The sequence below is a fragment of the Stenotrophomonas sp. GW821-FHT01H02A genome (assembly GCF_059422145.1).
Window position 1 is genome coordinate 55,056 of the sequence record NZ_JBWKWI010000006.1, and the last position, 225,944, is coordinate 280,999.

The 225,944-nt window shown below is 67.2% G+C and carries 200 protein-coding genes, 3 tRNA genes, 1 pseudogene and 2 riboswitches (1 of these 206 only partly in view); of the genes and pseudogenes, 112 read left to right on the forward strand and 92 right to left on the reverse strand.

The genetic code is table 11. From position 1 onward, the window contains the following. Positions 1–259, forward strand: the end of a protein-coding gene (locus AC07WC_RS10750) for a haloacid dehalogenase-like hydrolase (protein WP_495209991.1). 458 nt of this gene lie to the left of the window's left edge; only the last 259 of its 717 coding nucleotides appear in the window; its start codon lies beyond the left edge, outside the window; the stop codon is at positions 257–259. Positions 260–308: 49 nt separating this feature from the next. Here the strand turns inward: AC07WC_RS10750 and AC07WC_RS10755 are convergent, their stop codons facing one another. Further along, entirely contained in the window at positions 309–1,070 is a 762-nt protein-coding gene (locus AC07WC_RS10755) for a sulfite exporter TauE/SafE family protein (protein ID WP_495209992.1), read from the reverse strand. Between the two features lie 64 nt (positions 1,071–1,134). Further along, a complete protein-coding gene (crp, locus tag AC07WC_RS10760) occupies positions 1,135–1,800 on the reverse strand; it encodes a cAMP-activated global transcriptional regulator CRP (RefSeq protein WP_088433580.1) in 666 nt (221 codons plus the stop codon). Between the two features lie 170 nt (positions 1,801–1,970). Here crp and speD point away from each other — a divergent pair, with 170 nt between their 5' ends. Then, positions 1,971–2,765 carry an adenosylmethionine decarboxylase gene (speD, locus tag AC07WC_RS10765; RefSeq protein WP_019185315.1) on the forward strand — a complete coding sequence of 265 codons (795 nt, stop codon included), beginning with the start codon at positions 1,971–1,973 and terminating at the stop codon, positions 2,763–2,765. 172 nt (positions 2,766–2,937) lie between these two features. Beyond that, on the forward strand, positions 2,938–3,255 hold the full coding sequence (gene sugE / locus AC07WC_RS10770; RefSeq protein WP_046273055.1) for a quaternary ammonium compound efflux SMR transporter SugE: 318 nt from the start codon (positions 2,938–2,940) through the stop codon (positions 3,253–3,255). Between the two features lie 102 nt (positions 3,256–3,357). On the opposite strand, the gene coq7 is transcribed toward sugE, so the two are convergent. Then, positions 3,358–4,002 (reverse strand): 2-polyprenyl-3-methyl-6-methoxy-1,4-benzoquinone monooxygenase, encoded by a 645-nt coding sequence (gene coq7, locus AC07WC_RS10775; protein ID WP_495209993.1) that lies wholly within the window; start codon positions 4,000–4,002, stop codon positions 3,358–3,360. Between the two features lie 181 nt (positions 4,003–4,183). Between coq7 and rplM the strand changes: the two genes are divergently transcribed. Both rplM and rpsI read left to right on the forward strand, forming a co-directional pair. After that, positions 4,184–4,612, forward strand: a complete 429-nt coding sequence (gene rplM / locus AC07WC_RS10780; RefSeq protein WP_017354548.1) for a 50S ribosomal protein L13 — start codon at positions 4,184–4,186, stop codon at positions 4,610–4,612. Positions 4,613–4,614: 2 nt separating this feature from the next. Continuing rightward, positions 4,615–5,007: a 30S ribosomal protein S9 gene (gene rpsI / locus AC07WC_RS10785; RefSeq protein ID WP_017354549.1), complete on the forward strand. Its 393-nt coding sequence runs from the start codon at positions 4,615–4,617 to the stop codon at positions 5,005–5,007. A gap of 349 nt (positions 5,008–5,356) precedes the next feature. On the opposite strand, the gene AC07WC_RS10790 is transcribed toward rpsI, so the two are convergent. Both AC07WC_RS10790 and AC07WC_RS10795 read right to left on the reverse strand, forming a co-directional pair. Beyond that, a tRNA-Gln gene (locus AC07WC_RS10790) sits at positions 5,357–5,431 on the reverse strand. Between the two features lie 49 nt (positions 5,432–5,480). Then, positions 5,481–5,557 (reverse strand) — tRNA-Met (locus AC07WC_RS10795). 121 nt (positions 5,558–5,678) lie between these two features. Here AC07WC_RS10795 and AC07WC_RS10800 point away from each other — a divergent pair. From AC07WC_RS10800 to bfr, 3 genes are all read left to right on the forward strand, one after another. Continuing rightward, positions 5,679–6,308, forward strand: coding sequence for an RNA pyrophosphohydrolase (locus AC07WC_RS10800; RefSeq protein WP_088433581.1), 630 nt, complete (start codon positions 5,679–5,681; stop codon positions 6,306–6,308). Between the two features lie 117 nt (positions 6,309–6,425). Then, positions 6,426–6,632, forward strand: coding sequence for a (2Fe-2S)-binding protein (locus AC07WC_RS10805; RefSeq protein WP_019185320.1), 207 nt, complete (start codon positions 6,426–6,428; stop codon positions 6,630–6,632). 107 nt (positions 6,633–6,739) lie between these two features. Then, complete coding sequence (gene bfr / locus AC07WC_RS10810) at positions 6,740–7,210, forward strand: bacterioferritin (protein ID WP_019185321.1); 471 nt, start codon at positions 6,740–6,742, stop codon at positions 7,208–7,210. A 1-nt stretch (position 7,211) separates the two neighbouring features. Here bfr and AC07WC_RS10815 read toward each other — a convergent pair whose 3' ends face one another. Genes AC07WC_RS10815 through AC07WC_RS10825 form a run of 3 tightly spaced genes read right to left on the reverse strand, consistent with a single transcriptional unit; the run spans position 7,212 to position 12,073 of the window. Further along, complete coding sequence (locus AC07WC_RS10815; RefSeq protein ID WP_495210147.1) at positions 7,212–9,476, reverse strand: hybrid sensor histidine kinase/response regulator; 2,265 nt, start codon at positions 9,474–9,476, stop codon at positions 7,212–7,214. A 53-nt stretch (positions 9,477–9,529) separates the two neighbouring features. Further along, entirely contained in the window at positions 9,530–11,389 is a 1,860-nt protein-coding gene (locus AC07WC_RS10820) for an EAL domain-containing protein (RefSeq protein WP_495209994.1), read from the reverse strand. A gap of 57 nt (positions 11,390–11,446) precedes the next feature. Continuing rightward, positions 11,447–12,073, reverse strand: a complete 627-nt coding sequence (locus AC07WC_RS10825) for a DUF4126 domain-containing protein (RefSeq protein ID WP_495209995.1) — start codon at positions 12,071–12,073, stop codon at positions 11,447–11,449. 145 nt (positions 12,074–12,218) lie between these two features. Between AC07WC_RS10825 and AC07WC_RS10830 the strand changes: the two genes are divergently transcribed. The 5 genes from AC07WC_RS10830 (at position 12,219) to ampE (ending at position 15,867) form a co-directional block, all read left to right on the forward strand. Continuing rightward, positions 12,219–12,968 (forward strand): DUF6776 family protein, encoded by a 750-nt coding sequence (locus AC07WC_RS10830; RefSeq protein ID WP_495209996.1) that lies wholly within the window; start codon positions 12,219–12,221, stop codon positions 12,966–12,968. A gap of 4 nt (positions 12,969–12,972) precedes the next feature. Continuing rightward, positions 12,973–13,434, forward strand: coding sequence for a bactofilin family protein (locus AC07WC_RS10835; RefSeq protein WP_495209997.1), 462 nt, complete (start codon positions 12,973–12,975; stop codon positions 13,432–13,434). 54 nt (positions 13,435–13,488) lie between these two features. Further along, complete coding sequence (gene erpA / locus AC07WC_RS10840; RefSeq protein WP_019185327.1) at positions 13,489–13,878, forward strand: iron-sulfur cluster insertion protein ErpA; 390 nt, start codon at positions 13,489–13,491, stop codon at positions 13,876–13,878. Between the two features lie 69 nt (positions 13,879–13,947). Beyond that, complete coding sequence (nudC, locus tag AC07WC_RS10845) at positions 13,948–14,853, forward strand: NAD(+) diphosphatase (protein WP_495209998.1); 906 nt, start codon at positions 13,948–13,950, stop codon at positions 14,851–14,853. Positions 14,854–14,973: 120 nt separating this feature from the next. Beyond that, entirely contained in the window at positions 14,974–15,867 is an 894-nt protein-coding gene (ampE, locus tag AC07WC_RS10850; RefSeq protein ID WP_495209999.1) for a regulatory signaling modulator protein AmpE, read from the forward strand. 10 nt (positions 15,868–15,877) lie between these two features. Here the strand turns inward: ampE and AC07WC_RS10855 are convergent, their stop codons facing one another. The 4 genes from AC07WC_RS10855 to yccS form a co-directional block, all read right to left on the reverse strand. Beyond that, on the reverse strand, positions 15,878–16,297 hold the full coding sequence (locus AC07WC_RS10855; protein ID WP_495210000.1) for a DUF2752 domain-containing protein: 420 nt from the start codon (positions 16,295–16,297) through the stop codon (positions 15,878–15,880). After that, complete coding sequence (locus tag AC07WC_RS10860; RefSeq protein WP_495210001.1) at positions 16,297–16,656, reverse strand: CD225/dispanin family protein; 360 nt, start codon at positions 16,654–16,656, stop codon at positions 16,297–16,299. The genes AC07WC_RS10855 and AC07WC_RS10860 overlap by 1 nt, the downstream gene beginning before the upstream one ends. A gap of 214 nt (positions 16,657–16,870) precedes the next feature. Then, on the reverse strand, positions 16,871–18,760 hold the full coding sequence (locus AC07WC_RS10865) for an MFS transporter (RefSeq protein WP_495210002.1): 1,890 nt from the start codon (positions 18,758–18,760) through the stop codon (positions 16,871–16,873). Positions 18,761–18,841: 81 nt separating this feature from the next. Beyond that, entirely contained in the window at positions 18,842–21,019 is a 2,178-nt protein-coding gene (yccS, locus tag AC07WC_RS10870) for a YccS family putative transporter (RefSeq protein ID WP_495210003.1), read from the reverse strand. 258 nt (positions 21,020–21,277) lie between these two features. On the opposite strand from yccS, the gene AC07WC_RS10875 reads away from it, so the two are divergent. Beyond that, a complete protein-coding gene (locus tag AC07WC_RS10875; protein ID WP_495210004.1) occupies positions 21,278–22,078 on the forward strand; it encodes a S1 family peptidase in 801 nt (266 codons plus the stop codon). A 3-nt stretch (positions 22,079–22,081) separates the two neighbouring features. On the opposite strand, the gene AC07WC_RS10880 is transcribed toward AC07WC_RS10875, so the two are convergent. From AC07WC_RS10880 to AC07WC_RS10890, 3 genes are all read right to left on the reverse strand, one after another. Beyond that, positions 22,082–25,204: an efflux RND transporter permease subunit gene (locus tag AC07WC_RS10880; protein WP_495210005.1), complete on the reverse strand. Its 3,123-nt coding sequence runs from the start codon at positions 25,202–25,204 to the stop codon at positions 22,082–22,084. Positions 25,205–25,238: 34 nt separating this feature from the next. Then, positions 25,239–28,478, reverse strand: a complete 3,240-nt coding sequence (locus AC07WC_RS10885) for an efflux RND transporter permease subunit (RefSeq protein ID WP_495210006.1) — start codon at positions 28,476–28,478, stop codon at positions 25,239–25,241. An 88-nt stretch (positions 28,479–28,566) separates the two neighbouring features. Next, the gene (locus tag AC07WC_RS10890) at positions 28,567–29,805 is read right to left on the reverse strand and encodes an efflux RND transporter periplasmic adaptor subunit (RefSeq protein WP_495210007.1); all 1,239 of its coding nucleotides are present in this window, start codon (positions 29,803–29,805) and stop codon (positions 28,567–28,569) included. A 231-nt stretch (positions 29,806–30,036) separates the two neighbouring features. Here AC07WC_RS10890 and AC07WC_RS10895 point away from each other — a divergent pair, with 231 nt between their 5' ends. The 7 genes from AC07WC_RS10895 to AC07WC_RS10925 all read left to right on the forward strand — a co-directional run bounded on the left by AC07WC_RS10895 (position 30,037) and on the right by AC07WC_RS10925 (position 38,539). Then, positions 30,037–31,362 carry a M20 family metallopeptidase gene (locus tag AC07WC_RS10895; RefSeq protein ID WP_495210008.1) on the forward strand — a complete coding sequence of 442 codons (1,326 nt, stop codon included), beginning with the start codon at positions 30,037–30,039 and terminating at the stop codon, positions 31,360–31,362. Positions 31,363–31,430: 68 nt separating this feature from the next. Beyond that, a complete protein-coding gene (queF, locus tag AC07WC_RS10900; protein ID WP_495210009.1) occupies positions 31,431–32,249 on the forward strand; it encodes an NADPH-dependent 7-cyano-7-deazaguanine reductase QueF in 819 nt (272 codons plus the stop codon). A gap of 94 nt (positions 32,250–32,343) precedes the next feature. Beyond that, positions 32,344–32,637, forward strand: coding sequence for a LysM peptidoglycan-binding domain-containing protein (locus AC07WC_RS10905; protein WP_070426094.1), 294 nt, complete (start codon positions 32,344–32,346; stop codon positions 32,635–32,637). A 39-nt stretch (positions 32,638–32,676) separates the two neighbouring features. Next, complete coding sequence (locus AC07WC_RS10910) at positions 32,677–33,180, forward strand: hypothetical protein (RefSeq protein WP_495210010.1); 504 nt, start codon at positions 32,677–32,679, stop codon at positions 33,178–33,180. A 305-nt stretch (positions 33,181–33,485) separates the two neighbouring features. Further along, complete coding sequence (locus AC07WC_RS10915) at positions 33,486–35,711, forward strand: NADP-dependent isocitrate dehydrogenase (RefSeq protein ID WP_495210011.1); 2,226 nt, start codon at positions 33,486–33,488, stop codon at positions 35,709–35,711. 183 nt (positions 35,712–35,894) lie between these two features. After that, the gene (gene aceK / locus AC07WC_RS10920; protein ID WP_495210012.1) at positions 35,895–37,607 is read left to right on the forward strand and encodes a bifunctional isocitrate dehydrogenase kinase/phosphatase; all 1,713 of its coding nucleotides are present in this window, start codon (positions 35,895–35,897) and stop codon (positions 37,605–37,607) included. A 56-nt stretch (positions 37,608–37,663) separates the two neighbouring features. Further along, positions 37,664–38,539: an energy transducer TonB gene (locus tag AC07WC_RS10925; RefSeq protein WP_495210013.1), complete on the forward strand. Its 876-nt coding sequence runs from the start codon at positions 37,664–37,666 to the stop codon at positions 38,537–38,539. Positions 38,540–38,581: 42 nt separating this feature from the next. Here the strand turns inward: AC07WC_RS10925 and AC07WC_RS10930 are convergent, their stop codons facing one another. The 3 genes from AC07WC_RS10930 to AC07WC_RS10940 all read right to left on the reverse strand — a co-directional run bounded on the left by AC07WC_RS10930 (position 38,582) and on the right by AC07WC_RS10940 (position 44,509). Next, a complete protein-coding gene (locus AC07WC_RS10930) occupies positions 38,582–40,168 on the reverse strand; it encodes a sensor domain-containing diguanylate cyclase (protein WP_495210014.1) in 1,587 nt (528 codons plus the stop codon). Between the two features lie 204 nt (positions 40,169–40,372). Then, a complete protein-coding gene (locus AC07WC_RS10935) occupies positions 40,373–41,389 on the reverse strand; it encodes a cupin-like domain-containing protein (protein ID WP_495210015.1) in 1,017 nt (338 codons plus the stop codon). A 111-nt stretch (positions 41,390–41,500) separates the two neighbouring features. Continuing rightward, positions 41,501–44,509, reverse strand: coding sequence for a TonB-dependent receptor (locus tag AC07WC_RS10940; RefSeq protein WP_495210016.1), 3,009 nt, complete (start codon positions 44,507–44,509; stop codon positions 41,501–41,503). 421 nt (positions 44,510–44,930) lie between these two features. Here AC07WC_RS10940 and AC07WC_RS10945 point away from each other — a divergent pair, with 421 nt between their 5' ends. Then, a complete protein-coding gene (locus AC07WC_RS10945; protein ID WP_495210017.1) occupies positions 44,931–46,208 on the forward strand; it encodes a sugar MFS transporter in 1,278 nt (425 codons plus the stop codon). A 9-nt stretch (positions 46,209–46,217) separates the two neighbouring features. On the opposite strand, the gene AC07WC_RS10950 is transcribed toward AC07WC_RS10945, so the two are convergent. Then, positions 46,218–47,225: a LacI family DNA-binding transcriptional regulator gene (locus AC07WC_RS10950; protein WP_495210018.1), complete on the reverse strand. Its 1,008-nt coding sequence runs from the start codon at positions 47,223–47,225 to the stop codon at positions 46,218–46,220. A 387-nt stretch (positions 47,226–47,612) separates the two neighbouring features. Between AC07WC_RS10950 and AC07WC_RS10955 the strand changes: the two genes are divergently transcribed. Further along, complete coding sequence (locus AC07WC_RS10955) at positions 47,613–50,144, forward strand: glycoside hydrolase family 3 protein (protein WP_495210019.1); 2,532 nt, start codon at positions 47,613–47,615, stop codon at positions 50,142–50,144. A 60-nt stretch (positions 50,145–50,204) separates the two neighbouring features. Here AC07WC_RS10955 and rho read toward each other — a convergent pair whose 3' ends face one another. Next, positions 50,205–51,983 carry a transcription termination factor Rho gene (rho, locus tag AC07WC_RS10960; RefSeq protein ID WP_495210020.1) on the reverse strand — a complete coding sequence of 593 codons (1,779 nt, stop codon included), beginning with the start codon at positions 51,981–51,983 and terminating at the stop codon, positions 50,205–50,207. A 222-nt stretch (positions 51,984–52,205) separates the two neighbouring features. Then, positions 52,206–52,535 (reverse strand): thioredoxin TrxA, encoded by a 330-nt coding sequence (gene trxA / locus AC07WC_RS10965; protein WP_019183509.1) that lies wholly within the window; start codon positions 52,533–52,535, stop codon positions 52,206–52,208. Positions 52,536–53,096: 561 nt separating this feature from the next. On the opposite strand from trxA, the gene rhlB reads away from it, so the two are divergent. From rhlB to ung, 5 genes are all read left to right on the forward strand, one after another. Then, positions 53,097–54,806 (forward strand): ATP-dependent RNA helicase RhlB, encoded by a 1,710-nt coding sequence (gene rhlB / locus AC07WC_RS10970; protein ID WP_495210021.1) that lies wholly within the window; start codon positions 53,097–53,099, stop codon positions 54,804–54,806. A gap of 148 nt (positions 54,807–54,954) precedes the next feature. Then, the gene (gene ftsE / locus AC07WC_RS10975; RefSeq protein WP_019183511.1) at positions 54,955–55,641 is read left to right on the forward strand and encodes a cell division ATP-binding protein FtsE; all 687 of its coding nucleotides are present in this window, start codon (positions 54,955–54,957) and stop codon (positions 55,639–55,641) included. Next, positions 55,638–56,588, forward strand: coding sequence for a permease-like cell division protein FtsX (gene ftsX, locus AC07WC_RS10980; RefSeq protein ID WP_495210022.1), 951 nt, complete (start codon positions 55,638–55,640; stop codon positions 56,586–56,588). Before ftsE ends, ftsX begins: the two co-directional genes overlap by 4 nt. Positions 56,589–56,595: 7 nt before the next feature. Continuing rightward, positions 56,596–57,438 (forward strand): response regulator, encoded by an 843-nt coding sequence (locus AC07WC_RS10985; RefSeq protein WP_102788609.1) that lies wholly within the window; start codon positions 56,596–56,598, stop codon positions 57,436–57,438. Then, the gene (gene ung, locus AC07WC_RS10990) at positions 57,435–58,154 is read left to right on the forward strand and encodes a uracil-DNA glycosylase (protein ID WP_495210023.1); all 720 of its coding nucleotides are present in this window, start codon (positions 57,435–57,437) and stop codon (positions 58,152–58,154) included. The genes AC07WC_RS10985 and ung overlap by 4 nt, the downstream gene beginning before the upstream one ends. Before the next feature lie 15 nt (positions 58,155–58,169). Here the strand turns inward: ung and AC07WC_RS10995 are convergent, their stop codons facing one another. Then, entirely contained in the window at positions 58,170–58,394 is a 225-nt protein-coding gene (locus tag AC07WC_RS10995; RefSeq protein ID WP_495210024.1) for a hypothetical protein, read from the reverse strand. Here AC07WC_RS10995 and AC07WC_RS11000 point away from each other — a divergent pair. Further along, positions 58,379–60,676 carry a TonB-dependent receptor gene (locus AC07WC_RS11000; protein WP_495210025.1) on the forward strand — a complete coding sequence of 766 codons (2,298 nt, stop codon included), beginning with the start codon at positions 58,379–58,381 and terminating at the stop codon, positions 60,674–60,676. The two genes, AC07WC_RS10995 and AC07WC_RS11000, sit on opposite strands and share 16 nt — an antisense overlap. Positions 60,677–60,965: 289 nt before the next feature. After that, positions 60,966–61,841 (forward strand): RNA polymerase sigma factor RpoH, encoded by an 876-nt coding sequence (gene rpoH / locus AC07WC_RS11005; protein WP_019183519.1) that lies wholly within the window; start codon positions 60,966–60,968, stop codon positions 61,839–61,841. Positions 61,842–61,943: 102 nt separating this feature from the next. Here the strand turns inward: rpoH and purD are convergent, their stop codons facing one another. The 5 genes from purD to prmA form a co-directional block, all read right to left on the reverse strand. Continuing rightward, a complete protein-coding gene (gene purD, locus AC07WC_RS11010) occupies positions 61,944–63,230 on the reverse strand; it encodes a phosphoribosylamine--glycine ligase (RefSeq protein WP_495210026.1) in 1,287 nt (428 codons plus the stop codon). Between the two features lie 285 nt (positions 63,231–63,515). Further along, positions 63,516–65,099, reverse strand: coding sequence for a bifunctional phosphoribosylaminoimidazolecarboxamide formyltransferase/IMP cyclohydrolase (gene purH, locus AC07WC_RS11015; RefSeq protein ID WP_495210027.1), 1,584 nt, complete (start codon positions 65,097–65,099; stop codon positions 63,516–63,518). 174 nt (positions 65,100–65,273) lie between these two features. Continuing rightward, positions 65,274–65,549, reverse strand: coding sequence for a DNA-binding transcriptional regulator Fis (gene fis / locus AC07WC_RS11020; protein ID WP_026069829.1), 276 nt, complete (start codon positions 65,547–65,549; stop codon positions 65,274–65,276). Between the two features lie 114 nt (positions 65,550–65,663). Then, positions 65,664–66,560: a DUF3426 domain-containing protein gene (locus tag AC07WC_RS11025; RefSeq protein ID WP_495210028.1), complete on the reverse strand. Its 897-nt coding sequence runs from the start codon at positions 66,558–66,560 to the stop codon at positions 65,664–65,666. Positions 66,561–66,590: 30 nt separating this feature from the next. After that, entirely contained in the window at positions 66,591–67,511 is a 921-nt protein-coding gene (gene prmA / locus AC07WC_RS11030; RefSeq protein WP_495210029.1) for a 50S ribosomal protein L11 methyltransferase, read from the reverse strand. Positions 67,512–67,699: 188 nt separating this feature from the next. Between prmA and AC07WC_RS11035 the strand changes: the two genes are divergently transcribed. Together AC07WC_RS11035 and AC07WC_RS11040 are read left to right on the forward strand one after the other, a co-directional pair. Beyond that, positions 67,700–68,662: a hypothetical protein gene (locus tag AC07WC_RS11035; protein WP_495210030.1), complete on the forward strand. Its 963-nt coding sequence runs from the start codon at positions 67,700–67,702 to the stop codon at positions 68,660–68,662. Further along, positions 68,659–69,033, forward strand: coding sequence for a hypothetical protein (locus AC07WC_RS11040; protein WP_495210031.1), 375 nt, complete (start codon positions 68,659–68,661; stop codon positions 69,031–69,033). Before AC07WC_RS11035 ends, AC07WC_RS11040 begins: the two co-directional genes overlap by 4 nt. A 172-nt stretch (positions 69,034–69,205) precedes the next feature. Here AC07WC_RS11040 and accC read toward each other — a convergent pair whose 3' ends face one another. The 8 genes from accC to AC07WC_RS11080 form a co-directional block, all read right to left on the reverse strand. Continuing rightward, the gene (accC, locus tag AC07WC_RS11045) at positions 69,206–70,573 is read right to left on the reverse strand and encodes an acetyl-CoA carboxylase biotin carboxylase subunit (protein ID WP_019183530.1); all 1,368 of its coding nucleotides are present in this window, start codon (positions 70,571–70,573) and stop codon (positions 69,206–69,208) included. 10 nt (positions 70,574–70,583) lie between these two features. After that, positions 70,584–71,072, reverse strand: a complete 489-nt coding sequence (accB, locus tag AC07WC_RS11050; protein ID WP_019183531.1) for an acetyl-CoA carboxylase biotin carboxyl carrier protein — start codon at positions 71,070–71,072, stop codon at positions 70,584–70,586. A 55-nt stretch (positions 71,073–71,127) separates the two neighbouring features. Then, positions 71,128–71,550 carry a lysozyme inhibitor LprI family protein gene (locus tag AC07WC_RS11055; protein WP_495210032.1) on the reverse strand — a complete coding sequence of 141 codons (423 nt, stop codon included), beginning with the start codon at positions 71,548–71,550 and terminating at the stop codon, positions 71,128–71,130. After that, positions 71,550–71,999, reverse strand: a complete 450-nt coding sequence (gene aroQ, locus AC07WC_RS11060; protein ID WP_495210033.1) for a type II 3-dehydroquinate dehydratase — start codon at positions 71,997–71,999, stop codon at positions 71,550–71,552. The genes AC07WC_RS11055 and aroQ overlap by 1 nt, the downstream gene beginning before the upstream one ends. Before the next feature lie 137 nt (positions 72,000–72,136). Next, positions 72,137–73,828, reverse strand: a complete 1,692-nt coding sequence (locus tag AC07WC_RS11065) for a serine hydrolase domain-containing protein (RefSeq protein ID WP_495210034.1) — start codon at positions 73,826–73,828, stop codon at positions 72,137–72,139. 188 nt (positions 73,829–74,016) lie between these two features. Further along, positions 74,017–75,033 carry a helix-turn-helix transcriptional regulator gene (locus AC07WC_RS11070; RefSeq protein WP_495210035.1) on the reverse strand — a complete coding sequence of 339 codons (1,017 nt, stop codon included), beginning with the start codon at positions 75,031–75,033 and terminating at the stop codon, positions 74,017–74,019. 157 nt (positions 75,034–75,190) lie between these two features. Beyond that, the gene (locus AC07WC_RS11075) at positions 75,191–75,394 is read right to left on the reverse strand and encodes a hypothetical protein (protein ID WP_495210152.1); all 204 of its coding nucleotides are present in this window, start codon (positions 75,392–75,394) and stop codon (positions 75,191–75,193) included. Next, positions 75,391–75,534 (reverse strand): hypothetical protein, encoded by a 144-nt coding sequence (locus tag AC07WC_RS11080; protein WP_495210036.1) that lies wholly within the window; start codon positions 75,532–75,534, stop codon positions 75,391–75,393. The genes AC07WC_RS11075 and AC07WC_RS11080 overlap by 4 nt, the downstream gene beginning before the upstream one ends. A 345-nt stretch (positions 75,535–75,879) precedes the next feature. On the opposite strand from AC07WC_RS11080, the gene AC07WC_RS11085 reads away from it, so the two are divergent. After that, positions 75,880–78,447, forward strand: a complete 2,568-nt coding sequence (locus AC07WC_RS11085) for a methyl-accepting chemotaxis protein (RefSeq protein ID WP_495210037.1) — start codon at positions 75,880–75,882, stop codon at positions 78,445–78,447. Positions 78,448–78,520: 73 nt separating this feature from the next. Next, positions 78,521–81,154: an excinuclease ABC subunit UvrA gene (locus AC07WC_RS11090; RefSeq protein WP_495210038.1), complete on the forward strand. Its 2,634-nt coding sequence runs from the start codon at positions 78,521–78,523 to the stop codon at positions 81,152–81,154. Between the two features lie 15 nt (positions 81,155–81,169). On the opposite strand, the gene AC07WC_RS11095 is transcribed toward AC07WC_RS11090, so the two are convergent. From AC07WC_RS11095 to AC07WC_RS11115, 5 genes are all read right to left on the reverse strand, one after another. After that, positions 81,170–83,692, reverse strand: coding sequence for a PepSY-associated TM helix domain-containing protein (locus tag AC07WC_RS11095; RefSeq protein WP_495210039.1), 2,523 nt, complete (start codon positions 83,690–83,692; stop codon positions 81,170–81,172). Between the two features lie 146 nt (positions 83,693–83,838). Further along, the gene (locus AC07WC_RS11100; protein ID WP_495210040.1) at positions 83,839–84,399 is read right to left on the reverse strand and encodes a TlpA family protein disulfide reductase; all 561 of its coding nucleotides are present in this window, start codon (positions 84,397–84,399) and stop codon (positions 83,839–83,841) included. Further along, on the reverse strand, positions 84,396–86,753 hold the full coding sequence (locus AC07WC_RS11105) for a protein-disulfide reductase DsbD family protein (protein ID WP_495210041.1): 2,358 nt from the start codon (positions 86,751–86,753) through the stop codon (positions 84,396–84,398). Before AC07WC_RS11105 ends, AC07WC_RS11100 begins: the two co-directional genes overlap by 4 nt. Beyond that, positions 86,753–87,091: a divalent-cation tolerance protein CutA gene (cutA, locus tag AC07WC_RS11110; protein ID WP_495210042.1), complete on the reverse strand. Its 339-nt coding sequence runs from the start codon at positions 87,089–87,091 to the stop codon at positions 86,753–86,755. Before cutA ends, AC07WC_RS11105 begins: the two co-directional genes overlap by 1 nt. A 72-nt stretch (positions 87,092–87,163) precedes the next feature. Continuing rightward, entirely contained in the window at positions 87,164–88,948 is a 1,785-nt protein-coding gene (locus AC07WC_RS11115) for an endonuclease (RefSeq protein WP_495210043.1), read from the reverse strand. A 292-nt stretch (positions 88,949–89,240) separates the two neighbouring features. Here AC07WC_RS11115 and AC07WC_RS11120 point away from each other — a divergent pair, with 292 nt between their 5' ends. Both AC07WC_RS11120 and groL read left to right on the forward strand, forming a co-directional pair. Continuing rightward, a complete protein-coding gene (locus AC07WC_RS11120; RefSeq protein WP_019183551.1) occupies positions 89,241–89,528 on the forward strand; it encodes a co-chaperone GroES in 288 nt (95 codons plus the stop codon). Positions 89,529–89,627: 99 nt separating this feature from the next. Then, positions 89,628–91,277 carry a chaperonin GroEL gene (gene groL / locus AC07WC_RS11125; protein WP_019183552.1) on the forward strand — a complete coding sequence of 550 codons (1,650 nt, stop codon included), beginning with the start codon at positions 89,628–89,630 and terminating at the stop codon, positions 91,275–91,277. A 239-nt stretch (positions 91,278–91,516) separates the two neighbouring features. Here groL and AC07WC_RS11130 read toward each other — a convergent pair whose 3' ends face one another. Further along, a complete protein-coding gene (locus AC07WC_RS11130) occupies positions 91,517–92,677 on the reverse strand; it encodes a serine hydrolase domain-containing protein (RefSeq protein ID WP_495210044.1) in 1,161 nt (386 codons plus the stop codon). Between the two features lie 116 nt (positions 92,678–92,793). Then, on the reverse strand, positions 92,794–93,078 hold the full coding sequence (locus AC07WC_RS11135) for a hypothetical protein (RefSeq protein WP_495210045.1): 285 nt from the start codon (positions 93,076–93,078) through the stop codon (positions 92,794–92,796). A 131-nt stretch (positions 93,079–93,209) separates the two neighbouring features. On the opposite strand from AC07WC_RS11135, the gene AC07WC_RS11140 reads away from it, so the two are divergent. The 4 genes from AC07WC_RS11140 to aroG all read left to right on the forward strand — a co-directional run bounded on the left by AC07WC_RS11140 (position 93,210) and on the right by aroG (position 96,149). Continuing rightward, positions 93,210–93,704 (forward strand): MarR family winged helix-turn-helix transcriptional regulator, encoded by a 495-nt coding sequence (locus tag AC07WC_RS11140; protein WP_495210046.1) that lies wholly within the window; start codon positions 93,210–93,212, stop codon positions 93,702–93,704. Further along, positions 93,701–94,441, forward strand: a complete 741-nt coding sequence (locus tag AC07WC_RS11145; protein ID WP_495210047.1) for a DNA alkylation repair protein — start codon at positions 93,701–93,703, stop codon at positions 94,439–94,441. Before AC07WC_RS11140 ends, AC07WC_RS11145 begins: the two co-directional genes overlap by 4 nt. A 14-nt stretch (positions 94,442–94,455) precedes the next feature. Further along, positions 94,456–94,803: a DUF6616 family protein gene (locus AC07WC_RS11150; protein WP_495210048.1), complete on the forward strand. Its 348-nt coding sequence runs from the start codon at positions 94,456–94,458 to the stop codon at positions 94,801–94,803. 272 nt (positions 94,804–95,075) lie between these two features. Further along, positions 95,076–96,149, forward strand: a complete 1,074-nt coding sequence (gene aroG, locus AC07WC_RS11155) for a 3-deoxy-7-phosphoheptulonate synthase AroG (protein ID WP_448130897.1) — start codon at positions 95,076–95,078, stop codon at positions 96,147–96,149. A gap of 68 nt (positions 96,150–96,217) precedes the next feature. On the opposite strand, the gene AC07WC_RS11160 is transcribed toward aroG, so the two are convergent. The 4 genes from AC07WC_RS11160 to AC07WC_RS11175 form a co-directional block, all read right to left on the reverse strand. Then, positions 96,218–99,283 carry an efflux RND transporter permease subunit gene (locus AC07WC_RS11160; RefSeq protein WP_495210049.1) on the reverse strand — a complete coding sequence of 1,022 codons (3,066 nt, stop codon included), beginning with the start codon at positions 99,281–99,283 and terminating at the stop codon, positions 96,218–96,220. After that, a complete protein-coding gene (locus tag AC07WC_RS11165; protein WP_495210050.1) occupies positions 99,280–102,387 on the reverse strand; it encodes an MdtB/MuxB family multidrug efflux RND transporter permease subunit in 3,108 nt (1,035 codons plus the stop codon). The genes AC07WC_RS11160 and AC07WC_RS11165 overlap by 4 nt, the downstream gene beginning before the upstream one ends. Then, a complete protein-coding gene (locus AC07WC_RS11170; protein ID WP_495210051.1) occupies positions 102,384–103,550 on the reverse strand; it encodes an MdtA/MuxA family multidrug efflux RND transporter periplasmic adaptor subunit in 1,167 nt (388 codons plus the stop codon). The genes AC07WC_RS11165 and AC07WC_RS11170 overlap by 4 nt, the downstream gene beginning before the upstream one ends. A 203-nt stretch (positions 103,551–103,753) precedes the next feature. Next, positions 103,754–104,371: a trimeric intracellular cation channel family protein gene (locus tag AC07WC_RS11175; protein WP_019183564.1), complete on the reverse strand. Its 618-nt coding sequence runs from the start codon at positions 104,369–104,371 to the stop codon at positions 103,754–103,756. A 92-nt stretch (positions 104,372–104,463) separates the two neighbouring features. Continuing rightward, positions 104,464–104,555, reverse strand: a riboswitch (glycine riboswitch). Between the two features lie 20 nt (positions 104,556–104,575). Then, positions 104,576–104,658: riboswitch (glycine riboswitch) on the reverse strand. Positions 104,659–104,702: 44 nt separating this feature from the next. On the opposite strand from AC07WC_RS11175, the gene AC07WC_RS11180 reads away from it, so the two are divergent. Together AC07WC_RS11180 and AC07WC_RS11185 are read left to right on the forward strand one after the other, a co-directional pair. Continuing rightward, positions 104,703–104,972, forward strand: a complete 270-nt coding sequence (locus AC07WC_RS11180; protein WP_495210052.1) for a GIY-YIG nuclease family protein — start codon at positions 104,703–104,705, stop codon at positions 104,970–104,972. A gap of 86 nt (positions 104,973–105,058) precedes the next feature. Then, the gene (locus AC07WC_RS11185) at positions 105,059–105,403 is read left to right on the forward strand and encodes a ribonuclease E inhibitor RraB (RefSeq protein ID WP_495210053.1); all 345 of its coding nucleotides are present in this window, start codon (positions 105,059–105,061) and stop codon (positions 105,401–105,403) included. Between the two features lie 217 nt (positions 105,404–105,620). Here the strand turns inward: AC07WC_RS11185 and AC07WC_RS11190 are convergent, their stop codons facing one another. Continuing rightward, the gene (locus AC07WC_RS11190) at positions 105,621–106,913 is read right to left on the reverse strand and encodes an NAD(P)/FAD-dependent oxidoreductase (protein WP_495210054.1); all 1,293 of its coding nucleotides are present in this window, start codon (positions 106,911–106,913) and stop codon (positions 105,621–105,623) included. Between the two features lie 162 nt (positions 106,914–107,075). Between AC07WC_RS11190 and AC07WC_RS11195 the strand changes: the two genes are divergently transcribed. After that, positions 107,076–107,837: an NYN domain-containing protein gene (locus tag AC07WC_RS11195; RefSeq protein WP_019183568.1), complete on the forward strand. Its 762-nt coding sequence runs from the start codon at positions 107,076–107,078 to the stop codon at positions 107,835–107,837. 9 nt (positions 107,838–107,846) lie between these two features. Here the strand turns inward: AC07WC_RS11195 and AC07WC_RS11200 are convergent, their stop codons facing one another. Beyond that, positions 107,847–108,050 carry a hypothetical protein gene (locus AC07WC_RS11200; RefSeq protein ID WP_495210055.1) on the reverse strand — a complete coding sequence of 68 codons (204 nt, stop codon included), beginning with the start codon at positions 108,048–108,050 and terminating at the stop codon, positions 107,847–107,849. Positions 108,051–108,151: 101 nt separating this feature from the next. Here AC07WC_RS11200 and AC07WC_RS11205 point away from each other — a divergent pair, with 101 nt between their 5' ends. After that, positions 108,152–108,772 carry a glutathione S-transferase family protein gene (locus tag AC07WC_RS11205; protein ID WP_495210056.1) on the forward strand — a complete coding sequence of 207 codons (621 nt, stop codon included), beginning with the start codon at positions 108,152–108,154 and terminating at the stop codon, positions 108,770–108,772. Between the two features lie 37 nt (positions 108,773–108,809). Here the strand turns inward: AC07WC_RS11205 and AC07WC_RS11210 are convergent, their stop codons facing one another. Beyond that, positions 108,810–110,990, reverse strand: coding sequence for a primosomal protein N' (locus tag AC07WC_RS11210; RefSeq protein WP_495210148.1), 2,181 nt, complete (start codon positions 110,988–110,990; stop codon positions 108,810–108,812). A 437-nt stretch (positions 110,991–111,427) separates the two neighbouring features. Here AC07WC_RS11210 and AC07WC_RS11215 point away from each other — a divergent pair, with 437 nt between their 5' ends. The 4 genes from AC07WC_RS11215 to sppA all read left to right on the forward strand — a co-directional run bounded on the left by AC07WC_RS11215 (position 111,428) and on the right by sppA (position 116,454). After that, positions 111,428–112,429: a hypothetical protein gene (locus AC07WC_RS11215; protein ID WP_495210057.1), complete on the forward strand. Its 1,002-nt coding sequence runs from the start codon at positions 111,428–111,430 to the stop codon at positions 112,427–112,429. Next, the gene (locus tag AC07WC_RS11220) at positions 112,422–112,985 is read left to right on the forward strand and encodes a DUF3106 domain-containing protein (RefSeq protein WP_495210058.1); all 564 of its coding nucleotides are present in this window, start codon (positions 112,422–112,424) and stop codon (positions 112,983–112,985) included. The genes AC07WC_RS11215 and AC07WC_RS11220 overlap by 8 nt, the downstream gene beginning before the upstream one ends. A gap of 121 nt (positions 112,986–113,106) precedes the next feature. Continuing rightward, complete coding sequence (locus AC07WC_RS11225; protein ID WP_495210059.1) at positions 113,107–114,471, forward strand: MATE family efflux transporter; 1,365 nt, start codon at positions 113,107–113,109, stop codon at positions 114,469–114,471. 75 nt (positions 114,472–114,546) lie between these two features. Continuing rightward, the gene (gene sppA / locus AC07WC_RS11230; RefSeq protein WP_495210060.1) at positions 114,547–116,454 is read left to right on the forward strand and encodes a signal peptide peptidase SppA; all 1,908 of its coding nucleotides are present in this window, start codon (positions 114,547–114,549) and stop codon (positions 116,452–116,454) included. A 73-nt stretch (positions 116,455–116,527) separates the two neighbouring features. Here the strand turns inward: sppA and AC07WC_RS11235 are convergent, their stop codons facing one another. Further along, positions 116,528–116,764, reverse strand: a complete 237-nt coding sequence (locus AC07WC_RS11235) for a hypothetical protein (protein ID WP_495210061.1) — start codon at positions 116,762–116,764, stop codon at positions 116,528–116,530. A gap of 154 nt (positions 116,765–116,918) precedes the next feature. On the opposite strand from AC07WC_RS11235, the gene AC07WC_RS11240 reads away from it, so the two are divergent. Beyond that, positions 116,919–117,695 (forward strand): SDR family oxidoreductase, encoded by a 777-nt coding sequence (locus AC07WC_RS11240; protein ID WP_495210062.1) that lies wholly within the window; start codon positions 116,919–116,921, stop codon positions 117,693–117,695. Between the two features lie 25 nt (positions 117,696–117,720). Here the strand turns inward: AC07WC_RS11240 and AC07WC_RS11245 are convergent, their stop codons facing one another. From AC07WC_RS11245 to AC07WC_RS11285, 9 genes are all read right to left on the reverse strand, one after another. Further along, positions 117,721–118,341, reverse strand: a complete 621-nt coding sequence (locus AC07WC_RS11245; RefSeq protein WP_495210063.1) for a DUF4124 domain-containing protein — start codon at positions 118,339–118,341, stop codon at positions 117,721–117,723. Between the two features lie 64 nt (positions 118,342–118,405). Further along, a complete protein-coding gene (locus tag AC07WC_RS11250) occupies positions 118,406–119,212 on the reverse strand; it encodes a DUF4124 domain-containing protein (protein WP_495210064.1) in 807 nt (268 codons plus the stop codon). 43 nt (positions 119,213–119,255) lie between these two features. After that, on the reverse strand, positions 119,256–119,816 hold the full coding sequence (tsaC, locus tag AC07WC_RS11255; protein ID WP_495210065.1) for an L-threonylcarbamoyladenylate synthase type 1 TsaC: 561 nt from the start codon (positions 119,814–119,816) through the stop codon (positions 119,256–119,258). 64 nt (positions 119,817–119,880) lie between these two features. Further along, a complete protein-coding gene (locus AC07WC_RS11260) occupies positions 119,881–122,388 on the reverse strand; it encodes a DNA topoisomerase I (protein ID WP_495210066.1) in 2,508 nt (835 codons plus the stop codon). 194 nt (positions 122,389–122,582) lie between these two features. Further along, the gene (locus tag AC07WC_RS11265) at positions 122,583–123,500 is read right to left on the reverse strand and encodes an RDD family protein (protein ID WP_495210067.1); all 918 of its coding nucleotides are present in this window, start codon (positions 123,498–123,500) and stop codon (positions 122,583–122,585) included. A gap of 45 nt (positions 123,501–123,545) precedes the next feature. Next, positions 123,546–124,289: a GYF domain-containing protein gene (locus tag AC07WC_RS11270; protein ID WP_495210068.1), complete on the reverse strand. Its 744-nt coding sequence runs from the start codon at positions 124,287–124,289 to the stop codon at positions 123,546–123,548. Between the two features lie 38 nt (positions 124,290–124,327). After that, positions 124,328–124,801 carry a DUF494 family protein gene (locus AC07WC_RS11275; RefSeq protein WP_019183583.1) on the reverse strand — a complete coding sequence of 158 codons (474 nt, stop codon included), beginning with the start codon at positions 124,799–124,801 and terminating at the stop codon, positions 124,328–124,330. Positions 124,802–124,843: 42 nt separating this feature from the next. Continuing rightward, a complete protein-coding gene (gene dprA / locus AC07WC_RS11280; RefSeq protein WP_495210069.1) occupies positions 124,844–125,983 on the reverse strand; it encodes a DNA-processing protein DprA in 1,140 nt (379 codons plus the stop codon). A 74-nt stretch (positions 125,984–126,057) separates the two neighbouring features. Beyond that, a complete protein-coding gene (locus tag AC07WC_RS11285; protein WP_495210070.1) occupies positions 126,058–127,188 on the reverse strand; it encodes a LysM peptidoglycan-binding domain-containing protein in 1,131 nt (376 codons plus the stop codon). A gap of 126 nt (positions 127,189–127,314) precedes the next feature. Between AC07WC_RS11285 and def the strand changes: the two genes are divergently transcribed. From def to AC07WC_RS11310, 5 genes are all read left to right on the forward strand, one after another. Next, entirely contained in the window at positions 127,315–127,827 is a 513-nt protein-coding gene (def, locus tag AC07WC_RS11290) for a peptide deformylase (protein WP_121040274.1), read from the forward strand. A 99-nt stretch (positions 127,828–127,926) separates the two neighbouring features. Further along, positions 127,927–128,850 carry a methionyl-tRNA formyltransferase gene (fmt, locus tag AC07WC_RS11295; protein ID WP_495210071.1) on the forward strand — a complete coding sequence of 308 codons (924 nt, stop codon included), beginning with the start codon at positions 127,927–127,929 and terminating at the stop codon, positions 128,848–128,850. Between the two features lies 1 nt (position 128,851). Next, positions 128,852–130,195, forward strand: coding sequence for a 16S rRNA (cytosine(967)-C(5))-methyltransferase RsmB (rsmB, locus tag AC07WC_RS11300; protein ID WP_495210072.1), 1,344 nt, complete (start codon positions 128,852–128,854; stop codon positions 130,193–130,195). A gap of 26 nt (positions 130,196–130,221) precedes the next feature. After that, positions 130,222–131,943, forward strand: coding sequence for an ArnT family glycosyltransferase (locus AC07WC_RS11305; protein WP_495210073.1), 1,722 nt, complete (start codon positions 130,222–130,224; stop codon positions 131,941–131,943). Between the two features lie 111 nt (positions 131,944–132,054). Beyond that, a complete protein-coding gene (locus AC07WC_RS11310) occupies positions 132,055–133,356 on the forward strand; it encodes an O-antigen ligase family protein (protein WP_495210074.1) in 1,302 nt (433 codons plus the stop codon). Here AC07WC_RS11310 and AC07WC_RS11315 read toward each other — a convergent pair. Further along, positions 133,341–134,159, reverse strand: a complete 819-nt coding sequence (locus AC07WC_RS11315; RefSeq protein ID WP_495210075.1) for a glycosyltransferase family 2 protein — start codon at positions 134,157–134,159, stop codon at positions 133,341–133,343. The genes AC07WC_RS11310 and AC07WC_RS11315 overlap by 16 nt on opposite strands. Between AC07WC_RS11315 and AC07WC_RS11320 the strand changes: the two genes are divergently transcribed. Beyond that, positions 134,158–135,216, forward strand: coding sequence for a CDP-glycerol glycerophosphotransferase family protein (locus AC07WC_RS11320; RefSeq protein ID WP_495210149.1), 1,059 nt, complete (start codon positions 134,158–134,160; stop codon positions 135,214–135,216). The two genes, AC07WC_RS11315 and AC07WC_RS11320, sit on opposite strands and share 2 nt — an antisense overlap. A 120-nt stretch (positions 135,217–135,336) precedes the next feature. Here the strand turns inward: AC07WC_RS11320 and AC07WC_RS11325 are convergent, their stop codons facing one another. The 4 genes from AC07WC_RS11325 to AC07WC_RS11340 form a co-directional block, all read right to left on the reverse strand. After that, positions 135,337–136,854, reverse strand: a complete 1,518-nt coding sequence (locus AC07WC_RS11325; RefSeq protein WP_495210076.1) for a PH domain-containing protein — start codon at positions 136,852–136,854, stop codon at positions 135,337–135,339. Beyond that, positions 136,851–137,366 (reverse strand): PH domain-containing protein, encoded by a 516-nt coding sequence (locus AC07WC_RS11330; RefSeq protein ID WP_495210077.1) that lies wholly within the window; start codon positions 137,364–137,366, stop codon positions 136,851–136,853. Before AC07WC_RS11330 ends, AC07WC_RS11325 begins: the two co-directional genes overlap by 4 nt. Positions 137,367–137,451: 85 nt before the next feature. Beyond that, positions 137,452–138,585 carry a GTP cyclohydrolase II RibA gene (gene ribA / locus AC07WC_RS11335; protein WP_495210078.1) on the reverse strand — a complete coding sequence of 378 codons (1,134 nt, stop codon included), beginning with the start codon at positions 138,583–138,585 and terminating at the stop codon, positions 137,452–137,454. 68 nt (positions 138,586–138,653) lie between these two features. Next, positions 138,654–139,571: a lauroyl acyltransferase gene (locus AC07WC_RS11340; protein ID WP_495210079.1), complete on the reverse strand. Its 918-nt coding sequence runs from the start codon at positions 139,569–139,571 to the stop codon at positions 138,654–138,656. Between the two features lie 85 nt (positions 139,572–139,656). Between AC07WC_RS11340 and dtd the strand changes: the two genes are divergently transcribed. The 12 genes from dtd (at position 139,657) to arcD (ending at position 152,311) form a co-directional block, all read left to right on the forward strand. Next, positions 139,657–140,097 carry a D-aminoacyl-tRNA deacylase gene (gene dtd, locus AC07WC_RS11345; protein ID WP_495210080.1) on the forward strand — a complete coding sequence of 147 codons (441 nt, stop codon included), beginning with the start codon at positions 139,657–139,659 and terminating at the stop codon, positions 140,095–140,097. 90 nt (positions 140,098–140,187) lie between these two features. After that, positions 140,188–142,035, forward strand: coding sequence for an RNA polymerase sigma factor RpoD (rpoD, locus tag AC07WC_RS11350; RefSeq protein ID WP_495210081.1), 1,848 nt, complete (start codon positions 140,188–140,190; stop codon positions 142,033–142,035). A 177-nt stretch (positions 142,036–142,212) separates the two neighbouring features. Continuing rightward, entirely contained in the window at positions 142,213–142,866 is a 654-nt protein-coding gene (locus AC07WC_RS11355; RefSeq protein ID WP_495210082.1) for a hypothetical protein, read from the forward strand. 168 nt (positions 142,867–143,034) lie between these two features. Continuing rightward, the gene (gene yjjJ, locus AC07WC_RS11360; RefSeq protein ID WP_495210083.1) at positions 143,035–144,435 is read left to right on the forward strand and encodes a type II toxin-antitoxin system HipA family toxin YjjJ; all 1,401 of its coding nucleotides are present in this window, start codon (positions 143,035–143,037) and stop codon (positions 144,433–144,435) included. A 56-nt stretch (positions 144,436–144,491) separates the two neighbouring features. Then, a tRNA-Ile gene (locus tag AC07WC_RS11365) sits at positions 144,492–144,567 on the forward strand. 678 nt (positions 144,568–145,245) lie between these two features. Continuing rightward, positions 145,246–145,428, forward strand: a complete 183-nt coding sequence (locus tag AC07WC_RS11370) for a hypothetical protein (protein WP_495210084.1) — start codon at positions 145,246–145,248, stop codon at positions 145,426–145,428. 65 nt (positions 145,429–145,493) lie between these two features. Continuing rightward, a complete protein-coding gene (locus tag AC07WC_RS11375) occupies positions 145,494–145,790 on the forward strand; it encodes a hypothetical protein (protein WP_495210085.1) in 297 nt (98 codons plus the stop codon). A gap of 243 nt (positions 145,791–146,033) precedes the next feature. Further along, a complete protein-coding gene (locus AC07WC_RS11380; protein WP_495210086.1) occupies positions 146,034–147,089 on the forward strand; it encodes a DUF5694 domain-containing protein in 1,056 nt (351 codons plus the stop codon). Between the two features lie 119 nt (positions 147,090–147,208). Further along, positions 147,209–148,255, forward strand: coding sequence for a DUF5694 domain-containing protein (locus AC07WC_RS11385; protein ID WP_495210087.1), 1,047 nt, complete (start codon positions 147,209–147,211; stop codon positions 148,253–148,255). Between the two features lie 243 nt (positions 148,256–148,498). Beyond that, complete coding sequence (locus tag AC07WC_RS11390) at positions 148,499–149,038, forward strand: hypothetical protein (RefSeq protein ID WP_495210088.1); 540 nt, start codon at positions 148,499–148,501, stop codon at positions 149,036–149,038. A 269-nt stretch (positions 149,039–149,307) separates the two neighbouring features. Beyond that, a complete protein-coding gene (locus AC07WC_RS11395; RefSeq protein ID WP_495210089.1) occupies positions 149,308–150,774 on the forward strand; it encodes a SulP family inorganic anion transporter in 1,467 nt (488 codons plus the stop codon). Between the two features lie 112 nt (positions 150,775–150,886). Continuing rightward, complete coding sequence (gene arcD, locus AC07WC_RS11400; RefSeq protein WP_495210090.1) at positions 150,887–152,311, forward strand: arginine-ornithine antiporter; 1,425 nt, start codon at positions 150,887–150,889, stop codon at positions 152,309–152,311. Between the two features lie 15 nt (positions 152,312–152,326). On the opposite strand, the gene AC07WC_RS11405 is transcribed toward arcD, so the two are convergent. Genes AC07WC_RS11405 through AC07WC_RS11415 form a run of 3 tightly spaced genes read right to left on the reverse strand, consistent with a single transcriptional unit; the run spans position 152,327 to position 154,838 of the window. Continuing rightward, positions 152,327–153,430, reverse strand: a complete 1,104-nt coding sequence (locus tag AC07WC_RS11405; RefSeq protein WP_495210091.1) for an ArsO family NAD(P)H-dependent flavin-containing monooxygenase — start codon at positions 153,428–153,430, stop codon at positions 152,327–152,329. Next, positions 153,430–154,497 carry an ACR3 family arsenite efflux transporter gene (arsB, locus tag AC07WC_RS11410; protein WP_495210092.1) on the reverse strand — a complete coding sequence of 356 codons (1,068 nt, stop codon included), beginning with the start codon at positions 154,495–154,497 and terminating at the stop codon, positions 153,430–153,432. The genes AC07WC_RS11405 and arsB overlap by 1 nt, the downstream gene beginning before the upstream one ends. 14 nt (positions 154,498–154,511) lie before the next feature. Then, positions 154,512–154,838: an ArsR/SmtB family transcription factor gene (locus AC07WC_RS11415; RefSeq protein WP_495210093.1), complete on the reverse strand. Its 327-nt coding sequence runs from the start codon at positions 154,836–154,838 to the stop codon at positions 154,512–154,514. 39 nt (positions 154,839–154,877) lie between these two features. Here AC07WC_RS11415 and arsH point away from each other — a divergent pair, with 39 nt between their 5' ends. Then, a complete protein-coding gene (arsH, locus tag AC07WC_RS11420) occupies positions 154,878–155,627 on the forward strand; it encodes an arsenical resistance protein ArsH (RefSeq protein ID WP_495210094.1) in 750 nt (249 codons plus the stop codon). Continuing rightward, positions 155,624–156,058 carry an arsenate reductase (glutaredoxin) gene (gene arsC / locus AC07WC_RS11425; RefSeq protein ID WP_495210095.1) on the forward strand — a complete coding sequence of 145 codons (435 nt, stop codon included), beginning with the start codon at positions 155,624–155,626 and terminating at the stop codon, positions 156,056–156,058. The genes arsH and arsC overlap by 4 nt, the downstream gene beginning before the upstream one ends. A 30-nt stretch (positions 156,059–156,088) precedes the next feature. Here arsC and AC07WC_RS11430 read toward each other — a convergent pair whose 3' ends face one another. Beyond that, positions 156,089–156,478: a DUF2628 domain-containing protein gene (locus AC07WC_RS11430; RefSeq protein WP_495210096.1), complete on the reverse strand. Its 390-nt coding sequence runs from the start codon at positions 156,476–156,478 to the stop codon at positions 156,089–156,091. Between the two features lie 194 nt (positions 156,479–156,672). On the opposite strand from AC07WC_RS11430, the gene AC07WC_RS11435 reads away from it, so the two are divergent. From AC07WC_RS11435 to hemC, 6 genes are all read left to right on the forward strand, one after another. After that, positions 156,673–156,852: a hypothetical protein gene (locus AC07WC_RS11435; RefSeq protein ID WP_495210097.1), complete on the forward strand. Its 180-nt coding sequence runs from the start codon at positions 156,673–156,675 to the stop codon at positions 156,850–156,852. A gap of 475 nt (positions 156,853–157,327) precedes the next feature. Continuing rightward, positions 157,328–159,235 carry a glucans biosynthesis glucosyltransferase MdoH gene (gene mdoH / locus AC07WC_RS11440; protein ID WP_495210098.1) on the forward strand — a complete coding sequence of 636 codons (1,908 nt, stop codon included), beginning with the start codon at positions 157,328–157,330 and terminating at the stop codon, positions 159,233–159,235. 75 nt (positions 159,236–159,310) lie between these two features. Then, positions 159,311–159,976 carry an alpha/beta hydrolase gene (locus AC07WC_RS11445; protein ID WP_495210150.1) on the forward strand — a complete coding sequence of 222 codons (666 nt, stop codon included), beginning with the start codon at positions 159,311–159,313 and terminating at the stop codon, positions 159,974–159,976. A gap of 4 nt (positions 159,977–159,980) precedes the next feature. After that, entirely contained in the window at positions 159,981–161,027 is a 1,047-nt protein-coding gene (locus AC07WC_RS11450) for a sensor histidine kinase (RefSeq protein WP_495210099.1), read from the forward strand. A 10-nt stretch (positions 161,028–161,037) separates the two neighbouring features. Then, positions 161,038–161,766 (forward strand): LytR/AlgR family response regulator transcription factor, encoded by a 729-nt coding sequence (locus tag AC07WC_RS11455; protein WP_495210100.1) that lies wholly within the window; start codon positions 161,038–161,040, stop codon positions 161,764–161,766. An 85-nt stretch (positions 161,767–161,851) separates the two neighbouring features. Continuing rightward, complete coding sequence (hemC, locus tag AC07WC_RS11460; protein WP_495210101.1) at positions 161,852–162,763, forward strand: hydroxymethylbilane synthase; 912 nt, start codon at positions 161,852–161,854, stop codon at positions 162,761–162,763. A 98-nt stretch (positions 162,764–162,861) separates the two neighbouring features. On the opposite strand, the gene AC07WC_RS11465 is transcribed toward hemC, so the two are convergent. Both AC07WC_RS11465 and AC07WC_RS11470 read right to left on the reverse strand, forming a co-directional pair. Next, positions 162,862–163,638, reverse strand: coding sequence for a DUF481 domain-containing protein (locus AC07WC_RS11465; protein WP_019183617.1), 777 nt, complete (start codon positions 163,636–163,638; stop codon positions 162,862–162,864). 123 nt (positions 163,639–163,761) lie between these two features. After that, a complete protein-coding gene (locus AC07WC_RS11470; RefSeq protein ID WP_495210102.1) occupies positions 163,762–164,373 on the reverse strand; it encodes a hypothetical protein in 612 nt (203 codons plus the stop codon). 90 nt (positions 164,374–164,463) lie between these two features. On the opposite strand from AC07WC_RS11470, the gene AC07WC_RS11475 reads away from it, so the two are divergent. Then, complete coding sequence (locus AC07WC_RS11475) at positions 164,464–165,429, forward strand: helix-turn-helix transcriptional regulator (RefSeq protein ID WP_495210103.1); 966 nt, start codon at positions 164,464–164,466, stop codon at positions 165,427–165,429. Between the two features lie 113 nt (positions 165,430–165,542). Then, entirely contained in the window at positions 165,543–166,337 is a 795-nt protein-coding gene (locus AC07WC_RS11480) for a MetQ/NlpA family ABC transporter substrate-binding protein (RefSeq protein ID WP_495210104.1), read from the forward strand. Positions 166,338–166,410: 73 nt separating this feature from the next. Here the strand turns inward: AC07WC_RS11480 and glpK are convergent, their stop codons facing one another. The 3 genes from glpK to AC07WC_RS11495 all read right to left on the reverse strand — a co-directional run bounded on the left by glpK (position 166,411) and on the right by AC07WC_RS11495 (position 170,231). Continuing rightward, positions 166,411–167,910 (reverse strand): glycerol kinase GlpK, encoded by a 1,500-nt coding sequence (gene glpK, locus AC07WC_RS11485; protein ID WP_495210105.1) that lies wholly within the window; start codon positions 167,908–167,910, stop codon positions 166,411–166,413. 48 nt (positions 167,911–167,958) lie between these two features. Continuing rightward, the gene (glpD, locus tag AC07WC_RS11490) at positions 167,959–169,452 is read right to left on the reverse strand and encodes a glycerol-3-phosphate dehydrogenase (protein WP_495210106.1); all 1,494 of its coding nucleotides are present in this window, start codon (positions 169,450–169,452) and stop codon (positions 167,959–167,961) included. A gap of 146 nt (positions 169,453–169,598) precedes the next feature. Beyond that, a complete protein-coding gene (locus AC07WC_RS11495; RefSeq protein ID WP_019183623.1) occupies positions 169,599–170,231 on the reverse strand; it encodes an OmpW/AlkL family protein in 633 nt (210 codons plus the stop codon). 192 nt (positions 170,232–170,423) lie between these two features. On the opposite strand from AC07WC_RS11495, the gene AC07WC_RS11500 reads away from it, so the two are divergent. From AC07WC_RS11500 to lpdA, 4 genes are all read left to right on the forward strand, one after another. Next, a complete protein-coding gene (locus tag AC07WC_RS11500; protein WP_495210107.1) occupies positions 170,424–170,945 on the forward strand; it encodes a DNA-deoxyinosine glycosylase in 522 nt (173 codons plus the stop codon). 200 nt (positions 170,946–171,145) lie between these two features. Further along, positions 171,146–172,552: a dihydrolipoyllysine-residue acetyltransferase gene (gene aceF / locus AC07WC_RS11505; protein ID WP_495210108.1), complete on the forward strand. Its 1,407-nt coding sequence runs from the start codon at positions 171,146–171,148 to the stop codon at positions 172,550–172,552. Further along, a complete protein-coding gene (locus AC07WC_RS11510) occupies positions 172,549–173,196 on the forward strand; it encodes a hypothetical protein (protein ID WP_495210109.1) in 648 nt (215 codons plus the stop codon). The genes aceF and AC07WC_RS11510 overlap by 4 nt, the downstream gene beginning before the upstream one ends. A gap of 17 nt (positions 173,197–173,213) precedes the next feature. Further along, entirely contained in the window at positions 173,214–175,025 is a 1,812-nt protein-coding gene (gene lpdA / locus AC07WC_RS11515) for a dihydrolipoyl dehydrogenase (protein ID WP_495210110.1), read from the forward strand. Between the two features lie 129 nt (positions 175,026–175,154). Here the strand turns inward: lpdA and AC07WC_RS11520 are convergent, their stop codons facing one another. Further along, on the reverse strand, positions 175,155–175,973 hold the full coding sequence (locus AC07WC_RS11520; RefSeq protein WP_495210111.1) for a hypothetical protein: 819 nt from the start codon (positions 175,971–175,973) through the stop codon (positions 175,155–175,157). Between the two features lie 503 nt (positions 175,974–176,476). Between AC07WC_RS11520 and AC07WC_RS11525 the strand changes: the two genes are divergently transcribed. The 10 genes from AC07WC_RS11525 (at position 176,477) to glmU (ending at position 185,202) form a co-directional block, all read left to right on the forward strand. Further along, entirely contained in the window at positions 176,477–176,845 is a 369-nt protein-coding gene (locus AC07WC_RS11525; RefSeq protein WP_026069845.1) for a hypothetical protein, read from the forward strand. A 31-nt stretch (positions 176,846–176,876) separates the two neighbouring features. Then, positions 176,877–177,671 (forward strand): F0F1 ATP synthase subunit A, encoded by a 795-nt coding sequence (atpB, locus tag AC07WC_RS11530; RefSeq protein WP_046273137.1) that lies wholly within the window; start codon positions 176,877–176,879, stop codon positions 177,669–177,671. Positions 177,672–177,737: 66 nt separating this feature from the next. Further along, positions 177,738–178,040, forward strand: coding sequence for a F0F1 ATP synthase subunit C (atpE, locus tag AC07WC_RS11535; RefSeq protein WP_017354883.1), 303 nt, complete (start codon positions 177,738–177,740; stop codon positions 178,038–178,040). A gap of 111 nt (positions 178,041–178,151) precedes the next feature. Beyond that, positions 178,152–178,622, forward strand: a complete 471-nt coding sequence (locus tag AC07WC_RS11540) for a F0F1 ATP synthase subunit B (RefSeq protein ID WP_019183632.1) — start codon at positions 178,152–178,154, stop codon at positions 178,620–178,622. 3 nt (positions 178,623–178,625) lie between these two features. Further along, complete coding sequence (locus tag AC07WC_RS11545) at positions 178,626–179,153, forward strand: F0F1 ATP synthase subunit delta (RefSeq protein WP_019183633.1); 528 nt, start codon at positions 178,626–178,628, stop codon at positions 179,151–179,153. Between the two features lie 44 nt (positions 179,154–179,197). Next, a complete protein-coding gene (gene atpA, locus AC07WC_RS11550) occupies positions 179,198–180,745 on the forward strand; it encodes a F0F1 ATP synthase subunit alpha (RefSeq protein WP_019183634.1) in 1,548 nt (515 codons plus the stop codon). Between the two features lie 82 nt (positions 180,746–180,827). Next, entirely contained in the window at positions 180,828–181,691 is an 864-nt protein-coding gene (atpG, locus tag AC07WC_RS11555) for a F0F1 ATP synthase subunit gamma (protein ID WP_019183635.1), read from the forward strand. A gap of 37 nt (positions 181,692–181,728) precedes the next feature. Beyond that, on the forward strand, positions 181,729–183,135 hold the full coding sequence (gene atpD, locus AC07WC_RS11560; protein WP_495210112.1) for a F0F1 ATP synthase subunit beta: 1,407 nt from the start codon (positions 181,729–181,731) through the stop codon (positions 183,133–183,135). A 115-nt stretch (positions 183,136–183,250) separates the two neighbouring features. Continuing rightward, positions 183,251–183,673: a F0F1 ATP synthase subunit epsilon gene (locus tag AC07WC_RS11565; protein WP_019183637.1), complete on the forward strand. Its 423-nt coding sequence runs from the start codon at positions 183,251–183,253 to the stop codon at positions 183,671–183,673. Between the two features lie 164 nt (positions 183,674–183,837). After that, complete coding sequence (gene glmU, locus AC07WC_RS11570) at positions 183,838–185,202, forward strand: bifunctional UDP-N-acetylglucosamine diphosphorylase/glucosamine-1-phosphate N-acetyltransferase GlmU (protein ID WP_495210113.1); 1,365 nt, start codon at positions 183,838–183,840, stop codon at positions 185,200–185,202. 64 nt (positions 185,203–185,266) lie between these two features. On the opposite strand, the gene AC07WC_RS11575 is transcribed toward glmU, so the two are convergent. The 7 genes from AC07WC_RS11575 to AC07WC_RS11605 form a co-directional block, all read right to left on the reverse strand. Next, on the reverse strand, positions 185,267–186,619 hold the full coding sequence (locus AC07WC_RS11575; RefSeq protein ID WP_495210114.1) for a sensor histidine kinase: 1,353 nt from the start codon (positions 186,617–186,619) through the stop codon (positions 185,267–185,269). Further along, positions 186,616–187,959, reverse strand: a complete 1,344-nt coding sequence (locus AC07WC_RS11580; protein WP_495210115.1) for a sigma-54-dependent transcriptional regulator — start codon at positions 187,957–187,959, stop codon at positions 186,616–186,618. The genes AC07WC_RS11575 and AC07WC_RS11580 overlap by 4 nt, the downstream gene beginning before the upstream one ends. A 79-nt stretch (positions 187,960–188,038) precedes the next feature. After that, on the reverse strand, positions 188,039–188,428 hold the full coding sequence (locus AC07WC_RS11585) for a PDZ domain-containing protein (RefSeq protein ID WP_495210116.1): 390 nt from the start codon (positions 188,426–188,428) through the stop codon (positions 188,039–188,041). A 1-nt stretch (position 188,429) separates the two neighbouring features. Beyond that, complete coding sequence (locus AC07WC_RS11590; RefSeq protein ID WP_495210117.1) at positions 188,430–189,650, reverse strand: ABC transporter permease; 1,221 nt, start codon at positions 189,648–189,650, stop codon at positions 188,430–188,432. A 16-nt stretch (positions 189,651–189,666) separates the two neighbouring features. Next, a complete protein-coding gene (locus tag AC07WC_RS11595) occupies positions 189,667–190,968 on the reverse strand; it encodes an ABC transporter permease (RefSeq protein WP_481500139.1) in 1,302 nt (433 codons plus the stop codon). An 8-nt stretch (positions 190,969–190,976) separates the two neighbouring features. Further along, on the reverse strand, positions 190,977–191,696 hold the full coding sequence (locus AC07WC_RS11600; RefSeq protein ID WP_495210118.1) for an ABC transporter ATP-binding protein: 720 nt from the start codon (positions 191,694–191,696) through the stop codon (positions 190,977–190,979). A 43-nt stretch (positions 191,697–191,739) separates the two neighbouring features. Beyond that, positions 191,740–193,005: an efflux RND transporter periplasmic adaptor subunit gene (locus tag AC07WC_RS11605; protein WP_495210119.1), complete on the reverse strand. Its 1,266-nt coding sequence runs from the start codon at positions 193,003–193,005 to the stop codon at positions 191,740–191,742. Positions 193,006–193,208: 203 nt separating this feature from the next. On the opposite strand from AC07WC_RS11605, the gene glmS reads away from it, so the two are divergent. Continuing rightward, positions 193,209–195,050 carry a glutamine--fructose-6-phosphate transaminase (isomerizing) gene (gene glmS / locus AC07WC_RS11610; protein ID WP_495210120.1) on the forward strand — a complete coding sequence of 614 codons (1,842 nt, stop codon included), beginning with the start codon at positions 193,209–193,211 and terminating at the stop codon, positions 195,048–195,050. Positions 195,051–195,431: 381 nt separating this feature from the next. Continuing rightward, positions 195,432–195,863: a CBS domain-containing protein gene (locus AC07WC_RS11615; RefSeq protein WP_495210121.1), complete on the forward strand. Its 432-nt coding sequence runs from the start codon at positions 195,432–195,434 to the stop codon at positions 195,861–195,863. Between the two features lie 59 nt (positions 195,864–195,922). Here the strand turns inward: AC07WC_RS11615 and AC07WC_RS11620 are convergent, their stop codons facing one another. The 3 genes from AC07WC_RS11620 to AC07WC_RS11630 form a co-directional block, all read right to left on the reverse strand. Further along, positions 195,923–197,374 carry a UdgX family uracil-DNA binding protein gene (locus tag AC07WC_RS11620; protein ID WP_495210122.1) on the reverse strand — a complete coding sequence of 484 codons (1,452 nt, stop codon included), beginning with the start codon at positions 197,372–197,374 and terminating at the stop codon, positions 195,923–195,925. A gap of 1 nt (position 197,375) precedes the next feature. Continuing rightward, positions 197,376–198,677, reverse strand: a complete 1,302-nt coding sequence (locus AC07WC_RS11625) for a putative DNA modification/repair radical SAM protein (protein ID WP_495210123.1) — start codon at positions 198,675–198,677, stop codon at positions 197,376–197,378. A 74-nt stretch (positions 198,678–198,751) separates the two neighbouring features. Then, on the reverse strand, positions 198,752–199,186 hold the full coding sequence (locus AC07WC_RS11630) for a VOC family protein (protein WP_495210124.1): 435 nt from the start codon (positions 199,184–199,186) through the stop codon (positions 198,752–198,754). Between the two features lie 181 nt (positions 199,187–199,367). Between AC07WC_RS11630 and AC07WC_RS11635 the strand changes: the two genes are divergently transcribed. Continuing rightward, positions 199,368–199,730, forward strand: a complete 363-nt coding sequence (locus tag AC07WC_RS11635; RefSeq protein WP_495210125.1) for a hypothetical protein — start codon at positions 199,368–199,370, stop codon at positions 199,728–199,730. A 50-nt stretch (positions 199,731–199,780) separates the two neighbouring features. Here the strand turns inward: AC07WC_RS11635 and gloA are convergent, their stop codons facing one another. Continuing rightward, entirely contained in the window at positions 199,781–200,308 is a 528-nt protein-coding gene (gene gloA / locus AC07WC_RS11640) for a lactoylglutathione lyase (protein ID WP_495210126.1), read from the reverse strand. A 107-nt stretch (positions 200,309–200,415) separates the two neighbouring features. On the opposite strand from gloA, the gene AC07WC_RS11645 reads away from it, so the two are divergent. Then, entirely contained in the window at positions 200,416–201,528 is a 1,113-nt protein-coding gene (locus AC07WC_RS11645; RefSeq protein WP_495210127.1) for a PLP-dependent cysteine synthase family protein, read from the forward strand. Between the two features lie 118 nt (positions 201,529–201,646). After that, positions 201,647–203,680 carry a M3 family metallopeptidase gene (locus AC07WC_RS11650; protein WP_495210128.1) on the forward strand — a complete coding sequence of 678 codons (2,034 nt, stop codon included), beginning with the start codon at positions 201,647–201,649 and terminating at the stop codon, positions 203,678–203,680. A gap of 49 nt (positions 203,681–203,729) precedes the next feature. Here the strand turns inward: AC07WC_RS11650 and AC07WC_RS11655 are convergent, their stop codons facing one another. Together AC07WC_RS11655 and AC07WC_RS11660 are read right to left on the reverse strand one after the other, a co-directional pair. Next, positions 203,730–204,530: an SDR family oxidoreductase gene (locus tag AC07WC_RS11655; RefSeq protein ID WP_495210129.1), complete on the reverse strand. Its 801-nt coding sequence runs from the start codon at positions 204,528–204,530 to the stop codon at positions 203,730–203,732. After that, on the reverse strand, positions 204,521–205,099 hold the full coding sequence (locus AC07WC_RS11660) for a DUF1415 domain-containing protein (protein WP_495210130.1): 579 nt from the start codon (positions 205,097–205,099) through the stop codon (positions 204,521–204,523). The genes AC07WC_RS11655 and AC07WC_RS11660 overlap by 10 nt, the downstream gene beginning before the upstream one ends. 210 nt (positions 205,100–205,309) lie before the next feature. On the opposite strand from AC07WC_RS11660, the gene AC07WC_RS11665 reads away from it, so the two are divergent. From AC07WC_RS11665 to AC07WC_RS11675, 3 genes are all read left to right on the forward strand, one after another. After that, complete coding sequence (locus tag AC07WC_RS11665) at positions 205,310–206,773, forward strand: benzaldehyde dehydrogenase (RefSeq protein WP_495210131.1); 1,464 nt, start codon at positions 205,310–205,312, stop codon at positions 206,771–206,773. Positions 206,774–206,786: 13 nt separating this feature from the next. After that, a complete protein-coding gene (locus AC07WC_RS11670) occupies positions 206,787–207,914 on the forward strand; it encodes an NAD(P)-dependent alcohol dehydrogenase (protein WP_495210132.1) in 1,128 nt (375 codons plus the stop codon). 88 nt (positions 207,915–208,002) lie between these two features. After that, complete coding sequence (locus AC07WC_RS11675; protein ID WP_495210133.1) at positions 208,003–209,103, forward strand: helix-turn-helix domain-containing protein; 1,101 nt, start codon at positions 208,003–208,005, stop codon at positions 209,101–209,103. Between the two features lie 306 nt (positions 209,104–209,409). Here the strand turns inward: AC07WC_RS11675 and AC07WC_RS11680 are convergent, their stop codons facing one another. Then, on the reverse strand, positions 209,410–209,892 hold the full coding sequence (locus AC07WC_RS11680) for a YajQ family cyclic di-GMP-binding protein (protein ID WP_046273152.1): 483 nt from the start codon (positions 209,890–209,892) through the stop codon (positions 209,410–209,412). Next, positions 209,879–210,052, reverse strand: a complete 174-nt coding sequence (locus tag AC07WC_RS11685) for a hypothetical protein (RefSeq protein WP_495210153.1) — start codon at positions 210,050–210,052, stop codon at positions 209,879–209,881. The genes AC07WC_RS11680 and AC07WC_RS11685 overlap by 14 nt, the downstream gene beginning before the upstream one ends. On the opposite strand from AC07WC_RS11685, the gene AC07WC_RS11690 reads away from it, so the two are divergent. The 3 genes from AC07WC_RS11690 to AC07WC_RS11700 all read left to right on the forward strand — a co-directional run bounded on the left by AC07WC_RS11690 (position 209,970) and on the right by AC07WC_RS11700 (position 212,703). After that, positions 209,970–210,866, forward strand: a complete 897-nt coding sequence (locus AC07WC_RS11690) for a DMT family transporter (RefSeq protein WP_495210134.1) — start codon at positions 209,970–209,972, stop codon at positions 210,864–210,866. The genes AC07WC_RS11685 and AC07WC_RS11690 overlap by 83 nt on opposite strands. A 143-nt stretch (positions 210,867–211,009) precedes the next feature. Next, positions 211,010–212,017, forward strand: a complete 1,008-nt coding sequence (locus AC07WC_RS11695) for a methionine ABC transporter ATP-binding protein (RefSeq protein ID WP_495210135.1) — start codon at positions 211,010–211,012, stop codon at positions 212,015–212,017. Continuing rightward, the gene (locus AC07WC_RS11700; protein WP_019183664.1) at positions 212,014–212,703 is read left to right on the forward strand and encodes a methionine ABC transporter permease; all 690 of its coding nucleotides are present in this window, start codon (positions 212,014–212,016) and stop codon (positions 212,701–212,703) included. Before AC07WC_RS11695 ends, AC07WC_RS11700 begins: the two co-directional genes overlap by 4 nt. Before the next feature lie 117 nt (positions 212,704–212,820). Here the strand turns inward: AC07WC_RS11700 and AC07WC_RS11705 are convergent, their stop codons facing one another. Then, positions 212,821–213,432, reverse strand: a complete 612-nt coding sequence (locus AC07WC_RS11705) for a lipocalin family protein (protein WP_495210136.1) — start codon at positions 213,430–213,432, stop codon at positions 212,821–212,823. A 205-nt stretch (positions 213,433–213,637) separates the two neighbouring features. On the opposite strand from AC07WC_RS11705, the gene AC07WC_RS11710 reads away from it, so the two are divergent. Beyond that, complete coding sequence (locus AC07WC_RS11710) at positions 213,638–213,964, forward strand: hypothetical protein (RefSeq protein WP_495210151.1); 327 nt, start codon at positions 213,638–213,640, stop codon at positions 213,962–213,964. Between the two features lie 34 nt (positions 213,965–213,998). After that, a complete protein-coding gene (locus AC07WC_RS11715) occupies positions 213,999–216,095 on the forward strand; it encodes a prolyl oligopeptidase family serine peptidase (protein ID WP_495210137.1) in 2,097 nt (698 codons plus the stop codon). A 164-nt stretch (positions 216,096–216,259) separates the two neighbouring features. On the opposite strand, the gene AC07WC_RS11720 is transcribed toward AC07WC_RS11715, so the two are convergent. Next, positions 216,260–217,456, reverse strand: coding sequence for a pyridoxal phosphate-dependent aminotransferase (locus tag AC07WC_RS11720; protein WP_495210138.1), 1,197 nt, complete (start codon positions 217,454–217,456; stop codon positions 216,260–216,262). A 111-nt stretch (positions 217,457–217,567) separates the two neighbouring features. On the opposite strand from AC07WC_RS11720, the gene AC07WC_RS11725 reads away from it, so the two are divergent. From AC07WC_RS11725 to hslU, 7 genes are all read left to right on the forward strand, one after another. Beyond that, a complete protein-coding gene (locus AC07WC_RS11725) occupies positions 217,568–219,688 on the forward strand; it encodes a S9 family peptidase (RefSeq protein ID WP_495210139.1) in 2,121 nt (706 codons plus the stop codon). A gap of 120 nt (positions 219,689–219,808) precedes the next feature. Then, positions 219,809–220,051, forward strand: a complete 243-nt coding sequence (gene lptM / locus AC07WC_RS11730; RefSeq protein ID WP_495210140.1) for an LPS translocon maturation chaperone LptM — start codon at positions 219,809–219,811, stop codon at positions 220,049–220,051. After that, positions 220,044–220,898 carry a diaminopimelate epimerase gene (gene dapF / locus AC07WC_RS11735; protein ID WP_495210141.1) on the forward strand — a complete coding sequence of 285 codons (855 nt, stop codon included), beginning with the start codon at positions 220,044–220,046 and terminating at the stop codon, positions 220,896–220,898. The genes lptM and dapF overlap by 8 nt, the downstream gene beginning before the upstream one ends. Then, the gene (locus AC07WC_RS11740) at positions 220,895–221,572 is read left to right on the forward strand and encodes a DUF484 family protein (RefSeq protein WP_495210142.1); all 678 of its coding nucleotides are present in this window, start codon (positions 220,895–220,897) and stop codon (positions 221,570–221,572) included. Before dapF ends, AC07WC_RS11740 begins: the two co-directional genes overlap by 4 nt. Before the next feature lie 22 nt (positions 221,573–221,594). Further along, positions 221,595–222,485 (forward strand): tyrosine recombinase XerC, encoded by an 891-nt coding sequence (xerC, locus tag AC07WC_RS11745; protein ID WP_495210143.1) that lies wholly within the window; start codon positions 221,595–221,597, stop codon positions 222,483–222,485. A gap of 91 nt (positions 222,486–222,576) precedes the next feature. Further along, positions 222,577–223,128: an ATP-dependent protease subunit HslV gene (gene hslV / locus AC07WC_RS11750; RefSeq protein WP_019183676.1), complete on the forward strand. Its 552-nt coding sequence runs from the start codon at positions 222,577–222,579 to the stop codon at positions 223,126–223,128. 124 nt (positions 223,129–223,252) lie between these two features. After that, positions 223,253–224,626, forward strand: a complete 1,374-nt coding sequence (gene hslU / locus AC07WC_RS11755; protein ID WP_495210144.1) for an ATP-dependent protease ATPase subunit HslU — start codon at positions 223,253–223,255, stop codon at positions 224,624–224,626. Between the two features lie 64 nt (positions 224,627–224,690). Here hslU and AC07WC_RS11760 read toward each other — a convergent pair whose 3' ends face one another. Further along, positions 224,691–225,359: a TetR family transcriptional regulator gene (locus AC07WC_RS11760; RefSeq protein ID WP_495210145.1), complete on the reverse strand. Its 669-nt coding sequence runs from the start codon at positions 225,357–225,359 to the stop codon at positions 224,691–224,693. Between the two features lie 231 nt (positions 225,360–225,590). On the opposite strand from AC07WC_RS11760, the pseudogene AC07WC_RS11765 reads away from it, so the two are divergent. Beyond that, positions 225,591–225,944 (forward strand): annotated as a pseudogene (locus tag AC07WC_RS11765) (efflux transporter periplasmic adaptor subunit); the annotation flags it as partial.

Consider the following 225,944-nt stretch of genomic DNA (forward strand, 5'->3'; position numbering starts at 1 on the left):
CCCGTTCCTGGGCGCGGTGATCGCTACCCGGCACTGCCACAACGAAGAAAAGATGCGGATGCTGCGCGAGCGCGGCTATGGCGAGATCGACGTCGCCTACTCCGACAGCAGTGCCGACCTGCCGCTGCTGCTGGCGGCCGCCGCACCGGTGGTGGTCAATCCCAAGGCGTCGCGGGTGGAGTACTTCCGGCGTGTGCTGCCGGCGGGCACGCCGGTGCTCAACTGGGGCTGTGTCGACCGGGCCGGCGATCCGGTCTGATGCGGGACTGAAGGCACCCGGGGCGGGGTGAACGCGTGTCGCGTCCGGCTCAGCCGGCGCGCCACTGCACGATCGCGTGGCTGATCTGGTACAGGCTGATGCCCAGCACCAGCACGCCGACGGCGATCAGCACCCAGCGTTCCTTGACGTTCTTGACCAGAATCGCGGCGATCGGCGCGGCCATCATCCCGCCGATCAGCAGCCCGGCGACGATGTTCAGGTACTGCACGCCCATGGTCAGCAGGAACGTGATCGACACGGCGAGGGTCACCACGAACTCGGCGGCGTTGACCGTACCGATGGTGGTGCGGGCCTTGCCGCCGCGGGCGAGCAGGGTGGACGTGGCCACCGGTCCCCAACCGCCGCCGCCGCTGGCATCCAGCAGGCCGGCCACGAAGCCCAGCAGCGGCACCCGCTTCACTTCCTGCGCGGGCAGCATCCGGCCGGCCGCGCGCAGCAGGATGAAGATCGCCAGCACCAGCAGATACATATAGATGAAGGGGCGGATCACGTCACCGGGCAGCTGGGTCAGCACGTAGGCCCCGACCACGCCACCGACCGCACCGGGCAGCGCCAGGCGCAGGAACAGGCGGCGATCCACGTTGCCGGCAGCCAGGTGCGAGACCCCGGAGGCTCCGGTCGTGAAGACTTCGGCGGTGTGGACGCTGGCGCTGACCGCCGCCGGCGGCAGCCCCATGCTCAGCATCACCGAGGACGACACCAGCCCGAACGCCATGCCCAGCGCGCCATCGACCAGCTGGGCGCCCAGGCCGATCAGGATGAACCAATAGAATTCACTGCCAAGCTCCATGGCGACAGCCTAGCGGCAAATGGGGCGGGAGTGCCGGCCAGCGGCCGGCACTACCAGGGCAAGCTCAACGGGTGCCGTACAGAACGACGGTCTTGCCGCGCGCATGCAGTTGCCCGTCGGTCTGCAGCTTCTTCAGTACGCGACCGGCCATTTCACGCGAGCAGCCGACCAGGCGGGCCAGCTCCTGGCGCGAGACGCGCAGCTGGGTGCCCTGCGGGTGGCTCATCGCCTCCGGTTCGCGCGACAGGTCGTGCAGGGTCCGCACGATACGGTCGGTCACGTCCAGGAAGGCCAGCCGGCTGGCTTTCCTGCTGGTGTCGAGCAGGCGCTTGGAGAGCTGCTGGCCGATCGAATAGAGCAGGCGCGGGGCATCGGCCGAGAGCGGGCCCAGGAACAGCTGATGCAGGCGCTCGTAACTGATTTCAGCCAGCTCGCAGGGGGTGCGGGTGCGCAGGATCACCTCGCGGCGGTCCGATTCGACGAACAGCCCCATCTCGCCGACGAACTCTCCCGAGCCGAAGTAGCCCAGCACCAGCTCACGATCGTCATCTTCCTCAGCCATTATTGAGACTGAGCCACTGATCACGTAGTAGAGGGTGCCGGCCGGATCCCCCGGACGGAACACGTCGGTACGGGCGGGATAACGGCGGCGGTGGCTGTGGGCCAGGAAGCGATCGATTGTTGCGATATCCAGGGCCAATGGACTTGTGGCAAGGCGCACAGTTGACACGTTGAGGCGCTCCGATTGCTCATGAAGAATTCACGGCTATGTGCCGGGAGCTTAACGATCCGAATTGTTAAGGGCAAACCGAGCACAGGTACTCGTTTCAATGCAAGTTTCGCCCCCGATCACTTTGCCCCATAATTACTTCTTTCCCACCACACACAGGATCGACCGCCGTGGTCAAGCCGTTGCCTCGCCTGAGGTTGCAGGGTTTCAACAACCTCACCAAGGCGCTGAGCTTCAACATCTATGACGTCTGTTACGCCCGCACCGAAGAGGAGCGTCAGCGTTACATCGAATATATTGATGAAGAGTACAACGCCGATAGGCTGACTCAGATCCTGACCGACGTTGCCGAGATCATCGGCGCGAACATCCTGAACGTGGCCCGCCAGGACTACGACCCCCAGGGTGCCTCGGTGACGATCCTGATCTCGGAAGAGCCGGTGATCGACAAGAAGCAGGCCGGCAAGGAGCTGATCTCCGATGCCGTGGTCGCGCACATGGACAAGAGCCACATCACCGTCCATACCTACCCGGAAACCCATCCGCAGGAGGGCATCGCCACGTTCCGCGCGGACATCGATGTGGCCACCTGTGGCGTGATTTCCCCGCTGAAAGCGCTGAACTACCTGATCGAGAGTCTGGAATCGGACATCGTGATCATGGATTACCGCGTGCGTGGCTTCACCCGTGATGTGAAGGGCAAGAAGCATTACATCGATCACAAGATCAACTCGATCCAGAACTTCCTGGCCAAGAACATCAAGTCGCGGTACGAGATGTTCGATGTCAACGTCTACCAGGAAAACATCTTCCACACGAAGATGCACCTGAAGGACTTCGACCTGGATCAGTACCTGTTCGAAGAGAAGGCCAAGAACCTGTCGTTCAAGGAACGCATGAAGATCGAGGCGCTGCTGCGTCGTGAGATCGAAGAGCTGTTCCACGGGCGCAACCTGGCCGAGTAAGGCACTTCCTGCGATGTCGCCCGGGCCTGGCCCGGGCGGCGTCGTCCAGGCGGGACGGCCCGCCCTGTGGAACCGGTGTTTGCGCAAAACCCGGTTCCACGGCAGCTACCGACGACGGTCCGGTGTGAAAACACCGGGCCGTTTTGTTTTTGTTAACCCAAGGAGTTCCCCCATGCCCTGGATCTATCTTCTGGTCGCCGGTCTGTTCGAGATCGGCTTCGCCATCGGAATGAAGTACTCCGAAGGCTTCAGCAAGCCCCTTCCCACCCTGGCCACCGTCGCGGCCGCGCTGGTCAGCCTGTATCTGATGAGCCAGGCCATGAAATCCATCCCGGTCGGCACCGCGTATGCGATCTGGACCGGTATCGGCGCGCTGGGCGTGGCGATGCTGGGCATCTTCCTGTTCGGCGACAGTGCCTCGCCGTCGCGGCTGGCCTGCATCGCGTTGATCGTGGCCGGCGTGATCGGGCTGAAGCTGGTCTCTGCCTGATCGTCGCCCGACCAACGGTCGGGCGCTACCGGTGGCCCGCCGGCCCGCAACTCATGCCGCGCGTGCCGTTCCGGTCGATATCGACCGTTGGTCGATACGCCGTTACAACCGGTACGCGATGGTCTTCATGACCTTGGAGGCCAGCGCCATCACGCCCGGAATCGGCGGCGGCAGCTTCCGCGCGCCGGCGTGCTCGGCGTGGTCGGCGTGGCGCGCCTCGTCGATCTTCATCACCTTGATCACCTCGCGGCTGCGCAGGTCGGCCGGGGGCAGGGTGTCCAGGTGCTCGTCCAGGTGGGCTTCGACCTGACGCTCGGTTTCCACCACGAAGCCCAGGTTCCAGCCATCGCCGCGCAGGCCGGCGAGGGTGCCGATGGTGTAGCTGCCGGCATACCAGATCGGGTTGAACAGGCTGGGGCGGCTGTCCAGTTCGCGCAGGCGCCGGGCGCACCAGGCCAGGTGATCGGTCTCTTCCTGGGCGGCATCCAGCAGGTGGGCGCGGGTTTCCGGCTCGCGGGCGACCGCAGCCTGGCCGAAGTACAGGCCCTGGGCGCAGACTTCGCCGACATGGTTGATGCGCATCAGCCCGGCCGCGTGGCGGCGCTCGGGAGCGGCCATCTGTACGTCCGGGGTGGCCTCGGCCGGGTAGGGGCGGCTGGCCGGCGGATTGCCGAACACCGTATCCAGGGCCCGCTGGGCTTCGGTCAGCAGGTGGTCGAGCGGGGTGGTCTGGCGGAGCGCGGTCATGGCAGGCGGTGTCGCGGCGGGGGACCGTCGATTCTCGCCCCATGGGGCCGGTGTGCCAAGCCTGGATCGGGGTCAACTTGCATGTGGTGGGGATGGCCAGTACAATCCCGCCTCTTCACAACGCGTGGCAGAGTTCCGGCCGTACTGCGCCGTAATGAGCCCGACCTACTTGAGTTCTTTCATGAGCACTTTCACTGCAAAGTCCGAGACCGTCCAGCGCGACTGGTATCTCGTCGACGCTTCCGGCAAGACGCTGGGCCGTCTGTCCACCGAGTTGGCCCGCCGTCTGCGCGGCAAGCACAAGCCGGTCTACACCCCTCACGTTGATACCGGTGATTACCTGGTTGTCATCAATGCAGAAAAGATTGCCGTCACCGGCAACAAGCTGCAGGACAAGCTGTACCACCGCTTCACTGGCTACATCGGCAACCTGAAGACCGAAACTCTGGCCCAGGCGCTTGAGCGCCACCCGGAGCGCGTCATCGAGACCGCCGTCAAGGGCATGCTGCCGAAGGGCCCGCTGGGCCGCGCCATGTACCGCAAGCTCAAGGTGTACTCGGGTTCCGAGCACCCGCACGCCGCTCAGCAGCCTCAGGTTCTGGATATCTAATCATGGCTATCACGCAAAACTACGGCACCGGCCGCCGCAAGTCCTCCACCGCCCGCGTGTTCCTGCGCAAGGGCGCCGGCAACATCACCGTCAATGGCCGTCCGCTGGACGAGTTCTTTGGCCGTGAGACTGCACGCATGATCGTGCGTCAGCCGCTGGAACTGACCAAGAACACCGAAAGCTTCGACATCATGGTCACCGCCGCTGGCGGTGGTACCACCGGTCAGGCCGGTGCGATCCGCCTGGGCATCGCCCGCGCGCTGGTCGAGTACGACGAAACCCTGAAGTCCGAGCTGCGCAAGGCTGGCTTCATGACCCGTGACGCCCGTGAAGTCGAGCGTAAGAAGGTCGGCCTGCACAAGGCACGTCGCGCCACCCAGTTCTCCAAGCGCTGATCCATCGCGCCTGGCGTGGGATCCTTCGGGATCCCCCTGGGAGGTACGTAAAAGCCCGGCTTCGGCCGGGCTTTTGTCGTTTCCGGGGGGGCATGGTTCACGCCTCGAGCATCCAGGCCCGTCGCTGGGGTGTCCTTCAATGCTCCACCTGGCAGCGCCCATCTTCTTTCTGGTGAAACAGCCCCCGTGGAGTGCAAGGGGCGCGCGCCGTCAGGCGCGGGGGTGTGGGAGGAGAGGGCTGGCGCCGACACCTTGCTGCGCAAGGTGTGGGGTCCGGGCGCTTCGCGCCCGGACAAACGCCCAAACAAACAGAAAAGGCCGATCTTTCGATCGGCCTTTTCTGTTTGTTTGGCTGCCCCGGATGGATTCGAACCACCGAATGCCTGAGTCAGAGTCAGGTGCCTTACCGCTTGGCGACGGGGCAAAATGTGCGTGCAATTATTGCACTTTCTCCCTGAAAAACCAAGCGAACTTGGTGGCTATGGGTGGACTCGAACCACCGACCCCAGCATTATGAGTGCTGTGCTCTAACCGGCTGAGCTACATAGCCTCAGGGAGCCGGTAATTCTGGAGATGTATCTGGAATCTGTCAACACTTTTTCACCGCGCTTGTGAGTGGGCAGCGGGCGTGGCACAGTCCCGATCAGTAGATTTTTCTAGGAGTCCGCATCGTGATCGATCCGGACGGCTATCGACCGAACGTCGGTATTGTGCTGATGCGGCAGGATGGGCAGGTTTTCTGGGCACGACGCGTGCGCCGGGATGGCTGGCAGTTCCCGCAGGGTGGCATGAACACCGACGAGACGCCTGTCGAAGCCATGTATCGCGAGTTGCAGGAAGAAACCGGGCTGTTGCCGGAGCACGTTGAAGTGCTCGGGGCGACGCCGGGTTGGCTGCGCTATCGGCTGCCGGCACGGGCCATCCGCCGCAATGAACGGCAGGTCTGTATCGGCCAGAAGCAGGTGTGGTTCCTGCTCCGCCTGGCCGGGGACGAATCCCACGTCACCCTGGACCACACCGACAGCCCCGAATTCGACCAGTGGCGCTGGGTCGATTTCTGGTACCCGGTGGAGCACGTGGTGATGTTCAAACGGGGCGTCTACGCGCGCGCCCTGCGCCATCTGGCGCCACTGGCGCGGGGAGTGGCCGGGACCGGGGTGGAATCGATGCCCAAGTCCGCCCAGGAGGCCTGGATGCCCGGCAATGCCGCCGGCCACGACCGCCCGCGCAAGCGCACCACGCCCAAGCGCGGCGGTGGGTACTGGCCGCGCAAGGCCAAGGGTGAGCCGGGCGCGGTCTGAGCCATGCCCGGCGGCTCTGAACCGTATCGAGAATGATTCAGGTTCGAAATTGACAACCATTCTCGTTTCGATTGGAATAGCAACAGGCCGATCCGGGCCTGCCTGCCGAGTCCGCACGTGTACGTCTGCATCTGCAACGGGGTTACCGACCATCAGATCCGCGAAGCCGCCCAGAGCGGTGTCGCGAGCGTGTCCGAGTTGACGATGCGCACCGGCTGCGGCGCCACCTGCGGCTCCTGCCTGGACATGGCGGCCGACCTGCTGGCCAAGTTCAGCGCCACCCACGATCTGCCGCTGCCGGTATTGGGCCTGCAGGCCGCCTGAGCCCCGCCCGCGCCGCCGCGGGCCGCAACTGAGCACGATTCGCGTTCCCTCATGCGCCCACGCGACGCGCTACAGTGCCCGCGATTCCACGCAGCAGGAGCACGCTCATGAAGGGCGACGCCAAAGTCATCGAATTCCTCAACAAGGTCCTCTACAACGAGCTGACCGCCATCAACCAGTACTTCCTGCACGCCAAGATGCTGAAGAACTGGGGCCTGAAGGAGCTCGCCGATCACGAGTACAAGGAATCGATCGAAGAGATGAAGCATGCGGACATCCTGTCCGACCGCATCCTCTTCCTCGAAGGCCTGCCGAACTTCCAGGCCCTGGGCAAGCTGCGCATCGGCGAAAACCCGGCCGAGATCCTGCAGTGCGACCTCAGCCTGGAACGCGACGGGGTGGTGACGCTGCGTGAAGCGGTGGCCTATGCCGATTCGATCGGCGACTACGTCAGCCGCCAGCTGTTCGTGAAGATCCTCGAGTCCGAGGAAGAGCACATCGACTGGCTGGAAACGCAGCTGGACCTGATCGAGCGCATCGGCGAACCGAACTACCTGCTGACCAAGATCGAAGACTGAATCAGCCCTGCAACGGGGCGCGCAGCCGGGCGTGATAGCCGGCCAACGCGATCCGTGCACGCGCGAATTCGGCGATCAACAGCGCCACCGCCACCGCGGGGCGCTCCAGCGTGCCGGCGCGGGCATCATGTTCGATCCGCCAGGCCGCCGCCGACAGGGCCATCGCGCCCACATTCGCACTGGCGGACTTGAGGCTGTGCGCCAACGCGCGCAGCTGGTCCAGGTCCGCCGCGACCGAGGCGTCCTGCAGCTGCCGGATCAACGGTGGCGTGTCATCCAGGAACACGCCGATGATGCGCGCGGTATCCGCGCCGATCACGTCCAGCAGTTCATCCAGCACGTCCTGATCGAGCACCGGGACTGGCGTTTCGTCGCGTAGCGGCGCCGCCGCAGGCGGTGCAGGCGACTGCGCCCAGGGCGGCGGCGATGCGACCGCTGCCTCATCGGTCATTGCACTGCCCCAGCGTGCCAGCACGGCCTGCAGGGTTTCGCGGTTGATCGGTTTGGACAGATAGTCGTCCATGCCGGCCTGCAGGCAGCGCTCGCGGTCGCCGGCCATCGCGTTGGCGGTCATCGCTACGATCGGCAGCCGCGTGGTGCCGCGCGCGGCTTCGTCTGCGCGCCAGCGGCGGGTGGCGTCGTAGCCATCCAGCACCGGCATCTGGCAATCCATCAGGACCACATCGAAGCGCCGGTCGTGCAGCGCTTCCAGGGCCTGCTCCCCCTGCGTGGCAGTCTCCACGTCGCAGCCCAGTACCTGCAGCAGGCGCTGGGCGACCAGCAGGTTGACGCTGTTGTCCTCCACCAGCAGCACGCGCAACGGGAACTGCGGCAATGCCGCGGGCGAGCCCGCGTACTCCACCTCGGCCAGCAGCGCGGCCGGACGTGCGCTGGCGACCACCGGCCGCAGCAGTGCGTGCAGCTCGCTGTCCGCGACCTGTCGCGACAACGCCGGTCCCGGGCCAAGCGCCTCGGGCGCGGGTGCCTCGTCGCCATACAGCCACAGCAGCCGCGCGCCCGCATGCCGCTCGTTGCCGGCCAGTGCCTTCTGCAGCGCCTGGGTGCCATGACGCAGGCCGTCGGTGTCGGCGATGACCCACGCCAGCGCCGGATCGATGCCGGGGCGCTGGGGCGCGCGCAGCACGTCGATCGCCTCGGCGCTGGTCTCCACCGTGTGCAGGCGCAGGTCGTGGTGCTGGGTCACGCGCTCGATGCGCTGGGCCAGCAACGCATCGCGCGTGATCAGCAGCGCGCGGCGCATGTTGCCGATGGCGGGCAGGTCGCCGATCACCTTCAGCAGCGGGATCTCGAACCAGAACGTGGCCCCGTGCCCCGGCGTGGAATGCACGCCGATGCGACCGTGCATCAGATCGATGATGCGCTTGCAGATCGCCAGGCCCAGCCCGGTGCCGCCGTACAGGCGCGTGGTGGAGGCGTCGGCCTGGCTGAACGACTGGAACAGGCGCGCCTGCAATGCCTCGTCGATGCCGATGCCGCTGTCGGCGATCTCGAACCGCAGCTGGTGTTGTGCGTTGGTCTCGCCCTGGCGCAGCACGCGCAGCCGGATCTGGCCGCGCTCGGTGAACTTGATCGCGTTGACCAGCAGGTTGCTGAGCACCTGGCGCAGCCGTACCGGGTCGCCGCGGACCGACAGCCGCACCGCCGGGTCCAGGTCCAGCGAGAGCTGCAGGCCCTTGGGATCGGCGGCGCGCTGCATCAACTGCACCAGACCTTCGAGCAGTTCGCGCAGGTTGAACGTGGTGATCTCCAGGTTCAGGCCCTTGGCCTCCAGCCGGGAGTAATCGAGGATGTCATCGACGATGCGCAGCAGCTGCTGCGAGCTGGTCGCGGCGGTCTGCAGCATCTGCCGCTGGTCGCTGCCGAGTTGACCGCGCGCGATCAGATCGAGCATCGGCAGGATGCCGTTGAGCGGGGTGCGGATCTCATGGCTCATCGTGGCCAGGAACTCACCCTTGGCCAGCGCCGCGGCTTCGGCCGCCTGCTTGGCGCTGAGCAGTTCCTGTTCCAGCTGGTTCTGCTGCTGTCGGCGCTGCTGCAGTTGATCGCGTTCGAGCAGCAGTGATTCGCTGCGCTGCTGCAGCGTATGCAGCTGGTCCTGTGCCTCGCGCCAGCGGCGTACGGCCTGCACCGCCGCGAGCACGGCCAGCACGCCGGTGCCGGCGGCGATGTCGATCCACGGGCCATTGGCGCCGATCCGTGCCATGACGCCCGCGGTCGCGCATACCGCAGCGGCCCCGGCGGCGATCCACAGCGAGGCCGGGGCGGGGGAGGGAGTTGGCCGTCCGTGGCGTCCCATGCTCAGAGCACCGAGTTCTGGAAGTCGAAGTTCAGTTCGCTGCCGGCGGACTGGACCATGTTGCCCTGGATGAAATCGACCCCGCTGATCCACATCGCCGCCGCGGCCTGCGGGTCTTCGATCTGCTGGCCGATGATGCGCAGCCCGGCGCGGTGCGCCAGGTCGATCGCCGCGCGCAGCTCGTCGCGGGTCTGCTGGTTGGCGTGGCTGTTGGAGAAGCGCGCGGCCATGCGCACATAGGCCAGCGGCAGCTGTGCCATCAACGCATTGGCTTCATCGCCCGGCTCGAACTGGCTCAGGCAGAAGCGCACGCCGGCCGCGTGCACGCGCGTGCAGAACTGCTGGAGGGTGACGGTGTGGATCAGGGCGTCGGGCAGGCGCACGTCGATGACCAGTGCGCTGCCATCGATCTGCCGGCTGGCCAGCGACTCCAGCAGCCAGTCGCCGAAGGCATCGCGGGCCAGCGTGCGCAGCGACTGCGAGACGAACAGGTGCAGCGGCTGCGCGGCGTGGCGATACAGATCCAGCAGGCCCAGCGCGTGGTCGAGCACCTGCTGGTCCAGATCGGCGATGCGCCCGGCTGCCTCGGCGGCCGGGATCACCTGGCCGGCGGCCAGCACGCTGCCATCGGCCTGGCGCAACCGCAGCAGCACCTGGTACTGCGCGGTGTTGCCGCCGGCCACGGCGACGATCGGCTGGTAGGCGAGTTCCAACTGGCCCTCCAGCAGCGCCAGATGTTCCTGCGCGGCCACGTCCTCGCGGCGGACATACGCCGCCACGCCGGCGGTGAGCAGGCGGGCCTGCAGCGTGGTGCGTTCGACGGCCTCCAGTGCGCTGCCCGCATCGGAGAAGCCCGGCGACAGCTGGGCATGACCGACCACGCCGCGCAGATGCACCGATTCGTCATCCCGGATCACGAAGGCGCGGGTGGACAGAGGGTCGCGCAGCGCATGCGCCATCGCATCCAGCGTGTCTTCGTCGGCATCGCGGGCCAGGACCAGGAAACTGTTGTCGTTCAAACGTGCCAGCAGGTGCGGCTGGGCAGCGTCGGCCAGGCGCTGGCCGGCCTGGGTCATCAGGCGCTCGAACGCCGCATAGCCGTAGCGTTCGCGCAGGCCCAGCGCGCTGGCGATCTCGATGAAGAACAGGCCGCCGCGATCACGGTGCGCGAGCGATGCGCCCAGCTCCTGCATCACATGATGGCGGGTCGGCAGCCCGGTCTCGGGGTTGTTCATCGCCGGCGCACCGGCGCTGCCCGCCTGCGAGGCGGCCTGTGCACGGGCGCGACGGATCCGGTTGGAAACGGCCGCGATCAGATGGCGCGGGCGGATCGGCTTGCTGAGGAAATCGTCGGCACCGCTGTCGAGCACCTCGAACTGGCGCTCCGGATCCGGATCGCCACTGAGGAACACGATCGGCAACAGCTGCTGGCCGGGTTGCTGGCGGATCAGCGCGGTCAGGCGCATGCCATCCAGGCCGGGCAGATGCAGGTCCATCAGGATCAGGTCGGGGCGGTGCTCGGCGATGGCCTGCTGCACGCCTTCGGCGTCACTGTGCACCAGCGCCTGCATGCCGGCGCCGTGCAGCACGCTCTGCGCGAACAGGGCCTGCGAGCGGTCGTCCTCGACGATCAGGACGCGGTAAGGCGAATCGATGCCGGGTGGCGCCATCTCACCCGCGTCGCTGGCCATCGGCGGCAGCAACGGCGGTGGACTGGCCGGCGCGGGATTCAGCGCCACGACATTGCTGTGCGCCACGGGCGCGGGCGAGGCTTGGCTCTGCCAGCGCTGCCAGTGGTCGGCCGGCGGCGTTTCAGCGCGCACGGCGCGGGGGGATGCAACAACGTTGTCGTGAACGGCCATCAGTACTCCCAGTCTGCGCCGCAATTATGCGATGAACGCTCGAGGGCGGGGCACGCCTCAGCGTGGCAGCGTGCCCGGTTTGACCTGCGTCTGGCCACTGTCGGCCTGGCGCATCAACCAGCGCATCCCCTTCCACAACGTCCGCCAGATCATCCAGACGATCAACGCACCGATCAGGCTGCACGTCACCACCAGGATCAGCGCGAGCCACGGATGCGCCAAGGCGAGCGCCAGCCCGCCGACCACCACGGTGTCTTCGGCGGCCGAGGCGACCCAGTTGCTGGCCGGTTCGGGCGAGGTGTTGAGCAGGGCGCGGGTGCCGGACTTCAGTCCATGGCTGGCCAGGGCCACGCCGGCCCCGGCCACGAGCGCGGTGCCGCTGAGTTCACCGCTGGGCGAGAGTGTGGCGGCCGCCAGGAACGCACCGGCCGGTACCCGGGCCAGGGTCTGGACCAGGTCCCAGACCGAGTCGACCCCGGGGATCTTGTCGGCGAAGAATTCGGCGACCGCCAGCACGGCCGAGGTGCCCAATACCCACCAGGACTCCGTGGCCTGCAGCGCGGGCGGCAGGTCGACCCAGCCGAGCAGGCCGGCCAGGCCGACACCGAACACGGTCAGGTACACGCGAATGCCGGCCAGCCAGGCCAGCAGGATGCCGATCACGAACAGGTGGGCTTCGGTCATGGCACGCGCTCCGGCTGCAGAATGTGCACAGGCGCACACTATCGTGGATGGCGTCCATGAACGCCACTGCCCCGATGCCGGACCTGCGCGGACAAGGCCTTGCCCCTGACTTACACTAGCCCGTCGTTCCAGACAGGGGCCTTCCATGAACAAGCCCACACCTTCCCGCATCCAGATCCGTCGGCCGGGCACGCCGCCCGTGCAGGACCGCAAGCGCCTGCTGGTGCTGGGCGGTGCCTGGCTGTTGTCGCTGATCCTCGCCGTGCTGCTCGGCGCCTGGCTGGGCTCGCCCGGCGGCGACGTCGGCACCCAGCTCAAGGCCGCCGAGACCCGCAACGAGCGCCTCCAGCAGCAACTCATCGAGCTGCAGCAGCGCCAGGCCACCCTGCAGGCCTCCGACCGCATCAGCCGCGCCGCCAATACCGAGGTCCAGGTCTCGCTGGGCGAGCGCGATGAAGAAATCGCCGGCCTGCGCGCCGACGTGGCCTTCTACGAGCGGCTGGTCGGTGCGACCAGCCAGCGCAAGGGCCTGAACACCCATTCGGTGGAGTTCTCGCCGGAGACCGGGGGCACCTGGCAGTACGCCGTGGTGCTGACCCAGAACCTGAACCGCGGGGCGATCAGCCAAGGGCAGATGCGTTTCACGGTCGAAGGCGTCAAGGACGGCAAGCTGACCTCGGTCAGCTGGGACGAGCTGCACCAGCGCACCAAGGTGCCGGGCCAGGAATATTCCTTCCGGTACTTCCAGCAGCTCACCGGCAGTGTGATGCTGCCGCAAGGCTTCACCCCGCAACGTGTGCGGGTCACGCTGGGATCGGGCGCGGGGGGCGCCACCCAGGTATTCGATTGGAAGCAGGCCGGGGCACCGGCGGCATCGGCAAAAGAAGGGGAGTAAGCCCATGTTTGGCAGCAACAAGTCCAACCGCGACGGACATCTGGTCGTGGACGCGCTGATCGGCGCGCAGGTGGTGATCCGCGGGGACGTGGAATTCAGTGGTGGCCTGTACGTGGAAGGCACCATCCTGGGCAAGGTGGTTGCCCAGGACGGCGCCAGCAACGCCACCCTGACGGTGGCCGAGCACGGCGCCATCGAGGGCGAGATCCGGGCCCAGGTCGTGGTCATCAGCGGCCGCCTGGACGGCGATGTCCACGCCAGCGAGCGGGTCGAGCTGACCCCCAGCGCCCGGGTCACGGGCAACATCCACTACCAGGTGGTGGAAATGCACGCCGGCGCCCAGCTGACCGGCCGCCTGATCCACACCTCGGCGCAGATGGCCCTGCCGCCGCCGTCCGGGGAAGCGGACCAGGGCAAGGGCAAGGACACCGCGGCCCGCAAGAAGCTGGCCGAGGCGATGGCCTGAATCGCGCCCGCGCGACACCTTGAAACCGTGCTCATGCAGCCCCATGCTGGGAGCATGAGCACGCTTGTTTCCCTGCCCGGCGCACCCGCCGCCGCGCCGAACTACCAGTCCCTGGACCGTCCGCTGAACTTCACCGAGGCCGCTGCGGCCAAGGTCAAGGAGCTGATCCAGGATGAGGGCAACGCTGCCCTCGCCCTGCGCGTCTATATCGAAGGCGGTGGCTGTTCCGGCTTCCAGTACGGGTTCGAGTTCGATGAGAACCGTGCCGAGGACGATCTGGCGGTCGATACCGCCGGTGTCACCCTGCTGGTCGATCCGCTGAGCCTGCAGTACCTGATGGGCGCCGAGGTGGATTACACCGAGAGCCTGACCGGGGCGCAGTTCGTGATCCGCAACCCGAACGCGAAGACCACCTGCGGCTGCGGCAGCAGTTTCAGCATGTAATGCGCGCGCAACCGTCCTGATGGTCGGTTGCCGCTTGCCAGTCCCGCCGAATGTGGGCAGGCTCTTGCGATGTCCAAATTCTCTTCGCAGCTTTCCGGTTTCGCCTTCGTCAGCGAACCGTTGGAGCGCGCCGATACCCTGCGCGATGACGCCGAAGCGTTGTTGCGCCTGTGGCCGGACGCGCGCGTATTGGTGCTCGACCAGGATGGCACCGCGCTGGCCGGCCATGATGGCCAGCCCCTGCCACTGACCGGCGCCGAACTGGGTGGCGGCCCGGGTACCGCGATCTTCCTCGGCCTGCGCGGCGAGCAGGCGTGGTTCTCGATGGAGGCTGCCGGGCTGTCGGTGACGGCCCCGCAGCGGGTCGACCTGCGGCAGTCCGCGGCGACCTGGTCCGTCGCCGATTCCACCGCCTTCTGTTACGCACGCGGCATGTCGTACTGGCAGTCGCGCACCCGCTTCTGCGGCGTGTGCGGCGGCGCGGTGACCTTCAGCCGCGGTGGCTTCGTCGGGCGCTGCGGCCAGTGCGCCACCGAACACTACCCGCGGGTGGATCCGGCCGTGATCGTGGCCGTCGAAAACCAGGGTCGGCTGTTGCTTGGCCGCCAGGCCAACTGGGCCCCGCGCCGCTATTCGGTGCTGGCCGGCTTCGTCGAGCCCGGTGAATCGCTGGAACAGACCGTGGTCCGTGAAGTCTTCGAGGAAAGCCGGGTGCGCGTGCGCGAGTGCCGCTACCTGGGTACCCAGCCGTGGCCGTTCCCCGGTGCGTTGATGCTGGGCTTTGCGGCGACGGCCGAAGACGACGTGCCGACCGTGAACGGCGAGCTGGAAGATGCGCGCTGGTTCACCGCCGAGGAAGTGGGCGCGGCCTTGGCCCGGGATGTCGAAGACGACGGCGAAGGCATCCGCCTGTCCCCGCCGATCTCGATCTCGCGCAGCCTGATCGAGCACTGGTACCGCCAGCAGGTCGGCTGAGCGTCGCCTGCCGTTGCCGCAGGCTGAACACGCGGCGCGGTACATTACCAACGGCCCGGGGAATTGCCGGGCCGCAAGGCATAGTAGCGGCGCGTTCAACGTCCCGAGCCGGAGGCATACATGTTCACCACCCTGGTCGCCGTGCTGGTTGCCTTGGCCCTGGGCCATGTCGCGCCGGGTGCGGCCGTCGCGCTGCGCCGTTTCGGCCTCTTCCGGCGCTGGCTGCAGTGGCTGGACCGACATGCTGCCGAAGACGGCGCCTGGCGCGGACGCAAGGGTGCCTGGTTGGCGGTGCTGCCGTTCGTCGTGGTGCTGGGCCTGATCCAATGGCTCTTCGATGATCGGGTCTACGGCCTGCCGTCGCTGCTGCTGGGCGTGCTGGTGCTGGTGATGTGCTGGGGGCCGCGCGATCTGGACCGCGACGTCGAGGCGGTGATCGATGCCGATGATGCCCATGCTCGTCACCTGGCGATCGCGCAGCTGCAGTCGGCCGGTGGCAGCCTGCACGAAGACGTCCCTTCACTGGTGGAAGCGACCGTGCTCAACGCGCTGCGCCGCTGGTTCGCCGTGCTGTTCTGGTTCCTGCTGCTCGGTCCGGTCGGTGCGCTGCTGTATCGCCTGCTGGCGTTGCTGGCGGTCGGCCCGATGCGTTCGCTGGCCAGCGTGGAAGCGGTTGCCGGTGCGCGCGTGGTGCTGTCCTGGCTGGAATGGCCGGTGGCGCAGCTGATGTCGCTGTCGATGGCGCTGGTCGGCAACTTCGATACGGCGTTCAAGGCGTGGCGCGAGGCGCATGGCAACCAGTGGTCGGCTTCCACGCATTTCCTCGGTGCGGTCGCGCGCGCAAGCGTGAGTGCCGAGCTGCGCGAGGATGCCCACGATTACAGCGATGCGGGCATGGTGCCGGTATGGCGTCGTCTGCCGGAGCTGCGCGATGCGATGAGCCTGGTGTGGCGCATGCTGCTGCTGTGGATGGCGGTGCTGGCGCTGCTGGTGATTGCCGGCTGGGTGACCTAGCGGTTCGCGCTCAGCCGGGCGCCAACCAGGTAAAGGGTACCCAGGGCAGGTTGCGTGCGATCCAGTACGCCGGCAGCAGCGTCAGCCAGAACGCGGGTTTCATCAACAGCGTGATCAGCGGTTGCAGCACGCGGGGCCGCCAGCCCAGCGCCCAGCCGATGACCAGCGGCGCGATGGCCAGCATCAGCATCGCCAAGGGGTTCATCGAGAATGCGGTGACCACATCGCCATGGGCCAGCGCGTGCAGCGCACGCGTCAGCCCGCAGCCAATGCAGTAATAACCGGTGACCGCCAGGAAGCTGCACGGCGGGAACGGACTGCTGGCGCTGTTGGGGTCGTAGTGCCGCAGCACCCACAACCCCGCGCCGGCCGCCAGGGCGGCCGGCGGCAACGCCGCCAGCAACCAGCGTTTGCCGTGCAGCGCGATCATCAGCTGGCGCTTTCGATCTGCTGCTGGAACTGCTGCATCTGTTCCATGTAACCGTCCACGCCCATGAAGGCCAGCGAGATCACGAACAGCAGCACGCCGGCGATCAGGAAGCCGGTGGTCACCCACGCCCAGATCTTGGCGTTCTTGGAGGCACGACGCGCGCCTTCCAGGTCGCCCTGGTTGAGCAGGCCGTTGACCTTGCTGGCGAACACGATCGCGACCACGCCGGTGACGATGCCCGGGAAGCTCAGGCACGACAGGCAGCACACGAAGAATGCCAGGATGGTGACGACGATCGACCAGATCAGGTGATTCGGGATGCTGCCCGGGGCGGGCGGCAGGGGGGCGGTGGCATTCATCAGCGAAGCTCCATTTGCTTGGGTGGGTGTGTATGGGGTGGTTCCGGGACGAACAACACACGCGATGACGCACGATCGGCAACAGATGGCACGACGGCAGTGTCCGGCATCGAGGGTCCGCCCGCGCCGGCCAGCGCGGGCGAGGTGTCCCCGGCGGTAATCTAACCGATGTGCGCGCCGCCATGTATACGGTTACATGCAGGCAGGGCGGGGCTCAGGCCTGATCACCCCGTAGTTGTCGCACCTGTGCTTCCAGCAGCGATGCCGTGGCGACGTCGCCCGCGATCGGCGCAGACGCAACCACCTCGACATGTGCGCGGAAGCGGCGTGGCACCCGCATGCGGCCCAGGCGCGTGTCGCGTCGGCTCCACATGCTCGACCACATCCCGCGCAGCGCCATCGGGACCACCGGCACCGGACGACGCTCGAGGATCTTCTCCACGCCCGATTTGAATGCACCCATCTGCCCGTCGCGGGTCAACGCGCCCTCGGGGAAGATGCACACCAGCTCGCCCTCGGCCAGCGCCTTGTCCACCTCGTCGAACGCGGCCTGCATCAGCGCGGGGTCCTCGCGCGCGCCGGCGATCGGGATCGCCTTGGCGGTGCGGAAGATCCAGCGCATCACCGGGATGTTGAAGATCCTGTAATACATGACGAAGCGGACCGGACGCGGCAGGGTCGCCGACAGGATCAGCGCGTCCATGTAGCTGACGTGGTTGCACACGATCAACGCTGCGCCTTCGTCAGGCACGTTGGCCTCGATCCCGTGTGGGCGCAGCCGATACAGCGTGCGCACCATCACCCAGCTGAGGAAGCGCATCAGGAATTCGGGAACGATCGTGAAGATGTAGATCGACACCACCGCATTGGCGATCGCCAGGGCCAGGAACAGCTGCGGAATGGTCCAGTCCAGCACGCGCTGGGTGAGCAGGCCCAGGCCGGCGGCCAGCACGATGAACCCCGAGTTCTGGATGTTGAGCGCGGCGAACACGCGCGACATCTCCGACTTGGCCGTGCGGCTCTGGATCAATGCGAACAGCGGCACCACGAAGAAGCCGGTGAACAGGCCGATGCCGACCAGGTCGATGATGATGCGCACGCTGCCCGGCGCCTGCACGAACTGCCAGATCGACAGCCCGGCCGCGGCGGCTTCACCGACCCGCGCGAAGTACAGGTCGAGCATGAAGGCGGTCATGCCGAACGCGCCCAGCGGCACCAGGCCGATCTCCACGGTGCGCCCGGACAGCTTTTCGCACAGCAGCGAGCCGGTGCCGGTGCCGAGCGAGAACAGCGCCAGCGCGAAGATGTACAGCGTGGAGCCACCGCCCAGATTGATTTCGGCGTAGGTTGGCAGCTGCGAGGTCAGCATGGTGCCGACGAACCAGAACCAGGACACGCCGAGGATCGCGTTGCGCACGGCCTTCTGCTTCTTGGCCATGCGCAGCACGGCCAGCGACTCGGGCAGCGGATTCCAGTTGATCTTCAGGTCCGGCGCGCCGGCATCGACCTTGGGAATCATCCGTGCGGTGAGGTTGCCGGCCACCGCCAGCACGATCACCGCGGTCGCGGCCACGATCGGGCCATGGCTGCCCGCCAGGGTGAAGATCAGACCGCCGGCGATCATGCCGGTCAGGATCGACAGCGACGTGCCCATCTCGACCAGGCCGTTGCCGCCGGTCAGCTCCTCGGGCTTGAGGATCGAGGGCAGCACCGAGTACTTCACCGGTCCGAACAGGGTGGACTGCATGCCGGTGCAGAACAGCGCGATCAGCAGCACCGGCATGCTCTCGGTCAGGAAACCGAGCGCGGCCAGCGACATGATCGCGATCTCCATGGTCGTGGTGATCACGATCAGCCGCGACTTCTCCAGCTTCTCCGCGATCTGGCCGGCCAGCGCCGAGAACAGGAAGTACGGCAGGATGAAGATCGCCGGCGCCAGGTTGGTGTACAGCGAGCGCTCTTCGATCGGCGTGCCGAGGAAGAACAGCAGGGCGATGATCGCCTGGCGGTAGACGTTGTCGTTGAACGCGCCCAGGGCCTGGACGATGAAGAAGGGCAGGAAACGACGTTGCCTGAGCAGGGCGAACTGACTATGGCCGGACATGGAGACTCCTTGCGAACCGGCGCAGCCTAGCATTCTCACCGTTGGCGCAGCATGGCAGCGCCGCAGGAGGGCGCGGCGGCGTCAGCGCAGGGTGCGCGCCGCCTCGTTGGCGGCGCCGCGCAGCTTGGGCAGCAGGCGCAGCATCAGCCCCATCTGGGTGCGGATCAGCTGCAGCTGCGGCGGCATCTCGTCCGGGATCTGCTCCAGCTGTTCGGCCAGGGCGCGGTCGCCCTCTTTGCCGTCCTCGGCCACTGGCTCGCGCTGCTGCAGCGCGCTGGCGATCTGCTGCATCGCCTGTTCGACGCGCTCACCGCCGGCCAATGCCAGCGGGTCCTGGCCGTAGCTGTCCAGCTGGGTACGGTGCGCACCGAGCGCGGAGAGATGGCCGAGCAGGGTGTTGGACAGCGCCAGGAAGCGGAACCCCGCGTCCAGGTTGCGGCGCACGTGGCCGGGCTCGCGCAGCATGTTCGACAATGCCGTGGACAGCGCCGCATCGGCGTTGTGCATGTCACGCCGGGCGATGCGGTAGGCCAGATCGTCCTGCATGCCACTGCCGTACTGGCCGAGCACGGCGTGCAGGTACCTGGCGCAGTTGTCGAGCACGCGCGCCATCACCAGGTTCAGGCGCCGGCCCTGCCAGTCGGGCAGGATCAGGAACGCCGCCGCCGCCGCGATCGCACAGCCGAGCAGCGTATCCACCAGCCGCGGCCAGATCAGCAGGAAGCCATCGCCGATCAGGTTGAAGCAGGTCAGCGCCATCACCGTGATCGCCGCCGAAGCCACCAGGTAGCGATCGCTGCGGGTGAAGAAGAACAGCAGGGCCGACAGCAGCGCGATCAACAGTTCGATGCGCAGGTCCTGGAACAACTGCATCAGCGCCCAGGTCAGCACCAGGCCGATCAGCGTGCCGGCGATCCGTTGTGCCAGCCGCTGGCGGGTGGCGCCGAAGTGCGGGCGGCACACGAACACGATGGTGAGCAGCACCCAGGAGCCGTTCTGGGCGTTGAACAGGCGGATCGCGGCGAAACCGACGATCAGCGCCAGCGCCATGCGCAGGCCGTGCCGGAACAGCACCGAGCCGGGCGTGAGCTGCTGGCGGATGCGCACGCCCATCTCGCGCAGGGTGTGCGGGTTGGTATCGCGCAGGCGGGTATCGACGTTGTCCAGCGTGGACTCGGACTTCTCGGCCTCGGACAGGCGGCGTTCGATGCTCTGCAGGTTGTGCCCCAGCAGTTCCAGCGAGGCCAGCAGACGCTGCCACTGCGGGTTGTGCTGGGCGCGCAGCCAGCTCAGCGAATCGGTGAGGTCGGCGGTGGCCTGCTTGGTGCGCTCGCCGTACTGGAATGGCTGGCGCAGGCGGATCGCCTGGCCGAGGTTGGCGCAGGCTTCGCCCTGCAGTGCGAGCAGGCGCTGGCAGCGGTACAGCACGTCGCTGTGGAAGAACGCTTCGGTCAGCGCGCCGTAGGGGTAGTGCGAGGAGCTGGCGCGCTCGTGGAAGTCCTGGGCCATGTAATACAGGCGCAGGTACAGCCCGGACTGCACGCCGGGCCGGCCGGAGCGTCCGAAGCGCGCCAGGATCGCGGTCTTGGCGATGTTCAGCGCCTCGACCACGCGGCGGTTCTGCTCGGCCAGGGCGAGCTGGCGCTTCTGCACGTCCGCATCGCGGACCGGTTCGAACAGATCGGCCTTGAGCTGCAGGTAGCGGCCCAGTTCCAGATACAGGCGCGCGACCCGCTCGCGCACGGGGCGATTGGCGAACAGGGCGGTCCACAGGATGGAGAGCAGGGCGTACCAGACCGCGCCGGCAAGCAGGTGACTCACGGCATTGATCGCCTGGGACAGATCGGCCGCGCCGTGCTGTTCCAGGCCGATCATCGTGTAGATGGCCAGGGTCACCGTGGCCTGTGCGATCGAAGCGTAGCGCTCGCCGAGCGCGCCGAGCAGGGTCAGCCCGAAGGTGGCCGCGGCCAGGGCGGTGATGAACCACCACGGATGCGGGAACAGCATCACCACCGCCGCTGCAGCGGCGACGAAGCACAGCAGCGACAGCGCCACCGATTTGATCCGGCCCCACCAGTTGTCGTCGGTCTCGGCGATCGCGCTGGCGATGATGCCCAGGAACACGCCGGGCAGGGCAGGCAGCTGGTCCAGGTACCAGCACAGCCCCATGGCCGCCGACAACGCGATGAACACCCGCAGGCCATAGCTGGCCTTCTCATGCGCCCAGAGGCGGCTGACGCGGGTTTCGAACGAAGGCATGGCGGCTCGACGGAAGAGAGGCCGCCATTATTGCGGGTCGCGGGTGAAGGGGACACCTCCTGCTGGATCGAAGACGGCCATCACGCATTCTCCGTCCCGGCCAGCGGCGCCGGCTCGTCACCAGAGCCGGTCTCTCTCAGTAATCCTGCAGCGAAAGAAAAATAAATCTGCGGAAGCGACGTCATCTGTCGCAATGCGCTCAGCGTTCGCCGCAGCGTGATTTAGCGTGGTCCGTACCTTCCCAGCTGGAGCCATGTGATGACCTTGCCTGCCCGCGTACTCGCCACGATGGCGGTTGTGTCCGCCGTTCTTCCCGCCAGCGTCGCCGCCGCCTCTGCGGTGCCCAACGTCGTGGGAGGAACTCCCGTTGCACCGGGGGAGTTGCCCTTCCTGGTCGAAATCGAAGGGCGCCAGGAGGGCGAGGCGGCATGGTCGCACCACTGTGGTGCGACCCTGATCCGTGCGGACGTCGTGATGACCGCGGCGCACTGCATCATCGATCCACGGACTGGCGAGCCCTACGAGGGACTGGAGTCGCGCCTCGTGTTCGGACGCGTCGATCGCGCCGACCCCGCCGAACGGGTCGTGGGCCAGGCCGACTATCAGCCGGTGATCCACTCCCGGCGTGATCTGGCCGTATTGATACTGGACCGTGAAATCCCGGAGGTGGCTGTCGTCTCACTGCCGATACCCGGCGTGCTGCCGGTGCCCGGCTCACGGGCGACGCTCGCCGGCTGGGGCTATACCGAACAGGAGGCGCTGTCCGAATACCTTCGCTGGGCCGTGCTGGAGGTCATCGATCCGGAGCAATGCGACACGCCGCACTGGCGCGCCGGCGGAACCGATTTTCCCCGGCTGTGCGCGTGGTCCCCGAACGCAGGCGGCGGCCCCGGTGACAGTGGCGGCCCGCTCCTGCAGCGCAACGATGATGGCGGGTACCGGCAGATCGGCGTCGTCATCGGTGGCAGGCTGGGCTACCCCGACGCCTACGTGAATCTTGCCGAACCTACGCTCTGGGACGAGTTCGATGCGCCGTTGGACGGGCCACCGGCACAGTGATCATCACGCGCGCGCTGCGCGCTTCAGGGCCCGTCGCTCTCTGCGGCGGGCCCGGCGGGCCACCCAGCGTTCGCGCAGGCGCGAGAAGATCACGTACAGCGCGGGCGTGCTGAGCAGGGTCAGGCTCTGCGAAAACAGCAGGCCGCCGATCATCGCGATGCCCAGCGGGCGACGCAGCTCGGAACCTTCGCCCAGGCCGATGGCCAGCGGTACCGCGGCCAGGATCGCCACCATGCTGGTCATCATGATCGGGCGGAAGCGCACGATGCTGGCTTCGCGTGCGGCTTCCAGCGGTGTCTTGCCATGCTCGCGCTGCGCCACCACCGCGAAGTCGATCATCATGATCGCGTTCTTCTTGACGATGCCGATCAGCAGCACCAGCGCGATCATCGAGATCACCGACAGTTCGGTGTTGGTGCCGTACAACGCCAGCAGCGCACCCACACCGGCTGCCGGCAGCGTGGAGAGGATGGTGACCGGGTGGATCAGGCTTTCATACAGCATGCCCAGCACCAGGTAGACGGTGATGATCGCCGCCATCACCAGGATCAGCATCGCCATCGGATCCGAATCGAAGCCGAACCCGGCGTCGTCGGCCAGGCGGATGTCGCCCGGCATGCGCATGCCGTTGACGGTGCTGTCGATGATGGCCTTGGCCTCGCCCATGCTGGTGCCGGGAGCGAGGTTGTAGCTCAGGTCCATCGTGGTGTACTGGTTCTCATGGGTGATCTGCGACGGTGCCAGCCCCGGTACCTGTTCGGCCACCGCGGTGATCGGCACCATCTCGCCATTGCCGGCGCGCACGTAGATCTGGTCCAGCGCGCCCGGTGTCGCGGTCTGCTCCGGCAGGGCGTTGACCACCACGCTGTACTGGTTGATGTCCGAGTAGATGGTGGAGATCTGGCGCTGGCCGAAGGCGCCGTACAGCGCGCCATCGATGGCACCGACCGATACGCCCAGGCGTGCGGCCTTGGCGCGGTCGATCACGATGTACTGGCGCAGGCCGGCAGCGTCCACGTCGGTGCCGACGTCGGCCAGCTTCGGGTTCTTCTTCAGCGCGGCCTGCAGCTTGGGCAGCCACTCCTGCAGCTGGGCCAGGTCGTTGCCCTGCAGCGAGACGCGGTACTGCGCGCCCTGGCTGGCGCCACCGCCATCGTTGCTGGGCAGATCCTGGATGGCGCGCAGGCGCAGCTGCAGGTCAGGATAGCGGTCGGCCTTCGCGCTGAGGCGGGCCAAGGCCTGCGCGGTGGTTTCGCGGCGGCCGTCCTTGCGCGACTTCAGTTCAACGTTGAACTGCGCGCTGGAGCCCTGGCGGCCACTGCCCAGGCGCACGCCCACGGTCTTCACTGCCGGGTCGGCCATCAGCATGTCGGTGATGCGCCGCTGGCGGTTGACCATGTCTTCGAAGGAGACCGTGGCGCTGGAGTTGGCGCGGCCCCAGATCAGGCCGGTGTCCTGGGGCGGGAACGCGCCCTTCTTCACCGCACTGAACAGGAACACCGTCGCGCCGATCAGCAGCAGCGGGGTCAGCGACAGCAGCAGCGCGTGGCGCAGCGAGAAGTCCAGCAGCTTCACGTAGATCCGCAGCATGCGGTCGTGGCCGGCATCGAGCAGGCGGCCGAAGCGGCTTGGCGCACCGGCATCGGCATGCGCGCTCAGGAAACGGCTGCACAGCGCCGGGGTCAGGGTCAGCGAGATGATCATCGAGACCACGATGGCCGCGACCAGGGTGACGGTGAACTCGCGGAAGAACGCGCCCATCATGCCCTTGGCGAACAGCAGCGGGATGAACACCGCCACCAGCGAAGCGGTGATCGAGACGATGGTGAAGCCGATCTCGCGCGCACCGGTGAGGGCGGCCTGCATGCGCGTCATGCCCTCGTCGAGGTGGCGCATGATGTTCTCGATCACCACGATCGCATCGTCGACCACGAAGCCGATCGCGATCACCAGCGCCAGCAGGCTCAGGTTGTTGAGGGTGAAGCCCAGCACGTACATCACCAGCGCCGCGCCGGCCAGCGACAACGGCACGGTCACCGCGGCGATCAGGGTCGGGGCCAGCCGGCGCAGGAACAGCGCCATGGTCAACACCACCATCGCCAGGGCGATCAGCAGGGTGATCTGCACTTCATGCAGCGAGGAGCGGATGGTCGGGGTGCGGTCGAAATACGGGGTCAGCGTGGTGCCCGGCTGCAGGTAATCGCGCAGCATCGGGATCTGCGCCTTCACCCGGTCCACGGTTTCCACGATGTTGGCCCCGGCGCGGGTGAACACATACATCACCACGGCCGGTTTGTGGTTGAACCAGGCGGCCTGGTACGCGTCCTGCTGCCCGTCGTAGACGTTGGCGATGTCCTGCAGGCGGATCACCCGGCCATCGTCGGCGGTCTTGATCACCAGGTTGGCGAAATCGGCGGCGCGCGCCACCGAGTCGTTGGCGATGATCGCGGTGGTGGTGTTGCCATCGGTGAGGAAACCGGTCGGCGAGGTCACGTTGGCCGCGCGCACGGCGTTGCGCAGGTCATCGGCGGTCAGGCCGAGGGCGTTCATCAGGCGCAGGTTGACGTCCACCCGCACCGCCGGCGTGGAGGCACCGGCGATATCCACCGAGGACACCCCGGTGATCTGGCGCAGGCGCTGGGCCAGCAGCGAGTCGGCCACGTTGTAGAGGTCATCGGCCGACTGCGTTTCCGACGTCAGTGCGATCGCGATGACCGGGTCGTCGTTCGGGTTCGCCTTCTGGAACATCGGCGTGCCCAGCCCGGCGGGCAGGTCGGACTGGGCCGAGTTGATCGCGGTCTGCACGTCCAGCGCGGCCGAATCGATGTCGCGGTCGCTCTGGAAGATCATGAAGACCAGCGAGCTGCCTTCCGAACTGGACGAGCGCATGCGGTCGATGCCCGGCAGTTGGCCGAGGTGTCGCTCCAGCGGTGCGGTCACCGTGGATGCCATCGTGGTGGCGTCCGCGCCGGCCTGGTTGGCATGCACGAAGATCACCGGGATCTGGATGTTCGGCAGCGCCGAGACGCCCAGCTGCAGGTAGCAGATCACGCCTACCACGAACAGGCCGATGGCCAGCAGGGCGGTGCCGATCGGACGGCGGATGAACGGGCCGGAGATGTTCATCGAGCGCCCCTGCAGCGGTCTGCGTTGCGCATCATCACGCCTGCGGCTCCTGCACCGGGGCATGCCCGTGACGCAGCGCGCGCTGTTCGCGGCGTTGGCGCAGGCGCTCGGAGAAGCGCTCCATGTACAGATAGATCACCGGCGTGGTGTACAGCGTGACCAGCTGCGACAGCAGCAGGCCGCCGACGATGGCGATGCCCAGTGGGCGGCGCAGCTCCGACCCGATGCCGGTGCCCAGCGCCAGCGGCAACGCGCCGAGCATGGCCGCGGCGGTGGTCATCATGATCGGCCGGAAGCGCAGCAGGCAGGCGCGGCGGATCGCCTCATGCGCGTTGGCACCGGTGCGGCGTGCCTCGATCGCGAAGTCGACCATCATGATGCCGTTCTTCTTGACGATGCCGATCAGCAGCACGATGCCGACGATGCCGTCCACCGACAGCGGCAGCCCGCACACCATCAACGCGAGCAGTGCGCCGACGCCGGCCGGCGGCAGGGTCGAGATGATGGTGAAGGGGTGGATGTAGCTCTCATACAGCACGCCCAGCACGATGTAGATCAGCACCAGCGAGGCCAGCAGCAGCCATACCACGTCGGTCTGGCTGCCGGTGAACTCGGCGGCCTTGCCGATGAACTGCGCGTGCACCTGCGAGGGCATGTCCAGCCCGGCCTTGGTTTCCTCGATCGCCTTGACCGCATCGGACAGCGAGTAGCCCGGCGCGATGTTGAACGACACCGTGACCGCCGGCAGCTGCTGCTGGTGGCTGACCACCAGCGGGGTGCTGGTGACCTTGCCCTCGGCCAGCGCGGCCAGCGGGATGATGTTGCCGGCACCCACCGGAATTCCCGTGTTCTGGGCACCGATGCCGGTAGCGGTGGACGAGTTGGACGAGGTGACCTGGCCGAAGTTGGTGGCGTTGCTGCCGGTCAGCGCGCCGGCACCGTTGGAGGCCACCGCCAGCTGGTTCATCAGCGCGGTGCTGGTGCGGAACTCCGGCGCCACTTCCAGCACCACGCGGTACTGGTTGAGCTCGGTGAAGATGGTGGAGATCTGGCGCTGGCCGAAGGCGTCGTACAGGGTGTCGTCGATGGTCTGCATCGGCACGCCGAGCACGCTGGCCTTGTCGCGGTCGATGGTCAGCTCGAGCGCACGGCCCTGGTTGGACAGGTTGTTGTCCACGTCGGCCAGCTCCGGGCGCTGGCGCAGCGCTTCGGTCAGGCGGGTGGCCTGCAGCGCGACCTGCGCGCTGTCCACGTCCGACAGCGAGTACTGGTACTCGGTCGCCGCCACGCGGGTATCCAGGGTGACGTCCTGCACCGGCTTGAGGTACAGCGCCACCCCGGGAATGCCGGCCACGGCCTTCTGCAGGCGCGGCAGGATCTCATCCAGCCCGTCGCGGTCGCCGCGCTCCTTGAGCACGATCGACAACTGGCCCTGGTTGAGTGTGGGGTTCATGGTGCCGGCGCCGATGAAGGCCGAGACACCGGTCACCGCCGGGTCGCTGCGCAGTGCTTCGGCCACGGCCTTGGTGCGCTGCTCCATCTGCGGGAAGGCGATGTTCTGGTCGGCTTGCACCACGCCGGTGATCAGCCCGGTGTCCTGTTCGGGCAGCAGGCCCTTGGGGATCACGATGTACAGCACCACGGTCAGCACCAGCGCACCGGCGGCGACCGCCAGGGTCAGCGGCTGGTGTTCCAGCACCCAGTCCAGGCTGCGCTCGTACAGGCTGACGGTACGCGACCACACGGTGGTCTTGCCGGCGGCGGCGGCGCGCTCATGGGCGTCTTCGCCTTCGGGCAGCGCGTCGGGCTTGAGCAGGTAGGCGCACATCATCGGGGTGAGCGTCAGCGAGATCAGCATCGACAGCGTCACCGCGATGCTCAGCACCCAGGCGAACTCATGGAACAGGCGGCCGGTGACACCGGGCATCAGCAGCAGCGGCAGGAACACCGCCACCAGCGAGATGGTCAGCGAAAGCACGGTGAAGCCGATCTGCTGCGCACCTATCTCGGCCGCTTCCGGGCCACTCTTGCCCTGTTCGATGTAGCGCACGATGTTCTCGATCATCACGATCGCATCGTCGACCACGAAGCCGGTGGCCACCACCAGCGCCATCAGCGAGAGGTTGTCCAGCGACATGCCCGCGAACGCCATCACCCCGAAGGTGCCGGCCAGCGACAGCGGCACCGCCACCGAGGGAATGATGGTCGCCCACAGGCGGCGCAGGAACACGAAGATCACCGCGACCACCAGGCCGATGGTCAGGATCAGGGTGAACTGCACTTCGTGCACCGAGGCGCGGATGGTCTCGGTCCGGTCGTTGAAGATCTCCAGGTGCACGTCGGCCGGCAGCACGCTCTGCAGCTGCGGCAGCAGCGCACGGATGCGCTCGACGGTCTGCACGATGTTGGCACCGGGCTGGCGGCGCACTTCCAGCAGCACCGCCGGCTTGCCATCGGCCCACGCGGCAAGCTGGTCGTTCTCCACGCCATCGACCACGTTGGCGACATCCGACAGGCGCACCGGGCGGCCGTTCTTGTAGCTGATGATGGTGTCGCGGTACTCGGCGGCGCTGGTCAGCTGGTCGTTGGTGCCGATCGAGTAGGACTGGGTCTTGCCGTTGAGCGAGCCCTTGGGCGCGTTGACGTTGGCCTGGGTCAGCGCGCTGCGCAGCTCTTCCAGGGTCAGGCCCATGTTGGACAGCTGCGCCGGATTGACCTGGATGCGCACGGCGGGGCGCACGTTGCCGGCGATGGAGACCAGTCCCACGCCCTGCACCTGCGACAGGCGCTGGGCGAGGATGGAGTCGGCGTAGTTGTTGACGTCGCGCAGCGGGCGCGTGTCCGAGGTGAGCTTGAGGGTGACGATCGCGGCGTCGGCCGGGTTTACCCGGTTGTAGACCGGCTGGTAGGGCAGCGAGGAGGGCAGGGTGGCCTGGCGGATCGCGGCCTGCACGTCCTGCGCGGCGATGTCGATATCGCGGTCCATCGAGAACTGCAGGATGATCGTGGACAGCCCCGCCGACGAATCGGAGGTCATGATCTCCAGCCCGGAGATCTGTCCGAACTGGCGCTCCAGCGGCGTGGTCACCAGCGAGGCCATGGTGACTGCGTTGGCCCCCGGGTACTGGGTGGTCACCACCAGGCTGGGCGCATCGATCTCGGGCAGCGCCGACACCGGCAGCTGGCGGTAGCCGAGGATGCCGAGCAGCAGCAGGCCCGCCATCAGCAGCGAAGTGGCGATCGGGCGGCGGATGAAAATCGTCGAAAAGCCCACGGGCGGGTCCTTGCTGGTGCGTCGTGCTGCGTTGGATCAGGCGAACGCCGGCAGGTGCGCCGGCGTCAGGAACGTGGGGCGGGCGCGATCAGCGCGGACCGCCGCCGCGGCGCCCACCGCCACCCTGCTGCTGGGCGGCCTTGAGCTCGGCTTCGGTCGGCGCGGCCGGCGTTTCGCCCGGCTTGAGCGCGGTGACCTTGGCGCCCGGCTTGAGCCGGAACTGGCCCTCACTCACGACCCGCTCGCCGCCCTTCAGGCCCTCGGTGATCTGCACCTGGCTGTCGCCGACTTCCACGCCGCTCTTGACCGTCTGCATGGCCACGGTGCTGTCCGGCTTGACGATATAGACGTACTCGCCATCCGGGCCGCGCATCACGGCCTGGGTCGGGATCACCACGCCGCCGGCGATGGTGCGCAGCTGCATGCGGACATTGACGAACTGGCCCGGCCACAGCGAATTGTCTTCGTTGTCGAACAGGGCGCGGGCGCGGAAGGTGCCGCTGTCGCTGCTGATCTGGTTGTCGACCACGTCGAGCTTGCCGCCATCGGTGAGCACGTGCGCGTCGTTGCGGTCCAGCGCGGCGATATCCACCGCACCGGCCGCCTGGGCCTGGCGCACGGCCGGCAGCTGGCGCTCGGGCAGGTTGAACACCACGTGGATCGGATGGATCTGGGTCAGCGTCACCAGCGCGGTACCCGCACTGACAATGTTGCCGGCATCGACCGCACGGATACCGGCGATGCCCGAGATCGGCGCGGTCACGCGGGTGTACTGCAGCTGCACCTGCGCGGCACGCATGCTGGCTTCGTTAGCGGCCACGGCGCTTTCAAACTGGGCGACCTGGTTGCGCTGGGTATCCAGGTCGGTCTTGGCCACGTACTGGCGGTACTCGGCCGAGTTCGAGCGCTGGTAGTTGGAGCGGGCGGTGGCGAGCTGGGCCTGGTTCTGGCGCTTGGCCGCCGCAGCCTCATCGTAACTGGCCTGCAGCGTGCGCGGATCGATCTGGGCGAGCAGGTCACCCTTCTTCACTTCCTGGCCTTCCTTGAAGTTCAGGCTGATCAGCTGGCCGCCTACCTGCGGGCTCACGGTGACGGTATTCATGGCCGCGACCGTGCCCAGCGCGCTGGCATAGACCGGCACGTCCTGCCGGACCGCCTCGATCACCGTGACCGGCACCGGACCCGCATTGGCTGGATCACCGCCCTGGCGCCCTTCGGCTGCCGGACCCGCCGCGTCTCCCTTTTTGCCGCCGATCAGGCGCATCCCGACAACGGCAACCACCAGCACTGCGACCACCAGCAGCACGATCTTCCAGAAACGCGACATTCAATAACTCCTGAGGGGGCTGGCGGAGGGCGGGGGGCCCGGTTGGCTAGGCGCAAAGCATACTCGTCGCCCGTGGCCTTTCATGCATGACGGATGGGACGGGCGATCAGACCGGATGTGACGGGTGAGGTTCCATCCATGAACGTTTGCCGGGGCAGAAAGTTACAGCGCGACGGTTCCGGATGCCCTACATTCAGGTTCGTCCGTTGTCCTGCCCCGTGGAGACCTGCAATGCCCCGTCTGTCGCTGCTGATGTCCGCCCTGCTGCTGGCCGCCCCCGGCCTGGCCACCGCCGCCCCCGCCGAACGCCCGGAAGTGGCGGCCGCCGCGACCCGCCTCAAGGCCCAGGTCATCGACTGGCGCCGCGATTTCCACCAGCACCCGGAACTGTCCAACCGCGAGGAACGCACCTCGGCCAAAGTCGCCGAGCGCCTGCGCGCGATGGGCCTGAAGCCGCAGACCGGCATCGCCCACCACGGCGTGGTGGCGATCATCAAGGGCGGCAATCCGGGCCCGCGGATCGCCCTGCGCGCCGACATGGACGCGTTGCCGGTAACCGAACAGACCGGCCTGCCGTTCGCCTCCAAGGCCACCAGCACCTACCGCGGCGAGACCGTCGGCGTGATGCATGCCTGCGGCCATGATGCCCACACTGCCACCCTGCTCGGCGTGGCCGACGCACTGGTGAAGATGCGCGCCAACCTGCCCGGTGAAGTGATGCTGATCTTCCAGCCGGCCGAAGAGGGCGCGCCGCCCCCGGAAGAGGGTGGTGCGGCGCTGATGCTCAAGGAAGGCCTGTTCAAGGACTTCAAGCCCGAGGCGGTGTTCGGCCTGCATGTGTTCTCCAGCGTACCGGCCGGCCAGATCGCGGTCCGTGGCGGCCCGCTGATGGCCGCCTCGGACCGGTTCGGGATCAAGGTGATCGGCCGCCAGACCCATGGCTCGGCGCCGTGGAACGGGGTCGACCCGATCGTGGCCACCGCCGACCTGGTCGGCACCGCGCAGACCATCGTCAGCCGCCGCGCCAACCTGTCCAAGCAGCCGGCGGTGGTGACCTTCGGCGCGATCAAGGGCGGCATCCGCTACAACATCATTCCCGATGAAGTGGAGATGGTCGGCACCATCCGCACCTTCGACGAGGGCATGCGCCAGCAGATCTTCGCCGACCTGCGCAACGTGGCCGAGCACACCGCCGCCGCGCACGGGGCCAAGGCGGAAACCGAGATTTACGAATCCGAGGGCAACCCGGCCACGGTCAACGATCCAGCCCTGACCGCGCGGATGCTGCCGAGCCTGCAGGCCGTGGTGGGCGAGGGCAATGTCTATGAGCCGCCGCTGCAGATGGGCGCCGAGGACTTCTCGCTGTATGCCCAGCAGGTGCCGGGCATGTTCTTCTTCGTGGGCTCGACCGGCGAAGGGATCGATCCGGCCACGGCCCCGGCCAACCACTCGCCCAAGTTCCTGCTCGATGAGAAGGCGCTGGACGTGGGCCTGCGCGCGTTGCTGCAGGTCAGCCTGGACTACCTGAACGGCACGCCGGCAGCGGCCGAAGGCTGAGCGCACCCTGGCGGGCTCCGGCCGTGGGCCGGGGCCCGTCCGCCACGCCACCGGCGTAAAATGGCGGCATGAATACCCCCCAGGACTCCAGCCTCGGTCGCGAGGTGGCTTACCCGTCGCAGTACGATCCCGGCCTGCTCTTCCCCATTCCGCGCCGCGCCGCCCGCGAGGAGATCGGGCTGGACGAGGCGGCGCTGCCGTTCGTCGGCCACGACCGCTGGCAGGCCTATGAGCTGAGCTGGCTGGACGGGCGCGGCAAGCCGCGCGTGGCGGTGGCCACGGTCAGCGTGCCGTGCACCTCGCCGAACCTGATCGAATCCAAGTCGTTCAAGCTGTACCTCAACTCGCTCAACAGCACGCGCTTCGACGATGACGCGGCCGCGCGCCTGTGCATCACTCGCGATCTGTCGGCCTGTGCCGGGGCGGTGGTGACGGTGGTGTTCGGGGTGCCGCCGCTGGTGGAAGACGCCGAGGGTGAATCGCTGGACGAGCGCGATGTGGCCATCGAGCGCTACGGCCCGCCGGCCCCGGAATTCCTGTTCGCCGACCCCGATGACGTGGTCACCGAGACCTTGAGTTCGGCCCTGCTCAAGTCCAACTGCCCGGTCACCGGCCAGCCGGACTGGGCCAGCGTCAGCGTGCGTTACCGCGGCCCGAAGATCGACCGCGACGGTCTGCTCAGGTATCTGATCAGCTACCGCGAACACGCCGAGTTCCACGAGCAGTGCGTGGAGCGGATCTTCAGCGAGATCACCCAGCGCTGCCAGCCGCAGTGGCTGGAAGTGGAGGCGCGTTACACCCGCCGTGGCGGGCTGGACATCAACCCGTGGCGGGCCAGCCCGGGCATCGCCGCCCCGGCAAGGACCGTCCGCGACCTGCGCCAGTAGGCGTTCCGCGCGTCTTCACATCCACGCCATGCCCCATTAACAAGGGCTGTGACACCGTGCCTCCCATGTCGTCAATCAAGACGGGAGTGTATGGATGAGTACCGATAAGAAAGTCGACTTTTCCGGTGTCAGCGCCAGCGTTGATACCACCGCGCAGAAAGTCGATCAGGTCGATTTCTCGGGTGTGACCGCCTCGGTGGATACCACCGCGGAGAAGGTCGGAGGCACCTACACGGTGCAGAAGGGCGATTCGCTCTCGAAGATCGCCAAGCAGGAACTGGGCGATGCCAATGCGTGGAAGCGCATCTTCGAGGCCAACCGCGACGTGCTGGACGACCCGGACAAGATCCAGCCCGGCCAGACCCTGAAACTGCCGCCCAAAGCCTGATCCACTGCACTGCCCACCATCACACAGGGAGCAACCTCCATGAAGAAGTCGTCCATCAGTACTGCCGTTCTCGCCGCGCTTCTGGCCACCGTGGCCCTGGCGGGCTGCAAGAAGAAAGAAGACACCGCCGATAACAATGCGCAGCCGGCGGCGACCGCGCCTGCCGCTCCGGCTCCGATGACCGAAGCCGCGCCGCAGCCGATGACCGCTGCGACGGGTGTGACCGTTTCGACGGTCAGCGTCGGCAAGACCGCTGCGGCGGACAAGACCGTTACCTCGGCCGCGTTGTTCGCGCCGAAGGACGACATCATCGTCTCGATCCGCACCGACGACAGCGCCAACAACGCCAACGTCGCGGCCAAGCTGACCTTCCAGAACGGCCAGGTCGCCGGCGAGCAGAACCAGGTGGTCAATACCACCGGTGCCGAGACCACCAATATTTCCTTCAAGAATGCCAATGGCTGGCCGGCGGGCAAGTACCGCGCGGAAGTCACGGTAGATGGTAAGGCGGCTGGATCGCCGCAGGAGTTTGAAGTCAAGTAAGCCGATACGCCGACTCTCTCCCGGCAACAGGCTCACGATGGACGCAGCCGCGAGGCTGCGTCTTTTTTATGGGCGTCTGCCAGACCACAGCGTTCCAGTACGTTTGCGTATGGGACGGCTTTGCTCCGGGGGGCTGAAAACGCGACAATGCAGGGGTTTCCCGCCGTGCGCGCCGTTGGTTGGCGCGGTCCCCGGGGAAAGTGCGGGCCACGCTCTGCGAGGCCCTGCGCGCGACACGGTTGCACGCGGCCCGACATTGCCGTCGGCCATCATTCACGAGATCTGCAAGAGAGCCCTGATCCCCCATGTCGAACACGCCCAAGATTCTCTACACGCTCACCGATGAAGCCCCGTTCCTGGCCACGCAGTCGCTGCTGCCGATCGTCGAGGCCTACACCGCCACCGCCGGCATCGCCGTGGAAACCCGCGATATCTCGCTGTCCGGCCGGATCCTGGCGCTGTTCCCGGATTACCTGAAAGATGACCAGAAAGAAGCCGATCACCTGGCCGAGCTGGGCCAGCTGGCGACCACCCCGGACGCGAACATCATCAAGCTGCCCAACATCAGCGCCTCGGTGCCGCAGCTGAAGGCCGCGATCAAGGAACTGCAGGACCAGGGCTTCGCACTGCCGAATTACCCGGACGTGCCGACCGACGACGTCTCGCGCGACATCAAGGCGCGCTACGACAAGGTCAAGGGCAGCGCGGTGAACCCGGTGCTGCGCGAAGGCAACTCCGATCGCCGCGCACCGCTGTCGGTGAAGAACTACGCCCGCAAGCACCCGCACCGCATGGGCAAGTGGTCCAAGGAATCCAAGTCGCACGTTGCGCACATGGACGGCGGTGATTTCTACGGCAGCGAAAAGTCGGCCACGCTGGCCAACGCGGGCAGCCTGAAGATCGAATTGTTCAAGGCCGATGGCAGCAGCGTCGTGCTCAAGGAAAAGACCGCGGTCAAGGCCGGCGAGATCGTCGATGCCGCGGTGATGAGCCGCAATGCGCTGGCCAGCTTCGTGCAGGCGCAGATCGCCGATGCCAAGGCCAAGGGCGTGCTGTTCTCGCTGCACCTGAAGGCCACCATGATGAAGGTCTCCGACCCGATCATGTTCGGCGTGGTGGTCCAAGAGTTCTACAAGGATGTGCTGGCCAAGCACGCCGACGTGCTCAAGCAGGCCGGTTTCGATCCGAACAACGGCATCGGCGATCTGTTCGCGCGCCTGCCGCAGCTGCCCGAAGCCACCCAGGAGGCGATCAAGGCCGACCTGGCCGCCGAGTACGGCAAGCGCCCGGGCCTGGCCATGGTCAATTCGGACAAGGGCATCACCAACCTGCACGTGCCGAGCGACGTGATCGTCGATGCCTCGATGCCGGCGATGATCCGTGACTCCGGTGGCATGTGGAATGCCGACGGCAAACTGCAGGACACCAAGGCCGTCATTCCGGACCGTTGCTACGCTGGCGTGTATCAGGCCGTGATCGACGATTGCCGCACCCACGGTGCCTTCGACCCGGCCACCATGGGCTCGGTGCCCAACGTCGGCCTGATGGCGCAGAAGGCTGAGGAATACGGCTCGCACGACAAGACCTTCCAGATCCCGGCCGACGGCACCGTGCGCGTCACCGACGACGCCGGCAAGGTGGTGTTCGAGCACGCCGTGCAGACCGGCGATATCTGGCGCATGTGCCAGACCAAGGATGCGCCGATCCAGGACTGGGTGAAGCTGGCCGTCAACCGCGCCCGCCTGAGCAGCACCCCGGCGGTGTTCTGGCTGGACGCCAACCGTGCGCACGACGCGCAGGTGATCGCCAAGGTCGAGACCTATCTGAAGGACCACGACACCAGCGGCCTGGACATCCGCATCCTGGCGCCCGTGGAGGCGACCGCCTTCTCGCTGGACCGCATCCGCAAGGGTGAGGACACCATCTCGGTGACCGGCAACGTGCTGCGCGATTACCTGACCGATCTGTTCCCGATCATGGAGCTGGGCACCAGCGCCAAGATGCTCTCCATCGTGCCGCTGATGGCCGGTGGTGGCCTGTTCGAGACCGGTGCCGGTGGTTCGGCACCCAAGCACGTGCAGCAGTTCGTGGAAGAGGATTACCTGCGTTGGGATTCGCTGGGTGAGTTCCTGGCCCTGGCCGCCTCGCTGGAGCATCTGGGCAACCGTTACGACAACGCCGGTGCCACCGTGCTGGCCAAGACCCTGGACCAGGCCAACGGCCAGTTCCTGGACAACGACAAGTCGCCGTCGCGCAAGCTCGGTGGTATCGACAACCGCGGCAGCCACTTCTACATCGCGCTGTACTGGGCCCAGGCCCTGGCCGCGCAGGATGACGATGCCGCGCTGAAGGCCCGTTTCGCGCCGCTGGCCAAGGCATTGGCCGACAACGAGCAGACCATCGTCGGCGAGTTGGCGGCGGTGCAGGGCAAGTCGGTCGATATCGGTGGCTACTACCGCCCGGACGTGGCCAAGGCCAGCGCCGCGATGCGCCCCAGCAGCACCTTCAACAGCGCGCTGGCTGCGCTGTAAGGCAGCGGTCCCGCACCTGCGGTGATCGATGAAGAACCCGCGCTCCGGCGCGGGTTTGTTCATGGGCGCCCGCTGGGCAAGCGCCCTGTCGCTGCCGTATGGTGGCAACAGGTTCCCTGGAAGTGGATGCATGCGCGCTCGCTGTTCCTGCCGGTTCTCTCACTGCGCTGTCCGGGGTGTCGCATGAACACGGCAGCGGATGCGCTGGCGCGGCTGATCCGCGATGGCTTCGAGGACTACCATGCGCGCTTCGCGGCGATCAGCCGGCGCGCGCGGCAGCGTTTCGAAAAGAGGGACTGGGCCGGGGCCCGGCAGGATGCCGTGGAGCGCATCGGGCTGTACGACCTGTGCATCGCCGGGACCGTCGATGCCCTGCGCCGCGCAGCGGGCGCGGACATCGGTGAGCGCGCGCTGTGGCTGCGCATACGCCCGGCCTACGCCGCACTGCTGGCCGGATTGATCGACGCCGAACTGTACAAGACCTTCTACAACACGCTGGCACGTCGGCTGTTCGCCACCCGCGGCGTGGACGGGGCGATCGAGTTCATGGCGATGGATGTTGAGCCGTCCGATGCCATTACCCATCCGGTCGCGCGACACAGCTACACGCTCTCTCCCACGCGCCCGGCGGACGCGTTCATGCGCGTGCTCGGCGACTATCGGTTCGATGTGCCGTATGCACACCAGCTGCGCTGCGCCGCGGCGGTCGCCGTGCGCCTGCAGGACGATCTGGCACATTGGGGGGATTACCCGGTGCGCAGCATCGAACTGCTCGATACGGTGTTCTATCGTGAGCGCCGCGCCTATCTGGTGGGGCGCGTGTTCGGCGAGCATCGCTTCTCGCCCTGCGTGATCGCACTGGTCCATGACGAGCGCGGCCTGCGCGTCGATGCCGTGCTGAGCCGACGCCGCGATGTCGCGCATCTGTTCGGTGTCTCACGCAGCTATTTCCAGGCGGACCTGGCCACGGTAGGCGATGCGGTGGTGTTCCTGCGCAGCCTGCTGCCGGGCAAGCCGGTGGATGAGATCTACACCGTGCTCGGCCGCGCCAAGCAGGGCAAGACCGAGCGCTATCGCACGTTCTTCCGTCACTTCCAGGACCAGCCCGGCGAGCAGCTGGTGCACGCCGATGGCACGCCCGGCATGGTCATGGCGGTGTTCACCCTGCCCAGCTATCCATTGGTGTTCAAGCTGATCCGGGACCGTTTCGCCTGGCCCAAGACCCTGACCCGGCACCAGGTCGAAGAAAAGTATGCGTTGGTGTTCAATCTCGACCGGGTTGGCCGGTTGCTTGACGCGCAGCCCTATCGGCACCTGCGTTTCCCGAAAGCGCGCTTCTCCGCTGCGCTGCGCGAGGAACTGCTCACCCAGTGCGCCGGCAGCGTGCACGAGGAAGGCGATGAGCTGGTGATCGCGCTGTGCTACGTGCAGCGGCGATTCCGTCCACTCAATCTCTACCTGCGGGAGCAGACCGCCGAGGCCCGCCGCATCGCCGCACTCGACTACGCGCAGGCGATCACCGACATGGCGCGCAACAACATCTTTCCCGGTGACATGCTGCCGAAGAATTTCGGCGTGTCACGGCACGGGCGTGCGGTCTTCTATGACTACGATGAACTATGCCTGGTCACCGAGTGCACCTTCCGCAGCTGGCCAACCCCGCGCAACGAACAAGAAGCGCTGGCCGATGAGCCGTGGTTCCAGATCGGCCCGCAGGATGTGTTTCCCGAGCGGTTCTGGATGTTCATGGGGCTGCCGGCGCCCGAGCTGGCGGCGGTGCGCGAGCACTTCGGCCATCTGTTCGATCCGGCGTGGTGGCAGCGGTTGCAGGCCGGCTTCGTCGCCGGTGATTTCCCGGACACGCCGCCCTATGCCGGGGTGCTGCGGCTGGCCTGATTGGCGGCGTGGTCGCGGCTGCGCTAGGCTGTGAGGCATCCACAAGGAGAGGTGCGATGGGGTATTCCCGGATTCTGGCAGTGGCGCTGGCGTTCAGCGGGGTCGGTGTGGCGTTGCCCTCCGAGGCGGGCGCGCAGACCAAACGCGAGGTGCGCGAGCAGGCAGAGGCCAGCATGGTGCTCACCGGCGAGATCGACATCGGAACCGATGGCAGCGTGGAAACGTTCCGCCTCGACAAGCGTGGGCAGGTCGACGAGACCCTCGTGCGATTCGTCGAGGGCGCGGTGCAGACATGGCGTTTCGCGCCGGTGCTGGTGGATGGTCACGCGGTCAGGGCACGTACGCCGGTGAGCCTGCGGTTGGGGGCGAAGAACCGCCCCGATGGCAGCAGCCTGGTCACGCTGCTGGCGGCCAACTTCGAGCAGTACGACCAGACGGCGACGGACAGCGTCACCCGGTTGAAGATGTCGCCCCCGGCGTATCCCGAGGATGTCTACAACGCGGGTGGACGCGGCGACGTGCTGCTGCTGGTGCAGGTCGGGCGCGATGGCAAGGTGCTGGATGTGGCTGCCGAGCAGGTCAACCTGCGCGTGATCGCCAACGAGGCGAACATGCGCAGGATGCGCGACAAACTGGCACGGGTATCGATGGGCGCCGCGCGCAAATGGACCTTCAAGGTACCGAGCAGTGGCGACAGCAAGGATGACGCGAGCTGGACCGTGCGTGTGCCGGTGCGCTTCTCCTTCGGTAACGAGGTAGAGCGCTACGGCCGTTGGGATGCCTACATTCCTGGCCCGCGCCAGCAGGCGCCATGGCGCAGCGACAAAGCGATGAGCGCCGATGCCAATGCCGATCTGCTGCCGACCGACGGAGTCTTCATGGCGGATGCCCCCAGGAAGGGCCCCACGCTGCTGACGCCGCTCGGCGGCTGAGCTGCCCGGGACCGCGGGCGTGCTGCGTCCGCGGTCCTTGTCTCAACCGATGCTTGGGCTGTCGGGTTGCGGATACATCACGGTGCGGTTGCGGCCCTGTTCCTTGGCCATGTACAGCGCCTTGTCGGCCAGCCGCAGCGCCTGCTGTGGATCGTCATGGTAGGTCGGGTAGTGGGCCACGCCCAGCGACACGGTGACCGTGCCAACCTGCTCGAACACTTCGGCGGCAACCTGCACGCGCAGGCGCTCGGCAACCAGAGCGGCGTGGGTGACATCGATGCCTGGCAGCAGGATCAGGAACTCTTCACCCCCATTGCGGCAGAGCAGGTCGGTATCGCGCGCGTCATCGCGCATGAGCTGCGCGATGCGCAGGATCACGGCATCGCCGACCGCGTGGCCGAAGCGGTCGTTGATGGTTTTGAAACGGTCGATGTCCAGCGCGATGATGCCGAACGGCTGGCCGCGTGCCTGCCAGTCCTCCAGCCCCTGCTGCAGGCCGCGCCGGTTCTGCAGCCCGGTGAGCGGGTCGGTCATGCTGGCGCGGTTGAGCTTGCCGATGCGGTCCTGCAGCAGGTTGAAGCTGTACAGCAGGGCGGTCTTGAGCTGGGCCACCTCGTAATACCAGGCGCGGATGCCGGTGACGTGGCGGATGGCGATGCCGGTATCGCGGTTCTGCACGTTGCGCGCCAGCTGCCACAGCGGCAGCGAGATGCGCCGCGCGAACCACCAGGTGATCAGCAGCGACAGGATGCCCAGCGGGATCGCATTCCAGATCACCGACGACATCAGTTGCGACAGCGATGCCAGGGTGGCCGTGGTCGGGCGCTGGGCCACCACGCCCCAGCCGACGCTCGGCACCGGTGCATACCCGGCCAGCATCTGCACGCCGTGGCTGTTGCGCACCTGCTGGGCGCCGGAATGGCCCTGGGTGACGGCCTGGACGGCCGGGTTCTCCCGCGCGAACTGCCCGACCCGGTCCTGCTCGATGTGGTACAGGATGCGGCCGTTGCGGTCGACCACGTACAGATAGGATCCATCGCGGTAGTAGTGCTTGCCGAGCAGCGACTGCAGGATGCTGCGCTGGCGCAGGTAGATGGTACCGCTGACGTAGCCCTGGTACTCGCCCTGCGTGGAGAAGATCGGATGCGAGATCGCCACCAGCAGCCGGCCGGTGGCCGACTGGTACGGATCGCTGATGAATGGCACGCGGCGGGCCAGGGCGTCGCGGTTGCCGGCACTCCTGAGCAGGACGCCCTGCAGCGCCAGGCTCTGCGGTGAGGTGGCCAGCACCGTACCGCCGGCATCGACGATCAATACCGAATTGAAGCTGTTCGTCTGCAGCTGCAGGCGCGCAGCCTCGGCCTCCAGCGCCTGGCGGTCGTGCCGACGCTGGCCAAGCAGGGTCGCGCTGTAGGCGACCTGCTGCTGGGCGGACAGGACGAAGTTCTGGGTCGACTCGGCGAGCTTGCTGGCATAGACGCGGTTGGCTTCCAGCGTGTTGCCGATCAGCTGTTCGCGCTGCACGCGGTAGCTGGCATGCAAGGTGTTGGCCAGGGCGATGATCGCGCTGAGCAGGGCCAGGGCAAGGATCAACGTGCCGAGGTTGAGGCGGGCGGGCAACGAGCGCATGCGGTTCACGGGCAGCAGGGTGCAGCACCAACCGGAACTCGCGGATGGAACGGCAGCAGCGAAGCAGTCAGGAGCGCACGACATGGCGTCGAACCGGTGCGCGTCCCGCGCCCGTCCCCCGACGACCCCGCCCCCGGGCGGTCAACAACTCTTGGGCGGCGATTATTGCGGATTACCTCCCCGCGTGGGTGAAAGGGAGCTGGTTCAGCGCTCCAGGCGCTTGCGCAGCACCCCGCGCAGGTGATCGGCGCCGGCCTGGTCGAGCGGGCCGAGCACCCCGCGCAATGCCTCGGGAACATGGGCGGCGGTATGTTCGTCGGCGTCGAAGACGTAGTGCTGGAACAGCGCCTGCCAGTGCGCGCGCTGTACCGGTGGCAGATCACGGATGGCCAGCAATGAGAGCATCAGTGCGTTCATCGGCGCGTCCATCCACGCCGGCACCGGCCGCCACCAGTAGTTGACCAGCACGTTGAACGCCTCCAGCCCTTCCATGTGGTGCCACCACAGCGACGGGATGAACACCGCATCGCCCGGCCCCAGCTCGGCCACCTGCGCGTGTGCCAGCGCCTCGCCGAAGCGCGGAAAGCGCGCCAGGTCCGGTGCCGCGAAGTCGACCAGGCTGACCGCCTGCCCGGCCGGCGTGAAGTCCAGTGGCCCGATGTACAGATTGCCGACCTGCGATGGCGGGAACAGCGTGACACGGCGGCGGCCGGCGGCCACGCAGGCGAGGTTGTCCGGCACGTCCTGATGGGCGGCGATGCGCGAGCGGTTGCCGATCCAGATGCTCGCCAGCGGATCGGCCACGCCCAGGTCCAGTGCATTGGCCTGGCGGAAGCCGGGCAGGAAGCTGTCCAGTGTGGTCGACGCCACGTAGATCGACGGCGGTGCCGGCGCCGGGGCGTACTTGAGCAGGGTGTCGAGCACGACCTTCAGCGGGATCTGCTCGCGGCGGAAATTGAAGCCGCTCATGTCCGCGTTGTAGAACACCCGTCCCTTGGCCTCCGGCGGCGCCGTGGTGGCGGTGACCGGCATCGTGCCGTGATCGAACTGTTTGAGATGAGCGACCGCCGCCTGCGCGGACTGCACCGCGGCGGTGACCAGTGGCCACCCGGCGACCAGCCCGCGGATCACCTTCGGCGTGGTCCAGCCGGGCAACTGCGTATGCAGCTGCGCCGGATCCGGATCACGCACTTCCTCGATCGGGCCGGGCATGGCGGACATCGGCATCCTGTAGGCAGGGGCGGGTGGCGCCCACGGTAGCGCGCGGGTGAGGGAAGCGAAAGGCCGCGGGATGAGCGCGGCCTTCCGGTGCTGCAGGTCGGGAACCCCGACTCAGAACTTGTAGCGCACGCCGAACATGTAACGCGGGCCGGTCTGGGTGGCGTAGCGCAGCATGTTGGAATGGCGCGCGTAGGTGCGCATGGTCTCGTCGGTCAGGTTGATCGCCTCCAGGCTCAACGTCAGCTGGTCGCTGACCGCGTAGCTGATGTTGAGATCGAGCTGGCCGTAGGCCTCGGTGTAGTTCGGGTTGGGGCCCTGGCCACCGATGCCGTTGAGGAACTTGTCGCGCCAGTTGTAGGCCGCACGCACCTGCCAGGCATTCTTCTCATAGAAGGCCACGAGGTTCGCCGAGTCGCTCAAGCCGATCATCGGGTACTGGTCGCCGAGGCTGTAGTTGTCGAAGGTCAGGCCGGACTTGACCTTGGTGTAGTTGGCCGCCAGGCCGAAGCCGGATTGGCCGAACAGGTGCTGCACCGCCAGTTCCCAACCGTCCAGATGGTCGGAGCGCTGGTTGGCCGGCACGGTGGTGTCGAACCCGGCGACCGGATCGCCCGGCTGGCCGACGATCGTGCCGGTCATCTGCCCGGCCGAATTGCGCCCGGTGTAGGTCACGCCCGGGTCGCCGGCATGGTTGGTGAAGATGTAATCGCGGATGCACGGCATGTCGGTCGCGCCGCAGCCGGACCCCAATGCCTCGTTCCAGTACGCGCCACCGACCGGCGTGTGCAGGGTGCCGGTGTTCTCGCGCACGATGGTGTTGCTGATGAAGTTCTTGATGTTCTTGCGGAAGAAGCCGACCGAGGCGTAGCTGGATTCACCGTAATACCACTCCAGCGACAGATCGAAGTTGTCCGACACCAGCGGCTCCAGTCCCGGGTTGCCGCGCGAGCCGGTGCCGCCTTGGGTGCGCACGATGTCGTCCACCCGCGAGCCGCTCTGGATCTGGGTCCAGCCGGGCCGGCCGATGCTGCGGCTGTAGCTGCCACGCAGCGCGAGCGCCTCGTTGATGTCCAGCTTCAGGTCCAGGTTGGGCAGCACGTAGTTGTACTTGCCGGTGCCGCCGACGAAGGTGCCGTTGGCGTCGTAGGTCACGTTGAACTCGTTGGCCGAGCCCCAGCTGATCCCGGTCGGCAGGCGGACCAGCGCCTGCGACTCCACTTCGGTCTGCTCGTAGCGCACGCCTGCGGCGACGTGCAGCGGCATCGACCAGTCGAACGTGGTGCGGTACTGCGCGTAGGCGCTCTTGGACTTCTCCGTGGTGCGGATGTCTTCGGAGTACTCGGTGGGCGCGACATAGCAGGTCGGGCAGGCCGGTTCGGCATCGGTGGCGACCCCGGCAGCCTGCGCGCGCAGGCGGTCGAAATCGAACACCAGGAAGCGGCCGGTCATGCGCGGATCGTTGTGGCCGGAGAACGCCTTGAAGTAGCGGCTCATGTCGTCGGCGTACCAGATGTTGTCATCGTAGTCCGACGGATCGCCCAGGCCGCCCCAGCTGTTGCGCTGCATGATCGCCGAGGCCGAGCGGTTTTCCACCTGGGTGTAGCCGACGCCGAAGTCCAGCGCCGAGTAGTCGGCGAATTTGAACGTACCGCGGCCCTGGTACTGCTCGACCTTGGACTTGTTGTAGCTGTTCTGGAAGACCGAGCCGGTGACCAGCGCATCGGAGGCCTGCACGCCGCCCGGCGGCAGGTCCATGTGGATGATCGGCAGGTCGCCGCTGTAGTCCACGGTGGTGGTGCCGCGTACGAAGGCGGCCACGCCGAGCACGCCGGCCGAGCCGTAGGGGCCATCGGGCTGCGATTCGGCGGTGGAGTTGTGGAAATCGAAGGACAGATCCAGCGCGTCGTTGACCTCCCAGTCGACGTTGAAGCCCAGCGAGTCCATCGAGTTCTTGGTCGCCAGCTTCATGCCGCCCATCGAGACGTCCGAGCCGGTCATGTCCTCGCTGTAGATGATCGGGGCCGCGATCGGGCCATTGGTCCAGGTGCTGTCGCCGGGGCCGTAGTTGAACCATACCGACAACTCGCTGCGCTGCTGCTGCACCTTGTTCTCGACATAGGTGTAGTCCAGCGTGGTGGTGATGTTGTCGGCCGGCTTCCACTGGAACGTAGCCTGGCCGTTGGTGCGCTGGCGCTGTACGCCATTGACGTTGTACGCGGTGTTCTGCGGGCGACCGTAGACATCCTCAGGGCCCGGACGGTTGGTGATGCGGTCCGCATAGGCCTGGCCCGGCAGCGGCAGGGCACGCCCGTCGGTATCGTTGCCGCGGAAGGTCGCCCAGCCCTCGGCCACCGTGGCCTGGTTGAAGCCGGAGTCGCGCTCCTGGTGGCTGGCGCTCAGCGCCACGCCGAAGCGGCCATCGGCATAGGTCTGGCTGAAGATGCCGGACAGTTCACCCGTGACTTTCGAGCCCTGCAGCGTGCTCGGCAGGTTGTCGTTGGAGGAATCGTTGACCGCCTTCAGTCCGAGGCTGATCACCGGTTCGGATTCCAGCGGCCGCATCGTCTTGATGTTGATCGTCGCACCGATGCCGCCGGCCGGGTTGTCGGCACGCCCGGTCTTGTAGACCTCCACCGCCGAGACGGACTCGGCGGCCAGGTTGGCGAAATCGAACGAGCGCGAGCTGTTCAGGCCGGCGCCGCCGGCGCCGAGGTTGGAGGCGGGCATCTGCCGGCCGTTGAGCAGCACCAGGTTGTAGTCCGGGCCGATGCCGCGCACGGTGACCTTGGAGCCTTCGCCACTGGCGGTGCGGTCGATGGAGACGCCGCTGATGCGCTGCAGCGACTCGGCCAGGTTGGTATCCGGGAACTTGCCGATGTCTTCGGCCACGATGCCATCGACCACGCCCTGGCTGTCGCGCTTGAGGTTCATCGACGAGGTGAGGCTGCCACGGATACCGGTGACCTGCACCGTATCGAGCGTGGTGGGATCGACCCCCTCCGGGGTGGTCGTGGTGTTCTCTCGGGCCGCCGGATCCTGTGCCCAGGCCGGGCCGGCCAGGACAGCGAGAAGTGCGGAGGTGAGCATCGCCTTGCGGGGTACGGCCTTGTACGTCTTCATGATGATCCCTCCCCAGGGAATTCGATCGTGGCGGTTCTGCGTTGTGTCGGCGCGGGTTCCAGTGCGCACGGCCCGGATTGGAGCCATGGTTGACAGCGTTGTCAACAAACGCCATCCCCGGTCTGCTTTCATCGACGACCGCCACGCGTTCCTCCTTGCAGGCGCACCGGTCTCCTGCGCAGCGGAAACGCTGCAACGCAGGCGTTGCAGCCCGATTCTGCCGGGGCGTAAGCGACCGGATGCGCGACGGCAAGGCGTTGTGCAGTGCAGAACGAAACTGCGCGAAGTGCTTGCGGTGCGTGCACTGCAGCATCCCGGGAATGATCGGGCAGATAGCTGACAGCGCTGGACAATCGCGGTCCAAGCAGGTTCCATGTCTGGCCGCCGACTGGCCGGCACTCCCAATCTGGAAGGACATGCAATGGACACTCCTGCTGCCGTCCGCGGACAACACGTGCAAAGCAATGGCGTTGCACTGGCCGTGGTCACCGCCATCTTCTTCATGTGGGGCTTCCTCACCTGCCTCAACGACATCCTGATCCCGCATCTGAAAGCGGCGTTCGCGCTGACCTGGGTGCAGGCGATGCTGGTCCAGTTCACTTTCTTCGGCGCGTACTTCCTGATGTCGCTGCCGGCCGGGCGCCTGGTCGCGGCGGTGGGTTACAAGCGTGGCATCGTCGCCGGGCTGGCCATCGCCGGCGTGGGCGCGCTGCTGTTCTGGCCGGCCGCGCAGGCGCATGTGTACGGCCTGTTCCTTGGCGCGCTGTTCGTGCTGGCCACCGGCATCACCGTGCTGCAGGTGGCCGCCAATCCCTACGTTGCCCTGCTCGGGCCGGAACAGACCAGTTCCAGCCGCCTGACCCTGGCGCAGTCGATGAATGCGCTGGGCACCACGATCGCCCCTCTGTTCGGCGGGCTGTTGATTCTCTCGGCCGCACCGCGCACCGCCGATGAACTGGCCCTGCTGCCGCAGGCCGAGGCGTTGGCGTATCGCGCTGCCGAAGCGCAATCGGTGCAGGTGCCGTACTTCGGTCTGGCGGTTGCGCTGTTCGTGCTGGCGGTGGCGATCTGGATGTTCCGCCTGCCGACCATTCCCGGCGTGGAAGACACGACGGCAGGCAATCGTGGCCGCCTGCGCGATGCGCTGCGCCACCGCCACCTGCGCTACGGCGTGCTGGCGATCTTCTTCTACGTGGGGGCGGAAGTATCGATCGGCAGCGTGCTGGTCAACTTCCTGTCGATGCCGGGCATCGGCGAGGGCCTGACCGAACAGGAGGCCACGCGCTACGTATCGCTTTACTGGGGCGGTGCGCTGGTCGGGCGCCTGCTCGGTGCGGCGTTGCTGACCCGCCTGGATCCGCGTCGCATGCTCGGCGTCTTCGCGCTGATCGTGATCGCACTGCTGACGGTGACGATGCTGGGCAGCGGCAACCTGGCCAAATGGAGCGTGGTGAGCATCGGCCTGTTCAACTCGATCATGTTCCCGACCATCTTCGCGCTGGCGATCGCCCGCCTTGGCACATTGACCGGCCAGGCCTCGAGCCTGCTGGTGATGGCGATCGTCGGCGGTGCGGTAATCCCGCTGGCGATGGGCTGGCTGGCCGACCATCACGGGCTGCAGGTCTCCTTCCTGCTGCCGATGCTGTGCTACCTGTTCATCGCGTTCTACGCGTGGCGCGGTTCGCGCCACGGCGGCTGAGGCCGGCGGTCAGCGGCGACGCGGTGGGTGCGTGGATTCGCGCACCAGTACCGCGTGGTCGACGGTGACCATGATCCCGGCCTCCGGAGAGCGGATGCGGTCGATCAACTGCTCGGTGGCCAGCTTGCCCATGGCGGCGGTCGGCTGCCGCACGGTGGTCAGCGCCGGGTAGATGTGCCCGGCGATCGGCGTGTCATCGAAACCGCAGACCGACAGATCACGGGGAATGCGCAGGCCGCGCTGGCCGGCCACGCGGAACACTGCGGCGGCCATGTCGTCATTGGCGGCGAAGATCGCCGTCGGCGGCTCCGGCAGGTCCAGCAGGGCGTTGGCGGCGTCGATGCCGGATTCGAACGAGAACTGGCCATTGACCACCAGCGCCGGGTCGTACTCGATACCGTACAGGCGCAGCGCCTGGCGGTAACCGGCATGGCGCCACTGGCAGGCGCCATGCGCACGTGGGCCTTTTATGTGGCCAATGCGGCGATGCCCTTGTGCGACCAGATGGCCGATCAGTTCGACCACTGCGGTGGTCTCGTCCATGCGCACGCCGATGCAGCCGTCCGGATGCCGTGGTGCGATGGAGGCGTACGGAATGTCGTGCTCTTCCAGGTAGGCCAGCACCACCGCGTCATCGGTCAGCGGTGGGATCAGCACCACCCCGTCGGGGCGCGAATTCTCGAACAGTGCGGCGAGGTCGGGCAGGGTGCGGCGTGCCGTTCCCACCGGGCCCAGGATCAGGTTGTAGTGGTGGGCGTGGCACGCCTCCAGCATCCCGTTCTGGATTTCCATCAGGTAATTGCGCGAAGGATTGTTGTAGACCAGCGCCAGCGCATACGAACGCTGCCCGGCCAGACTGCGTGCCGAGAGATTGGGTTTGTAACCCAGGCGCGTCACCGCGGCCAGCACGCGCTCGCGGGTTTCCGCGCGCACGTTGGGCTCGTTGTTGAGCACGCGGGAGACCGTCTTGATCGACACACCCGCAACGGCGGCGACATCCTCGATACGACTACGCATGGTGCGGGGGTTCCTCTTGGAGGGGCGGGCCGGCAGATGCCGATGGTAGTGCGCTTGTGTCACATCGGTGTTGCCGATGCAGGCGGATGTTGCCATGCCGACGACACGCATGGCGGGTTCGCGTTTTCCATGCCGCGATGCAGCACTTCAAGCCCCGGCTGGACACGCGTAATGCCCACCAGCCCTGTGGCGACGGGAGTCCGGCCACAGGCGTGCGCCCAAGCGGTTGACAGCGTTGCCATGGGCTTATATGACAGCGCTGTCAGACAGGGGCGCTGACCGACGCAGTATCGCCACCCCGCCGGCCACCTGCTTCGCGACGCGGGCGCTGCCCGGCCGCGGTCGCACCCGTCCGTACGCGCACATTCCATGGGAGGAAGAAGTCCAGTGAGCAGTTCCAAGAAGACGATTCTCGCCACCTGCCTGTTGGCGGCGTTGGCCTCGACCGCAGGCGCCGCCCCGGCCACGAGCGAACGGCTGCAGGACTGGCCACGCGTGACCAGTGCGATCGCAGCGGATGCCGCGCTGGAAGCGCGGGTGCGGGAGATCGTGGCGCAGATGACGCTGGCGCAGAAGGTGGGCCAGATGACCCAGCCCGAGATCAAGATGATCACGCCCGATGAGGTGCGGCAGTACTACATCGGCTCGGTACTCAATGGCGGGGGCTCCTGGCCGGGCATGGACAAGCACGCCACGGTCGCGCAGTGGCTGCAGCTGGCCGACGCCTACCGCGCTGCTTCGCTGTCCACCGATGCGCGCACGCCGATCCCGGTGATCTGGGGCACCGATGCGGTGCACGGGCACAACAACGTGTATGGCGCCACGCTGTTCCCGCACAACATCGGCCTGGGCGCAGCCGGCGACGCCGCCCTGATCGAACGGATCGGGCAGGCTACCGCGCACGCGGTGCGTGCCACCGGGATCGACTGGGTGTTCGCGCCGACGTTGGCGGTGGCGCACGATCCGCGCTGGGGCCGCACCTATGAAAGCTATTCCTCTGACCCGCAGCTGATACGCGAATTCGCGCAGGCCTACGTCAAGGGCGCGCAGGGGCGCTTCGGCGACGACGGCAATGTCGTCGCTACCGCCAAGCATTACATCGGCGACGGCGCGACCGACAACGGCCGCGACCAGGGCGAGGCGCTGGTCGACAAGGCCACGATGGTCAATGTGCACGGGCAGGGCTACTACGGCGCGCTCGGCGAAGGCGTGCAGACGGTGATGGCCTCGTTCAACAGCTGGAACGACCGCCGTGGCGGCGTCGACTACGGCAAGATGCACGGCAACAAAGCGCTGCTGACCGGTGCGCTGAAGGAGAAGATGGGCTTCGACGGCTTCGTCGTTTCCGACTGGAACGGCATTGCCCAGGTGCCGGGGTGCCGCAACGACAGCTGTGCGCAGGCGATCAACGCCGGCATCGACATGGTGATGGTGCCCGACGACTGGAAGGCCTTCATCGCCAACACCACGGCCCAGGTGGAGAGTGGCGAGATCCCGATGGCGCGCATCGACGATGCGGTGACACGCATCCTGCGCGTGAAGCTGCGCGCGGGATTGTTCGATCACAAGCCGTCCGACAGCCGCTACGCCGGCGATCCCGCCGCCGTGCAGCATCGCGAGTTGGCGCGCCAGGCCGTGCGCGAGTCGCTGGTGCTGCTCAAGAACGATGCGAAGGTGCTGCCGCTGCGTCGTGATGCGCGCGTCATGGTCGTGGGCAAGAGTGCCGACAACCTGTCCGATCAGTCTGGCGGCTGGTCGCTGACCTGGCAGGGCACGGAAAACCGCAACGCCGATTTCCCCAATGCCGATTCGGTGCTGGGGGCATTGCGCGCCGAGCTGGGCGCGCAGAACGTTGCCTACAGCGCCGATGCGACGGCGCTGGATCCCAGCCGGTTCGATATCGTGGTGGCGGTGATCGGCGAGACGCCGTATGCCGAAACCAACGGCGACATCCTGGCGTCTGATTCGGTCAGCCACAGCCGTGCCTATCCCCAGGACCTGGCCGTGCTGCGCGCGGCCCAGGCCAGTGGCAAGCCGGTAGTGACCGTGTACTTCTCCGGGCGCCCGATGTACACCAACGACCTGCTCAACCAATCGCAGGCGTTCGTGGCGGCGTGGCTGCCGGGCACCGAGGGCAAGGGCATCACCGATGTGCTGGTGGCCGGCAAGGACGGCAAGCCTGCGCATGATTTCCGCGGGCGCCTGAGCTTCCCGTGGCCGGGCGTGCCGTGCCCGGCGCCGATCGACCGCCCGGATCCGAAGCAGCCGCCGTTGTTCAAGCTTGGCCACGGCCTGAGCTACCGCACGCCGGGCAAGGTCGACCGCCTGCCCGAGGCCAACCCGGACAACTGTGGCGAAGTGACCACGCTGCCGATCTTCAACCGGGCCGATACGCCGCCGTTCGCGCTGCATGTGGCGGCCGGTGCGGCGACCCAGCCGCTGGGCAATGACCTCAACGCCACATTGCGCTGGCCGACCGCCGCGCCGGTGGTGCAGGTGCGCACCGTGCAGATCAACACCCAGCAGGATGCCAAGGAAGTGACCTGGCTGGCCCCGGCGCAGCTGCTGGCACGCAGCAGTTCGCGTCGCAATCTGGGGGCGCTGGCCCGTACCAAGGGCGCGCTGCAGTTCGATGTGCAGCTGGTGCACCGTCCTGCCTCGCCGGTGAAGGTGACCATGCAGTGCGGTACCGGCTGCGAGGGCGGCGTGGATATCGCGCCGGTCCTGGCCAGACTCTCGCCGGGGCAGAAGCAGACCGTGACCGTGCCGCTGGCGTGCTTCGCCAGGCAGGGCGTGGACCTGGGCGCGGTGGAGGCGCCGTTCGTGGTGAGCGCCGACAAGCCGTTCGCGGCGGCGTTCACCCAGGTACGGGTGTCGACCGGCAGCGCCGAAGCGGAGGGGGCAGTGGCCTGCCCCTGAGTCCCGTAATAGAAAAGGCCCCGCAGTGCGGGGCCTTTTCCTGTCCGGATGGCGCGCCGATCAGCGCTTCATCGAACCGAAGAACTCGTCGTTGGACTTGGTGTTCTTCATCTTGTCGAGCAGGAACTCCATCGCGGCCATTTCATCCATCGGATGCAGCAGCTTGCGCAGGATCCAGATCTTCTGCAGCAGCTCCGGTTCGATCAGCAGATCTTCACGGCGGGTACCCGAACGGTTGATGTCGATCGCCGGGAACACACGCTTTTCGGAGATGCGACGGCTCAGGTGCACTTCGCTGTTGCCGGTGCCCTTGAACTCTTCGTAGATCACCTCGTCCATCTTGCTGCCGGTATCGACCAGCGCGGTGGCGATGATGGTCAGGCTGCCGCCTTCCTCCACGTTGCGCGCTGCGCCGAAGAAGCGCTTCGGACGGTGCAGGGCGTTGGCGTCCACACCACCGGTGAGCACCTTGCCGGAGCTGGGCACCACGTTGTTGTAGGCACGCGCCAGGCGGGTGATCGAGTCGAGCAGGATCACCACGTCCTTCTTGTGCTCGACCAGGCGCTTGGCACGCTCGATCACCATTTCGGCGACCTGCACGTGACGGGCGGCCGGCTCGTCGAAGGTGGAGCTGATGACTTCGCCGCGCACGGTGCGCTGCATTTCGGTCACTTCTTCCGGGCGCTCATCGATCAGCAGCACGATCAGGTGCACGTCCGGATGATTGGTGGTGATCGCCGTGGCCACCTGCTGCATCATCATCGTCTTGCCGGCCTTGGGCTGGGAAACGATCAGCGAACGCTGACCCTTGCCCTGCGGTGCCATCAGATCGAGGATGCGGCCGGTGATGTCTTCGGACGAACCGTTGCCACGTTCCAGGGTGAAGCGCTTGCGCGGGAACAGCGGGGTCAGGTTCTCGAACAGCACCTTGTTCTTGGACGCTTCCAGCGGCTCACCGTTGATGGTGTCCACGATCGACAGTGCGAAGTAACGCTCGCCGTCCTTCGGGAAGCGGATGCGGCCGGACAGGTGATCGCCGGTACGCAGGTTGAAGCGGCGGATCTGGCTGGGCGAAATGTAGGTATCGTCCGGGCCGGCCAGGTAGCTGGCTTCGGCCGCGCGCAGGAAGCCGAAGCCGTCCGGCAGGATTTCCAGCACGCCATCGGCGGCGACGCCGTCGCCATGACGGGTCAGCACCTTGAGCAGGGCGAAGATCACGTCCTGCTTGCGGGCACGGGCCACGCCTTCGGAGATCTGCAGCTGCTCGGCGATCTCCAGCAGCTTCTGCGCCGGCATGCGCTTGAGGTCGCTCAGCGAATAGACCGGGAAGCCTTCGGGTACGTTGGCCTGCTGGCTGCGCACGAACGGCTGCTGTTCGCCGTTGTCCTGCGGCATGCCGTCATCGTTGTAGCGATCACCACCGCGGTTGCGGTCACGGCGATTGCGGAAACGGTCGCGGCGGTTGCCCTGGCCTTGGCCTTGGCCCTGGTTCTGATTCTGGCCCTGCTGGTACGGGTTCTGCCCGCCCTGCTGGTTCTGGTGCCGGCCATTCTGGTTGCGCTGGCCACCGTCGCCGGTGTCCTGCTGACCACCGCCCTGCGAGGGCGATGCGTCGCCACCGGCAGGGGCTGCCGGTGCCGATGCCTGCGGGGCTGCCGAAGGGGCGGCGGCCGGCGCCGGCGCGTCAGACGCGGCAGCCAGAGGCAGAGCGGGTTGTGAGGGGGGGGAACCTGCGTCGGCAGCGGTGTTGGCGGCGGCCTTGGCGACGCGCGGCTTGCGCACGCGCTTCTCGGCGGGCGCGTCGGCGCTCCCGGGTTCGGAAGTAGTGATATCGGACAAGTGCTGGATTCCTCGCTAGAAGGTGCGAGCGCCCGGCAGGGCGGCGAACGTTGGGAAAGGATCTGGAAGGAAACTGCGTCCAGAAGATGCGGCGCGCGAATGCGGCCGGATATGCCGACACTAACACCGGCTCGCGGCAGCGCGCAAGCCGGGTGGGGCGGGGTCATTCATGCGGGCGATGGGCCCGCGGGGCAGCCGGACAAAGCCGACTGCCTGCTGCGATCAGGCCAGGGCCTTGTCGAGCATGCCGGCCAGCTGGGCCTTGCCGACAGCACCGATCTGCTGGGCCTGGACTTCGCCGTCCTTGAACACCAGCAGCATCGGGATCGAGCGCACGTGGTACTTGGCGGCCAGGGCACGGTTCTGGTCCACGTTGACCTTGGCGATCTTGGCGCGGCCGTTGTAGGCATCGGCCAGTTCGTCCAGCGCCGGGGCGATCATCTTGCAGGGACCACACCATTCGGCCCAGAAATCGACCAGCACCGGTTCCTTGGAATTCAGCACTGCGCTATCAAAGTCGGCGTCGCCGACATGTACAACCTTGTCGCTCATCTTGGTTTCTCGTCTGGTAATGCACCCGGCAGGGCCGGAGGAAGTTGAATTTGGGCAACGCCAACCGGGCGTCACCCTCGTCTGGTGCCTCGTGGCCGCGGGCGGCCAGCGGTGCGTTCGGCGGATGCCTGGACGCTCACGGGGCGCAGTGTACCGCTATCGCCGTGACCGGACAGACGCTGGTTGGAAAGAAGCGTCCCGTGATCGCCCCCCCTGTGTTGTCGCGACGATCCCGTCCTATATGCGGGCCGGACAGACCGGTTCCAGCCCCGCCAACCGCGCTGTTCAACCGGCGGCAGGGCCGGTGAACACCGGGTGCAGAGCGCCCCTCTGGCCCGGGCAGCCCCCTGCAAAAGCGCGCCGGGCGGGCATTCTCATGGGTGCGCGCGACAGGTGATCCCGGTTTGGCACCGACATTGCGCTAAACTGGGGCATTGTGCGGCGCCCTGGACCTGGAGTCCGGCCCCGCCAATCCCGGCGCAGGGGCCGTTTGCGACGGTGCCCCCCAAGATTGCAAGCCACCCCGCACCTCTGCCGGGATGGCCTTACCAAGACGGACTCATGAGCGACAAACCGCTGACCGATTTGACCTTTTCCACTTTCGAGCTGCATCCGGCGCTGTTGGCCGGGCTTGAAAGCGCTGGTTTCACCCGCTGCACGCCGATCCAGGCGCTGACCCTGCCGGTGGCCTTGCCCGGCGGCGACGTTGCCGGCCAGGCGCAGACCGGCACCGGCAAGACCCTGGCCTTCCTGGTCGCCGTGGTGAACCGGCTGCTCAGCCGCCCCGCGCTGGCCGACCGCAAGCCGGAAGACCCGCGCGCGCTGATCCTGGCGCCGACCCGCGAGCTGGCGATCCAGATTCACAAGGACGCCGTGAAGTTCGGCTCCGACCTCGGCCTGCGCTTCGCGCTGGTCTACGGTGGTGTGGATTACGACAAGCAGCGCGAGATCCTGCAGCAGGGCGTGGACGTGATCATCGCCACCCCCGGCCGCCTGATCGACTACGTGAAGCAGCACAAGGTGGTCTCGCTGCACGCCTGCGAGATCTGCGTGCTCGACGAAGCCGACCGCATGTTCGATCTGGGCTTCATCAAGGACATCCGCTTCCTGCTGCGGCGCATGCCCGAGCGCACCACGCGCCAGACGCTGCTGTTCAGCGCCACGCTCAGCCACCGCGTGCTGGAGCTGGCCTATGAGCACATGAACGAACCGCAGAAGCTGGTGGTGGAGAGCGAATCGATCACCGCCGCCCGCGTGCGCCAGCGCATCTACTTCCCGGCCGACGAAGAAAAGATCCCGCTGCTGCTGGGCCTGCTCTCGCGCAGCGAAGGCGCCCGCACCATGGTGTTCGTCAATACCAAGGTATTCGTCGAGCGCGTCGCGCGTTCGCTGGAGAAGGCCGGCTACCGCGTCGGCGTGCTCTCCGGCGATGTGCCGCAGAAGAAGCGCGAGAGCCTGCTCAACCGTTTCCAGAAGGGCCAGCTGGAAATCCTGGTGGCGACCGACGTGGCGGCCCGTGGTCTGCACATCGATGGCATCAAGTACGTCTACAACTACGACCTGCCGTTCGATGCCGAAGATTACGTGCACCGCATCGGCCGTACCGCGCGCCTGGGCGAAGAGGGTGATGCGATCAGCTTCGCCTGCGAGCGCTACGCGATGGGCCTGCCGGACATCGAGGCCTACATCGACCAGAAGATCCCGGTCGAGCCGGTCACCAGCGAGATCCTGACCCCGATCCCGCGCGCGCCGCGTGCACCGCTGCCGGAAGGCGAGGGCGACGCCGAGGGCGAGGAGAACGAGAGCGTCGGCCAGATCTTCCGTGAAGCACGCGAAGCGCGTGCCGCCGAAGAGCAGCGCCGTGGTGGTGGCAGCAGCCGAGGCGGCAAGCCGTCCGGTGGCCGTGGCGAGCGCCGCGCCCCGGGCGAGCGCAGTGCCGATGGCAAGCCGCGCCGCGAGCGCAAGCCGCGCGTGGAAGGTGAGCAGCCGGTGGTCGCCGCCGATGCCGCCGCCAAGGCGCCGGTCGCCCCGACCGCCGCCCCGTCTGCCGCAGGCAGTCCGGCGGTGGAAGGCGAGCGCGCCCCGCGCAAGCGTCGTCGTCGTCGCCACGGCCGTCCGGTCGAAGGTGCCGAAGGCGCGGCAGCGACCGGCCCGGTGACCCCGGTGCAGGTGACGGCCAAGCCGATGCGCGGCACGCCGGCCGCCGATCCGGGTGCCTCGTTCCTGACCCGCCTGGGCCGCAAGATCCGCCGGATGCTCTCCGGCTCGTAAGACTGACAGCCCCAGCTGTGTCGCCTGGGGTAGTGCCGGCCGCTGGCCGGCGCTCGCGGTGCACGCACCACGTGGAGCCGGCCAGCGGCCGGCACCCACGGATGCACCCCACCTCCACGCCGCCATCCTCGTCCTGCATAATCAGGGCATGAGCGTCCTGCGTTTTGACAATGTCAGCAAACAATACGCTGGCGGCCACCAGGCACTGGTGGACGTCAGCTTCGATGTCGCCCCCGGGGAGATGCTGTTCGTCACCGGTCATTCCGGTGCGGGCAAGAGCACCCTGCTCAAATTGATCCATCTCGACGAGCGGCCCAGCCGCGGCGCGGTGATCTTCGATGAGCGCAACCTGCTGAAGGTACGCGGCGGCAGCATTCCGCGGCATCGGCGCGAGGTCGGTGCGGTCTACCAGGACCACCGCCTGCTGATGGACCGCAGCATCGCCGAGAACGTCGCCCTGCCGTTGATCCTGCGTGGCACCCGCCGCAACGAGATCGGCAAGCGCGTGCGCTCGGTGCTGGAACGGATGGGCCTGGGCCATCGGGAAAAAGCGCTGCCCTCGCAGTTGTCCGCCGGTGAGCAGCAGCGCGTCGGCATCGCCCGTGCGATCGTCGGCGAGCCCAAGCTGCTGGTCGCCGATGAGCCGACCGGCAATCTCGATCCCACCCTGGCTGCCGAAATCATGGCGTTGTTCGCCGAGCTGCCCGACCGCGGCACCAGCGTGCTGGTGGTCAGCCACGATCTGGCCCTGCTGCGGCGCATGCGCAAGCGCGTGCTGATCCTGGACCACGGGCGCCTGGTCGACGACATCTCGCCGCAGGACCTGGCCGAATGAATACTCCGGTGAGCAAAGAAACCGCCGCGCCGTCGCGCTTCGGCGTGTGGCTGCACCATCATGGCCACAGTGTGGTCTTCAGCCTCGGCCGCGCCTGGCGCAAGCCGTGGGCGACCCTGCTCACGGTGATGGTCATGGCGCTGGCGCTGGCCTTGCCGCTGGGCCTGTCGATCGCGCTGGACAACCTCAAGCATTTCGCCGGCAGCGTGCAGCAGTCGCGCGACATCAACCTGTTCCTCAAGACCGACGCCGGGGCCGATGCGGCCGGCCAGGTCGCCGAGACCCTGCGCGGTCGTGCCGATGTGGCCAAAGTCACCGTGCAGACCCCCGAGCAGGGCCTGGCCGAGCTGCGCGAGAGCGCCGGGCTGGGCGAAGCCATCGATGCACTGCATGACAACCCGCTGCCGACTCTGCTGATCGTGACCCCGGGCGAGGGTGCCGATGACGCGCGCCTGGCGCAGTCGCTGGAAGGCCTGCCGCAGGCCGATCTGGTCCAGCACGATGCGCTGTGGCGCAAGCGGCTGGATGGCTGGCTGGGCTTCGGCACGCGCCTGGTGCAGGTACTGTCGGTGCTGCTCGGCCTCGGTGCCGCGCTGGTGGTCGGCAACACGGTGCGACTGGACATCCAGGCCCGCCGCGATGAGATCGGCGTACTGCAGCTGCTCGGCGCCAGTGACGGCTTCATCCGGCGCCCGTTCCTGTATCTGGGCGCGTGGTACGGCCTGGGCGCCGGTGCGGTCGCACTGGCCCTGATCGGTGCCGCCGGGCTGGCGCTGCGCCCGCCGCTGGCCGCGCTCTCGCAGAGTTACGGCAGCCCGTTCGTGCTGCATGGGCTGGACCTGCTGCATTCTTCGTTCGTGCTGCTCGGCACCGTGGTGCTGGGCTGGCTGGGCGCCTGGCTGGTGACGGGGCATTTCCTGCGCCAGACCCGTCCCACCGAAACCTGAGCCCCGCATGCGCCCGCAAGCCCTCAAGCACCTCGTCGACGACGCACCGCGCGTGATGGTCGTCGACGGCTCCAAGCTGGTTCGCAAGTTGATCGCCGATGTGCTGCAACGCGAACTGCCGGCGGTGGAGGTGGTGGGCTGCGCGAGCATCGCCGAGGCACGGGCGGCGCTGGATGCTGGCCCGGTCAGTCTGGTCACCACGTCGCTCACGCTGAGCGATGGCGACGGGCTCGATCTGGCGCGCATCGTGCGCGACGCGGCCGGCCAGGCCTACGTGCCGGTGATCGTGGTCTCCGGCGATGCCCAGCAGCATCTGGAGCAGCGCCGCTTCACCGAGTACGTCACCGATTATTTCGACAAGGCGCTCGGCCATGAGGCGCTGGCCACCTTCATCCGCGGCTACGTGCAGCCGGAGACGATTCCCGGCGCGACCATCCTGTACGTCGAAGACAGCCGCGTCGTCGCCGAAGCGACCAAGCGCATGCTCGAGCGGCAGGGCCTGAACGTGCTGCACGTGTTGACCGCCGAAGATGCGTTCGCACTGCTCACCGCCGAGTCGCTCGGCCGCAGCAGCCATCGCATCGACCTGGTGCTGACCGACGTCACGCTCAAGGGCGAGCTCAGTGGCCGCGACGTGGTGCAGCGCGTGCGCGTGGATTTCGGCTACGGCAAACGCCGCCTGCCGGTGCTGGTGATGACTGGCGACGGCAACCCGCACAATCAATCCGGCCTGCTCCAGGCCGGTGCCAACGATCTGGTGCAGAAACCGATCGAAGAGCGGCTGCTCATCACCAAGGTGCTGTTCCAGCTGCGTCTGTCCCGCCTCAACGACAAGCCTGCAGTGCGATGAATGATGATGTAGTACCCAGCATCCAGCTCGAACCGAGCTGGAAGACGCGTATCGGTGATTACCTGCTGCGCCCGGAGATGCGGGAGCTGTCGGCCTTCCTGCGCCAGCGCAAGGCCGCAGGTGCCCAGGTGTTTCCACCGGGCCCGCAGATCTTCGCCGCCTTCGATGCCACGCCGTTCGACCAGGTCAAGGTGGTCATCCTCGGCCAGGATCCGTATCACGGGCATGGCCAGGCGCATGGCCTGAGTTTCTCGGTGATGCCGGGCGTGCCGGTGCCGCCGTCGCTGCTCAACATCTACAAAGAGATCGAGGCCGATCTGGGCATCCCGCGCCCGGACCATGGCTGCCTGTTGCCGTGGGCACACCGCGGGGTGCTGCTGCTCAACGCCGTGCTGACCGTGGAAGCCGGCAACGCGGGCTCTCATCAGCGGCGCGGCTGGGAGGGTTTCACCGACCATGTGGTGGACACGCTGAACCGCGAGCGCGAAGGCCTGGTGTTCCTGTTGTGGGGCAGCTACGCCCAACAGAAAGGCAAGGTCATCGATACCGGCCGGCACCGCGTGCTCAAGGCGCCGCATCCTTCGCCGCTGTCGGCGCATCGCGGCTTCCTCGGCTGCCGGCATTTCTCGATGACCAACGAGTACCTGCAACGTCGTGGCCACGAGCGCATCGACTGGTCGCTGCCACCGCGTGCCGCGCTGGAGCTGCAGGCGTAGTCACCCGGCCGTGGGCTACACGGCCAGCATCTCGATGATGGATTGCGCGACCTGCCGTTTGCGCGGTGGCAGGCGCCGCAGCAGTGACAGGATGTTGCCTTCCAGATCGTCGCGCACGTAGTCCTGCGCGGGCGCGGCCACCGTCAGTTCTTCGCCGCTGGCCTTGCACGTGCCGCGCCCGGTCGCCAGCCACTCGAAGCGCACCCGTGTACTGACCGCGATATGTGCCAGGTGCGACACACTCGGATGGGTCCCGCCCCGGCATCACCGGCACCGAGTACGGCCAGTACGTCCGTTCGCTGTACGGCGGTGCAGTGAACTGGCGCTCGCTGGAGGCCACGCCGCTGGGTGAGGCGCGCTCGCAGGTGAAGGTATTCGGCTCGGAGGCGCAGTCCGCGCCGGGCCACAGTGAATTCCTCGGCACCGGCGGCAGCCTGTACTACCTGCGCCACACCGATGTGCTGCCCGGCTCGGAGCAGGTCGTGCTGGAAGTGCGCGATCGCACCACCGGCCGCACCGAAACGCGCGCCACCCTGCAGGAGGGCGTGGACTACGAGATCGACAATCTGCAGGGCCGGCTGATCCTGACCCGGCCGCTGGCGCAGCTGACCCGCGAGAACGTGCGCAGCATCACCCGCGACATGCCGCTCGATGGCTACGACCAGCTGCTGCTGGTGGACTACGAATACGTGCCGCTCGGCTTCAGCAGCGATGACGTGACCTACGGTGCGCGTGGCCGGCAGTGGATCGGCGACCACGTGGCGATCGGCGGTACCTGGATCGACGAGAACCGCAGCGGCGAGAACTACAGTCTGAAAGGCGCCGATCTCACCCTGCAGGCCGGGCGCGGCACCTACCTGAAGATGGAACAGACCCGTACCGATGCGACCGCCGCCCCGGTGTTCTATTCGGACAACGGCGGCCTGAGCTTCATCCGCCGCAACCCCTACGAAGGCCGGCGCTCGGGCACCGCCAGCGCGGTGGAAGCGCGGGCCAACCTGCGCGAGCTGGGCTGGACCACGCAGGACTGGAGCCTGGGTGCATGGTGGCGCGATGTGGATGCCGGCTTCTCGGTCGCGCGCCAGGACACCGGCCTGCCGATGCAGGAATACGGTGCCGAGTTCCTGGGCTATCTCACCGATGATTTCAGTCTGTACGGCCGCCACACCCGCACCGAGCAGGGCGACCTGGCGTTGGAGCAGAGCCAGCTGACCGCCGAGTGGCGGCTGGGCAACGACGGCCAGCTGACCGGCGAACTCCGCCGCGTGCGCGAAGAACAGGAACTGCAGAGCGTGGACGCACTGCTGGCCGCGATCGGCTATCGCCAGCGCTTCGGGTCCTCGTGGGAGCTGTACGGCACCGGGCAGGTGACCCTGGATGACGATGGCGGCGCGTACGAGAAGAACGACCTGCTCACCCTCGGTGCGCGGTATCTGTTCGGCGACCGCAGCAGTGTCGGTGCGGAAGTCAGCGGTGGCAGCCGCGGCCACGGCGCCAAGGTCGATGGCGAGTACCGCATGGCACCGGACCACAGTCTGTACGGCAGTTACAGCTACAGCACCGACCGCACCGGCACCGATCCGTTGTTCGATACCGGGCTGCAGAGCGGGTGGACGCTGGGCCAGCGCTGGCGGCTGAGCAACCAGGTCAACGTCTACAACGAGAGCCAGTATCTGAAGGACCGTCGCCAGGACAGCGCCGGCATCGTGCATACCTTCGGCATGGATTTCTATCCCGCACAGGGCTGGAACCTGGGCTTCACGATCATGGACGGTGAGCTGGAGTCCACCGTGGGCCGTGTCGACCGCCGTGCCTACAGCGTGAGCGGCGGGCGCACCGATGCGGTGGCGCAGTGGAACAGCAAGCTGGAGTACCGCCGCGACAGCGGCGCCGAGCAGCGCGAGCAGTGGGTGACCACCAACCGCCTGCTGTACAAGCTCAACGAAGACTGGCGCTTCGCGTTGCGCGCCAACTATGCCGATACGGAAGACCGCATCGACCGCCTGGCCGACGCCAAACTGGTGGAGACCAACATGGGCTTCGCCTGGCGCCCGCACGACAACACCCGCTGGGCCGGCTTCGGCAAGTTCACCTATCTCTACGATGTCGCCTCGCTCGGGCAGGAGGGCGGCAACCTGTATGACCAACGTTCGCAGATCCTCTCGCTTGAAGGCATCCGCCAGCTGGGCGCGCGCTGGGAAGCAGCCGGCAAGTTGGCCTCGCGCTGGGGCGACTACCGTACGGGCCGGGGTGAGGGCGCGTGGCTGGACAGCCGTGCCGACTTCGCCGCGCTGCAGCTGCGCTATCGCCTGTTCGCCCAGTGGGAAGGCCTGGCCGAGCACCGCTGGTTGAAGGTGCGCGAAGGGGGCGTGCGCAAGGGCTGGCTGGTAGGCGTGGACCGCCGGGTCGGGGAGAACTTCAAGGTCGGGGTCGGCTACAACTTCACCGAGTTCAGCGATGACATGACCGAGCTGAAGTACGACCAGAAAGGGTTCTTCCTGAACATGGCGGGGTATTACTAGGCTTCGGTGGGGTAGAGCCAGACCATGCCTGGCTGAACTGCCGACAACCTTTCCGGGCTGAATGGGCGCTTCGCGCCGCCCCGTTCAGCCAGAAAACACGCGCCATCGCCTGATTCATCCCTCTATCCCATTGATTTAATTGGATTAGGCGCCTCATTTCCCGCCTCTCGCCACTGTCATCATTTCGCGGTACGGTAGATGGGCAATCTGTACCAGCGTCCCATCAGCAGAACGCTGGAACTTCTTTCCCCTTTAGCAGTCCAATTCCGGGACTGCTAAGATGAGTGCTATGAGCCAGAACACCTCTACTGCCCTTGTGGCAAACAATCTCCCGATTCCCAGTGCGCTCGGTTCGCTGGACGCCTACATCGGTGCCGTGCACCAGATCCCGGTGCTGTCGGTCGATGACGAGCAGGATCTGGCCCGCCGCTTCCGCGACGAGCTGGATCTGGACGCCGCGCGCGAGCTGGTCCATTCCCACCTGCGCTTCGTGGTGCACGTCGCCCGTGGCTACAACGGCTACGGCCTGGCGCTGGGTGACCTGATCCAGGAAGGCAACATCGGCCTGATGAAGGCGGTGAAGCGCTTCGACCCGGACATGGGCGTTCGCCTGGTGTCGTTCGCGGTGCATTGGATCCGTGCGGAAATGCACGAGTTCATCCTCAAGAACTGGCGCATCGTCAAGGTCGCCACGACCAAGGCGCAGCGCAAGCTGTTCTTCAACCTGCGCAAGTCCAAGACCCGCCTGGGCTGGATGAACGCGGCCGAAGTCAGCGCGGTGGCCAAGGACTTGAACGTGTCCGAACGCGAAGTGCTCGAGATGGAGTCGCGCCTGTCGGGTCGCGATATCGGTTTCGATCTCTCCAGCGATGACGATGACGATCATGCGCCACCGTCGCCGGCTGCCTACCTGCGCGCCAACGAAGAAGATCCTTCGATGGCGTACGAGCGGATGGACAGCGAAGACAATCAGCTGCAGTTGCTGCGCGAAGGCATGGCCGAGCTGGATGCGCGTTCGCGCGACATCATCCGCCGTCGCTGGCTGGACGCGGACAGCAAGGTGACGCTGCAGGAGCTGGCCGATGAGTACGGCGTGTCGGCCGAACGCATCCGCCAGGTCGAGGCGAACGCGCTGAAGAAGATGAAGGCGCTGTTTACTGCGTGATGCAGTAACGGGCGTGGTCACGCAGAAAAGGCCCGGCTTGATGCCGGGCCTTTCTGCTTTCTGGCGCTCAGAGCAGCGCTTTGATGGGGGCCGGTTCGACGCTCAGCCCTGCTCGCGCGCGATCGCCCGCCAGCCGATATCACCGCGGTGGAACTCATGGGCCCAGTGGATGGCACCGACGCCGGCGTAGGCGTTGCGCTGTGCCTCGCCCACCGTGCCGCCCAGTGCAGCCACGCACAGCACACGGCCGCCGGCGCTGAGCACCTGGCCCTGCGCGTCCAGCGTGGTGCCGGCATGGAACACCTTGGCCGTCGCGGCGACGGCGTCCAGGCCGTGGATCACGTCACCGGTGATCGGGGTCTCCGGATACGGCGAGGCCGCCATCACCACGCCCAGCGACGGGCGCGGGTCCCACTGCGCCTCCACGGTATCCAGGCGCTCGTCGATCGCCGCTTCGACCAGATCCACCAGATCCGACTGCAGGCGCAGCATCACCGGCTGGGTTTCCGGATCGCCAAAGCGCACGTTGAATTCGATCACCTTCGGCGCGCCGCTGGCATCGATCATCAGGCCGGCATAGAGGAAGCCGGTGAACGGAATGCCGTCGGCCAGCATGCCCTGCACGGTCGGGTTGACCACCTCGCGCATCACGCGCGCATGTACTTCACCGGTCACCACCGGGGCCGGGGAGTACGCGCCCATGCCGCCGGTGTTCGGGCCGGTGTCGCCATCGCCAACGCGCTTGTGGTCCTGCGAGGTCGCCATCGGCAGCGCGGTCCTGCCGTCCACCATCGAGATGAAGCTGGCTTCTTCGCCGTCCAGGAATTCTTCGATCACCACGCGTGCGCCGGCATCGCCGAAGGCATTGCCGGAGAGCATGTCACGCACCGCGTCCTCGGCTTCGGTGAGGGTCATCGCCACGATCACGCCCTTGCCGGCGGCCAGGCCATCGGCCTTGACCACGATCGGGGCACCCTTCTCGCGCAGGTAGGCCAGCGCCGGCTCGATCTCGGTATGCACCGCGTAGAACGCGGTCGGGATCTTGTGGCGGGCCAGGAAGTCCTTCGCATACGCCTTGCTGCCTTCCAGCTGCGCGGCGGCGGCGGTGGGCCCGAAGATGCGGTGACCGGCGCCGCGGAAGCGATCGACCACACCGGCCACCAGCGGCACTTCCGGGCCGACCACGGTCAGGCCGATGCCTTCGGTGCCGACCAGTGCCAGCAGGCCGTCCAGGTCGGTGACCTTGACGTCCACGTTGCGGCACTTGGGCTCGGTCGCGGTGCCTGCATTGCCGGGGGCGACGATGACCTCGCGGACCTTCACGGACTGGGCCAGCTTCCAGGCCAGGGCGTGTTCGCGGCCGCCAGCGCCGATGACCAGGATCTTCAATGCAGTTCTCGCGTAAGAGGGCAGGAACATGATTTTACGCGGTGCGGGCGGCGGGCGCATTCGGGCGGTCGGTTGCGGTGGCCGCCGGTCCCCGCCAGCCCGTTCGGGCCGGGCAGGACCCGCGTCTGCGTGATCAGCGAACAGCCCTGGCCGAACAAGTCGTGTTCGATGCGGAAGCCGCAGACATCGCTGCGGGCGTGCAGCCCAGCACCCCTGCAGCGGTGGCGATCACCACCGCTGCAAGGCGGTTGCACTGCAGTGGCGACATCCGTGTCGATCCAGGCATCAGTGGCGGAAGTGGCGCACGCCGGTGAACACCATCGCCAGGCCATGCTCGTCGGCGGCGGCAATCACTTCGTTGTCGCGCATCGAGCCACCCGGCTGGATCACCGCCTTGATGCCGGCCGCAGCGGCGGCATCGATGCCGTCGCGGAACGGGAAGAACGCATCGGAGGCCATCACCGAGCCCTCCACCACCAGGTTCGCATCGGCGGCCTTGATGCCGGCGATGCGCGCCGAGTAGACGCGGCTCATCTGGCCGGCGCCGACACCGATGGTGCGGTTGTCCTTGGCGTACACGATGGCGTTGGATTTGACGAACTTGGCCACCTTCCAGGCGAACAGCAGATCGGCGAACTGCTTCTCGGTCGGCGCCACCCTGCTCACCACGGTCAGTTCGTCGCGCGTCATGCCGCGGTTGTCGGCACTCTGCATCAGCAGGCCAGAACCAATCCGCTTGGTGTCGTAGTTGTTGCGGCCGTCGCCATGCGGAATGCGCAGCACGCGCACGTTGGCCTTTTTGGTCGCGTATTCCAGCGCGGCCGGCTCGTAATCCGGGGCGATCAGCACTTCGACGAACTGGCGGTCCAGGATCACCTTGGCGGTGGCGGCGTCCAGCGGCTTATTGAAGGCGATGATGCCGCCGAAGGCGCTGGTCGGGTCGGTCGCGTAGGCCAGCTCGTAGGCATCGCCGTTGCCGGCACCCACCGCCACGCCGCACGGGTTGGCGTGCTTGACGATCACGCAGGCCGGTACGTCGAACTGACGCACGCATTCCCACGCGGCATCGGCGTCGGCCAGGTTGTTGTAGCTCAGTTCCTTGCCCTGCAGCTGCTGGAAGGTGGCCAGCGTGCCCGGCACCGGGTACAGGTCGCGATAGAACGCGCCGCTCTGGTGCGGGTTCTCGCCGTAGCGCAGATCCATCACCTTCACGAAGCTGGAATTCATCTGCGCCGGGAACTCCGCGCGCACCGGCACGGCGGTGTCGGTGGTGGTCACGGCCGAGAGATAATTGCTGATCGCCGCATCGTACTGGGCCACGCGATTGAACGCGGCCACCGAGAAGGCGAAGCGCTTGGCCGCCGACAGCTTGCCGTCGTTGGCGTCCAGTTCGGCCAGCAGTTCGGCGTACTGCGAGGGATCGGTCGCCACCGCCACGCGGGCGAAGTTCTTCGCGGCCGAACGCAGCATCGCCGGGCCACCGATGTCGATGTTCTCCACGGCGTCTTCGAGGGTGCAGTCCGCCTTGGCGGTGACCGATTCGAACGGATACAGATTCAGTACCAGCAGATCGATCGCGCCGATACCGTGCTCGGCCATGACCGCATCGTCCAGGCCGGCGCGGCCGAGCAGGCCACCGTGCACCATCGGGTGCAGGGTCTTGACCCGGCCGTCCATCATTTCCGGGAAGCCGGTGACGTCGGCGACGTCCTTCACTGCCAGGCCAGCCTCGCGGATCGCCTTGGCGGTGCCGCCGGTGGAAAGCAGCTCCACGTTGCGCGCGGCGAGGGCGCGGGCCAGGTCGATCAGACCGGTTTTGTCGGAAACGGACAGCAGGGCCCGGCGCACGGGCAGCAGATCGGAACTCATGGGGGCAGGAGATCGAAGCGGAGCGGGGCCATATTGTAGGCCAGTGACGCTGGCCTGGCCGCCTCGGCGGTCACCGCGACGGCCGCCGACCCCGTAAAACGACGAAGGCCGGCACCGAGGGCTGCTCGATCCGGCCTTCTTTCCCCTGGCGCGACCTGCGCGCCGGGTCGGGCATCAGGTGGTGATGCCGTATTCCTTCAGTTTCTTGCGCAGGGTGGCACGGTGGATGCCCAGCATCGAGGCGGCGCGGCTCTGGTTGCCTTCGCAGTGGTTGAGCACTTCCACGAACAGCGGGATTTCCATCTCGCGCAGCACGATCTCGTAGACATCGTCCGCGTCGCAGCCATCCAGGTCCCGCAGGTACCGCCTGACCGACTGGGCCACGTGTTCGCGCAGGGGTGGCTTGGGCGCGCCACGACTGTTGTCAGGACGAGAAAGGACAGCGTTCAAGGAGTTTCCCGGTGCAAGAGCCGGGGCGGACAACAGCCCACGGCGGAATGGTGATGGGGTCAGTCTAGCGCGTGCGTCGGCCGCCTGCCACGCTTCGGCGGCCGCGGCGAAGCGTCAGAGGAACTCAAAGGTGAATGCGACGGTAGACGCCGCAGGCTCCCGCACGCGGAAGGCGATCTGCGCGCTTTGCCCCGGTTCCAGCGTGGCGGTCGGGTCCGTCGCGCGGTCCAGATAATCCGCCGGCGCGAACACATTGGTGCCGATGACGCGGCCATCGGCGTCGGACAGCGACAGCCGCAGCGACGGCCAGGCCTGTGCCCAGCGTGCGTCGTTGCGGATGCTCGCCTGCACCTGCAGTGCGCCGGCCTGGCCCAGAACGGGGCGCACATCACGGCTGAGCATGCTGAATGCCGCCGGTTCGCGCCAGGTCGGCACTGAACAGCGCAGCACGCTGCACAGTCCGGCGATCCACGGGCGCGTGCCGGCATCGGCAGCCAGCCGGGCGCGGTCGGCCACGGCGATCTGCAGCAGCAGCAGGGCGGCCAGACCGGCGACCATTCCCCATTGCCAGCGCGGCGTGCGCAGGCGCGCACCGGGCAGGCGCAGGAAACTGGGTGCTGTGATCGCTTCGGCCGGCGGCAGGGCGGCCGTGGCGATGCTTCCCGCCGCCTCAGTGGAGGCGACCGCATCATCCGGCAACGCCATCGATGGCATTGCCGTGCCAGCAGGCAGTGCGGCCGCTGGCCCAGTGTCGCCCACAGGCGCGCGTCCGGATCGGGGTGGCAGGTCGTGTTCCCGCTCCGGCGCCGGACGCTGCGGCGCGTGCACCGGCTGGGCATCGATCACCTGCTCCACCGCCAGGGGCGCGATCCGATCGTGCACGGACGACACCGGCGCCGTCGCCTCGTCATCGGCGACGGAAGACGGCTCAGCCGGATCGGCCGGAGCTTCCGCGGACGGACGCAGGAACGTGGCGAGCGGGCGTCGCGGCGGCATCGGGGGCTCGGACATGGGGACGGGGCCGGGCAGGGGACGGGCTATTCAAGCACGGCGGACGCCGGTGATGCGCATCCAGTCGCCATCCTGCGCCACGGCCAGTTGCTCGAACGCCGGGGCATAGCGCTCCAGCAGTTCGCCTTCCTGGCCATGCAGGATGCCCGACAACGCGATGCGGCCGCCCGGGGCCACGCGCGCGGCCAGCACATCCGCCAGCGCATCCAGCGCCGAGGCGAGGATGTTCGCCACCACCACCGGATAGGTGGCCGGCGGTTCGTCTTCCGGCAGGTAGACCTGCACGCGGTCCTGCAGGCCGTTGCGCTCGGCGTTGTCGCCGGTGGCGATCACGGCCTGCGGGTCATTGTCCACGCCGATCGCGCGGGCGGCGCCCAGCTTCAGCGCGGCCAGCGCGAGGATGCCCGAGCCACAGCCGAAATCGAGCACGGTATTGCCGGCCAGCGCACCTTCGCTGGCCAGGCCGTCCAGCCAACGCAGGCACAGGGCGGTGGTCGGGTGGGTGCCCGAGCCGAACGCCAGGCCCGGATCCAGGCGGACCACGGCGGCATCCCCGGCCTGCGCGGCTTCGGGCAGGTCGTGGTTCCACGGCACGATCCAGGTACGGTCACCGAAGGCCATCGGCTGGAACTGGTCGATCCAGGCGCGTTCCCAGTCTTCGTCGGCCACGGCGCGGAAGCTGGCATTGGCCCAGTCCAGGCCCGGGTCGAAGGCATCCAGTGCGGCCAGCAGGGCCAGCGCATTGGTGTCGCCCGGGAACAGCGCGGTCAGCACCAGGTCGTTCCATAGCGGCGTCTCGCCCACGCCCGGCTCCAGGATCGCGCGCTCGTTGCTGGTATCGGCATCGGCATCGAGCAGGGTCACCGCCAGCGCGCCCACGTCGTCCAGCGCATTCTCATAGCGCGGCTGGGTGGCTTCGGTGCAGTGCAGGGTGAGTTCCAGGAAGGGCATGGGGGGCAGGGACCGGCGGAAAACCGTGCATGTTAGACCAGTGCGGGCCGATGGTCCCGGTGGCCTCGCCGGATGGGCGTCTCGTCCGGCGGCAAGAATGGCCCGACGGCCGGTTCAGACACCGTTGCGGCTGCTTGCTAAACTTGGCCTTCTGCTGTCAACGACTGACCGCCCTTGACGTCCTGCCCATGGCGCTAGTGCCGACCCTGAAAACCTGGTTGCTGGTGGTACCGGCCCTGGCGTTGCTGGGGGTGGTGGGCTATCGCGCGGGCGATCGGGTGCTGCATGCCGATCACGCCGGTGCCCAGCTGGACGAGCCGCAGGCGGGCCATGCCGCGACAGCGGTGCCGGCCGAAGCCCGGCAACTGGCCCGGCGCCTGCTCGGCAGCGAGCGCGGCACGGCGGTGGCCTCGGGCCTGCCGCTGGACCTGCGCGCGGACATCGAAGGCGACACCGATCTGTTTGCCTACGCGCAGCGCCTGCAGGTACAGGCCGCCAACGGCAATGCCGAGGCCGGCTGGATGGTCAGCCGCGTGTACGACTACTGCGCCATGTATGCGATGGATCCGGGCGGCTACCAGCTCGACAATGCCCTGCTCACGGGCATGGGCATGAGTGCGTCGGCGCCGATGGTCACCGCGCGCGAGCGCGTCTCGCGTCGCTGCGCGGGCTTCGTCAGCAGCGACAACCTGGGCCGGCCGCTGATCCTGGCGCAGCGGTTGCAGGCGGCCAAGGCCGGCAACCTGGCGGCCGAGGCGTCGCTGTTTGCCGAAGGTCATCCGCTGGAAACCGGTCCCGGCTACAGCCGCGGGCTGGTCGAGCGGGTCATGGGCTCGCGCGATCCGGAAGCCTACATGGCGCTTGCGCCGGGCATGGGCCAGCGCGCCAGTGGTGACAGCGGGTTGAACGGCCTGGTGGCTGGCGATCAGTTCAGCGAACTGGCCTGGCGGCTGGCTGCCTGCGAGCTGGGCATGGCCTGCGGGCCGGACAGTGTGCTGATGAATAATTTCTGCGCGAACGGAGGGATCTGTTCGCAGGACGGTGGGCAGGACTTTGCCACTTTTGTGTATGACGCCGCGGTATCGCGGCAAGGTGCGGGGAAAATGAACGTGTTGGTCGAAGAGCTGGTCAAGCAGAGGAATGGGCGATGAATTACCGTCGAATCCTGCACGGTGCGAAATTCTGGTTCTGGGTCGCGTTGTTCGTCGCGTACTCGGCTGGAGCGGTGGGCCTGGTGATGATCGATACCTACGACGATCGTTACCGAAGCCTGTCCAAGGTGCAGTTGACCTCGGTCAAGGCCGATGCCGAAGTGCGTCGTGCCGGTGCCAGTCAGGTCGCTGCGGTGTATCGCGCGCAGAGTGGCATGCCGTTCGCTTCGTTGCCGACCGGCAGCACGTTCCAGGTGGTATGGCCGGACGGTTCCACCGAGACCATGGTGATCGTCGATCCGACCTCGTCGCTGGGCGTGGAGCCGGTGAAGAACTCGCAGATCACGGCGGCGGACGCGGCCAAGCCGTAATCGCGCGGGGTGGCGCCACGCCATGCGTGGCGGCGGCAGCTGCGCGCAATGATGCAGCGCAGCCAACCCCGGGCAGGTTTACCGGGTTCGTGTCCTTTGGCAGCCCGGTTCGCGCAAACAGAAAGGCGGGGATATCCCCGCCTTTCTGCTGTCCGGCATTCCGCGCAAGCGATCAGGTCAGCGCGATCGACTTGTTCTTGCGTTCGGCCAGGCGCTTTTCCAGGTAGTGGATGTTCTGTCCACCGGCCTGGAAGCCCTTGTCGCGCATGATGCGCTGCTGCAGTGCGACGTTGGTCTTGATGCCGTCCACGACCAGTTCGCTCAGCGCCACGCGCATGCGCGCGATCGCGGTTTCGCGGTCGGGGCCGTGCACGATCAGCTTGCCGATCATCGAGTCGTAGTTCGGCGGCACGCGGTAGCCACTGTAGATATGGGTATCCACGCGCACACCGGGGCCACCCGGCGGATGGAAGGCGGTGATCTGGCCGGGGCTCGGCACGAAGGTTTCAGCGTCTTCGGCGTTGATGCGGCACTCGATCGCGTGGCCGGTCAGCACCACGTCGCTCTGCTTGATGCTCAGCTTCTGGCCGGCAGCGATGCGCAGCTGCTCGCAGACCAGGTCGATCCCGGTCACCATCTCCGTCACCGGATGTTCCACCTGCACGCGGGTGTTCATTTCGATGAAGTAGAAACGGCCGTCTTCGAACAGGAACTCGAAGGTACCCGCGCCGCGGTAGCCGATGCGGATGCAGGCTTCCACGCAGACCTTGCCGATCTCGTCGCGCAGCTCGGCGGTGATGCCCGGTGCCGGCGCTTCTTCCACCACTTTCTGGTGGCGGCGCTGCATGGAGCAGTCGCGTTCACCCAGGTGGATGGCATTGCCCTGGCCATCGGCGAGCACCTGGATCTCCACGTGGCGCGGATTCTCCAGGAACTTCTCCATATAGACCTGATCGTTGCTGAAAGCGGCCTTGGCTTCGGACTTGGTGGTCTCGATCGCGGCCTTCAACGAGGCCTCGGCATGCACCACGCGCATGCCGCGACCGCCACCGCCACCGGAGGCCTTGATGATGACCGGGTAGCCGATCTCACGGGCGATCTTGGTGTTGGCCACGATGTCGTCGGTCAGCGGGCCGCCCGAGCCGGGCACGCACGGCACGCCGGCGGCCTTCATCGCGCGGATCGCTTCCACCTTGTCGCCCATCAGGCGGATGGTGTCGGCCTTGGGGCCGATGAAGATGAAACCGGATTCTTCCACGCGCTCGGCGAAGTCGGCGTTCTCCGAGAGGAAGCCGTAGCCCGGGTGGATGGCCTGGGCGTCGGTGACTTCCGCCGCGGCGATCAGTGCCGGGATGTTGAGGTAGCTCTCCGAGGACGGTGCCGGACCGATGCAGACCGACTCGTCGGCCATGGCCACGTGCTTGAGGTTGCGGTCGACCGTGGAATGCACGGCCACCGTGCGGATGCCAAGGGTATGGCACGCGCGCAGGATGCGCAGCGCGATCTCCCCTCGGTTGGCAATAACGACTTTGTCGAGCATGGACTAATCCTTAGCCGATCACGAACAGCGGCTGGTCGAATTCGACCGGCTGGCCGTTTTCGCCCAGGATGGCGACGATGGTGCCGGAGACATCGGCTTCGATCGGGTTGAACATCTTCATCGCTTCGATGATCGCCAGCGTTTCGCCGGCCTTGACCGCCTGGCCGACCGACACGAAGGCCGGCTTGTCCGGCGAGGACGAGGCGTAGAAGGTACCGACCATCGGCGCGCGCAGCACGTGGCCGTCCGGCAGGGCGTTGCCGGCCTTGGCGGTGCCACCGGTGGAGGCTTCGGTCGGCGACTGCATCGGCATCGCCGGGGCGGCGGCCTGGGCCGGTGCCGGGGCCATCATCATCTGCGGCTGGGCCTGCACCATGCCGTAGCCGGAGACGGGCGCGCGCGACAGGCGCACGGACTCTTCGCCTTCCTTGATTTCGATTTCGGCGAGGTTCGACTCTTCCAGCAGGTCGATCAGCTTCTTGATTTTGCGGAGATCCATAGGGGCCTCTGTGGTCTTGATGTCAGTGGAGAAGGAAAAGCGCAGTGCGCTCGGGTCAAAGCAGTTCGTAGAAATCGCGCAGCTGCCGCGTACGGTCGCGCGTGAGGGTCGTCAGGCAGCGCATCTGTGCGCCGTTGCGCGCGGTGCCATCGGAGTTGAACATGTAGACCGCCTCGCAGTCGTGGTCGCGCAGCTGCACCCAGGCACGCTGCGCCAGCACCAGCTGCTGCTCGGCGTTGCGGCACCAGCTGCACGCGCCACCGTCGTCCGGAGAACGCAGTTGCTGGCGCGCCTGCGCATACACGGCATTGAGTTCCACGTCGGCAGCGGCAGCCACGTCGGAGGCGCACAGGTCGCTTTCCATGGTCGTGGTCGGTTTGGCGCAGTCGATGCCTTCGTCCTGGCGGTCGAACGCAGCGGCACTGGCGCACAGGCCTGCCGACAGTGCCACGCAGGCAAGGGCATGCAGCAGCTGCATCAGGCGCGTGCGCCCTGCAGCCGGGTCAGCGCCGCATCCATCGCATAGCGATAGCTGTCCGCACCGAACCCACAGATCACTCCCACCGCCTTGTCGCTGAAATAGCTGTGCTGGCGGAAGGGCTCGCGTGCATGCGGGTTGGACAGATGGATCTCGATGAAGGGCACGTCCACCGCGGCCAGCGCATCGCGCAGGGCCACCGAGGTGTGGGTGAACGCGGCCGGGTTGATCAGGATGAAGGCAGTGCCATCGTCCCGGGCGGCCTGCACCCGGTCCAGCAGCACGTGCTCGGCATTGGACTGCAGGCTCTCCAGGGCATGGCCGGCGGCCTGCGCCTGGGCCAGCAGGGCCTGGTCGATCTGCGCCAGCGTGGTGTGCCCATAGACCCCCGGCTCGCGCGTGCCGAGCAGGTTGAGGTTGGGGCCATGCAGGACCAGCAGTTTCGCCATGGGTGCCGAACAACAGGAAAGGGCGGAGTCTGGCGGAACTGGTGGATCGTGTCCAGTTCGACGAAGTTACGCATGTTTCAAGCGAGTGTTTGAAATTCGGCGGGGAGCGTTGTGGCAGTGCGCGTTGAGGCATCGTGTCAGCGGTCGCGTATCCCCGGGACGCTGGTCCGCGCCGGCGGCGCAGGTACCATCGTGGCAGGGATCCGCTCCGCGCGCATGCGCCGCAGGCGGCGTGTGGTCATCGTCAATCCGTCCACCGCGCCTGACGCCGCGCGCGTGAAGGTCACCGTCCACGCGCCGCTGACGAAGCGATCGGCGCCAACCGGCTCCAGCACGAGGTCAGTCTGGCGTGGCCAGCGCATTGTCAGCGTGTCGGCGTCCAGGAAGACGTCATATGTCATGTCGACCTCGGCGATCCGATACCTGCCGGTCAGCGCGGCGAGCGCCGGCCGGCCAGGCTTCGGCTCGGTGACGCGGGTGAAGGTCCTCGGCGCTGGCCAGGAATCCCAGATCTGCAGTTCGCGTGCTTCCTGCCGCGTTGCGGGAGCGGCGAACCGCCACTGTGCGGTGTGACCGATGCGGAACGTCCCCTGGCCGAGCGGCTCAAGCGCGGAATCTGCGCCGACCGGCCGCAATGCCCCGTCCGTCACCTCCAGCTGCACCACCTCATCCGTTACGGCACTCCAGTAGACACCGGCGAGCGCCGACAGCTCGGCCTCGGGGGCTTCTGCCGCCGGGGCAACCGCCGTCATGCGATCGCCCAGATAGACCTCGGCGACCCTCCGGGTCAGCTCGCCGGGCATGACCGTAGCGGCATTGCACAACGTGACGATGGCCAGCCGCTGGTCCGGGAAGGCAATGGAGTCCGCCCGATAGCCGGCGTGCACGCCGTCGTGCCCCACCGTGCGCAGGCCGCGGTACGTGCTGATGAAAAGGCCACCGCCGTAGCCGGTCGCCAGGCCAAGGTCGGTTGTCGCCGGACGCTGCATGGCGGCCACCAGGGCCTGCCCGCCAACACGCGCCTGGACCAGGTTGTCGTGCCATGTCAGCAGGTCGCCCACCGTGGTGAACAGGCCGGTTGGACCGTAGTAGTCGGAGGCCGGGAGACTGATGCGCCACTCTCCGTCGGCATGCACGCGATAGCCGACCGCCCTGCGCCGCACGATCTCGGTGTGGTCGTCCTGGAAGTGGGTGTCGTTCATGCCCAGCGGTTTGAATATCCGTTCGTCGGCGAAGGCGGCCAGCGACTTGCCGGAAACACGCTCGACAATCTCCGCCAGCAGCGTATAGCCGAGATTGTTGTAGAGCGTCTCTGTTCCCGGGGCGAAGTTCAATCCACGCTGTTTTGCCGCTATCGACAGCATGTCGGCCTGGGTCATCATGTCGTCGCTGCGCCAGCCGGCCAGGTACAGCAGCTGCCCCTGCTCGCGCAGCCCGCTGCTGTGATGGATCAGATGCGAAAGCGTGATCGTCCTGCCAACGTCCGGCATCTCCGGGAGGTACGTGCGGATGTCATCGTCCAGCGACAGCCTGCCCTCCTGCGCGAGCAGGGCGATCGAGAAGGCCGTGAACTGTTTGGAGACGGAGCCGGCCAGAAAGATCGATTCCGGTGTGATCGCCACGCCATGCTCCAGGTCCGACATCCCGTAGCCGCGCGTGTAGTCCAGCACGCCATCGCGCGAGATGCCCACCGCACAGCCTGGCGTGGTGGCGTTGTTCCATGGCGCGAAGATCGCATCCACCCGGGTGTGGCGCTCAGCGGCAGAGAGGCTCAGCGGCGGGGTCGCTGCGCCGGGAGACGGCATCACACCGGCGGCAATGAGGGGCAACAGGACAAAGGATCTGGGAACGCGCACAAGCGGCCTCTGGGGATCTGGCGCCTCCATGCGGGGTCGACGCCCTGGTCGGCGCTCAAGAGCGGGTGCATGGGGCAGGCGTGGAAGAAGAAGCCTGCAATGTATCCAAGCGCTTCCCAATCAATGCGTTGCACTATCTTTCCGGAGTGCGGGAATCGATTCTAGGAGAGCGCGGTGGCCGTGCGGAACGCGGCGGGCGTGATCCCTTCGTGCTTCTTGAAGGCGCTGTAGAACGTCGACATGGACTGGAAGCCCGCCTCCTGGGCGACGATGTCCAGGGGTTTGGTCGGGGTCTGTTGCAGAAGCGCCTTTGCCTCGGTCACGCGCAGCTGGGTCAGGTACTGCTTGAACGAGGTCTGGTTGTTGTCGTTCAGCAGCTGCGACAGCCGGGTCTGCGGCATGCCCAGCCGTCGGGCGAGGCGTGGCAGGGTCAGGCCAGCGTCAAGATGCAGTCGTTCGCGCGCCATTACCTCAGCCAGGGCATGCAATGCCATGCTCGCCTCGGCCGCGGGAATGCGACGGTCCTGGTAGCGCTCGATCGGCGTGCGTCCGGACCGCAGGCGGGTGCCCACCAGAATGCTCACCGCCAGTACGAAGGTAAAGGACAGCGCCCCGACGATGTAGGAGGTGTACCCGGCGGTGTAGTACGCGATCCATATGACCCAGATTCCCCCCAGCGCAACCGGCAACAGTGGGTTGGACCGGGAGGTCCGAAGCCTCGCGCGGTGCCGATACATCAGGGCTGTGGCGAGGAGCAGGTAGCCCAGCCAGGCGTAGTTGATGCCGGGCGCGATGGTGTGCCGCCACAGCTCGGCGTTGCGGCTGTAGGGAAGCAGGACATTGACCGCCGCGACAAGCAGCAGCAATACACCGAGGTGCCATCGCTCGGCCTTTCCGGCTCCGGCAGAGCCGTCCTGGCTGGCGCGCACCAGAAAGTAGAGGCAGGGCCCGATCATGGAACACGCGGTCAGCCCGAGCTGGAGAACCACCAGGGGGACTTCCGGCCAGAAATGGTAGGTCACGGACTTCCCCGTCCGCACACCGACCATGAGGATCAGCAGCGCCAGCCAGCGCTGCGGGGTTTCACCCTTCGCCTGCCACCACAGTATCGATGCTGCCACGATGCCGTTGAAGGCGCCCAACATGGCAAAGAAGAACAGAAAGTGTTGGCTGAGCATTCGCGCAGTATTGAGAAAATCCCCATGCCGTCAAGCGCTGCCCAGCGCACCTCGGCAAGACGCGGCCGAGTGAAGCGTCCGTGCCGGAGAGGCTCCCGCGCTGCCGGCGCAGGGCTGCCGCTCGCGGCCGCCGCGTATCGATGTCGACCCCGGCAGGTTACAGCGAGCTGGAGTCCACCTGCTGACGACCGGCCTGGGTCAGGTCGATGTCGCCGTCTTCGGCCTGTGCGGCATAGCCGGCCTTGACTGCCCAGTTGGCCGCCTCATCGCTGACCGGCCGCGTGGCGTTGATATCGCGCAGGATCTGCCGTTGGTCATCGGTCAGCTGCATCGAGGGCTGGGCACCGGTACCGCCACTCATGGCGACCGCGCCTCGACGCTGATCGCACCCTGGGCCAGCCGCGCACGCTTGGCCCGCCGATGATTCACCCACCACACCAGCCCCGGCAGCCCGTACAACAGTGCACCGGCGAGCAGAAAGATCTTGAAGGCGGCGTTCATGGCGGTCTCTCTCCGTGCGGTATGGCGCGATGCGTCGTGATCAACCCGATGTGCGGCGGCGCACGCCGAGCCTGGCAGCGGCCCCGGCCGCGATCCCACCGCTAGTTCAGCGCAATCGCCGTGAAGGTGCTGTCCCTTCCTGCACTGTCGCACGTTCATGCAGCGGGGTGCGGCCGGCCCCGCCGCCGCCTGGGCGGCGCGGTCATCGCCTGACCGTCATCACTTCGTCGTCTGGCGCGCTTACAACGGGAGCCAGTGGCGAGGCCATCGCCGACGGTTGATGTCGCCCCTCAAGTTCGCCGTAGGCCCGCCGATATCGATGCGTCCTTCTGCCTGGAGTACGTGATGTCGGCCGTCCCCCGCCGCCTGTCGTTGTTCGTCGCCCGTCTGGGCGACCGGTTCCGCCTCCGTCTGGCCCAGCCGCCTCGGCTGGCCGGGCCAGGTCGTCTCAGCGTGGCACAAAAACTCAGGGCCAGCCTGCTGATCTGCGGCCTGGGCCTGTTCGCGGTGGCCGTCGTGTACGGCTGGACGCGCCATGATAACGAGCAAGCGGCCGAGGCGTTCGCGGCGCATCAGCAGGAGGCGGCACGGGCCGCCACGCTGGCGACCGAAATCGCCGATGCGCGGCGGCTGCAGACGCGGTATGCCAGCACCTTCGAAGATGCCGACCGCGAGGCCCTGCAGGCTGCACAGCAGCGCCTGCAGACAACGTTGGCGCACCTGCAGCGCGATCCGCACGATGCCGGCAGTGCCGGGGCACTGCGCGAGCTGGCGGCACGTGCGGGTGACTTCGCCGAGGGCATCACCGCATTGAATGCCCGGGTGGATGAGATGGGGCGCGGCGATGCCGGCCTGCGTGCGCAGCTGGAGGCCGCAGCCGCCACGCTGGAAGCCAGCGTCGAGAGCAGCGCGAGCCCGGTGCTGATGGCCCAGCTGCAGAAAATGCGGCGCGAAGAAGGCCTGCTGCTGCTCACCGGCGATTCGGCGCATACTGATCGTGCCAGCGAACAGAAGCTGCCGTTCGATCTGTCACTGGCGCAGGCGCGCCTGGGCGCAGACACGCAGGAAGCACTGCGCACGCAGATGGACGACTACCAGGGCGCGCTGTTGGCCTACACCGCTGCCCGCATCGGACTGGATGTGGAGGCACAGTCATTGGCTGAGACTGCCGCCCAGATCGGGCCCGGTCTGCAGGCGCTGCAACAGGCGCAGACGCGGGCCTTGGCGGCGGCGCGTGAGCGACAGGCCGCGCGGGCCAGCACCATGGGGGTCGTGTTCGCGCTGACCCTGCTGCTGGTGGCGGTGGTGCTGATCGCCACGCTGCTGCTGGTGCTGCGCGCGGTCCGCCAGCCGATCACCGATACGCTGCGCTTCGCCGAGGATATTGCCGAGGATCGGCTCGACACCGTCCTGCCCCTGCATAATCCGCACGATGAAATCGGCCAGCTGGCCGCGCGCCTGCGCCACATGCAGCACCGGCTGCGTGAGCGGATCGACGCCGAGCGCGCCGTCGCGCGCGACAACACCCGCGCCCGCCAGGCGCTGGACTGCGCGCAGACCGGGGTGATGGTGCTCGACGGCGAGGGGCGGATCGGTTTCCTCAACCAGGCGCTGCTCGCCGAACTGCAGCTCACGCACATGGACTGGAGTGGCCAACCGGCTGCCGCCCTGCATCCGGCCTTCGCCACCCTGGTGCCGACGCTGCGGGACGGCCAGCGCGCCACCCGCGAAATCGAACATGCGGGCGTCCGCTACCAGCTGGTGATCACCCCGATCGTGGATCACGACCAGCTGCTGGGCGCTGCCGTGGAGTGGCGCAGCCGCGCGCTGGAAACCACGGTGGAGAATGAAGTGGCCGCGCTGGTGGACGCCGCCGCGCGCGGGGAGCTGCACGGGCGCATCACCGTGGAGGACAAACAGGGCTTCGTCAGAACCCTGGCGCTGAGCATCAACCACCTGCTCGATACCTTCCAGAGCAACCTGTCCGGGTTGCAGGGCCTGCTCTCGGCGCTGTCGCAGGGGGATCTGCGCGTGCGCATGCAGGGCGACTTCCACGGCGTGTTCGCGCGCCTGCGTGACGATGCCAACGCCACGGTGATGCAGCTGACCGACATCGTCGCGCGCATCCAGCAGGCCTCGCTGGCGATCAACCATGCCGCCGGCGAGATCGTCGCCGGCAACCACGACCTCTCCGGCCGCACCGAGCGCCAGGCGGCGCATCTGGAAGAGACCGCCTCTGCGATGGAGGAGCTCTCGGCCACCGTGCGGCAGAACGCGGACTCGGCGCAGCAGGCCAACCAGCTGGCGATCCGCGCGGCGGAGGTCGCGGCGCGGGGTGGTGAATCGGTGGCGCAGGTGGTGACCACCATGGCCGACATCGCGCTGTCCTCGCGGCGGATCGGCGAGATCACCGGGGTGATCGACGGCATCGCGTTCCAGACCAATATCCTGGCCCTGAACGCGGCCGTCGAAGCTGCGCGGGCCGGTGAGCAGGGGCGCAGCTTCGCGGTGGTGGCCAGCGAAGTGCGGCTGCTGGCACAGCGCAGTGCCGATGCCGCGCGCCAGATCAAACAACTGATCGACGCCTCGGTGGAAAAGGTCGACGCCGGCACGCGCCAGGTCGATGACGCGGGCGCGACCATGGGCGAGATCGTCGGCAGTGTGCAACGGGTGACATCGATCATGGCCAGCATTTCGGCCGCGTCGCAGCAGCAGACCGCGGGCATCGAGCAGGTGAGCCAGACGTTGCTGCAGATGGACGGCAGCACGCAGCAGAATGCGGCCCTGGTGGAGGAGGCCTCGGCCTCGGCCTCGGCGCGCGTGCTGGAGCGCCAGGCCTGCCTGCTGGGCGAAGCAGTGGATGCCTTCGTCATGACTGCGCCGCCGTCCGCGCGCGTGCGGGCGACGGCCTGACGCCTCCGTCAACACCGCGCTCACCGGTCTTCACCGGCGGTGAGCCGGCACTGTGGTTCGCTACTCTTCATCCATGAAGAAATCCACGCGCCGACCGTCGCCCTCCACTGCCCCGGATGCCTTCGTGCGCGTCCGGGGTGCACGCGAACACAATCTCAAGAACGTGGATGTCGACATCCCGCGCGATGCGCTGGTGGTGTTCTCCGGCATTTCCGGCTCGGGCAAATCCTCGCTGGCGTTCGGCACGTTGTACGCCGAGGCGCAGCGGCGCTACCTGGAGTCGTTGTCGCCCTATGCGCGCCGGTTGATCGACCAGGTCGGCGTGCCGGACGTGGACGCGATCGAAGGCCTGCCACCGGCGGTGGCCCTGCAGCAGCAGCGCGGCACCGCCAGCGTGCGCTCCAGTGTCGGCAGCGTGACCACGCTGTCGAGCCTGCTGCGGATGCTGTACTCGCGCGCCGGTACCTATCCGGCCAGACAGCCGATGCTGTATGCCGAAGACTTTTCGCCGAATACGCCGCAGGGCGCCTGTCCGAACTGTCACGGGCTGGGCTACGTGTATGAGGTGACCGAGCAATCGATGGTGCCCGATCCCTCGCTGAGCATCCGCGAGCGCGCCATCGCCGCGTGGCCGCCGGCATGGCACGGGCAGAACCAGCGCGACATCCTGGTCACGCTCGGCTACGACGTGGACATTCCCTGGCGCGATCTGCCCAGGAAGCAGCGGGACTGGATCCTGTTCACCGAAGAACAACCGGTGGTGCCGGTCTACGCCGGCTTCACCCCGGCCGAAACCCGCGCCGCGCTGCGGCGCAAGGAAGAACCCAGTTACATGGGCACCTTCAGCGGTGCGCGCCGCTATGTGCTGCACACCTTTGCGACCACGCAAAGCGCGATGATGAAGAAGCGCGTGGCGCGTTACATGATCGGCGCACAGTGCCCGGTCTGTGATGGCCGCCGGCTGAAGCGCGAGGCGCTCTCGGTGACGTTCGCCGGCATGGATATCGGCACCCTGTCGCAGCTGCCGCTCAGTGCGATGGCGCAGGCGCTGCGTCCTGCAGCGGAAGGGCATTTCGACGCACCTACCGCCACCGCCACGCGCAGCCGCAGTGCAGGCCGGCAGGCCACCGCCAGGCGGGCCGCCGCCGGCGGCAATGCGCATGCCGGCGGCAGTGACGTCCGCCGCACGCCGGATCTGTCCGAGGAGAAGCGCATCGCGGCACAGCGCATCGCGCACGATCTGGTCGAGCGGATCCGCACGCTGCAGTCGCTGGGCCTGGGCTATCTGTCGATGGACCGCGCGACCCCGACGCTGTCGCCGGGCGAACTGCAACGCCTGCGCCTGGCGACGCAGATCCGCTCCAGCCTGTTCGGGGTGGTGTACGTGCTGGATGAGCCCACCGCCGGCCTGCATCCGGCCGATGGCGAGGCCCTGTATGACGCGTTGGCCCAGCTCAAGGCCGGTGGCAACACCTTGTTCGTGGTCGAGCATGATCTGGAGATGCTGCGACGCGCGGACTGGCTGGTCGATGTCGGCCCCGGCGCGGGACAGCACGGAGGACAGGTGCTCTACAGCGGGCCGCCCGAAGGACTGCGCACGGTCAAGGCCTCGGTCACAGCGCCCTATCTGTTCCAGGACGCCACAGGTCCGCAGCGCACGCCGCGCGCGCCGTCCGGCTGGCTGGGCCTGCAGGGCATCCATCGCAACAATCTGCATGGCGTGGACGCGCGCTTTCCGCTTGGCGCGTTTACGGCGGTGACCGGCGTCTCCGGCTCGGGCAAATCCAGCCTGGTCAGTCAGGCGCTGGTGGAGCTGGTCGGCGAGCATCTGGGGCAGGAGCCGGTGATCGAGGAAGCCGACAGCGAGGTGCCGCAGCCCAGCCGCATCGAACGCACCCGTGGCCGCTTGAACGGGGCCAAGGCGATCAAGCGGCTGGTCAATGTGGATCAGAAGCCGATCGGGCGCACGCCGCGCTCCAACCTGGCCACTTATACCGGCCTGTTCGATCATGTGCGCCGGCTGTTCGCCGGCACGCGCTCGGCCAGGGCGCGGCGCTACAGCGTCGGCCGCTTCTCCTTCAACGTCGCCGCCGGTCGCTGCGAGACCTGCGAAGGCGAGGGTTTCGTCCACGTCGAACTGCTGTTCATGCCCAGCGTCTACGCACCGTGCCCAACCTGTCACGGCCAGCGCTACAACGCCAAGACGCTGGAGGTGCAGTGGAACGGCCGCAACATCGCGCAGGTGCTGGCGATGACGGTGGAGGAAGCGTTGGCGTTCTTTGCCGACGAGCCGCCGGTGCAGCGGCCGCTGCAACTGCTGCGGGACATCGGCCTGGGCTATCTGCGCCTGGGCCAGCCCGCCACCGAGCTGTCCGGCGGGGAAGCGCAGCGGATCAAGCTCGCCACCGAGCTGCAGCGCAGCCAGCACGGCAACAGTCTGTACGTGCTGGACGAGCCGACCACCGGCCTGCATCCGGCCGACGTGGACAAGCTGATGACACAGCTGCATGGCCTGGTCGATGCCGGCAACACGGTCGTCGTGGTGGAGCACGATCTGCGCGTGGTCGCCGATGCGGATTGGGTGATCGATGTGGGACCGGGCGCGGGCGAGGAGGGCGGCCGGATCGTGGCCGAAGGCACGCCGGCACAGGTCAGCCGGGCCAGGCAGGGTGCCACCGCGCGCTATCTGCGCCGCTGGTTTCCCTGAGCGGCGCAGCGTTGCTCAGTACACGTCGCGGCGGTAGCGCCCGTCGTTGAGCAGGGCATCCACCGCCTCATTGCCCAGCACCTCGCGCAGCACCGCATCGACCCCTTCGGCCATGCCATGCAGCGAGCCGCAGACGTAAAGGCTGCCGCCCAGATCCACCCATGCGCGCAGCGCCTCCGGGGCGCTGCGCAGGCGGTCCTGCACATAGCCGCCGCCGTCGGCATCACGCGAGAATGCAAGATCCACACGGCTCAGGTGGCCTTGCGTCTGCCAGGCCTCGATCTCTTCGCGATAGAGGAAATCGTGTGCGTGGGTGCGTTCGCCGAACACCAGCCAGTGGCCGCGGTCGCCCTGCGCGTCGGCTTCACGCAGCAGGCTGCGCAGCCCGGCGATGCCGGTGCCGTTGCCGATCAGCAGCATCGGGGCATGCTCGGGATGGCGATGGAAGCCGGTGTTGCGCCGCACGCGGGCAGGGATGCCGTCCGCCTCGGTGGCATGCACGCACAGCCAGCCCGAGCCCAGCCCATGGCGGCCATCGGGCAGACTGGTCAGGCGGATCACCAGCTGCACGGCATCATCGTCCGGTACCGAGGCGATCGAGTACTCGCGATGGGGCAGCGCCGGCAGCCGCGCCAGCCAGCGGGCGGCATCGGGTGCTGCCGCGGCAGCGATCGTCTCCGCTGTTTCCGGCAGGACGCGCATGGCCGCCGCTTCGACCAGCGTCGTGATCCGTCCATCGACCGTCACCGGCGCCTGCGGATCCAGACCGTTGCGAGCCAGCACCGTCAGCACATGCGCACGCGCGTGCCGTGGCGCCATTTCCAGAACGTCGCCGGCCTGCCAATGCACATGTGCCGGCGGCTGCAGGGCCACCTGCCAGATCGCTCCGGCGGCGCTGCCCGGATTGAGCAGGGTGCGCGTCCCCAGTGTCCACCGCTGCAGTTCGACCGGCACTGGCAGTGGGGTGTGATCTTCCACCCCGGTCAGCCGGGCCAGCTGCTGCTGCCACTGCCCCAGTGCAACGGCATCGGTGCGATCCACCTCGATGCTGGCGAACAGGCGGTGTGCGCCCTGTGCTGTCAGCCAGGTGTCCACCCTGCGCGAAAAGCCGCAGAAGCGTGCGTACTCGCGATCACCGAGCCCAAGCACGGCATATGTCATCCCCTGCAGCGCAGCGGAGTGGGCGAGCACCCGTCGCTCGAAGGCACGCGCGGCGTCGGGAGCTTCGCCATCGCCGAAGGTGCTGATGACGAACAAGGCGTTGTCCGTGCCCGCCAGCAACCCGGCATCCACCTGCGCGAGCGGGCGGACCTGCACCGGCAGGCCGGCCACCTGGAGCTGCGCAGCGGTGCGCCAGGCCAGCTGTTCGGCAAACCCGCTCTGGCTGGCGAACGCCACCAGCCACGGCTGCCCGGTGCCGATGGCCGTGGCCAGGGGCAGGGGCAGGCGCGAGGCGCGCACCTCGCGCTTCTTGCGGCGGCGGTCCAGGTACAGCATCCAGCCGGTGATGAAGAACACCAGCATGCCCAGGCTGGACACCATCACGATGATCCGCCCTGGCAGCCCGAAGAAGCTGCCCGAGTGCAGCGCGAAGACGCTGACGATGATCTTGCCGCCGGCGTTCTTGCTGCGGTAAGGCGCGTAGGAGAGCAGGGCACCGGTGGACGGATCGAGCTGGAGGATGTCCTGCGCGCGGTCGTGCGCGGGGTTGCCTCCCTGCACGCGGCCGGTCAGCGCACGGCCTGGCTTGGCCGGGAAGCGCAGGTCGATGTAACCGCGTCGCACACCCTCCAGGCCGTACAGGGTGGCCTGCACCGTGCCCAGGTCCAGTGGGCCACCGTGGGCGCGCGGCTGGTTCTGCTCGGCCGTGGCGCCGCCAAGCAATGCGGTCGCGCCCTTGCGGTACCAGTCGAACGACCACCACAGCCCGGTCAGCGCGATCATCAGGTAGACCAGCAGCACCCAGGTGCCGACCACCGAGTGCAGGCTCCACAGGAAGCTTCGCCCGCTGCGTGACCACTCCACCGCCAGCCAGGTGCGCCAGTGCCACCAGCGTCGCGGCCAGCGCAGGTACAGACCGGAGAGGCAGAAGAACACCAGCGCGATCGCACAGCTGCCGGTGATCAGGCTGCCGCGCTCACCGCTGACCAGGTGGCGGTGCAGGTCTTCGACGAAGGCGAAGAAGGCCAGCCCCTTCAGCTCGGTCAGCACGGTACCGGTGTACGGATCGAAATAGCGCCAGTTCGCCTGGCCGCCTTCGAAACGCGCCACCGACAGGCGCTGCCCGGTGGCGTCCACGCGCAGCCGCTGCAATGACTGTGGCATGTCCTTCTGCAGCTGCGGCAGCAGCGCTGTCAGGGCCAGCGGCTGCTCGCCGGCTGCATGCCGCTGCACCACCTGCGCCAAGGCCGGGTTGGCCGCACGCATGATCTCGTCTTCGAAGGCCAGCGTGGCCCCGCTCAGCCCCATCACCGCCAGTACGGTGCCGGCAGTGATGCCCAGCAGCCAATGCAGCTGGAAAACAACGGTCTTCAACATGCGGGCGGTTCCGGCGGCAAGGCGAAGCGAGCCCGGCAATGGATGAGAATGGATCTCGTCATTGTTGGGCGCAGGGCTGGGTGGGTCAATAGCCCACGCTAGGGCAACGGCACCTCGATCAGACGCCCACCCCGCTCAATCCGGCGTCAGTGCAGCGCCCACGCCTCGATCTCACCGGCCGCAAACGGCCCCAGCTTCTGTTTCACGATGCGCCCCTGTGCGTCGACCAGTACCGAATACGGCAGCAGGCCCTGTGCATTGCCCAGGCGCACGCTGGCGTCGGCCGGCCCGGGCGTATCAAGCACGATCGGGTAGGCGACCGGGATGCGGGTCAGGAAATCGCGCACGCCCTCGGGTGTATCCAGCGCCAGCCCGAGCACCTGTACGCCGCCGGCGCCCTGCGCGTCGGCAAAGGCGGTCAGCGCGGGCATCTCTTCCACGCACGGGCCGCACCAGCTGGCCCAGACGTTGATCAGCAGCGGACGCCCGCGGAAGCTGGCCAGATCCAGCGGTTGACCGTGCAGGTCGGGAAGAGTGATCGCCGGCACCAGGTCACCCGGTTGGGCACCGACCACCGCCGGCCGAGGCGGTGGCGGAGCATCGGCCGGGCCTTGGCCATGCCCGGCGAACCACATGCCCGCGCCGATGCCGAGCACGGCCGCGATCACGACCACCACGACCGTCCGGCGTGGTGGCCGCAGGCTCATCGCGCGGTCCGCAGCAGCGCTTCTTCCACCAGCGCCTGGGTCAGTACCGTCGGCAGCACGGTCGGCGGTGCGCCCGGGCCGTAGACCACGTACAGCGGCACGCCGACGGCTTTGTGCTCATCCAGGAAAGCCGTGATCTGCGGGTCGACATTGGTGTAGTCGCCGCGCATGTAGACCGCGTTGGTCCGGCGCAGCGTGTCCTGGAACGCGTTGGTGCCCAGCACCGCGCGCTCGTTGGCCTTGCAGGTCACGCACCAGTCGGCGGTCATGTTGACGAACACCACGCGGTTGTCCTGGCGCAGCCGGTCGAGCATCTGCGGCGAGTACTCCACCACGTTGTCGCTGGCCGACTGCGCGGCCTTGGCTGGCGGATCCAGGCGGGTCACGCCCCAGATCGGGTACAGCGCGCCCAGGATCAGCAGCGTGGCCAGCAGGCCGGCCACGCGCTGGCTGCGCCAGCGGCTGCGTTCGAACCACCACAGCGCCAGCGACAGGATCACCAGGCCGCCCAGCACCAGCGCCATCGCATCCACGCCGCGCTGCTTGCCGAGCACCCACAGCAGCCAGATCGCGGTGCCGTACATCGGGAAGGCCAGCACCAGCTTGAGGGTTTCCATCCACGCGCCCGGGCGCGGCAGGCGGCGGGCCAGCGAGGGCACGAAGCCGATCAGCAGGAACGGCAGCGCCAGGCCCAGGCCGAGCGCCAGGAACACCAGCATCGCCTGCAGGCCGGGCGCGGCGAAGGCGTACGCCAGCGCCGGGCCCATGAACGGGGCCACGCACGGGCTGGCCACCACGCAGGCGAGCACGCCGGTGAAGAAATCGCCGACCGGGCCGCTGCGCGAGGCCAGCGACTGGCCGACGCCGCCCAGGCTGCCGCCCAGGGTGAACACGCCCGACAGGCTCAGGCCCACGGCGAACATCAGGTACACCAGCGCGGCAATGAACCACGGGTGCTGCAGCTGGAAGCCCCAGCCTGCGGCCTGGCCGGCCGCGCGCAGCGCGATCACCAAGGCACCGATCGCAGCAAACGCCACCAGCACGCCGGCGGTGTACCAGAGCGCATGGCTGCGCGCGCGCTGACGGCTCTCACCGCTCTGCGCCACGCCCAGCACCTTCAACGACAGGATCGGCAGCACGCATGGCATCAGGTTGAGGATCAGGCCACCGGCCACGGCGAACAGCAGCAGCACCAGCAGATTGCCGGGTGCGGCGGTCGGCGCCACCGGCGGGGGCGTACGCTGCGCGTTGTCGGCGCTGGCATCGGGGGTGGCGGCATCACCCGGCACGGCCAGAGCGGGTTCGTTCGGGCGGATCAGCATCGGCTGGCTGCCGGCGTCGCTGCGGCCCTGGGCGCGCTTGTCGCGATTGGGCAGCGGCGCGATCACCTCGGTCTTCTGGGCGACTTCACCGGCCGCCGCGTTGACCTTGCCGGCCGGCAGCGCCAGCTTCACCCGGCGGGTCATCGGCGGGTAGCAGATGCCATCGGTCTGGCAGCCCTGGAAGGTGATCACCAGGGTGGCGTCGGCCGCACCGGCGGTGCTGCGGCGTAGCGGCAGCGGCACGTCGATCTGGTCGAAATACACGGCCACATCGCCGAAGTGCTCATCGCGATGCGACTTGGCGGCCGGCCACGCCGGCTTGTCCGCGCGGATGCCGGGGGCGCCTTCCAGCGCCAGCGAGGTACGGTCGCGATACAGGTAGTAACCGGGGGCCGGGGTGAAGCGCAGCAGCACGGTGTTGCCATCGCCGACGATCGCATCGAAGCCGAACGCGCGCTCGGACGGCAGCGGCAGGGCCTGGGTATTGCTGGTGCCGGGCAGGCGCAGCCCCGTGCCGGAGTTGCCGGCCAGCGGGTTGTTGAACGGGGAGGCGGCGCTGCTGGCGGCCGCCGGGGCGGCGTTGGCCGCGCCGCTGCCAGCGGCCGGCAGCTTCACCTGCAGCGTGCGCTTCTGCGGCGGGTAGCACACGCCGGCATCGGCGCAGCCCTGGTAGCGCACTTCCAGCGTGACGGTATCGGTGCCGTCGGCGGCCTTGCCCGGCAGGACGCCGGTCAGGCGCTCGCGGTAGGTTTCCACCTCGCCGAAGAAGTCATCGTGGTGCTTCTTGCCGGCGGGCAACTGCAGCGCCTCGGCATCGAAGCCGGCCTCGGCCTTGACGCTGGTGCGGTGGCGATACAGGTAATAGCCAGGGGCGATCTTCCAGCTGATCTCCACGCGGTCGCGGTCACGCGCCTGCGCAGTGAGCCCGAAGGCTTCATCGACCGGGAGCAGATCCTTTTCGCTGACGGCCCACGCCGGCAGGGAGACCACGAGCAGCGCGCACAGCGCGGCAACACGACGATACAGCGTCATCAATCACTTTCCTCACGGGTCTGCGCCCGAATCCAATCCAGGTACGCCGGTAGACCGGCGCGGGTTTCGACCGCGATGCACTCGGGGAGTTCATACGGATGCAGGACCTGCACGCGCGCGATCGCGGCGTCCAGGCGGCTGCCGGTGGTCTTGATCAACAGTTGGACCTCGTGGTCCTCGGTGACCTCGCCCTGCCAGCGGTAAGTCGAGTGCGCCCCGTCCAGGCGGGTCACGCAGGCGGCCAGCCGCTCGTCCACCAGCGCGTGCGCCAGCCGCGTGGCGCAGGCCACGTCGGGGCAGGTGGTGAACAGCAGGTAGACGGGATCGGCGATCGACATGACCGCCGAGTATAGGACCGCTGGAGGCCAATGGTCCGACCGGCGCCGCGGGAGGGCGCCGGTCGGCCTGGCTCAGTTGGCCAGCTGGCAGGTGGCCGGCTTGGCCGAGGTGAACAGGGCCGGGGTGGCCCACTCCGGATGGTCGATGAACGGATTGCGGTTGCCCTGGAAGCTGAAGATGACCTCGTTGCGGGCGCGTTCCGCCGCGTCCGGCGGATCGGACAGGTGCCAGTCGATCAGGGTCGAGAGCAACCCCATGTAGGCCGGCGAGGCCGAGGTCTTGACGATTTTGCTGCGGTCGTCGGTCAGCTCCAGATCGGGCTCGGACTGTCCGGTCCTGGCATCCTTGCCGCCCTCATAACGGATCGCCATGTACATCACGGCACGCGCCATGTCGCCCTTGCGGTGGCCCCACACTTCGAACGAACCGGCATTGCCATCCGGCGTGCGCACCCAGTTCGCATTGCCCGGGTAGCCGCCGCTGCCGCCGCCGAATCCGTTGTTGGCCTCGGTCGCGCGCTCACCGCAATTGCTGTCGCATTTGGCATAGGGCTTGTTGCCGCGGTCCGCATTCCACTGTGCATCGGTCAGATACAGCATGTGGGTGTCGGTATAGGGCGCGTAGGGCAGGCCCTTGTCGCCGGTGGTGCTGGCAAAGCCCAGCGAGTTCGGCCAGGTGTGTTCGCGGTTATAGGTCAGTCCGCTGCCGGTGCCTGCGCGCCCGCTGACCTTGGTGTAGCTGCGGTTGCGATAGGCATCGAGGATGTTGCCGCTGTTGTTGGGGTCTTCGTCGGCGATCTCCAGGATGGTCCAGGTGCTGGTGCCCGACCCACTGTAGGGATAGGCGGTGTGGCCCTTGATGGTGTCGTGCAGCGAGCAGCGCAGCTGGCTGGGGCTGGAGGTGTTGACCCGCGCGTAATACTCGCCGGGATTGCCGGGGTTGCCGGGATCTGGCGTGGTGGCAGTGGCCACCGTGAAGGCAATGCGGGTATCGGCGGCCGGGCGCGCGCCCTGGGCATCCTTGATGCGGGTGGCGCGGATGTCGAAGCGACAGGCCTCGCCGGCCACCAGCGCGGTGTTGGTGGACAGCGTGAAGCGGGTACCGGTGCCGGGATGGCTCAGCGCGACCGTGCCGGACTGGCCGCAGCTCAGCGCGAAGGCGCCGCTGGAGAGCGTGACGGGCTCACTGAAGGTCACGCTGAGGTCGGCGGCGGCCGGGAAGGTGCTGGCGCCCTGTTCGGGGGTGGTCGCGGTGACCGACGGCGCCGTATTCGGGCCGGTCGGGCCACCGCCGCTGAAGGTTTGGCCGTGATTGCAGGCGCCGAAGGTCTGCGTGGCCGATTCGGCCCAGGTGAAATGCGCGTACTGGCTGCCGGTGCCGGTCAGCTGCAGGGAGGTCCCCGGGGCGGTGCTGTTGGTCTCGCTGACCGGGATGTTCTGGCTGGTCAGGCCCGCCGCCGGTCCGCCAGCGGCAGTGATGGTGCCCTCGTAGCTGAGGAACTGGACCACCTTGCCACTGGCATCGACCAGGGCGATGCCATCGTTGGGGCCGTTCTGGATCCCGTTGGTCGGGTAGGTGACCGTGGCCAGCCGGGCGCTGCCGCAGCTGGCCGTACCGGCCGGGACCGCGTTGTTGGCGTAGACCGCGGCCGCCGACGGGTTGCTGCCGTTGTAGAGGTAGAGCCGGTAGCCGGACAGATCCTCGCCGGCGGTGGCGACCACCTCGATCGCTTCGCCGACATCCCCGGCCGGGGTGCTGTCGTCGTAATGCAGTTCATTGATGAATACATCGGCCCGGGCGGGGCTGGTGCCCAGCACCAGCAGGCAGGCCAGGGACAGCGGCGTCAGCAACCTCATCTACGGCTCCTTGTGATTGGTCATTGCCGCTCGAATCTACGCAATCCAGATGACATATCGATCGCCTCGAGAGGGGCGGCCTTTCGCATTGAGAACTGCGTCAAACATTCACATCTGGCCCGGGGCGGGAAAAAAATCCGACCGGCTGCCCTTGAAAGGGCAGGGGCCAGCACCATCTCTGCTCTGTCCCGCACCGTCGGGTTTTTTCGTGAGCGTGGCTGGCAGTCGCCCTGTGCGAGTGCTAACATCGCCAGACTTTCCTAGACCAATCAACAACTTAAAAGGGTCTCACATGAGCATCAAGCCGCTTCATGACCGCGTCGTAGTCAAGCCGATCGAAGCCGACGAAATCTCGTCCGGCGGCATCGTGATTCCGGATTCCGCCAAGGAAAAGTCGACCAAGGGTGAAGTCGTGGCCGTCGGCCCGGGCAAGCCCCTGGACAACGGCAGCGTGCGCGCGCCGTCGCTGAAGGTCGGTGACAAGGTCATCTACGGCCAGTACGCCGGCAGCAGCTACAAGTCCGAAGGCGTCGAGTTCAAGGTTCTGCGCGAAGACGACATCCTCGCCATCGTCGGCTGAGTGGGCGTCGCCGGGCCTGGCCTGGCGCTGCCGGATGTTGCTTCGTTCCGTCATTCATGACGCCGGGCTTGGCCCGGCTCTACAAAAAAGGTAATCGCAATGGCTGCCAAAGATATTCGTTTCGGTGAAGACGCCCGCGCCCGCATGGTTCGCGGCGTCAACGTTCTCGCCAATGCCGTCAAGGCCACCCTGGGCCCGAAGGGCCGCAACGTCGTGCTCGAAAAGAGCTTCGGCGCGCCGACCATCACCAAGGACGGCGTCTCCGTCGCCAAGGAAATCGAACTGGCTGACAAGTTCGAGAACATGGGCGCGCAGATGGTGAAGGAAGTCGCGTCGCGCACCAACGATGACGCCGGCGACGGCACCACCACCGCCACCGTGCTGGCCCAGGCCCTGATCCGCGAAGGCGCCAAGGCCGTCGCTGCCGGCATGAACCCGATGGACCTCAAGCGCGGTATCGACAAGGCCGTGATCGCCGCCGTCGCCGAGCTGAAGAACATCTCCAAGCCGACCGCCGACGACAAGGCCATTGCCCAGGTCGGCACGATCTCGGCCAACTCGGACGAGTCGATCGGCAACATCATCGCCGAAGCGATGCGCCGCGTGACCAAGGAAGGCGTCATCACCGTTGAAGAAGGCTCGGGCCTGGACAACGAGCTGGACGTCGTCGAAGGCATGCAGTTCGACCGTGGCTACCTGTCCCCGTACTTCATCAACAACCAGCAGTCGCAGACCGCTGACCTGGACGATCCGTACGTGCTGCTGCACGACAAGAAGATCTCCAACGTGCGCGACCTGCTGCCCGTGCTGGAAGGCGTCGCCAAGGCCGGCAAGCCGCTGCTGATCATCGCCGAAGACATCGAAGGCGAAGCGCTGGCGACCCTGGTGGTCAACACCATCCGTGGCATCGTGAAGGTCGTGGCCGTCAAGGCACCGGGCTTCGGCGACCGTCGCAAGGCGATGCTGGAAGACATGGCCGTGCTGACCGGCGGCACCGTGATCTCCGAGGAAATCGGTCTGTCGCTGGAAAAGGCGACGATCAAGGACCTGGGCCGCGCCAAGAAGGTGCAGGTCTCCAAGGAAAACACCACGATCATCGATGGCGCCGGCGAGAAGGCCAACATCGAAGCGCGTGTCACCCAGATCAAGACGCAGATCGAAGACACCTCGTCGGATTACGACCGCGAGAAGCTGCAGGAACGCGTGGCCAAGCTGGCCGGCGGCGTTGCCGTGATCAAGGTCGGTGCTTCGACCGAGATCGAAATGAAGGAAAAGAAGGATCGCGTCGACGACGCCCTGCACGCGACCCGCGCAGCCGTTGAAGAAGGCGTGGTCCCGGGCGGCGGCGTTGCCCTGGTCCGTGCGGTCACCGCGCTGAGCGGCCTGAAGGGTGCCAACGAAGACCAGAACCACGGCATCCAGATCGCCCTGCGCGCGATGGAAGCCCCGCTGCGCGAAATCGTGGCCAACGCTGGCGAAGAGCCGTCCGTGATCGTCAACAAGGTCAAGGAAGGCACCGGCAGCTTCGGCTACAACGCCGCCACCGGCGAGTTCGGCGACATGCTGGAATTCGGCATCCTGGACCCGACCAAGGTGACCCGTTCGGCGCTGCAGAACGCGGCCTCGATCGCTGGCCTGATGATCACCACCGAAGCCATGGTTGCCGAAGCCCCGAAGAAGGATGACGGCGCTGGCGCAGCCGGCGGCGGCATGGGCGGTATGGGTGGCATGGGCGGCATGGACTTCTGATGTAGAGGCCGGCCATCGGTCGGCACCTGCCATCCGCCACCGCAGTACGAAAAACCCCGCCGGAAGGCGGGGTTTTTTTGTGCGCGTAGTACCGACTCACAGCGCGCTGGTGGGGGCCTCGACCTCGTCCTGCAGCCGAGGTGCTGCAGGAGCTGGCCGAGTACGTGCTGCCGTTGTTTCCCTCGCATGACGGGCCATTGCCGGCACAGCTGCGCTGGTAAGCCGCTACATGGCCTGCGTCATTCGACGAACGTCTTGCCCCCGTACTCCCACGACCACGGCGCGCCGGTTTCGCCCAGAACGAACCGTACCAGGGCGGGGAACGCCGCTTCGGCGCGCACGTCGTTGCCCAGCACCACCACGCAGCGTTGGCGTCGCGCCACGCACACCAGTGTGTTGCCCACCGCATCGTCGTGGCCGCCCTTGTAGAACCCGCGCCCCTGCGGTCCCTGGAACACCACCACGCCCAGCCCGGCGGCGAGGTCACGGCGCCGTTGCGCGGGCGCCAGCTCGGCCTGCAGGGTCGGAAACTGGCTGGCAGTGGTGATCGGCCACTGCGCGTGGACCAGCTCGGCACGCCCCTTTGCCGACAGCCCCTCGCCACGCATGTAGCCGGCGGCGAAACGCGCGATGTCGGTGATGGTGGTATCCATTGAACCGGCAGCCCGCACGCGGCTGCGCTCATCGTGCGGCTCGCTTGTGCCGTCCTGGGTCCAGCCGTCGGCCAGGTTGCCGGCAAAGTCGGGGCGCCACAGCATGCTGGTGCGGGTCATGCCGAAGCGGTCGAACACCCGCCGTTGCATCTCCGCGCCCACGTCCAGGCCCAATCCGCGCTCCAGCACGAACTGCAGCAGGATCAGGCCTTCGCCGGAGTAGGCATAGCGCGTGCCTGGATCGAAGTGCAGGCGCAGCTTTCCATCCGGCTCCAGGAACGCGAAATTGGCAAACCCGCTGCGATGGCTGAGCAGCATCCGCGCGGTCAGGCGACGCCAGCGCGGGTCGTCCCTGAGGTCCGGCCAGGGCGCGTACTGCTTCTCTGCCGGGTAGTCCGGCAAGGGGCGCTGCAGGTACTCGCCGATCGGCCGGTCCAGGTCCAGCACCCCCTCGTCCACCAACTGCATCACCATGTAGGCGAAGGCCATTTTGGTCAGCGACGCACCGTACATCACCGTGTCGGTCGTCAGCGGGTCAGCGGCGGCGTTGCGCTTGCCGGCCGCGTGCACCTGCACGACCTTCCCCTGATCGATCACCGCCAGTGCCAAGCCCTGCGCATGGGTGATGGCCATCATCCGCGCCATCTCCGCATCTACCGCGGCAGCGTCCGGAACTGCTGCAGGGGGCGCCGCGAGGGCGATCGGCGCAGGCAACGACAACGCGAGCAGCAAGGCGAACGGGCGCATTCACGGCACTCCTCCAGGACTCGGCCCGCATCCTACCGCGGCGCGGCCCCGCGTACAGCGCCGAAGGTCATCGTGACCTCCGGCGTCGCCGGCGAGGCCCTGCCGGGGTCAGCCGATCAGGCTGGAGAACGCACCGCATGCCGGCGCTCGCGCCCAGCCAGCCACAGATGCGCAAGCAGGAAGGACAACGCGCCGCCCACCATCATGCCGTGCACGCAAGACACTGGCAGCCATATCGCTGATGCTGCGCCCAAGGCCATGCCGACCAGGCTCGTAGCAACAGCAATGCGTTGTCGCGCCAGATACTGCGCCTGCGTGCGCTGACGTTGTTGGACGGCCTCGCGCTTGTTGTCCGGCCGCAGGATGGCCTGTGCGATGGCGTCAGCCTGGGAAGGGGTCATCTACGCATCCTTGTGGGTGATCCTGTTGCCGATCTTCGCCCGTTACAGGCACTGCGTAAAGTACGGTGGACCTTTCAGACAGATCGCAACAGCGATATAATTAGCCGCCGTACCATCATGGGTCTGCGCACGTGCTGGAAACCAAACACCATGCCTTCCTGACCGAGCTGGAGCGCCGTGGCCAGCCCGATTCGGGCGAATTGGCGCTGTGCTTCCAGGTGCTGTCGCTGGCCAGCGCGATCGACCAGGACTGCGCCAGCCGGCTGGCCCCGCAGGGCCTGAGCGAAGGGCGTTTCGTGCTGCTGTTCCTGCTGCGTGGCGCGGAGACGGCGCTCTCGCCACATCAGTTGGCCGAGCGCGCCGGGGTCACCCGCGCCACCATCACCGGCCTGCTGGATGGGCTGGAGCGCGAGCATCTGGTGAGCCGCCACAGTGACCCGGATGACAAACGCCGGATCCACGTGCGCTTGACCGAAGCAGGTCAGGTACTCGCCGCGCGCCTGTTCGACCAGCAGACCGAGTGGATCGCCTCGCTGTTCGCCGATATCAACCCCAGGGAACGGCGCACGCTCGGCACGTTGCTGCAACGCGTGTGGTCACGGACCGACGCAGGTCGCGCCGCATGAAGCAGCCCGTCACCCGCGAGCGGCGCGGGCAGCTGGATCGCGGTGAAGCCGAAGCCACGCATCTGGCCGAAGTGCTGGCAGTGGACTTCGCCAAGCTGATGGCGAATGTAGCGCCCGGCTTGCCTGCTTCCGCGATCACGCCGATGCGCAATGCGGCCAAGCGCGGGATCACGCTGCGCATGCAGGGTGCCGCAACCCTGCTGCGCGTGCATGGTCATGGTGACCACGCCACGTGGTCGCGGCACGCCAGCGATACCGTGCGTGGCTGGGCGTGCTATCTGATCGGCAGTGACCCGGCCCTGTCGCTGGAGCACAAGCTGGATGCGCTGCGCCTGCTGGCCGATGACGCGCATTTCGGCGTGCGCGAATGGGCGTGGCTGGCGGTGCGACCGCACGTCGTCGCCGAGCCGCTGCGCGTGCTCACGCACCTGCACGGCTGGACCAGCGACGCCTCGCCGAACGTGCGCCGCTTCGCCTGCGAAGCGCTGCGCCCGCGTGGCGTATGGGCCGCGCACATCGCGTTGTTCAAGCAGGAACCGCAGCACGCCCTGCCGCTGCTGCAGGCACTGTGCTGCGATGCCTCGCGCTATGTGCAGGACTCGGTCGGCAACTGGTTGAACGATGCGGGCAAAAGCCAGCCTGACTGGGTCCGCGCGCTGTGCAATGCGTGGCAGCAGCGCCATGCCGACGATCCAGCCAACACCTACATCCGCAAGCGCGCACTGCGCTCGCTTTGACCCCGGGGAACGCCATGTCGCACATGTTGATCGAGCTCTATACCGCTACTCCCGCCTGGACCGCGCTGGACCCGGTGTCGCGCGGGGCGTTCTTCGCCCGCATCGGCGCCGGCATGCAGCACGTGGATCCGGCCCGGATCACGCCGTTGGCGATGGGCCGCATCGAGCAGGACGTGCCACATACGACAGCCGAACAGTTCTACGCGGTGTGGCAGTGCGCCGAGCGGCTCGATGCCGACGCGTTGCTCGCCGCGATCGGCGCCACCGGCTGGCACGCGTACTTCACCACCACGCACGCGGTGGGCACAGCGGGCACCCTGCAGCAGCACCTGGCCGAGCTGGCGGCGCTGCCGCGGACATGACCGGGCGGCTGGATCGAATGGGGCTGAACCGACGCCGCAGTTGCGAATGAAACAGTTGGCACCTCCAAACCCCTGTGTTATCAATACTCCCCAATGAACGCACGCCCCGCCAATTGCTACTTTTGGTATTACTTTCCGAAGCCACCGGCGGAGGAAGGCATGCGCTCACCCTGAAGAAAGTTTCAGACGCATTCCCGAAAGCCGCCAGCGCACCTGGCGGCTTTTTTGTTGCCGCCGCGCTGGGGACCCCTACCTCCAAGGAGTTTTCCCCCATGCCCCCGCACACCGACGACCTGCGTATCCGCAAGATCGAGCCACTGACCCCGCCCGCCCAGTTGCTGGCGATGCTGCCCTGCGACGACGAAGCCTCCGATACGGTCAGCGCTTCGCGCGCGGCCCTGCACGAGATCCTGCATGGCCGTGACGACCGCCTCGCCGTGGTGATCGGCCCGTGCTCCATCCATGACCCGGTCGCCGCCATCGAGTACGCCCAGCGCCTCAAGCCACTGCGCGACGCCTACGCCGATGAGCTGGAAATCGTCATGCGCGTGTACTTCGAAAAGCCGCGCACCACGGTGGGCTGGAAGGGCCTGATCAACGATCCGGACCTGGATGGCAGCTTCAACATCAACAAGGGCCTGCGCGTGGCGCGCGGCCTGCTGCGCGACATCAACAAGCTGGGCCTGCCGGCGGGCGTTGAATTCCTCGATGTGATCTCGCCGCAGTACATCGCCGACCTGGTCGCCTGGGGTGCGATCGGCGCACGCACCACCGAAAGCCAGGTGCATCGCGAGCTGGCGTCGGGGCTGTCCTGCCCGGTCGGGTTCAAGAACGGCACCGACGGCAACATCAAGATCGCTGCCGACGCGATCGGTGCGGCGTCCAACCCGCATCACTTCCTGTCGGTGACCAAGGAAGGCGGCACCGCCATCGTCGCCACCGCCGGCAACCCGGATTGCCACGTGATCCTGCGCGGCGGCAAGACGCCGAACTACGATGCCGACCACGTTGAAGCGACCAGCCAGACGCTGGCCAGGTCGCACCTGGCCGCACGCATCATGATCGACGCCAGCCACGCCAACAGCAGCAAGAATCCGGAGAACCAGCCCAAGGTCATCGCGGACATCAACGCGCAGCTGGCCAACGGCGAAGAGCGCATCGTCGGCGTCATGGTCGAGAGTCATCTGGTGGCTGGCCGGCAGGACCTGGTGGACGGCCAGCCGCTGACCTACGGCCAGAGCATCACCGATGGCTGCATCGGCTGGGACAGCTCACTGGCGGTGCTGGAGAGCCTGGCCGAAGCGGTGCGCGCACGGCGCGCGGTGCGGATCAGCAAGGCGGCGTAAGCGCGCATTGATCCGGGTAGAGCCGCCCCTGCGGTGGCTCTACCGGAGCTGTGGTGCGTGCCCGGTGATCACGCGGCGCGCCTAAGCTTCGCCAACGCCAGATAGATCGCCGGCGTGGTGTACAGGGTCAGCCACTGGCTGACCAGCAGGCCGCCGACGATGGCGATGCCCAGCGGCTGGCGCATCTCCCAGCCTTCACCGGTGGCCAGCATCAGCGGCAATGTGCCCAGCAGTGCGGCCACGCTGGTCATCAGGATCGGGCGGAACCGCAGTCGTGCCGCCTCGCAGATCGCGTCGTATGACGACAACCCGCGCTCGCGTTCGGCTGACAGCGCGAAGTCGATGATCAGGATGGTGTTCTTCATCACCACGCCCACCAACAGAAACAGGCCGAGCAGCGAGATCAGGTTCAACTCGTTGCCGAAGGCCATCAGCGCCAGCAATGCGCCCACGCCCGCCGAAGGCAGCGTGGAAAGGATCGCCAGCGGCTGCAAGAAGCTCTCGTACAGCACGCCCAGCACCAGATACACCGCCAGCATCGCGCCGAGGATCAGCCACAGCTGGCGCTCGCGCAGCTTTTCGAAGCCACCGGCCTCGCCACTGAGCCGGGCCTGCACATGGGTGGGCAGCATGATCCTGGCCATGGCCTGGTCCACCGCTTTCACCGCTTGGTCCAGGGTGACGCCGGGCGCCAGCGCGAACTCGATCCAGACCGAGGCGAACTGCTGGCTGTGATAGATCCGGTCCGGCGCCATGCCGTACTCCCACCGCGCGATCGACGACAGCGGCAGGCGCTGGCCGTCCTTGCCGATCACATGGATCTGCTCCAGCGTGGAAGGATCCTGGGTGTAGCGCGGGTCCAGCTCCATCACCACGCGGTACTGGTTGAGCGTGTCGTACAGCGTGGCGACCTGGCGCTGGCTGAAGGCATTGTTGAGCACGGAAGCGATCATGCGCATGTCCACGCCCAGGCGGGCGGCGGCATCGCGGTCGATGTCCAGCACCACCTGGCGCATGCCTTCATCGCCCTTGGATTCCACATCGACCAGCTCGGGCAGGGCGCGCAGTGCATCGGCCACCTTGGGCGTCCATTGCCGCAGCGGCTCCAGTTCGCCGGAGAGCAGCTGGAACTCGTACTGGCCGCTGTCGCCACTGCCCTCCAGCTTGATGTCCTGGTCCACCCACAGGAACATGCCGCCGCCGGGAATCTTCGGCATGTTGGCGCGCAGGCGGTCGATCACCTGCTGGCTGGAGACCCTGCGCTCGGCCAGCGGCTTCATCTTGATCATGATGAAGGCGTTGTTGACCCCGCTGCGACCGCCGATGTACCCGATGATGTCGCTGATCGCCGGGTCGGCCAGCAGCAGCTTGCGGTAGGCCTCGATCTTGGGCTGCATGACCTGGAACGAGAGGCCATCGTCGCCGCGCGCGAAGCCACGCAGCTGCGCGGTGTCCTGCTTGGGCACGATGCCCTTGGGCACCTGCTGGAACAGCCACACGTTCAGCGCGATCACGCCGGCGAACAGCAGCAGCGGCAGCGCGAGCCAGCGCAGCATGGTCTGCAGGCTGCCCACGTAGGCCGCGCGCAGGCGTTCGAACAGGGCGGTCCCGGCGCGCTGCAGGCCATTGCCGGGGCCCGGCCGTGCCTGCCCGAGCAGGCGTGCGCACAGCATCGGGGTCAGGCTCAGCGAGACCAGCAGCGAGACGCCCATCGCCGCCACCAGGGTCAGCGAGAACTCGCGGAACAGTTTTTCGACGAAGTCATCCAGGAACAGGATCGAGATGAACACCACGGCCAACGCGATGTTCATCGAAAGCAGCGTGGCACCGACTTCCCCTGCGCCCCGCAGCGCGGCGGTCATCGGTGAGGCGCCTTGCTCGCGGTGGCGGGCGACGTTCTCCAGCACCACGATGGCATCGTCGACCACCAGCACTGCCGCCACGATCAGTGCCATCAGCGAGAGCGTATTGAGCGAGAACCCGAGCAGGGCGATGATCGCCAACGCGCCCAGCAGCGAGACCGGGATGGCGACGGTCGGCACCAGCGCCGCGCGCCAATGGCCGAGGAAGGCCAGCACCACCAGCACCACCAGGGCGATCGCCAGCAGCAGGGTCAGTTCGGCCTCGCGCAGGGTGGCGCGGATCACCGGCGAACGGTCCATCACCACCTGCATGTCGATGTTGGCCGGCAGCAGCGCCTGCAGCGTGTCCATCTGTGCCTGGATGGCGTCGACGGTCTCGATGATGTTGGCATCCGGCTGGCGGCTGACGATCAGCAGCACCGCCGGGCGCTCGTTGTGGAAGCCGCTGGCGTAGCGGTCTTCAACCCCTTCGCTGATCCCGGCCACGTCCTCCAGGTACACCGGGCGGCCATCGCGCATCGCCACGATCAGGCGGCGGTACTCGGCCGCGGTACGCAGCTGCAGCGTCGCTTCCAGCTGCCACTGCTGCGCCTGGCTGGCGACGGTGCCCAGTGGCTTGAGTGCGTTGGCATTGCGGATCGCCGCGGCGATGTCGTCCAGCGCGATGCGGTGATGGTTGAGCGCATTGGGATCCAGCGAGACGCGCACCGCCGGCAGCGAACTGCCGCCCACCTGCACCTCGCCGACGCCGGGAACCTGCGCCAGCTTCTGCGCGATCACGGTGGAGGCCACGTCGTAGATCTGCCCCGGCGAGAGGCTGTCCGAACTCAGCGCCAGCGCCATGATCGGTGCCTGCGAGGGATTCACCTTGCGGTACTGCGGCATGCCCGGCATGCCGCTGGGCAGCTGCGCGCGCGCGGCATTGATCGCGGCCTGCACGTCGCGCGCGGCATCGTCCACATCGCGGCCGAGCGCGAACTTCAGTTCGACCTGGGTCGAGCCCTGGGTGCTGGCCGAGTCGATCCCGGTCAGCCCCGGGATCGTGCCCAGGGCACGCTCCAGCGGCGTGGCCACGTTGGCCGCCATTGATTCCGGGCTCGCACCGGGCAGGCTGGCACTGACGTTGATCGCCGGGTAATCGACCTGCGGCAACGGCGCGACCGGCAGCAGGCGCAGCCCGAGCAGGCCGGCCAGCACCACCGCGACCGCGAGCAGCACGGTCGCGACCGGATGCCGGACGAACCAGCCGATCGCCCGCGACAGCGGACTCACGCCAGCGCCTCGTCAGGCGCGTCGGCGGCCAGCGCGGGGCGCTGGCGGAAGCGGTCGAAGAACAGGTAGATCACCGGCGTGGTGAACAGGGTCAGCACCTGGCTGACGATCAGCCCGCCCACCATCACCAGGCCCAGCGGCTGGCGCAGCTCCGCGCCCGAGCCACTGGCGAACATCAGCGGGACCGCGCCGAACAGCGCGGCCAGCGTGGTCATCAGGATCGGGCGGAAGCGCAGCAGGGCGGCCTGGTGGATCGCCTGGCGCGGCGCCATGCCATGCTCGCGCTCGGCCTCCAGCGCGAAGTCGATCATCATGATCGCGTTCTTCTTGACCAGCCCGATCAGCAGCACGATGCCGATCACCGCGATCAGGTCCAGGCTGCGCCCGCTGACCAGCAGCGCCAGCAGCGCACCTACCGTGGCCGAGGGCAGGGTGGAGAGGATGGTGATCGGGTGGATGAAGCTCTCATAGAGCACGCCCAGCACCAGGTACATCACCACCACCGCCGCCAGCACCAGCCACCACGTGCTCGACAGCGACGCGCGGAATGCATCGGCGGCGCCCTGCAGGCGCAGTTCGACGCCGGCCGGCAGCCCGATCGCGGCACGTGCGCCTTCGATCGCCTCCACCGCTTCGCCCAGTGACGCATCCGGGGCGAGATTGAACGAGAACGTCACCGCGGGGAACTGGCCGACATGGTTGATCAGCAGCTGCGCCGGGCGCTGTTCGATCCGCGCGATGCCGCCCAGCGGCACCTGCCGCCCGTCCGGCCCGGTGACGTGCAGGCGTGCGATCGCATCCGGGCCGAAGGCCACGTCCGGGCGCGCCTCCAGCACCACGCGGTACTGGTTGGCCTGGGTGAAGATGGTCGAGATCTGGCGCTGCCCGAAGGCGTCGTACAGCGCGTCGGCGATGGTCTCCACGCTGATCCCCAGCCGCGCGGCGGCGACCCGGTCAATCACCACATGCGCCTGCAGGCCCTGGTTCTGCAGATCACTGGCGACGTCGGCCAGCGCCGGCGATTGCTGCAGATGCGCGAGCAGGCGCGGCGTCCATGTTTCCAGCTGCGCGAGGTCCGGGCTGGTCAGGGTGAACTGGTACTGGGTCCGGCTGATCCGGTCTTCGATGCCCAGTTCCTGCACCGGCTGCAGGTACAGCTTGATGCCCGGTACGTGCACCACGCGCTGCTGCAGCCGCGCGATGATCGCCTGTGCATCGGCAGCGCGCTGTGCATGCGGCTTCAGCTCGATCAGCAGGCGGCCGCTGTTGAGCGTGGCGTTGTTGCCGTCCACGCCGATGAACGAAGACAGGCTGGCCACGTCCTCATCCTCCAGCAGCGCCGCGGACAGCGCCTGCTGGCGCTGCGCCATCGCCTGGAAGGAGATCGACTGCGGCGCCTCGCTGATGCCTTGGATCAGCCCGGCATCCTGCACCGGGAAGAAGCCCTTGGGCACCCACACGTACAGCAGCGCCGTCAGCACCAGCGTGGCGGCGGTGGCGGCCAGCATCAGCGGCTGGCGCTGCAGCACCCAGTGCAGCTGGCGATCGTAGAGCGCCACGACACGGTCGAACGGGTCGCCCTGCTGCGACGATTCCTGCCCATCGGCATCGCGACGGGTCGCGTGGCCGGCCTTGAGCAGGCGCGCGCACATCATCGGCGTCAGCGTCAGCGAGACCAGCAGCGAAATGCCGATCGCCACCGCCAGCGTGATCGCGAACTCGTGGAACAGCTTGCCGACCACGTCGGCCATGAACAGCAGCGGGATCAGCACCGCGATCAGCGACAGGGTCAGCGAGATCAGGGTGAAGCCGATCTGTCGGGCGCCTTTCAACGCCGCCTGCATCGGCGTCGCGCCGCGCTCCAGGTGACGCGCGATGTTCTCCAGCATGACGATCGCATCGTCCACCACGAAGCCGGTGGCGATGGTCAGCGCCATCAAGGTGAGGTTGTTGAGCGAGAAGCCGGCCAGCAGCATCACCCCAAAAGTGCCCACCAGCGAGAGTGGGACCGCGATGCTGGGAATGATCGTGGCCGGGATGTTGCGCAGGAACACGAAGGTGACCATCACCACCAGTGCGATCGCGATCAGCAGCTCGTGCTGGACGCCGCGGATCGAGGCGCGGATGGATTCGGTGCGGTCGCTGAGGATGGCCACGTCCACGCCCGCCGGCAGCGAGGCCTGCAGCTGCGGCAGCAGCGCACGCACCTGGTCGACCACGGCGATCACGTTCGCGCCGGGCTGGCGCTGGATGTTGATCAGCACGGCCGGGGTGGTACCCGACCACGCGGCCAGCTGACGGTTCTCGGCGCCATCTTCGATGGTGGCCACATCGCCCAGGCGCAGCGGTGCGCCATCCTTCCAGGCCAGGATCAGCGCACGGTACTCGGCCACCGAACGCATCTGGTCGTTGGCATCGAGCATGATCGCGCGGGTCGGACCATCGAAGCTGCCCTTGGGCATGTTGACGTTGGCGGTGCCGATCGCGGCGCGGATGCTGGCCATGCTCAGGCCGTTGGCGGCCAGCGCGGACGGATTGACCTGGATGCGCACCGCCGGGCGCTGCCCGCCAGCCAGGCTGACCAGGCCGACGCCGGGCAGCTGCGAGAGGCGCTGCGCCATGCGCGTATCGACCAGATCGTGCACCTGCGGCAGCGACAGCCCCTGCGAGGTGACCGCCAGGGTCAGGATCGGGGTATCGGCCGGGTTGACCTTGCGGTACACCGGCGGCACCGGCAGGTCATCGGGCAGGAAGCTGTCGGCGGCGTTGATCGCGGCCTGCACTTCCTGCTCGGCCACGCCGAGTGCGACCTCCAGCGAGAACTGCAGCGTGATCACCGAAGCGCCGCCCGAACTGGTCGAGGACATCTGCTTCAGGCCGGGAATCTGCCCGAGCTGGCGTTCCAGCGGCGCGGTGACGGCGCTGGTGGTGACATCCGGGCTGGCACCGGGATACAGCGTGGTGATCTGGATGATCGGGTAATCGACCTGCGGCAGTGCCGCGACCGGCAGCAGGCGGTAGGCCATCACGCCGGACAGCAGCAGCGCCACCATCAGCAGCGTGGTCGCGACCGGGCGCTCGATGAAGGGGCGCGAGAGGTTCATGCGCCGGTCCGCGGCGGGTCCTGCTCCACCACCTCGACCTTGGCGCCTTCGCGCAGCCCGTCGATGCCTTCCACCACCACGCGCTCACCGGGCTTGAGCCCTTCGCGCACCGAAACCCGTTCGCCATCGGCCGGGCCGAGCACCACGTTGCGCAGATGCGAGGTGGCATCGGCCGCGATCACGTAAACGTAGCTGCCCTTGCTGCCGAACTGCACGGCGGCATTGGGGATCACCACCGAATCGCTGCTGCTGACCTGCAGGCGCACGTTGACGAACTGGTTGGGGAACAACGACTCATCGGCGTTGGCGAACTGCGCGCGCAGCTTGAGCGTGCCGGTGGCCGTATCGATGCGGTTGTCCAGGCTGGAGAGCACGCCGTCGCCGAGCGCGGTGCGCTCCTCGCGGTCCCAGGCTTCCACGGTGAGCTGCGGATTGGCGCGGGCGGCGGCGACCACCGCCGGCAGGTCCGGCTCTGGCACGGTGAACAGCACGCTGATCGGCGTGGTCTGGGTGATGGTGGCCAGCGGCTCGGTATCGCCACTGCGCACCAGGTTGCCGACATCCACATTGCGCAGGCCCATGCGCCCGGCTACCGGCGCGGTGATGCGGGTGTACTGCAGCTGCAGGCGCGCTTCATCCACGGCGGCCTGGTCGGTCTGGCGACGGCCCTGCAGCTGGCGCACCTTGCTCTGCTGATCGCTCAGGTCCTGCGCGGAGACGAAATGCTTGCGCTGCAGTTCGGTGAAGCGCTTGAGCTGGCTCTCGGCGTTGTCCAGCTCGGCCAGGTTCTGCTGCTGGGTGCCCAGCGCACGCGAGAGCTGTACCTGGAACGGGCGCGGATCGATCTCGGCCAGCAGCTCGCCGGCCTTGACGTGCTGGCCTTCGGAGAACGCCAGGCGCAGCAGTTCGCCATCCACGCGGCTGCGGATGCTCACCGTATGCAGCGGGGTCACCGTCCCGAGCGCCTTCAGGCGCACCACCAGGTCTTCCTGCGTCGCAGTAGCCACGCGCACCGGGGTCGGCTGCGGACCACCGGCAGGGCCGGCGGCAGGCGCCGGCGAGAGCAGTTTCCATGCAGCGATGGCGGCCAAGCCGACAGCGGCAGCGATCAACAACGGATTGACGACACGACGGCGAGACGACGGGGGCGTTGAAGCGGACATACGCATCCTGCGCACCCTCCACCGGAGCAGTGCGTCCATGGGGACCGGCCGAGTGCGGCAGGTCAACGGGGGAGGGGGTGTCTGGCGGGGCAGCGGGTGCAACACCGCCGCGTGGCTGGATGCCGTTCGAGTGGAACGGGAGCGCCATGATACAGGGCCAGGCCGCTCAAGCTCCCGTGACCTTGGTCATGCCCGCAGGTGCGTCAATGCACCTCGTCGCGGTACACGAACTTCGGCATTTCCCATTTGAAGTGGATTGCCAGCAGGCGGAACAGGAAGCCGCCGCCCAGGCACCACAGCGTCGCCGCGTTGAGCGACACACCGAGTTCCAGCAGGGTCAGGTAGGCCGCACCGGTGAGCAGGGTGATCACCGCATACAGTTCCTTCTGGAAGATCAGCGGCACCTCGTTGCACAGCACATCGCGCAGCACGCCGCCGAATGCACCGGTCAGCATGCCCGCGATCAGGATGATCGGTACGGTATGCCCGCCCTCGCGCGCGACCGCACAGCCGATCAGGGTGAACGCGATCAGGCCCAGGCCATCGAGCACCAGGAAGGTACGCCGGAAGTGGTGCATCCAGCGCGCCACCCAGGTCGCGATCAGCGCCGCGCAGATGGTGAAGCCCAGGTACTCCGGGTGCTTCACCCAGCCCAGCGGGTAATGGCCGAGCACGATGTCACGCAGCGAGCCACCGCCGAGCGCGGTGACGCAGGCGATGATGACCACGCCGAACAGGTCCATGCGGCGGCGGCCGGCCGACAGCGCGCCGGTCATGGCTTCGGCCGAGATGGCGATGAGGTAGATCAGGGAGAGCAGCATGGGGGTGGCTCCGGGCAACACGTCAGGCGGGACGGAAACGCACACGCATCACGCCAGCGCCGCTGCACTGTCGTGGGGTGGGATCCCGTTGCCGCTCCCGCTGTCCTTTTGCCTGAGAGTTCGGTGGCCAAGGCCACGTGCCCCTTCGGCGGGTCATTGAAGACCTCTCTCCAGATCGGCGTGTCGGATGCATGGTTGGTGGCGTATCGAGCCACCGGCCTGAGCGATTATGGGAGCCTGCGCCTTCGGCGGGCGCCAGCGCGGCGCCTCTCTCCTGCATCCGGGGCGGATTCTAGCAGCCGCCGGGCCCGCGCCGGGGGATAATCCCGGTATGTCCGCTGAACCCGCCCTCTGGTACCTGTACCTGCTTGAATGCCGCAACGGCAGCTATTACGCCGGCATCAGCAACGATGTGGAGGCACGTTTCCAGGCGCATCTGGCCGGCAAAGGGGCCAAATACACGCGCGCCAACCCGCCGGTGAAGGTGCTCGCGATGCGCGCCTACCCGGACCGGGCCGCGGCGTCGAAGGCCGAATGGCAGCTCAAGCGGCAACCGCGCGAGCGCAAGCTGGCGTGGCTGGCGCTGGCCGATCCCATGTAGCCCTGCGTGCTGGTTGTTCGGGCCTTCGTTGGCGGCATACCATCGACCCTCGTTCGTTGATCCGCTTGCCCAAGCCCTGGAGTGCCATGTCCCGCGATCTGTCGTTGTACCCGGAAGATGAGAATGGCGATGTGCTCTGGAACATGCTGCAGGATGGCGACGACCTGTCGATTCCGCGCGAGGTGGATTTCGCCCTGATCTTCCCGACCCAGGATGTAGCGATCGCCTTTGCCGTGCACCTGCTCAAGAACGACCAGAAGGTGTCCTTGGCCGCGTACGAGGGCAACGACGAATACCCGTGGCAGGTGGTGGTGCATCCGCTGATGCTGCCAACCCACCAGAACATCTCGGGCTTCGAAGGGCTGCTGGCCAGCGAGGCGGTGTCCTACAGCGGCCAGGTTGATGGTTGGGGATGTCTGTCGCAGGGTTGAGCTGCCGCAACGCGGCATGACCCGATGCCGGGGTCTGGGCCACCATCGACCAGACCGCAGGGAGGGCAACAGGATGCAGCTCGGCCTGGAAGAGATGGGCCTGTTCGAGACGCACTGAGCCAGGCCACTTGCCGGACGAGCGCTGCGGTACAGCGAGCCGTCCTGAGCGATGGCAGCCAAGCATCACGGCTGGCTGCCACCGTTGCGGCTCGAACGTTCAGGGCGTCGGCGGTCGCTTCGGCCGGCGATCGTCCTGCGCATCGCCGAAGATGATCCGCGCGCTGCGCTGGTAGCTCCAGTACGCCACTGCCCAGTTCAGCAGCACCACCACGCGGTTGCGGAAGCCGATCAGGAAGAACACGTGCGCGGCCAGCCAGAACCACCACGCCAGCACGCCGGAGAGCTGCAGGCGACCGAGGTGGACGATCGCGGCCATGCGGCCGATGGTCGCCAGGTTGCCGAAGTCCTGGTACTTGAACGGGCCCGGCGCAGGCTTGCCGGCCAGGCGCGCTTGGATCGTGGTCGCCACGTGCTTGCCCATCTGCTTGGCTGCCGGGGCGACGCCGGGTACCGGCTTGCCATCGGCCTGGGTCAACGCGGCCAGGTCACCGGCCACGAAGATCTCCGGGTGACCGTCCAGAGTGAGATCGGGCTGCACCTGCACGCGGCCGGCGCGATCCAGTGGCACGTCCAGCGTGCGCGCCAGCGGTGAGGCGGCGACGCCGGCGGCCCAGACCACGGTGCGTGCTTCGACGAAGCGCTCGCCCAGCTGGAAGCCCTCGGCGTTGATGTCGCTCACCGGCGTACCGGTGAGCACCTCCACACCCAGTTTTTCCAACTGGCGGCGCGCCTTGAGCGAGAGCACCTCGGGGAAGGTGGACAGCACGCGCGGACCGGCCTCGACCAGGCGGACCTTGGCCGAGGCGGGATCGATATGGCGGAACTCATTGCGCAGGGTGTGCCGCGCGATCTCGGCCAGGGTGCCGGCCAGTTCCACCCCGGTGGGGCCGCCGCCGACCACGGCGAAACTGAGCCAGGCGGCCTTGCGCGCGGGATCGGGTTCAGCCTCGGCGCGTTCGAAGGCGAGCAGCAGCTTGCGGCGCAGGGCGATGGCATCGTCCAGCGTTTTCAGGCCCGGCGCATCGGCGGCCCATTCGTCGTGGCCGAAGTAGGCGTGGGTGGCGCCGGTGCACAGCATCAGCGTGTCGTAGGCGATCTGCGTGCCATCGGCCAGGGTGGCACTGCGTGCCGCTTTGTCGATGTGGGTTACTTCGCCCAGCCGCACTTCAACGTTGCGCTGATGGCCGAGGATGTGGCGCAGCGGGGCGGCGATATCCGGTGCCGAGAGGCCGGCGGTGGCCACCTGGTAGAGCAGCGGCTGGAACAGATGGTGGTTGCGACGGTCCACCAGGGTGATGCGCACGTGCGCCGAGGCGAGGGCACGGGTGGCCCAGAGGCCGGCAAAACCACCACCGATGATGAGCAGGTGGGGCGTGGGATCGCGGGTCATGCTTCACTCCTTGGCGGGCGCCGGAGGGGGGCGGCGCAGGTCGTCTCGTGATGCAGCCCATGGTCGCACGTGAAGCGCGATGTTCACGTCGATGGCCGATACTGGGTTCAGGGGCCATCGCGCTTGTCCGATGGCCGATCCGATCCCGCCCTGGAGACCGAGATGTCCGAACCGGAAAAGCGCATCGCCCTGCTGATCGATGCCGACAACGCACCCGCTTCCAAGATCGACGCGGTGCTGGCTGAAGTCGCCCGCTACGGCGTGGCCAATGTCCGCCGTGCCTATGGCAACTGGAAGAGCCCGCGGCTGAAAGGGTGGGAATCGGTGCTGCACGAATACGCGATCCGCCCGATCCAGCAGTTCGCCTACAGCCGTGGCAAGAATGCGTCGGACATGGCGATGGTGATCGATGCGATGGACATGCTGTACGCGCGCAATCTCGACGGCTTTGCGATCGTCTCCAGCGATGCGGATTTCACCCCGCTGGTGATGCGTTTGCTGACTGACGGAGTGAAGGTATACGGCTTCGGCGAGAAGAAAACGCCCGAGCCGTTCGTGAACGCGTGCTCGAAGTTCACCTACATCGAAGCGCTGGGCCAGCCGCATGCGGCCGATCAGGAGGTAGAGCAGGACAACGAGGAGACGCGCCCGCGCAAGAGCGGGCCGGAGCTGCGCAACGACACCCGGCTGGTGCAGATGCTGCGCCGCGCGGTGACCTCGGCCGAAGCCGAGGATGGCTGGTCGCATCTCGGCCCGGTCGGCAGCCAGATCGGCAACCAGGCCTCGTTCGATTCGCGCAATTACGGGTACAGCAAACTCAGCGATCTGCTGGCCGCGACCGGCCTGTTCGAGATGAAGAAGGACGGCAAATCGACCTATGTGCGCGCACTGCCCAAGAAGAGTGCGGCCAAGGCGGCGAAGTAAGCGCTGGCGTCAACGCAGCAGTGCGGTGAGCGGGCGGGCCGTGCTGCCGTTGAAGCCATCGGAGAAGCCTCGCACGGCGTCAGGCAGCATGCCGCTGGCCAGCAGCAACAGCGCGGCGCTGAGCAGCAGATTGCGATGGTGGCGGCGATAGCCGACCGCCAGGGTGCCGATGCCGGCAACGAGCAACACGATTTCGAGCGCGTAGAGGATCATTGTTTTTCATCCCTGACATGACGGTCGACCCGCCGTTGGGCGTATCGTAGCGGCACCGCGCGTCCCCGTCGCCGCGCATCGAAAGATACGGGAATCCGATCATGCTGAAAATCTGGGGCCGTCGCAATTCCAGCAACGTGCGCAAAGTGCTGTGGTGTGCCGAGGAGATCGGTGCGCCGTACGAGTCGATCGAGGTCGGCGGCGCCTTCGGTGGCACACAGTCGCCGGAATACCGCGCGATGAATCCCAACGGGCTGGTGCCGGTGATCGAGGATCAGGGCCTGCCGTTGTGGGAATCCAACACGATCGTGCGCTATCTCTCGGCGCGTTACGCGCTGGGCACGCTGTATCCGGAAGACGTGGTGGCGCGCGCGCAGTCGGAGAAGTGGATGGACTGGACCACCTCGACCTTCGCCGGCGTGTTCCGCGATCTGTTCTGGGGCACGCTGCGGACCGCGCCAGCGGATCGGGACGAGGCGCGCATTGCTGCCGCGCTCGTACGCTCCGGCGAGCTGCTGGCGATGGCCGATGAAGCCCTGTCGCGGCAGCCATATCTGTCCGGTGAGCAGTTCGCGATGGGCGATATTCCGCTGGGTGCCTTCATCTATGCCTGGTTCGAGATGCCGATCCAGCGCCCAGAGCTGCCGCACCTGGCCGCTTGGTACGAGCGCCTGAAGCAGCGCCCGGCGTATCAGCGCGGGGTCATGACCGCATTGACCTGAGAATCCGTGCCGACCCACGGTCGGCACACCCGCGCGCCTAGTAGAGATCCATCGGATCCACATCCAGCGACCAGCGCACCCTGCGCGCCTGCGGCAGTCCGGAAATCTGCGGCGTCACCTGGTCCAGCACGCCATGCAGCGGGCGCCGTGCCGGTGAGGAAAGTAACAACTGGGTGCGCTGGTAGCCCGCGCGGCGCGGCATCGGCGCCGGCATCGGACCGTACCGCTCCACTGCCGCATCGTCGGGAATCAACGCGCGCACCGCGCTCAGCATCGCGTTGGCATGCTCCACCTGCTGCGCTTCGGCGCGCAGCAGGGCCAGGTGTGCGAATGGCGGGAAACCGGCCGCCTCGCGCTGTTGCAGTTCGGCCTCGGCAAAGGCGTGGTAGCCGCCGTTGACCAGGGTTTCCAGCAGCGGATGGCCGGGGTGGTGGGTCTGCAACCAGACCTCGCCGGCATCCACCGCACGCCCGGCGCGGCCGGCGACCTGGATCAGCTGCTGCGCGAGTTTTTCACTGGCCCGGAAGTCGGCCGAGAACAGGCCTTCGTCGATGCCGACCACCACCACCAGGGTCAACTTCGGCAGGTCGTGTCCCTTGGCCAGGATCTGCGTGCCGACCAGGATGCCCGCGCGATCGCCGAGCGAGGCCAACTGGGTTTCCAGCGCATCGCGTTTGCCGGTGGTGCCGCGGTCGATGCGGATCACCGGGAAGTCCGGAAAGGCCTCGACCAGATGTTCTTCCAGCCGTTCCGTCCCGATGCCCTGAGGCTGCAGCGCGAGGCTGCCGCAATCCGGGCATGCCAGCGGCGCGGACTGGCGTGCGCCGCAGTGATGGCACTGCAGTCGACGGCCGCCGGCATGCACGGTCATCGGCGCATCGCAGCGCTGGCACGGCGCGGTCCAGCCACAGTCATGGCAGAGCAGCACCGGCGCATAGCCGCGGCGGTTCTTGAATACCAGCACCTGGTGGCCGGCCTGCAGGTGCTGGGTGATGCCTGCCAGTACCTCCGGCGAGAGCCCATCGCGCAGCGGCCGTTTGCGCACGTCGAGCACGCGCACCACCGGGGGGCGCGCCGCGCCCGCGCGCTGCTTCAGGCGCAGGTGGGCATAGCGTCCGGCTCGCGCGTTGTGCAGGGATTCCAGCGAGGGCGTGGCACTGCCGAGCACCACCGCCACATCCAGTGCCTTGGCACGCACCAGCGCGAAATCGCGTGCGTGGTAGCGGATGCCATCCTGTTGCTTGTAGCTGCCGTCGTGCTCTTCGTCGATCACGATCAGGCCCGCATTCGGCAGCGGCGTGAACACCGCCGAACGCGTGCCGACAATGACCTGCGCTTCGCCGCGGGCGGCGGCCGCCCACACGCGGGCGCGCTCGTTGTCGTTCAAGCCCGAGTGCAGCACGTGCACCGGAATGCCGAGGCGGTTGCGGAAGCGCGACAGCGTCTGCGGGGTCAGGCCGATCTCCGGCACCAGCACCAGCGCCTGCTTGCCACGCGCCAGGCAGGCCACGATCGCCTGCAGGTAGACCTCGGTCTTGCCGCTGCCGGTCACGCCATCGAGCAGGTAGGCGGCAAAGCCGTTGGCGGCGGTGATCGCGGCGATCGCCTCGGCCTGTTCGGCATTGGGCGCGGGGCCGGCCGCGGGCGAGGCCACGGCCGGCGAATGGGCCAAGGCGATCCGTTCGACCAGCCCGCGCTTGGCCAGCGCGCGCGCGGCGCTGCGCCAGTCATCCATCAACGTGTCCAGGCGGTCTTCGTCCAGCACGCCCGCGGCAAGGTACTCGGCCAGGCGTTGCGGGCGGGTGCCGCTGCGCAGCTTGGGCTGCGGGTTGCGTCCAGCGTCCGTCACCCGCCAGCCCCATTGATGGGTATCCGGTATCGCCTCACCGCGCCGCAGCGGGCCGGGCAGGGCGGTACTGATCACTTCACCCAGCGCCGCATGGGTGTAGCGCGCCAGCCACTGCAGCGAGCGCCACAGCTCACCGGTCACCAGTGGGGTGGTGTCGATCCACTCGATCGCGGCGCGCAGGGTGCCCGGGTCCTCCACCTGGCCGATCCCGGCCACCACCCCGACCAGTTCGCGGGAGCCGAACGGCACCCGGACCCGTTGCCCGGTCATCTCCGGATCCGGGGCCGGCCCGGGCGGCGGGGCGTAGTCGAACAGTTGCGGCAGCGGCACCGGCAGGGCGACGCGCAGGGTCGAAGACGAGGAGGTCATCGAGCCAGTGTAGCGGGGTGGGTGGACCCGGATCACGCTCATTCACCGTCTCAAAGCGGTACGCGCCGAATCATAAATCCCACCTAAATATCCGTCTTGATTGGAGATTCGGGCTTATCCACATCTTCTGTGGATAAGTCTGTGTGCCACTCCATATGTGACCGCCTCGCGTCAGGAACTTCCGACGTTCTTCTCAGGTTGGTGAAAAAATAGCCAAGAAATAATAGATAGAAAAAACAACAAGATAGCTGTGAAACAAAGTTGAAACAGACTTGACGCGGGGCTCACGCTTGGTTCCACCCCGGTTTTTCGTGGTGCTGTGCACAACCTTTTGCCCCGGAAGGCTTTGCGGACCGTGGCCACTCAGGGGAAATGAACATCCGCGCTCCGCAACAGTGACGCAATCGCTATCATTTCCACACAATGATGGAGTTGCTATGACGGCTGCGCCCGCCCCTGTTTCCTCTACCGCAGCCGGCGCGCTGTCGGCGTTTCTTCGTGGCGTTGAACGCCGGGCCCTGGTCGTGGCCGAGTTGCAGTGCGGCGACCCGACCGTGGCCGAGCAGGCCCTGGTCGCGGTGATGCGCGCCTTTGCCGGGATCGCCAGTGACCTGCCCATGGCCCAATGGCCGCAGCGGTTCTGGTCGCTGCTGGTGCACCGCGCGCCGCTGCACGAGCCGGACGCCGGTCGCTGGCCCGCGCCGATGGAGCATCTGGCCGGGCTGGCCCCGCCGGCGCGGCTGGCGTTCCTGCTGCGGATCGGTGGTGGGCTGGATGAGGCCGCCGCCGCAAAGATCCTGGATCTGCCGATGGCCGACTACCAGCACGCCCTGGCCGACGCCTGCCCGCGCGATGCCCACGGCAATCCCGATGCCGCCGGCTGGCGCGCCCTGGCCGAGCAGGTCCAGCTGCGCATCCGGGACCTGCCCGCGAGCCGTCTGCAGCGCCTGCAGCAGCCCGTGGCGGCCCCGGCCAGCCAACCCGATGCCGCCTCCTGGCGCACCCCGGTCAAGTCCGATGCCCCCACCCAGCGCCGGGCGGTCAAGCGCCAGCGCGGCCGTCGTTTCCCGTGGAAAGGCGTGCTGATCGTAGCCGTGACCGTCGGCGTGCTGCTGGGAGGGGCGGTCTGGTGGAAACACGCGCGTCAGGCCGGCGAGCCCCAGATGGACACCCCGGAAGGCGCGGTCGCCGACGCCGGCCCGGTGAAGGTCGAAGCGCTGCCGGCGGACGATCTGCCGTCGGTGGCCCCGAGCACCTCGCCCTACGCCGCCAGCGACGCGGCGATGCTGGCCGACCCGGATCTTCCGACCGCCCGCGATGCCGATCTGTATGCCTGGTTCGCGGCCGGCGGTCCGGTGCCGGTCGATGAATCACAGGGGCAGCCTAGCCGCCCCGAACCTGTTACCGCCGTGCTGGAGATGGCCGCCGCCGATGAGTAAGCCTGCCTTCCTGCTGATCGCCCTGGGACTGTCGAGTGTGGTTGCCGCCGCTCCGGACCGGGTCGAGGTTCCGTTGGCCGTACCGGCGCCGTCCAGTGCCACTGCACCGGCAATCCCGGCCACGCCCGCCGCGCTGGACCCGGCGCAGCTGCGCGAGCTGCGCAGCCGCTATGCGGCCTGGCAGGCCATGAGCGAGAGCGAACGTGCCCGCGTACGTGCCGCGGCGACGCGCGTGGCGGCGCTGCCCCCCGCCCAGCAGCAGGCGCTGCGCCAGCGCTTCGCCGAGCAGGACCAGCGCTTCCGCGATGGCTGGCTGCTTGGTCCGCAGCTCGGCCATGAGTTCACCAAGCTGCAGGGTCTGTTCGGTTACCTGCCGGGCGAGCAGCGCGCCACCGCCCTGGCGGTACTGCGCCAGCTCACGCCTTCCCAGCTCACCCAGCTGACCCTGGTCGCCCAGCGCACCCCGCCACAGGACCGCGACCGCGTGCGCGCCGAGTTCCTGGGGGGCGCTCCCACCGCTCGCGACAGTTGGCTGCGCCAGAACGTCGGGCACTGACGGGTTCCGTCACCGTTTACCTGAAAGCGCGGCTTTTCCACCGCCGCGCGCGTAAGATAGCGGGCCGCAACCCGGTGCCTGTGCCCTCCGCGCGCGACCGCAGTTGCCGTCTGTGACTCCCATGTCTACCGCTTCCTCCACGCCGCGCCTCTCCCGGGAAGTGCGCGCCACCGGTCTGCTCGCGCTGCCGCTGGTTCTGGGCCACGTCTCCACCGGCCTGATCTCCTTCGTCGACAACGTGATCGCCGGTCACCACGGCACCCACACGCTCGCCGCCGTCACCATCGGCACGGCATTGTTGTGGCTGCCGATGCTGATTCCGATCGGCACCCTGATCTCGCTGACTGCTTCGGTGTCGCAGCTGCACGGCGCCGGCCGCGAGCGCGAGATCGGCCCGTTGTTCCGCCAGGCGCTGTGGCTGGCACTGGGGCTGGGCCTGATCATGTTCACCTTCCTCACGGTCGTGCCGCCGCTGCTGCCAGCGTTCGGCATCGCGCCGGACATCGTGCCGGGCGCGACTGCGTTCCTGCATGCGGTGCGCTGGGGTGGCCCCGCGCTGACGCTGTACTTCTGCATGCGCTACCTCAGCGAAGGCATGCACTGGACGCTGCCGACGATGCTGCTCGGCTTCGGCGGCCTGCTGGTGCTGGCGCCGCTGGGCTATGTGCTGTGCTACGGCAAGCTTGGTTTTCCCGAGCTGGGCGCCGAAGGCCTGGGCATGGCCTCGGCGATCATGATGTGGCTGCAGGCGCTGTGCTTTGCCGGTTACCTGTGGAAGACCAGGCGCTTCGCCCACCTGCAGCTGTTCTCGCATTTCGAAGCGCCGCGCTGGTCGGCGAACTGGGACCTGCTGCGGACCGGCCTGCCGATCGGCATCACCGTGCTGATGGAGGGCGGGCTGTTCATCGTCACCGCGCTGCTGATCGGCCGCCTCGGTGCCACCGAAGCGGCCTCGCACCAGATTGCGATCAACGTCGCGCAGCTGTGCTTCATGATCCCGATGGGCGTGGCCGAGGCCACCACGGTGCGGGTCGGCCACGCCGTCGGCAGCGGCAACGGACTGGGCGTGCGCCGTGCGGCGATCGCCGGGCTGGTGATCATCCTGGGCACGCAGACGCTGTCGGCGCTGGTCCTGCTGTTCGGCCATGACGCCATCGTCGGCGTCTACACGGCCGACATGGGCGTGGCCGCGCTCGCTTCGACCCTGCTGCTGTACGCGGCGGCGTTCCAGTTCCCGGATGGCATCCAGGTGCTCTCGGCCGGCGCATTGCGCGGGCTGAAGGACACCCGCGTGCCGATGTTCATCGCCATGTTTTCGTACTGGGGCCTGGGCATGCCGCTCGGCGCCGGATTGGGACTGGGGCTGGGCATGGGCCCGCAGGGCATGTGGCTGGGCCTGATCCTGGGCCTGACCGCGGCCGCGATCCTGATGGCCTGGCGCCTGCGCGTGAGCAGCGCCCGCGCCGGTCTCCCTTCGACACCCTGACTTGTGTCCGATGCCGGCGCGCCCGGCAACGGCTATTCTGGCACTACGGCAAGAAGCCACTCTGGAGTTACCCCCATGAACCAACCCGCGCGTCGCAATCCCGTCGCCAGCTTCTTCATCGGGCTGTGGGATGTGATGAACTTTACCCGCCGGCTGATCCTCAACCTGGTGTTCTTCGGCCTGCTGTTCCTGATCCTGATCCTGTTCATCGTCGCGATGGGCAAGAGCGCGACCTCCAGCAAGTCGCTGCAGGACCGCACGACCCTGGTGATCGCACCGGAAGGCCGGCTGGTCGAACAGTTCAGCGCCGATCCGGTCAGCCGCGCGCTGGGCAAGGCGGTCGGCGACAAGGGCGCTGATGAGATCCAGCTGCGCGATCTGATCCGCGCGCTGGAGGCGGCCAAGACCGACAAGAAGATCGAACGCGTGGTGCTGGAGCTGGACAAGCTGCAGCCGAGCGGCTTCGCCTCGATGCGCGAGGTGACCGTCGCGCTGCAGGAGCTGCGTGCCGCCGGTAAACAGGTGGTGGCCTTCAGCGAGAACATGAGCCAGTCGCAGTACCTGCTCGCTTCGCAGGCCGATGAGGTCTACCTGGACCCGATGGGTGGCGTGGTGCTCGAGGGCCTGGGCCGCTACCGCCAGTACTTCCGCACCGGCCTGCAGGACAAGCTGGGCGTGGACGTGCACCTGTTCAAGGTGGGCGAATACAAGTCGGCGGCCGAGCCGTACGTGCTCGACGCCGCGTCGCCGCAGGCCAAGGAAGCCGACCTGTTCTGGATGAACGATGTGTGGCAGCGCTACCTGGCCGACATCGCCAAGGCGCGCAAGCTCGATCCGGCACAGCTGGCCGCCGGCATCGACACCATGCCCGAAGGGATCGCCGCCGCCGGTGGCGATCTGGCCAAGTTCGCCCTGCAGCAGAAGCTGGTGGACGGTCTGAAGACCCGCGAGGAAGTGGACACGCTGCTGACCGAACGCGGGATCGCCGACGATGACGCCGACGGTGGCTACCGCAACGTCAACCTCGACGCCTACCTGAGCGTGCTCGACAGCCGTCGTTCGCCGGTGGATTCGCGTCCGCAGGTGGCCGTGATCGTGGCGTCCGGTGAAATCTCCGGCGGCGATCTGCCGGCCGGCCGCATCGGTGGCGAGTCGACCTCGGCGCTGCTGCGCGAAGCGCGCGACGACAAGGACGTGAAGGCCGTGGTGTTGCGGGTCAGCTCGCCGGGCGGCGAAGTGTTCGCCTCCGAGCAGATCCGCCGCGAAGTGGTCGCGCTGAAGGAAGCCGGCAAGCCGGTCGTGGTGTCGATGGGTGACCTGGCCGCCTCGGGTGGTTACTGGATCAGCATGAATGCCGATCGCATCTACGCCGACCCGTCCACCATCACCGGCTCGATCGGCATCTTCGGCATGATCCCGAACGTGGCCCGCTCGCTGGACAAGATCGGCGTGCATACCGATGGCGTGGGCACCACCCGCTTCGCCGGTGCCTTCGACATCACCCGCCCGATGGACCCGGCCGTGGGCCAGGTGATCCAGTCGGTGATCAACAAGGGCTACGCCGATTTCACCGGCAAGGTCGCCGCCGCGCGCAACAAGCCGGTCGAAGCGGTCGATGAAGTCGCCCGCGGTCGCGTGTGGAGCGGTGCACAAGCCAAGGAACGCGGCCTCGTCGACGACTTCGGTGGCCTGAACGCCGCCGTGGCCGATGCCGCCAGCCGTGCCAAGCTCGGTGAGGCCGGCAAGTTCCGCGTGCGCTACATCGAGAAGGCAGCAACCCCGTTCGCGCAGTTCCTCAGCGGCTTCGCCAGCAGCCATGCCGGTGCCTGGATGCTGGGCGAATCGGGCATGGCCCGTCTGATGCTGGCCCGTTCGATGCCGGAGCTGGACACCCAGCTGCGCTTCGTCGAAGAGGCCGCGCGTGACCCGCGTAACAATGCCGCGCCGGTCAAGACGCTGGTGTACTGCTTCTGCGGGCTGTAAGCGGCCTCAGCGGTGCTGTGTGACACCCGAACGCCCGGCCTGCGCCGGGCGTTCGGCTATCCGGCCGACGGCCTCACGGGCTGGGCGGTGGCGTATCACCGCTGGCGCGGTCGGCGTCGGCGGCGCGGGCATCGGCGGACTGCTGCAGGGTGTCGCTGACCGACCTGGCGCGGTCGATCGGCTTCTGGATCGCATCGCGCAGTTCAGCCGCCTGCGGTTCCGGCGGTGTGTCCGGTGCCGGAGGCACCGGGCGGTTGCAGGCGCTCAGCGCGATCAGCGCGAGCAGCGGCAGGGCAATACGGATCGTCATGGCAACCTCCCTCGTTGAACCGGTGGCGGAGGACCAGTGTCCCACCGCCTCGCGCATCGCGCGTGATGGCGGCCGGCGTGCCGGCCATCGCGCGCTATCCTATCCGGGCTGCACCGTGGGTGCCGCATCCCATGGATCACCGCAGGAGAAGCACGTGAGCGCGCAACGTTGGCGACTGGATGGACAGACCGCATTGATCACCGGCGCGAGTGCCGGCATCGGCTTGGCGATCGCGCGCGAACTGCTGGGCTTCGGTGCGGACCTGCTGATCGTCGGCCGTGACGCCGATGCGCTGGAGATGGCGCGCGATGAGTTGGCCGATGCCTTCCCGGACCGTGAGATCCACGGCCTGGCCGCCGACGTGGCCGACGACGAAGACCGCCGTGAAATCCTGGACTGGGTCGAAGACCACAGCGACGGCCTGCACCTGCTGATCAACAATGCGGGCGGCAACATCAGCAAGCCGGCCACCGAATACACCGAAGATGAGTGGCGCGGGATCTTCGAGACCAATCTGTTCTCGGCGTTCGAGCTGTCGCGCTACGCGCATCCGCTGCTGGCGCGGCATGCGGCGTCGGCGATCGTCAACGTCGGCAGCGTGTCCGGCCTGACCCATGTGCGCAGTGGAGCGGTGTACGGCATGACCAAGGCCGCGATGCACCAGATGACCCGCAACCTGGCCGTGGAATGGGCCGAGGACGGTATCCGCGTCAATGCCGTCGCGCCGTGGTACATCCGCACCCGCCGCACCTCCGGGCCCTTGTCCGATCCGGATTACTACGAGCAGGTGATCGACCGCACGCCGATGCGCCGCATCGGCGAGCCGGAGGAAGTGGCGGCGGCGGTGGGCTTCCTGTGCCTGCCGGCCTCCAGCTATGTCACCGGTGAATGCATCGCGGTGGATGGTGGGTTCCTGCGCTACGGGTTCTGAGCCGGCCAGCGCCCCGCAGTGGGGATCACGGCACCGGGCAGTCGCTCTCGGCCAGCACCGCTTCCAGGCGCGCGCGCTCGGCGGTGGCGGCGGTCTGATTCTCCGGCGCGGCGAAACGCTCGCGGCCGCGCGCGTCGCGGAACCGCTGCTGCCAGCTGCTGCAGCGTTGTTCCGCCGTCACGGGCTCGCAGGCATCGCGTACCACTTCGCAGCTGGCCGCGTTGCTCGGCGCCTGGCTGCCGCCCAGGCCGGTAAGGGCCAGTGATTCGCAGCGCGACGGGGAGGGTTCCCGTTCGTGCAGGTAGCGACCGCCATCGGCGGAGACGCACTGATAGATGTCCGGCAGCGGCGGCCGGGGCGGGCCAGCGGCGTCGTCCGGCACCGTCGAGGCGTCCGGGCGCAGTGCCGCACTGTCGAGCAGGCCGCTGTCTTCGTCGCCGTCCTGCGGCAGTGGCGGCATGCTATGTCCGGTGGTGGGCGCGGACGGAGCTGCCTCGACCACGGCCGGGGTACGCACGGGCGCGCTGATCCGTTGGATGCGCTGTTCGCTGCCGGCGGGGCAGGCCACACTCTGGATGGTGAGGTTGCCGCCCGCATCGGTGCAGCGGTAGAACATCGCTTCGTCCGCGACAGCGGACAGGGACACAGACACAGGCAACAGGAGCAGCAGGAACCGTGGCTTCATCGCATCAGTGTAGAGCGCGGTGCGCTCAGTGGCCGCCGCAATCCTGGTCCAGGCGCGCATCGATCCCGCGCTGCTCGCGGGTCAAGGCATCGCGCTCACCCTGCAGGGCACTGTTGTAGCGGCGGATCAGGTCCCAACGCCGGTCCTTGAGGCGCGAGCAGACTTCCTGCGCGGGCAGCGCATGGCACTCGTCGCGGACCAGCACGCTGCCAGCCGGCACCACCACACTGGTGCCCAGGCCGGGATGCGGATAACCGCCGCCCTGCCAATGCGAGCTGCCGCCGCCGATGCTGACGCTGCCGCCGACCCGTGAGCCGCCGCCGGTGACCGACACCGCGCCACCGCTGCCGGTCACCGAACCGCTGCCCATCGGCGCGATCGGTGGCAGCGGCCGCGAGGGCGGGTAGCCGCCCTGGGGCGGCCGGGTTCCGGGCGGATAGGGCAGATACGCAGTGGTCCAGATCGGTACCCAGCGTGGATTGCCCTCGCTGCTGTCGCTGACGTAGGTGTCGCCGTCACTGGTGGTGCACTCGTACATGGGCTGCGGTGGCTGCACGTGCACGTAGCGCACCTCGCGCTCGGGCGTGCGCGGCGGCGCGGGCATCGGGTCGGGGGTGCGGTCGCTGCGCACCACCTGCGGGGCAGGATCGCGCGGCCGCTGCAGGTCGCGGACTTCCTGACGGCCTGTGCGGCACGGTGCGTCCTGCAATGAGACGGCGCCGTTGCTGCCGACGCACCGATAGACGCGCACGTTGTCGCTCTGCGCCGCGGCGGGCAGGACCGGGCTCAGCAGCGCAAGCAGGGACAACCACAGGGCAGGGCGCAGGGTCATGCGCCCAGTGTGCGGGTTTGCCTGCCCGCGCGCAAAAGGCGGCTCAGCTGCGCAGGACCTGGCCGCTGAGGGCATCGCGGATCGGGGTGGGTTGTGCCAGGCCGCCGGTCTGGCCATCGATCAGGCCATCGAGCAGCGTCAGCAGGCGCGGGTCCAGTTCGGCACGCGTGCGGGCCGGCGGCTCGCCGGCGAGGTTGGCACTGGTGGAGACCAGCGGTCCGCCCCAGGCACGGCAGAGCGCGGCGACCAGCGGATGGGCACTGACCCGGACTGCGATGCCGCTGTGTTCACCGGTGATCCAGCGCGGTGCGCGGGCGCCGGCGGGCAGGATCCAGGTATTGGCGCCGGGCCAGCTGGCCAGCACTGCGCGCTGGCGATCCGGCGGCAAGGCGTCCATCCGCACCCAGCCGTCCAGCTGGGCCGGATCGGCGGCGACCAGGATCATGCCCTTCTCCACCGGCCGCTGTTTGAGCCGCAGCAGCTTCATCACCGCAGCCTCGTGCGCGGGGTCGCAGCCCAGGCCCCAGACCGCTTCGGTGGGATAGCCGATCACCCCGCCAGCGCGCAGCGCAGGCAGGGCGGTGTCCACAGTGAGTTCGTTCATGACAGGCAGGCCGGATGCATGGCCCGCATTATCCTCCCGCCGTGGCGGGAGGGGTCAACCAGGCTCAGCTGGCGGCGACCTTCTTGACGGCCTTCTTCACGGCTTTCTTGGCGACCTTCTTGGTCGCCTTCTTCGTCGTGGCCTTCTTGGCGACCTTCTTCACCGCGGCCTTCTTGGTGGCGGTCTTCTTGGTCGCGTCGCCCGCAGCGGCTTTCTTGGCCGGTGCCTTCTTGGCCACGACCTTCTTGGCGGCCTTCTTGCCGAAGCCCTTGCGCACCGGCTTGCCGGTCTCTTCCATCAGCTGCTGCACTTCAGCCAGGGTCAGCGACGCCGGTTCGCGATCCTTGGGGATCTTGCCATTCATCTTGCCGTCGCTGATGTACGGGCCGAAACGGCCGTTCAGCACCTGGATGTCGCTGCCCTCGAATTCCTTGATGATCCGGTTGCGCGCGATCTCTTCCTTCTCTTCGATCAGGAACACGGCGCGCGCCAGGTCGATGGTGTACGGGTCGTCTTCCTTCTTCAGCGAGGCATAGGTGCTGCCACGCTTGGCGAACGGGCCGAAGCGACCGATGCCGACGCTGACGTCTTCATCCTTGTCCTGGCCGAGCGCGCGCGGCATCAGGAACAGCTCCAGCGCGTCCTCCAGAGAGATGGTGTGCATCGACTGACCGGGGCGCAGCGAGGCGAACTTGGGCTTGTCCTCGGCATCCTCGGCGGTGCTGCCGATCGCCGCGTACGGCCCGAAACGGCCCAGGCGAACGCTGACCGGCTTGCCGGTCTTGGGGTCGGTGCCGAGCTCGCGCGCGCCACTGGCCTCGGCGCGGTCGACCGATTCGTTCTTTTCACCGACCAGCTTGTGGAAGGGTTCCCAGAACCGCGCCATCAGCGGAATCCAGTCTTCCTCGCCACGCGACACCGCATCGAGCTCATCTTCAAGCTTGGCGGTGAAGTCGTAATCCACATACTGGGTGAAGTGGCTGGACAGGAACTTGGAGACCGCGCGGCCCACATCGGACGGGCGGAAGCTGCGGCCTTCCATCTCCACGTATTTGCGGAACAGCAGGGTCTGGATGATCGAGGCATAGGTCGAGGGACGGCCGATGCCGTACTCCTCGAGCGCCTTGACCAGCGCCGCTTCGGTGAAGCGTGGCGGCGGCTGGGTGAAGTGCTGTTCGGCCAGGATGCGCTCGAGCGGCACGCGGTCACCGGGCTTCATCGCCGGCAGCTTGCGGCCTTCATCGTCGTCCTCGGCACTCTTGTTGTCCTTGCCTTCCTCGTAGACGGCCAGGAAGCCGGGCACGACCACGGTGGTGCCACTGGCGCGGAACACGTGCTCGCTGCCGGCCGACAAGTCCACGCTGACGGTGTTGAGCGTGGCCGGGATCATCTGGCAGGCGACGGCGCGCTTCCAGATCAGCTCGTACAGCTTGCGCTCGTCGTCGGTGAGGAAGCGCGCCACCTGGGCCGGGGTACGCAGCGCCGAGGTCGGCCGCACGGCTTCGTGGGCTTCCTGCGCGTTCTTGGATTTGGTCTGGTAGGTGTTCGGCTGGTCCGGCAGCGAGGCAATGCCGAAGTCGCGGGCGATCACGTCGCGGATCTCGGCCAGCGCATCCTGCGAGAGGTTCACCGAGTCGGTACGCATGTACGAGATCAGGCCGACGGTACCTTCTTCTTCACCGATCGCCACGCCTTCGTACAGCTTCTGCGCGACCTGCATGGTCTTGCGCGTGGTGAAGCCGAGCTTGCGCGAGGCTTCCTGCTGCAGGGTGGAGGTGGTGAACGGCGGGGCCGGGCGGCGCTTGCGCTCCTTGCTGACCACGTCGGTGACGTGCAGGGCGCCCTGGGCGGCCTGCTGGATGCGCATGCGCGCGGCCTCGGCGGTGTCGCCGTCGGTCACGGTGAACTGTTCGAACTTCTGGCCGTCCAGTTTGATCAGGCGCGCGTTGAAGTGCTGCGAGGGATGCGCGCACAGCGCATCGATGCTCCAGTACTCGCGGGCGATGAAGGCTTCGATCTCTTCTTCGCGTTCGACGATCATGCGCAGCGCCGGGCTCTGTACGCGGCCGGCGGACAGGCCGCGCTGGACCTTGCGCCACAGCACCGGGGACAGGTTGAAGCCGACCAGGTAGTCCAGCGCACGGCGTGCCTGCTGCGCATCGACCAGGTCACCGGCGATCTCGCGCGGGTGGCCCATCGCTTCCTTGATGGCGCGCGGGGTGATCTCGGTGAAGACCACGCGCTGCATCGGCTTGTCCTTGACCAGCCCGCGTTCCTTCAGGATCTCGGCGATGTGCCAGCTGATGGCTTCACCCTCGCGATCCGGATCGGTCGCCAGGAAGATGTCGTCGGCGCCCTTGGCGGCCTTGACGATGGCATCGACGTGCTTTTCGTTCTTCTCGATGAGGTCGTAGCGCATCGCGAAGTTGTTGTCGGGGTCGACCGCACCTTCCTTGGGCACCAGGTCGCGCACATGCCCATACGAGGCCAGGACGGTGAAGTCCTTGCCGAGGTATTTGTTGATCGTCTTGGCCTTGGCGGGCGATTCGACGATGAGCAGGTGCTTGGGCATGGCGTCAGGATTCTATGGGCAGGGCCCCGGGGAGGGCCGCTAGGGTGGAGCAAATGGCCGCATTAGTGAAGCGGCGCGGGCGATATACATAAACCGAACGCCCGGGGGTGGGCCGGGCGTTCAGCTTTCTGCCTATTAGTGGAATCACGCCGGGCCGGCTCATGTCAAGCGGCCCGGTGTGAGGATTGCCCGGATCAGGACATCGACGCGATCACGCCGATCATGGCGATCATCACGCCGAACAGGGCCACCACGGCCAGGGCGGCGAGCACCAGGATCACGATGGTGACCGTGCCCAGGCCTCGCTGCTGCAGCTCGGGATGGTCGGTAAAGGCCCACTTGTCCACCACCAGGGTGTCGCACATCATGTCGTGCAGCGCCTGCTTGCGCTCGGTGAAGGCGGCCATGATGAAACCGATCATCAGGATCAGGCTGCTGACGATGGTGGCCAGGTAGCGGCAGAACGCCCGCAGGAAGCTGATCCGTTCGCCGTTGCCGCGCACCACCTTGATCCCGACCGCCATCTTGCCCAGCGTGGCCCCACCACGCGAGGCGTGGAAGCCGGCGTAGTAGCCGATGCTGATCACCATGCTGAGCAGCATCACCACCAGGGTCAGCGCGACCTGCACGCCTTCGTTGCCCGAGCTGGCGCCCATCACGTTGATGATCATGCTCAGCGGCAGGGTAACCACGGTGAGCAGGACGTAATCGATGAAGTAGGCGGCGTAGCGCTTCCAGAAACCGGCATAGACCACGTCCTGGCCATTGACCACGGCGGCGTTGGCGTAGCCCGTGGGCGCGGCAGGCGCGGCAGGCGCGGAATAGGGCGAATGGGTGCCGCCGCCGGTGCCGGGCAGTGGCGCGGTACCGTTGTCGATGGCGGTGTAATCCCCGCGCAGGTCGATGCCGCTGCCGAGGTTGCTGCTCGCCGCTGCCAGGTTCTGCAGCTGCAGTTCATCGACCGCCTCGGACAAGGGCGCCCACTGCGCGAACCCTTCGCGCCACACCAGCGTGGCCAGGGTGATGTCACCGCGCTGGAAGCGCTGGCGCATGTCGTCTGCGCTCAGCGGTCCCTGACGTTCCTGGCCATCGGCGAAATACCACTCAGTCATTGCTTCAATCCCCTGTTGGGTGCATCCATGGACGTGTGTCCGTTATCAGCCGCGGCATTCCAGCGGCAGGTAGGTGTCATCGGGCTCACCGCTGCATTCCCAGACGTCGGCGCCGTTGAAGTCCAGCCACAACAGCTTGCCGTCCAGCGCGGCACTGCCGGGCACGGTGAGCTGGGCTTCCACGCCGCAGTGGCCGTTGTTGAACCGGCCGATCCGCACGCTGCTGATCGCGCCGTCGGCGTAGCGCTCGGCTGGCTGGAAGCCTTCGTCGTCGTTGACCGGGCAGCGGCCTTGTTCGCGGTGGAACCCGGCCACCGCGACCTTGATCGGCGCCAGCGTGACCAGTGCTTCGCTGGCCTTGGAGCGGGCCACATACTCTTGGTAGGCGGGCAGCGCGATCGCGGCGAGCACCGCACCGACGATCAACACCAGCACCACGATCACCGCCGCCACGATGCCCACGATCGCGCAACCGCTCAGACCCTTGCGGGGTGGCGGAACAACGGGATTGGCGGGGGGCACGGGGGCGACGGGTGCGGCCGGCGCAGCGGGCAGTGCCGGTGGCATGGCGGGATCGGGCACTGGCGCTGCCGCCGGCTCGGCGGCGGGCGCGATGTCCAGGCCGATCTCGGCGGCTACGGATGCCAGCGGTTGCCACTGGGCCATGCCGTCGCGCCAGACCAGCGTATCCAGCGCGATGCGGCTGGAGCGGTAGAGCGCGATCAGTTCGTCAGCAGGCAGCGGGCCGCGCTGCTGACTGTTTCCTTCTGCAAAGAACCACTGGTCCACGGGCCCGCTCCTGAATGCGCAAGGCGCTCAGTGTAAGGTCAGTGAAGCGGTTCCGGTTCGTCCACGAACATCTGGGTTTCCATCCAGGCATACGCGGCCTCGGCCCCGGGCTGGTTGAACAGCACCATCAGCACGACCCACTTGAGGTCGTCCAGGTCCAGTTCGTCCTGGTCCAGTGCCATCGCGCGGTCCAGCACCAGCTCGCGCTGGCTGGCGTCGAGAATCCCGTGCTGCTCCAGGAACATCAGGAAGCCGCGGCTCTCCACATCGAGCTTGTCCAGCTCCGGGCCATGGAAAATCCGCACCGGGCCATTGACGCGGCCCAGCACCACGGCCGGGCGCTGCTCGGCGAGCGCGTCCAGCCAATCGAAGGCTTTGTTGATCTCGGTGGGGCTGAAGCCGGCCTGGATCAGACCGTTCTGGAGGGAGTCGCGGTCGCGGATGAGGTCCGCGTCTTCGCTGAAATAGTGTTCGAACAGGTACAGCAGGACATCCAGAATGCTCTCTTTCATTGCCCCTCGGCCTGCGTCAACGACGCTGTGGAGGTGAAGAAACTAGGGTTTTCGACAGTAGCGACCATGGGCGGCCATTACCTTTCCATCCAGTTCCATGACCAGCAGCATGGCCGACAGCTGGGCCGCCGTCAATCCGCTGCGCTGGATCAATGAATCCATACCCGTTGGGTCGTGATCCAGGGCTTTCCACAAGCACTGGTAGTCCGGGTCGGTGTAGGAAGGGGCGCACCCAGGCGCCGGTCGTGCCTGTTCAGTGGGGGCGTCCAGCCGGGTTCGCAAGGCCCCGGCCAGGGTCTGGGCCAGGGCCGCCAGGCTGGCGGTCACCTCGGCCGGCTCCTCCACCAGGGCCGCGCCCTGCCGGATCAGCCGGTGACAGCCGCGGGCCCGTGGGTTGCGGATCGAACCGGGCAGGGCAAACACCTCGCGCCCGGCCTCGGCGGCGCAGCGCGCGGTGATCAGGGCGCCCGAGCGCTGCGCCGCCTCGATCACCAGGGTGCCGAGGCTGAGCCCGGCGATGATCCGGTTGCGTGCCGGAAAGTGGGCCTGGACCGCCGGCATCCCGGGCGGGTACTCGCTGACCACCGCCCCGATCGCGGCAATCCGTGCATGCAGGGCTGCGTGGTGGGTCGGATAGGTCTGGTCCAGCCCGGTGGCGACCACCGCCACGGTCATTCCGGCACTGACCTGCAAGGCGCCGTCGTGGGCCTGGGCGTCGACGCCGGTGGCCAGGCCGCTGACGACCGACCAGCCCGCCGCGGCCAGGGCCGTGGCGAAGGCGCGCGCGTGCTCGCGGCCAGCCGGGCTCGGCGAGCGGCTGCCGACCACCGCCACTGCGGGGTGCCAGAGCCGCGCGGGGTCCCCCTCCACGAACAAGGCCAGCGGCGGTTCATCGATCTGGGCCAGCAGGGCCGGGTAGTCAGGATCGGCCAGGCCGAGCAGGTGATGGCGGGGAGCCGCCAGCCACGCCAGCGCATGTGCCAGGTAGCCGGCATCCGGGAGTGCCAGCCGGGCCCGTTGCGCCGGGGTGCAGCCGGCCGCGCGCCAGGCGCTTGGGCCGGCCCGCAAAGCGGCCGCGGCGTCCGGAAACTGGCGCAGCAGGCGCAACCGCGGTGGCAGGGCTCCGCCAGCGAGGACAACGGTGAGCAGGGCCGTGGCGGAGGCAGGGCAGGCAATGGGCATCCCGCTACCTTGGGACGCAGACGACGACGGCGCCCTAGGGCGCCGTCGGAGGGCAGGGTAGGACTCTGCCGCGCTTACTGCTTATCGGGATGCAGTGCCGAATAGCCGACCTTGACCGGCTTGATCCCTTCCATCACCAGCGCGTAGCTGACGTTCTCGAAGGTGCGGAACACCATCGCGTGGGCAGCGTACTCGTCCGGCAGGGTGACCCGGCCGGCGCCGCTGGTCAACGAATCGTCCATCCGCGACGAGTTCGGATACTCCATGCGGTGGGCGACGTGACGGCCCTGGCGCCACAGCGAGAACACCGTGCCGTTGTCGACCCCGTTGGCACTGCCGGCGGAGATCGCGATCACATCGCGCGGACCGCCCGCGGTGAAGGTATCGGCCACGGCCAGCACGCGGACGTCCAGATCGGCGATCTGTGGCGCCGGCACATGCGGAATGAACTGCAGGTCGTAGGGGCGGGCCTCGACCGGGACCAAGCGGTCGCCGGCGCGGACTTCACGGCCGTCGACCTGGCCCTGCAGCACCAGCGAGGTCACCTCGACATTGCCGCTCTGCACACGGCTCACCGTGCCCACGTTGATCTGGGCCAGTTCGTAGCCCAGCGTCTGGTGGCGCTTGCTCGGCACGACGAAGATTTTCCAGACGTTGCCACTGCCCGGCGTGGTCTCGCCGCGGGCGTTCAGGTCTTCGGTCGGCTTGGGCAGGGCGTACTGCACGGTCGGGCGGACCACGGCGTAGCGCTGGCCCACCTTGGCGTTCTCCAGGCCCCGCACGTAGGCGGTCTGGCCGGTGGTGGCACGCAGGCGGTTGTCTTCCAGATTGACCACATAAGGCAGCGACTTGACCTCGTCGACCACGCTCAGCTGCTTCAGGAAGGGCTCGACCTGCTCCAGCGGGACGCCGTTGATCGGGGCCTCCTGGCGCGGGCCGGGCTGGGCCACGACGCGGTCCAGATAGGCCAGGCTCAGCACGTCACCCGGGTAGATCAGGTGCGGATTCTTGACCTGCGGGTTGGCCTGCCAGATCTCCGGCCACAGCCAGGGCTTCTGCAGGAAGCGCGCCGAGATGTCCCACAGCGTGTCCCCCTTGCGCACGACATAGGTATCCGGGTGCCCGCCATTCATTTCCACGGCGGTAGCATAGGTAGCGACGGTCAGCATCGCCACGGCGACGACCGTACGAGTTCGTTCAAACATAGATGTGGTGCCTGATTCCCCAACAGGTTCGCGCACTATAGTCCAGAAACCGGGGCGCGGGGCAAGCGTTGGCGATAGAATCGCCCTGTACGCCGCTTCGACCGGCGCCCCCTACCGGTATTTGCCATGGCCCTCCTGCCCATTCTCGAATTTCCCGATCCGCGCCTGCGTACCAAGGCTGCGTTGATCGATGCCGCCGACGTGACCACGCCGGCGTTCCAGACCCTGATCGACGACATGTTCCACACCATGTACGACGCCCCGGGCATCGGCCTGGCCGCCAGCCAGGTCGACGTGCACAAGCGCTTCATGGTGATCGACGTCAGTGAGGAGAAGGACACCCCGATGGTGTTCATCAATCCTGAGATCGTCGCCAACGAAGGTGGCCAGGTCTACCAGGAAGGTTGCCTGTCGGTGCCGGGCATCTTTGCCGATGTCACCCGCGCCAACCAGATCACCGTGCGTTACCTGGACCGCCACGGCGTCGCCCAGGAACTGACCACCGACGGCGTGCTTGCCGTGTGCGTGCAGCACGAGATGGACCACCTGGACGGCAAGCTGTTCATCGACTACCTCTCGCCGCTCAAGCGCGAGATGGTGCGCAAGAAGCTGGCCAAGCAGCGCAAGCACGTTGCCTGAGGTGAGGGCAGAGACCGCCGCGCGGATCGACCGCGCGACGGGTCCTGTTGCGCGGCGCCGGACACCGGCGCCGTTTTACTTTCTGTTAGTGGGGTCGCCATGAAGATTGTCTTTGCCGGTACGCCGGAGTTCGCCGTGTCCTCGCTGCGTGCCGCCGCCCGCCACCATGAAGTGGTCGCGGTGTACACGCAGCCCGATCGCCCCGCCGGCCGTGGCCGCGGGCTGGCACCGTCGCCGGTCAAGCTCGAAGCGATCGCACGCGGCATCCCGGTGTTCCAGCCGGAAAGCCTGAAGACCCCCGAAGCCCAGCAGCAGCTGCGCGATCTGGCCCCGGACCTGATGGTGGTGGTGGCCTATGGGCTGATCCTGCCCAAGGCAGTGCTGACCATTCCGACCCACGGCTGCTGGAATGTCCACGCTTCGCTGCTGCCGCGCTGGCGCGGCGCCGCGCCGATCCAGCGCGCGATCCAGGCGGGCGATGCGGAGACCGGCGTGTGCCTGATGCAGATGGAAGCCGGACTGGATACCGGCCCGGTGCTGCTCAAGCAGCACATCGCCATCCAGGCCAACGATACCGGTGGCCAGCTGCACGACCGTCTGGCCGAACTGGGTGCGCAGGTGCTGTCCGATGGCCTGGGCCTGCTGCGTGCCGGCATCAAGCCGATCGCGCAGCCGCAGCCCGAGGCTGGGGTCACCTACGCGCACAAGCTGGACAAGGCCGAAGCCCGGCTGGACTGGGCGCAGGACGCCCACGCACTGGCCCGCACCGTGCGCGCGTTCAATCCGTGGCCGATCGCCGAAGCGTTGCTGGCCGGCGAACGTGTGCGCATCCATGGCGCGATCGCGCTCGATGACAACCAGGGCAAGGCCCCGGGCACCTTGCTGGCGGCCTCGCGCGAGGGCATCGACATCGCCTGCGGCCAGGGCGCGCTGCGCCTGCGCGTGTTGCAGCGTGAGGGCGGCAAGGCGATCACCGCCGCCGATTACCTCAACGCCCGTCGCGACCTCGGCCTGGGTGCCTGAGATGACCCATCCGCGTCCCGGCAAAACCGCAGGCCCGTACACCGCCCATAACGCCCCCGGCGTGCCCACCCGCGTGCTGGCCGCGCGCGTGCTGGCGCAGGTGCTCGGCCGTGGCCGCTCGCTCAAGGCCGAGCTGGCCACGGCCTTGCCGACCCTGGACGACAGCCGCGACCGCGCGCTGCTCGAGGCGCTGTGCTTTGCGGTGCTGCGTCGGCGCGCCGCCTACGACGCAGCGCTGGCACAGTGGATGCCACGGCCGCTGAGCGTGCGCGAGGACGAGCTGCGTGCGCTGCTGCTGGTCGGCTTCGCCCAGCTCGATGCGCTGGAACTGCCGGCGCACGCCGCGCTGTCGGCCACGGTGGACGCCGCGCGTGCGATGGGCCGCGACCGCCAGGCCGGCATGGTCAATGCGCTGCTGCGCCGTGCCCAGCGCGAGGGCATCCCGCCGCTGCCGGCGCGCGAGGCCTTCCCGCTGTGGTTGGCCGAGAAGACCGAACAGGATTGGCCGGACGAGGCCGAGGCCGTGTTCAGCGCCAGCCTGCAGGCCGCGCCGCTGTGGTTGCGGGTCAACCGCCAGCACGGCAGCCGCGAGGCGATGCTGCAGCAGCTGGCCGCCGCCGGCATCGCCGCAGAAGCCTCTGCCCTCGGTGCCGATGCGATCTGCCTGCCGGTGCCGGTCGCGGTCTCCGCATTGCCCGGCTTCGCCGATGGCGCCCTGTCGGTACAGGATCTGTCCGCCCAGCAGGTCGCCGATGCCCTGGCGCCGCGGCCGGGCGCGCGCGTGCTCGATGCCTGCGCTGCACCAGGTGGCAAGTCGGCGCATCTGCTGGAACGCGATCCGACCCTGCAGCTGCTGGCGTTGGACATCGATCCGCGCCGGCTCAAGCGCATCAGCGAAACCTTCGTGCGTACCGGCGTCGGCCAGAACGCGAAGGTGCTGGCGGGTGATGCGACCGATCCGGCGAGCTGGTGGGACGGGCAGCTGTTCGACGCCATCCTGCTGGATGCGCCCTGCTCGGCCACCGGCATCATCCGCCGCCAGCCGGACGTGCTGGTGCATCGGCGGCCGACCGATATCGACGCACTGACTGCCCTGCAGGCGCGCCTGCTGGATGCGTGCTGGACGATGCTGGCCCCGGGTGGCACGTTGCTGTATGCGACATGCTCGATCCTGCGCGATGAAAACCAGTTCCAGGTCGAAGCGTTCCTGCAGCGCACCCGCGGTGCCGGCTTCCTGCCGCTGGGCGAGGTGCATGGTCATGATTCCTGGGCCGGGCGCCAGCGCCTGCCCGGTGAGGACGGTGCTGACGGTTTCTTCTATGCGCGTCTGCTAAAGAAGGGCTGATCCGAACCCGGCTAGAATCCCGCCCCATGCTTAAAAACCGCGCATCCCGAGAGTTCTGGCTGCTTGCCCTGATGGCCCTGCTCGTCCTGGGGGCCGGCCTGGGCATGCGTGATCCATGGCCATCCGACGAGCCCCGCTTCGCGCTGGTCGCCAAGCAGATGGTGGAAAGCGGGGACTGGTTGTTCCCGCACCGCGGCACCGAGCTGTATTCGGACAAGCCGCCGATGCTGATGTGGTCGCAGGCCGCGCTGTATTCGCTGATCGGCGATTGGCGCGTGGCGTTCCTGCTGCCCTCGCTGCTGGCCGCGTTGGGTACCCTGGCCTGTGTCTACGACCTTGGGCGCCGCCTGTGGACGCGGCGGGTCGGGCTGTATGCCGCGTGGGCGCTGCTGTTCGCGCTGCACTTCACCTTCCAGTCCAAGAAGGCGCAGATCGACCCGCTGGTGGTGTTCTTCATCACCCTGGCCAACTACGGCCTGTTGCGGCATCTGCTCAGTGGCCCGGCGTGGCGTTGGTGGTGGCTGGGCTGGTTCGCGGCCGGGCTGGGCGTGATCACCAAGGGCGTGGGCGTGATCGCGCTGCTGATGATCGTGCCGGCGGCAGTGGCCTCCGTACTGGGCTGGCCGCGGGTGAAGCTGCACAGCCGCGACGGGCGCTTCTGGCTCGGGCCACTGGCCTTCCTGCTGGCGATCGCGCTGTGGCTGGTGCCGATGGTGGTGACCGCGCTGAGCAGTGGTTCGGCCGAGTACCGCGCCTACCTGGACGATATCCTGTTCCGGCAGACCGCCAAGCGGTATGCCCAGTCGTGGGACCACCACCAGCCGTGGTGGTACTTCCTGGGGACGATGCCCTCGATGTGGATCCCGGCCTTCCTGGCGATTCCGTGGGCGCTCCCGGCCTGGCGCCGGCGCCTGCAGCGCCGCGATCCGCGCTACCTGATGTCCCTGGTCTGGTGCCTGCTGATCGTGCTGTTCTTCTCGATCCCCAACGGCAAGCGTGACGTTTACATCCTGCCGGCACTGCCGATGTTCTGTCTGGCGCTGGCCCCGCTGCTGCCGGGGTTGCTGCGCAAGCGGGCCTTCCAGTGGCTGCTGGGGGGCTTCGTGGCCCTGCTGGCCGCCGGCCTGCTCGGCATCGGCGTCTCGATGCTGGTCGGGCAGCCGGGCTTCGAGCGTAAATTGATCCTCGACCGCGGCATCGACACGGCAGTGACATCCGGCCTGGGCTGGGTCGCGGTCGCGCTGGGCTGCTGGGCCGTGCTGACCCTGTGCATCGCCGGCGCGCGCCGCGTCCATCTGGCGGTGGTGGCGACACTGACCATGGCCTGGGTGGCGTTCGGCCTGATCGGCTATCCGTTGTTCAACGACTCCAGCTCTGCACGCGGGCTGATGCAGCAGGTCGGCCAGCGCATCGGCCCGGAGGCCGAGCTGGGCCTGGTCGCCTGGAAAGAACAGAATCTGCTGATGGCCGACCGTGATGCGGCGACATTCGGTTTCAATCGCCGCTGGGATCGGCAGCTCGCTGACGGGGTCGCCTGGCAGGCCGAACGTCCGGCGCAGCGGTGGCTGCTGGTGCAGGAGGATGCGCTGCTGGCCTGCGTGGACCGCACCACCGCCGAGCTGGCCGGGGTCGCCAACCGCCGCCGTTGGTGGTTGGTAAGGCCCGGTGATGTCCATGGCCCCTGCGTGGCCAGCGCCGAGGAGCAGGAGCGCGAACGCGCGCTGCACAGGATCGACGGCGATGAGTGAATTCTGCAATGCTGGCCGCCTCCTCGGGCGTGTACCGCAGGTCCGTGGGCGCCGGTCGCGTCCTGTGCAATCACGGGCGTGCGTGCCTGAGTGTGGCAATCGAGGTTGGCAATGACGTTTTCCCCTGCATCCGAGCCGACCACGCCCGCCTCCCTGCCGCCGTTGCAGGGGCGTGCCGGCGTGGCGCATTGGATCGCCACCGTGGGCCTGTTCTGCATGCCCGCCCTGGTGCTGACCCTGCCGCAGAACCTGCTGCCGTACGGCATCCTTCTGCTGTTGAGCACGTTGTTGGCGCCGGATTACCTGTGGCGCGCGCGCGGCCTGGCCGGGCGGCCGGTGAAGGCCCTGGCCTGGCTGGTGCTGGCGGCGATCGCCTTCGCGCTGCTCTCGATCTACCTGTTCGAGCAGGGGCTGCGCGATATCGACAATCGCTCCCGCTTCGTGGTGATTCCCTGGATCGCGCTGTGGGTCTGTGCCCTGCGGCCGGACATCCGCTGGCTGTGGGCGGGTGCCCTGGCGGGCCTGCTCGGCACGATGGTGCTGTCGATCGTGCAGGTGGCCGGCGGCGCGCCACGTGCCGACCTGAGCACCAACGCGATCGTGCTGGCCGACATCGTGCTGGTGCTGATGGTGCTGCTGGTGTTCTGCCGGCCCCACCATCGCTGGACGTGGGTGATCGTGGGCATGGTCGCCGGCTGCGTAACCATCGTGCTCAGCGGCAGCCGCGGGGTCTGGCTGGCCCTGCTGGCATTGCTGGTGGTGATGGCGATGAGCCTGCGCTGGCGCACCGGCCCCGCACGCCTGGGCGTGCTGCTGGCGCTGGTCGCGATCGCCGGCACCTTGACCCTGACCATCCCGAGCCTGCGCGAGCAGGTCCGCCTGACCGAACTCAAGCACGACGTGGTGCGGATGGAGCGCGGTGACAGCGATTCCTCCGCCGGTGCGCGCGTGGAACGGCTGCAGGTGGCGTACGAGACGTTCCTCGACCATCCGCTGACCGGCGTGGGCATCGGCCATTTCGACAGCGCCATGCAGCGCCTGCCGGTGTGCCGTGACGATCCGGGTGAGCAGCGCTGCCACCTGGGCCACGCGCACAATGATCTGGCCGAGTGGGCCGCTACCCAGGGCGCACCCGGCCTGCTGTTGCTGCTGGCGATCTACGGCGTGCCGCTATGGGTGTTCACCGGCCTGCACCGGCGCAGCGGCGAGCAGACCTTCCGTGGCCCGGCCGCCGCCGGGATCATGGTGGTGGTGACCTACGTGCTGTGCGGCATCACCCAGTCGATGTTCGCGCACCAGATCACGGCCAGCTTCTACGTGACCATCGTCGGCCTGCTGGCCGGACTGTCGATCGTCCAGGGCCACACGCGCCGGCTGGCGTTGGCGCGGGCTCAGGCTCAGGGCCCGGGCTGATCCCGCGGCGGGTCGACGACCGGCTGCCCGTTCTGCAGCATCCACAGCATGATGGTCTTCTGGCGCACGTAGTTGGCGCGGACATAGGCGTAGACCAGCCCGTGCCAGCCATCGCGGAACCCGCCGCGCAACACCAGCCCGCGCCAGAACCGCCACGCCGGGGCCAGGATCAGCTTGGGCAGGGTGGCGCGCTTGCCGCGCGCGAACTCGTGCTCGGCCATCATCCGTGCATAGCGCTGGGTCTTGAGCAGTTGCTGCTCCAGCGAACGGTAGGGGTAATGGATCAGATCGCCGCGCAGGGTGCCCACCGCGCCATCGATGCTGGCCGCCTCATGGATCTCGCGCTTGCCGCGCCAGCCGCCGTGGCGGCGGTCGAACAGGCGCAGCACGCGGTCCGGGTAGGCGTTGCCGTGCGTGAGGAACTTGCCGAAATACTCGGACAGCCGCGCGAAGCGGTAACCGTGGTGGCCGGCGAAGCCCTTGCCCTGGGCGGACAGGATCGCCTCGCGCAGGGCGTCGCTGACGCGTTCATCGGCGTCCAGGCACAGCACCCAGTCATGGGTCGCCTGCTCGACGCAGAACGCCTTCTGGCTGCGGAAGCCATCGAACGGCCGCTGCAGCACGCGGGCCCCGGCCGCGGTCGCGATCGCCACCGTGGCATCGGTGGAGTGTGAGTCAACCACCACGATCTCGTCGCAGAAGGCCAGCGAGGCCAGACAGTCGCCGATGCGGTCGGCTTCATTGAACGCGATAATGCAGGCCGAAATGCGAGGCCGTTCAGTGGGAGCGGTCGAGGAGGACATGATGGCCGAGTACCTGCTGTTTGCGACGGAGCGTTATGCGCTGCCCATTCTCGCCCCTCTGGCGCAGGCGTTGCACGCATCCGGTCAATCGGTGTCGGCCTGGTTCGCCGATGGCGCTGCCGGCGCGACGCTGCCCGGCGTGCCCAACGTCGGTCTGGAAGAGGCGCTGGCGCTGCGCCCGCGCGCGGTGTTCAGCGCTGCCAACTGGGTGCCGCCGTTCATCGCCGGGGCCAAGGTGCAGGTTTTCCACGGCTTCAACGTGCAGAAGCGCGACAGTGCCCGCGGCCACTTCCGGGTGCGCGGTCTGTTCGACCTGTACTGCACCCAGGGCCCGGCCACCACCACGCCATTCCGCGAGCTGGCCGCGCGCGAGGGCCATTTCGCGGTGGCCGAGACCGGCTGGCCGAAACTGGACCCGCTGTTCCGCGATGACGGTGGCCTGAGCGCGGGATTGCGCGTGCCGGCGCAGGGCCGCCCGGTGATCCTGTTCGGCTCGACCTTCACCGAGCGCTTGAGCGCGGCGCCACACCTGTACGACCCGATCGCCGCCGACATCGCGCGCGGCGGGCACTACTGGCTGCTGACCCTGCACCCCAAGTGCGCCCCGGAGCTGTTCGAGCGCTACCGCGCGCTGGCCGGTCCGCATGCGCGCTTCATCGAGCCGGAGCAGGTGATGGCCGCGCAGCGTGCCGCCGATGTGCTGGTCTCGGACACCTCGTCGATCGTGTCCGAGTTCATCGTGCAGCACAAACCGGTGGTGACCTTCCGCAACCGCGTTCCGCAGCCGCACATGATCGATTTCGACGACGCTGCGCAGCTGCCCGCGATGCTGGCCCAGGCGTTGGCTCCTGCCCCGGCGTTGATGGCCGAGATCCGGCGCTACGCCGATACCATCCACCCGTTCCGCGATGGCTATTCCTCCGAGCGGGTGATCGCCGCGACCGAGGATTTCCTGTCCGGCGAACTCGGCACGCTCAAGCGCAAACCGTTCGGCGCGTGGACGCGCGGCCTGCAGATCCGCAAGGATCTCGGGTACTGGGGGCCGGCCAAGCGCTGAAGCACCCTTGGCGATGTCGGTCGGGTTAAGGCGAGCCGGCGAGCAGCCGACAGCACCGGGATGCACCCCCTGCGTGGACGGTGTTCATCCGGTCGGTCCACGCCGTGCGTGGAGGCTCGGCTACCAGCGCAGGCGGCGCTTGGCCAACGCCCGGCCCAGCTGCTCATACACTGCGCGTGCTTCGGCCTCCGGCAGGTACTGCAGCACCAGCGGCGTGCCCATGCCCGCGCCGGCGGTATCCAGCCACACGCTGGCCGTGCCCAGCCGGCGGTCCAGCGGCGAGCGGGTCAGGCGCAGCGCCTGCAGCTTGTCCAGCTCTGCAAAGCGCCACCAGCGCTGCCACCAGCCGCCACGCACGGCCACGTAGTTGTCATCCAGGTGATAGCCGATGCGGTCCATCTGCCGGTGCGCGCGGAATGCCGACCACGGCAACCACAGCAGCAACAGCGCGCCCCACGGACCGCCGTACCAGATCGCGCCCGCGCTCAGCAGCGGAACCACGCACAGCGCGCCCAGGCACAGCCGCCACCAGCCGCGCCTCTGAACCGGCTGCCAGCGCGCCGGCGGCCACTGCAGGTGTGGCAGCAGATGCTGGACCAGCCCATCGCACACCGCCGGGGTGGCCAGCGGTGCAAGCTCACGCAGATCACGCCGCTCGCCTTCGCCGGGGTTGCCGGCCGCGATATCGATGCGCAGTTGCCGGCGCTGGAACCAGCGCTGCAGGGCCGTCTCGCGCAGCGTCCAGGCCTGGATCCGGCGCCGCGCCACGCTGGTGCGCATGCGCGTCAACAGTCCGCTGGCCACGGTCAGCCGACGCTCGTGCTCACTGAGCCGGAAACCGTAATAGCGCAGCAGCGCGAGCACCACCGAGAGCACCCGCAGCAGCACCCAGAAACCGGCCACGGCCAGCACTGCGGCAATCGCCCAGAGCCACATGCCAGGGTGCAGGTGGCTGGCATAGCCGAAGGCCTGGCGCCCGCCTGCTTCGATCACATCGGACACGCTGCCACGCGGGAACAATTGCAGCATCGCACCCAGCACCGCCACCACCACGACCCAGCCGCGGTTGGACAACAGCCCGATGCGGATGACCTCGCCGGGGCCCAGCGCCAGCAGCACGTCCTCGGCAGGCTCGGCAAGCGCCGCCTCGCCCCCGGCCGCGGCCGGCGCTGCCTGGCCACGCTGGCGGACCAGCCGCTCCAGTGCGAGCGCCTGGTCCAGCTTGAGCACCCGCATTTCTGCCTCGGGTCGGTTGCCGCCGGCCGATTCCAGCTTCAGCTCGGCCACCCCGAACAGGCGGTGCAACGGGTTCTGGTGCACCACCACGTTGTGGATGCGGGCGAAGGGAATCTCGCGGCGATTGCGCGCGAACACGCCGCTGCGCACCGTGATTGCCGTCGCCCCGATCCGGTAGCGGTAAGTGAGGTACTGCAGCACCGAGTACGCCACCAGCACCACCACGGCGATCACCGGGCCGATCGACAACCAGAACTCATCGCGGTCGCCGCGCTGGCCGAACACCACCAGCGCGATCAACGGCACCAGGCCCTGGCGCAGCTGCATCAGCAGTACGAACAGCCACGACCAGGGATGCAGCCGCTGCTCCGGCGCGGCATCAAGCGGCGGCGGAATACTCACAGGGCGTCGTCGTCCTGGTCCAGCTGGTGCGCGAGGGTGTCGCGCAGGCGCTCGGCGTCGGCGCTGTCCAGGCCGCTGAGGGTGACCGCGCTGAAGCGGCTGCTGGCGGTATGCACGACCAGCGTGCTCAACCCGGCGCTGCGCTCGATCGGGCCGCGGCGCAGGTCCAGGTGCTGCACGCGCGAGGTCGGTACGCGGGTTTCGTTCTGCCAGAGCAGGTCGCGGCGCAGCCCGAGGCCCTGGGCATCAAGCCGCCAATAGGTACGGCGCTGGCGGCGGAAGGCGAGGGCGGCACCGAGCAGGGCGCCGAGTACCACCATGCCGGCCGCGCCCCACCAGCGTCCGGGCAGGTCGAACACCACCCAGAGCGTACCCAGCACGCCGCCGATCAGCAGCGCGCCGGCGATCGCACCGCCGAAGGCGGCCAGCGAGGCCGAACGCAGCGGCAGGGGTTGCCAGTCGGGGGCCACGGGCAACGGCGGCGGCACGGGAGTGTCGAGGAGATCGGGCAAGGCAGGGCGCTCGGCTGGAAACAGGCCGGGCGCATGCGTGCAGGTGCAACCGCCCGTGGCGCAGACGGTAGCAGGTTGCCGTGGGCTATTGCGCGGCCTGGATCAGCGCATCCACATCGAGCAGGTGGCCGGCGCGTTCGGCCTTGGTGCGCAGGTACTGTTCGTTCTCGGCGGTGATGTCGCCGGTGACCGGCACGCAATCGACCACGTCGATGCCGGCATTGCGCAGGCGCTGGGCCTTGGTGGGGTTGTTGCTGAGCAGTTGCACGCGGGTCACGCCCAGGCCCTGCAGCATCGCCACGGCACTGCCGTACCGGCGCTCGTCGGCACCAAAACCAAGCTGCGCATCGGCGTCGATCGTATCCAGCCCATCGTGCTGGTAACCGTAGGCGCGCATCTTCGCGGCGATGCCGGTGCCACGACCTTCCTGGTCCAGGTATAGCAGCACGCCGCCGCCAAGTTCCTTGAGCTTGCGCAGGCCGCGCCGCAGCTGGTCGCCGCAGTCGCATTTCAGCGAGCCGAACAGATCGCCGGTCAGGCAGGAGGAATGCACGCGCACCGGCACCACGGCGGACAGGTCCGGGGTGCCGACGATGATCGCGACCTGGTCGCGCTGGGCCACGCCACCGCGGAACACCGCGAACTCGGTCATGCCGACCTCGCGCAACGGCACCGGCGAGCGGGCCACCAGCTCATAGGCATGGGCGGCCTGCTCGGCGCCCTGGCTCAGGTCGCACAGCGAGACCTGGGCGCAGCCATCGAAGCGGCGGTCCTCGGGGTTCAACAGCACCCCGACCATCGCCGGCAGCAGCAGGCCGAGCCGGGCGATCTCCACCGCGCCATCGTCCAGCGCTTCACCGCCGGTCCAGCCCGGCGGCATCGCGCCGGGATCGCGCAGGTAGCTGAGCGAAGGCAGGGCATCGAAGTCGATCCCGGCCAGCGGCACGCGCGCGCCGCGTTCGGCACTGACCCCGAGCACGCGGGTGCGGGTGGCGGTGAGGAACAGGTAGTGGCGATCTTCCGCGGCGGCAGCGAAGGCGGTGAAGCTGGTGCGGGTGCTGCTGTCCAGCGCGATGAAGGCCAGGCGCTGGCCGTGGCCATCGTCGATCACCACCGGGCGGCCGGCACGCAGTTCGGCCACCGCGCGCTCGCAGCGGATCGCGGCCGGATCGCCGAACAGGGAAGAAGCAGGGGACATGGCAGGGGCCGTGGGGGACATCGTGGTTTCCACAGTGGGGACGGATCGCGGCGATTCAATCGCACCAGGGGCGCGACGCTGCGTCGCAGTCAGTGCGGATGGTCCTCGGTGGCATAGGGATCGTCCTCGCCGCTTTCCGGTGGGCGCAGCGTATAGCGCTTGTAGGTCCACTGATACTGCGCCGGATCACGCCGGGCGATGCGCTCGATGCCGGCGTTGAGGGCGCTGGCGGCGGTTCGCGGGTCCGGATCGGCGACGCTGGGCGGGGCCGCCTCGATGTGCAGGGCGAACTCCATGCCAGGGCCGATCCGCTCGCACCAGCCGTACAGCACCGTCGCGCCGGTGCGCTCGGCCAGCCGGTTGACCAGGGTCATGGTCAGCGCCTCCACCCCGAAGAACGGCGCGAACACGCCGTCGCCGGCCTTGGGCTGCTGGTCGGGCAGGATGCCGGTGGCGCCGCCGTCCTTGAGCACCTTGAACAGCTGGCGCACGGCCGGGCCCTCGGCCCGGACCTGCTGGACGTTGTCGCCGCCGCGGACCAGCTGCAGGAAGGCATCGCCCACCGCTTCATCCGGGGCCTTGTAGACGATCGCGATCGGCCCGCGCGAGGCCAGCCACTGGTTGAGCAGCTCCCAATTGCCGTAATGCGGGGCGGCCACGATCACGCCCTTGCCGGCGGCCAGGGCGGCGTCGTACAGCGCCTCGCCATGGCGCTCGGTCAGCCGGGCCAGATTGCGCTCGCGCGGCTGGGTCCACAGGCGCAGGGTCTCGATCGCCTGCAGCGCGGTGGAGCGCAGCACGTTCCGGTGCAGCACCGCACGCTCGGTGTCGCTCAGCTCGGGGTAGGCCAATTCGAGGTTGCGGCGGGTGACGCGGCTCTCACGGGCATTGAGACGGATCCACAGCCCGGCCAGCAGCGTCGCGAAAGCGCGCAGCCAGGACCAGGGCAGGCGGGTGAACAGGGCAGCGGCGCGGTAGGCCAGGCGGGCGGTGGTGTGCGGTTTCATCACCGTGAAGTCTAGCCGCTGGCGGCCAGCCTGTCGGCGCGCGGGCGCGTTAAGGTAGGCCGCCTTCAGTTGCGGAGCCCCGTCCATGCGTGTCCTGATCCAGCGCGTCAGCGAAGCCAGCGTCCGTGTCCAGGACACCGTCGTCGGCCAGATCGGGCCGGGCCTGCTGGCCCTGGTGGGCATGGAGCCGGGCGATACCGAGGCGCAGATCGCCCGGATGGCCGCTCGCCTGCTCGGTTATCGTGTCTTTGGCGATGAGACCGGCAAAATGAACCGGTCCCTGCACGATACCGGCGGCGGGCTGCTGCTGGTCAGCCAATTCACCCTGGCGGCCGATACATCCAGCGGGATGCGGCCGGGCTTCAGTACCGCCGCGCCGCCAGCGGAGGCTGAACGCGGATTCAATCGACTGGTCGAGATCTGCAGACAAAAACACGCTCCGGGGGTGGAAACCGGGCAGTTTGGTGCCCATATGGTTGTCAGCCTGGTCAACGATGGTCCCGTGACCTTCCTGCTCAGACCCTAGCCCCCGGGACCACCGCCCGGGAACGCGGGGCGCCGGGCTGGTATAATGCTAGGTTCTATTCCCTCTCCCAGCCGGTGGCGCGAGCACTACATGGCCAACGAACGTCCTGCCCAGCAAAACGACATCAAGCTTCTGATCAGCAAGGGCCTGGAACAGGGCTACCTGACCTACGCCGAAGTCAATGACCATCTGCCCGACGACATCGTCGACCCGGAGCAGATCGAAGATATCATCGGCATGATCAACGGCATGGGCATTGATGTCCATGAAGTTGCTCCCGATGCAGAAACCCTGTTGCTCAACGATGGCAACACCGGCAACCGCGAAGTCGATGACACCGCGGCCGAAGAAGCCGCCGCCGCGCTGAGCGCGCTCGACACCGAAGGTGGCCGCACCACCGACCCGGTGCGCATGTACATGCGCGAAATGGGTACCGTCGAGCTGCTGACCCGCGAAGGCGAAATCGCCATCGCCAAGCGCATCGAAGAAGGTCTGGGCCAGGTCCAGGCCGCACTCGGTACCTTCCCGGTATCGGTGGAATCGCTGCTGGCCGACTACGACGCGCACAAGGAAGGCAAGAAGCGCCTGGCCGAAGTGATCGTCGGCTTCAACGACCTGGTCGAAGAAGTCCCGGCCCCGGCCGTGGCCGAAGACACCAGCGAAGAGGCTGATGAAGACGCCGATGAAGATGACGACGGCGACGACGTCGAGGAAGAGGCCGGCCCGACCGGTCCGGATCCGGAAGAAGTCGCACGCCGCATGCAGGCCCTGAGCGACGCGTACACCGCGTTCAAGAAGGCCGCTGCCAAGGGTGACCGCAAGCCGCTGGCCAAGCTGCGCGACGACATGGCTGCCGTGTTCGTGACCCTGAAGCTGCCGTTGCCGCTGACCGATGTGCTGGTCAAGCAGCTGCGCGACGTCATGGCCTCGATCAAGTCCCACGAACGCCGCGTGCTGAACCTGGCGACGGTGATCGCGCGCATGCCGCGCAAGGACTTCATCCGCTCGTGGGAAGGCAACCAGACCAACCTGGAGTGGGTGGAAGACGCACTGAAGCGCAAGCAGAAGTGGTCCTCGGCCCTGCGTGACGTGAAGGACCAGATCATCGCCGAACAGCAGGCGACGATCGACATCGAGAAGACCACCTGGCTGGAACTGGACGAGCTGAAGGAAATCAGCCGCGCCATGGCCTACGGTGAAGCGCGCGCACGCAAGGCCAAGAAGGAAATGGTCGAAGCCAACCTCCGCCTGGTCATCTCGATCGCCAAGAAGTACACCAACCGCGGCCTGCAGTTCCTCGACCTGATCCAGGAAGGCAACATCGGCCTGATGAAGGCCGTGGACAAGTTCGAATACCGCCGTGGTTACAAGTTCTCCACGTATGCGACCTGGTGGATCCGCCAGGCCATCACCCGTTCGATCGCCGATCAGGCGCGCACCATCCGTATCCCGGTGCACATGATCGAAACGATCAACAAGTTGAACCGCATTTCCCGCCAGATGCTCCAGCAGTACGGCCGCGAGGCCACGCCGGAGGAGCTGGCCAAGGAAATGGACATGCCGGAAGACAAGATCCGCAAGGTGATGAAGATCGCCAAGGAGCCGATCTCGATGGAAACCCCGATCGGCGACGACGAGGATTCCCATCTGGGCGACTTCATCGAGGACACCAACGTGGAGTCCCCGATCGAGAACACCACCAACATCAACTTGTCTGAAACCGTGCGCGACGTGCTGGCCGGCCTCACCCCGAGGGAAGCCAAGGTACTGCGCATGCGCTTCGGCATCGACATGAACACCGACCACACCCTCGAGGAAGTCGGCAAGCAGTTCGACGTCACCCGCGAGCGCATCCGCCAGATCGAAGCCAAGGCGCTGCGCAAGCTGCGTCACCCGAGCCGGTCCGAGCAGCTGCGCAGCTTCCTGGATATCGATTGATCGATTCCAGCGCACCGCGTTGAAACCCGACAGACCCCGCGCAAGCGGGGTTTGTTTTTTGGGGCGGGTGGCGGTCGCGTGTCGTGCAGGCGCAGGCGCCTGCGTGGATGGAGTAGGATGCGCGTCGCTTCGAGTATGTGGATCAATGGAATGTCGATGAAGAAATGGTTGCTTGCAGTGTCCCTGTGTCCCCTCACCGCGCTGGCCGCAGAGCCGCAGCAACCTGCCTGCAACGCGGGCGATTTTTTCCAGACCCAGCCCGACCTCACGGTCGGCCGCGTCGTGGATGCCGGCAACGTGGCCCTGGTGGGTGAGCGCGCCGGCTGCCTGGACACGCCGCAGGACGGCTGCCGCAGCGGCGATGAGGTCGAACCGGGCAGCAGCCTGGTGATCGGCAGCCGCTGGAACGACTACTACTGCGTGCAGGTTCTGCCACCCGGCAAAGCGGTGGTGGGCTGGGCGCCGGAACAGCGTGTCATGAAGACCGGCCACATGGCCGACACCGACTTCAGCAGCTGGCTGGGGCAGTGGGACGGCAGCGCCGGGCGCGTGCTGGAGATCCAGGCCGAGGGCGACACGCTGCATCTGCGCATGCTGCCAGCGGGCGGCAAAGGCAAGGGCACGCTGATCGGCAGCGCCGAACCGATGGGCGATGAGCTGTTCCTGGGCGAGGAACCCTGCGCAGTGCGGGCCTCGTTGCAAGGGTCGAAGCTGGTGCTTACCGACAACGGGCAGTGCGCGATCGGCGGGGCCAGCCCGGGTGGCGTGTACTCGAGCCGGGCGGCGGCGCAGCGGATGGAGCGGTTGTTCGAGGGGGTGGGGGATCGCTAGGTTGTTTCTGTTAATTTTGTTGCTTTTTTCGTAACTTAATTGCTGATGTGCTTTTGCTATGGCCGAGACGATGTTCTTTCAATCAGTGGCTTAGAGGTTTCATGAGGTTGCGGGTCGCCGAAGATTGGCGTATAGGTTCGTAACTTAATTCGTTCTGAAACTCAGGCCATGGCCCGTCCCCGTACCGTCCAGCTCCAGACGCTGTTCGACAACCTGCCTGCCGGCGAAGTCGTATCAGCTGCCGATCTCGTTGATCGCCTGGGGGTTACCCGGACAACGTTGAGTCGTCTTGTCGCCGAGGCCGGGGACCGCGTGGTGCGACTGGGCCGCACCCGCGCCACGGCCTATGCCGTCCGCCAGCAGACCGCCGCGGGCAGCGAGTGGCCGCTGTTCCGGTTGCGCCCGGATGCCACCCTCGAAGAACTGGGCGCGGTCGTGGCACTCACGGGCGAAACCTTCCACGTGGCGACCAGCGCCGCACGTCCCAATCTGACCCGTTCGCCCGACGAGACCGTCGACGGCCACTTCCCAGGGCTGCCGTGGTATCTGGACGACCTGCGTCCACAGGGCTTCCTCGGGCGTACGTTCGCGCATCGTCGCGGGCGTGACCTGGGCATCCCCGACGACCTCAATCGCTGGCACTTGGGTGACACCCTGCAGGCGCTGGTACGTGCAGGCGGCACCGAGATCGGTGATCTCCTGCTGGGCGGCGATGCCGTGCAGATGGCGTTGCGTGCGCTCGATGCGCCAGGCGATCACGTCCTGGCTGGGCAGCGCGCACGTCGTTATCCCGAGCGCGCCGCAGCGGCACTTGAAGGCGAAGACGTCGGATCGTCGCCCGGTGGCGAGCAACCGAAGTTCACTGCCACGGTGGAGCATGAGGGAGGGCGCTATGCGGCGCTGGTGAAGTTCGCGCAGCCCACCGCAGGCGAGGCCGCCGAGCGCTGGGCGGACCTGCTGGTCTGCGAGCACCTCGCCCTGCAGTGCCTGCGCGACGTGGGCGTGCCCGCAGCAGCGTCGGAGATCCTCCATACCGACACACATACCTTCCTGGAGGTGCAGCGCTTCGACCGCACCGCCGACGTGCTCGGCCGTCGCGGCTTCGTCTCGCTGCTGGCGCTGTCCTCGGCCTTCGTCGGTGACGTGACCGCGGACTGGGGAACCGCTGCCGACGCGCTGCTGATGCAGGGCTGGGTCGATCGCGACGCACAGGCCGCGATGGGAAGGCTGCACGCATTCGGCCGGCTGATCGGCAACAGCGACATGCATCAGGGCAATCTGGGTTTCCACCTGGTTGATCGCGGCCCGCTGCCGTTGGCGCCCGCCTATGACATGTTGCCGATGTCATTGGCACCCTCGCGCACAGGGGTGCTGCGTGTGGCTACGCCGCTCGCCTCCATCGCGCCGGAGCGCAGCGGCCAGCTCGCGCACCTGCACTGGGCAGCGCCGCTGGCGGTGGACTACTGGCACCGTGTGGCGGGTTCGGCGCTGCTGCGCTCGAGCGTGCTGCGTGAGCTGGCGGTGGAGAATGCGTGTCGGGTGCAGGAAATGGGGCGGCGCTTCGGCTGATGTGAGGGTTGCAGTGGAAAGCGCCTGCGGGCCTCCACTACACTGTGCGGCCGCAAGGGCCTATAGCTCAACGGTTAGAGCAGAGGACTCATAATCCTTTGGTTCCAGGTTCGAATCCTGGTGGGCCCACCAATGCAGCAGGCGGCGCGACCACAGCAGCGCTGTGTTGCCGAGCCGCGCGGAGACGTCGGCGGTCTCTCAGGGATCGACGCCGAGAACCGACGCCGTGCAAGCCTGATTCTGGTGGCGTATCCACCCAGAGACGGCGATCCGGGCAGAGCTGGTACTTGAAGTGATGATCCAGCTATCTACACCTTCCAGCTTGGGCCCGGGCGACATGGCGTTCGCCAGTTGTGCCGCGTGTACGTCGACAGCAATGCACGCCTCGTCTGCGCGTTGATGTCGTCAAGGCCCGTCAATCTTTACAGCCTCGACCGACGGTCGTGAGGAAGTCCTGGAAAACACGGCGCCGTCGCTGCGGGTGAATCGTGGGCGTCGAGTGGTGCCACCGAAAGTTTCAAAAGAAACTTCGATTTTCACGACCCGCAATGCACATCTGAATCGGCCGGGAAAGGTGCCCTGACGGCTTCCGCGCTCGAACAGTAAATAGGAATATACAAAAACAAGAATCCAGCGCATTTCGTTTTTGTTAAGTGCGCGTCAACTATCGTTCCGCCCCGTTTGACGGCGCCACTAGTGGATTGGCCGATTTCGCGATGCGGTTTTGCGCATCGCTTCATGTGCGCGTGGCGGTATGCGGCGCAGTTTTCCATCGGCCACGTGTCGATTGGCTTTCAGAGAGGTTGAATCATGAAGTTTCTCATTATCCCGGCAGCGCTTGCCGTGACATTGCTTGTGTCCGGCTGTACGACCAGCAGCTGGATCCAGGCCGCCGGTGGCGTGATGCAGGCAAAGGATGACTACGATAAGCAGGCGCGCAACCAGCGCATCCGCGACGCCAACGCGGCGGCAGCACGCGCACGCCGGCCATGAGCATCGCCCGCATGACCAGGGCGGCCCTGCTTGCATGCGGTGTCGCTGCAGGCCTGTCCGGATGCATGCCCAGCGTCCTTCAATATGACCGCGGCAATCCGGTCGTGATGAGTTCGCTGCAGCAGGGGGCGACGCGCGAGTCTGTCCTGAGCGCCGCGGGCCGGCCGCTGGACGCAGTGGTGCTGCCCGGCATCAACGGCGTCTGCTACAACTACCTGCTGCGCAACCGCGGCAACAGCTCGCCCTACTATGTGGCCTTCAACGCGCAGGGGCGCGTCGTCAATGCAGGCTATATCGACTGCGAGAAGGCACTAGCGGCGGGCTACCTGGACGCCAGTGAGCCGATCAAGCCGCGCTACTGATTGAACGACGACGCGATGCGCACGCGCGTCATCGCAGCAGCGACGGCGCCTGGCTAGTACGGTCCGCGAACGCAATCCACAGCCGACTATCTTGGCAGTAGGCGGCGTCGGGAAATGGGTGCCGGCGCCCATAAGCCGGAAAGAACTCCCGCACGGCGCCTTTGGTCCCCGTGTCATTCGGCAGGTGTCGCCGTCGCCGCACCTTGCTAAAACAGCCGGCAAGCAAATCTCAGGTCATGGATGATGAACCGACGCTACTCACGGTTGTGCGGCTGCCTGGCAATGCTGCTCCCTGCGGTCACGTATGCGGCTGTGGACCTTGCGGCGCTGGACAAGGACATGGCCGGCCCTCGTACCGAAATTCTCGTGCTGGGCAGCGTGCACCTGAGCGAGTACAGGGATTTCGACTGCACATCGCTTGGTCCCGTATTGGACAGGCTTGCCGCGTTCAAACCGGCGTTCATTACGATCGAAGCGCTCAGTGGCGAGCAGTGCGATCTCGCGATGCGCCACCCGTTGGTCTATGGCAAGGATTTCTGTGCGAGCACGGAGAAAGCGAAGACGGCCACCGGCCTCGATGTACCTTCCGCAATCGCTGAGATCAACACGCAATTGAAGGTGTGGCCAGCGGCGCCCACACCTGCGCAGCGTCGCAGGCTGGCCGCCGTGTTCCTGGCCGCCGGTGAGCGGGCGTCGGCGTACGTGCAGTGGTTGCAGCTGCCCCGTGCGGAACAGCACGCCGGCGACGGATTGGATGGGACCCTGGTCGAGATGCTGGAGCATTTCGGTACGCGCAACAACGAGGACTATCAGATTGCCGCCCGCCTGGCGGCGCGACTGGGGCACCAGCGCGTGTACCCGGTCGATGACTACACCGGCGGGAGGCACCAGATTCCCGATCGCGAGGCCTTCGGAAAGGCGGTGCAGGATGCATGGAGCAAAGACCGGTCCCAACTGCAGCCGGTCATTGACGAGCAGAAGCGCCTCGTCACCGCCAAGGACATGCTCTCGCTGTACCGCCTCACCAATGCGCCGCGGACGCAGGCGGTGATGGCCGAGTCCAACGTGCGCCCGGCCCTGGCCGCGGTGTCCGTGCAGCACTATCCGCAGATGTGGGTGCAAGGGTGGGAGATCCGCAATCTGCGCATGGTCGCCAACGTGCTGGATGTGGTTCGCCTCCATCCCGGCTCCCGCGTGCTCTCCGTCGTCGGTGCCTCGCACAAGCCCTGGTTCGATGGTTGGCTGGCCCAGATGTCCGGCGTCGATATCGTGGATGCAGAGGACGTGCTCAAGGAATAGAGCGCGCACTTCGTGGTGCCACGATGGAGGCTGCCGTGGGCCCCCGTGCCATCCGGCACGTGGCCCGGCCTGCATCGGCCTGCTAGAAAGGCGGCCACGGACCCCTCTAGAGGTGATGCATGAAGCAACGCGTGTTGTCGGCCTGGGTGATGGCCCTGATCCCGGTCTGCGCCCAGGCGCAGATCGACCTGGCGAGCCTGGACAAGGACATGGTCGGCCCACGCACGGAGATTCTCGTGCTGGGCAGCGTCCACCTCAGCGAACATGAGGCCTTCGATCCCAAGGCACTGGATCCGTTGCTGGACAGGTTGGCCGCCTTCAAGCCCGGCTACATCACCATCGAGGCCATCAACGGCGAGCAGTGCGACCTGGCCAAGCGCCATGCCGCCGCCTACGGCGATGATTATTGCGCCAGCACGGAGACCGCGAAGACGGCCACGGGACTGGAGGTGCCCGCCGCGATCGTGCAGCTCAACACGACGCTCGCCACCTGGCCGGCATCGCCCACGCCCGCGCAGCGTCGCCAACTGGCCGCGCTGTTCCTTGCGGCTGGCGAACGGGCATCCGCGTACGTGCAGTGGCTGCAGCTGCCCATGGGCGAGCGACGGGCAGGCGATGGCCTGGACGGCACCCTGGTCGAGCTGCTCGAGCAGATCGAAACGCGCAGGAACGAGAGCTACCAGATCGCTGCGGTCCTTGCCGCGCGACTCGGGCTGCAGCGCGTTTACGCGGTCGACGACCATACCGGTGACAATCACAGGATCGCGGACCGCAAGGCGTTCAGCGCGGCGCTCCAGCAGGCGTGGAGTGGGTATGGCCCCACGTTCGATGCCATGACGGAACGCGAGGCGGCCTTCATCGCGTCCAACGACCTGCTCTCGCTATATCGCAGCGTCAACGATCCCGCGGCGCTGCAGGTGCTCGCCGAGTCCAACGTGCGCCCAACGCTGGCTGCCGTGTCACCGCAGCACTATCCGCAGATCTGGGTGCAGGGCTGGGAGATCCGCAATCTGCGCATGGTCGCCAACATCCTGGAAGTCGTGCGCGACCACCCGGGCTCCCGCGTGCTCTCCATCGTCGGCGCCTCGCACAAGCCGTGGTTCGATGGCTGGCTGGGGCAGGTCTCGGGGGTGGACGTCATCGATGTGCAGCGCGTGATGGAGTGATCCATCGCAAGACTCGATTCATCGTTCGACGCTGGTCAGCGCGCACATCGCTCAGGAGCCAATGCGTGAGACTTACTTGTGAAGTAAAGTGAATGCAATTGTCGTGCAATGCTTGGATGTCAGGGGGAAGGGATGAGGAAGGTAATCTTTGGGCTGTGCTTTGGTTTCTTCAGTTTTACTTCGTTAGCCCAACAACAGTCTTCAGATGCTCTCCGCTTGTCGGAGATGCTGGACTCACAGTCAATGGACGTCCGTCGCGAAGCCTCTAGCCAGATATTTGGCTCTGGACTCAACAACGCCAAGCTGAACGCACAGCTGGCTGACATGATTGGCGAGGGCATCGGGGGATTGGATAAGAACTCACCGCGCATTGACGAGATCGCTTGGCATGTGAAGGCACTCGCAGCTTCTGGTGATGCGAAGTACTTGCCGCTGCTCAGCGACCTCAGCAACTCCAATATCCGAAAGCTCGCCCGACATGCCACTGATGCCAAAAAAGTGATGGAAGCAGCCATCGCATCCGGGCGGCCGTATCTGCATTACTCCAAGGTTCGCGTGATCACGGAAAAGCAGTCCGAGGCATGTGAGTTCGTCGTTCAGCAGACTTGCGAAACAAGCCGAGCTGCGGACAAGTGCGTGGATTCGCATAAGGACAATGCCGCAAGTGCGGGCGCCAATGCGATCATGCTTTTGCTAACCAGCAGTCAATCGAGTGGTCTGGCTGCGCTTCCATTTGGCGGAAGCACCACGATGTTGGCCAATTACTACAAATGTAGTTTGTAGTTGAACTAACTGGATAGAGCTTGAATGGAGTGCAGAAGAGGTGAGCGCATCCTGCGCGGGGGCACGACGGCCGGACAATCTCCAGCGGTTTGAGGCCACCGGGTTACTGCGCTATCCTGCGCGCCGTTTTCGCTGCCCCGGCAGGACCCTTGTGATGACGCCGCCCTGATACCGCGTTGACGACGCGCCGGCCCTCGCGCTGGCTCAGGGAGTGCTTTGTCTTCATCACACAACGCGCCGTGCGCATCGCCGGTGCGTGGAGTCCGTCCATGTCTGTGTCCTACCCGCTGCGCCAGCAATGGCTCGGCAACATCCGCGGTGATCTGCTGTCCGGCGCCGTGGTCGCCCTCGCGCTGATTCCCGAAGCGATCGCGTTCTCCATCATCGCCGGGGTCGACCCCAAGGTCGGCCTGTATGCCTCGTTCTGCATCGCGGTGGTCACCGCCATCGCGGGTGGACGGCCGGGCATGATCTCCGCGGCCACCGGCGCGATGGCGCTGGTGATGGTCGATCTGGTCCGCGACCACGGCCTGCAGTATCTGCTGGCCGCCACGATCCTGGCCGGGCTGCTGCAGATCGTGGCCGGCGCGCTGAAACTCGGCGCGCTGATGCGCTTCGTCTCGCGCTCGGTGATCACCGGCTTCGTCAACGCGCTGGCGATCCTGATCTTCCTGGCGCAGTTGCCGGAGCTGATCGGGATGCCATGGACGGTGTACGCCGTGTGCGCGGCGGGCCTGGCGATCATCTACCTGCTGCCGCTGCTGACCCGCGCGGTGCCGTCGCCGCTGGTGGCGATCGTGGTGTTGACCGCGCTGTCGATCTGGCTCGGACTGGACATCCGTACCGTCGGCGACATGGGCGCGTTGCCGGACAGCCTGCCGACCTTCCTGCTGCCCGACGTGCCGCTCACCTGGGAAACGCTGCGCATCCTGCTGCCGGTCTCGGCCACGCTGGCGGTGGTCGGCCTGCTGGAGTCGATGATGACCGCGCAGATCGTGGAAGACATGACCGACACGCCCAGCCAGCGCAGCCGCGAGTGTGCCGGGCAGGGCCTGGCCAACATCACGGCCGGGCTGTTCGGCGGCATGGGCGGCTGCGCCATGATCGGGCAGTCGGTGATCAACGTCTCGTCCGGTGGCCGCGGACGGCTGTCCTGCCTGGTCGCGGGCGTGCTGTTGCTGCTGCTGGTGGTCTACGGTGCGGACTGGGTCCGGCAGATTCCGATGGCCGCGCTGGTCGCGGTGATGATCATGGTCAGCTTCGGCACCTTTCACTGGCGCTCGTTCGCCGAGTTCCGGCTGCATCCCAAAAGCTCGTCGGTGGTGATGCTGGGCACGGTGGTCGTCACCGTGGCCACGCATGACCTGGCCAAGGGTGTGCTGACCGGGGTGCTGCTGTCGGCGCTGTTCTTTGCCCGCAAGGTGGGCCGGATGCTGGACATCGTCGCCGCCGGAACAGCGGAGGGTGGTCGCGTGTACACCGTCAGCGGCCAGGTGTTCTTCGCTTCGGCCGGGCAGTTCGCCGCGGCCTTCGATCTGCTGCACGTGCCCGAACGCGTGGTGATCGATCTGACCCATGCGCACTTCTGGGATCTCAGTGCGGTCGGTGCACTGGAGCGGGTGACCGGCAAGCTGCGCGCGCGGGGCGCCAGCGTGGAGGTGATCGGACTCAATGCCGCCAGCCAGACGTTGGTCGAGCGGCTGGGGCGCGGCGAGCGTGGCGCGGGCATTCACTGAACACGGTCAGGCAGCAGCGGCCAGCATCGCAGCCGGAGACCGGCAGGCCTTCTGATCCGGATCAACGCGCCGACACATTCGGCGCGCTATCCTCTCCGGGCATGGTGAGCACATGACCTCCCGTTCCGACCGGCTGGGCCTGACCGCGCTGACTGCCCTGGTGGTCGGGTCGATGATCGGTGCTGGCATCTTCTCGTTGCCGCAGAACATCGCGCGCAGCGCCGGCCCGGGCGTGGCCTTGATCGGCTGGATGATCAGTGGGCTGGGCATGTTGATGCTGGCCTTCGTGTTCCAGAATCTGGCCAACCGCAAGCCTGAACTGGATACCGGCATCTATGCCTACGCGCGGGCCGGGTTCGGCGATTACATCGGCTTCTCCGCGGCCTGGGGCTACTGGGTCTGCTCGCTGCTCGGCAACGTCAGCTACTTCGTGCTGATCTTCAGCGGGCTGGGTTATTTCGTCCCGGCCTTCGGCGAGGGCAATACGTGGCAGGCGGTGGCGTGTGCCTCGGTGCTGTTGTGGGCGATGCACGCGATGATCCTGCGTGGCATCCGCCAGGCCGCGCTGGTCAATGCCGTGGTCACTGTGGCCAAGATCGTGCCGATCGTGGTGTTTCTGATCATCGCTGCGGTCGGCTTCAAGGCCGACATTTTTACTGGCGATTTCTGGGGCACGGCCGAGCTCGGCAGCGTGGGCGAGCAGCTGCGCGGCATGATGCTGATCACGGTGTGGGTGTTCATCGGCATCGAGGGCGCCAGCATCTACTCGCGGCGCGCGGCCAAACGTTCGGATGTCGGGCGCGCGACCATCATCGGGTTCCTGTGCGTGCTCGCGCTGCTGATGCTGGTCAATCTGCTCTCCATGGGCGTGCTGCGCCAGGACGCACTCGCCCATGCGCGCAACCCCTCGATGGCATTCGTACTGGAGGCCATCGTCGGGCCGTGGGGCGCTACGTTGATCATCATCGGCATGATCGTCTCGGTGCTGGGGGCCTTGCTGGCGTGGGTCCTGCTGTGCGCCGAAGTGCTGTACGCGGCGGCGGGGGATGGCACGATGCCGGCGTTCCTCGGGCGCGAGAACGCACGCCAGGTGCCGGCCAATGCGTTGTGGCTCACCAACGGACTGATCCAGCTGTTTCTGATCATCACCCTGTTCAGTGCCGGCACCTATACGAGCCTGGTGCTGCTGGGGGCGTCGATGAGCCTGGTGCCCTATCTGTTCTCGGCCGGCTACGGCGCGTTGCTCGCCCTGCGCGGCGAGACCTATGCCGGTCAGGCCCGGCTGCGTGCCCGCGATCTGTTGGTGGCCGGCTTGGCAACGCTCTACGCGCTGTGGCTGGTCTATGCCGGTGGACTGTCCCAGGTGCTGCTCTCGGTACTGCTGTACGCACCGGGTATCGCCATGTTCGCAACCGCCAAGCACCAGCATGGGCAACGGCTGTTCACCCGGGCGGAGCGGGTGATCGTGGCGGTCGTGATCGTCGTTGCCGGCTGGGCAGCGTGGGGGCTCTACCAGGGCCATCTGCACCTGGCATGAGCACCCGGCGACGGCTCAGCCGTGGGTGCTGCGTTGTACGAAGGCCTCTACCTCCGCCACCGTGCTGCGCGCGCTGCGGGTGACCCCGATCAGCGTGGCCGAGGCCATGCCGGTCCACTCGCCATACCCGACCAGCCACAGCCCGGGCACCCCGATGGCCGCGGTGCCATTGACCGGTACACGGCCCTGATCGTCCAGCACCTGCAGGGCGGCAAGATGCTGCAATGCCGGCTGGAAGCCGGTGCACCAGACGATCGCGTCGAATGCGATGTCCCGGCCGTCCGCCCAATGGGCGCCGGTGGGGGTCAACGCCGCGAACATCGGCAGGCTGTGCAGCACGCCGCGTTCGCGCGCGTCACGGAGGCTGTCGACCATGACGATGTCGCCCAGTCCGACGGCGGCCGGTGGCGCGTCCTCGCCGGCCTGGAGCGCCCGCCAGCGAGCGGTGGCCCGTTCGAACAGCACGTGGCCGTCGACATCGTCGGGCAGGAAGCGGGGCGGCGCCTGGGTGATCCAGTACGATTCGGCGCGCGTGGACAGCTCGGTGTGGATCTGCGCACCGGAGTTGCCGCCGCCGACCACCGCCACGCGCCGGCAGGCGAACGGCAGCGGTGATTGGTAGCGGGAGGAGTGCAGCTGCACGCCGCGGAACAGATCGCAGCCAGGGTAGGTGGGTACGACCGGATGTCGCCACGTGCCGGTCGCACTGATCACGGCGCGGGCACGCCACGTGCGGCCGACGTCAGCTGTCAGGAGGAAGCCGTCCTCGCGGTGCTGCACCTGTTCCACCCGTACCGGACGCTGCACCGGCAATGCATAGCGCTGTTCGTACTGGCGCAGATAGTCCACCACCGCATCGCGGTGCGGGTATCCCGGCCCCGATGCCGGCATCGGCCAGCCGGCGATGCCGCTCGAGGATGCCGGCGAGAACAGCCGCAGTGAATCCCAGCCATGCTGCCAGGCACCACCAGGCGATGCTTCGGCATCGAGCAGGCAGAACGACAGCGCGGTGCGGCGCAGGAAGTAGCCCAGCGCGAGGGCGGACTGCCCACCGCCGATGACGATGACGTCGTAACCCTCCGTGGCGATCGTGGGCAGGTCTGTCGAAGCGGCCGCCATCACGGTTGCCGTGCTGCCGGGAGGGCGGGAAACCCGCGGCGCCCCAGCCGCAGCGCCAGATGCACCAGTGCGATCAATACCGGCACTTCCACCAGTGGCCCGATCACGGCGGCGAACGCGACCGGCGAGCCCAGGCCGAAGGCGGCGATCGCCACGGCGATGGCCAGTTCGAAGTTGTTGCCGGTCGCGGTGAAGGCGATGGCGGTAGTGCGCGGGTAGTCGCGTGCGATCCAGCGGCCCATGAAGAAGCTCAACAGGAACTGCACGAAGAAGTAGATCGTCAGCGGGATGGCGATGCGCACCGCATCCAGCGGAATGCGCACGACATCGCCGCCCTTGAGGCTGAACATCGCCACGATGGTGAACAGCAGCGCGATCAATGTGATCGGGCTGATCGCCGGCAGGAAACGGGTTTCGTACCAGGTGGCGCCGCGTAGCCGCAGCAGCAGCCGCCGTCCCAGGTAGCCCGCCGCGAACGGGATGCCCAGGTAGACCATCACCGCGCCTGCGATGGTCCACGTGCTGACATCGATCACGCTGCGCTGCAGCCCGAACAGCGGCGGCAGCACGCTCAGGAACAGCCACGCATAGACGCTGAAGAAGGCGATCTGGAACAGCGAGTTGAACGCGACCAGACCGGCGACGTACTGATTGTCGCCGCGCGCCAGCTGGTTCCAGACCAGCACCATGGCGATGCAGCGGGCCAGCCCGATCAGGATCAGCCCGGTCATGTACTCCGGGCGGTCGTGCAGGAACAGCGCGGCCAGCGCGAACATCAGCACCGGCCCCACCACCCAGTTCTGCAGCAGCGACAGGGCCAGCACACGTTTGTCGGCGAAGACGGCGGGCAGGGCTTCGTACTTCACCTTGGCCAAGGGCGGATACATCATCAGGATCAGGCCCACGGCAATGGGCAGATTGGTGCCGCCGAGGGTCATGGCATCCAACGCGACGGGTAGGCCGTCGAACAGGGTGCCCAGCGCCACGCCAAGCGCCATCGCCGCGAAGATCCACAGGGTCAGCCAACGATCCAGGAAGGACAGCCGGGGAGGGGAGGAGGTCGTCATCGTCAGTGGTACGGTCAACGCGGCGACGCGCACTGACCGGCTGGACCGCAGTCCGCCTCGCCGGCGCAGCAGTTCTCGGTCAGGTAGCCGATCAGGCCATTCATCGCCTCGAAATCGGCGCGGTAGCAGATGCTGCGCCCGCGCGGCTCGGCGCTGACCAGCCCGGCCGCGCTCAGTTCCTTGAGATGGAAGGACAGGGTGGCACCGGGCAGGCCGAGCTCGGTGGCGATCTCGCCGGCCAACCGGCCGCCGCGACCGGCCTGGACCAGCAGGCGGAAGACGCTCAGACGGGTGCCGTGGCCGAGGGCGGCAAGGGCATGGGTTGCGGTGATATGTTCCATGTTTCTAGAATAGTCGAACAATTGAAGCGGAGCAACCCCATGTCCCACCTGCCCAACCTGACCGCCGCCGCGGTCCATATCCCGGATTCCGCCCGCCTGTCGGCCCCGGCCAGTGCGCATCCACCCCGGATCCTGGTGCTGTACGGGTCGCTGCGCCCGCAGTCCTACAGCCGATTGCTCGCCCGGGAAGTAGAGCGCCTGCTGCAGCACTTCGGCGCCGAGGTCCGCTTGTTCGATCCGCATGGCCTGCCGCTGGTCGACGCGGTGGATGCCGGGCACCCCAGGGTCCAGCAGCTCCGTGCCTGGTCGCAGTGGTCAGAGGGCCAGGTCTGGATCAGCCCCGAGCGCCACGGCACCCTCAGCGCGGTGTTCAAGAACCAGATCGATTGGTTGCCGTTGTCGGAAGGCAGCGTACGCCCGACCCAAGGGCGCAGCCTGGCAGTGATGCAGGTGTGTGGCGGCTCGCAGTCCTTCAACGTGGTCAATGCCCTGCGGGTGCTCGGGCGCTGGATGCGGATGGTGACCATCCCCAACCAGTCCTCGGTCGCCAAGGCGTGGCAGGAGTTCGATGCGGATGGCCGGATGAAGCCTTCCGCCTACTACGACCGCGTGGTGGACGTGGTCGAAGAACTGGTGAAGTTCACCCTGTTGGTCCGTGACCAGCGTGACTACCTAACCGATCGCTACAGTGAGCGCAAAGGCGATCTGGACGCAGCGCGCCTGGCCAGCGCCGCCGGCGTGGTGGAGGTGGTTGCGACCCTGCCGCTGGTCGTGGGAGACCGCGCATGAAGGCGGTCATCTATCACAACCCGGCCTGCGCCACCTCACGCAACGTGCTCGCGCTGATGCGGCATGCCGGGGTCGAGCCGGAGGTGGTGCTGTATCTGCAGACGCCGCCTGACCGCGAGCGTTTGATCGGGCTGATTGCGGCGGCGGGCCTGCAGGTGCGCGATGCGCTGCGCGAGAAGGGCACGCCCTATGCCGACCTCGGCCTGGCCGATCCGACCCTGGATGACGCGCAGTTGCTCGATGCGATGCTGGCACAGCCGATCCTGATCAACCGGCCGTTCGTGCAGACCGCCCTCGGGGTGCGCCTGGCGCGGCCCTCGGAGACCGTACTGGAGATCCTGCCGCCGGTGCACGCCCCGTTCCGCAAGGAGGATGGCGAGGTGGTGATCGACGCAGAGGGCGCACGCCCCACGAAAAAGCCCGGTCAGTGACCGGGCTCTTCTTGCGTGCCTGCGCGTTGCTTACCAGCGCATGCCGGCGAAGGGGTTCCAGCTGGTGTCGCCCTTCACTTTTTCCAGGTAGTACGAATAGTTGGTGGTCAGCGCGATCACAAACGACCAGGCCACACCGATCGCGCGGTCGACCGCGTCCGGCAGGAACGCCAGGAAGATCGCCAGCACCAGGGTGATGCCCAGGATGGTCAGCGCCTTGCGCCACATGCCCAGGATCAGCAGGTAGATCCAGCTGAAGAACAGGGCGAAGAAGTTGACGTTGATCTTGATTTTCTGGCCGAACGACAGCGTCTTGAAAGCGGCCTTGAAGGTCGGCGAATTGGGAGCGCCGTGCTGTTCGAAGAAGTTGAAGCGGAACTGCCACTTGGGGCTGTAGGGTGAAGAAGTGTTGGAATCCATATCCGAATTGTGTGTTGAAAACGCTTACATGATGCCGGCAAGCAATTGATTGGCGCCAATTTTTCGACACTTCGTATGACGTGTCGCTGGGACTGCAAGCACCGTCACACATTCGTCCCGGTTTTCCGCTAGGGTGCGCAATCCGCGCGGCCGGAAGCCCCGCGGGTCACGAGAAGTCAACGAGATGCCAGACCATGTCCATTGATGTGATGTCCCCCGAGCGCCCTGCAGCAGGACCGCAGATCACCCCGTGCCCGGTCGCCACGCAGGCGCAACACCTGCTTGCCCAGTTGCAGTTCTCGCAGGTGAGCGCGCGCGCGCTGTCGCGCCCGCCGGTCGACACCGATCTGCCCACCGCCGCCACCGCCGCCTGAGCGGAGTACTGCGCCGCATCCGGTAACGATGCAGTGCGGCCAGCCGCTGGGGGAAAACTGCGCACCGGCGGCGCATCCGGCCCCGGCCAAGCCACGCTGCGAGGGCCGGTCCTGCCTCGCGATCGTCCCCGGCTCCAGATCCAAGATGAATGGGCAGAGGCCCATGGCACAGGGCCTGCGGCGGCTTGGCCGCGGGGGCGTTTGGCATTGTCTCGATCTAAAAGCTGAATGCGGGGAAATCCCCGGTCGGCCCTTCGCGCGCACCTTACATTTCGCGCCATAGACTGAGCTGCATTTTTCGTCTCAAGTCGGTTGGAGAGTTCGTGGGTTCCGGTAGTCACAGACAACAGCTGCGTGCCGGTCTCCGGTCCGCACCGACAGGACGCATGCGTGCCATCGAGCACGCCGGGCTCAGGACGCCCCTTTCAATACTTGGCACCCCTGGCCTGGCACGCCCTGCACAGGGACACCGCGCATGAGTACCCAGACCCTCAACGCCCCGCTGGACGCCGGCCGGGCGACGTTGCCGGCCGAGTCGCCGTTGCCGATGCCCGAACAGTCCCTGCGCGACGGTCACCTGCGGGTTCCACATCAGCGCACCTCGCCGCGGATGATCGGGCTCCGCCGCTTCTACATCCTGGGCGGCACTGCGGCCATGACCATCGCCGCCAGCCGGATGATGTGGAAGGTGCTGGCCGTCAACGGCATCAGCGTGCTCGAAGCCTGCCTGCTGGTGCTGTTCGTGGGCCTGTTCGCGTGGATCGCATTGTCCTTCGCCGGTGCCGTGGCCGGCTTCCTGACCGCCGTGTTCGATCGGGGCTACAAGCTGGGCATCGACCCGGATGCGCCGTTGCCGACCGTGCATACGCGCACCGCGCTGCTGATGCCCACCTACAACGAAGATCCGCGCCGGCTGTTGGCCGGCCTGCAGGCGATCTACGAGTCGGTGGCCGAGACCGGCCAGCTGGCGAATTTCGATTTCTACGTGCTCAGCGACACCCGGCGCGATGACATCGGCCAGGCCGAGGAAGCAGCCTTCCACGCACTGTGCGACGCGGTGGGTGGGCATGACCGCATCTTCTATCGCCGCCGTGGCGACAACAGCGGGCGCAAGGCCGGCAACATCGCCGATTGGGTCCGCCGTTTCGGCGGCGCCTACCCGCAGATGCTGATCCTGGACGCCGACAGCCTGATGACCGGCGACACCATCGTGCGCCTGGTCGCGGGCATGGAGCACAATCCGGACGTCGGGCTGATCCAGACGTTGCCGGCGGTGGTCGGCGGACGCACCCTGTTCGCCCGCATGCAGCAGTTCGGCGGGCGCGTGTACGGCCCGGTGATCGGCCGCGGGGTGGCGTGGTGGCATGGCGCGGAGAGCAACTACTGGGGCCACAACGCGATCATCCGTACCCAGGCCTTCGCCGAGCAGGCCGGCCTGCCGTCGCTGCCGGGCCGCGAGCCCTTCGGTGGGCATGTTCTCAGCCATGATTTCGTCGAGGCCGCGCTGATGCGTCGCGGCGGCTGGGCCACCCACATGGTGCCGTACCTCAACGGCAGCTATGAGGAAGGTCCGCCGACCCTGACCGATCTGCTGGTCCGCGACCGCCGCTGGTGCCAGGGCAACCTGCAGCACGCCAAGGTGGTCGGCTCCAAGGGCCTGCACTGGGTCAGCCGCATGCACATGCTGGTCGGCATCGGGCATTACTTCACTGCCCCGATGTGGGCGATGCTGATGCTGATCGGCATCGCGATCCCGCTGTTCCAAGGGGGCATCGACCTCAACGAAGTGCTGCATCTCTCGCCTGCCGTCTACTGGCGCCACCAGGACGAGACCCAGGTGATCCGCATGTTCGCGATCACCATGGTGGTGCTGCTCTCGCCCAAGGTGCTGGGCTATCTGGCGATGCTGCTGGAGCCGGTCGAACGCCGAGGCTGCGGCGGCACGATCCGTGCCTTCATCTCGATGCTGCTGGAGACCATCCTCGCCGCGCTGATGGCGCCGGTGGTGATGTACGTGCAGTCGCGTGGCGTTGCCGAAGTGCTGGCCGGCAAGGATTCGGGCTGGGATGCACAACAGCGCGACGATGGCGGGGTGTCCTGGCTGGCACTGGCACGCGGCTATGGCGGACTGAGCGTGTTCGGTCTGTTCATGGGCGCACTGGCCTATGCCGTGTCGCCGTCGCTGGCGGCGTGGATGGCCCCGGTGGTGATCGGCATGGTGCTGGCGATTCCGGTGGTGGGCTTCACCTCCTCGCGCACCGCCGGCGTCTGGATGCATCGGCTGGGGCTGATGGAAATTCCGGAAGAATCGGCACCGCCCAAGGTGCTGGTGCGCGCCGCCGAGTTGCGCCGCGACGCCGCCGAGGCGCATCCCGCCGGCTGAGCGGTACGTTGCCGCGATCGACGCCCCATTGCAGCCGGGCGCGGTCATAATGCGGCTTGAACGTACTGGAGCCGCCTGATGCTGGATACCGTGGAAAACGAAACCGGCACCGACCCGCAATGGTCGGTGCTGTGGCTGCATGGCCTGGGTGCCGATGGCCATGACTTCGCTCCGATCGTGCCCGAACTGGTGCGCCCGCACTGGCCGGCGATCCGCTTCGTGTTTCCGCATGCGCCGGTGCAGCCGATCACGATCAACAACGGCGTGCCGATGCGCGCGTGGTACGACATCGTCAGCATGGATTTCCGTTCGCGCGCCGACAGCGCCGGCGTGGATGCATCGATCGTGGAGCTGGAGCTGCTGATCGAGCGCGAGATCGCGCGCGGCATTCCAGCCGAGCGCATCCTGCTGGCCGGCTTCTCGCAGGGTGGGGCGGTGATCCTCAGCGCATTGCTGCGCCGCACCCGTCCGCTGGCCGGGCTGATCGCGCTGTCGACCTACCTGCCGGACCCGGCCAAGGCCGCAGCTGCGCGTGCGGCCGAGGCGATCAGCGTCCCGGTATTCATGGCCCATGGCACGCAGGACCCGGTGATCCCGCTGGCGGTCGCCGAGCACACCGCACAGACGTTGAGCGCGCTCGGCCTGCCGGTGGAGTGGCACACCTATACGATGGCCCACCAGGTCTGTGCCGAAGAACTCGACGCACTGGGCAACTGGCTCGAGGCGCGCTTCGCCGCCTGACGCCATGAACGACCCGCGCCAGCAGTCCTGGTTGCCCGAACTGTGCCGCCTGCCGCGGCTGGCGGCGATGCTGGGGTTGGCCGAACTGGTGGTCGTGGTGGTGGCGCTGGCGCCCGATGGCAGTCGCCACTGGACGCCGTCGGACTTCCTGTCCGCCAGCGGCTTCGCGCTGTGGTTGGCGCTGGCGGTGACGGTCAGCCTGTGCAGCCTGCGCGCGATGCTCTCGCGGCTGCCCGAAGTGCCGGGCATGGTGCTGGTCGTGCTGATGACCGGCCTGATCGCCGGTGCCTGCGCCGCGATCGTGCACGCCCTGTATGGCGTACTCGGTGGCAGCAGCTTCGCCCAGGCGGTCGGCTTCTGGCGGTTCACGCTGGGCAGCGCGGCGATGACCGCGCTGATCACCGCGTTGGCGCTGCGCTACTTCTACGTCAGCGACCGCGGCAGTGCGCAGATGCTGGCCAACGCACGGGCCCAGGCGGATGCGCTGCAGGCGCGGATCCGGCCGCATTTCCTCTTCAACAGCATGAACCTGATCGCCAGCCTGCTGCGCCGCGATCCGGACGTGGCCGAGCGCGCGGTGCTGGACCTCTCCGATCTGTTCCGTGCCGCGCTGGGGGCCGGCGATGGCGACTCCACCCTGCAGGCCGAGTGCGAGCTGGCCGAACGGTATCTGTCCATCGAATCGCTGCGCCTGGGCGAGCGCCTGAAAGTGATCTGGTTGCGCGACGAACCGTTGCCGTGGTCGCTGCCGATGCCGCGGCTGGTGCTGCAGCCGTTGGTCGAGAATGCGGTGCTGCACGGCATCTCGCGGGTACCGGCCGGCGGCACGATCGTGCTGGCGCTGTCCAGTGATGGCACGGACCTGCGCATCCGGGTGCGCAACCCGGCGCCGGATCCGGCCACGCGCGGGCTGCCGCTGCTGCAGGGTGCGGGCCATGCACAACGCAACATCGCCCACCGCCTTGCCTGGCGCTTCGGCCCGGCCGCGCGGATGACGGGAGCGTGGGCCGACGGCTACTATGCTTGCGAAATCACGGTCCCGGTCCAGTGAGGAAACTGTCTTGAAGGTGGTGATCGCCGACGACGAACCGCTGGCCCGCGAGCGCCTGCGCTCCCTGCTCGCCGACCAGGCGGGTATCGAGGTGGTGGCCGAGGCCGAGAACGGCGAACAGGCGCTGCATGCCTGTGCCGAACTGCAGCCGGACCTGGTCCTGCTCGACATCGCCATGCCCGGCCTGGACGGGTTGGAGGCTGCGCGCCACCTGGCCACGTTCGAGCCGCGACCGGCGGTGGTGTTCTGCACCGCGTACGACGCGCATGCGCTGTCCGCATTCGAGGCGGCCGCCATCGATTACCTGATGAAGCCGGTGCGTCCCGAGCGCCTGGCCGCCGCCCTGGAGCGCGCGCGGACGTTCCTTGCCGGCCGCAGTGGCCCGGCAACGGCCGCCAGCCAGCAGGCCCGCACGCTGCTGTGCGCCCGCCTGCGCGGCAGCCTGCGGCTGATCCCGGTCGAGGACATCCACTATCTGCAGGCCGAAGAGAAATACGTGGTCGTGCACCACGCCCGCGGCGAAGACCTGCTGGAAGAATCGCTGAAGTCGCTGGAAGAGGAGTTCGGCAACCGCTTCGTGCGCATCCATCGCAATTGCCTGGTCGCCCGGCATGAACTGGTCGAGCTGCGACGAAATGGCGCAGGCCAGGTCCAGGCGGTGCTGCGGCATGGGCACGGGCCGCTGGAAGTCAGCCGCCGCTGCGTGGCCAGCCTGAAGCAGGATCTCAAGCACCTGTAAGTGAAGGCCCGGCCACGGTCTTCCCATTGACCTCGGCAGGCAGCGACCGTTGGTCCAGACGCCTCCGTGCGTCGATAATGGCGCCATGAAGACCCTGCGCATCGCCACCCGAAAGAGCCCGCTTGCCCTGTGGCAGAGCGAATATGTCGCCGACCGCCTGCGCCAGGCGCATCCCGGGCTGGACGTAGTGCTGGTTCCGATGAGCACGCGTGGCGATGAGGTGCTGGACCGTTCGTTGGCGGCGATCGGAGGCAAGGGCCTGTTCCTCAAGGAACTGGAACTGGCGATGCTGCGCGGCGAGGCGGACTGCGCCGTGCACTCACTCAAAGACGTGCCGATGGAACTGGACGCGCCGTTCGCGCTGCCGGCGATGCTGCCGCGCCATGATGCGGCCGACGGCTTCATTTCCAACCTGTATGCCTCGCTGGAGGTGCTGCCGATCGGCGCCCGCGTGGGCACCTCGTCGCTGCGCCGCCAGGCCCAGCTGCGCGCGCTGCGCCCGGACCTGGAACTGCTCGACCTGCGCGGCAACGTCAACACGCGCCTGGCCAAGCTCGACAACGGCGGCTACGACGCGATCGTGCTGGCAGTGGCCGGGCTGGAACGCCTGGGCCTGGGCCATCGCATCGTGGCGCGCCTGGCCGCACCGGACTGGTTGCCGGCGCCTGCGCAGGGCGCGGTGGCGGTCGAATGCAACGGTGAGGATGTGCAGGTGATGGGGCTGTTCGCCGCGCTGGATGACGCCCCCACCCGAGCCTGCGTGGAGGCCGAGCGTGCCATGAACCGCGCACTGCACGGCAGCTGTCATGTGCCGGTGGCCGGCTTCGCACAGTGGGACGGCGAGGATCTGTTCCTGCAGGGGCTGGTTGGCGGTGTCGCCGATGGCCGGATCGTGCGTGCCGAGGCGCGTGGCCCCGCCACTGATCCGGAAGCGCTGGGCCAGCGCGTGGCGCGTGGCCTGCTGGATGCCGGCGCCGGGGAACTGCTCGCGGTGTAGTGCCGGCCGCTGGCCGGCATTCCAGGTCGCGCGAGGTTCCCGGGTAGCCGGCCAGCGGCCGGCACTACCTCACGCGGTGGGCGCGATGCCCACGGCAATCATTTGAACTTGTAGACCACGTTCATCGTGGTCAGCGTGTCGGTCTTGCGCTTGTCGTCGGCGACGTCGCTGTTGTGACGCGCCTGCCAGCCGGCCTTCAGCGCCAGATGTTCGTTCATGCTGACCGACACGCCGAAATCGTTCTGCGCGAAGGTGTTGTAGGAGCCCGATTCGACCAGCAGCGTGTTCACCAGGTCGGTGTTCGGGGTCAGCGTGTACTTGAGATCGAACAGGCCGCGGCCGATCAGGCCGGTGCGGGTCGAGTCGTCCTCGGTGTTGTGGGTGCGGCGCACACCGGGACCGATCTGCGCGTCCATGTAGAAACGCTCGGCATCGATGATCCGGGTGCCGTAACCGAGACCGAACGAGCTCTGGCGGTCGTAGGTGGCGAAATCATCGCGCTCGTAACGCACCGTGGCCGTGATCTGGCGGTGCTCGCCCAGCTGCAGCGCGCTGCCGGCACTGCCGGTGTAGCGGTTGGCGGTGGTGTTGCGGCGGCGGATGGTGGTGCCGTCGTCGTTGGTATCGGTGTATTCCGAGCGCGAGCGCAGGCCGAACAGGTCCATGCTGTGCACCCAGTCATCGTCGGTGTAGCGCAGGCGCAGGCGACCGTTGAAGCTCTCGGTATTACTGTTGCCGCGGGCCGAGGCAAAGCCCAGTTCGCCACCACTGCCGCTCCAGGGGGAGGTCATTGCCGCCAGTTCGGCAACGTCCTGTGCATAAACCGCCGGGGCGCAGAGCAGCAGGGGAACAAGCAACGAAACGCGCAGGGACATCAACGGTTCTCCGTGATCGGACAAGGGGGGAGGGACAGCAAGGGGGGGATGATACTTGATGCGTTCTGCGTCACATTCGGCCGCGGGCCCCGGCTTTAGGGCCCGTTCGGCCTGACTCCCTGTTCAGGGAACATCGATCCGCAGCGAGGGGTCGTCGAAGCGCGAATAGGTCACGGTGATCCGGAACGGCTGGCCGTTGGTCTCGCCGCTGCGCTCGATCTGCACCGGCAGGCCCTGTGCATTGACCCAGTACTGCAGGCCCTCCGGCGCCGCCGTGGCGTGGCGCACCTCGTACTTGTGGGCACGCTGGCCACCGGCACGCGCCTCGCCGAGGTCGCGTACCTGCAACTGCGCCGGCTCCAGATCGGCCGGCAGCGGATTGCGCCACTGGGCGAGCATCCCTTCGGGAACCGGAACCTGACGCACTTCACCGGCGCGCTGCAGGAAGAACGTACCGCCGATGATCGTCTGCGGGCCGTCGTCGGTGATCAGCCGGTAGCGGTCCGGGGCCACGTAGTCCAGCTGCGCTTCCACGGCGCGCGGCCCCTGCATCTTCATGACCGCGTGGAAGCTGCGCAGTTGGCCGAAGCGCTGGCTGGCGGCCAGCACGGTGCCGACCGGATCGGCCGTCGGTGCCGCCGCGGCGGGCACGGCGGCGGCGGGCGTCTCGGTGCGCCCGCAGCCGCTCAGCAGCAGGGCGGCGGCAGACAGGGCAAGGGCAGGCAACAGGCGCATGACGGGCGGCAGCAGGCAATGGGGACCCCACGATAGCCGAAGATGCCGTTGAAGCCGCCACAACGACGGCGACTCGGACATAATCAGGCCATGGACCGATATGAACGCATCAACGCCCTGCATCGCCTGCTCAAGTCCGCCCGTTACCCGGTAACGGTGGCGGCACTGCAGGAAAAACTGGAGTGTTCCCGCGCCACTGTCTACCGCGACCTGGCCTTCCTGCGCGATGCGCTGATGGCCCCGGTGGAGGGCGATGGCGAGGCGGGCTTCCGCTACCAGGCCGACGAAAGCGACCGTTTCGAGCTGCCAGGCCTGTGGCTCAGCTCGGAAGAGCTGCACGCGCTGCTGGCCTCCCAGCATCTACTCTCGCGTACGGGCGGCGGCGTGCTGTCCTCGGTGCTGGCCCCGCTGCAGCAGCGCATCGAAGGCCTGCTGGCGGCACAGGCCGGTGTCTCGACCTGGCCGGTCGACCGGGTCCGGGTGATTCCACATCGCGGGCGCAAATTCGATGAAGCCAGCTTCCGTGCGGTGGCATCGGCCGTGCTGGAGCGCAAGCAGCTGGCCTTCGAGTACCGGGCCCGCTCCACCGACGAGGCGACCCAGCGCACCGTGTCGCCGCAGCGCATGACCCATTACCGCGACAACTGGTACCTGGATGCCTGGGATCACGGCCGCGACGGCCTGCGCAGCTTCGCGGTGGACCGCATCTATAAGGCGCGCGTGATCGATACCACCGCACGCGATGTGGATGACAGCGAGCTGGATGAGCAGCTCGGCGCCAGCTACGGGATCTTCTCCGGGCCGCCCAAAGGCTGGGCCACGATCGTGTTCAGCGCCAAGGCCGCGCGCTGGGTAGCCGATGAGCACTGGCATTCCAAGCAGCAGGGCCGCTTCCTGCCGGATGGCCGCTACGAGCTCAAAGTGCCTTACAGCGTCTCGCGTGAGTTGCTGATGGACGTGCTGCACTACGGCTCGGACGCGGAAATCGTCGAGCCGGTGATGCTGCGCGAGCAGGCCAAGGCCCTGCTGGCACTGGCGCTGACCAGCTACGAGTAAGCGGGCCGGGCCGGCATCGGCTCATGCCGTGGGGTCATATGCCCCGGATTCCGCAAGGGCCGGGGCGTGCGGTATCGTGGGGCGTTGCTGCCCCTATGGAACCCGTTGCCCCCATGAAAAAGTACCTCCTGCTCCCGTTGCTTGCCGCCTCGCTGGCCCTGGCCGCCTGCGGCAAGCCGGCCCATGATTCCCAGAAGCTGGTGGTGGCGGCCACGGCCGTGCCGCACGCGGAGATCCTTGCCGTGGTCAAGCCGCTCCTGGAAAAGGAGGGCCTGACCCTGGACGTGCGCGTGTTCAATGATTACGTGCAGCCCAACGACCAGCTGGTGCAGAAGCAGGTCGACGTGAACTACTTCCAGACCGAGCCCTATCTGGACGCCTACAACCGCGACCGCAAGGCCGACCTGGTCAAGGTGATCGGCGTGCACATCGAGCCCTTCGGCGCGTACTCGCGCCGCTTCAAGTCGCTCGATGCGCTGCCCAACGGCGCGGACGTGGTGATCCCCAACGACCCGAGCAACAACAGCCGCGCGCTGATCCTGCTGCACAAGGCCGGCGTGATCACGCTGAAGGACCCGACCAATGCATTGGCGACCCAGCGCGACATCATCGCCAATCCGAAGCAGCTCAAGTTCCGCGAGCTGGACTCGGCGATGCTGCCGCGCGTGCTGGACCAGGTCGACCTGGCCCTGATCAACACCAACTACGCACTGGATGCCGGGCTCAACCCGACCCAGGATGCACTGGCGATCGAAAGCAAGGATTCGCCGTACGTGAACTTCCTCGTTGCGCGCCCGGACAACAAGGACGATGCCCGCGTGCAGCAGCTGGCCAAGGCGCTGACCGGCCCGGAAGTGAAGGCCTTCATCGCCGAGAAGTACAAGGGCGCCGTCCTCCCCGCGTTCTGACCGGCACCCGCGGTAGAGCCACGCCATGCGTGGCTGGCCGCGCCCCGCGCGGCAGTGATCGCCGCCGCGGGCGTCACCGCACGCGGAACCCCATCGTCGCTTCGACCGCCTGCTGCCAGCCGGCGTACAGCGCCTCGCGCTGATCCACCGGCATCTGCGGGGTGAAGCGGCGGTCCACCGCCCACTGCTCGGCGATCTCCGCGCGGCTGCTCCAGAACCCGGTGGCCAACCCGGCCAGGTAGGCAGCGCCCAGTGCGGTGGTTTCGGCCACCTGCGGGCGCAGCACCGGCACGCCGAGGATGTCGCTCTGGAACTGCGCCATGAAGTCATTGGCGATCGCGCCGCCATCGGCGCGCAGCTCCTTCAGCTCGATCCCGGCATCGGCCTGCATCGCGGCCAGTACGTCGCGGGTCTGGTAGGCCATCGATTCCACCGCGGCGCGGATGAAGTGCTCCTTGGTGGTGCCGCGGGTCAAGCCGAACATCGCGCCGCGGACATCGCTGCGCCAGTACGGTGCACCCAGCCCGACGAAGGCCGGTACCAGGTACACACCGCCGTTGTCGGTGGCGCGCTCGGCGTAGGCCTGGCAATCGCTGGATTTGCCGAACATGCGCAGCCCGTCGCGCAGCCACTGCACCACCGAGCCGGCGACGAAGATCGACCCTTCCAGCGCGTATTCCACACGGCCGTCCATGCCCCAGGCGATGGTGGTGAGCAGGCCATTCTCGGACACGACCGCCTTGTCGCCAGTGTTCATCAGCATGAAACAGCCGGTGCCATAGGTGTTCTTGGCCATGCCCGGCTCGAAGCAGGCCTGGCCGAACAGCGCGGCCTGCTGGTCGCCGGCGATACCGGCGATGGGCAGGTGCTGGTCGAAGAAGAACTGCGCCTGGGTGGTGGCATACACCTCGCTGGAGCTGCGTACCTGCGGCAGCATCGCGCGCGGGATGTTGAACAGCGCCAGCAGCTCGTCGTCCCATTGCAGCGCGTGGATATCGAACAGCAGCGTGCGCGCGGCATTGGTGACGTCGGTGACGTGCGCCTGGCCGCCGCTGAGGTTCCAGATAAGCCAACTGTCGATGGTGCCGAACAGCAGCTCGCCGCGCTCGGCACGTGCCTGCGCGCCCTCGACGTGATCGAGGATCCAGCGGATCTTGGTCGCCGAGAAATAGGCATCGATCAACAATCCGGTCCTGCGCCGGATCAGCGGCTCATGGCCGTCGGCCTTGAGCTGCTCGCAGATCGCATGGCTCTGCCGTGACTGCCACACCACCGCGTTGTGGATCGGCTGGCCGCTGGCCTTGTCCCAGACCACGGTGGTCTCGCGCTGGTTGGTGATGCCGATCCCGGCGATCGTGCGCGGATCCACCTGCTGGCGGTTCAACAGCTCGGTGATCGTGGTGTAGACGCTGGTCAGGATTTCGCGCGGATCGTGCTCCACCCAGCCCGGCTGCGGGAAGATCTGGGTGAACTCGCGCTGCGCGCTGCCGGCGATGCGCCCGGCACGGTCGAACAGGATGGCGCGCGAGCTGGTCGTGCCCTGGTCGATGGCGAGCACGTATTGCTTGTCCATGGCTTGCTCCGTGGAATCGGATGCCTTGCGGCGGTGCAGGCTCACAGCCTACGGCATCGAAACGCGCGCCTGCACGGTGCTCGTCAGCGCTTCGCGCTGTGCAGCGTCCAGCCGCAGGCCGAGATGGCTCCGGCGCCACAGCACGTCGTCGGCGGTGCGCGCCCATTCGTGGGCGATCAGGTAGTCCAGTTCGCGGTCGTGCAGGCCGCCGCCGTGGTCCTGGCCCAATGCGTCGTGTGTCTGGGCGCCGGCAAGCAGGCCGCTTGCGCGCGTGCCGTAGCTGGTGGCCAGGCGCTGGAGCAGGGCAGGGGGCAGATGCGGGTGGGCGCGCTGCAGCGTGCCAGCGACCCGTGCCGCGTCACCGCCGTCGCCGCCGGGCAGGGGCGGGCCACCAGCGGTCCAGGCGGGTCCGGGCGCCGGCAGCGACGGCGACAGGCGCGCAAGCGCCTCCTCGGCCAACGCCCGGTAGGTGGTGAGCTTGCCACCCAGCACGCTCAGCAAGGGCGCACCGGCGGTATCCAGCTCCAGCCGGTAATCGCGGGTGACCCGCGATGCATCGCGATGATGATCGGCCAGCAGCGGACGCACGCCGCTGTAGCGCCAGACGATGTCCTCGGCGCGGACCGGGGTGCGCACGAAGCGGTTCACCGCGTCGAGCAGATAGGCCTGTTCGTCCGCGCGCGGCTGGACCTGTGCCGGATCGTCGTCGTAGTCGGTATCCGTGGTGCCGATCAGGGTGAAGTCGCTTTCGAACGGGATTGCGAACACCACACGCTGGTCGGGCTGCTGGAACAGGTAGGCGCTGTCGTGTGCGAACAGGCGTGGCACCACCAGATGGCTGCCCTGCACGAGCCGCAGCCCCAGCGGCGCGTCCAGTCCGGCACGTTGCAGTACCGCACCGGCCCAGGGACCACTGGCGTTGACCACGCACCGGGCGCGGATGCGCTGCACGTCGCCGGTGGCGGTGCGCAGTACCGCCCACCAGTGGTCGCGGTGGCGGATCAACTGTTCGCAGCGGGTGCGCGTGCGGATCTCGGCACCGCGCTCGTGCGCATCGAGTGCATTGAGCACCACCAGCCGGGCGTCATTGACGCGCGCGTCGGCATACGTGAAGCCGGTCCGGTAAGCGGGTTGCAATGGCCCGCCACGCGGGTCGCGCTGCAGATCGATGCGTCGGGACGCAGGGAAGTGCGGATTGGCCTGGCCCAGGTGGTCGTACAGCCACAGCCCGGCACGCAGCATCCAGGCCGGGCGTAGATGGCGCGCATGCGGCAGCACGAACGTGGTCGGGGCGATGAGCTGGGGGGCGAGCTGGCGCAGTGTCTCGCGCTCGTTGAGCGCCTTGCGCACCAGCGCGAACTCGCCCTGCTGCAGATAGCGCAGGCCACCGTGGATCAGCTTGGTACTGGCACTGGAGGTGTGGGCGGCCAGATCATCCTGCTCGCACAGGCAGACAGAAAGGCCGCGCCCGGCCGCATCCCGCGCGATACCGGCGCCATTGATGCCGCCGCCCACCACCAGCATGTCGAAGGACTCGCGCATCGGCTCCCCAGGGTGGACCGGCGTGGTCCGCGGTGGTGGCCAGTGTCGGCCAATGGCCGGCAACGCGCGATGAAATGTCGGCCCCACAACGACAACGGGCCCGCGAGGGGCCCGTTGTGCGTACTGCGTGGTGCGGAACGGCGTGCTTAGAAGCGCGCGCCGATGCCGAAGCCCACGGTCCACGGATCCAGCTTGGCCTTGTCGCCGGTGCCTTCACCGTTGACGGTCAGCTCCGGGCGCGAATGCATGTAGCGGGCATCGGCACGGGCAAACCAGGTGCTGTTGATGTTCATGTCCACGCCGACGGTGCCGATCGCACCCTTGGCGGTCTTCACGCCGATGTGGCCGATGTCGCTGGCGAGGTCTTCATTGCTGAAGTTGGACTCGTAGTAGCCGGCGCCCACGAACGGACGGAACACGTTGTCGGCCTGGCCGAAGTGGTACTGGCCACTCAGCGCGATCGGCTGCTGCTCGACGGTGCCCAGGCGGGCGCCATCGGTGCCGCGCACGCGGTGGTCGAACTTGTCGGCTGCGCCCCACAGTTCCACGGCCCAGTTGTCGTTGATGTAGTAGCTGAAGCTCAGGGTCGGGGCCGGGCCGCCGTCCACCTTGCGCACGCCATCAAGCGGGTCGTTCTTCGGCTGCAGCAGCGACACGCCGCCAACCACGGCGAAGTGCTTGCCGGAGGCGGTATCGACGGTGCTGTCCTGCGCGAACGCAGCCGGCGCGAAAGCGAGAGCAGTCAGGGTAGCCAGGGTCAGAGTACGGATGGAGCGCATGGGGGAATCTCCTCAGGATGTTTTTGTTCTGGGCCCCGGTGTTGTGGGGCGAGGCAACCGTAGTCCCCGCAATATGAATCGCATCCGACGCGCGTTAAAATTTAGTTGTTTCCATTCAGCGATCAGTGCGAAACCGCTGTATTTCCGGACGATCATGCAACGCTCGACATTCATGCATCTGGTGATCGTGTGATGGAAACGACAACCTGCATCGGCTTGCCTGCGCAGCTGAACGCAGACTGCCGCGTGCTGGTGCTCGGCTCGATGCCCGGCGTGGCATCGCTGCAGGCGGCGCAGTACTACGCGCATCCGCGCAATCGTTTCTGGCCGTTGATGGGCGTGCTGTACGGGATCGACGCGACGCTTCCTTATCCGGATCGCGTGCGTGCATTGAACGCGACCGGCGTGGGCGTGTGGGATGTGATCGGGCAGTGCGAGCGACGCGGCAGCCTGGATGCGTCGATCGTGCGCGGCAGCGAAGTGCCCAATGCGCTGGGTGCACTGATCGACGGCTTGCCGGCGCTGCGCGCGATCGCGTGCAATGGCGGCACCGCGTACCGCGCTTTCCAACGTTTCATTGCGCCCGGGCTTGGCGAACGGGCACAGGCGCTGCCGGTCTGTGCGCTGCCTTCCACCAGCCCGGCCAATGCGGCCTGGCCGCTGCCCCGGCTGGCGCAGGCGTGGCAGCCGCTGGCCGATGCCGTCCGGCGTTGAGGCGGGGACAGCCACGGACAATACGGTACCGACTGGAAAATTCCGCTTTGCACTGTGCCAAGCCGAATCGGCCCAAAGCAGATGCCTGCAACAGCCTGTCCCGGGACAGGGGTGCTGAAAATTCGCCAAGCCGGTTGGCGCTGGCGCGCGATGCCCCCACAATAGGCGATTCCCTACACCAGATTGCCGGAGTTTTCCCCATGGCCGAAATCAAGGAAGCACTTGTCCCCGATATCGGTGACTACAGCGATATCCCGGTAATCGAGGTGCTGGTCGCCGTTGGAGATACCGTCAAGAAAGACCAGGGTCTGGTGACGCTGGAATCGGACAAGGCCACGATGGAAGTACCGTCCTCGGTGGCCGGTATCGTCAAGGAAATCAAGGTCAAGGTCGGCGACAACCTCTCCGAGGGCAAGCTCGTGGCCCTGATCGAAGTCAGCGAAGAGGCCGCCGCGCCGGCCGCTGCCGCTGCTGCCCCGGCCCCGGCCGCCAAGACCGAAGCCGCCGAGACCGCGACCAAGGTCGAGCCGGTCGCGACCGCGGCCGAGCCGGACAAGCTGGCCGCCCGTGATATCGAGCAGTCCGCTGCCAAGGCGACCCAGCCGGCCCCTGCGGCCGCTGCCCCGTCGGGTGGCTCGCCGACCAGCCCGCCGGTCGCCTTCAACGCCGACAGCGTGCTGCCGCAGAAGGTGCCCTACGCCTCGCCGGCCGTGCGCGTGTTCGCCCGCGAGCTGGGCGTGGACCTGAACCAGCTGAGCGGCACCGAGAAGGGTGGCCGCATCACCAAGTCCGACGTGCAGAAGTTCGTCAAGTCGGCCCTGTCCGGCGGCGGTGCAGCCACCGGCGGTACCGTGGCGGCCGGTGGCGGCCTGAACCTGCTGGCCTGGCCGAAGGTCGACTTCAGCAAGTTCGGCGAGGTCGAGGTCCAGCCGCTGTCCCGCATCAAGAAGATCTCCGGCGCGAACCTGGCCCGCAACTGGGCGATGATCCCGCATGTCACCCAGTTCGAGCAGGCTGACATCACCGAGCTGGAAGCCCTGCGCGTGGCCCTGAACAAGGAAAACGAGAAGGCCGGCATCAAGCTGACCATGCTCGCCTTCCTGGTCAAGGCCAGTGCTGCGGCGCTGAAGAAGTTCCCGGAGTTCAACGCATCGCTGGATGCCAGCGGCGAGAACCTGACCCTGAAGAAGTACTTCAACATCGGTTTCGCGGCCGATACGCCGAGCGGCCTGGTGGTGCCGGTGATCCGCGATGTCGACAAGAAGGGCGTGGTGCAGATCGCGCAGGAATCCGGCGAACTGGCCAAGAAGGCACGCGACGGCAAGCTGGGCCCGGCCGACATGAGCGGTGGCTGCTTCTCGATCAGCTCGCTGGGCGGCATCGGCGGCACCGCGTTCACCCCGATCGTCAATGCACCGGAAGTGGCCATCCTGGGCGTGTCCAAGTCGTCGATCCAGCCGGTCTGGAATGGCAAGGAATTCGCCCCGAAGCTGATGCTGCCGCTGTCGCTGAGCTATGACCACCGGGTCATCGACGGCGCGCTGGCGGCCCGCTTCACTACCTACCTCTCGCAGGTGCTCGCCGACATGCGGCGCGTCCTGCTGTGAAGCCGGGCCTGGTCCTGGCCGGGCTGCTGATGGCGCTGCCGGTGGCGCAGGCGGGCGCGCGCGAATGCGCGTCCGACCTGGGCCATGGCTGGCCACCGGCGGTCGGCAACTACGGCCAGGCGGTGGAAACCCTGTTCGATGGCAAGGTGCAGCCGGCGCTGTCGCTGGTCAGCCTGCCCAGGAGTGGCGTGGAAACCGGCGTGGCGTTGTTGCCGGGTGCCCACGACCAGGCATGGACCCTGCGCTACAGCCGGGCCGACAAGCGTATCTACAGCTGGAACAGCGGTGCCCGCCAGGGCGGCGTGGAACTGCGCGTGGACCAGCAGCCGGACCAGTACCAGGTCAGCATCCCGGCGCCGCTGGCGCAGCGGCTGCTGCGCAGCTGGCAGGCCGCACTGGCCGCCCAGGTGCCGGGCGAACGCAAGGCGCCGGTGCTGGAGGGTGACGTACTGTCCTTCACCGTGGATGGCCAGCGTTACAGCGGCACCCGGCCGGAGTGCGGCGCGGGCAAGCTGATGATGAAACAGGTGGCGCTGCTGATCGAAGCCAGCGACACCAAGGAAAAGAAGCTCGACCGTCGCTGGAAAGATCTGGACGAGTCGCTCGACGAACTGCAGCAACTGCTCGGCGGCAAGGCCGGCTGAGCACCAGGAGAACACGAATGGCCGCAATTGAAATCAAGGTTCCCGACATCGGCGATTACAGCGGTGTCCCGGTGATCGAACTGCTGGTCGCCGTGGGTGACACGGTGAAGAAGGACCAGGGCCTGGTCACGCTGGAATCGGACAAGGCCACGCTGGAAGTGCCCTCGTCGGCCGCTGGCGTGGTCAAGGAAATCAAGGTCAAGCTCGGCGACAACCTCTCCGAAGGCGACGTCGTGCTGCTGCTGGAGGCTGAAGGTGAGGCCGCCGCGCCGGCTGCCCCGGCCAAGGCGGAAGCGCCGAAGGCCGACGCGCCGGCCAGCAAGCCGCCGGTGACCCCGTCGCACCGCGCCCCGGCCGAACCGGCCGCGCCGCAGCCGGCGCTGTCTTCGGGCAAGCCGGCCGACATCGAATGCAAGATGGTAGTGCTCGGCGCAGGCCCCGGCGGCTACACCGCCGCCTTCCGTTCAGCCGATCTGGGCGTGGATACCGTGCTGGTGGAACGTTACGCCAGCCTCGGCGGCGTCTGCCTCAACGTGGGCTGCATTCCGTCCAAGGCACTGCTGCATGCGGCTGCGGTGATCGATGAAGTCGCCCACGCCGGTGACTTCGGCGTCGAGTTCGGCAAGCCGACCATCACCCTGGACAAGCTGCGCGGCTACAAGGAAAAGGTGGTCACCCAGCTGACCAAGGGCCTGGCCGGCATGGCCAAGCAGCGCAAGGTGCGCACCGTGCAGGGCCTGGCCAGGTTCGTCTCGGCCAACGAGCTGGAGATCGTCGGCGACGACGGCAAGACCCAGCTGCTACGCTTCGAGCAGTGCATCATCGCGGCCGGTTCGCAGGCGGTGAAGCTGCCGAACTTCCCGTGGGACGACAAGCGCGTCATGGACTCCACCGATGCGCTGGAACTGGCCGAGGTGCCGGGCAAGCTGCTGGTGGTCGGTGGTGGCATCATCGGCCTGGAAATGGCGACCGTATACGGCGCGCTGGGCAGTGAAGTGACCGTGGTCGAGTTCATGGACCAGCTGATGCCGGGCGCCGACAAGGACCTGGTCAAGCCGCTGGCCGACCGCCTGAAGAAGCAGGGCATCGTGGTGCACCTGAAGACCAAGGCGACCGACGTCAAGGCCGACAAGGCCGGCATCACCGTGTCCTTCGAAGCCGCCGTGGAAGGCGAAAAGCCCGGTCTGGAAGCAACCACCTTCGACCGCGTGCTGGTCGCCGTGGGTCGCTCGCCGAACGGCAGGAAGATCGATGCCGAGAAGGCCGGCGTGCAGGTCACCGACCGTGGCTTCATTCCCGCTGACCGCCAGATGCGCACCAACGTGCCGCACATCTTTGCGATCGGCGACATCGTCGGCAATCCGATGCTGGCCCACAAGGCCACGCACGAGGGCAAGCTGGCCGCGGAAGTGGCTGCCGGCGAGAAGAAGGAGTGGGTGGCGCGCGTGATTCCGTCGGTGGCCTACACCAATCCGGAAATCGCGTGGGTCGGCGTGACCGAAACCGAAGCGAAGGCCAAGGGTCTGAAGGTCGGCGTGGCCAAGTTCCCGTGGGCCGCCAGCGGCCGCGCGATCGGCATCGGTCGTACCGAGGGCTTCACCAAGCTGATCTTCGATGAAGAGACCCACCGCATCATCGGTGGTGCGATCGTCGGCGTGCATGCGGGTGATCTGCTGGCCGAGATCGGCCTGGCGATCGAAATGGGCGCGGAGGCCGAGGACATCGGCCACACCATCCACGCCCATCCGACGCTGAGCGAGTCGGTGGCGATGGCCGCGGAAATCTACGACGGCACGATCACCGATCTGTACATGCCGAAGAAGAAGTAATCGGCGGGTTACCCCCATGTGGGGTGACCCCGGTGTAACAAAAAACCCCGGCGGAAGCCGGGGTTTTTCGTTGAAAACGCGGCCCCGATGTCCCGGAGGCCGCGCTTGGCGAGCGGTGTTGCGAAGGGCTTAGAAGACGAAGCTGACGCCTGCCACCGGACCCTTGAACTCCTGCTTCAGGCCGATGGTGCCATCGCTGCCGCTCTGGTCCACGTCCAGCTTGAACCAGTCGTAGCCGGCGAACACGCCGAAGTTCTTGGTGAAGCGGTAATCGACGATCGCATTGGCACGGCTCAGGTCGCCGTCGTAATCGTCGAAGTTGCCCCACTTGGTGTTCAGGTACTGGCCCTGGAAGGTGATCATCCACTTCTCCGACGGGGTGAAGCTCAGGCGCGCACCGACCACCGGCGCGACACCGTCGGCCTTCTCGTCGAGGAATTCGCCCTGGTACAGATCACCAACGTCCGCGTAAGCCTTGGTGCTGACCTTGGCGTACTCGGCACCCAGCTGCAGGCCGAGGTCGAACTTGTCGGTGTCCACCACCGAGTAGTCGTACACCAGGCTGGCGACCTGGTACTTCAACTCACCCTTGATGAAGCTGCCGGCCGGCACGTTGGTATCGCCGAAGCTCACGCCCTCATCGAGGGTCTCGCGGCGATCCTTGTCGTACTTGAAGTAGTTGAACAGCAGGCGCTGGCGGTTGCTGATGCGGAACATGCCGTCCACGCGCGGCTCCCATTCCTTGCCACCGAGGCCGAAATCTTCGGAGAAGCCCACATCCTGGCCAGCGATGTTGGTGTTGCCGCGGATCGTGTTGTCCGAATCGATCTGCATCGCACCCAGGCGCAGGGCGAAGCGGTCATCGCCTTCGGCAGCGTGGGACGGAGCGGCGTAGGAAAGTGCGGCCAGGGCGACTGGCACGGCAAGCAGGGAGAGCATCGGGCGCATCGGGGGTCCTTGCGGTGGTTCTAGTGATGTGCCGTCACATTGCCCACTGCGACGTCCACCATTCGTGAAGGTATGGTGGACGCTGTGTGTACCGTTCATGCGCTTGAGCGCACCGCATGGCGGTGCGTTGGCCGGCCGCAGGGCGAAACCGCGTTGCGGGTGTTCCCGCAAAAAAAGGGTGGCCCCGGAGAGGGCTTCGGGGCCACCCCGTACTGGCCTGCGCGCAGGACGCCGACGAGGATTCAACGGCAGGCTGCTGGATCTGACCGGGTGGTGCGACCAAAGTTCAATATGTTGCACCGCCGCATCGCAGGCGCCTTTGCGCAAAGCGATTGGCCCGGTGGTGGAACAGGTTGCCAAGAGCCTCCAACGGCGGGCTTACATCCGGGATGAACAGGCAGCGGTTGTCTCTCAAATTGTCCCATTGCTATAATTTGGCGGCTCGACGAGGCGCTGGCTTGCGGCCTCGGCCTTTCCTACTCACAACCATGCAGGACATTCACGTGCTGAACTCCGTTGACGCGGGTCGGCGACTGATGCTGCGCGCAGCGGTTTACCCGCTCGTTGCAGTGGCTGTCCTGGCTCTGGCCCTGCTGCTGTGGGGTGGCCCGAAGGCAGCCCTGGGGGCGTTGCTCTCCGGCGTGGCGGTTTCGGCGGCCGGCTGGGTGGCCGCACGGATGGCGCTGGGAGGTGGGGTGCAGGCCGCAGGGTCTGCGATGACCCGCCTGATCCTGGCGGTCGTGGCAAAGTGGGTGCTCGTATTCGGCGTCCTGATGGTGGGGTTCCTGGTCTTCAAGCTGCCTGCATTGGCGCTGCTGGCCGGCATCGCCGTCGGATTGATGTTCCAGGTCCTGGCTCTGGCCAGGCGCTGATCCAATTTATTTAACTCAAGGTTCCGGACACATGGCAGGCGAGGCGCTGACACCCACCTCCTACATCCAACATCACCTGCACAACCTGACGTTCCATATGCAGGAAGGTGGTTTCTGGGCGATCCACGTCGACACCATCGTGACTTCGGTCCTGATGGGCCTGTTGATGGTGTTCGGCTTCTGGATGGCAACCCGCAAGGCCACCGCCGGCGTCCCGGGCAAGTGGCAGGCGTTCGTCGAGATCTGCCTGGAGTTCGTTGACCGCCAGGCCAAGGACACCTACCACGGCACCAGCAAGCTGGTGACCCCGATCGCGATCACCCTGTTCTTCTGGATCCTCATGATGAATCTCATCAAGATGATCCCGGCCGACTTCATCGCCATGCCGCTGGAAGCCCTCGGCGTGCCCTACTGGAAGCCGGTCCCCACCGCCGACGTCAATGCCACCCTGGGCATGTCGATCAGCGTGTTCTTCCTGATGCTGTTCTTCGCGCTGCGTTCCAAGGGCCTGGGTGGTTTCACCAAGGAATTCCTGACCGCGCCGTTCGGCAAGTGGATGATGCCGTTCAACCTGATCCTCAACATCGTCGAATGGCTGAGCAAGCCGATTTCGCTGGCGATGCGACTGTTCGGCAACATGTTCGGCGGTGAGATCGTCTTCCTGCTGATCTGGGTGCTGGGCGGTGCGGGTATCGCCGGTGCCATCGCAGGCGGTGCGTTCGGCCTGGGCTGGATGCTGTTCCACCTGCTGGTGATTCCGCTGCAGGCGTTCATCTTCATGATGTTGTCCATCGTGTACCTGAGCCTGTCGGAAGACGCTCACTGAGTTTCGCTTCACCCTTCATCCGTTTGTTTCTAAACCCTTAGTTATTCAAAGTTCCAGGAGAAAACCATGTACTTCGCCGTCCTGACCAACCTCGCCCAAGTCCAGAGCTCCACCGTCCTCGCCGTCGGCATCATGATCGGCCTGGCCGCGCTGGGTGCCGGTCTCGGTCTGGCCATCATGGCCGGTAAGTTCCTGGAATCGGCTGCCCGTCAGCCGGAACTGATTCCGGTTCTGCAGGTCCGCATGTTCATCACCGCCGGCCTGATCGACGCCGCGTTCATCATCTCGGTCGCCGTCGGCCTGCTGTTGGCCTTCGCCAACCCGATGATCGGCGAGTTCGTTGCACGCCTGCCGCAGGTTGCTGGTTAATCCAGCAACAGCGAAACGATCAGGCGCCATGTGCGCCTGATCGCGGATGAAGGATCGGATGCGCCGCCAAGGCGGCCCATCCACCCCGTCACCCCCGATTGAGCGAACCCCATGGATATCGGTTTTACCCTCGTTGCCCAGGGACTGGCGTTTGCCGGTCTGATCTGGATCATCGCGACCAAGATCTGGCCGCCGTTGATGAACGCCATCGAAGAGCGCCAGCAGAAGATCGCTGAAGGCCTCGCCGCTGCCGACCGCAGCCAGAAGGATCTGGCCCAGGCGCAGGAAAAGGTCAACGATGCACTGAAGGATGCGCGCACCAAGGCCAACGAGATCATCGATCAGGCCCACGCACGCGCCAACCAGATCGTTGATGCCGCCAAGAATGAAGCCATCGTCGAAGCCAACCGCCAGAAAGACCTGGCCCACGCCGAGATCGAAGCTGCCGCCAACCGTGCCCGTGAAGATCTGCGCAAGCAGGTGTCCGCACTGGCCGTGAGCGGTGCCGAAAAGCTGCTCAAGCGCGAAATCGACGCCAACGCCCACAAGGCGCTGCTCGACGAGCTGGCCTCGGAGATCTGATCGATGAGCCAGGCCCTCACGCTTGCACGCCCGTATGCCCGCGCCGCGTTCGCGACCGCGCGCGACGAAGGCACGTTCGCGCCGTGGTCGGACGCGCTTGCGTTCTCCGCCCACGTAGCTGCCGACCCGCGCGTGGCGGCCTTGCTGTCGAACCCGGAACTGGACCGCGACGATGCCGTCGCGATGCTGGTGCCGGAATCGTCCAGCGAGACCTTCGGTCGCTTCCTGGCCATCCTGGCCGATGCGCACCGTCTGCCGCTGCTGCCGGAAATCGCCGGCATGTACGACCAGCTGCGCGCCGAAGCCGAACACGTGGTCAAGGCCACGGTGACCTCGGCCACCGAACTGTCCGGCGCCGAACTGGACGCCATCAAGGCCGCGCTGCGCAAGCGCTTCGGCCGCGAGGTGGACGTGACGACCGCGGTCGATGCGTCGCTGATCGGCGGTGCCGTGATCGATGCCGGCGATGTGGTCATCGATGGCTCGCTCAAGGGCAAGCTGTCGCGCCTGCAGACCGCGCTCGCTAACTGAATTCATTTAACGTCCGGCGTGACCGCCGGCACTAGGACTTGACGATGGCAACCACGCTCAACCCCTCCGAAATCAGCGAACTGATCAAGAACCGCATCGAGAAGGTCAAGCTGGCCGCGGAATCGCGCAACGAAGGCACCGTGACCAGCGTGTCCGACGGCATCGTGCGCATCTTCGGTCTGGCCGACGTGATGCAGGGCGAAATGATCGAACTGCCGAACAACACCTTCGCCCTGGCCCTGAACCTGGAGCGCGACTCGGTCGGCGCCGTGGTCCTGGGTGGCTATGAGCACCTGCGCGAAGGCGACGTCGCCAAGACCACCGGTCGCATCCTGGAAGTGCCGGTCGGTCCGGAAATGCTGGGCCGCGTCGTGAACGCGCTCGGCGAGCCGATCGACGGCAAGGGTCCGATCGCTGCCAAGGCCACCGCGCCGGTGGAGCGCGTTGCTCCGGGCGTGATCTGGCGCAAGTCGGTCGACCAGCCGGTGCAGACCGGTTACAAGTCTGTCGACTCGATGATCCCGATCGGCCGCGGCCAGCGCGAGCTGGTCATCGGTGACCGCCAGACCGGCAAGACCGCGCTGGCCATCGATGCGGTGATCAACCAGAAAGAAACCGGCATCAAGTGCGTGTACGTTGCGATCGGCCAGAAGGCCTCGACCGTGGCCAACATCGTGCGCAAGCTGGAAGAGAACGGCGCCCTGGCGCACACCGTGGTGGTTGCCGCGACCGCATCCGAATCGGCTGCAATGCAGTACATCAGCGCCTACTCGGGCTGCACCATGGGTGAGTACTTCATGGACCGCGGCGAAGACGCGCTGATCGTGTACGACGATCTGTCCAAGCAGGCCGTCGCCTACCGCCAGATCTCGCTGCTGCTGAAGCGTCCGCCGGGCCGTGAAGCCTACCCGGGTGACGTGTTCTACCTGCACTCCCGCCTGCTCGAGCGCGCTGCCCGCGTGTCCGAAGAGTATGTGGAAAAGTTCACCGACGGTGCCGTCAAGGGCAAGACCGGCTCGCTCACCGCGCTGCCGATCATCGAAACCCAGGCCGGTGACGTCTCGGCCTTCGTGCCGACCAACGTGATCTCGATCACCGACGGCCAGATCTTCCTGGAAACCGATCTGTTCAACTCGGGCATCCGCCCGGCCGTGAACGCCGGTATCTCGGTGTCGCGCGTCGGTGGTGCGGCCCAGACCAAGATCATCAAGAAGCTGTCCGGCGGCATCCGTATCTCGCTGGCGCAGTACCGTGAGCTGGCGGCGTTCGCGCAGTTCGCCTCGGACCTGGACGAAGCCACCCGCAAGCAGCTCGAGCGCGGTCAGCGCGTCACCGAGCTGATGAAGCAGAAGCAGTACGCCCCGATGTCCATCGCCAACCAGGCGCTGTCGATCTACGCCGTCAACGAGGGTTACCTCGACGACGTGCCGGTCAACAAGCTGCTGGCGCTGGAAGAAGGTCTGCATGCGCACTTCGCCAATACCCAGGGCGAGCTGATCAGCAAGATCAACGCGACCGGCGGCTGGGACAATGACATCGAAGCTGCCTTCAAGAAGGGCATCACCGAGTTCAAGACCACCGGCAGCTGGTAAGCCGCATGTGTGGCGGGGCCTGATGGCCTCGCTTCACCGTTGAATGGCAGCGGGGCAGAGCCCCGCTCTACGGGAAGAAGAGATGGCAAGCGGACGCGAAATCAAAACCAAGATCAAGAGCGTGCAGAACACCCGCAAGGTGACGCGTGCGCTCGAAATGGTCTCGGCCTCCAAAATCCGCAAGGCGCAGGAGCGGATGAAGACGTCGCGTCCGTATGCGCAGGCGATGAAGCAGGTGATCGGCCACCTGGCCCAGGCCAGCACCGATTACCAGCATCCGTTCCTGGTCCAGCGTGACGAGGTCAAGCGCGTCGGTTACATCGTGGTCTCTTCCGACCGCGGTCTGGCGGGCGGCCTGAACAACAACCTGTTCCGCAAGATGCTGGGCGAAGTTCGCCAGTGGCAGGACAAGGGCGCCGAGATCGACGTGGTCACCGTCGGCCAGAAGGCCTCGACCTTCTTCCGTCGCGTCAAGGTCAACATGGTCGGCACCGTCACCCACATGGGCGATGTGCCGCACCTGGAACAGCTGATCGGCGTGATCAAGGTGATGCTGGATGCGTTCACCGAAGGCAAGGTCGACCGCGTGTACCTGGTCTACAACCGCTTCATCAACACGATGACGCAGAAGGCCAGCTTCGACCAGCTGCTGCCGTTGCCGGCGGCTGAGAAGCAGGTCGCGCATCACGACTGGGACTACCTGTACGAACCCGACGCCGCGACCGTGCTCGAGCACGTGATGACGCGTTACGTCGAGTCGCTGGTGTACCAGGCCGTGCTGGAAAACGTCGCGTCCGAGCATGCAGCCCGCATGGTCGCGATGAAGTCGGCCAGTGACAACGCGAACAAGCTGATCGGCACCCTGCAGCTCGTCTACAACAAGGCGCGCCAGGCAGCGATCACCCAGGAAATCTCCGAAATCGTCGGCGGCGCGGCAGCAGTCTGACGCGCACAGTCAAAGCACACATTAGAGGATTGCAGCAATGAGTCAGGGCAAGATCGTTCAGATCATCGGCGCCGTCGTCGACGTCGAATTCCCCCGCGAGTCGGTGCCGAAGGTGTACCACGCGCTGAAGGTGGACAACACCGAAATCACGCTGGAAGTGCAGCAGCAGCTGGGCGACGGCGTGGTCCGTTGCATCGCGCTGGGCTCCACCGACGGCCTGAAGCGCAACCTGGTCGCCACCAACACCGAACGCGCCATCTCGGTGCCGGTCGGCGCGGGCACGCTGGGCCGCATCATGGACGTGCTCGGTCGCCCGATCGACGAAGCCGGTCCGGTGGCTGCCAGTGATACCTGGGAAATCCATCGTTCGGCGCCGTCGTACGAAGACCAGTCCCCGGCTACCGAGCTGCTGGAAACCGGCATCAAGGTCATCGACCTGATGTGCCCGTTCGCCAAGGGCGGCAAGGTCGGCCTGTTCGGCGGCGCCGGCGTCGGCAAGACCGTCAACATGATGGAACTGATCAACAACATCGCCAAGGCGCACAGCGGTCTGTCCGTGTTCGCCGGCGTGGGCGAGCGTACCCGCGAGGGCAACGACTTCTACCACGAGATGAAGGACTCCAACGTCCTGGACAAGGTCGCGATGGTGTACGGCCAGATGAACGAGCCGCCGGGCAACCGTCTGCGCGTCGCCCTGACCGGCCTGACCATGGCCGAGTACTTCCGCGATGAGAAGGACGATAACGGCAAGGGCAAGGACGTGCTGCTGTTCGTCGACAACATCTACCGCTACACCCTGGCCGGTACCGAAGTGTCGGCACTGCTGGGTCGCATGCCGTCGGCGGTGGGTTACCAGCCGACCCTGGCCGAGGAAATGGGCGTCCTGCAGGAACGCATCACCTCGACCAAGAATGGCTCGATCACCTCGATCCAGGCCGTCTACGTGCCCGCCGATGACTTGACCGATCCGTCGCCGGCCACCACGTTCGCCCACCTGGATTCGACCGTGACCCTGTCGCGTTCGATCGCCTCGCTGGGTATCTACCCGGCCGTGGATCCGCTCGACTCGACCAGCCGCCAGATGGACCCGCTGGTGATCGGCAACGAGCATTACGACACCGCCCAGCGCGTCCAGCAGACCTTGCAGAAGTACAAGGAACTGAAGGACATCATCGCGATCCTGGGCATGGACGAACTGTCCGAAGAAGACAAGCAGGCCGTGACCCGCGCCCGCAAGATCGAGCGCTTCTTCAGCCAGCCGTTCCACGTGGCCGAAGTGTTCACCGGCTCGCCGGGCAAGTACGTGTCGCTGAAGGACACCATCCGTGGCTTCAAGGCCATCGTCGATGGCGAATACGACCACCTGCCGGAACAGGCGTTCTACATGGTCGGCAGCATCGAAGAAGCGGTCGAGAAGGCCAAGAAGATGGCTGAAAAGGCCTGATGCGGCGGGGACGGGCGGCATGCCCGTCCCGACCCGTCACACGGGGTGGGCGCATGCCCACCGCTGAGGACATCCTGCGGTGGGCGCGAGCCCGCCCTAAAGCGAGAAGAGTTTCATGAGCACCATCCGTTGCGACATCGTCAGCGCCGAGCAGGAAATCTTCCGTGGTGAGGCGACCCTGGTCGTGGCCACCGGTGAGCTGGGTGAGCTGGGCATCGCGCCCAAGCACGCCCCGCTGATCACCCGCCTGAAGCCGGGCAAGGTGGTGGTGACCACGCCGAGTGGCGAGCAGATCGACTTCGCCATCTCCGGCGGCATTCTCGAAGTGCAGCCGCAGGTCGTGACCGTGCTGGCCGACACCGCGATCCGTGCCCAGGACATCGACGAAGCCTCGGTCCGCAAGGCCAAGGAAGAAGCCGAGCGCATCCTGGCCAACCGTGGTGAAGCAATGGAAGTGGCCGAAGCGCAGCAGCGCCTGGCGGAAGTGTCCGCCCAGCTGCAGGCGCTGGAGCGCCTGCGCAAGAACCTCAAGCACTGAGCGGGGCGGCGCGACGGCGCCATCCGCGAAGGGAAGACGCCGGCTTGCCGGCGTTTTTTTTTGCCTGCCTTCCAGCCATGGCGGTGGCGGCTGCGGACAATCCCACATGTTAACGAGCGTCGCACTAGAATTCCCCTCAACGATTCCCGGAACGTGATCTGCCCATGACCCAGCCCCTGCACGTGATCATCCTGGCCGCCGGTGCCGGCAAGCGCATGAAGTCGGCCCTGCCGAAAGTGCTGCAGCCCATCGCCGGCCGCCCGATGCTCGCCCATGTCATCGACACCGCGCGCCAGTTGCAGCCCGAAGCGATCCACGTGGTCTACGGCCATGGCGGCGAGGCAGTGCGACAGGCGTTCGCCGACCAGCCGGATCTGCGCTGGGCCGAGCAGAGCCAGCAGCTGGGCACCGGCCACGCCGTACTGCAGGCGATGCCGGAGGTGCCCGATGCGGCGACCGTGCTGGTGCTGTACGGCGACGTGCCGCTGATCCGTGGCGAGACGTTGCGCCACCTGCTGTCGCAGCCGGGCCGCCTGGCCGTGCTGGTGGCCGAGGTGGCCGACCCGACCGGCTATGGGCGGATCGTGCGCAATGCCGAGGGCAAGGTGGGCGCGATCGTGGAACAGAAGGATGCAAGCGACGAGCAGCGCAGCATCCGTACCATCAACACCGGCATCATCACGGCCGAATCGACCGCCCTGCGTCGCTGGTTGTCCCAACTCTCCAATGCCAACGCGCAGGGCGAGTATTACCTGACCGACATTTTTGCCGCGGCCGCGAGCGATTACACCCCGGCCGAGATGGCCTTCGTGCAGGATCCGCAGGACGCCGAAGGTGCCAACGACCCGTGGCAGCTGGCGCAGCTCGAACGCGCCTGGCAGCTGCGTGAGGCGCGGGCACTGTGCGCGCAGGGCGCACGCGTGCTCGATCCGGCACGGCTGGACATCCGTGGCTCGGTCACCGTCGGCAGTGACGTGCAGATCGATGTCAACGTGATCCTGGAAGGGCGCGTGGTGCTGGGCGACGGTGTGAGCATCGGTGCGTTCACCCGGCTCAAGGACGTCACCCTGGCCGCGGGCACCGTGGTCAAGCCGCACTGCGACCTGGACGGCGTGATCAGCGAAGGCGCGGCGGACATCGGTCCGTTCGCGCGTCTGCGCCCGGGCACCGTACTCGCGGAAGGCTCGCACGTCGGCAATTTCGTCGAGACCAAGAAGGTCGTGCTCGGTGCCGGCAGCAAGGCCAACCACCTCACCTATCTGGGTGACGCGGTGATCGGCAGCAAGGTCAACATCGGTGCGGGCACCATCACCTGCAACTACGACGGCGTGAACAAGTCGCAGACCACCATCGGCGACCGTGCCTTCATCGGCTCCAACAGTTCGCTGGTCGCCCCGGTCGTGATCGGTGAGGGCGCCACCATCGCCGCCGGCTCGGTGATCACCCGCGCTGCCCCGGCGGACAAGCTCACTGTCGCGCGTGCGCGCCAGGAAACCATCGACGGCTGGAAGCGCCCGACCAAAAAGTAGTGCCGGCCGCTGGCCGGCAACCAGGCGATCCCGGGCCCACGACGGTGCCGGCCAGCGGCCGGCGCTACCGCGCGTCGGCCGGCAGGAACACGGCCACGCACAGCCCACCTTCGCGGCGGTTCTGCAGGGAAATGCGGCCGCCGTGCGCTTCGACGATCTCGCGGGTGAGCGCAAGCCCCAACCCGGTGCCGTTGCGCTTGGTCGAGTAGAACGGCATCAGTGCGTTCTGCAGCACCGCCTCGTTCATGCCCCTGCCGCGATCCAGGACCTCCAGCCGCAGCCATTGCGGCAGGCGGGTCAGCCTGACCTCGACATCGTCGTTCGGCGGCTCGGCCTCACTGCAGGCTTCATGCGCATTCTTGAGCAGGTTCAGCAACGCCTGCCCGAGCTGGGCGATGTCCACCCGGCTCTGCAGGTCGTCGGGCAGCTCGGCCATGCGGAACGGGATCTGGTGCTGCAGGCCGCCCAGGAACAGGTTCCACTGCACGGTCTGCAGCTGCGGCTGCGGCAGCTTGGCGAAGCGTGCATAGCCCCGGATGAAGCCTTCCAGATGGCGTGCGCGTTCCTCGATCGTGCCGAACACCTCTTCCAGCCGCTCGGTCTTGCCACGCCGGACCAACTCACCGCCGGAGTGCGCCAGCGAGGCGATCGGCGCGAGGGAATTGTTCAACTCGTGGCTGATCACCCGGATCACCTTCTTCCAGGTCTGCACTTCCTGGCGGCGCAGCTCGGCGGTCAGCAGGCGGATCAGCAGCAGGTCGTGCGGACGGCCGTTGAGGTGGAAGTTGCGCCGCGACAGGTGATACACCTGCTCGTCTTCTTCATCGTCGCTGTCGTCCTGGCGGACCGCGAACAGGCTGTCGCCGCCGCGCACGATCGCATCGCGCAACTCCACCGGCATGGTTTCCAGCACGTCCTGCATGCGCTGGCCTTCCAGCTTCCAGCCGTTGTGCAGCAGCTTGCGCGCGGCCAGGTTGGAGAACACCACGCGCTGGATGCCGTCACCGCCGTTGGCCAGCAGCAGCATCGATACCGGCGTGTTCTGCACCATGGTGTCCAGCAGCAGTTCCCGCTGCACCAGCCCCTGGCGCTGTTCGCGCAGCACGTCGCCGAGTTCGCGATGCGCCTGTACCAGGTCGCCCAGTTCGTCGTTGCCCGGCCAGTACACCGAGAAATTGTATTCGCCGTCGCGGTAGCTGCTGGTGGTGCCCGACAACGCACGCAGCAGCGACCGCACCGGCGCGGTGGCGCGGCGCAGGCTGAACCACATCACCGACAGCAGCACGATGATCGACACCATGCTGACCGCCCAGCCATGGTCCAGCCAGAACGCCAGGTACCAGGGAAAGGCAGCGGCCAGCGCCAGCACCGGCAGCAGGCGCAGGAACAGCCGGAAGGTGAAGGAGCGGCGTGTCATTCGCGCGGGATGCCGTGGCGATCCATGCGCCGGTACAGCGCCTGGCGGCTCAGGCCCAGCTCGGCGGCCGCCTGGGCGATGATGCCGTGGTTGTGCGCCAGCGCCGCTTCGATCCGGCTGCGATCCGGATCGGCGCTGGGTGCGGTCGGGCGGGTCGCGACCGGCGCGCGCGGCAGGTTGAGGTCGGCCACGTCGATGCGGGTGCCTTGGGCCAGCAGTTCGGCGCGCTGGATGACGTTGCGCAGCTCGCGCACGTTGCCCGGCCATGGGTGACGCTGCAGCGCCGTGGCGGCCGCACTGGAGAGCGCCTTGTCGCCACTGAGGAACCGTTCGGCCAGCGGCAGGATGTCGCCCGGGCGCTCGGCCAGCGGCGGCAGCGCCAGTTCAACGGTATTGAGCCGGTAGTACAGGTCTTCGCGGAAGCTGCCGTCGCGGATCATTGCAGGCAGGTCGGCATTGGTGGCACTGACCACGCGCACCTTGACCTGGCGTTCGCGGTTGGAGCCCAGGCGCTCGAAGCGCCCGGTTTCCAGCACGCGCAGCAGCTTCATCTGCCCGCCCAGCGACAGGTTGCCGATCTCGTCCAGGAACAGCGTGCCGCCATCGGCGGCCTCGAATTTGCCTTCACGGGCCTTGTTGGCGCCGGTGTAGGCACCGGCCTCGCTGCCGAACAGTTCGGCTTCGATCAGCTCGGCGGGAATGGCGCCGCAGTTGAGTGCCACGAACGGACCCTTGGCCACCAGCGAATTGGCCTGGATGATCTCGGCGATCTTTTCCTTGCCGGCGCCGTTGGGACCGGTGATCAACACCGGCAGCGCCGAGCGCGCCACCTGGCAGGCCAGGTTCACCACCCGCTCGCTGGCCGGATCGGCGACCACGGCGCCGCGCAGGTCGTAGCGTGCTTCCAGCGCTGTGCGGTCGCGCTGCTCGCGGTCGCGCCGGCGGTCCAGCTCGTGGCGCGTTTCGGAGAGCTCCAGCAGGTTGTTCACCGTGACCAGCAGCTTGCGGTCGTCCCACGGCTTGGCCAGGTAGTCGGCCGCGCCGGCACGCACCAGGTCCACCGCGCTGCTGAGGTGGGTCCAGGCGGTCAGCAGGATCACCGGCAGGTCGGGGTGGCGGGAGCGGATCTGCTGGAACAGCGCTTCGCCTTCCTCGCCGGAGGTGGTGTCTTCGGTGAAGTTCATGTCCTGGATCACCAGGTCCACCGGTTGTTGCTCCAGCAGCGCCAGTCCGGCCTCGGGCGACAGCGCGTGCAGTGCGTCGATATCGTGCAGCGAGAACAGCACTTCCAGTGCGGTGCCGACGCTGGCGTTGTCATCAATGATCAGGATCGAAGGCATGCGTCGACAGGGAACCGGGAGAAGGACAGAGAGTACCGGAGCAGGGCGCCGGCGGGCAGGGCCGCCGGCGCCGTCCCGGCTACCGCCGTGGCGGCGGCGGTGCAGGGGGCGGCGGGGGCAGCACCCCATGCCACGCGGCAGTGGCCACCTGCACGGTCTGCTCGCGGCCATCGCGCTGCACGGTGACCGGCACCGTGCCCGGGCCGCTGCGGCCCAGCGCGGTGGTCAGGTCCTCCACGCTGCGCACCGGCTGCGTGCCCACCCGCAGCACACGGTCGCCGGCACGCACGCCGAAATGGCCGGCCGGCGTGGCGTTGCGCACGCGCACCACGCTTTGTTCGGCATCCAGTGCCAGGTGATGGCCGTCCTCGCGCCAGTCCAGGCGCGACGACTCGCGGTGGGTGGCCGACAGCGCCGGGGCGCTGGCCAGCAGCAGGCACAGTGCCAGGGGAGTGGTCTGGAGGCGCATGTCAGGCACTCCGGGTGGCGATGGCCGGCGCCACGGCGGCGGCGCGTCGGGCCGGGCCGAACACCGCGATCTGGCCCAGCAGCCACAGCAGCGCCGCGCCGATCGGCAGGTAGCTGATGGGCATGCGTGGCAGCTCGTAGGTGTTCATCAGCCACAGGTTGATGGTGTAGGCCATCAACATGCCCAGCACGATGCCCACCGTGGCCAGCAGGAAGTTCTCGGTCTGGAAGTAACGCAGGATCTGCCCGCGCGTGGCGCCCAGTGCACGGCGGATGCCGATCTGCTTGGTGCGCTGCTGCACCCAGAAGCTGGCCAGGCCGACGATGCCCAGCGCGGTGACCACCAGCAAGGCCACGCACACGGTGATCAGCAGGCCGACCATCGCGCGGTCATTGGCGAAGTGTTTGTTGCGGGTCTCCTCGTAGGTAACCTTGGCCCGCACCAGACGGCTGGAATCCACGCGTTCCAGTGCGGCCACCGCGGCCTTGATCACTTCATCGCGGCGCGACGGGTCGGTGACCCGGATCAGGTAGAAGCCCATGTCGTAGGACATGCGGATCGGCAGCAGCATCGAGTGCTGCGTGTTGCCCTCTACCTGGCTGGGGCGGCCCAGCACCTTGACCACGCCGGTCACCCGCAGCGGCATGCGGCCGCTGTACACCGTCTTGCCCAGCGCATCGCCGTCGGGGAAGAGCTTGTCGGCGGCGGACTTGGTCAGGATCACCGAACTGCCCTTGGTTTCAGAGTCGGGGTCGCTGGCGACCTCGTCGTACTCGCGGTACTCGCCGGGCTGGAAGTCGCTGCCGGCGATCAACTCGACGCCCAGCGTGTCCAGCGTACCTTCGCGGGCGAAGAACTGGGCCGCGTTCAAGGTGGGACGCTCCTGGTCGGGAACACGCGACAGGCTGGTGTTCCAGGAGTTGCGGCGGAACGGCAGCTGGTTGATCGCCACCGCGCTCTTCACCCCGGGAAGTCCGCGCAGCGCGGCCAGGTCTTCGCGGGTACGGGCTTCAACGTTGACCTGCTTGCCGATGCCGCCCAGACGCACTTCCACCAGTTCGTTCTCGGCGATGCCGCTGGGCTGGATGATGGTGTCGATGCGCTGCCCGATCAGGAACAGCGCGTTGCAGACGATGGCGCAGGTGAGCGCGATCTCCAGCACGATCAACGCTGCGGCCGTCTTGTGCCGGCGCAGGGTGGACAGGATGGGACGGATATCCATGATGTGCTCCGGTGCCTTACTGCGATTTGAGTTGGATGGCGGGCGCAACCTGCATCGCGCGCAGCGCGGGCAGGAAGCCGGCCAGCAGGCTGGCCACCAGGGTCAGGCCGAAGGTGAGCAACAACATCTGCCCGTCCAGCGTGGCCAGCTTGGCGTACTCCACCGGCTGCTGGCGGACCGCATACAGGCCGACCAGGGCCAGGCCGAGTCCCAGCACGCCACCGGCCAGGCCGACGGTGCCGGCTTCAACCAACGACTGCAGGAAGATCTGTCCGCGGCTGGCGCCCAGTGCACGACGTACGCCGATCTCGCCACTGCGACGCAGGAACTTGGCCAGCAGCAGGCCCACGGTGTTGATCAGGCAGACCAGCAGGAAGCCCATCGCCAGCCACAGCTGCAGGCGCACATCGCTGGGCACCACCTGCTTGTAGTCCAGCCACTCCATGACATTGCGCAGCCGCACGTTGGCCGGACGCTGGAAACGACCGGCGGCCTTCTGCTGGGCCGAGTAGTTGTCCAGGTAGGCGCGGTAGGTGGCCGCGTCGGCGGGCGAAGGCAGTTCCACCCAGTACTGCAGCCAGGTGCAGGGCGCGTTGACGGCGGTTTCTTCGCCGTTGCTGTTGCCCCAGCAGTTCATGTTGCCGTTGCGGCCCAGCTTGAGGTCCGTGGCCGTGGCGAACGGCAGGTAGACGTCTTCGCTGCCACCGTAGCGGCCGGTCTCCAGGTCGTAGAAGTGCGGGTTCGGGCTCCACTCGTCGAGCACGCCGACCACGGTGAACACGTGGCCGTCCATGCGCAGCGGCTTGCCGACGCTGTCGGCACCGTCGAACAGCTTCTGGTTGAGCGTGCGCGAAATCACCGCGACCCGCGCGCGTCCTTCGTCATCGCTGGTCGGCCAGGCGCGGCCGTACAGGAAGGGTGTGTCGAACATCGGGAAGAAGTCGGTGGAGGTGTAGCGTGCGTCGGTGTCGAAGGGCCGCAACGAGGCCTTGTCCGACTCGACGGTGACGCCGCCACCGGTCATGACCGCCTGGCGCTTGGCGTGCTTTTCGCGCAGCAGGGCCTCGGCATCGAAGCGGGTCATCTGGTCTTCCGGCTCTTCGCCGGGCTGGTAGCCCAGCATCGGCCGCGGGTCGACCTGCACGGCGAACAGGCGATCACTCTTCTGCGGGATCGGGTCGCCGGACAGCACATGGAACACGGTAAGGGTGGTCATCGACGCACCGATGCCCAGCGCGATGGCGATCACCATCAGCGCGGTCAGCACCTTGTTGCGCCGGAAGCTGCGCAGGGCCAGTCGGAAGTAGTAGGCGAACATGGCAGGCCTCAGTCGTTGACGGTGGCGATCGCGGGGCGCGGGGTGGCCAGCACCGGTTCGCGCACCAGGTCGGTGGCCTGGCCGTCGACGATGTGCACGTTGCGCTTGGCGCGCGCGGCCAGTTCCGGATCGTGGGTCACCATCACGATGGTGGTGCCCTTGGCATTGATTTCCTCCAGCAGCTCCATCACACCGCGGGCCATCTGGCTGTCCAGGTTGCCGGTCGGTTCGTCGGCCAGCAGCAGGCGGGGGCTGCCCGCAAGCGCACGCGCGATCGCGGCGCGCTGCTGCTGGCCGCCCGACAGCTCCGCCGGGTAGTGCTTCATGCGCGAGCCCAGGCCCACCTGGGCCAGCGCATGTTCGATGCGCTGCTTGCGCTCCGCCGCCGGCATGCCGCGGTAGCGCAGCGGCACATCGACGTTGTCGAACAGGTTGAGGTCGGAGATCAGGTTGAAGCCCTGGAAGATGAAGCCGATCTTCTGGTTGCGCAGGCGGCTGCGGGCGTCATCGCCAAGCTGGCTGACATCCTGGCCATCGAGCAGGTAGGTGCCGCTGGTGAAGGTTTCCAACAGGCCGGCGATGTTGAGGAAGGTGGTCTTGCCCGAACCGGACGGGCCGGTCACGGCGACGAACTCACCTTCGCGGACATGCAGGTCCAGCGATCGCAGGGCATGGGTTTCCACCTGTTCGGTGCGGAAGACTTTGGCGACCGAGCGCATTTCAAGCATGGCTGTTTTCCTTTGAGGGTCGAGAAGATCGAAAGGGAGTGGATCAGTTGATGGACACGCGCTCGGCATCGCCGAACAGATCGCTGCCGGACACCACGACGCGATCGCCGGGCTGCAGGCCAGAGAGGATTTCCACTTCACCCAGGCTGCTCACACCGAGCTTGACCGGGCGGCGGACGGCATGGCTGCCGTCCATCACGTAGGCATAGCCGTTGCCCTGTTCGACGAACGGGCCGCGCTCGATCTTGAGCGCGTTGCGGCGGGTATCAAGCAGCACGCGTGCCTGCATGCGCTGGCTCTGGCGCAGGCCTTGCGGCTGCTTGTCGGCGAAGCGGATGCGGGCGTTGACCTCGCCGGCGACCACCTCCGGGGAGACAGCGGAAATCTCGCCGGCGAACTGGCCGCTGCCACCGGTCAGTTGCGCGGGTATGCCGATCGACAGCTCGCGGGCGAAGCTCTCCGGCACCTTGATCTCGATCTCGAAGCGCGACAGGTCGACCACGCCCAGGATCGGTGCATTGGCGACCACGTTGGTGTGCTGGGTGGCCTGCACCTGGCCGACCTGGCCATCGAACGGCGCACGCAGGGTCAGGGCATCGACCTGGCGTTCCACTTCAGTGACCACTGCGCGCTGGCGGTCGGCCAGCAGGCGCTTGTTGCGCGCATCCAGATCGGCGCCCTGGGCCTTGAGCATGGCGTCCTTGCGGGCGTGCTCGAGTTGGATGTCGCTCTTCTTGACGGTGTCTTCGGCCTTGGCCACGTCCACCTGCGGCACCGCGCCGCCATCGAAGCCGCGCTTGTAGCGCTCCAGATCGCGCACCGCGGCCTGGCGCTCGATCACGGCCTGGTCGGTGTCCTTCTGGGCGGTGGCGCGGGCCAGGGTCGCGTCCAGCGTCGCGCGGCTCGCCTCGGCCTGCAGGCCGGCCAGCGTGGCCTGTTCCTGGGCCAGCTTGCTGCGCAGCTCGGGGCTGTCGATCACGGCCAGTTCCTGGCCCTGCTTGACCACGTCGCCGGCGACGACCTTGAGGTTCACGTTGCCGGCGGAGATCGCATACAGCACCGGGTTGTTGGCCGCGATCACACGGCCGTCGGCGGCGATGTCGCGGACCATGTCGCCACGGGTGACCTCGGCGATGCGCACGCGGGCGCTGTCGTAGGAGCGGCTCGCCCCCAGCCAGGCGCGGGCAGCGAAGCCGATCGCCACCAGCACCACCAGGGCGGCAACCGCCGGCCACAGCCAGCGCTTCCACGGGGCGGGCGCGGCGTGGGAGGAAAGGGTCTGGTCCTGGGCGGAAGTGTCGCGGATCATCGGGTTCGTTCGCGGTTGGGTTGCGAAGTACCAAGCAGACTCCGTGCCAATTTTTAGCCCTTTGAAAACAAGGGCTTGCAGAAATGGCAGGGTGTCCACCTGTCCGCGGACACCTGACCGGACACTTTCGTTAAGCGGACAGCGACCAAGCCGCTGCGGCCGCCACGCTAGAATGCGGGGCTTACCAGCAGGGATCAGAATCTATGTGCGGCATTGTGGGAGCGATCGCGCATCGCGACGTGGTACCGGTACTCATCGAAGGCTTGAAGCGACTGGAATACCGGGGCTACGACTCGTCCGGCATTGCCGTGATCGATACCTCCGCGCCGGCGTCGCAGGTCCGTCGCGTGCGCCGTACCGGCCGCGTGGCCGAGATGGAGAAGGCGGCCGCAAGCGAGGGCTTCCAGTCGCTGCTCGGCATCGGCCACACCCGCTGGGCCACCCATGGCGGGGTGACCGAGGCCAATGCGCATCCGCACATCAGCCACGGCGTGGCGCTGGTCCACAACGGCATCATCGAGAACCATGAAGAGCAGCGCGAGAAACTGCGCGCGCTGGGCTATACCTTCGAGTCGCAGACCGACACCGAAGTGATCGCGCACCTGATGCACCATCAGCTCAAGCAGGGCGACAGCCTGTTGGCCGCGCTGCAGCGCACGGTCAAGGAACTGACCGGTGCCTATGCGCTGGCAGTGATGAGCCGTGCCGAGCCGGACCACTTCGTCTGCGCCCGCATGGGCTGCCCGCTGCTGGTCGGCGTGGGCGAGGGCGAGAACTTCGTCGCCTCCGACGTCTCGGCGATCATCCAGGCCACCCGCAAGGTGATCTTCCTGGAAGAGGGCGACACCGCCGACATCCGCTGCGACAGCGTGCAGGTCTACGACGAGCATGACCAGCCGATCGTGCGCGACGTGCACCTGTCCGATGTGTCGCTGGCCTCGCTGGAGCTGGGTCCGTACCGCCACTTCATGCAGAAGGAAATCCACGAGCAGCCGCGCGCGCTGGGTGACACCATCGAAGCGGCGATCGACGCCGGCGGCTTCCCGGCCACGCTGTTCGGCAAGAACGCCGAGGCCGTGCTGTCGGGCATCGAAGGTGTGCAGATCCTTGCATGCGGCACCAGCTACTACGCGGGCCTGACCGCGCGCTACTGGATCGAATCCATCGCCGGCCTGCCGTGCAGCGTGGAGATTGCCAGCGAATACCGATACCGCGCTGCCTACGCCAATCCCAAGCACCTGATCGTCACCATTTCCCAGTCCGGCGAAACGCTGGATACTATGGAAGCGCTCAAGTACGCCAAGTCGCTCGGCCATCTGCATACGCTCTCAATCTGCAACGTGCCCGAGAGCGCGATTCCGCGCGCCAGCGAACTGGTCTGCTACACCCGCGCCGGTGCCGAGATCGGCGTCGCTTCGACCAAGGCCTTCACCACCCAGCTGGCGGCGTTGTTCCAGCTCACCGTGGTGCTGGGCAAGCTGCATGGCCGCATCGACGCCGCGCAGGAAGCGGACTACCTGGAGCAGCTGCGCTTCCTGCCGGGCAGCGTGCAGCACGCGCTCAACATGGAGCCGCAGATCGCCGCATGGGCCGAGCGCTTCGCACGCAAGAGCAGCGCACTGTTCCTGGGCCGTGGCCTGCATTACCCGATCGCGCTGGAAGGCGCGCTCAAGCTCAAGGAGATCACCTATATCCACGCCGAGGCATACCCGGCCGGTGAGCTCAAGCACGGCCCGCTGGCGCTGGTGGATGAAGACATGCCGGTGGTGGTGATCGCGCCGAACGACAGCCTGCTGGAGAAGGTCAAATCCAACATGCAGGAAGTGCGCGCCCGTGGCGGTGAGCTGTTCGTGTTCGCCGACCAGGACAGCAACTTCGTCGAGTCCGAAGGCGTGCACGTGATCCGTACCCCGCGCCACGCCGGCGTGCTCAGCCCGATCGTGCATACCCTGCCGGTGCAGCTGCTGGCGTACCACACCGCATTGGCCCGCGGGACAGACGTGGACAAGCCGCGCAACCTGGCCAAGAGCGTGACGGTGGAGTGAGGCGTCGGCCTGCGCCGTGGCGCTGATGCATGCAAGGGTGGCCCAGCTGGGCCACCCTTTTTTCATGGGTCCGCCGGCAGGACCACGCCATGGCCGGCTGCACGTCGCGCCGGATCGATACCCGGTCCCCGTGGGGTGCTGCCCGGCCACTGCCAACGGAACTTTAGTCTCGGCCCGCGGCGGCATTCAGCAACGGTTTTAGTCGCGGTGCCATTCTCAGGGTCGTCCACTGCTTTCCACGACGAACCGTCCCAGATTTGCAAACTCCTGGCCCAGGGTGCGGTCGTAGAATCGAGTGACCGAGGACCGCGTGGCACGCCACCGACCTCGCTGCAACCAGGCGCACCTCTCGACTTCAGTAACCTGTAACAGGAAACAAGAATGAACGTCCGCGAACTCCTGCAGTCCAAGAAAGAAGCCATCGTCACCATCGATGTGGAAGACACCATCGGTGCCGCCGCCCACAAGATGAGCGCGCACAAGATCGCCGCCCTCGTGGTGATGAAGGACGATGTGCCGGTAAGGATCGTGTCCGAGAAGGACATCGTGCGCAGCCTTGCCGAAGATGGCCCGCAGGCCGGCCGGCGCGTCATTTCCAGCCTGCCGTCGGCCGGGCTGGAAGGCATCGGTCCGGATGCGACGCTCAAGCAGGCGATGGCGCTGATGACGTACTCCCGCCATCGCCACCTGATGGTGACCGAAGGCAGCACGCTGGTCGGGATCCTGAGCCTGGGCGACATCGTCAAGAATCTGCTCAGCGAGCTGGAGCTGGAAAAGGCCGTGCTGCAGGACATCTACATGGCAGCGCACTGAGATAGCGCCATAGTCGTTGACGGGCATTGCCGGCCACTGGCCGGCAACCCCGTACGAGGTCAGCGTGTGCGCTGGATCTCGACAAGCTGCTGGAGATCATGCTTCAGCAACCGATAGGCCCCATCGCGTGCCTCATCGCCGGTCTGGCGCAACACCCACGATGGATGCACGGTCGCGAACGCACGCGTACCGTCCTCCAGCACATGCCAGCGCCCGTGATTCGCCATCAGGTTGAAGCCGGCGCCGAACACGGCCGTGGCTGCAGTGGCGCCCAGGCAGACGATCACCTGCGGTCGCACGTTCTCGATTTCCCCCATCAGCCACGGCCGGCAGGCAGTGACGTGGGTGATCTGCGGCTTGCTGTGGATGCGTCGCTTGCCGCGCCGTTCAAAGCGGAAGTGCTTCACCGCGTTGGTCAGGTAGAGCGTGCGGCGATCAATGCCGAGCTCGCGCAGCGCACGCTCCAGCAGTTGTCCGGCGGGGCCGACGAACGGATGGCCGCTGAGGTCTTCGCTGTCGCCGGGCTGCTCGCCCACCAGCATGATCCGTGCGTCCTGCGGGCCTTCGCCGAAGACGGTCTGCGTGGCCGGTTCCCAGAGTGGGCAGCGTCTGCAGGCGGCGGCCGCATCGCGTAGCGCATCGAGCGTGGCGGGTGGGGTGTCCGCTGCTGGTGTCGGTGATGCGATGGATTCCGGGATGCGTCGCCGCGGTGACTGCGCCTCCCGATCGTGCATCTCCTGCACGCGGTCGCCCGCGTCACGCACCAACTGCGGCAGCAACGCGGCTTCCGGCAGGTGCTTCCAGTACTTCGCCGGCATCTCCTGCTGCATCATCCGGGTGTTCAGACGTGCCGGATTGAAGATGTTGGCGTAATAGGTGCGCCACAATTCTTCGCGCGCATCGTCGACCGGCGCATCGCTTTGGCGGCCGCCGGCACCGAACGACAGCGCCTGACCATCCCAGTGCGCGCTGCGCCCCGGGGTGAGGATCGCCCAGCGCATCCCGGCGAAGCGGCGTGCGAAGAACGGTGCGACGCGGTCGACGATATGATGTTCGGGCTCGAACCAGGCGATGAATGCATCGTCCTCGCCCGGCACCTGGCGGAAGCGTACGAAGGCTTTCATTTTGTGCGTGTCGCGGCGCACCGCCTGGCTCAATGCCATGGCCCGCAGCACGTCCGCATCGGCCGGGTTGGAGAGCAGGCTGCGTTCGCCGTGCGTGATGCGCCAGAGCATGCGATACAGCAGCGGCATCCGCTGTGGATCGCGATGGCACAGGCAGGTGGCGGCCAGCTCGATGAAGGCTTTGGACACCTGGATCGGCGCCTCGGCCGGGGCCACGGAAGCGTCATCGAGCCCTGGCAGTGACGGCGCATCCAGCAGCGAGCCATCCTCGCCCTGCAGCCAATCCAGCTGATCCGGTGCAACGGCGTGGCGCAAAGCCAACCGCGCCGCCGTGTGCCACGCCTCCAGCGACCACGGCGGGTCGACCCGCACATTCCTGCGCGCCATCTCAGTGCGCGGCCGCGTCGGGGAACAGCGCGCCTTGGCGGGGCGGTGGGGCGAGCTGGGCGCGCAGTGCCGCCGGGTCGTCGAGCGCGCGGTGCGGGTGATGGTCGGCCAACTGCACGAACGGCAGCAGTTTGCTCATCGGCGCGCGTAGGCGGGCCACATCGGCCACCCGCAGACGCCCATGCCGACGTGCCATCAGCACCCGCTTGACGTTGCGCACGCCCAGCCCCGGCACGCGCAGCAGCAGTTCCTTCGGCGCCAGGTTGAGGTCGACCGGGAAACGCTCGGGATGGCGGATCGCCCAGGCCATTTTCGGGTCGATGTCCAGATCGAGCATGCCGCCCTGGGTGGTGCTGGTGATCTCGTCCACGCCGTAACCGTAGAAGCGCAGCAGCCAGTCCGCCTGATACAGCCGGTGCTCGCGCGCCAACGGCGGTGCCTGCAGCGGCAGCGCCTTGCTGGCATCCGGAATGGGGCTGAACGCGGAATAGTAGACCCGGCGCATGCGGTAGTTGCCGTACAGATTGTCGGCCGCCCCGAGGATCTGCTGGTCGCTGGCCCCGTCGGCGCCGACGATCATCTGGGTGCTCTGGCCAGCCGGCGCGAAGCGCGGTGCACGTGCGCGGCGGCCGCGTGCTGCAGGCGCAGGTGTGGGAGCCGATGCGGTGGCGGCCGGCTGGGACTTGCCCGCTTCCTTGGCCTCCTCGATGCGCCAGCGCAGCTCGCCCATCGCGCCGTGGATCGACGGCAGCGACTTCTCCGGCGCGAAACTGGCCAGCCCGGCTTCGGTCGGCAGTTCGATGTTGATCGAGAGCCGGTCGGCATGGCGGCCGGCGAGCGCAAGCAGTTCCGGCGAGGCCGTCGGAATCGTCTTGAGGTGGATGTAGCCGCTGAAGCGGCGTTCTTCACGCAGCACCCGCGCGATTTCCACCATCTGTTCCATGGTGTAGTCGGCATTGCGGATGATGCCGCTGGAGAGAAACAGCCCTTCGATGTAGTTGCGCTTGTAGAAATCCATCGTCAGCGCAACCACTTCTTCCACGCTGAACCGCGCCCGTTGCACGTTGCTGGAGACACGGTTGACGCAGTACGCGCAGTCGAAGATGCAGAAGTTGGTCAGCAGGATCTTCAGCAGCGACACGCACCGGCCGTCAGGCGTGTAGCTGTGGCAGATTCCCATCTCCTCGGTGCTGCCGATGCCGCCGGATGTGCGTGAGTCGCGCTTGCCTGCGCCGCTGGAGGCGCAGGACGCATCGTATTTCGCGGCATCGGCGAGGATGGCCAGTTTGCGGATCGTCTCCATGCCGGAACGGTAGGCAGAACCGATCTCACTCCGTGAGACGGCTCAGCCGGAACATGAAGAATTCATGTTGCCGCTCAGGCGTCGAACGTGACTGTCACCGAGTCCGCGCTGTAGGTCGCCGGGCCATGGAACACCACTTCGATGTTGTTGCCATCCGGATCTACCGCGAACGCGGCGTAATAGCCCGGATGGTAGGGCCGTTCGCCCGGTGCGCCGTTGTCCTTGCCACCGTTGGCCAGCGCCGCGCGGTGGAAGGCATCGACGGTGGCGCGGTCGCGGGCCTGGAAGGCGAGGTGATGGCGGCCGGTGAGCTGGCCAAGGGCTGCCTCGCTGTCAGGCGTGGAAATGAACAGCTCATCGGCCCTGAAGTAAGTGTCGCCTTCGCCGGCGATCGGGATGCCGATCGTGTCGAACACGGCCTGGTAAAAGCGGCGGCTGGCGGCCAGGTCCCTGACCACCAGTTGCAGGTGATCGATCAGGCGGCTGCGGTGCAGTTCCATCGTTTCCATACCGACTCCGTTGGGTGGTGGGACGGGGCGCAGATATACCACCGCACGCAGCGCAGTGCATTGCCGCGGCGTCGACCTTGCTGACCACGCGCAGGGCGATGCGACGGCGGCCCTTCCGTCCGATCGCGCGCTGACCTACGCTGCGCATTGGCGTCATGAACGCGCAGGCGGAGGAGGCACGATGCTGTGGATGGTGATGATGGCCCAGACGGTCGCCGGCGATGCGGGCTACGAACAGGTGCGTGCATGGGCGCAGCGCGATGAAGCCAGCCTGGCACTGGCGGCGTACACGGAAATGGTGGACAGCATGAGCCGGGTCGGCGGTGCCAGCTTCACACGCTGCATGCCGGTCCCCGCGCCGGAGACGCTGGCCGCGTTCACCGTGGTGCTGCAGCTGGATGCGCAGGGCAAGGTGGTGAGGACGTGGCGCGAAGGCAAGGAGGCGGTGGCGCGTTGCGTGGATGCAGGGTTTGCCGGGAAAACGCTGTTCGTGCCACCGCAGGCGCCGTTCTACGCGGCCTTCGAGTTCCAGGTCCAGCCGTAGCGCCCGCAACGCGCCGATGGTCGTCGGCGTGTCGCGGGCCGTGTACAGGATCAGCCGATCGGGGTGTTGGAGATGATCTCCACCCAGTAGCCGTCCGGATCCTTGATGAAGGCCAGGTGCTTCATGCGGCCGTCCTCAAGACGCTTCTGATAGGGCACCTGCAGGTCATCGAAGCGCTTGCAGGCGGCCTGGATGTCCGGCACGGACACGCAGATATGGCCGAAGCCGCGCGGGTCGGCATTGCCGTTGTGATAGACCGGCCCGTCCTGGTTTTCGGTGCCATGGTTGTGGGTCAGTTCGAGCACGCCGGGGATGCCGGCCATCCACACGCGGCGGGCGTCGTCGCCCTCGGGGATCTGCGTGCCGGCCGGCAGCAGCGCCAGGAAGTACAGGCTGAATTCGGCCTCGGGGAAGTCGCGCAGGTCGATCAGGCGGAAGCCGAGCACGCGGGTGTAGAAATCCAGCGAGGCGGTGGCGTCCTTGACGCGCAGCATGGTGTGGTTGAACACGAAGCCGGCGGTCTCGGCAGGCGGCTGGGCGGCGACACCAGGCGGGTTCTGGAAGGCGGCAAGGGACATGGGACATCCTGGGGCAGGCCGCATCGGCGCGGCGGTTGTCCCATTTTACCGGTCTCAATAATTGTGAAAGTGACATAAACTGACGCATCCAACCTATTTTTCTAGCCATGTCCCAGCGTGAATGGGTGGCCGCGGCCATCCGCAAGATCGACGCCGATTTCAACCGTTCGGCCGATACCCACCTGATTCCGATGGACCTGCCCGGGTTCGAAGGCATCGACCTGTATTTCAAGGACGAGTCCAGCCACCCTACCGGCAGCCTGAAGCATCGCCTGGCGCGCTCGCTGTTCCTGTATGCGCTGGCCAATGGCTGGCTGCGCGAGGGGCGCCCGGTGATCGAGGCTTCCAGCGGCTCCACGGCAGTATCCGAGGCGTACTTCGCGCGCCTGTTGGGATTGCCGTTCATCGCGGTGATGCCGGCCACCACCTCGCCGGAGAAAATCGCGGCGATCGAATTCCACGGTGGCCGCTGCCATCTGGTGGAGCGCGCCTGCGACCTGAACTGCGATTCGGAAACGCTGGCCCGCGAAACCGGCGGTCATTTCATGGACCAGTTCACCTATGCCGAGCGCGCCACCGACTGGCGGGCCAACAACAACATCGCCGAATCGATCTTCAAGCAGATGGCCGAGGAGCCGCATCCGGTGCCCGAGTGGATCGTGTGCAGTCCCGGTACCGGCGGCACCGCGGCCACGCTGGGCCGCTACGTGAGCTACCGCCGCCATGACACCCGCATCCTGTGCGCGGACCCGGAAATCTCCGTGTTCTACGACGGCTACTGCGCCGCGCTGGCTGGCCAGCCGTGGCGCGATCTGACCTGCAGCGGGGGCTCGCGGGTGGAAGGCATCGGCCGGCCGCGGGTGGAGTCGAGCTTCATTCCGACCAGTGTCGATGCGATGGTCAAGGTGCCCGATGCGTTGAGCCTGGCCGCCATGCGCCACGTCACCCGCCAGCTGGGCCGTCGTGTCGGCGGCTCGACCGGGACCAATTTCATCGGCGTGCTGCAGGCCGCGCAGCTGATGCGCGAGGCCGGCCGTAGCGGCTCGATCGTGACCATCCTGTGCGACAGCGGCGATCGTTACGCACACAGCTATTACAACCCGGAGTGGTACCCGAAGCAGGGGATCGACGTGGACGGCGCCGATGCCGTGCTTGCGGCCGCGGTGGCCGGGCAGGGGCTGCCGGTGCTGCCCTGCGTCTCGCTGGAAGCGCTGTACTGAGCGAGCCACCGGGTCTGGCGTGAACCTGGCCCATCAGCGTACGCCGGGGCCTTGTGCGGGGCAGGGGGCAATGCCATATGGTGGGGTGATGCCGCTGCAGCGGCCCCGTTGTCTGGAGATGCCTGTGACCCCCACCAAGCCCCTGCTCGATTTTTCCGGCCTGCCCCGTTTCGATGCGATCCAGCCCGAGCACATCGCCCCGGCGATCGATGCCCTGCTGGCCGACGCCCAGGCCGCGGTGAAAACCGCCGAGACCGTCTCCCCGGTGACCTGGGCAAGCTTCGCCGAGCCGCTGGACGACGCCACCGAGCGCCTGTGGCGCGCGTGGGGCCAGGTCGGCCACCTGCAGGCCGTGGTGAACACCCCGGCGTTGCGCGAGGCCTACAATGCGAACCTGCCCAAGGTGACGCGCTTCGGCAGCGCACTGGGCCAGAACCTGGCGCTCTACCAGCAGTACCGTGCCCTGGCCGACGCACCCGAAGCGGCGCGCTACGACGCCGCACGCCGCAAGGTGCTGGAAAACGCGCTGCGCGATTTCCGCCTGGGCGGCGCTGAACTCGATGACGCCGGAAAAGCACGTTACAGCGCGATCCGCGAGGAACTGTCCGCGCTGTCGGCGACCTTCTCGCAGAATGTGCTGGATGCCACCGATGCGTGGTCGCTGCATGTGCAAGACCGTGCCGAGCTGGCCGGCCTGCCGGACGATGTGATCGCCGCCGCCCGCGCCGCCGCGGAGAAGGACGGGCTGTCCGGCTGGAAACTGACCCTGCAGATGCCGTGCTACATCCCCGTGCAGACCTACGCCGAGCATCGCCCGCTGCGCGAGGCGCTGTACCGCGCCAATGCAGTCCGCGCTTCGGAATTCGGCGATGCCACGCTGGACAACAGCGGCACCATCGATCGCGTGCTGGCGCTGCGCGCGGAGCTGGCCGCGCTGCTGGGCTTTGCCAACTACGCCGAGTATTCGATCGCGACCAAGATGGCCGAAGATGCACCGCAGGTACTGGGCTTCCTGCGCGATCTCGCCGCGCGCGCCAAGCCGTACGCGCAGCGCGACCGTGCCGAGCTGGAGGCGTTCGCCCGCGACGAACTGGGCATGCCGACGCTGGAGGCATGGGACCTGGCCTTCGCTGCGGAAAAGCTGAAGCAGGCGCGTTACAGCTATTCCGAGCAGGACGTGAAGCAGTATTTCACCGAACCGAAGGTGCTCGATGGCCTGTTCAGTGTGATCCGCAGCCTGTATGGCCTGGAGGTGCAGCCGGACCATGCGCCGGTGTGGCATCCGGACGTGCTCTTCTTCCGGGTGGTCGATGCGCAGGGCGCGCTGGTCGGCCAGTTCTATCTGGACCTGTACGCGCGCGAAGGCAAGCGCGGTGGCGCGTGGATGGACGATTGCCGCAACCGTCGCGAGACCGCCGCCGGCGTGCAGACGCCGCTGGTGTACCTGGTCTGCAACTTCGGCAAGGGCGCCGAGGGCCAGCCGGCCACCTTCAGCCACAGCGATGTGACCACGCTGTTCCATGAGATGGGACATGGCCTGCATCAGTTGCTGACCCGCATCGGTGAGCTGGGCGTGGCCGGCATCAACGGCGTGGAGTGGGACGCGGTGGAACTGCCGAGCCAGTTCATGGAGAACTTCTGCTGGGAATGGGACCGCGTGCAGGCGATGACCGCACACGTGAGCACCGGCGAGCCGCTGCCGCGTGCGCTGTTCGACCGCATGCTGGCCGCACGCAATTTCCAGAGCGGCATGTTCACCGTGCGTCAGCTGGAATTCGCGCTGTTCGACATGCAGCTGCACAGCGAGTTCGACCCGACCCAGGACAGCGTGCAGGCGCTGCTGGAGCGCGTGCGCGATGAAGTGGCCGTCAACCGGCCGCCGGCGTGGAATCGCTTCCCCAACCAGTTCAGCCACATCTTTGCCGGTGGCTACGCGGCCGGCTACTACAGCTACAAATGGGCCGAAGTGCTCAGCGCCGATGCCTATGCCGCGTTCGAGGAAGCCCCGGACAAAGTGACCGAAACCGGCCAGCGGTTCCGCGACGAAGTGCTTTCACGTGGCGGCAGCCGCAGTGCGGCCGAGAACTTCGCCGCCTTCCGCGGACGTGCGCCGACGGTGGACGCGCTGCTGCGGCATAACGGCATGGTGTGATGCCGGCGCTCCCCGGCATCGGGATCGCGTGCCTGCAGCGGCACGCAGATCACTCCGCGTAGATCATCCTGCGGCTCATGCCGCCGTCGACGATGTGGTCCTGGCCGGTGATGAAACCGGCCAGGTCCGACAGCAGGAACACCGCCAACGCGCCGATGTCGGGCGGTTGGCCAACGCGGCCGACCGGGTGCTGCGCATGATCGCGGCGGGACAGTTTGGGCGTGCGCCGCCGTGAGGGCGCCTGCCCGGCATCGGTGGTGATCCAGCCGGGGCTGATGCTGTTGACCCGCACGGCCGGGCCTTCGCTCAACGCCAGCGCATGGGTGAAGGCGACCAGTCCGCCCTTGGCCGCGGCATAGGCTTCACTGTCCGGTTCGGACTGCCACGCACGCGTGGAGGCGATGTTGATGATCGCCCCGGCATGCTCGCGCAGGGCGGCCAGGGCGTGCTTGCTGCACAGGAAGGCGCCGTGCAGGCTGGAGAGGCGGCGCTGCCACTCGGCCAGCGGCATCTCCGCCAACGGCGTGCCATGCGCACTGGCGATCCCGGCATTGTTGACCAGGCCATCCAGGCGGCCGAAGCGCTTCAACGTCGCCTTCATCAGCGCCTGCACGCTGCGTTCGCTGGCCACGTCCGCGCGCTGGAACGCCGCGCGCTCCGGCAACGCCCATTCCTTCAGACAGGCCTTGCCGGCATCGGCATCCAGGTCGGCGATCATCACGCTGCCGCCGGCACCCAGCACCGACTGCGCGATGCCGCGGCCCACGCCCTGCGCTCCGCCGGTGATCACCACCACGCGGTCGCGCAGCGACTGGGCCGGCCAGTCGAGGATGGTCGGGGTCAGTGGCACGGCGGCATGTCGTTGCGGCCCAGCAGGCGCGTCCAGCCTTCGACGCCGAGCTTGTCCAGGGTTTCGATGTTGCGCTCCACGATCACGTCCGGGTCCGGGAACGCGGCGACCGCGCGCTCGACGCTGTCTTCGCGCAGCAGGTGCAGGGTCGGGTAGGGCGCGCGGTTGGTGTAGTTGCTCACGTCATCCGGCGCCGCGCCGGCGAACTGGTACTGCGGATGGAAGCTGGCCACCTGCAGGATGCCCTGCAGATCCAAGGCCTCGATCGCTGCATCGGCGTTGTCGAGGAAATCGTTGTAGTCCAGGAAATCGGTCAGCACGTCCGGGTGCACGATCAGCGTGGTGTCGATCTGCTCAGGCGGGGTGTCGCGCAGAAGAATCAGCTCTTCGGCCAGTTCTTCGACCAGCGCTTCGGGCGTGGTCGCATCGCTGAGCACGAACCGCACCTGGTCCTTCACGTATACCGCTTTGGCGAACGGGCACAGGTTCAGGCCGATGACGATCTGCTCCAGCCATTTCCGGGTCTCGGCAATGGGATCGTGGGTGGCAGTGAGGGAAGCATCGTTCATGGCGGGCGGTGTCGCTGGCGGGGCTGTTGATTGTACGGCGCGGCGGTGAAGCGGGCGGCAGATCGGCTCCACTGTCCATTAACTGGACACCCGTCATCCTGATAAATCCTTATCCGGCAATCACTTGCAGTGAATGAGTCAATGGCCAATAGGCAGTGGTCCGCCGCAGGTATCCAATGGCCGGGTACACGACGCAAGGAGTTCTCAGTGATGGCAACACACGCATTCCTGCCGACGGCCACGTGGTCCGGCAAGCTGTTCGATGGCCAATGGGTCTTGGGTGCAGGCACCCAGGACGTGGTCGAGCCGGCCACCGGCGAACGCCTCGGCGACATCGCGATGGCCGACCCGGCGCAGATCGCGCGCGCCGCCGCCACCGCCGCCAAGGCGCAGCGCGACTGGGCCAGCGCCCCGTATGACACCCGCGCGCAGGTCCTGCGCCGCGCCGCCCAGCTGGCCGAAGAACACAACGACGAGATCGTGCAGTGGCTGGTCCGCGAAAGTGGCTCCACCCAGCTCAAGGCCGGCTTCGAAGCCAAGGTGAACACCAAAGCGCTGCATGAGGCGGCGGCGCTGCCCTCACGCAGCATCGGCGAAGTACTGCCCTCCGAACCGGGCCGGTTGAATCTGGCGCGCCGCCGCCCGCTGGGCGTGGTCGGTGTGATCGCACCGTTCAACTTCCCGCTGTACCTGGCCATGCGGGCGGTGGCCCCGGCGCTGGCGCTGGGCAATGCGGTGGTGCTCAAGCCGGATCCGCGTACCGCGGTGTGCGGTGGCTTCGTGATCGCACGGCTGTTCGAACTGGCCGGGCTGCCGGCCGGCCTGCTGCACGTGCTGCCGGGTGACGGCGCGGCCGGTGCGGCGCTGACCAGTGACCCGAACATCGCGATGATCCAGTTCACCGGCTCCACCGGAGCGGGGCGCAAGGTCGGCGAAGCGGCCGGCAAGCACCTGAAGAAGGTATCGCTGGAACTGGGCGGCAAGAACTCGCTGATCGTGCTCGACGATGCCGACATGGATCTGGCCATCGCCAACACCGCGTGGGGCGTGTACCTGCACCAGGGCCAGATCTGCATGGCCACCGGCCGCGTGCTGGTCCAGCGCAGCATCCATGCGCGCTTCCTGGAAAAACTGGTGGCCAAGGCCAGATCGCTCAAGGTCGGCAACCCGGCCGATGGCGAGGTGGCGATCGGGCCCCTGATCAATGCCCAGCAGCGCGACCATGCCGCGCGCATCGTTGCCGAGGCGCAGGCCGCCGGGGCCACGCTCGCGACCGGGGGTGGCTACAAGGACCTGTTCTTCGAACCGACCGTGCTCAGCGATGTGAGCCGCGACAATCCGGCCTTCCACGAAGAGATCTTCGCGCCGGTCGCGGTGGTGGTGCCCTTCGACACGGATGATGAAGCGGTCGAGCTGGCCAACGACAGCGAGTACGGCCTGTCGATGGCGATCGTGTCGAGCAATGTCGGCCGCGCGCTGAAGCTGGGCGAGCGCCTGCGCACCGGCCTGCTGCACATCAACGACCAGACCGTGAACGATGAGGTGATCAATCCGTTCGGTGGCGTCGGCGCGTCGGGCAACGGCACCAGCATCGGCGGCCCGTCCAACATCGACGAGTTCACCCAGTGGCAGTGGATGACCGTCAAGGGCGAAGCGCCCGCCTACCTGATCTGATCAGGAGACCCTCATGACCGCAACAGCAGAACTGCGCGACATCACCGTGGCCGTGGTGCGCGGGAAGGAACAGCCCTTCACGATCGAGAAGGCACGCATCCGTGGCCCGCAGGACGATGAAGTGCTGGTCCGCGTGGTCGCCACCGGCCTGTGCCATACCGATCTGATCGTGCGTGATCAGTACTACCCGGTGCCGCTGCCGGCCGTGCTGGGCCATGAAGGCGCAGGCATTGTCGAAGCACTTGGCCCGGGCGTGAAAGACCTCAAGGTCGGCGACCACGTGGTGCTGACCTACGGCGCCTGTGGCCACTGCAATCCCTGCAGCGACGGCCACGGCGCGTACTGCAAGGACTTCTTCGGCCTGAACTTCGGCGGCGGTGCGCTGGACGGCTCCACCGCGATCCAGGATCCGGACGGCAACCCGCTGCACGATCACTTCTTCGCGCAGTCTTCGTTCGCCACCTATGCACCGAGCCGCGAAAACAACGCGATCAAGGTGCCCAACGATGCGCCGATCGAGCTGCTCGGTCCGCTCGGCTGTGGCATCCAGACCGGCGCCGGCGCAGTGATCAACTCGCTCAAGGTGAGCGCCGGCAGCAGCTTCGCCAGCTTCGGCGCGGGCGCGGTCGGCCTGAGTGCGGTGATGGCCGCGCGCGTGGCCGGTGCGACCACCATCATCGCCATCGACGTGGTGCCGTCCCGCCTGGAACTGGCCAGCGAACTCGGCGCCACCCATGTGATCAACAGCCGCGAGGTCGATGTCGTGGAAGCCGTGCGCGAGATCACTGGTGGCGGGGCCAATTTCGCCCTGGAATCCACCGGTCGACCGGAAGTGCTGGCACAGGGCGTCGAGGCGCTTGGCGGGCTGGGCGTGATCGGCGTGGTCGGCGCCCCGAAGCTGGGCACCAAGGCCGAGTTCGACGTCAACAACCTGCTGCTCGGCGGGCGCAGCATCCGCGGTATCGTCGAAGGCGACAGCGTGCCGAAGGTGTTCATCCCGCAGCTGGTGCAGCTGTACCAGCAGGGTCGCTTCCCGTTCGACAGACTGGTCAGGTTCTACCCGCTGGACCAGATCAACCAGGCCGCCGAGGACAGCACCCGTGGCGTGACCCTCAAGCCGATCCTGACCATCGGCGGGTGAGACGCTCCGTCGCAGGCATGCATGCCTTCGACGACGTATCAGTCAGCTTTGCCGGAGTAGGCTGTCGGTCCGAGGTGGAGATCGACCGATGGCCGCGATGGTTCTGGAACAGCAGCAGGTATTGGCGGCCGCCCGTCAGCGCTTCGCCGAGGGTGGCGCGTTGATGGACAGCGTGGTCAGTCCGCCGGTGCTGCGCTCCTGGGAGCGCTCGCGCCGAGCCGGCGTGCAGCCGCGGCAGGCGCCGTACTACGCCCCGCTTGCCCTGGCCGCAGCACGCCTCGACGATCCCGCCGACCGCCGCCTCGTGCGCTGTGTCCGCGAGGACATGGACCACCTGTGGGCCGCCTTCGGTGGCCGCCAATGGACCCTGTTCTGCGTCAACGCCGACGGCCTGATCGTCGCCCAGCGCGAACATGGCCTGGCCGACGTGCCGGTGCTGCGCCCGATCCAGATCGGCCGACGCCTGCGCGAGGTCGACATCGGCACCACGGCCCCGGCCTGCAGCCTGGCCGAAGACGCGCCCGCCCTGGTGCGCGGCAACGAACACTATCTGGACCGCTTCGCCTCGGTGTTCTGCCTGAGCGTGCCCCTGCACGGCCTCGACGGCGAAGTGCTGGGCGCCCTGGACATCACCGGCACCGGCGAGCGCGATGCCGAACTGCTGCACGGCTACTTCCGCCAGGCCGCGCTCGCTGCCGAAAACCGCCTGATGCAGGACCACCGTCCCTGCCACCTGCTGGCCGTCCAGCACGACGCCCGCTGGCTGCACTCACCGCTGCAGGGCCTGTTGGCCATCGAAGAAGACGGGCACGTCCGCGCCGCCAACCGCGTCGCCCGCCGCCTGTTCGGACTCCCACGCCGCGGCCCCTTGCCTCTGCTGACCCTCGAAGGCCTGTTCGCCGGCGCCAGCGTCCACCAGCGCCGCCGCCTCCTGCAGACCGGCCCCGCCCACCGCGTCCGCCTGGATGAGGACACCGCCGTACACGTGCAGTACCTGCGCGGGCCACTCGCACCCCACGCGAGCCGCAAGCTCGACGTGCAGCACGCCAGCGCCACGAACGCATCCCTGCGTGCCCAGAACACACAGCACGTCCGCGACACCGTGGCCGCCCACCAGGGCAACGTCAGCGCCGCCGCCCGTCAGCTCGGCATCTCACGCACCACCCTGTACAAGCTGATTCGCGCGTAGCAGCCAGCGGCCGGCACGACCGCTTTGCTCGCCCATCCGCCGAGGAAGCCTCGGGGCGTCGGGTAGGGCCAGGCCTTGCCCGGACCATGAGCGGCATGGATGCCGCGACATGAGCCCCCATGGATGGGTTCACGGCGTGTCCGGGCAAGGCCTGGCCCTACCCGACGCAGCCCTGAGCAGCGAATCGCCGGCTTCTTGCGATGAACCGCGAGCGCCAAAGGCAACGAAAGCCCCTCAGCAACAAACAGCGACGCTCTTCACTGGCGCCTTTCACTGGCGCCCTTCGCTACAGCCGTCCGGCCAAGATCAATCGCGGAAATTATCGAACTGCAGCGGAACCTCGAACGTCTCCTTCCGCAACAGCGCCATCGCATCCTGCAGATCATCCCGCTTCTTGCCCGTCACCCGCAGCTTGTCGCCATTGATCTGACTGTCCACCTTCAACTTGGCCTCCTTGATCTTCGCCGCGATCTTCTTGGCCACCTTCTGCTCGATCCCCTGCTTGACCGTGATCTTCTGCCGCGCACCGGCCAGATTCGTCTCGATATCACCGAACTCCAGGCACGCCGCATCGATCTTCCGCGCGATCAAACGCTGGCGCAGGATGTCGGTCATCTGCTGGAGCTGGAAATCGCTCGGCGCGGACTGGTTGATCACGCCGTCCTCCAGCACGAACTTCGCGTCCACCCCCTTGAAATCGAAGCGCGTGGACAGCTCGCGGTTGGCCTGGTCGACCGCGTTGGTCAGCTCGTGGGTGTCGACTTCGGAAACAACGTCAAAAGAGGGCATCGGAAAACTCCAGCGGGTGAATGCCCCATTCTATCAACCCACCATGGACGGCCCGGCCAACCGGGCGATAATGGGCCATGAACACGCAGAAATCCCCCACCCGTGCCGTCGCCTGGATGCTCATCGCCGTGGCCTGCTTCTCGTTGATGGATGCCGGCATGAAGCAGCTGTCCGCCAGCTATCCCACCCTGCAGGTCACGTTCCTGCGTGGCGCGGCTTCGCTGCCGTTCGTGCTGGTCTGGGTGCTGGCCACCGCCGGCCCGCGCTCGCTGGTGCCCAAGCGCTGGGTCCTGCACCTGCTGCGCGGCGTGCTCGGCATGGCGATGATCGGCTGCTTCGTGTACGCCCTGCGCAGCCTGCCGCTGTCCACCGCCTACACCATCTACTTCGTCGCCCCGCTGCTGATCGCTGCACTCTCGGTGCCGATGCTCGGCGAGCACGTCGGCCCGCGCCGCTGGATCGCCATCGGCATCGGCCTGATCGGCGTGCTGGTCGTGCTGCGCCCCGGCGTCGGCGGGATCATCTCCTTCCCCGGGCTGATGGTGTTGCTGGCGGCCACCGCCTACGCCCTGGCTGCGATCACGGTCAGCATGCTGACCCGCACCGACACCCCACAGTCGATGGTGGTGTGGTTCCTGGTGATCATGGCGCTCGGTGCCGGACTGCTCGCGATCCCGGACTGGCAGCCGCTGCAGCTCGGCCATGCGGCCCTGATCGCCGGCATGGGCCTGGCCGGGGCAGGGGGCCAGGTCGCCCTGACCCGCGCGTTCCAGCTGGGCGAAGCGTCGATGATCGCCCCGCTGGAGTACACCGGGCTGGTCTGGGTGATCGGCTGGGACCTGCTGTTCTGGGGCGTCCTGCCCGACCAGGTGACCTGGCTGGGTGCGGCCATCATCGTCGCGTCGGGCCTGTACCTGCTGCACCGTGAGCGGGTCCGCCGGGTCCAGCCGCCCAGGCCGCTGGACCATCCCTGAGCGCGGCCGGCGCCCGCAGGCCGGCCGGATCACGGTCTCTTAGAACCAAACGGAATATCATTCCGCGCAACCGCACGGGCCAGGGCCGCCCCGCGCTGGTAGGCTGCACGCCCCCTCCCGTCGATGCCCCGGTTGACCGCGAAGTGATCGAGTTCCAGCGCCTGCACAAATCCTATGCCGTCGGCGGCCGCGCGATTGCCGCGCTGCAGCCGCTGGACCTGACCATCGAGGCCGGCGAGGTGTTCGGCATCATCGGCCATTCCGGCGCGGGGAAATCGACGCTGATCCGGCTGATCAACCGGCTGGAGGAACCGACCGGCGGCCGCCTGCTGATCAACGGCGAGGATGTCACCGCGCTCGATGCCGAGGGCCTGCGCGTGCTGCGCCGGAAGATCGGCATGATCTTCCAGCACTTCAACCTGCTGTCCTCGCGCACCGTGGCGGCCAATGTCGCCTTCCCGCTGGAGCTGGCCGGCACGCCGCGCGCGGAGATCGACGCACGCGTGGACGAGCTGCTGCACACGGTCGGCCTGGAAGCGCACGCCAACAAGTACCCGGCGCAGCTGTCCGGGGGCCAGAAGCAGCGCGTCGGCATCGCCCGCGCCCTGGCCACCCGCCCGCAGATCCTGCTGTGCGATGAGGCAACCAGCGCGCTGGACCCGCAGACCACCGCCTCGGTGCTCAAGCTGCTCGGCAGGATCAACCGCGAGCTTGGCCTGACCATCGTGCTGATCACCCACGAGATGGACGTGATCCGCCGTGTCTGTGACCGGGTCGCCGTGCTCGATGCCGGCCACCTGGTCGAGACCGGGCCGGTCACCGAGGTATTCCTGCATCCGCAGCATCCGACCACGCGCCGCTTCGTCAACGAGTCCGAGCAGGTCGACGAGGGTGAACTGCACAAGGATTTCGAAGCCGTGGCCGGCCGCATCGTGCGCCTGACCTTCCTTGGTTCGGACACCTACGAACCGCTGCTGGGGCGCATCGCGCGCGAGACCGGCGTGGACTACAACATCCTGTCCGGCCGCATCGACCGGATCAAGGACACCCCGTATGGCCAGCTGACCGTCTCGCTGGTCGGCGGCGACGTGCAGGCGGCCCAGGCCGGCTTCGTCGCCGCCGGTGTCCACCTTGAGGAGCTACGCCGATGATCCTGGCCACCGCAGGCGGGTTCTTCCGCCATCTTGACGCCGGCAAGTGGGCCGACATCGGCCAGGCCACGCTGGACACCCTGCTGATGCTCGGTGGTTCGCTGCCGCTGACCCTGCTGATCGGCCTGCCGCTGGGTGTGCTGCTGTTCCTGACCGGCTCGCCGCAACTGCACCGCAAGCCGGTGCTGTACGGTTCGCTCGCGCTGCTGGTGAACCTGCTGCGCTCGGTGCCCTTCATCATCCTGATGATCGTGCTGATCCCGCTCACACTGTGGATGATGGGCACCTCGCTGGGCGTGCGCGGCGCGATCGTGCCGCTGGTGATCGGCGCCGCGCCGTTCTACGCGCGCCTGGTTGAGACCGCGCTGCGCGAAGTGGACCGCGGCGTGATCGAAGCGACCCAGGCGATGGGTGCCACCACCTGGCAGCTGGTCACCCGGGTGCTGCTGCCGGAAGCGCGGCCGGGCCTGATCGCCGGCGCGACCGTGACCGTGATCGCCCTGATCGGTTTCACCGCGATGGGCGGTGCGATCGGTTCGGGTGGCCTGGGTGACCTGGCCTTCCGCGATGGCTACCAGCGCTCGCACACCGACGTGGCCCTGGTCACCGTGGTCCTGCTGCTGGTACTGGTGCAGATCCTGCAGATGATCGGCGACCGCCTGGTCTCGCACTACAGCAGGAAGTAACCGGCAGGGACCGACCGTTGGTCGGTACGCCTCCCTCTGCGGCGGTGGGCCAGGCCCAGGTCGTGCCGCCCATTGGAATGCAGGGTGCAGCCGCGCGAGGCGGCCTGACCGCCGCCCTTACCGGACGTTCGGCACCTCATAGCCCAGCCGGTCCACCTGCTCGGGGTGCTGCGGCACCCGCTTGAGCTTGTCGGTGTTGACGCCGTAATCGTCACGCAGGCGCGCGGCGAGCTCTTTGTACAGCTCTTTGTCCATGTCCGGCTGGCGCGCGAAGATCCAGGCCATCTCGCGGCCCGGGTAGCCGAGCATCGCCCAGGAATAATCCGGCGCCACTTCCAGCACGCGGGTGTGGGTCGGCACGATCTTGTAGAACCAGGTACGCCAATTGTGGTTGCCGCTCTTCCTGTCCACCGAGGCGCGGACGGTCAGTTCCTGCTGCGGCTCGGAGAAGCCGTCCCGATAGCGGTAGGTGATGGACACTTTCTGGTCGCCGCGCAGGCGGAACTCGTTGACGCTGGCGACGTGGCCGCGCTCGATCGGGTTCGGCACGCGACCGATCACATACCAGGTGCCCATGAACCGCTGCAGATCGATCGCCGCACCGGCGCTGTCGACCGCGACCGGGGTCGGCGCGGGTTCCGGTCTGGTCTCATGGCGGAACGCACAGGCTGACAGCAACGCCAGCGAGGAGACCAACAGGACAGCGCGAAGCGGGCGGTTCGAAGACATGCGGCAGGTGGCTCCAGTGGCTGGCAGGGGCATGGTGGGTGGGACAGCGGAGAACGTCAATGGCGGCGCCGCGGTTGCGTGACCGATTCATGCAACCGCGACGGCGGATGCGCTTCGTGCCGCGACCGGTGCCCAAGGTCGCAGCCGGTGAGATGGCCGCACGGCAAGGTGACGCATCACTTTCGCACGGAGCTGTGTCATGACCCTGTCGTCTTCCCCGCGTTCGTCCGACCGTCCCGATCCGCGGGTGCTGCGTTGCGTCAGGCAGGCTGCCCTGGCCGGGCTGGCGCTGGTCCTGGTCTGGCCGGCCGCGCGGGGGTACAGCGAGTGGTTCGGCTGGCTGCCGCTGTGGCTGGCCGGCATGCCGCTGATGGCCTGGTGGAGCCTGCATCGCTTCCGCCTGCCGCTGTCCGGCCTGCTTGCCCGGACCGCCCGCCGTCGTCGCGGACCGCAGGCGCGGCGCCGCGTTCGCCCGATGCCGCGACCGGCCCGGCCTGACCTTCGACACGTGAGCCGCGGCCAGACGGTGTGATAGCGTCCCAAGGCTATGACTGCCTGGAGCTGCAATGTCACGATTCGCTTCCGCCTGCCTGGTGGCAGGTCTGATCTCCGCCGGAGCGGCGGGAACCGCCATGGCTGCTGACGCCCCGGCGGACAAGTACGCCTGGCTTGAAGACGTCACCGGCGACAAGCCGCTGGCGTGGGTCAAGGAACAGAACGCCAAGTCCGAAGGCCGGCTGGCCTCGACCCCGGCGTTCCAGCAGATGGAGACCAGCATCCGCGAGGTGCTCGATTCCGACGCCAAGATCCCCGGCGTGCAGAAGATCGGGGACTACTACTACAACTTCTGGAAGGACAAGCAGCACGAGCGTGGCCTGTGGCGCCGCACCACCCTGGCCGAGTACCGCAAGGCCTCGCCGCAGTGGGAAACCGTGCTGGATCTGGACGCGCTGAACAAGGCCGAGGGCGAGAACTGGGTCTGGCATGGCGCCGACTGCCTGCGCCCGGACTATTCGCGCTGCCTGATCGCGCTCTCGCGCGGCGGTGCCGATGCCGACGTCACCCGCGAGTTCGACCTGGCCAACAAGACCTGGATCAAGGACGGTTTCTTCCGCCCGGAATCCAAGGGTGGCCTGAACTGGATCGACCGCGACACCGTGTTCGTCTACACCGATTTCGGCACCGGCACGATGACCACCTCCGGTTATCCGCGGGTGGCCAAGCTGTGGAAGCGCGGCACCCCGATGGCCTCGGCCGCGGTGGTCTACGAGGGCAAGCCCGATGACATGTACATCGCGGCCATGCACGACGATACCCCCGGCTACGAGCGCAACCTGGTCAGCCGTACGCTGGCCTTCTACAACAACGAAATCTATCTGCGCGCCGACGACGGCACGCTGACCAGAATCGATGCGCCCAACTCTGCCGAGAAGGGCCTGCGCAAGCAGTGGTTGACCCTGGAGCTGCGCGAGCCGTGGACCGTGGGTGGCAAGACCTACGCCGCCGGCTCGCTGCTGGCCACCAAGCTGGACGATTACCTGGCCGGCAAGCGTGACTTCGACGTGCTGTTCGCGCCGACCGACACCACCTCGCTGGCCGGCACCAGCTGGACGAAGAACCATCTGGTCCTGAACGTGCTGGATGACGTCAAAAGCCGCCTGAGCGTGCTGACCCCCGGCGACAGTGGCTGGAAGACGAGCGCCTTCACCGGCGCGCCGTCGTTCGGCACCGTGGCCGTCAGCGCGGTCGATGCCGATGACAGCGATGCGGTGTGGATGACCGTTACCGATTACCTGACCCCGACCACCCTGGCCATCGCCGAGATCGGCAAGCAGCCGGAAGTGCTCAAGACCATGCCGGCGTTCTTCAATGCCGATGGCAAGGTGATCGAGCAGCACTTCGCCACCAGCAAGGACGGCACCCGCGTGCCGTACTTCGTGGTGCACCGCAAGGACATGAAGCTGGACGGCTCCAATCCGACCCTGCTGTACGGCTACGGCGGCTTCGAAATCTCGTTGACCCCGTCCTACTCCGGTGGCATGGGCCGTGCGTGGCTGGAGAAGGGCGGCGTGTACGTGGTCGCCAACATCCGTGGCGGTGGCGAGTATGGCCCGCGCTGGCACCAGGCGGCGCTCAAGCAGAACCGCCACAAGGCGTATGAAGACATGGCCGCGGTCGCCCGCGACCTGGTCAGCCGCAAGATCACCTCGGCCAAGCACCTGGGCGTGCAGGGCGGCAGCAACGGTGGCCTGCTCACCGGCAACATGCTGACCCAGTACCCGGAACTGTTCGGTGCGGTGGTGATCCAGGTGCCGCTGCTGGACATGAAGCGCTACAGCCACCTGCTGGCCGGCGCCTCGTGGATGGCCGAGTACGGCAACCCGGACACGGCCGACTGGGCGTTCATCAAGACCTTCTCGCCGTACCACCTGTTCGACGCGAAGAAGAACTACCCGCCGGTGCTGTTCACCACCTCCACGCGCGATGACCGCGTGCATCCGGCACACGCCCGCAAGATGGCGGCCATGATGATCGACGCCGGCAAGGACGTGACCTACTACGAGAACATCGAAGGCGGTCATGGTGGCGCGGCGAACAATGCCCAGGCCGCGCACATGTCGGCTTTGGCCTATAGCTTCCTGTGGGAGCAGCTGTCGAAGTAAGCTCGGGGTTGCTCGGCGGCCAGGGCCGTCGAGCCACCGGCAGGGAGTGAGCCTGCAGCGGACGCTGTCCCCCTGGAGCAGACTCCGGGTGGTGGGGCGTCAGGTTGGCTCCACCCCAGTTTCAGCGCCACGCAGCGATGCGTGGCGTTTTTTTTCATGGACGATCAGCGCACCCACGTCTCCAGCCCGCGCGCGATCCGGCGTACCGCTTCCTCCAGGCGGGGGACCTCCTGCGTATAGGCCAGCCGCACATGCGCGTTGGCGCGGTGATGCCCGAAGTCCAGGCCCGGCGTGAACGCCACATGCTCGCTCTCCAGGAAATGCGCGCAGAACGCCTGCGCGTCATCGGTGAACGCACTCACGTCGGCGTAGAGATAGAACGCGCCTTCGGGTTCCACTTCGATGCGGAAGCCGAGCGCACGCAGCGCCGGCAGCAGGTAATCGCGACGCTCGCGGAACGCCGCGCGTCGCTGCTCGAAGATCGCGATGGATTCCGGTTCGAAACAGGCCAGCGCCGCGTGCTGGGCGATGCTGGAGGCACTGATGTACAGGTTCTGCGCCAGCTTCTCCAGCTCCCGCACCGCCTGCGGTGGCGCGACCAGCCAGCCCAGGCGCCAGCCGGTCATGCCGTAGTACTTCGAGAAGCTGTTGAGCACGAATGCGTCGTCGTCGACCTGCAGCACGCTGGCCGCGTCCATGCCGTAGGTGAGGCCGTGGTAGATCTCATCCACCACCAGATGCCCGCCACGCGCCTTCAGTGACTGCGACAGCGCGGCCAGTTGTGCAGCGGAAAGCACGGTTCCGGTCGGGTTGGCCGGGGAGGCGACCAGCGCGCCGACACTGTCGGCGTTCCAGTGCCGCGCTACCAGCTCGGGTGTCAGCTGGTACGCCGTCTCCGGGCCGACCGGCACCAGTTGCGCCGCCCCTTCCACCAGCCGCAGGAAGTGCCGGTTGCACGGATAGCCCGGATCGGCCAGCAACCAGTGCCTGCCGGGATCGACCAGCAGGCTGCTGGCCAGCAGCAGCGCGCCCGAGCCACCCGGCGTCACCAGGATCCGCTCGGGGTCGATCTGCACCTGGTAGCGATCCCGGTAGAACCCGGCAATCGCCTCGCGCAGGGCGGGCAGGCCGCGGGCCGCGGTGTAGCGCGTGTGGCCCGCCGCCAGTGCGGCCTGGCCGGCGCGCACGATCGGTGCGGCGGTGGTGAAGTCCGGCTCGCCGATCTCCAGGTGGATCACATCATGCCCAGCCTGTTCCAGCGCCTGCGCGCGGGCCAGCAGCGACATCACGTGGAAGGGGTCGATTTCCTGGCTGCGGCGGCTGTAGCCGGTGCCGGTCGGGGGCGTGCGGGAAGTATCCATGGCCAGATGATAGGCGCAGTGACCAACGACAGGCTTGCTGCCGGCCCACCCGGCGGCACAGACTGCGCGGACACGGACGCCATTGCATTCCCCCGCCAGGAGCCTTATCTCGTGAAACCCGCCCTTTGTTTACTGGTTGCCAGCCTCATGACCTCCAACGTGCACGCCGCCCCCGCGCTGACCCCGCCCGACGCCGAGAAGCACCCGCACACGGTGAAGGCTCCCTTCGGCGCGACCCGCAGCGATGATTACTACTGGCTGCGCGACGACAAGCGCGAAGACGCGAAGATGCTGGCCTACCTGAACGCGGAGAACGCCTACACCGACCAGGTCGTGGCCCCGCTCAAGCCGCTGGAAGACACCCTGTACAAGGAGATCGTCGCCCGCATCAAGCAGGACGACGCCAGCGTGCCGTCGCGTGACCGCGGCTACTGGTATTACACCCGCTTTGAAACCGGCAAGGATTACCCGATCCAGGCGCGCCGCAAGGGCAGCATGGAGGCGCCGGAGGAAATCCTGCTCGACATCAACACGATGGCCGAGGGCAAGGGCTACTTCAACGTAGGCGATGCCGATGTCAGCCAGGACAACCATCTGCTGGCCTGGGCCGAGGACGATGTCGGCCGCCGCCAGTACGTGATCCGCTTCAAGGACCTGCGCACCGGTGAAGTGCTGCCGGACCGCATCGAGAACGTCTCGCCCAACGTGGTCTGGGCCGATGACAACCGCACCCTGTTCTATGTCGAGAACGATCCGGACACCCTGCTCACCGTGCGCGTCAAAAAGCACGTGCTGGGCACCCCGGCCAGCAGCGACGTGCTCGTCTACGAAGAGAAGGACGACAGCTTCTACATGGGCGTCGGCCGCACCCGCGATGATCGTTTCCTGACCATCGAACTGCACAGCACGGTCAGCTCGGAAACGCGCTACGCGCCCGCCGCCGATCCGCAGGCGTTCAAGGTGCTGGCGCCGCGTGCGCGCGATGTGGAATACGATGCCGACCACTTCAACGGCCGCTGGGTGATCCGCACCAACGATGTGGACGCGAAGAACTTCAAGATCGTCACCGCACCCAGCGATGCCACCACGCGCGGCCAGTGGAAAGACTGGGTCGCCCACGATGACGCCGTGCTGATCGAAGGCTTCGAGCTGTTCGATGGCTTCACCGCGATCGCCGAGCGCTCCAACGGGCTGGAGCGCGTGCGCCTGCTGTTTCCGGACGGCCGGCAGGACTACGTGAAGGCCGACGAGCCGGCCTACTCGATGGGGCTGGCCGCCAACAGCGAGCACGACACCCCGTGGCTGCGGTACGCCTACACCTCGCTGACCACGCCGACCACCACCTACGAGCTCAACACCGTCACCGGTGAGCGCCGCCAGCTCAAGCAGCAGCCGGTGATCGGCTATGACCCGTCGCAGTACACCACCGAGCGTGTATGGGTGACGGCGCGTGACGGCGTCAAGGTGCCGGTCTCGCTGGTCTACCGCAATGGCTTCAAGAAAGACGGCACCGGCGCGCTGTACCAGTACGCTTACGGCAGCTACGGCATGTCGATGGACCCGGGCTTCAACCAGACCGTGGTCAGCCTGCTCGACCGTGGCGTGGTGTATGCCATCGCGCACATCCGCGGCGGCCAGGAAATGGGCCGTGCGTGGTATGAAGACGGCAAGCTGCTGAAGAAGCAGAACACCTTCAACGACTTCGTCGACGTTACCCGCGAACTGGTCCGCCAAGGCTATGCGGCCAAGGACCGTGTCGCCGCCTCCGGTGGCAGCGCCGGTGGCCTGCTGATGGGGGCGGTGGCCAACCAGGCGCCGCAGGATTACCGGGTGATGGTCGCCCAGGTGCCGTTCGTGGATGTGGTCACCACCATGCTGGATGCCAGCATCCCGCTGACCACCAACGAATATGACGAGTGGGGCAACCCGGAGCAGCGCGAGTACTACGACTACATGCTGAAATACTCGCCGTACGACAACGTCGGCAAGCAGGCCTATCCGGCCCTGTACGTCGGCACCGGCCTGTGGGATTCGCAGGTGCAGTACTGGGAGCCGGCCAAGTGGGTGGCCAAGCTGCGCGATGACAACACCGGCCACTTCCCGATCGTGTTCCGCACCAACATGGAAGCCGGTCACGGCGGCAAGTCCGGTCGCTTCCAGCGCTATCACGAGTTGGCCGAATCGTATGCGTTCGTGCTTGACCAGCTGGGCGTGACGCCGGCGGCGAAGTAAGGCCGCGTCGACGGTCGGGCAGCCATCTCGGCGGCCCGGCCGGCGCGGGGCACGCGCTCCCGCCTGCCTGTTCATCCAGCCAGCACCCAAGGGCTCAAAGGGCGCGGCTATACTCAGGGCATGAAGACATCCCCCCGTACCCTCATCTCCCTGACGCTGGCCGCCTCGGCGCTGCTGGTGCTGTCGGCCTGTGGCAACAAGGGCCCGCTGGTGCTGCCGCAGAAGCCGGTCCCGGTCGAAGAACAACTGGTCGAACCGGCCGCCGACGCCACGCCGCCGGCCGCCGATGCCGGCAATGATGCCCCGATCGTCCCCGATCCCGTGGATGCCCCGGCGCTGAAGGCCAATGACGGGGATGAGTAAGCCGAGCACGTCCGCGGCGCTGCGCTTCACCAAGATGCATGGCGCCGGCAATGATTTCGTGGTGTTGGACCTGCGCGATGGCAGCGCGCCGCCGGATGCCTCGCTGGCCGCGCGCCTGGCCGACCGCCATACCGGCGTAGGCTGTGACCAGATCCTGACCATCGAGCCGCCCAGGGCGGAGGGTTCGGTGGCGTCCTACCGGATCTGGAATGCCGATGGCAGCAGTTCCGAGCAGTGTGGCAACGGAGCGCGCTGCGTGGCCGCCTGGCTGGTGCGTGATGGCGCGGCCAGTGGCAGCACGTTCGCGATCGACAGCCCGGTCACCACCCATGCGGTCGAACGGCTGGGCGAAGACCAGTACGCGGTGGCGATGGGCGTGCCGCGCTTCGAACCGGAGCAGGTGCCGCTGATCGGTTTTGCACGCGCCCGTGAGGAGTACCTGCTGCCATTGCAGGGCGACACGGTGCGCTTCGGCGCGGTGTCGATGGGCAATCCGCATGCGGTGATCGAAGTGGGTCTGGTCGATGCCGCCCCGGTCGAGCGCCTGGGCCCCTTGCTGCAGCAGCACGCCTCGTTCCCGAAGTCGGTCAACGTCGGCTTCGTGCAGGTGCTCGGCCCGCAGCATGCGCGCCTGCGCGTTTACGAGCGCGGTGCCGGCGAGACCCTGGCCTGTGGCAGTGGCGCCTGTGCCGCGGCCGTGGTGATGATGCAGCGCGGTCGCCTGCAGCGCGATGCCACGATGTCGCTTCCGGGCGGTGATCTGCGCATCCGCTGGCCGGCCGATGATGCACAGATCGTGATGTCCGGACCCGCAGCCTTCGTCTTTGATGGGGAGTGGAACGCATGAGCGATACCGCCGAGAAAATCGGATCGCACGAAGTAGCCGCCTGGCTGCGTCGGCATCCGACCTTCCTGAAACAGTTCCCGGACCTGGCCTTGACCCTGGTGGTGCCGCGCGATGACGGCCCCACCGCGTCGCTGGCCAGCTACCAGTTGGAAGTGCTGCGCGACAAGAACCGTGAGCTGTCGCGGCGGCTGGCCGATCTGGCCGCCAATGCGCAGATCAACGAGCGCCTGGCCGTGCGCACGCACCAGCTCACCCTGGCACTGATGAAACAGGACTCGGCGGCCGATACCCTGCGGGCGATGGCCGCCTCGCTGGAAGAAGATTTCGCCGGTGATCTGGTGCGGCTGATCGTGCTGCACCCGGTCGCCGGGCTGGAGCAGGCGCCGTGGCTGCAGGTGATCGAGGAGAGCAGCCCGCTGCTCGGTGTGTTCCGCGATTGCCTGAAGGACGGCGAGCCGATCTGCGGCCGCCTGCAGCCGGAAAAGAACACGGTGCTGTACGCCGCGCGCGCCGAGGAAGTGCAGTCCAGCGCACTGTTGCCGCTGCCGGGCGTCGGCCTGATCGCGGTCGGCAGCCACGATGGCAATCGGTTCTATCCCGGCATGGGGACGCTGTTCCTGCGCATGATGGGCGAGTCGCTGGTCGTGGCCCTGCAACGTTTCCCGTCACCCTGAGATCCCGTTGAGCGGAGCCGTCGTGAGTACCGCGCAGGAGTTCCTGTCGCATCTGCTGGTGGAGCGCCGCATGTCGGCGCACACGCTGGATGCCTACCGTCGCGACCTGGATGCCCTCGTGGCGTGGTCGGACGGGCAGGGCGCGGTCATCGATGCCCTCGACAGTGCGCAGCTGCGCCAGTTCATCGCCGCGGAACACCGCCGTGGCCTGTCGCCCACCTCGCTGCAGCGCCGGCTGTCGGCGTGCCGCAGTTTCTACGCGTGGCTGCTCAAGCACCATCGCATCGAGGCCAATCCGGCCACGGGCCTGAAAGCGCCGAAGGCACCGCGCAAGCTGCCGCAGGTACTCGATGCCGATGAGGCCGTGCAGTTGGTCGAACTGCCGACCGACGCGCCGCTCGGCCTGCGCGACCGCGCGCTGCTGGAGCTGTTCTATTCCTCCGGACTGCGCCTGAGCGAGCTGTGCGCGCTGATCTGGCGCGATCTGGATTTCGATACCGGGCTGGTCAACGTGCTCGGCAAGGGCAACCGCGAACGGCGGGTGCCGTTCGGTTCGCATGCGCGCACCGCGCTGCAGGGCTGGCGCGCCGAAAGTGGCGGTGCGGCGACCGCGCCGGTGTTCCCGGGGCGCAAGGGCGGGCCGATTACCCAGCGCGCCGTGCAGATCCGCATCCGCCAGTTGGCGCAGCGCCAAGGCCTGTTCAAACACGTGCACCCGCACATGCTGCGGCATAGTTTCGCCAGCCACATCCTGGAATCCTCCGGCGACCTGCGGGGCGTGCAGGAGCTGCTCGGCCACGCCGATATCGCCACCACGCAGATCTACACCCACCTGGATTTCCAGCACCTGGCCAAGGTCTACGACGCCGCGCACCCGCGTGCCAAGCGGCGCAAGAGCGGCAACGAAAGCTGAATCGATCCGCTGCGGCATCCGGGCGCAGGGCAGGGCGGGTTGAAGCGTCGGACACAGACCCCACCTCAGTCGTTGTCACCCCGGAGGCTCCATGGACCCCAGTCAGAATCCCAACGTATTTCATGCCACCACCATCATCTCGGTGCGGCGCAATGGGCATGTCGCCGTCGCCGGCGACGGCCAGGTCACGCTCGGCCACACGGTGATGAAGGGCAACGCCCGCAAGGTCCGCCGCCTGGGTCGCGAAGGCCAGGTGCTGGCCGGTTTCGCCGGTGCCGCCGCCGATGCCTTCACCCTGTTCGAGCTGTTCGAGGCCAAGCTGGAGAAGCATGGCCAGCTGCAGCGCGCCGCGGTGGAACTGGCCAAGGATTGGCGCACCGAACGCCGCTTGGGCAAGCTCGAAGCGCTGCTCGCCGTGGCTGACAAGGATACCTCGCTGATCATCAGCGGCACCGGTGATGTGATCGAGCCGGAAGACGGCATCATCGCGATCGGTTCCGGCGGTTCGTATGCACTGTCGGCCGCCCGCGCGCTGATGGCGCACACCGAACTGGATGCCCGCACGATCGCCACCGAGTCGATCAACATCGCCGGCGACATCTGCATCTACACCAATCGCAACGTGGTGGTTGAAGAGCTTTGACCCGCAGGGTCAAAGGCCGGTGGAGCCACGCATGGCGTGGCGCTGCATCGCCGCCTCGTCGCGACCATCCCCTTACTCAGGGGACGTTGCACCCGATACACCAAATTCATTCGTGAGCACACCCATGCCGCACAAGATTGAAGTTTCTTCCGCCACCATGACCCCGCGCGAGATCGTGCAGGAACTGGATCGGCACATCGTCGGCCAGCACGACGCCAAGCGCGCGGTGGCCATCGCGCTGCGCAACCGCTGGCGCCGCATGCAGCTGCCGACCGAGCTGCGCAATGAAGTGATGCCCAAGAACATCCTGATGATCGGTCCGACCGGCGTCGGCAAGACCGAGATCGCGCGTCGCCTGGCCACGCTGGCCAACGCGCCGTTCGTCAAGGTCGAAGCGACCCGCTTCACCGAGGTCGGCTACGTCGGCAAGGACGTGGAGCAGATCATCCGCGACCTGGCCGATACCGCGGTCAAGCTGTACCGCGAGCAGGCCAAGGTGCGCGTACGCACGCAGGCCGAAGAACGCGCCGAAGACCGCATCCTGGATGCGTTGTTGCCGCGCCGCAGCGCCGGTATCGGCTTCGATGCCGACGCCGCGCGCAACGAGCTGTCTGCGCAGGACAACGAGACCCGCATCAAGTTCCGCCGCATGCTGCGCAATGGCGAACTGGATGAGCGTGAGATCGATCTGGAAGTCTCCGCCAACGTCAGCATGGACATCATGACCCCGCCGGGCATGGAGGAAATGGGCCAGCAGCTGCGCCAGATGTTCTCCAGCATGGGCGGCGCGAAAGCGCAGAAGCGCACGCTGTCGATCAAGGCCGCGCGGCCGCTGCTGATCGAAGAAGAGGCCGGCAAGCTGGTCAATGAAGACGATATCCGCAGCGCCGCGATCGAAGCCTGCGAACAGCATGGCATCGTGTTCATCGACGAGATCGACAAGGTCGCCAAGCGCGGTGACAACGTCGGCGGTGGCGATGTCTCGCGCGAAGGCGTGCAGCGCGACCTGCTGCCGCTGGTGGAGGGCTCCAACGTCTCCACCAAGTACGGCACGATCAAGACCGACCATATCCTGTTCATTGCCTCCGGTGCGTTCCACCTGGCCAAGCCCAGCGATCTGATCCCGGAACTGCAGGGCCGTTTCCCGATCCGCGTGGAGCTGGGTGCGCTGAGCAAGCAGGACTTCGTGCGCATCCTGACCGAGCCGAAGGCCGCGCTGACCAAGCAGTACGAAGCGCTGCTGCAGACCGAAGGCGTCTCGATGAAGTTCACCGTCGACGCGGTGGATCGTCTGGCCGAGATCGCCTTCCAGGTCAACGAGCGTCAGGAAAACATCGGCGCGCGGCGCCTGCACACCGTGCTGGAACGCCTGCTGGATACGCTGAGCTATGAGGCCCCGGACCGCGATGGCGAGACCATCAGCATCGACCAGGCCTACGTCGATGCGCATCTGGGCGAGCTGGTGCAGGATCCGGACCTGAGCCGCTACATCCTGTAACGGCACGCAATGATCGGGTGGTAGGAAGAGCGGCGGCACGAAGGTGTCGCCGTTTTTTTTTGCCTCAGACCTCGTCGTCGGTCGGCAACGGCGTCGGCGGGGCGCCCGGGGTGAATACGCCCGGTTTGACGAACGCACTGAAGATCGCATCCAGCGTCTGCATGCCGTCACGCTGGATCTCGAACAGGTCCGGTTCCAGCATGGCGCTGTACAGCACGCCGGTCAGGCTGGTGCTGACGATGCGCGCCACGGTTTCGGCATCCACGTGATCGCGCAGCTGGCCCAGCGCGCGCGCGCGCTCGAGCGCTGCGGCGATGATCGCCAGTTCCTCGCGCGACGCTTCGCGCTGCAGTTCCTGCATCGCCAGGCTCTCCACCGACAGATCGTTGCGCAGCATGATTTCCATCATGTTGCGCAGGCGCTCGTCTTCGGCCAGCTCGCGGAAGGAGACCAGCAGCGCCGAGCGCAGGTCCAGGATCGGCGTGCTGCGCTTGGCCGAGGTGGTGCGGCGCATCCGCTCGATGAACGGCACGCGCTCGCGGTCGATCATCGCGGTCAGCACTTCGGCCTTGTTCTTGAAGTGCCAATACACCGCGCCGCGGGTGAATCCGGCGCGCGCGCCGATCATCGCCAGGCTGGTGCCGGCGACGCCGTATTCATGGAAACAGAGCTGGGCCGCGTCGAGGATGCCCTCGCGGGTGGCCTGCGCCTCTTCTTTGGTTTTTCTGGCCATTGCGCTGTGCAGTTGCTGGATGAAACCGGCCTGAATTGTACCGCTTTACAAACAAACATGCATGTATGTATATTTGCGCCCCACTGATCCTCAGCGAGGACTGCCTGCGAACGTCGGCGGGTCTCGTTTCGGATATTTGTCGTCATTTGCTGCCTGTTTATCGTCATTCTTCGCTTTTATCCGAAGTGGGGCTGCAGGCGCACCCTTTTCCGTCTGCGAGCCCCTGCCACCATGTCCAGAACCCCGTACCGTCTTCTCGCGCTGTCCCTTGCGATCGCCCTGACCGTGTCCGCCTGTGGCGGTGGTGAGCAGGAGGGTCCGCAGGGCGGGCCCGGCCAGGTCACCGTGGCCACCCTGAAAGCCGAGCAGGTCGGCCTGACCCGTGAACTGCCAGGCCGGACCAACGCCTTCCTGGTCGCTGAAGTGCGCCCGCAGGTCAATGGCATCGTGGCCAAGCGCCTGTTCACCGAAGGCGGACTGGTCACTGCGGGGCAGCCGCTGTACCAGCTCGATGACGCCAGCTACCGCGCCCAGGCCAACAGCGCCCGCGCCCAGTTGGCCCGCGCCGAAGCCACCGCCAATGCC

What these genes read in the sequence shown, in the direction of transcription:
- AC07WC_RS10755 (WP_495209992.1), bottom strand. Translation starts at nt 1,070, where the DNA reads ATGGAGCTTGGCAGTGAATTCTATTGGTTCATCCTGATCGGCCTGGGC.
- sugE (WP_046273055.1), top strand. Translation starts at nt 2,938, where the DNA reads ATGCCCTGGATCTATCTTCTGGTCGCCGGTCTGTTCGAGATCGGCTTC.
- coq7 (WP_495209993.1), bottom strand. Translation starts at nt 4,002, where the DNA reads ATGACCGCGCTCCGCCAGACCACCCCGCTCGACCACCTGCTGACCGAA.
- rplM (WP_017354548.1), top strand. Translation starts at nt 4,184, where the DNA reads ATGAGCACTTTCACTGCAAAGTCCGAGACCGTCCAGCGCGACTGGTAT.
- rpsI (WP_017354549.1), top strand. Translation starts at nt 4,615, where the DNA reads ATGGCTATCACGCAAAACTACGGCACCGGCCGCCGCAAGTCCTCCACC.
- bfr (WP_019185321.1), top strand. Translation starts at nt 6,740, where the DNA reads ATGAAGGGCGACGCCAAAGTCATCGAATTCCTCAACAAGGTCCTCTAC.
- AC07WC_RS10820 (WP_495209994.1), bottom strand. Translation starts at nt 11,389, where the DNA reads ATGGCCGTTCACGACAACGTTGTTGCATCCCCCCGCGCCGTGCGCGCT.
- AC07WC_RS10825 (WP_495209995.1), bottom strand. Translation starts at nt 12,073, where the DNA reads ATGACCGAAGCCCACCTGTTCGTGATCGGCATCCTGCTGGCCTGGCTG.
- AC07WC_RS10830 (WP_495209996.1), top strand. Translation starts at nt 12,219, where the DNA reads ATGAACAAGCCCACACCTTCCCGCATCCAGATCCGTCGGCCGGGCACG.
- AC07WC_RS10835 (WP_495209997.1), top strand. Translation starts at nt 12,973, where the DNA reads ATGTTTGGCAGCAACAAGTCCAACCGCGACGGACATCTGGTCGTGGAC.
- erpA (WP_019185327.1), top strand. Translation starts at nt 13,489, where the DNA reads ATGAGCACGCTTGTTTCCCTGCCCGGCGCACCCGCCGCCGCGCCGAAC.
- nudC (WP_495209998.1), top strand. Translation starts at nt 13,948, where the DNA reads ATGTCCAAATTCTCTTCGCAGCTTTCCGGTTTCGCCTTCGTCAGCGAA.
- ampE (WP_495209999.1), top strand. Translation starts at nt 14,974, where the DNA reads ATGTTCACCACCCTGGTCGCCGTGCTGGTTGCCTTGGCCCTGGGCCAT.
- AC07WC_RS10855 (WP_495210000.1), bottom strand. Translation starts at nt 16,297, where the DNA reads ATGATCGCGCTGCACGGCAAACGCTGGTTGCTGGCGGCGTTGCCGCCG.
- AC07WC_RS10860 (WP_495210001.1), bottom strand. Translation starts at nt 16,656, where the DNA reads ATGAATGCCACCGCCCCCCTGCCGCCCGCCCCGGGCAGCATCCCGAAT.
- AC07WC_RS10865 (WP_495210002.1), bottom strand. Translation starts at nt 18,760, where the DNA reads ATGTCCGGCCATAGTCAGTTCGCCCTGCTCAGGCAACGTCGTTTCCTG.
- yccS (WP_495210003.1), bottom strand. Translation starts at nt 21,019, where the DNA reads ATGCCTTCGTTCGAAACCCGCGTCAGCCGCCTCTGGGCGCATGAGAAG.
- AC07WC_RS10875 (WP_495210004.1), top strand. Translation starts at nt 21,278, where the DNA reads ATGACCTTGCCTGCCCGCGTACTCGCCACGATGGCGGTTGTGTCCGCC.
- AC07WC_RS10880 (WP_495210005.1), bottom strand. Translation starts at nt 25,204, where the DNA reads ATGAACATCTCCGGCCCGTTCATCCGCCGTCCGATCGGCACCGCCCTG.
- AC07WC_RS10890 (WP_495210007.1), bottom strand. Translation starts at nt 29,805, where the DNA reads ATGTCGCGTTTCTGGAAGATCGTGCTGCTGGTGGTCGCAGTGCTGGTG.
- AC07WC_RS10895 (WP_495210008.1), top strand. Translation starts at nt 30,037, where the DNA reads ATGCCCCGTCTGTCGCTGCTGATGTCCGCCCTGCTGCTGGCCGCCCCC.
- queF (WP_495210009.1), top strand. Translation starts at nt 31,431, where the DNA reads ATGAATACCCCCCAGGACTCCAGCCTCGGTCGCGAGGTGGCTTACCCG.
- AC07WC_RS10905 (WP_070426094.1), top strand. Translation starts at nt 32,344, where the DNA reads ATGAGTACCGATAAGAAAGTCGACTTTTCCGGTGTCAGCGCCAGCGTT.
- AC07WC_RS10910 (WP_495210010.1), top strand. Translation starts at nt 32,677, where the DNA reads ATGAAGAAGTCGTCCATCAGTACTGCCGTTCTCGCCGCGCTTCTGGCC.
- AC07WC_RS10915 (WP_495210011.1), top strand. Translation starts at nt 33,486, where the DNA reads ATGTCGAACACGCCCAAGATTCTCTACACGCTCACCGATGAAGCCCCG.
- aceK (WP_495210012.1), top strand. Translation starts at nt 35,895, where the DNA reads ATGAACACGGCAGCGGATGCGCTGGCGCGGCTGATCCGCGATGGCTTC.
- AC07WC_RS10925 (WP_495210013.1), top strand. Translation starts at nt 37,664, where the DNA reads ATGGGGTATTCCCGGATTCTGGCAGTGGCGCTGGCGTTCAGCGGGGTC.
- AC07WC_RS10930 (WP_495210014.1), bottom strand. Translation starts at nt 40,168, where the DNA reads ATGCGCTCGTTGCCCGCCCGCCTCAACCTCGGCACGTTGATCCTTGCC.
- AC07WC_RS10935 (WP_495210015.1), bottom strand. Translation starts at nt 41,389, where the DNA reads ATGTCCGCCATGCCCGGCCCGATCGAGGAAGTGCGTGATCCGGATCCG.
- AC07WC_RS10940 (WP_495210016.1), bottom strand. Translation starts at nt 44,509, where the DNA reads ATGAAGACGTACAAGGCCGTACCCCGCAAGGCGATGCTCACCTCCGCA.
- AC07WC_RS10945 (WP_495210017.1), top strand. Translation starts at nt 44,931, where the DNA reads ATGGACACTCCTGCTGCCGTCCGCGGACAACACGTGCAAAGCAATGGC.
- AC07WC_RS10950 (WP_495210018.1), bottom strand. Translation starts at nt 47,225, where the DNA reads ATGCGTAGTCGTATCGAGGATGTCGCCGCCGTTGCGGGTGTGTCGATC.
- trxA (WP_019183509.1), bottom strand. Translation starts at nt 52,535, where the DNA reads ATGAGCGACAAGGTTGTACATGTCGGCGACGCCGACTTTGATAGCGCA.
- rhlB (WP_495210021.1), top strand. Translation starts at nt 53,097, where the DNA reads ATGAGCGACAAACCGCTGACCGATTTGACCTTTTCCACTTTCGAGCTG.
- ftsE (WP_019183511.1), top strand. Translation starts at nt 54,955, where the DNA reads ATGAGCGTCCTGCGTTTTGACAATGTCAGCAAACAATACGCTGGCGGC.
- ftsX (WP_495210022.1), top strand. Translation starts at nt 55,638, where the DNA reads ATGAATACTCCGGTGAGCAAAGAAACCGCCGCGCCGTCGCGCTTCGGC.
- AC07WC_RS10985 (WP_102788609.1), top strand. Translation starts at nt 56,596, where the DNA reads ATGCGCCCGCAAGCCCTCAAGCACCTCGTCGACGACGCACCGCGCGTG.
- ung (WP_495210023.1), top strand. Translation starts at nt 57,435, where the DNA reads ATGAATGATGATGTAGTACCCAGCATCCAGCTCGAACCGAGCTGGAAG.
- rpoH (WP_019183519.1), top strand. Translation starts at nt 60,966, where the DNA reads ATGAGCCAGAACACCTCTACTGCCCTTGTGGCAAACAATCTCCCGATT.
- purH (WP_495210027.1), bottom strand. Translation starts at nt 65,099, where the DNA reads ATGAGTTCCGATCTGCTGCCCGTGCGCCGGGCCCTGCTGTCCGTTTCC.
- AC07WC_RS11025 (WP_495210028.1), bottom strand. Translation starts at nt 66,560, where the DNA reads ATGTCCGAGCCCCCGATGCCGCCGCGACGCCCGCTCGCCACGTTCCTG.
- prmA (WP_495210029.1), bottom strand. Translation starts at nt 67,511, where the DNA reads ATGCCCTTCCTGGAACTCACCCTGCACTGCACCGAAGCCACCCAGCCG.
- AC07WC_RS11035 (WP_495210030.1), top strand. Translation starts at nt 67,700, where the DNA reads ATGGCGCTAGTGCCGACCCTGAAAACCTGGTTGCTGGTGGTACCGGCC.
- AC07WC_RS11040 (WP_495210031.1), top strand. Translation starts at nt 68,659, where the DNA reads ATGAATTACCGTCGAATCCTGCACGGTGCGAAATTCTGGTTCTGGGTC.
- accC (WP_019183530.1), bottom strand. Translation starts at nt 70,573, where the DNA reads ATGCTCGACAAAGTCGTTATTGCCAACCGAGGGGAGATCGCGCTGCGC.
- accB (WP_019183531.1), bottom strand. Translation starts at nt 71,072, where the DNA reads ATGGATCTCCGCAAAATCAAGAAGCTGATCGACCTGCTGGAAGAGTCG.
- AC07WC_RS11055 (WP_495210032.1), bottom strand. Translation starts at nt 71,550, where the DNA reads ATGCAGCTGCTGCATGCCCTTGCCTGCGTGGCACTGTCGGCAGGCCTG.
- aroQ (WP_495210033.1), bottom strand. Translation starts at nt 71,999, where the DNA reads ATGGCGAAACTGCTGGTCCTGCATGGCCCCAACCTCAACCTGCTCGGC.
- AC07WC_RS11070 (WP_495210035.1), bottom strand. Translation starts at nt 75,033, where the DNA reads ATGCTCAGCCAACACTTTCTGTTCTTCTTTGCCATGTTGGGCGCCTTC.
- AC07WC_RS11075 (WP_495210152.1), bottom strand. Translation starts at nt 75,394, where the DNA reads ATGAGTGGCGGTACCGGTGCCCAGCCCTCGATGCAGCTGACCGATGAC.
- AC07WC_RS11080 (WP_495210036.1), bottom strand. Translation starts at nt 75,534, where the DNA reads ATGAACGCCGCCTTCAAGATCTTTCTGCTCGCCGGTGCACTGTTGTAC.
- AC07WC_RS11085 (WP_495210037.1), top strand. Translation starts at nt 75,880, where the DNA reads ATGTCGGCCGTCCCCCGCCGCCTGTCGTTGTTCGTCGCCCGTCTGGGC.
- AC07WC_RS11090 (WP_495210038.1), top strand. Translation starts at nt 78,521, where the DNA reads ATGAAGAAATCCACGCGCCGACCGTCGCCCTCCACTGCCCCGGATGCC.
- AC07WC_RS11095 (WP_495210039.1), bottom strand. Translation starts at nt 83,692, where the DNA reads ATGTTGAAGACCGTTGTTTTCCAGCTGCATTGGCTGCTGGGCATCACT.
- AC07WC_RS11100 (WP_495210040.1), bottom strand. Translation starts at nt 84,399, where the DNA reads ATGAGCCTGCGGCCACCACGCCGGACGGTCGTGGTGGTCGTGATCGCG.
- AC07WC_RS11105 (WP_495210041.1), bottom strand. Translation starts at nt 86,753, where the DNA reads ATGACGCTGTATCGTCGTGTTGCCGCGCTGTGCGCGCTGCTCGTGGTC.
- cutA (WP_495210042.1), bottom strand. Translation starts at nt 87,091, where the DNA reads ATGTCGATCGCCGATCCCGTCTACCTGCTGTTCACCACCTGCCCCGAC.
- AC07WC_RS11115 (WP_495210043.1), bottom strand. Translation starts at nt 88,948, where the DNA reads ATGAGGTTGCTGACGCCGCTGTCCCTGGCCTGCCTGCTGGTGCTGGGC.
- AC07WC_RS11120 (WP_019183551.1), top strand. Translation starts at nt 89,241, where the DNA reads ATGAGCATCAAGCCGCTTCATGACCGCGTCGTAGTCAAGCCGATCGAA.
- groL (WP_019183552.1), top strand. Translation starts at nt 89,628, where the DNA reads ATGGCTGCCAAAGATATTCGTTTCGGTGAAGACGCCCGCGCCCGCATG.
- AC07WC_RS11130 (WP_495210044.1), bottom strand. Translation starts at nt 92,677, where the DNA reads ATGCGCCCGTTCGCCTTGCTGCTCGCGTTGTCGTTGCCTGCGCCGATC.
- AC07WC_RS11135 (WP_495210045.1), bottom strand. Translation starts at nt 93,078, where the DNA reads ATGACCCCTTCCCAGGCTGACGCCATCGCACAGGCCATCCTGCGGCCG.
- AC07WC_RS11145 (WP_495210047.1), top strand. Translation starts at nt 93,701, where the DNA reads ATGAAGCAGCCCGTCACCCGCGAGCGGCGCGGGCAGCTGGATCGCGGT.
- AC07WC_RS11150 (WP_495210048.1), top strand. Translation starts at nt 94,456, where the DNA reads ATGTCGCACATGTTGATCGAGCTCTATACCGCTACTCCCGCCTGGACC.
- aroG (WP_448130897.1), top strand. Translation starts at nt 95,076, where the DNA reads ATGCCCCCGCACACCGACGACCTGCGTATCCGCAAGATCGAGCCACTG.
- AC07WC_RS11165 (WP_495210050.1), bottom strand. Translation starts at nt 102,387, where the DNA reads ATGAACCTCTCGCGCCCCTTCATCGAGCGCCCGGTCGCGACCACGCTG.
- AC07WC_RS11170 (WP_495210051.1), bottom strand. Translation starts at nt 103,550, where the DNA reads ATGTCCGCTTCAACGCCCCCGTCGTCTCGCCGTCGTGTCGTCAATCCG.
- AC07WC_RS11175 (WP_019183564.1), bottom strand. Translation starts at nt 104,371, where the DNA reads ATGCTGCTCTCCCTGATCTACCTCATCGCCATCTCGGCCGAAGCCATG.
- AC07WC_RS11180 (WP_495210052.1), top strand. Translation starts at nt 104,703, where the DNA reads ATGTCCGCTGAACCCGCCCTCTGGTACCTGTACCTGCTTGAATGCCGC.
- AC07WC_RS11185 (WP_495210053.1), top strand. Translation starts at nt 105,059, where the DNA reads ATGTCCCGCGATCTGTCGTTGTACCCGGAAGATGAGAATGGCGATGTG.
- AC07WC_RS11190 (WP_495210054.1), bottom strand. Translation starts at nt 106,913, where the DNA reads ATGACCCGCGATCCCACGCCCCACCTGCTCATCATCGGTGGTGGTTTT.
- AC07WC_RS11195 (WP_019183568.1), top strand. Translation starts at nt 107,076, where the DNA reads ATGTCCGAACCGGAAAAGCGCATCGCCCTGCTGATCGATGCCGACAAC.
- AC07WC_RS11200 (WP_495210055.1), bottom strand. Translation starts at nt 108,050, where the DNA reads ATGATCCTCTACGCGCTCGAAATCGTGTTGCTCGTTGCCGGCATCGGC.
- AC07WC_RS11205 (WP_495210056.1), top strand. Translation starts at nt 108,152, where the DNA reads ATGCTGAAAATCTGGGGCCGTCGCAATTCCAGCAACGTGCGCAAAGTG.
- AC07WC_RS11210 (WP_495210148.1), bottom strand. Translation starts at nt 110,990, where the DNA reads ATGACCTCCTCGTCTTCGACCCTGCGCGTCGCCCTGCCGGTGCCGCTG.
- AC07WC_RS11215 (WP_495210057.1), top strand. Translation starts at nt 111,428, where the DNA reads ATGACGGCTGCGCCCGCCCCTGTTTCCTCTACCGCAGCCGGCGCGCTG.
- AC07WC_RS11220 (WP_495210058.1), top strand. Translation starts at nt 112,422, where the DNA reads ATGAGTAAGCCTGCCTTCCTGCTGATCGCCCTGGGACTGTCGAGTGTG.
- AC07WC_RS11225 (WP_495210059.1), top strand. Translation starts at nt 113,107, where the DNA reads ATGTCTACCGCTTCCTCCACGCCGCGCCTCTCCCGGGAAGTGCGCGCC.
- sppA (WP_495210060.1), top strand. Translation starts at nt 114,547, where the DNA reads ATGAACCAACCCGCGCGTCGCAATCCCGTCGCCAGCTTCTTCATCGGG.
- AC07WC_RS11235 (WP_495210061.1), bottom strand. Translation starts at nt 116,764, where the DNA reads ATGACGATCCGTATTGCCCTGCCGCTGCTCGCGCTGATCGCGCTGAGC.
- AC07WC_RS11250 (WP_495210064.1), bottom strand. Translation starts at nt 119,212, where the DNA reads ATGACCCTGCGCCCTGCCCTGTGGTTGTCCCTGCTTGCGCTGCTGAGC.
- tsaC (WP_495210065.1), bottom strand. Translation starts at nt 119,816, where the DNA reads ATGAACGAACTCACTGTGGACACCGCCCTGCCTGCGCTGCGCGCTGGC.
- AC07WC_RS11260 (WP_495210066.1), bottom strand. Translation starts at nt 122,388, where the DNA reads ATGCCCAAGCACCTGCTCATCGTCGAATCGCCCGCCAAGGCCAAGACG.
- AC07WC_RS11265 (WP_495210067.1), bottom strand. Translation starts at nt 123,500, where the DNA reads ATGACTGAGTGGTATTTCGCCGATGGCCAGGAACGTCAGGGACCGCTG.
- AC07WC_RS11275 (WP_019183583.1), bottom strand. Translation starts at nt 124,801, where the DNA reads ATGAAAGAGAGCATTCTGGATGTCCTGCTGTACCTGTTCGAACACTAT.
- dprA (WP_495210069.1), bottom strand. Translation starts at nt 125,983, where the DNA reads ATGCCCATTGCCTGCCCTGCCTCCGCCACGGCCCTGCTCACCGTTGTC.
- AC07WC_RS11285 (WP_495210070.1), bottom strand. Translation starts at nt 127,188, where the DNA reads ATGTTTGAACGAACTCGTACGGTCGTCGCCGTGGCGATGCTGACCGTC.
- def (WP_121040274.1), top strand. Translation starts at nt 127,315, where the DNA reads ATGGCCCTCCTGCCCATTCTCGAATTTCCCGATCCGCGCCTGCGTACC.
- fmt (WP_495210071.1), top strand. Translation starts at nt 127,927, where the DNA reads ATGAAGATTGTCTTTGCCGGTACGCCGGAGTTCGCCGTGTCCTCGCTG.
- rsmB (WP_495210072.1), top strand. Translation starts at nt 128,852, where the DNA reads ATGACCCATCCGCGTCCCGGCAAAACCGCAGGCCCGTACACCGCCCAT.
- AC07WC_RS11305 (WP_495210073.1), top strand. Translation starts at nt 130,222, where the DNA reads ATGCTTAAAAACCGCGCATCCCGAGAGTTCTGGCTGCTTGCCCTGATG.
- AC07WC_RS11310 (WP_495210074.1), top strand. Translation starts at nt 132,055, where the DNA reads ATGACGTTTTCCCCTGCATCCGAGCCGACCACGCCCGCCTCCCTGCCG.
- AC07WC_RS11320 (WP_495210149.1), top strand. Translation starts at nt 134,158, where the DNA reads ATGATGGCCGAGTACCTGCTGTTTGCGACGGAGCGTTATGCGCTGCCC.
- AC07WC_RS11315 (WP_495210075.1), bottom strand. Translation starts at nt 134,159, where the DNA reads ATGTCCTCCTCGACCGCTCCCACTGAACGGCCTCGCATTTCGGCCTGC.
- ribA (WP_495210078.1), bottom strand. Translation starts at nt 138,585, where the DNA reads ATGTCCCCCACGGCCCCTGCCATGTCCCCTGCTTCTTCCCTGTTCGGC.
- AC07WC_RS11340 (WP_495210079.1), bottom strand. Translation starts at nt 139,571, where the DNA reads ATGAAACCGCACACCACCGCCCGCCTGGCCTACCGCGCCGCTGCCCTG.
- dtd (WP_495210080.1), top strand. Translation starts at nt 139,657, where the DNA reads ATGCGTGTCCTGATCCAGCGCGTCAGCGAAGCCAGCGTCCGTGTCCAG.
- rpoD (WP_495210081.1), top strand. Translation starts at nt 140,188, where the DNA reads ATGGCCAACGAACGTCCTGCCCAGCAAAACGACATCAAGCTTCTGATC.
- yjjJ (WP_495210083.1), top strand. Translation starts at nt 143,035, where the DNA reads ATGGCCCGTCCCCGTACCGTCCAGCTCCAGACGCTGTTCGACAACCTG.
- AC07WC_RS11370 (WP_495210084.1), top strand. Translation starts at nt 145,246, where the DNA reads ATGAAGTTTCTCATTATCCCGGCAGCGCTTGCCGTGACATTGCTTGTG.
- AC07WC_RS11375 (WP_495210085.1), top strand. Translation starts at nt 145,494, where the DNA reads ATGCCCAGCGTCCTTCAATATGACCGCGGCAATCCGGTCGTGATGAGT.
- AC07WC_RS11380 (WP_495210086.1), top strand. Translation starts at nt 146,034, where the DNA reads ATGAACCGACGCTACTCACGGTTGTGCGGCTGCCTGGCAATGCTGCTC.
- AC07WC_RS11385 (WP_495210087.1), top strand. Translation starts at nt 147,209, where the DNA reads ATGAAGCAACGCGTGTTGTCGGCCTGGGTGATGGCCCTGATCCCGGTC.
- AC07WC_RS11390 (WP_495210088.1), top strand. Translation starts at nt 148,499, where the DNA reads ATGGACGTCCGTCGCGAAGCCTCTAGCCAGATATTTGGCTCTGGACTC.
- AC07WC_RS11395 (WP_495210089.1), top strand. Translation starts at nt 149,308, where the DNA reads ATGTCTGTGTCCTACCCGCTGCGCCAGCAATGGCTCGGCAACATCCGC.
- arcD (WP_495210090.1), top strand. Translation starts at nt 150,887, where the DNA reads ATGACCTCCCGTTCCGACCGGCTGGGCCTGACCGCGCTGACTGCCCTG.
- AC07WC_RS11405 (WP_495210091.1), bottom strand. Translation starts at nt 153,430, where the DNA reads ATGGCGGCCGCTTCGACAGACCTGCCCACGATCGCCACGGAGGGTTAC.
- arsB (WP_495210092.1), bottom strand. Translation starts at nt 154,497, where the DNA reads ATGACGACCTCCTCCCCTCCCCGGCTGTCCTTCCTGGATCGTTGGCTG.
- AC07WC_RS11415 (WP_495210093.1), bottom strand. Translation starts at nt 154,838, where the DNA reads ATGGAACATATCACCGCAACCCATGCCCTTGCCGCCCTCGGCCACGGC.
- arsH (WP_495210094.1), top strand. Translation starts at nt 154,878, where the DNA reads ATGTCCCACCTGCCCAACCTGACCGCCGCCGCGGTCCATATCCCGGAT.
- arsC (WP_495210095.1), top strand. Translation starts at nt 155,624, where the DNA reads ATGAAGGCGGTCATCTATCACAACCCGGCCTGCGCCACCTCACGCAAC.
- AC07WC_RS11430 (WP_495210096.1), bottom strand. Translation starts at nt 156,478, where the DNA reads ATGGATTCCAACACTTCTTCACCCTACAGCCCCAAGTGGCAGTTCCGC.
- AC07WC_RS11435 (WP_495210097.1), top strand. Translation starts at nt 156,673, where the DNA reads ATGTCCATTGATGTGATGTCCCCCGAGCGCCCTGCAGCAGGACCGCAG.
- mdoH (WP_495210098.1), top strand. Translation starts at nt 157,328, where the DNA reads ATGAGTACCCAGACCCTCAACGCCCCGCTGGACGCCGGCCGGGCGACG.
- AC07WC_RS11450 (WP_495210099.1), top strand. Translation starts at nt 159,981, where the DNA reads ATGAACGACCCGCGCCAGCAGTCCTGGTTGCCCGAACTGTGCCGCCTG.
- hemC (WP_495210101.1), top strand. Translation starts at nt 161,852, where the DNA reads ATGAAGACCCTGCGCATCGCCACCCGAAAGAGCCCGCTTGCCCTGTGG.
- AC07WC_RS11465 (WP_019183617.1), bottom strand. Translation starts at nt 163,638, where the DNA reads ATGTCCCTGCGCGTTTCGTTGCTTGTTCCCCTGCTGCTCTGCGCCCCG.
- AC07WC_RS11470 (WP_495210102.1), bottom strand. Translation starts at nt 164,373, where the DNA reads ATGCGCCTGTTGCCTGCCCTTGCCCTGTCTGCCGCCGCCCTGCTGCTG.
- AC07WC_RS11475 (WP_495210103.1), top strand. Translation starts at nt 164,464, where the DNA reads ATGGACCGATATGAACGCATCAACGCCCTGCATCGCCTGCTCAAGTCC.
- AC07WC_RS11480 (WP_495210104.1), top strand. Translation starts at nt 165,543, where the DNA reads ATGAAAAAGTACCTCCTGCTCCCGTTGCTTGCCGCCTCGCTGGCCCTG.
- glpK (WP_495210105.1), bottom strand. Translation starts at nt 167,910, where the DNA reads ATGGACAAGCAATACGTGCTCGCCATCGACCAGGGCACGACCAGCTCG.
- glpD (WP_495210106.1), bottom strand. Translation starts at nt 169,452, where the DNA reads ATGCGCGAGTCCTTCGACATGCTGGTGGTGGGCGGCGGCATCAATGGC.
- AC07WC_RS11495 (WP_019183623.1), bottom strand. Translation starts at nt 170,231, where the DNA reads ATGCGCTCCATCCGTACTCTGACCCTGGCTACCCTGACTGCTCTCGCT.
- AC07WC_RS11500 (WP_495210107.1), top strand. Translation starts at nt 170,424, where the DNA reads ATGGAAACGACAACCTGCATCGGCTTGCCTGCGCAGCTGAACGCAGAC.
- aceF (WP_495210108.1), top strand. Translation starts at nt 171,146, where the DNA reads ATGGCCGAAATCAAGGAAGCACTTGTCCCCGATATCGGTGACTACAGC.
- lpdA (WP_495210110.1), top strand. Translation starts at nt 173,214, where the DNA reads ATGGCCGCAATTGAAATCAAGGTTCCCGACATCGGCGATTACAGCGGT.
- AC07WC_RS11520 (WP_495210111.1), bottom strand. Translation starts at nt 175,973, where the DNA reads ATGCGCCCGATGCTCTCCCTGCTTGCCGTGCCAGTCGCCCTGGCCGCA.
- atpB (WP_046273137.1), top strand. Translation starts at nt 176,877, where the DNA reads ATGGCAGGCGAGGCGCTGACACCCACCTCCTACATCCAACATCACCTG.
- atpE (WP_017354883.1), top strand. Translation starts at nt 177,738, where the DNA reads ATGTACTTCGCCGTCCTGACCAACCTCGCCCAAGTCCAGAGCTCCACC.
- AC07WC_RS11540 (WP_019183632.1), top strand. Translation starts at nt 178,152, where the DNA reads ATGGATATCGGTTTTACCCTCGTTGCCCAGGGACTGGCGTTTGCCGGT.
- AC07WC_RS11545 (WP_019183633.1), top strand. Translation starts at nt 178,626, where the DNA reads ATGAGCCAGGCCCTCACGCTTGCACGCCCGTATGCCCGCGCCGCGTTC.
- atpA (WP_019183634.1), top strand. Translation starts at nt 179,198, where the DNA reads ATGGCAACCACGCTCAACCCCTCCGAAATCAGCGAACTGATCAAGAAC.
- atpG (WP_019183635.1), top strand. Translation starts at nt 180,828, where the DNA reads ATGGCAAGCGGACGCGAAATCAAAACCAAGATCAAGAGCGTGCAGAAC.
- atpD (WP_495210112.1), top strand. Translation starts at nt 181,729, where the DNA reads ATGAGTCAGGGCAAGATCGTTCAGATCATCGGCGCCGTCGTCGACGTC.
- AC07WC_RS11565 (WP_019183637.1), top strand. Translation starts at nt 183,251, where the DNA reads ATGAGCACCATCCGTTGCGACATCGTCAGCGCCGAGCAGGAAATCTTC.
- glmU (WP_495210113.1), top strand. Translation starts at nt 183,838, where the DNA reads ATGACCCAGCCCCTGCACGTGATCATCCTGGCCGCCGGTGCCGGCAAG.
- AC07WC_RS11575 (WP_495210114.1), bottom strand. Translation starts at nt 186,619, where the DNA reads ATGACACGCCGCTCCTTCACCTTCCGGCTGTTCCTGCGCCTGCTGCCG.
- AC07WC_RS11580 (WP_495210115.1), bottom strand. Translation starts at nt 187,959, where the DNA reads ATGCCTTCGATCCTGATCATTGATGACAACGCCAGCGTCGGCACCGCA.
- AC07WC_RS11585 (WP_495210116.1), bottom strand. Translation starts at nt 188,428, where the DNA reads ATGCGCCTCCAGACCACTCCCCTGGCACTGTGCCTGCTGCTGGCCAGC.
- AC07WC_RS11590 (WP_495210117.1), bottom strand. Translation starts at nt 189,650, where the DNA reads ATGGATATCCGTCCCATCCTGTCCACCCTGCGCCGGCACAAGACGGCC.
- AC07WC_RS11595 (WP_481500139.1), bottom strand. Translation starts at nt 190,968, where the DNA reads ATGTTCGCCTACTACTTCCGACTGGCCCTGCGCAGCTTCCGGCGCAAC.
- AC07WC_RS11600 (WP_495210118.1), bottom strand. Translation starts at nt 191,696, where the DNA reads ATGCTTGAAATGCGCTCGGTCGCCAAAGTCTTCCGCACCGAACAGGTG.
- AC07WC_RS11605 (WP_495210119.1), bottom strand. Translation starts at nt 193,005, where the DNA reads ATGATCCGCGACACTTCCGCCCAGGACCAGACCCTTTCCTCCCACGCC.
- glmS (WP_495210120.1), top strand. Translation starts at nt 193,209, where the DNA reads ATGTGCGGCATTGTGGGAGCGATCGCGCATCGCGACGTGGTACCGGTA.
- AC07WC_RS11615 (WP_495210121.1), top strand. Translation starts at nt 195,432, where the DNA reads ATGAACGTCCGCGAACTCCTGCAGTCCAAGAAAGAAGCCATCGTCACC.
- AC07WC_RS11620 (WP_495210122.1), bottom strand. Translation starts at nt 197,374, where the DNA reads ATGGCGCGCAGGAATGTGCGGGTCGACCCGCCGTGGTCGCTGGAGGCG.
- AC07WC_RS11625 (WP_495210123.1), bottom strand. Translation starts at nt 198,677, where the DNA reads ATGGAGACGATCCGCAAACTGGCCATCCTCGCCGATGCCGCGAAATAC.
- AC07WC_RS11630 (WP_495210124.1), bottom strand. Translation starts at nt 199,186, where the DNA reads ATGGAAACGATGGAACTGCACCGCAGCCGCCTGATCGATCACCTGCAA.
- AC07WC_RS11635 (WP_495210125.1), top strand. Translation starts at nt 199,368, where the DNA reads ATGCTGTGGATGGTGATGATGGCCCAGACGGTCGCCGGCGATGCGGGC.
- gloA (WP_495210126.1), bottom strand. Translation starts at nt 200,308, where the DNA reads ATGTCCCTTGCCGCCTTCCAGAACCCGCCTGGTGTCGCCGCCCAGCCG.
- AC07WC_RS11645 (WP_495210127.1), top strand. Translation starts at nt 200,416, where the DNA reads ATGTCCCAGCGTGAATGGGTGGCCGCGGCCATCCGCAAGATCGACGCC.
- AC07WC_RS11650 (WP_495210128.1), top strand. Translation starts at nt 201,647, where the DNA reads ATGCCTGTGACCCCCACCAAGCCCCTGCTCGATTTTTCCGGCCTGCCC.
- AC07WC_RS11660 (WP_495210130.1), bottom strand. Translation starts at nt 205,099, where the DNA reads ATGAACGATGCTTCCCTCACTGCCACCCACGATCCCATTGCCGAGACC.
- AC07WC_RS11665 (WP_495210131.1), top strand. Translation starts at nt 205,310, where the DNA reads ATGGCAACACACGCATTCCTGCCGACGGCCACGTGGTCCGGCAAGCTG.
- AC07WC_RS11670 (WP_495210132.1), top strand. Translation starts at nt 206,787, where the DNA reads ATGACCGCAACAGCAGAACTGCGCGACATCACCGTGGCCGTGGTGCGC.
- AC07WC_RS11675 (WP_495210133.1), top strand. Translation starts at nt 208,003, where the DNA reads ATGGCCGCGATGGTTCTGGAACAGCAGCAGGTATTGGCGGCCGCCCGT.
- AC07WC_RS11680 (WP_046273152.1), bottom strand. Translation starts at nt 209,892, where the DNA reads ATGCCCTCTTTTGACGTTGTTTCCGAAGTCGACACCCACGAGCTGACC.
- AC07WC_RS11690 (WP_495210134.1), top strand. Translation starts at nt 209,970, where the DNA reads ATGAACACGCAGAAATCCCCCACCCGTGCCGTCGCCTGGATGCTCATC.
- AC07WC_RS11685 (WP_495210153.1), bottom strand. Translation starts at nt 210,052, where the DNA reads ATGCCGGCATCCATCAACGAGAAGCAGGCCACGGCGATGAGCATCCAG.
- AC07WC_RS11700 (WP_019183664.1), top strand. Translation starts at nt 212,014, where the DNA reads ATGATCCTGGCCACCGCAGGCGGGTTCTTCCGCCATCTTGACGCCGGC.
- AC07WC_RS11705 (WP_495210136.1), bottom strand. Translation starts at nt 213,432, where the DNA reads ATGTCTTCGAACCGCCCGCTTCGCGCTGTCCTGTTGGTCTCCTCGCTG.
- AC07WC_RS11715 (WP_495210137.1), top strand. Translation starts at nt 213,999, where the DNA reads ATGTCACGATTCGCTTCCGCCTGCCTGGTGGCAGGTCTGATCTCCGCC.
- AC07WC_RS11720 (WP_495210138.1), bottom strand. Translation starts at nt 217,456, where the DNA reads ATGGATACTTCCCGCACGCCCCCGACCGGCACCGGCTACAGCCGCCGC.
- lptM (WP_495210140.1), top strand. Translation starts at nt 219,809, where the DNA reads ATGAAGACATCCCCCCGTACCCTCATCTCCCTGACGCTGGCCGCCTCG.
- dapF (WP_495210141.1), top strand. Translation starts at nt 220,044, where the DNA reads ATGAGTAAGCCGAGCACGTCCGCGGCGCTGCGCTTCACCAAGATGCAT.
- AC07WC_RS11740 (WP_495210142.1), top strand. Translation starts at nt 220,895, where the DNA reads ATGAGCGATACCGCCGAGAAAATCGGATCGCACGAAGTAGCCGCCTGG.
- hslV (WP_019183676.1), top strand. Translation starts at nt 222,577, where the DNA reads ATGGACCCCAGTCAGAATCCCAACGTATTTCATGCCACCACCATCATC.
- hslU (WP_495210144.1), top strand. Translation starts at nt 223,253, where the DNA reads ATGCCGCACAAGATTGAAGTTTCTTCCGCCACCATGACCCCGCGCGAG.
- AC07WC_RS11760 (WP_495210145.1), bottom strand. Translation starts at nt 225,359, where the DNA reads ATGGCCAGAAAAACCAAAGAAGAGGCGCAGGCCACCCGCGAGGGCATC.